At 69.8% G+C, this 230,686-nt stretch carries 216 protein-coding genes and 6 tRNA genes (2 of these 222 running past the window's edge); 111 read left to right on the plus strand and 111 right to left on the minus strand.

All coding sequences use genetic code 11. The annotated features are described in order from the left end of the window. The 3 genes from F4560_RS38645 to xrtP all read right to left on the minus strand — a co-directional run. On the minus strand, positions 1–297 hold the 5' portion of the coding sequence (locus F4560_RS38645) for a biotin transporter BioY (RefSeq protein ID WP_184927999.1). It extends 279 nt beyond the left edge of the window; only the first 297 of its 576 coding nucleotides appear in the window; the start codon lies at positions 295–297; its stop codon lies off the left edge, out of view. Between the two features lie 450 nt (positions 298–747). Next, positions 748–2,106 (minus strand): XrtP-associated glycosyltransferase, encoded by a 1,359-nt coding sequence (locus F4560_RS38650; protein WP_512700357.1) that lies wholly within the window; start codon positions 2,104–2,106, stop codon positions 748–750. Between the two features lie 35 nt (positions 2,107–2,141). Then, a complete protein-coding gene (xrtP, locus tag F4560_RS38655) occupies positions 2,142–2,621 on the minus strand; it encodes an exosortase P (protein WP_184928000.1) in 480 nt (159 codons plus the stop codon). Between the two features lie 317 nt (positions 2,622–2,938). Between xrtP and F4560_RS38660 the strand changes: the two genes are divergently transcribed. From F4560_RS38660 to F4560_RS38675, 4 genes are all read left to right on the plus strand, one after another. Continuing rightward, on the plus strand, positions 2,939–3,712 hold the full coding sequence (locus tag F4560_RS38660) for a choice-of-anchor protein CoaP (protein ID WP_184928001.1): 774 nt from the start codon (positions 2,939–2,941) through the stop codon (positions 3,710–3,712). Positions 3,713–3,715: 3 nt separating this feature from the next. Then, positions 3,716–3,883 carry an LAXTG motif-containing small protein gene (locus tag F4560_RS38665; RefSeq protein ID WP_184928002.1) on the plus strand — a complete coding sequence of 56 codons (168 nt, stop codon included), beginning with the start codon at positions 3,716–3,718 and terminating at the stop codon, positions 3,881–3,883. Positions 3,884–3,981: 98 nt separating this feature from the next. Continuing rightward, a complete protein-coding gene (gene wecB, locus F4560_RS38670) occupies positions 3,982–5,145 on the plus strand; it encodes a non-hydrolyzing UDP-N-acetylglucosamine 2-epimerase (protein ID WP_184928003.1) in 1,164 nt (387 codons plus the stop codon). A gap of 163 nt (positions 5,146–5,308) precedes the next feature. Next, complete coding sequence (locus tag F4560_RS38675; RefSeq protein ID WP_184928004.1) at positions 5,309–5,968, plus strand: hypothetical protein; 660 nt, start codon at positions 5,309–5,311, stop codon at positions 5,966–5,968. A gap of 120 nt (positions 5,969–6,088) precedes the next feature. Here F4560_RS38675 and F4560_RS38680 read toward each other — a convergent pair whose 3' ends face one another. After that, entirely contained in the window at positions 6,089–6,658 is a 570-nt protein-coding gene (locus tag F4560_RS38680) for an isochorismatase family protein (RefSeq protein ID WP_184928005.1), read from the minus strand. A gap of 11 nt (positions 6,659–6,669) precedes the next feature. Next, complete coding sequence (locus F4560_RS38685) at positions 6,670–7,944, minus strand: nicotinate phosphoribosyltransferase (protein WP_184928006.1); 1,275 nt, start codon at positions 7,942–7,944, stop codon at positions 6,670–6,672. A gap of 77 nt (positions 7,945–8,021) precedes the next feature. On the opposite strand from F4560_RS38685, the gene clpS reads away from it, so the two are divergent. The 7 genes from clpS to F4560_RS38720 are packed head-to-tail and all read left to right on the plus strand — an operon-like array spanning position 8,022 to position 11,836. Next, a complete protein-coding gene (gene clpS, locus F4560_RS38690) occupies positions 8,022–8,321 on the plus strand; it encodes an ATP-dependent Clp protease adapter ClpS (RefSeq protein ID WP_033438448.1) in 300 nt (99 codons plus the stop codon). Then, complete coding sequence (locus tag F4560_RS38695) at positions 8,318–8,875, plus strand: DUF2017 domain-containing protein (protein WP_184928007.1); 558 nt, start codon at positions 8,318–8,320, stop codon at positions 8,873–8,875. The genes clpS and F4560_RS38695 overlap by 4 nt, the downstream gene beginning before the upstream one ends. After that, a complete protein-coding gene (locus F4560_RS38700; protein ID WP_184928008.1) occupies positions 8,875–9,450 on the plus strand; it encodes a P1 family peptidase in 576 nt (191 codons plus the stop codon). Before F4560_RS38695 ends, F4560_RS38700 begins: the two co-directional genes overlap by 1 nt. Before the next feature lie 57 nt (positions 9,451–9,507). Then, positions 9,508–10,035: a DUF2231 domain-containing protein gene (locus F4560_RS38705; protein WP_184928009.1), complete on the plus strand. Its 528-nt coding sequence runs from the start codon at positions 9,508–9,510 to the stop codon at positions 10,033–10,035. 51 nt (positions 10,036–10,086) lie between these two features. Beyond that, complete coding sequence (locus F4560_RS38710; protein ID WP_312869731.1) at positions 10,087–10,542, plus strand: M67 family metallopeptidase; 456 nt, start codon at positions 10,087–10,089, stop codon at positions 10,540–10,542. Between the two features lie 50 nt (positions 10,543–10,592). Beyond that, positions 10,593–10,865 carry a MoaD/ThiS family protein gene (locus F4560_RS38715; RefSeq protein ID WP_184928010.1) on the plus strand — a complete coding sequence of 91 codons (273 nt, stop codon included), beginning with the start codon at positions 10,593–10,595 and terminating at the stop codon, positions 10,863–10,865. Between the two features lie 20 nt (positions 10,866–10,885). Continuing rightward, the gene (locus tag F4560_RS38720; RefSeq protein WP_184928011.1) at positions 10,886–11,836 is read left to right on the plus strand and encodes a PLP-dependent cysteine synthase family protein; all 951 of its coding nucleotides are present in this window, start codon (positions 10,886–10,888) and stop codon (positions 11,834–11,836) included. Positions 11,837–11,906: 70 nt separating this feature from the next. Here F4560_RS38720 and F4560_RS38725 read toward each other — a convergent pair whose 3' ends face one another. Next, positions 11,907–13,226, minus strand: a complete 1,320-nt coding sequence (locus tag F4560_RS38725) for an extracellular catalytic domain type 1 short-chain-length polyhydroxyalkanoate depolymerase (protein WP_184928012.1) — start codon at positions 13,224–13,226, stop codon at positions 11,907–11,909. 345 nt (positions 13,227–13,571) lie between these two features. On the opposite strand from F4560_RS38725, the gene F4560_RS38730 reads away from it, so the two are divergent. After that, entirely contained in the window at positions 13,572–14,348 is a 777-nt protein-coding gene (locus F4560_RS38730) for an MBL fold metallo-hydrolase (RefSeq protein ID WP_184928013.1), read from the plus strand. Between the two features lie 130 nt (positions 14,349–14,478). On the opposite strand, the gene F4560_RS38735 is transcribed toward F4560_RS38730, so the two are convergent. Continuing rightward, entirely contained in the window at positions 14,479–15,324 is an 846-nt protein-coding gene (locus F4560_RS38735; protein ID WP_184928014.1) for an SMP-30/gluconolactonase/LRE family protein, read from the minus strand. A 136-nt stretch (positions 15,325–15,460) separates the two neighbouring features. Between F4560_RS38735 and F4560_RS38740 the strand changes: the two genes are divergently transcribed. Genes F4560_RS38740 through F4560_RS38760 form a run of 5 tightly spaced genes read left to right on the plus strand, consistent with a single transcriptional unit; the run spans position 15,461 to position 18,646 of the window. After that, entirely contained in the window at positions 15,461–16,120 is a 660-nt protein-coding gene (locus tag F4560_RS38740; protein WP_312869732.1) for a rhomboid family intramembrane serine protease, read from the plus strand. Beyond that, positions 16,117–16,914, plus strand: coding sequence for a glutamate racemase (gene murI, locus F4560_RS38745; protein WP_184928015.1), 798 nt, complete (start codon positions 16,117–16,119; stop codon positions 16,912–16,914). The genes F4560_RS38740 and murI overlap by 4 nt, the downstream gene beginning before the upstream one ends. A gap of 17 nt (positions 16,915–16,931) precedes the next feature. Then, positions 16,932–17,744, plus strand: coding sequence for an MBL fold metallo-hydrolase (locus tag F4560_RS38750; protein WP_184928016.1), 813 nt, complete (start codon positions 16,932–16,934; stop codon positions 17,742–17,744). Continuing rightward, complete coding sequence (locus F4560_RS38755) at positions 17,734–18,237, plus strand: hemerythrin domain-containing protein (protein ID WP_184928017.1); 504 nt, start codon at positions 17,734–17,736, stop codon at positions 18,235–18,237. The genes F4560_RS38750 and F4560_RS38755 overlap by 11 nt, the downstream gene beginning before the upstream one ends. 10 nt (positions 18,238–18,247) lie before the next feature. Further along, entirely contained in the window at positions 18,248–18,646 is a 399-nt protein-coding gene (locus F4560_RS38760; RefSeq protein WP_312869733.1) for an OsmC family protein, read from the plus strand. Positions 18,647–18,872: 226 nt separating this feature from the next. On the opposite strand, the gene F4560_RS38765 is transcribed toward F4560_RS38760, so the two are convergent. Next, complete coding sequence (locus F4560_RS38765; RefSeq protein ID WP_184928019.1) at positions 18,873–19,397, minus strand: DUF2231 domain-containing protein; 525 nt, start codon at positions 19,395–19,397, stop codon at positions 18,873–18,875. Between the two features lie 54 nt (positions 19,398–19,451). On the opposite strand from F4560_RS38765, the gene rph reads away from it, so the two are divergent. Both rph and rdgB read left to right on the plus strand, forming a co-directional pair. Beyond that, a complete protein-coding gene (rph, locus tag F4560_RS38770) occupies positions 19,452–20,216 on the plus strand; it encodes a ribonuclease PH (RefSeq protein WP_184928020.1) in 765 nt (254 codons plus the stop codon). Further along, positions 20,213–20,815, plus strand: a complete 603-nt coding sequence (gene rdgB, locus F4560_RS38775) for an RdgB/HAM1 family non-canonical purine NTP pyrophosphatase (protein WP_184928021.1) — start codon at positions 20,213–20,215, stop codon at positions 20,813–20,815. Before rph ends, rdgB begins: the two co-directional genes overlap by 4 nt. Before the next feature lie 32 nt (positions 20,816–20,847). On the opposite strand, the gene bcp is transcribed toward rdgB, so the two are convergent. The 3 genes from bcp to F4560_RS38790 all read right to left on the minus strand — a co-directional run bounded on the left by bcp (position 20,848) and on the right by F4560_RS38790 (position 23,210). Further along, complete coding sequence (bcp, locus tag F4560_RS38780) at positions 20,848–21,321, minus strand: thioredoxin-dependent thiol peroxidase (RefSeq protein WP_184928022.1); 474 nt, start codon at positions 21,319–21,321, stop codon at positions 20,848–20,850. A gap of 32 nt (positions 21,322–21,353) precedes the next feature. After that, a complete protein-coding gene (locus tag F4560_RS38785; protein WP_184928023.1) occupies positions 21,354–21,884 on the minus strand; it encodes a hypothetical protein in 531 nt (176 codons plus the stop codon). Positions 21,885–22,175: 291 nt separating this feature from the next. Beyond that, positions 22,176–23,210 carry an LLM class flavin-dependent oxidoreductase gene (locus F4560_RS38790; RefSeq protein ID WP_184928024.1) on the minus strand — a complete coding sequence of 345 codons (1,035 nt, stop codon included), beginning with the start codon at positions 23,208–23,210 and terminating at the stop codon, positions 22,176–22,178. A 99-nt stretch (positions 23,211–23,309) separates the two neighbouring features. Here F4560_RS38790 and F4560_RS38795 point away from each other — a divergent pair, with 99 nt between their 5' ends. The 3 genes from F4560_RS38795 to F4560_RS38805 are packed head-to-tail and all read left to right on the plus strand — an operon-like array spanning position 23,310 to position 26,084. Continuing rightward, on the plus strand, positions 23,310–24,347 hold the full coding sequence (locus F4560_RS38795; RefSeq protein WP_184928025.1) for an NAD(P)-binding domain-containing protein: 1,038 nt from the start codon (positions 23,310–23,312) through the stop codon (positions 24,345–24,347). Between the two features lie 28 nt (positions 24,348–24,375). Further along, positions 24,376–25,455 carry a sensor histidine kinase gene (locus F4560_RS38800; RefSeq protein ID WP_184928026.1) on the plus strand — a complete coding sequence of 360 codons (1,080 nt, stop codon included), beginning with the start codon at positions 24,376–24,378 and terminating at the stop codon, positions 25,453–25,455. Next, positions 25,446–26,084: a response regulator transcription factor gene (locus tag F4560_RS38805; RefSeq protein WP_184928027.1), complete on the plus strand. Its 639-nt coding sequence runs from the start codon at positions 25,446–25,448 to the stop codon at positions 26,082–26,084. Before F4560_RS38800 ends, F4560_RS38805 begins: the two co-directional genes overlap by 10 nt. Here F4560_RS38805 and F4560_RS38810 read toward each other — a convergent pair. Together F4560_RS38810 and F4560_RS38815 are read right to left on the minus strand one after the other, a co-directional pair. Further along, positions 26,069–26,683, minus strand: coding sequence for a DedA family protein (locus F4560_RS38810; protein WP_184928028.1), 615 nt, complete (start codon positions 26,681–26,683; stop codon positions 26,069–26,071). The genes F4560_RS38805 and F4560_RS38810 overlap by 16 nt on opposite strands. Before the next feature lie 75 nt (positions 26,684–26,758). Continuing rightward, positions 26,759–27,175 carry an SRPBCC family protein gene (locus F4560_RS38815; protein ID WP_312869734.1) on the minus strand — a complete coding sequence of 139 codons (417 nt, stop codon included), beginning with the start codon at positions 27,173–27,175 and terminating at the stop codon, positions 26,759–26,761. A gap of 35 nt (positions 27,176–27,210) precedes the next feature. Between F4560_RS38815 and F4560_RS38820 the strand changes: the two genes are divergently transcribed. After that, a complete protein-coding gene (locus F4560_RS38820; protein WP_184928030.1) occupies positions 27,211–27,777 on the plus strand; it encodes a TetR/AcrR family transcriptional regulator in 567 nt (188 codons plus the stop codon). 107 nt (positions 27,778–27,884) lie between these two features. Beyond that, on the plus strand, positions 27,885–28,874 hold the full coding sequence (locus tag F4560_RS38825) for a CobW family GTP-binding protein (RefSeq protein WP_184928031.1): 990 nt from the start codon (positions 27,885–27,887) through the stop codon (positions 28,872–28,874). Between the two features lie 49 nt (positions 28,875–28,923). Here the strand turns inward: F4560_RS38825 and F4560_RS38830 are convergent. After that, positions 28,924–28,997: transfer RNA gene (locus tag F4560_RS38830), tRNA-Leu, on the minus strand. Positions 28,998–29,162: 165 nt separating this feature from the next. Between F4560_RS38830 and F4560_RS38835 the strand changes: the two genes are divergently transcribed. After that, positions 29,163–29,384 carry a DUF3618 domain-containing protein gene (locus F4560_RS38835; protein ID WP_184928032.1) on the plus strand — a complete coding sequence of 74 codons (222 nt, stop codon included), beginning with the start codon at positions 29,163–29,165 and terminating at the stop codon, positions 29,382–29,384. Between the two features lies 1 nt (position 29,385). On the opposite strand, the gene F4560_RS38840 is transcribed toward F4560_RS38835, so the two are convergent. Next, complete coding sequence (locus F4560_RS38840) at positions 29,386–30,000, minus strand: TetR/AcrR family transcriptional regulator (RefSeq protein WP_184928033.1); 615 nt, start codon at positions 29,998–30,000, stop codon at positions 29,386–29,388. Between the two features lie 52 nt (positions 30,001–30,052). Then, entirely contained in the window at positions 30,053–30,358 is a 306-nt protein-coding gene (locus F4560_RS38845) for a hypothetical protein (RefSeq protein ID WP_184928034.1), read from the minus strand. A gap of 238 nt (positions 30,359–30,596) precedes the next feature. Here F4560_RS38845 and F4560_RS43840 point away from each other — a divergent pair, with 238 nt between their 5' ends. After that, complete coding sequence (locus tag F4560_RS43840) at positions 30,597–31,187, plus strand: LPXTG cell wall anchor domain-containing protein (RefSeq protein WP_312869735.1); 591 nt, start codon at positions 30,597–30,599, stop codon at positions 31,185–31,187. Between the two features lie 9 nt (positions 31,188–31,196). Here F4560_RS43840 and F4560_RS38855 read toward each other — a convergent pair whose 3' ends face one another. Continuing rightward, positions 31,197–31,775 (minus strand): TetR/AcrR family transcriptional regulator, encoded by a 579-nt coding sequence (locus tag F4560_RS38855; protein WP_184929649.1) that lies wholly within the window; start codon positions 31,773–31,775, stop codon positions 31,197–31,199. A 106-nt stretch (positions 31,776–31,881) separates the two neighbouring features. On the opposite strand from F4560_RS38855, the gene F4560_RS38860 reads away from it, so the two are divergent. Further along, on the plus strand, positions 31,882–33,369 hold the full coding sequence (locus F4560_RS38860) for a flavin-containing monooxygenase (RefSeq protein ID WP_184928035.1): 1,488 nt from the start codon (positions 31,882–31,884) through the stop codon (positions 33,367–33,369). A gap of 134 nt (positions 33,370–33,503) precedes the next feature. Here F4560_RS38860 and F4560_RS38865 read toward each other — a convergent pair whose 3' ends face one another. From F4560_RS38865 to F4560_RS38885, 5 genes are all read right to left on the minus strand, one after another. After that, complete coding sequence (locus F4560_RS38865) at positions 33,504–34,220, minus strand: type 1 glutamine amidotransferase (RefSeq protein ID WP_184928036.1); 717 nt, start codon at positions 34,218–34,220, stop codon at positions 33,504–33,506. Further along, positions 34,217–35,437, minus strand: coding sequence for a Mur ligase family protein (locus tag F4560_RS38870; RefSeq protein WP_246477940.1), 1,221 nt, complete (start codon positions 35,435–35,437; stop codon positions 34,217–34,219). Before F4560_RS38870 ends, F4560_RS38865 begins: the two co-directional genes overlap by 4 nt. Positions 35,438–35,511: 74 nt before the next feature. Next, a complete protein-coding gene (locus F4560_RS38875) occupies positions 35,512–35,994 on the minus strand; it encodes a helix-turn-helix domain-containing protein (protein ID WP_184928037.1) in 483 nt (160 codons plus the stop codon). Between the two features lie 132 nt (positions 35,995–36,126). Next, positions 36,127–36,795 (minus strand): SanA/YdcF family protein, encoded by a 669-nt coding sequence (locus tag F4560_RS38880; protein WP_184928038.1) that lies wholly within the window; start codon positions 36,793–36,795, stop codon positions 36,127–36,129. 23 nt (positions 36,796–36,818) lie between these two features. After that, on the minus strand, positions 36,819–38,423 hold the full coding sequence (locus tag F4560_RS38885; protein ID WP_312869736.1) for an LCP family protein: 1,605 nt from the start codon (positions 38,421–38,423) through the stop codon (positions 36,819–36,821). 445 nt (positions 38,424–38,868) lie between these two features. On the opposite strand from F4560_RS38885, the gene F4560_RS38890 reads away from it, so the two are divergent. Beyond that, positions 38,869–41,850 (plus strand): glycine--tRNA ligase, encoded by a 2,982-nt coding sequence (locus tag F4560_RS38890; RefSeq protein ID WP_184929652.1) that lies wholly within the window; start codon positions 38,869–38,871, stop codon positions 41,848–41,850. Between the two features lie 79 nt (positions 41,851–41,929). On the opposite strand, the gene F4560_RS38895 is transcribed toward F4560_RS38890, so the two are convergent. After that, entirely contained in the window at positions 41,930–42,100 is a 171-nt protein-coding gene (locus F4560_RS38895) for a hypothetical protein (protein ID WP_184928039.1), read from the minus strand. 306 nt (positions 42,101–42,406) lie between these two features. Here F4560_RS38895 and F4560_RS38900 point away from each other — a divergent pair, with 306 nt between their 5' ends. After that, positions 42,407–43,516 carry a sugar ABC transporter substrate-binding protein gene (locus tag F4560_RS38900; RefSeq protein WP_184928040.1) on the plus strand — a complete coding sequence of 370 codons (1,110 nt, stop codon included), beginning with the start codon at positions 42,407–42,409 and terminating at the stop codon, positions 43,514–43,516. On the opposite strand, the gene F4560_RS38905 is transcribed toward F4560_RS38900, so the two are convergent. Beyond that, positions 43,513–43,965, minus strand: coding sequence for a winged helix-turn-helix transcriptional regulator (locus F4560_RS38905; protein ID WP_184928041.1), 453 nt, complete (start codon positions 43,963–43,965; stop codon positions 43,513–43,515). The genes F4560_RS38900 and F4560_RS38905 overlap by 4 nt on opposite strands. Positions 43,966–44,047: 82 nt before the next feature. On the opposite strand from F4560_RS38905, the gene F4560_RS38910 reads away from it, so the two are divergent. After that, positions 44,048–44,704, plus strand: coding sequence for a DUF899 domain-containing protein (locus F4560_RS38910; protein ID WP_184928042.1), 657 nt, complete (start codon positions 44,048–44,050; stop codon positions 44,702–44,704). Positions 44,705–44,716: 12 nt separating this feature from the next. On the opposite strand, the gene F4560_RS38915 is transcribed toward F4560_RS38910, so the two are convergent. Continuing rightward, positions 44,717–45,445, minus strand: a complete 729-nt coding sequence (locus F4560_RS38915) for a hypothetical protein (protein ID WP_184928043.1) — start codon at positions 45,443–45,445, stop codon at positions 44,717–44,719. A gap of 23 nt (positions 45,446–45,468) precedes the next feature. After that, on the minus strand, positions 45,469–45,810 hold the full coding sequence (locus tag F4560_RS38920; protein ID WP_184928044.1) for a hypothetical protein: 342 nt from the start codon (positions 45,808–45,810) through the stop codon (positions 45,469–45,471). A 247-nt stretch (positions 45,811–46,057) separates the two neighbouring features. Between F4560_RS38920 and cspE the strand changes: the two genes are divergently transcribed. Beyond that, on the plus strand, positions 46,058–46,264 hold the full coding sequence (gene cspE, locus F4560_RS38925; protein ID WP_033438411.1) for a transcription antiterminator/RNA stability regulator CspE: 207 nt from the start codon (positions 46,058–46,060) through the stop codon (positions 46,262–46,264). Positions 46,265–46,346: 82 nt separating this feature from the next. Here the strand turns inward: cspE and F4560_RS38930 are convergent, their stop codons facing one another. Further along, positions 46,347–46,766 (minus strand): ester cyclase, encoded by a 420-nt coding sequence (locus tag F4560_RS38930; protein ID WP_184928045.1) that lies wholly within the window; start codon positions 46,764–46,766, stop codon positions 46,347–46,349. Between the two features lie 247 nt (positions 46,767–47,013). Beyond that, complete coding sequence (locus tag F4560_RS38935; RefSeq protein WP_184928046.1) at positions 47,014–48,720, minus strand: acyl-CoA dehydrogenase family protein; 1,707 nt, start codon at positions 48,718–48,720, stop codon at positions 47,014–47,016. A gap of 126 nt (positions 48,721–48,846) precedes the next feature. On the opposite strand from F4560_RS38935, the gene F4560_RS38940 reads away from it, so the two are divergent. Then, positions 48,847–49,911 carry a WD40/YVTN/BNR-like repeat-containing protein gene (locus tag F4560_RS38940; RefSeq protein WP_184928047.1) on the plus strand — a complete coding sequence of 355 codons (1,065 nt, stop codon included), beginning with the start codon at positions 48,847–48,849 and terminating at the stop codon, positions 49,909–49,911. A 5-nt stretch (positions 49,912–49,916) separates the two neighbouring features. Then, positions 49,917–50,201 carry a MoaD/ThiS family protein gene (locus F4560_RS38945; RefSeq protein WP_184928048.1) on the plus strand — a complete coding sequence of 95 codons (285 nt, stop codon included), beginning with the start codon at positions 49,917–49,919 and terminating at the stop codon, positions 50,199–50,201. 4 nt (positions 50,202–50,205) lie between these two features. Here the strand turns inward: F4560_RS38945 and F4560_RS38950 are convergent, their stop codons facing one another. From F4560_RS38950 to F4560_RS38980, 7 genes are all read right to left on the minus strand, one after another. Next, complete coding sequence (locus F4560_RS38950; RefSeq protein WP_312869737.1) at positions 50,206–51,003, minus strand: SWIM zinc finger family protein; 798 nt, start codon at positions 51,001–51,003, stop codon at positions 50,206–50,208. Further along, on the minus strand, positions 50,996–52,933 hold the full coding sequence (locus F4560_RS38955; protein WP_512700351.1) for a DEAD/DEAH box helicase: 1,938 nt from the start codon (positions 52,931–52,933) through the stop codon (positions 50,996–50,998). The genes F4560_RS38950 and F4560_RS38955 overlap by 8 nt, the downstream gene beginning before the upstream one ends. A gap of 1,595 nt (positions 52,934–54,528) precedes the next feature. Then, entirely contained in the window at positions 54,529–55,011 is a 483-nt protein-coding gene (locus F4560_RS38960; protein ID WP_184928049.1) for a hypothetical protein, read from the minus strand. A 36-nt stretch (positions 55,012–55,047) separates the two neighbouring features. Further along, positions 55,048–56,223: a DNA cytosine methyltransferase gene (locus F4560_RS38965; RefSeq protein ID WP_184929655.1), complete on the minus strand. Its 1,176-nt coding sequence runs from the start codon at positions 56,221–56,223 to the stop codon at positions 55,048–55,050. Between the two features lie 158 nt (positions 56,224–56,381). Further along, the gene (locus tag F4560_RS38970) at positions 56,382–56,768 is read right to left on the minus strand and encodes a very short patch repair endonuclease (RefSeq protein ID WP_184929656.1); all 387 of its coding nucleotides are present in this window, start codon (positions 56,766–56,768) and stop codon (positions 56,382–56,384) included. Positions 56,769–56,821: 53 nt separating this feature from the next. Next, entirely contained in the window at positions 56,822–57,541 is a 720-nt protein-coding gene (locus tag F4560_RS38975; protein WP_184928050.1) for a hypothetical protein, read from the minus strand. A gap of 48 nt (positions 57,542–57,589) precedes the next feature. Beyond that, positions 57,590–58,705, minus strand: a complete 1,116-nt coding sequence (locus F4560_RS38980; RefSeq protein ID WP_184928051.1) for a DUF2786 domain-containing protein — start codon at positions 58,703–58,705, stop codon at positions 57,590–57,592. Positions 58,706–58,795: 90 nt separating this feature from the next. On the opposite strand from F4560_RS38980, the gene F4560_RS38985 reads away from it, so the two are divergent. After that, positions 58,796–59,467: a hypothetical protein gene (locus tag F4560_RS38985; protein ID WP_184928052.1), complete on the plus strand. Its 672-nt coding sequence runs from the start codon at positions 58,796–58,798 to the stop codon at positions 59,465–59,467. Between the two features lie 49 nt (positions 59,468–59,516). Here the strand turns inward: F4560_RS38985 and F4560_RS38990 are convergent, their stop codons facing one another. Both F4560_RS38990 and F4560_RS38995 read right to left on the minus strand, forming a co-directional pair. After that, a complete protein-coding gene (locus F4560_RS38990) occupies positions 59,517–60,650 on the minus strand; it encodes a sensor histidine kinase (RefSeq protein WP_184928053.1) in 1,134 nt (377 codons plus the stop codon). Further along, positions 60,650–61,342: a response regulator transcription factor gene (locus tag F4560_RS38995; protein WP_184928054.1), complete on the minus strand. Its 693-nt coding sequence runs from the start codon at positions 61,340–61,342 to the stop codon at positions 60,650–60,652. The genes F4560_RS38990 and F4560_RS38995 overlap by 1 nt, the downstream gene beginning before the upstream one ends. 110 nt (positions 61,343–61,452) lie before the next feature. Here F4560_RS38995 and F4560_RS39000 point away from each other — a divergent pair, with 110 nt between their 5' ends. Next, complete coding sequence (locus F4560_RS39000; protein ID WP_184928055.1) at positions 61,453–63,615, plus strand: MMPL family transporter; 2,163 nt, start codon at positions 61,453–61,455, stop codon at positions 63,613–63,615. An 89-nt stretch (positions 63,616–63,704) separates the two neighbouring features. Here the strand turns inward: F4560_RS39000 and F4560_RS39005 are convergent. After that, a tRNA-Lys gene (locus F4560_RS39005) sits at positions 63,705–63,777 on the minus strand. 235 nt (positions 63,778–64,012) lie between these two features. Between F4560_RS39005 and F4560_RS39010 the strand changes: the two genes are divergently transcribed. Next, positions 64,013–65,212: a L,D-transpeptidase gene (locus tag F4560_RS39010; protein ID WP_184928056.1), complete on the plus strand. Its 1,200-nt coding sequence runs from the start codon at positions 64,013–64,015 to the stop codon at positions 65,210–65,212. A 61-nt stretch (positions 65,213–65,273) separates the two neighbouring features. Here the strand turns inward: F4560_RS39010 and F4560_RS46825 are convergent, their stop codons facing one another. The 6 genes from F4560_RS46825 to orn all read right to left on the minus strand — a co-directional run bounded on the left by F4560_RS46825 (position 65,274) and on the right by orn (position 68,843). Continuing rightward, positions 65,274–65,462, minus strand: a complete 189-nt coding sequence (locus tag F4560_RS46825; protein WP_512700352.1) for a VapC50 family PIN domain-containing toxin — start codon at positions 65,460–65,462, stop codon at positions 65,274–65,276. Further along, positions 65,459–65,842 carry a PIN domain-containing protein gene (locus tag F4560_RS39015; protein WP_184928057.1) on the minus strand — a complete coding sequence of 128 codons (384 nt, stop codon included), beginning with the start codon at positions 65,840–65,842 and terminating at the stop codon, positions 65,459–65,461. Before F4560_RS39015 ends, F4560_RS46825 begins: the two co-directional genes overlap by 4 nt. Positions 65,843–65,852: 10 nt before the next feature. After that, positions 65,853–66,314 carry a helix-turn-helix domain-containing protein gene (locus F4560_RS39020; protein ID WP_184928058.1) on the minus strand — a complete coding sequence of 154 codons (462 nt, stop codon included), beginning with the start codon at positions 66,312–66,314 and terminating at the stop codon, positions 65,853–65,855. A 56-nt stretch (positions 66,315–66,370) separates the two neighbouring features. Continuing rightward, entirely contained in the window at positions 66,371–68,002 is a 1,632-nt protein-coding gene (locus F4560_RS39025; RefSeq protein WP_184928059.1) for an ABC-F family ATP-binding cassette domain-containing protein, read from the minus strand. A gap of 90 nt (positions 68,003–68,092) precedes the next feature. Continuing rightward, positions 68,093–68,168: transfer RNA gene (locus F4560_RS39030), tRNA-His, on the minus strand. Positions 68,169–68,231: 63 nt separating this feature from the next. Further along, positions 68,232–68,843 (minus strand): oligoribonuclease, encoded by a 612-nt coding sequence (gene orn, locus F4560_RS39035; protein WP_184928060.1) that lies wholly within the window; start codon positions 68,841–68,843, stop codon positions 68,232–68,234. Between the two features lie 83 nt (positions 68,844–68,926). On the opposite strand from orn, the gene F4560_RS39040 reads away from it, so the two are divergent. Continuing rightward, positions 68,927–70,450: a helicase HerA-like domain-containing protein gene (locus F4560_RS39040; protein ID WP_184928061.1), complete on the plus strand. Its 1,524-nt coding sequence runs from the start codon at positions 68,927–68,929 to the stop codon at positions 70,448–70,450. On the opposite strand, the gene F4560_RS39045 is transcribed toward F4560_RS39040, so the two are convergent. Beyond that, a complete protein-coding gene (locus tag F4560_RS39045; RefSeq protein WP_184928062.1) occupies positions 70,382–71,677 on the minus strand; it encodes an MFS transporter in 1,296 nt (431 codons plus the stop codon). The genes F4560_RS39040 and F4560_RS39045 overlap by 69 nt on opposite strands. A 72-nt stretch (positions 71,678–71,749) precedes the next feature. On the opposite strand from F4560_RS39045, the gene F4560_RS39050 reads away from it, so the two are divergent. Continuing rightward, positions 71,750–72,724: a GlxA family transcriptional regulator gene (locus F4560_RS39050; protein WP_184928063.1), complete on the plus strand. Its 975-nt coding sequence runs from the start codon at positions 71,750–71,752 to the stop codon at positions 72,722–72,724. Here the strand turns inward: F4560_RS39050 and F4560_RS39055 are convergent. The 5 genes from F4560_RS39055 to F4560_RS39075 form a co-directional block, all read right to left on the minus strand. Beyond that, positions 72,713–74,209: a PH domain-containing protein gene (locus tag F4560_RS39055; protein ID WP_184929657.1), complete on the minus strand. Its 1,497-nt coding sequence runs from the start codon at positions 74,207–74,209 to the stop codon at positions 72,713–72,715. The two genes, F4560_RS39050 and F4560_RS39055, sit on opposite strands and share 12 nt — an antisense overlap. A 41-nt stretch (positions 74,210–74,250) precedes the next feature. Further along, on the minus strand, positions 74,251–74,742 hold the full coding sequence (locus F4560_RS39060) for a PH domain-containing protein (RefSeq protein ID WP_312869740.1): 492 nt from the start codon (positions 74,740–74,742) through the stop codon (positions 74,251–74,253). An 81-nt stretch (positions 74,743–74,823) separates the two neighbouring features. Further along, positions 74,824–74,973, minus strand: a complete 150-nt coding sequence (locus F4560_RS39065) for a hypothetical protein (protein ID WP_184928064.1) — start codon at positions 74,971–74,973, stop codon at positions 74,824–74,826. 222 nt (positions 74,974–75,195) lie between these two features. Further along, positions 75,196–76,803 carry an AMP-binding protein gene (locus F4560_RS39070; RefSeq protein ID WP_312869742.1) on the minus strand — a complete coding sequence of 536 codons (1,608 nt, stop codon included), beginning with the start codon at positions 76,801–76,803 and terminating at the stop codon, positions 75,196–75,198. A 51-nt stretch (positions 76,804–76,854) separates the two neighbouring features. Beyond that, positions 76,855–77,058: a hypothetical protein gene (locus F4560_RS39075; protein WP_033438385.1), complete on the minus strand. Its 204-nt coding sequence runs from the start codon at positions 77,056–77,058 to the stop codon at positions 76,855–76,857. A gap of 174 nt (positions 77,059–77,232) precedes the next feature. Between F4560_RS39075 and F4560_RS39080 the strand changes: the two genes are divergently transcribed. Continuing rightward, on the plus strand, positions 77,233–78,438 hold the full coding sequence (locus F4560_RS39080) for an NAD(P)/FAD-dependent oxidoreductase (protein ID WP_184928065.1): 1,206 nt from the start codon (positions 77,233–77,235) through the stop codon (positions 78,436–78,438). A gap of 14 nt (positions 78,439–78,452) precedes the next feature. Here the strand turns inward: F4560_RS39080 and F4560_RS39085 are convergent, their stop codons facing one another. Continuing rightward, positions 78,453–78,923: a MarR family winged helix-turn-helix transcriptional regulator gene (locus tag F4560_RS39085; RefSeq protein WP_184928066.1), complete on the minus strand. Its 471-nt coding sequence runs from the start codon at positions 78,921–78,923 to the stop codon at positions 78,453–78,455. A gap of 231 nt (positions 78,924–79,154) precedes the next feature. Here F4560_RS39085 and F4560_RS39090 point away from each other — a divergent pair, with 231 nt between their 5' ends. From F4560_RS39090 to F4560_RS39105, 4 genes are read left to right on the plus strand one after another with little or no spacing between them, the layout of a single operon-like run. Then, complete coding sequence (locus tag F4560_RS39090) at positions 79,155–80,144, plus strand: tetratricopeptide repeat protein (protein WP_184928067.1); 990 nt, start codon at positions 79,155–79,157, stop codon at positions 80,142–80,144. A 24-nt stretch (positions 80,145–80,168) separates the two neighbouring features. Beyond that, complete coding sequence (locus tag F4560_RS39095; RefSeq protein WP_184928068.1) at positions 80,169–80,498, plus strand: hypothetical protein; 330 nt, start codon at positions 80,169–80,171, stop codon at positions 80,496–80,498. A 38-nt stretch (positions 80,499–80,536) separates the two neighbouring features. Then, positions 80,537–82,732 (plus strand): protein translocase subunit SecD, encoded by a 2,196-nt coding sequence (gene secD, locus F4560_RS39100; RefSeq protein WP_184928069.1) that lies wholly within the window; start codon positions 80,537–80,539, stop codon positions 82,730–82,732. Between the two features lie 12 nt (positions 82,733–82,744). Next, positions 82,745–83,905, plus strand: coding sequence for a lactate 2-monooxygenase (locus F4560_RS39105; protein ID WP_184928070.1), 1,161 nt, complete (start codon positions 82,745–82,747; stop codon positions 83,903–83,905). On the opposite strand, the gene F4560_RS39110 is transcribed toward F4560_RS39105, so the two are convergent. The 4 genes from F4560_RS39110 to F4560_RS39125 are packed head-to-tail and all read right to left on the minus strand — an operon-like array spanning position 83,877 to position 87,078. Continuing rightward, positions 83,877–84,695 carry an ESX secretion-associated protein EspG gene (locus tag F4560_RS39110; protein ID WP_184928071.1) on the minus strand — a complete coding sequence of 273 codons (819 nt, stop codon included), beginning with the start codon at positions 84,693–84,695 and terminating at the stop codon, positions 83,877–83,879. The two genes, F4560_RS39105 and F4560_RS39110, sit on opposite strands and share 29 nt — an antisense overlap. A 16-nt stretch (positions 84,696–84,711) precedes the next feature. Continuing rightward, positions 84,712–86,049, minus strand: a complete 1,338-nt coding sequence (locus tag F4560_RS39115; protein ID WP_184928072.1) for a hypothetical protein — start codon at positions 86,047–86,049, stop codon at positions 84,712–84,714. 4 nt (positions 86,050–86,053) lie between these two features. After that, entirely contained in the window at positions 86,054–86,629 is a 576-nt protein-coding gene (locus F4560_RS39120) for a DUF3558 domain-containing protein (RefSeq protein ID WP_184928073.1), read from the minus strand. A 26-nt stretch (positions 86,630–86,655) separates the two neighbouring features. Next, positions 86,656–87,078 (minus strand): hypothetical protein, encoded by a 423-nt coding sequence (locus F4560_RS39125; RefSeq protein ID WP_184928074.1) that lies wholly within the window; start codon positions 87,076–87,078, stop codon positions 86,656–86,658. 149 nt (positions 87,079–87,227) lie between these two features. Here F4560_RS39125 and F4560_RS39130 point away from each other — a divergent pair, with 149 nt between their 5' ends. Then, positions 87,228–88,091 carry a prenyltransferase/squalene oxidase repeat-containing protein gene (locus F4560_RS39130; protein WP_184928075.1) on the plus strand — a complete coding sequence of 288 codons (864 nt, stop codon included), beginning with the start codon at positions 87,228–87,230 and terminating at the stop codon, positions 88,089–88,091. On the opposite strand, the gene F4560_RS39135 is transcribed toward F4560_RS39130, so the two are convergent. From F4560_RS39135 to F4560_RS39145, 3 genes are all read right to left on the minus strand, one after another. After that, positions 88,073–88,744: a helix-turn-helix domain-containing protein gene (locus F4560_RS39135; RefSeq protein WP_312869743.1), complete on the minus strand. Its 672-nt coding sequence runs from the start codon at positions 88,742–88,744 to the stop codon at positions 88,073–88,075. The two genes, F4560_RS39130 and F4560_RS39135, sit on opposite strands and share 19 nt — an antisense overlap. A 66-nt stretch (positions 88,745–88,810) precedes the next feature. Further along, entirely contained in the window at positions 88,811–90,193 is a 1,383-nt protein-coding gene (locus F4560_RS39140) for a carbohydrate-binding protein (RefSeq protein WP_184928076.1), read from the minus strand. A 111-nt stretch (positions 90,194–90,304) separates the two neighbouring features. After that, positions 90,305–91,978 carry a bifunctional 3'-5' exonuclease/DNA polymerase gene (locus tag F4560_RS39145; RefSeq protein WP_184928077.1) on the minus strand — a complete coding sequence of 558 codons (1,674 nt, stop codon included), beginning with the start codon at positions 91,976–91,978 and terminating at the stop codon, positions 90,305–90,307. Between the two features lie 122 nt (positions 91,979–92,100). Between F4560_RS39145 and F4560_RS39150 the strand changes: the two genes are divergently transcribed. Then, positions 92,101–92,574, plus strand: coding sequence for a GNAT family N-acetyltransferase (locus F4560_RS39150; protein WP_184928078.1), 474 nt, complete (start codon positions 92,101–92,103; stop codon positions 92,572–92,574). A gap of 4 nt (positions 92,575–92,578) precedes the next feature. On the opposite strand, the gene F4560_RS39155 is transcribed toward F4560_RS39150, so the two are convergent. Continuing rightward, positions 92,579–93,502: a proline dehydrogenase family protein gene (locus F4560_RS39155; RefSeq protein WP_184928079.1), complete on the minus strand. Its 924-nt coding sequence runs from the start codon at positions 93,500–93,502 to the stop codon at positions 92,579–92,581. Between the two features lie 2 nt (positions 93,503–93,504). Next, positions 93,505–95,130 carry an L-glutamate gamma-semialdehyde dehydrogenase gene (gene pruA / locus F4560_RS39160; RefSeq protein WP_184928080.1) on the minus strand — a complete coding sequence of 542 codons (1,626 nt, stop codon included), beginning with the start codon at positions 95,128–95,130 and terminating at the stop codon, positions 93,505–93,507. A gap of 102 nt (positions 95,131–95,232) precedes the next feature. Here pruA and F4560_RS39165 point away from each other — a divergent pair, with 102 nt between their 5' ends. Beyond that, complete coding sequence (locus F4560_RS39165; protein WP_184928081.1) at positions 95,233–96,786, plus strand: PucR family transcriptional regulator; 1,554 nt, start codon at positions 95,233–95,235, stop codon at positions 96,784–96,786. Between the two features lie 32 nt (positions 96,787–96,818). Further along, positions 96,819–97,853: a fatty acid desaturase family protein gene (locus tag F4560_RS39170; protein WP_312869744.1), complete on the plus strand. Its 1,035-nt coding sequence runs from the start codon at positions 96,819–96,821 to the stop codon at positions 97,851–97,853. Here the strand turns inward: F4560_RS39170 and F4560_RS39175 are convergent. From F4560_RS39175 to F4560_RS39195, 5 genes are all read right to left on the minus strand, one after another. Next, positions 97,762–98,430, minus strand: coding sequence for a YidC/Oxa1 family membrane protein insertase (locus tag F4560_RS39175; protein WP_184928082.1), 669 nt, complete (start codon positions 98,428–98,430; stop codon positions 97,762–97,764). The genes F4560_RS39170 and F4560_RS39175 overlap by 92 nt on opposite strands. Before the next feature lie 39 nt (positions 98,431–98,469). After that, complete coding sequence (locus F4560_RS39180) at positions 98,470–98,745, minus strand: DUF6412 domain-containing protein (protein WP_184928083.1); 276 nt, start codon at positions 98,743–98,745, stop codon at positions 98,470–98,472. Positions 98,746–98,760: 15 nt separating this feature from the next. Next, positions 98,761–99,375 (minus strand): nucleoside/nucleotide kinase family protein, encoded by a 615-nt coding sequence (locus tag F4560_RS39185; RefSeq protein ID WP_184928084.1) that lies wholly within the window; start codon positions 99,373–99,375, stop codon positions 98,761–98,763. Continuing rightward, on the minus strand, positions 99,372–99,971 hold the full coding sequence (locus F4560_RS39190; protein WP_184928085.1) for a ribonuclease FAU-1 family protein: 600 nt from the start codon (positions 99,969–99,971) through the stop codon (positions 99,372–99,374). The genes F4560_RS39185 and F4560_RS39190 overlap by 4 nt, the downstream gene beginning before the upstream one ends. Before the next feature lie 73 nt (positions 99,972–100,044). Next, complete coding sequence (locus F4560_RS39195) at positions 100,045–101,457, minus strand: GAF domain-containing protein (RefSeq protein WP_184928086.1); 1,413 nt, start codon at positions 101,455–101,457, stop codon at positions 100,045–100,047. 139 nt (positions 101,458–101,596) lie between these two features. On the opposite strand from F4560_RS39195, the gene F4560_RS39200 reads away from it, so the two are divergent. After that, positions 101,597–102,910, plus strand: a complete 1,314-nt coding sequence (locus F4560_RS39200) for an aldehyde dehydrogenase family protein (protein ID WP_184928087.1) — start codon at positions 101,597–101,599, stop codon at positions 102,908–102,910. Positions 102,911–102,944: 34 nt separating this feature from the next. On the opposite strand, the gene F4560_RS39205 is transcribed toward F4560_RS39200, so the two are convergent. Together F4560_RS39205 and F4560_RS39210 are read right to left on the minus strand one after the other, a co-directional pair. Beyond that, positions 102,945–104,459 (minus strand): beta-N-acetylhexosaminidase, encoded by a 1,515-nt coding sequence (locus F4560_RS39205; protein ID WP_184929662.1) that lies wholly within the window; start codon positions 104,457–104,459, stop codon positions 102,945–102,947. A 178-nt stretch (positions 104,460–104,637) separates the two neighbouring features. Next, a complete protein-coding gene (locus tag F4560_RS39210) occupies positions 104,638–106,107 on the minus strand; it encodes a CYTH and CHAD domain-containing protein (RefSeq protein WP_312869746.1) in 1,470 nt (489 codons plus the stop codon). A 162-nt stretch (positions 106,108–106,269) separates the two neighbouring features. Between F4560_RS39210 and F4560_RS39215 the strand changes: the two genes are divergently transcribed. Further along, on the plus strand, positions 106,270–107,061 hold the full coding sequence (locus tag F4560_RS39215; protein ID WP_184928089.1) for a hypothetical protein: 792 nt from the start codon (positions 106,270–106,272) through the stop codon (positions 107,059–107,061). Between the two features lie 90 nt (positions 107,062–107,151). Here the strand turns inward: F4560_RS39215 and F4560_RS39220 are convergent, their stop codons facing one another. Beyond that, positions 107,152–107,817, minus strand: coding sequence for an HNH endonuclease family protein (locus F4560_RS39220; protein WP_184928090.1), 666 nt, complete (start codon positions 107,815–107,817; stop codon positions 107,152–107,154). Between the two features lie 69 nt (positions 107,818–107,886). After that, a complete protein-coding gene (locus F4560_RS39225) occupies positions 107,887–108,834 on the minus strand; it encodes a methionyl-tRNA formyltransferase (RefSeq protein ID WP_184928091.1) in 948 nt (315 codons plus the stop codon). Positions 108,835–108,907: 73 nt separating this feature from the next. On the opposite strand from F4560_RS39225, the gene F4560_RS39230 reads away from it, so the two are divergent. Next, complete coding sequence (locus F4560_RS39230; protein WP_312869747.1) at positions 108,908–110,497, plus strand: amidohydrolase; 1,590 nt, start codon at positions 108,908–108,910, stop codon at positions 110,495–110,497. Between the two features lie 10 nt (positions 110,498–110,507). Here the strand turns inward: F4560_RS39230 and F4560_RS39235 are convergent, their stop codons facing one another. Together F4560_RS39235 and F4560_RS39240 are read right to left on the minus strand one after the other, a co-directional pair. After that, the gene (locus F4560_RS39235; RefSeq protein ID WP_312869748.1) at positions 110,508–111,137 is read right to left on the minus strand and encodes a hypothetical protein; all 630 of its coding nucleotides are present in this window, start codon (positions 111,135–111,137) and stop codon (positions 110,508–110,510) included. Between the two features lie 78 nt (positions 111,138–111,215). Continuing rightward, positions 111,216–111,626: a MarR family winged helix-turn-helix transcriptional regulator gene (locus F4560_RS39240; protein ID WP_246477941.1), complete on the minus strand. Its 411-nt coding sequence runs from the start codon at positions 111,624–111,626 to the stop codon at positions 111,216–111,218. A gap of 348 nt (positions 111,627–111,974) precedes the next feature. On the opposite strand from F4560_RS39240, the gene F4560_RS39245 reads away from it, so the two are divergent. Further along, entirely contained in the window at positions 111,975–113,180 is a 1,206-nt protein-coding gene (locus F4560_RS39245) for a hypothetical protein (RefSeq protein WP_184928093.1), read from the plus strand. Between the two features lie 107 nt (positions 113,181–113,287). Here the strand turns inward: F4560_RS39245 and F4560_RS39250 are convergent. Together F4560_RS39250 and F4560_RS39255 are read right to left on the minus strand one after the other, a co-directional pair. Next, positions 113,288–113,360, minus strand: a tRNA-Arg gene (locus tag F4560_RS39250). Positions 113,361–113,486: 126 nt separating this feature from the next. Beyond that, positions 113,487–114,542, minus strand: coding sequence for a LacI family DNA-binding transcriptional regulator (locus F4560_RS39255; RefSeq protein ID WP_184928094.1), 1,056 nt, complete (start codon positions 114,540–114,542; stop codon positions 113,487–113,489). A gap of 62 nt (positions 114,543–114,604) precedes the next feature. Here F4560_RS39255 and F4560_RS39260 point away from each other — a divergent pair, with 62 nt between their 5' ends. Then, positions 114,605–115,792 carry an MFS transporter gene (locus F4560_RS39260; protein WP_184928095.1) on the plus strand — a complete coding sequence of 396 codons (1,188 nt, stop codon included), beginning with the start codon at positions 114,605–114,607 and terminating at the stop codon, positions 115,790–115,792. Here F4560_RS39260 and F4560_RS39265 read toward each other — a convergent pair. Next, a complete protein-coding gene (locus F4560_RS39265) occupies positions 115,758–116,336 on the minus strand; it encodes a DUF3558 family protein (protein ID WP_184928096.1) in 579 nt (192 codons plus the stop codon). The genes F4560_RS39260 and F4560_RS39265 overlap by 35 nt on opposite strands. Positions 116,337–116,415: 79 nt before the next feature. Between F4560_RS39265 and F4560_RS39270 the strand changes: the two genes are divergently transcribed. Then, positions 116,416–118,398 carry a bifunctional copper resistance protein CopD/cytochrome c oxidase assembly protein gene (locus F4560_RS39270; protein WP_184928097.1) on the plus strand — a complete coding sequence of 661 codons (1,983 nt, stop codon included), beginning with the start codon at positions 116,416–116,418 and terminating at the stop codon, positions 118,396–118,398. Between the two features lie 5 nt (positions 118,399–118,403). On the opposite strand, the gene F4560_RS39275 is transcribed toward F4560_RS39270, so the two are convergent. From F4560_RS39275 to F4560_RS39285, 3 genes are read right to left on the minus strand one after another with little or no spacing between them, the layout of a single operon-like run. Further along, entirely contained in the window at positions 118,404–119,219 is an 816-nt protein-coding gene (locus F4560_RS39275) for an ABC transporter permease (protein WP_184928098.1), read from the minus strand. A 13-nt stretch (positions 119,220–119,232) separates the two neighbouring features. Continuing rightward, positions 119,233–120,162 (minus strand): ATP-binding cassette domain-containing protein, encoded by a 930-nt coding sequence (locus F4560_RS39280; RefSeq protein ID WP_312869892.1) that lies wholly within the window; start codon positions 120,160–120,162, stop codon positions 119,233–119,235. A gap of 31 nt (positions 120,163–120,193) precedes the next feature. Then, positions 120,194–120,793: a TetR/AcrR family transcriptional regulator gene (locus tag F4560_RS39285; protein WP_184928099.1), complete on the minus strand. Its 600-nt coding sequence runs from the start codon at positions 120,791–120,793 to the stop codon at positions 120,194–120,196. A 163-nt stretch (positions 120,794–120,956) separates the two neighbouring features. Between F4560_RS39285 and F4560_RS39290 the strand changes: the two genes are divergently transcribed. From F4560_RS39290 to F4560_RS39315, 4 genes are all read left to right on the plus strand, one after another. Continuing rightward, entirely contained in the window at positions 120,957–121,448 is a 492-nt protein-coding gene (locus F4560_RS39290; RefSeq protein ID WP_184928100.1) for a single-stranded DNA-binding protein, read from the plus strand. Between the two features lie 318 nt (positions 121,449–121,766). Beyond that, a complete protein-coding gene (ettA, locus tag F4560_RS39295; RefSeq protein WP_184928101.1) occupies positions 121,767–123,443 on the plus strand; it encodes an energy-dependent translational throttle protein EttA in 1,677 nt (558 codons plus the stop codon). A gap of 54 nt (positions 123,444–123,497) precedes the next feature. Continuing rightward, positions 123,498–128,156 (plus strand): hypothetical protein, encoded by a 4,659-nt coding sequence (locus F4560_RS43845; RefSeq protein WP_221483799.1) that lies wholly within the window; start codon positions 123,498–123,500, stop codon positions 128,154–128,156. A 194-nt stretch (positions 128,157–128,350) separates the two neighbouring features. Beyond that, positions 128,351–133,330 (plus strand): NAD-glutamate dehydrogenase, encoded by a 4,980-nt coding sequence (locus F4560_RS39315; RefSeq protein WP_184928105.1) that lies wholly within the window; start codon positions 128,351–128,353, stop codon positions 133,328–133,330. Between the two features lie 49 nt (positions 133,331–133,379). Here F4560_RS39315 and F4560_RS39320 read toward each other — a convergent pair whose 3' ends face one another. Then, entirely contained in the window at positions 133,380–134,522 is a 1,143-nt protein-coding gene (locus F4560_RS39320; protein ID WP_184928106.1) for a hypothetical protein, read from the minus strand. Between the two features lie 223 nt (positions 134,523–134,745). Between F4560_RS39320 and F4560_RS39325 the strand changes: the two genes are divergently transcribed. Beyond that, positions 134,746–135,396, plus strand: coding sequence for a response regulator transcription factor (locus tag F4560_RS39325; RefSeq protein WP_184928107.1), 651 nt, complete (start codon positions 134,746–134,748; stop codon positions 135,394–135,396). A gap of 388 nt (positions 135,397–135,784) precedes the next feature. Here F4560_RS39325 and F4560_RS39330 read toward each other — a convergent pair whose 3' ends face one another. Next, positions 135,785–137,350, minus strand: a complete 1,566-nt coding sequence (locus tag F4560_RS39330) for a carbohydrate-binding module family 20 domain-containing protein (protein WP_312869749.1) — start codon at positions 137,348–137,350, stop codon at positions 135,785–135,787. 220 nt (positions 137,351–137,570) lie between these two features. Between F4560_RS39330 and F4560_RS39335 the strand changes: the two genes are divergently transcribed. From F4560_RS39335 to F4560_RS39375, 9 genes are all read left to right on the plus strand, one after another. Beyond that, positions 137,571–139,121 (plus strand): glycoside hydrolase family 13 protein, encoded by a 1,551-nt coding sequence (locus tag F4560_RS39335; RefSeq protein WP_184928108.1) that lies wholly within the window; start codon positions 137,571–137,573, stop codon positions 139,119–139,121. Between the two features lie 11 nt (positions 139,122–139,132). Continuing rightward, complete coding sequence (locus F4560_RS39340) at positions 139,133–140,125, plus strand: LacI family DNA-binding transcriptional regulator (protein ID WP_184928109.1); 993 nt, start codon at positions 139,133–139,135, stop codon at positions 140,123–140,125. Continuing rightward, positions 140,122–141,039, plus strand: a complete 918-nt coding sequence (locus F4560_RS39345) for a DNA glycosylase AlkZ-like family protein (RefSeq protein ID WP_376775391.1) — start codon at positions 140,122–140,124, stop codon at positions 141,037–141,039. Before F4560_RS39340 ends, F4560_RS39345 begins: the two co-directional genes overlap by 4 nt. 51 nt (positions 141,040–141,090) lie before the next feature. Continuing rightward, entirely contained in the window at positions 141,091–141,522 is a 432-nt protein-coding gene (locus F4560_RS39350) for an acyl-CoA thioesterase (RefSeq protein WP_184929667.1), read from the plus strand. Further along, entirely contained in the window at positions 141,515–142,141 is a 627-nt protein-coding gene (locus tag F4560_RS39355) for a DUF8010 domain-containing protein (RefSeq protein ID WP_184928111.1), read from the plus strand. Before F4560_RS39350 ends, F4560_RS39355 begins: the two co-directional genes overlap by 8 nt. A gap of 81 nt (positions 142,142–142,222) precedes the next feature. Continuing rightward, positions 142,223–145,279 carry an AfsR/SARP family transcriptional regulator gene (locus F4560_RS39360; RefSeq protein ID WP_184928112.1) on the plus strand — a complete coding sequence of 1,019 codons (3,057 nt, stop codon included), beginning with the start codon at positions 142,223–142,225 and terminating at the stop codon, positions 145,277–145,279. 154 nt (positions 145,280–145,433) lie between these two features. Next, positions 145,434–146,900, plus strand: coding sequence for a glycoside hydrolase family 19 protein (locus F4560_RS39365; protein ID WP_184928113.1), 1,467 nt, complete (start codon positions 145,434–145,436; stop codon positions 146,898–146,900). A 50-nt stretch (positions 146,901–146,950) separates the two neighbouring features. Then, complete coding sequence (locus tag F4560_RS39370) at positions 146,951–148,354, plus strand: CHAP domain-containing protein (RefSeq protein WP_184928114.1); 1,404 nt, start codon at positions 146,951–146,953, stop codon at positions 148,352–148,354. Positions 148,355–148,420: 66 nt separating this feature from the next. After that, the gene (locus F4560_RS39375) at positions 148,421–148,861 is read left to right on the plus strand and encodes an NlpC/P60 family protein (RefSeq protein WP_184928115.1); all 441 of its coding nucleotides are present in this window, start codon (positions 148,421–148,423) and stop codon (positions 148,859–148,861) included. Between the two features lie 43 nt (positions 148,862–148,904). Here F4560_RS39375 and F4560_RS39380 read toward each other — a convergent pair whose 3' ends face one another. From F4560_RS39380 to F4560_RS39395, 4 genes are all read right to left on the minus strand, one after another. Beyond that, on the minus strand, positions 148,905–150,500 hold the full coding sequence (locus F4560_RS39380; protein WP_184928116.1) for a glycoside hydrolase family 13 protein: 1,596 nt from the start codon (positions 150,498–150,500) through the stop codon (positions 148,905–148,907). A 57-nt stretch (positions 150,501–150,557) separates the two neighbouring features. Next, positions 150,558–150,944, minus strand: coding sequence for a globin (locus F4560_RS39385; RefSeq protein WP_184928117.1), 387 nt, complete (start codon positions 150,942–150,944; stop codon positions 150,558–150,560). 81 nt (positions 150,945–151,025) lie between these two features. Then, the gene (locus tag F4560_RS39390) at positions 151,026–151,910 is read right to left on the minus strand and encodes a mechanosensitive ion channel family protein (RefSeq protein ID WP_184928118.1); all 885 of its coding nucleotides are present in this window, start codon (positions 151,908–151,910) and stop codon (positions 151,026–151,028) included. A gap of 16 nt (positions 151,911–151,926) precedes the next feature. Further along, the gene (locus F4560_RS39395; RefSeq protein ID WP_312869750.1) at positions 151,927–154,020 is read right to left on the minus strand and encodes a prolyl oligopeptidase family serine peptidase; all 2,094 of its coding nucleotides are present in this window, start codon (positions 154,018–154,020) and stop codon (positions 151,927–151,929) included. A 153-nt stretch (positions 154,021–154,173) separates the two neighbouring features. Here F4560_RS39395 and F4560_RS39400 point away from each other — a divergent pair, with 153 nt between their 5' ends. After that, positions 154,174–154,839 carry an HNH endonuclease gene (locus tag F4560_RS39400; RefSeq protein WP_184928120.1) on the plus strand — a complete coding sequence of 222 codons (666 nt, stop codon included), beginning with the start codon at positions 154,174–154,176 and terminating at the stop codon, positions 154,837–154,839. 12 nt (positions 154,840–154,851) lie between these two features. On the opposite strand, the gene F4560_RS39405 is transcribed toward F4560_RS39400, so the two are convergent. Next, positions 154,852–155,379 (minus strand): hypothetical protein, encoded by a 528-nt coding sequence (locus F4560_RS39405; RefSeq protein ID WP_184928121.1) that lies wholly within the window; start codon positions 155,377–155,379, stop codon positions 154,852–154,854. Between the two features lie 484 nt (positions 155,380–155,863). Here F4560_RS39405 and ctaJ point away from each other — a divergent pair, with 484 nt between their 5' ends. Together ctaJ and F4560_RS39415 are read left to right on the plus strand one after the other, a co-directional pair. Further along, positions 155,864–156,109, plus strand: coding sequence for an aa3-type cytochrome oxidase subunit CtaJ (gene ctaJ, locus F4560_RS39410; RefSeq protein ID WP_184928122.1), 246 nt, complete (start codon positions 155,864–155,866; stop codon positions 156,107–156,109). Beyond that, entirely contained in the window at positions 156,096–156,581 is a 486-nt protein-coding gene (locus F4560_RS39415; RefSeq protein ID WP_184928123.1) for a DUF5130 family protein, read from the plus strand. Before ctaJ ends, F4560_RS39415 begins: the two co-directional genes overlap by 14 nt. 59 nt (positions 156,582–156,640) lie before the next feature. Here F4560_RS39415 and F4560_RS39420 read toward each other — a convergent pair whose 3' ends face one another. Beyond that, entirely contained in the window at positions 156,641–156,802 is a 162-nt protein-coding gene (locus F4560_RS39420) for a DUF397 domain-containing protein (protein WP_184928124.1), read from the minus strand. Then, entirely contained in the window at positions 156,799–157,641 is an 843-nt protein-coding gene (locus F4560_RS39425) for a helix-turn-helix domain-containing protein (RefSeq protein WP_184928125.1), read from the minus strand. Before F4560_RS39425 ends, F4560_RS39420 begins: the two co-directional genes overlap by 4 nt. A 200-nt stretch (positions 157,642–157,841) precedes the next feature. Here F4560_RS39425 and F4560_RS39430 point away from each other — a divergent pair, with 200 nt between their 5' ends. After that, entirely contained in the window at positions 157,842–158,693 is an 852-nt protein-coding gene (locus F4560_RS39430) for a helix-turn-helix domain-containing protein (protein WP_184928126.1), read from the plus strand. A 79-nt stretch (positions 158,694–158,772) separates the two neighbouring features. Here F4560_RS39430 and pepN read toward each other — a convergent pair whose 3' ends face one another. Next, complete coding sequence (gene pepN / locus F4560_RS39435) at positions 158,773–161,334, minus strand: aminopeptidase N (protein WP_184928127.1); 2,562 nt, start codon at positions 161,332–161,334, stop codon at positions 158,773–158,775. 222 nt (positions 161,335–161,556) lie between these two features. Between pepN and F4560_RS39440 the strand changes: the two genes are divergently transcribed. The 3 genes from F4560_RS39440 to F4560_RS39450 all read left to right on the plus strand — a co-directional run bounded on the left by F4560_RS39440 (position 161,557) and on the right by F4560_RS39450 (position 166,657). Further along, entirely contained in the window at positions 161,557–162,171 is a 615-nt protein-coding gene (locus tag F4560_RS39440) for a mycothiol-dependent nitroreductase Rv2466c family protein (RefSeq protein ID WP_184928128.1), read from the plus strand. A gap of 70 nt (positions 162,172–162,241) precedes the next feature. Continuing rightward, positions 162,242–163,597: an aldehyde dehydrogenase family protein gene (locus F4560_RS39445; protein WP_184928129.1), complete on the plus strand. Its 1,356-nt coding sequence runs from the start codon at positions 162,242–162,244 to the stop codon at positions 163,595–163,597. A gap of 687 nt (positions 163,598–164,284) precedes the next feature. Further along, positions 164,285–166,657 (plus strand): helix-turn-helix transcriptional regulator, encoded by a 2,373-nt coding sequence (locus F4560_RS39450; RefSeq protein WP_184928130.1) that lies wholly within the window; start codon positions 164,285–164,287, stop codon positions 166,655–166,657. Positions 166,658–166,669: 12 nt separating this feature from the next. Here the strand turns inward: F4560_RS39450 and F4560_RS43850 are convergent, their stop codons facing one another. After that, complete coding sequence (locus F4560_RS43850) at positions 166,670–166,789, minus strand: cytochrome P450 (protein WP_221483802.1); 120 nt, start codon at positions 166,787–166,789, stop codon at positions 166,670–166,672. A 41-nt stretch (positions 166,790–166,830) separates the two neighbouring features. Further along, positions 166,831–167,547 carry a 2-phosphosulfolactate phosphatase gene (locus tag F4560_RS39455; protein ID WP_312869751.1) on the minus strand — a complete coding sequence of 239 codons (717 nt, stop codon included), beginning with the start codon at positions 167,545–167,547 and terminating at the stop codon, positions 166,831–166,833. A gap of 27 nt (positions 167,548–167,574) precedes the next feature. Here F4560_RS39455 and F4560_RS39460 point away from each other — a divergent pair, with 27 nt between their 5' ends. Together F4560_RS39460 and F4560_RS39465 are read left to right on the plus strand one after the other, a co-directional pair. Further along, positions 167,575–168,042 (plus strand): ribose-5-phosphate isomerase, encoded by a 468-nt coding sequence (locus tag F4560_RS39460; protein ID WP_184928131.1) that lies wholly within the window; start codon positions 167,575–167,577, stop codon positions 168,040–168,042. Then, on the plus strand, positions 168,042–168,845 hold the full coding sequence (locus F4560_RS39465) for an Fpg/Nei family DNA glycosylase (RefSeq protein ID WP_184928132.1): 804 nt from the start codon (positions 168,042–168,044) through the stop codon (positions 168,843–168,845). Before F4560_RS39460 ends, F4560_RS39465 begins: the two co-directional genes overlap by 1 nt. A gap of 18 nt (positions 168,846–168,863) precedes the next feature. Here F4560_RS39465 and F4560_RS39470 read toward each other — a convergent pair whose 3' ends face one another. Together F4560_RS39470 and F4560_RS39475 are read right to left on the minus strand one after the other, a co-directional pair. Then, the gene (locus F4560_RS39470; RefSeq protein WP_184928133.1) at positions 168,864–169,613 is read right to left on the minus strand and encodes a hypothetical protein; all 750 of its coding nucleotides are present in this window, start codon (positions 169,611–169,613) and stop codon (positions 168,864–168,866) included. A 63-nt stretch (positions 169,614–169,676) separates the two neighbouring features. Continuing rightward, complete coding sequence (locus tag F4560_RS39475) at positions 169,677–170,885, minus strand: GNAT family N-acetyltransferase (protein ID WP_184928134.1); 1,209 nt, start codon at positions 170,883–170,885, stop codon at positions 169,677–169,679. Positions 170,886–170,969: 84 nt separating this feature from the next. On the opposite strand from F4560_RS39475, the gene F4560_RS39480 reads away from it, so the two are divergent. Continuing rightward, positions 170,970–171,689, plus strand: a complete 720-nt coding sequence (locus F4560_RS39480; RefSeq protein WP_184928135.1) for a maleylpyruvate isomerase family mycothiol-dependent enzyme — start codon at positions 170,970–170,972, stop codon at positions 171,687–171,689. A 33-nt stretch (positions 171,690–171,722) separates the two neighbouring features. Continuing rightward, positions 171,723–171,845: a hypothetical protein gene (locus F4560_RS45860; RefSeq protein ID WP_281391995.1), complete on the plus strand. Its 123-nt coding sequence runs from the start codon at positions 171,723–171,725 to the stop codon at positions 171,843–171,845. Here F4560_RS45860 and F4560_RS39485 read toward each other — a convergent pair. From F4560_RS39485 to F4560_RS39495, 3 genes are all read right to left on the minus strand, one after another. Beyond that, positions 171,833–172,186 (minus strand): VOC family protein, encoded by a 354-nt coding sequence (locus tag F4560_RS39485; protein WP_221483804.1) that lies wholly within the window; start codon positions 172,184–172,186, stop codon positions 171,833–171,835. The two genes, F4560_RS45860 and F4560_RS39485, sit on opposite strands and share 13 nt — an antisense overlap. Before the next feature lie 67 nt (positions 172,187–172,253). Further along, positions 172,254–172,514, minus strand: coding sequence for a PLD nuclease N-terminal domain-containing protein (locus F4560_RS39490; protein WP_221485278.1), 261 nt, complete (start codon positions 172,512–172,514; stop codon positions 172,254–172,256). A gap of 58 nt (positions 172,515–172,572) precedes the next feature. Continuing rightward, entirely contained in the window at positions 172,573–172,839 is a 267-nt protein-coding gene (locus F4560_RS39495) for a YxzC family protein (protein ID WP_184928138.1), read from the minus strand. Positions 172,840–173,230: 391 nt separating this feature from the next. On the opposite strand from F4560_RS39495, the gene F4560_RS39500 reads away from it, so the two are divergent. Together F4560_RS39500 and F4560_RS39505 are read left to right on the plus strand one after the other, a co-directional pair. Then, positions 173,231–175,489 (plus strand): nSTAND3 domain-containing NTPase, encoded by a 2,259-nt coding sequence (locus F4560_RS39500; RefSeq protein WP_184928139.1) that lies wholly within the window; start codon positions 173,231–173,233, stop codon positions 175,487–175,489. Between the two features lie 400 nt (positions 175,490–175,889). Further along, positions 175,890–176,456, plus strand: a complete 567-nt coding sequence (locus F4560_RS39505) for an HD domain-containing protein (protein WP_184928140.1) — start codon at positions 175,890–175,892, stop codon at positions 176,454–176,456. On the opposite strand, the gene F4560_RS39510 is transcribed toward F4560_RS39505, so the two are convergent. Both F4560_RS39510 and F4560_RS39515 read right to left on the minus strand, forming a co-directional pair. Next, the gene (locus F4560_RS39510) at positions 176,441–176,914 is read right to left on the minus strand and encodes an NUDIX hydrolase (protein ID WP_184928141.1); all 474 of its coding nucleotides are present in this window, start codon (positions 176,912–176,914) and stop codon (positions 176,441–176,443) included. The genes F4560_RS39505 and F4560_RS39510 overlap by 16 nt on opposite strands. Before the next feature lie 10 nt (positions 176,915–176,924). After that, positions 176,925–177,668, minus strand: coding sequence for a DUF5919 domain-containing protein (locus F4560_RS39515; RefSeq protein ID WP_184928142.1), 744 nt, complete (start codon positions 177,666–177,668; stop codon positions 176,925–176,927). Positions 177,669–177,896: 228 nt separating this feature from the next. On the opposite strand from F4560_RS39515, the gene F4560_RS39520 reads away from it, so the two are divergent. Genes F4560_RS39520 through F4560_RS39535 form a run of 4 tightly spaced genes read left to right on the plus strand, consistent with a single transcriptional unit; the run spans position 177,897 to position 179,407 of the window. Continuing rightward, positions 177,897–178,280 carry a plasmid replication, integration and excision activator gene (locus F4560_RS39520; protein ID WP_221483805.1) on the plus strand — a complete coding sequence of 128 codons (384 nt, stop codon included), beginning with the start codon at positions 177,897–177,899 and terminating at the stop codon, positions 178,278–178,280. A 29-nt stretch (positions 178,281–178,309) separates the two neighbouring features. Beyond that, positions 178,310–178,540 (plus strand): hypothetical protein, encoded by a 231-nt coding sequence (locus F4560_RS39525; protein WP_184928143.1) that lies wholly within the window; start codon positions 178,310–178,312, stop codon positions 178,538–178,540. After that, positions 178,518–178,919, plus strand: coding sequence for a hypothetical protein (locus F4560_RS39530; protein WP_246477942.1), 402 nt, complete (start codon positions 178,518–178,520; stop codon positions 178,917–178,919). Before F4560_RS39525 ends, F4560_RS39530 begins: the two co-directional genes overlap by 23 nt. Further along, the gene (locus tag F4560_RS39535) at positions 178,916–179,407 is read left to right on the plus strand and encodes a helix-turn-helix domain-containing protein (protein WP_184928144.1); all 492 of its coding nucleotides are present in this window, start codon (positions 178,916–178,918) and stop codon (positions 179,405–179,407) included. Before F4560_RS39530 ends, F4560_RS39535 begins: the two co-directional genes overlap by 4 nt. A 169-nt stretch (positions 179,408–179,576) precedes the next feature. Here the strand turns inward: F4560_RS39535 and F4560_RS39540 are convergent. Continuing rightward, positions 179,577–179,647: transfer RNA gene (locus F4560_RS39540), tRNA-Gly, on the minus strand. A gap of 61 nt (positions 179,648–179,708) precedes the next feature. On the opposite strand from F4560_RS39540, the gene F4560_RS39545 reads away from it, so the two are divergent. Further along, positions 179,709–179,782 (plus strand) — tRNA-Pro (locus tag F4560_RS39545). Positions 179,783–179,834: 52 nt separating this feature from the next. Here the strand turns inward: F4560_RS39545 and F4560_RS39550 are convergent. Further along, complete coding sequence (locus F4560_RS39550) at positions 179,835–180,086, minus strand: hypothetical protein (RefSeq protein ID WP_184928145.1); 252 nt, start codon at positions 180,084–180,086, stop codon at positions 179,835–179,837. A gap of 90 nt (positions 180,087–180,176) precedes the next feature. After that, positions 180,177–181,082, minus strand: coding sequence for a LysR family transcriptional regulator (locus tag F4560_RS39555; protein WP_033438489.1), 906 nt, complete (start codon positions 181,080–181,082; stop codon positions 180,177–180,179). A 1,257-nt stretch (positions 181,083–182,339) separates the two neighbouring features. On the opposite strand from F4560_RS39555, the gene tig reads away from it, so the two are divergent. From tig to F4560_RS46400, 6 genes are all read left to right on the plus strand, one after another. Next, positions 182,340–183,704, plus strand: coding sequence for a trigger factor (tig, locus tag F4560_RS39560; RefSeq protein WP_184928146.1), 1,365 nt, complete (start codon positions 182,340–182,342; stop codon positions 183,702–183,704). A gap of 113 nt (positions 183,705–183,817) precedes the next feature. Beyond that, positions 183,818–184,426 carry an ATP-dependent Clp protease proteolytic subunit gene (locus F4560_RS39565; RefSeq protein ID WP_312869753.1) on the plus strand — a complete coding sequence of 203 codons (609 nt, stop codon included), beginning with the start codon at positions 183,818–183,820 and terminating at the stop codon, positions 184,424–184,426. Positions 184,427–184,454: 28 nt separating this feature from the next. Beyond that, entirely contained in the window at positions 184,455–185,081 is a 627-nt protein-coding gene (locus F4560_RS39570) for an ATP-dependent Clp protease proteolytic subunit (RefSeq protein ID WP_184928147.1), read from the plus strand. Between the two features lie 207 nt (positions 185,082–185,288). Further along, positions 185,289–186,569 carry an ATP-dependent Clp protease ATP-binding subunit ClpX gene (gene clpX / locus F4560_RS39575; RefSeq protein ID WP_033438306.1) on the plus strand — a complete coding sequence of 427 codons (1,281 nt, stop codon included), beginning with the start codon at positions 185,289–185,291 and terminating at the stop codon, positions 186,567–186,569. Between the two features lies 1 nt (position 186,570). Further along, positions 186,571–187,164: an RBBP9/YdeN family alpha/beta hydrolase gene (locus tag F4560_RS39580; RefSeq protein WP_184928148.1), complete on the plus strand. Its 594-nt coding sequence runs from the start codon at positions 186,571–186,573 to the stop codon at positions 187,162–187,164. 89 nt (positions 187,165–187,253) lie between these two features. After that, the gene (locus F4560_RS46400) at positions 187,254–188,990 is read left to right on the plus strand and encodes a 5'-methylthioadenosine/S-adenosylhomocysteine nucleosidase family protein (protein ID WP_184928149.1); all 1,737 of its coding nucleotides are present in this window, start codon (positions 187,254–187,256) and stop codon (positions 188,988–188,990) included. A gap of 19 nt (positions 188,991–189,009) precedes the next feature. On the opposite strand, the gene F4560_RS39590 is transcribed toward F4560_RS46400, so the two are convergent. The 5 genes from F4560_RS39590 to fdhD are packed head-to-tail and all read right to left on the minus strand — an operon-like array spanning position 189,010 to position 193,970. Continuing rightward, on the minus strand, positions 189,010–190,203 hold the full coding sequence (locus F4560_RS39590) for a hypothetical protein (protein WP_221483806.1): 1,194 nt from the start codon (positions 190,201–190,203) through the stop codon (positions 189,010–189,012). Between the two features lie 60 nt (positions 190,204–190,263). Then, the gene (locus tag F4560_RS39595) at positions 190,264–191,007 is read right to left on the minus strand and encodes a methyltransferase domain-containing protein (protein ID WP_184928151.1); all 744 of its coding nucleotides are present in this window, start codon (positions 191,005–191,007) and stop codon (positions 190,264–190,266) included. A gap of 52 nt (positions 191,008–191,059) precedes the next feature. Next, on the minus strand, positions 191,060–191,926 hold the full coding sequence (locus tag F4560_RS39600; protein WP_184928152.1) for an alpha/beta hydrolase: 867 nt from the start codon (positions 191,924–191,926) through the stop codon (positions 191,060–191,062). Between the two features lie 56 nt (positions 191,927–191,982). Next, positions 191,983–193,149 carry a CaiB/BaiF CoA transferase family protein gene (locus F4560_RS39605; protein ID WP_184928153.1) on the minus strand — a complete coding sequence of 389 codons (1,167 nt, stop codon included), beginning with the start codon at positions 193,147–193,149 and terminating at the stop codon, positions 191,983–191,985. Next, positions 193,146–193,970: a formate dehydrogenase accessory sulfurtransferase FdhD gene (gene fdhD / locus F4560_RS39610; protein ID WP_184928154.1), complete on the minus strand. Its 825-nt coding sequence runs from the start codon at positions 193,968–193,970 to the stop codon at positions 193,146–193,148. The genes F4560_RS39605 and fdhD overlap by 4 nt, the downstream gene beginning before the upstream one ends. 81 nt (positions 193,971–194,051) lie before the next feature. Here fdhD and F4560_RS39615 point away from each other — a divergent pair, with 81 nt between their 5' ends. Next, the gene (locus F4560_RS39615; protein WP_184928155.1) at positions 194,052–195,566 is read left to right on the plus strand and encodes a phytoene desaturase family protein; all 1,515 of its coding nucleotides are present in this window, start codon (positions 194,052–194,054) and stop codon (positions 195,564–195,566) included. A 105-nt stretch (positions 195,567–195,671) separates the two neighbouring features. Here the strand turns inward: F4560_RS39615 and F4560_RS39620 are convergent, their stop codons facing one another. The 4 genes from F4560_RS39620 to F4560_RS39635 all read right to left on the minus strand — a co-directional run bounded on the left by F4560_RS39620 (position 195,672) and on the right by F4560_RS39635 (position 200,284). Beyond that, positions 195,672–196,157, minus strand: coding sequence for a hypothetical protein (locus F4560_RS39620; protein ID WP_184928156.1), 486 nt, complete (start codon positions 196,155–196,157; stop codon positions 195,672–195,674). Between the two features lie 54 nt (positions 196,158–196,211). Then, positions 196,212–196,793: a DUF2238 domain-containing protein gene (locus tag F4560_RS39625; protein ID WP_184928157.1), complete on the minus strand. Its 582-nt coding sequence runs from the start codon at positions 196,791–196,793 to the stop codon at positions 196,212–196,214. Positions 196,794–196,812: 19 nt separating this feature from the next. Then, complete coding sequence (locus tag F4560_RS39630) at positions 196,813–199,107, minus strand: FdhF/YdeP family oxidoreductase (RefSeq protein ID WP_184928158.1); 2,295 nt, start codon at positions 199,105–199,107, stop codon at positions 196,813–196,815. 277 nt (positions 199,108–199,384) lie between these two features. Then, a complete protein-coding gene (locus F4560_RS39635) occupies positions 199,385–200,284 on the minus strand; it encodes a hypothetical protein (RefSeq protein ID WP_184928159.1) in 900 nt (299 codons plus the stop codon). A gap of 104 nt (positions 200,285–200,388) precedes the next feature. On the opposite strand from F4560_RS39635, the gene F4560_RS39640 reads away from it, so the two are divergent. The 3 genes from F4560_RS39640 to F4560_RS39650 are packed head-to-tail and all read left to right on the plus strand — an operon-like array spanning position 200,389 to position 204,793. Further along, positions 200,389–203,028: a valine--tRNA ligase gene (locus F4560_RS39640; RefSeq protein ID WP_184928160.1), complete on the plus strand. Its 2,640-nt coding sequence runs from the start codon at positions 200,389–200,391 to the stop codon at positions 203,026–203,028. After that, complete coding sequence (gene folC / locus F4560_RS39645; protein ID WP_184928161.1) at positions 203,025–204,389, plus strand: bifunctional tetrahydrofolate synthase/dihydrofolate synthase; 1,365 nt, start codon at positions 203,025–203,027, stop codon at positions 204,387–204,389. The genes F4560_RS39640 and folC overlap by 4 nt, the downstream gene beginning before the upstream one ends. Next, a complete protein-coding gene (locus tag F4560_RS39650) occupies positions 204,386–204,793 on the plus strand; it encodes a DUF4233 domain-containing protein (RefSeq protein WP_184928162.1) in 408 nt (135 codons plus the stop codon). The genes folC and F4560_RS39650 overlap by 4 nt, the downstream gene beginning before the upstream one ends. A 3-nt stretch (positions 204,794–204,796) precedes the next feature. Here the strand turns inward: F4560_RS39650 and F4560_RS39655 are convergent, their stop codons facing one another. After that, the gene (locus F4560_RS39655; RefSeq protein WP_184928163.1) at positions 204,797–205,084 is read right to left on the minus strand and encodes a hypothetical protein; all 288 of its coding nucleotides are present in this window, start codon (positions 205,082–205,084) and stop codon (positions 204,797–204,799) included. A 176-nt stretch (positions 205,085–205,260) separates the two neighbouring features. On the opposite strand from F4560_RS39655, the gene F4560_RS39660 reads away from it, so the two are divergent. The 4 genes from F4560_RS39660 to ndk all read left to right on the plus strand — a co-directional run bounded on the left by F4560_RS39660 (position 205,261) and on the right by ndk (position 213,770). Then, complete coding sequence (locus F4560_RS39660; RefSeq protein WP_184928164.1) at positions 205,261–206,787, plus strand: alkaline phosphatase D family protein; 1,527 nt, start codon at positions 205,261–205,263, stop codon at positions 206,785–206,787. Positions 206,788–206,828: 41 nt separating this feature from the next. Continuing rightward, positions 206,829–207,554, plus strand: coding sequence for a MerR family transcriptional regulator (locus F4560_RS39665; RefSeq protein WP_184928165.1), 726 nt, complete (start codon positions 206,829–206,831; stop codon positions 207,552–207,554). A 127-nt stretch (positions 207,555–207,681) separates the two neighbouring features. Then, entirely contained in the window at positions 207,682–213,207 is a 5,526-nt protein-coding gene (pulA, locus tag F4560_RS39670) for a pullulanase-type alpha-1,6-glucosidase (RefSeq protein ID WP_184928166.1), read from the plus strand. Between the two features lie 152 nt (positions 213,208–213,359). Beyond that, on the plus strand, positions 213,360–213,770 hold the full coding sequence (gene ndk, locus F4560_RS39675; protein WP_184928167.1) for a nucleoside-diphosphate kinase: 411 nt from the start codon (positions 213,360–213,362) through the stop codon (positions 213,768–213,770). A gap of 52 nt (positions 213,771–213,822) precedes the next feature. Here ndk and F4560_RS39680 read toward each other — a convergent pair whose 3' ends face one another. Next, positions 213,823–214,413 carry a GNAT family N-acetyltransferase gene (locus F4560_RS39680; RefSeq protein WP_184928168.1) on the minus strand — a complete coding sequence of 197 codons (591 nt, stop codon included), beginning with the start codon at positions 214,411–214,413 and terminating at the stop codon, positions 213,823–213,825. A 57-nt stretch (positions 214,414–214,470) separates the two neighbouring features. On the opposite strand from F4560_RS39680, the gene F4560_RS39685 reads away from it, so the two are divergent. The 7 genes from F4560_RS39685 to F4560_RS39715 all read left to right on the plus strand — a co-directional run bounded on the left by F4560_RS39685 (position 214,471) and on the right by F4560_RS39715 (position 223,533). Beyond that, positions 214,471–215,391, plus strand: a complete 921-nt coding sequence (locus tag F4560_RS39685; RefSeq protein WP_184928169.1) for an ABC transporter ATP-binding protein — start codon at positions 214,471–214,473, stop codon at positions 215,389–215,391. Positions 215,392–215,447: 56 nt separating this feature from the next. Then, entirely contained in the window at positions 215,448–216,314 is an 867-nt protein-coding gene (locus tag F4560_RS39690) for an ABC transporter permease (protein ID WP_312869755.1), read from the plus strand. Further along, positions 216,311–217,192, plus strand: coding sequence for an ABC transporter permease (locus tag F4560_RS39695; RefSeq protein WP_184928171.1), 882 nt, complete (start codon positions 216,311–216,313; stop codon positions 217,190–217,192). Before F4560_RS39690 ends, F4560_RS39695 begins: the two co-directional genes overlap by 4 nt. Before the next feature lie 45 nt (positions 217,193–217,237). Then, on the plus strand, positions 217,238–217,648 hold the full coding sequence (locus tag F4560_RS39700) for a DoxX family protein (RefSeq protein ID WP_184928172.1): 411 nt from the start codon (positions 217,238–217,240) through the stop codon (positions 217,646–217,648). Positions 217,649–217,679: 31 nt separating this feature from the next. Next, entirely contained in the window at positions 217,680–219,644 is a 1,965-nt protein-coding gene (locus tag F4560_RS39705) for a TIGR03960 family B12-binding radical SAM protein (RefSeq protein ID WP_184928173.1), read from the plus strand. A 411-nt stretch (positions 219,645–220,055) separates the two neighbouring features. Next, positions 220,056–220,589, plus strand: coding sequence for a sigma-70 family RNA polymerase sigma factor (locus F4560_RS39710; protein ID WP_184928174.1), 534 nt, complete (start codon positions 220,056–220,058; stop codon positions 220,587–220,589). 256 nt (positions 220,590–220,845) lie between these two features. Beyond that, positions 220,846–223,533 (plus strand): helix-turn-helix transcriptional regulator, encoded by a 2,688-nt coding sequence (locus F4560_RS39715; RefSeq protein ID WP_184928175.1) that lies wholly within the window; start codon positions 220,846–220,848, stop codon positions 223,531–223,533. Here the strand turns inward: F4560_RS39715 and F4560_RS39720 are convergent. Next, complete coding sequence (locus F4560_RS39720; RefSeq protein WP_184928176.1) at positions 223,525–225,048, minus strand: S8 family peptidase; 1,524 nt, start codon at positions 225,046–225,048, stop codon at positions 223,525–223,527. The genes F4560_RS39715 and F4560_RS39720 overlap by 9 nt on opposite strands. Before the next feature lie 270 nt (positions 225,049–225,318). On the opposite strand from F4560_RS39720, the gene F4560_RS39725 reads away from it, so the two are divergent. The 5 genes from F4560_RS39725 to obgE form a co-directional block, all read left to right on the plus strand. Further along, entirely contained in the window at positions 225,319–226,074 is a 756-nt protein-coding gene (locus tag F4560_RS39725; RefSeq protein WP_184928177.1) for a TIGR03936 family radical SAM-associated protein, read from the plus strand. A 190-nt stretch (positions 226,075–226,264) separates the two neighbouring features. After that, a complete protein-coding gene (locus tag F4560_RS39730) occupies positions 226,265–229,183 on the plus strand; it encodes a translation initiation factor IF-2 N-terminal domain-containing protein (RefSeq protein WP_184928178.1) in 2,919 nt (972 codons plus the stop codon). 509 nt (positions 229,184–229,692) lie between these two features. Continuing rightward, complete coding sequence (rplU, locus tag F4560_RS39735) at positions 229,693–230,007, plus strand: 50S ribosomal protein L21 (protein WP_184928179.1); 315 nt, start codon at positions 229,693–229,695, stop codon at positions 230,005–230,007. Positions 230,008–230,021: 14 nt separating this feature from the next. Then, positions 230,022–230,285: a 50S ribosomal protein L27 gene (rpmA, locus tag F4560_RS39740; protein WP_184928180.1), complete on the plus strand. Its 264-nt coding sequence runs from the start codon at positions 230,022–230,024 to the stop codon at positions 230,283–230,285. A gap of 98 nt (positions 230,286–230,383) precedes the next feature. Further along, a protein-coding gene (gene obgE, locus F4560_RS39745) for a GTPase ObgE (RefSeq protein WP_184928181.1) crosses the window boundary here: on the plus strand, positions 230,384–230,686 show its start. It continues 1,155 nt past the right edge of the window; only the first 303 of its 1,458 coding nucleotides appear in the window; the start codon lies at positions 230,384–230,386; the stop codon falls past the right edge of the window.

Raw genomic sequence — 230,686 nt, forward strand, 5'->3', positions numbered from 1 at the left:
CGACGCGGGCATGCCCGACGAACCGCCCTGGAACCACGGGACGCCGGCGACTCCGGCGATCAGGTAGAGCACCATCGAGGCGCCGCCGCGCTGCCACCCGAGGGCGGCGCCCACCAGCAGGGCGGCGAACGTCTGGCCGGTGAGCGGCACGGGGCTGCCCGGGATGGGGAGCGCGACCTGGGCGGCCAGCCCGGTCAGCCCGGCGCCCGCGACGACCAGGGCGATGTCACGCGCGAGGGCGCCAGGTACCAGGTCGGCGAGCACCGCGCGGCGGCCGGGAACGGCGAGGACGGACACTTGTGGGACCTCCCAGAGGATCGACTTCTCCCGGAGGTTAACCGCCGATCACCGGTCCGGTCTTTGTCGAACCTCTACAAAGTTGGGCACGTCACGCGAGAGCCGGGCCGGCCGCACGCCAGAGCCCCGCCGGAACCCCCCCCCGACCTACACCGGAACCGCACCGACGTCACACCGGAGCCGCTCGAACATCGCGCTGGGGCCGGGCCGACCCCACACCGGAGCCGCTCGAACATCGCGCTGGGGCCGGGCCGACCCCACCCCGGAGCCGCGCGAACATCGTGCTGGGGCCTGGCCGACCCCAACCCCGGAGCCGGGCCGACCTCGCGTGAAGCCGGGCCGACCTCGCGTGAAGCCGGCCGACGCCGCGCCAGAGTTCCGCGCAAGCCCTCGCCGTGCGGTGTTCGTGTTCGTGCGATGTCCGTGCGATTCGGCGACGTTGGTGCGAAGTCAGCGGTCGAGGGCGACTTTGGGTGTGATCCGTTCGGTGTTCCGGCGGGTCTTCGTCCAGCCGTTGCGCCCGCGCGCCAAGCGGATGACTGCTCGCCACGACGTGATGTAGAACGTATAAATGTAGATTGCATACACAAAGCCGTAGCCGAAGGCCCGCCACAGGCCCAACGAGGGGTGGCACCGCATTCTGTATACCGGGCCCCACAGCACGAACGGCAGGAGGCCGAAGATTCCGTATACAGTGAACAGGATCCAGGCGCCGTCGATGAACCACGCCCACACCTCAGTGGGCGAAGTGGTGGCCCGGTGCGCTAGCAGGATCAGCGGGATGGGGTAGATGAGCGTCCCGAGCAGTTGCATCCACGGCTGGGCCAGGTAGTACATCATCTCCGCCGCACCCAACGTCGACAGGTGCGGCGACGCCCAGATCCGCCGCACATAACGCATGCACTGCATGGTTCCCTGCCCCCACCGGGTGCGCTGCGCGAGGAACCTGCGCAAGCTGTACAACCCCTCCTGGTGCACGTGCGTGTCCATCGTGAACCCGGTCCGCCACCCAGCAGTCAACAGGTGCACGCCAAGCTCGAAGTCCTCCAACAACGACCCACGCCACGGCTGCCCAACCCGCCCCGCGATGGAGTCGAGCGCCGACAACCGCGTGAACTGCCCGTTGCCACCCATCGAGATCGTGCCGGTCACCCCTCGTGACAGCTGGATCGCCGCGATCGCGGTCCGGAACTCCAGGTCCTGCATCCGCACCAGCAGTCCGCCGAAGAACCGCCGCCACCGCGACACGCCCTCCTGCCGCACCCCCGCGTTCACCATCCGCACGTCCACCTGCACCGCGCCGATCGTGGCGTCACCAAACAGGTGGTCCGCCGCGCACACCTCCAGGCAGTTGGGCGCGGGCCGTCCGTCGGCGTCCACCACCACGATCACGGCGCGATCGGCATCGGCGTGCCGACCCATCCACAGCTTCAACGTCCGGTAAGCGTCGTTCAGCGCGTCACCCTTGCCGGTGCGCGCATGCGGCCGGTGCCGCCGCACGAGGTGGATGTTCGGGTCGCCATGGAACCCGCGCACCACCGCCACCGTGCCGTCGTCGGAGTCGTCGTCTATGACCCACACGTGCGCACTGGGGAACGAGGCCCGCAGGTACCCGACCGTGTCACCGATGACCGCTTCCTCGTCCCGGCACGGCACCAGGAAGTGCCACTCGAACGCCTCGGGCCGACCGACAGGCCGCGGCTTGTGCCGCAGGTACGGGACGACGATGAGGAACACGTACGTCACGAACGCCACGCTCATCGTCAGCGCCAACGCCTGGGTGAACCCCAGCAGGACGTCGAAGTTCAACGGCGCCTCCGCGGCGAGGAGTACGTCGGCGCGCCTCACCTGCGCGTCGCCAACCACACGAACGCGACGAGCGCGGCAGCGCCACCGAACACGCTGACCATCGAGCCGAGCAGCGTGTGCCCCCAGTAGTAGCCGGTGTCCACGCCGAGCCACTTGACCAGCCCGACCAGCGTCAACACCCGGAACTGGTTGACCACGACCACCGCGAGCCCACCCACCGCCAGCGCGACCAGCACCCGCCGCGTGATCCGGGGCCGCAACGCGATCATCACCGCGCCCACCAGCAGCAGCGGCAGCACGAGGAACGCCGACGTGCACTCCGGCGTCATCCGCAGGCCGAGCGGGCTGTCCGTGCCGAGCCCGAAGTACACGGTCTGCCGCGACGCGACGACCTCCACGCCGTCCGAGCCGAGCACGTCGAGCAGCAGCCCGGACAGCACGATCTCGGCCGTCCGGTAGGCCCGGTGCGCCAGCACGAGCCCGGCCGCGGCCGCGATCAGTGCGATGACGATCACCCGATTGAGAGGTTCGGTGCGGGGCACGGCACACGCCACTGAACGGGTCCTTTCGTTCGAGTTGGTCGAGCTCGCTATCGATCGGGGATCGCCCGATAGGGCTGCTTGGAGGTCATCGGAGGATCACAGAGCGAACTTCACCCCCGGATCGAGTGACGCCTGCCCGTGTTTTCGGGCGGTTGACCCACGTTCGGTGGTGGCAGTTCGGCGATTCGAGTGGACGCCGTCCCTCTTTACGGTCAGTAACCCTTAACCCGACGGGTGGAACGCCGATAGGAGCAATTGCTGAACAAATAACGTTTCGAGAAAGGAGCTCCATGCGTGTGCGAATGACGCGTCGCGCCGCCGTGGCCGGGTTGGTAGCCGTCGCGGCGCTGGTGGTCGGCGCCGCGCCTGCCTCGGCGGCACCCGGAGACGCCTCGGCCTACGGCGTGAAGCTCGACCTGTCACTGCTGGGCAGTGACGCCGTGTCGGCCGGGCCGTTCGCCGCCGCCGACGCCAACGGACCCACGTCCAACACGTTCGTCGGCGTGGACCTGCCGGACATCCTCCGGACCGGCGTGATCAACGCGTCCGCGTCCAGGAACGACGACACCGGCGGCGTGCACTCCAGAGCGAGCACCGCCGACGTGCGGCTGGACCTGCTCCAGTCGATCACCGGCGGTGTGTCGGCCGAACTGGTCGAAGCCGAGTGCGACGCCACCCAGACCGGCGTCACCGGCAAGTCGAAACTGGTCGGGCTGGACCTCGGCCGACTGGGCACGGTCGACACCGAGCCCGCGCCCAACACCACCGTGGACGTCGACCTCCTCGGCGTGGACATCGCGAAGATCGTCTTCAACGAGCAGATCCGCAACGCGGACGGCAGCCTGACGGTCAACGCCATCCACATCACCCTCCTCGGCGGTGTCCTCGGCTCCATCGGCACGGGCGACCTGGTGGTGTCTTCCGCCACCTGCGGCCCGGCCGGTCTGCCGATCCCGATGGCCTCCGGCGAGGGGCTGTGGATCGGACTCGGCCTGCTCGCCCTGTTCGGCATCCCCGTCGCCGCAGTGGCCCTCCGCCGCCGGCACGACCTCCGGGCGGTCTGAGGCATGTACAAGGTCCCCGGCAGCGGCGTCGCGGTCGGCACCGGACTCGGCTCGTTGGCGGCCACCGGCGCCGGCGTCACTTGGTGGGTGGTGGCCGGCGTGGTGCTCCTCGTGTCCGGCCTGTTCCTCACCCACTCGGTCCGCAGGCGACGAGCCATAGCCGACGAGTAGCGGGCGTGTGCCCCGGCGCGCGCCGACCCCCAGTCGTGTACCGGGGCACCGCCACCCCCCTGAAGTCACCCGAGTTCGTTTCGCACGAAGGGAGCAAGGTGAAGGAAGTCGTGCTGCTTGCGGGCACCCGACCCGAGGCGGTGAAGATCGCACCGGTGGCGCTGGCGCTGGCCGACCACCCGGTGCTCAGACCGGTGATCGTCCACAGTGGACAGCACTCGGCCGTGGTCGGGCAGGCGTTGCGCGCGTTCGGCTTGGTCGCGGATGTCGAGTTGGACGTGCCGCGCGCCTCCGGCAGCCAGGCCGAGCTGATGGCCCGACTCGTGCCGGAGTTCGACCGGGTGCTGCGCAAGCGTGACCCGGCCGTCGTCCTCGTGCAGGGCGACACGACCACCGCGCTGGCCGGCGCGCTCGCCGCGTTCTGGCGCGGCATCCCGGTGGCGCACCTCGAAGCCGGCCTGCGCACCGGCGACCTCGCGGGACCGTTCCCGGAGGAGGGCACCCGGCAGATGATCGCCCGGATCGCCACGCTGCACCTCGCGCCGACCGACGACGCCGCCGCCGCGCTCGTCGGCGAGGACCTGCCGGACCGCGAGATCGTGGTCACCGGCAACACCGTGGTCGACGCCGTGGAGCGGATCGCCCTCGCCGACCGGCCCGCCCGCGACCCGGACCTGGCGCTGCTCGAACGCGTGCTCGACGAGCGGTCCGAACGCCTGGTGCTGGTCACCGCGCACCGGCGCGAGTCGTGGGGCGAGCCGCTGGAACGCGTGCTGCGTTCGGTGCGGGCGATCGCCGACCGGCACCCGGACGTGCGCGTGCTGCTGCCCGCGCACCCGAACCCGGCGGTCCGTGCGATGGCGCATGACGTGCTCGGCGGGCACGACCGGATCGTGGTGACGGAGCCGTTGGACTACTCGGACCTGGTGCGCGCGCTGCGCCGGGCCGCGCTGGTGCTCACCGATTCGGGTGGCATCCAGGAGGAGGCGCCGTCGTTCGGCGTGCCGGTCCTGGTGCTGCGTGACACGACCGAGCGGATGGCCGCGGTGGACGCGGGCTGCGCGTGGCTGGTCGGCACCGACCCGATCCGGATCATCGCGGAGGCCGGCTGGGTGCTCGGCTCCCGGTTGCGCCTGCCGCTGGGGCGCAACCCGTTCGGTGACGGGTCCGCCGCGTCCAGGGTGCGCGGCGCGCTGGAACGACTGGTCGGCCTGCCGAGCGATTTCTCCACCGCGTCGCTGCCGCTGAGGATTCCGTGCTGAGGATTCCGTGCTGAGCGCACACCGTCATCCGTCACTCGACCGGGTATAGGTCTTTCCTCTTGCGGGTGACGTGCGGGCGAGATCGTCGCGCGCGCGCACGGAGTTCGGTAGTTCCTGGAGGCCGAGTTCGAAAGTCCCTGGGGGAAAGCGGAAGGGCAACACCATGAAGCAGATCCGAGCGCGCCGGTTCGGGGCGCTGACAGCGGCGCTCGTGCTCGGCCTGGTCATCGCACCGCCCGCGTGGGCGGCGAACCCGGCGGGCGTCGCGTCGGTCGGTTCGGCCGCGTTCACCAAGGCCGGCACGCAGATCAGCGTGCCGCCGCTGGCGTCGTGCGCGGTGGAAGGGCCGACGTCCAACCAGTCCGAGGCGGTGGTGCGCACGGGCGTCCGGTTCGGCGCCGGCACGTCCACGTGCAGCACGGCGGTCGTGGACCAGGCGAACGGCACGACCACCACGACGTCCGAGGCGAACGGCTCCGACTTCGAGCTGTCCGCGCTGGTGTCCCTCGGCGGTCCCCGGCTGCGGGTGGCGAACTGGAAGGTCACCTGCACGGGCACCGAGTCCGGCACGAACGCGGGCTGGTCGATCGGCGGCCTGCGCGGCTTCGCCGGCCTGCCCGAGCAGATCCCGGCGAACCACGTGCACCCGATCACCAAGTCCGACGGCACGGTGCTGGCCAACGCCACCTTCGGCGAGACGATCCTGCCCGAGCCGAACGACGGCAGCATCGCCATCACCATGCTGCGCATCCGCTTCACCGAGGCGTCCACCATCACCGGCGAGGTGGCCCTCGGCACCACCGCCTGCTCCCCAACCCCTTAACACCCCGCGAGAGTCCTACGTTCAGAACGCGTGAGTCCTACGTTCAGAACCCCCGAATTCAACGCTCAGAACGCGCGTCGGGGCACACCGAACCGATCCGGTGTGCCCCAACGCGGTAGGTCAGCCGACGTGCGGCGTCCCGGTCAGCGTCACGCCCGCCTCGCCCAGCCGCGTCAACGCGCCGTCCACGGACCCCTGCCCCACACCCGCAGTCAGGTCCAGCAGCACGGTCGTCGTGAACCCGGCCGACGCGGCGTCCAACGCGGTCGCCCGCACGCAGTGGTCGGTGGCGATGCCCACCACGTCCACCTGCTCCACCCCGCGCTCCCGCAGCCAGTCCTCCAGCGACTCGCCCGCACCCGACGCACCCTCGAACCCCGAGTACGCCGCCGCGTAGGCGCCCTTGGAGAACACCGCCTCCACCGCCGTGACGTCCAACTCCGGGTGGAACGACGCCCCGGCCGTCCCCGCCACGCAGTGCACCGGCCACGAGTCCACGAAGTCCGGCGTCTCGCTGAAGTGCGACCCGGGGTCCACGTGGTAGTCACGGGTGGCCACGACGTGGTCGTACGACGACGAAGCGACGTGCGCCGAGATCGCCGCCGCCACGGCCGCACCACCCGTGACCGCCAGCGAACCGCCCTCGCAGAAGTCGTTCTGCACGTCCACCACGATCAGCGCCTTGCTCATCGGAGCCCCCTTCACAGGAACGTCGTCGGAATCGCGGGCTCGCCGCGGGACAACTTCAGACCTTCCCACGGCACGGTCACGAGGGCGGCACGAAGTCGTTCCCGGCTCTCCGCCAGCGTGTCCAAGCCGTCCACGCGTCGGCCGCCACGGATCAGCGGCACCGCGAGCAGCCGGTCGTGCGCGCCCATCTCGGGCTCGGAGGCGTGCGGGAACACGACCTCCTCCAACGCCGTCCCGGTCTCCTTGTGCCGCCGCAGCGACGCCTTGCGCCCACCCCGCGACTCCTTGTGCGAGCTGCGCTTGGCCACCGGACGCCCGTCCACCTCGACCAGCTTGTAGACCATGCCCGCGGTCGGCGCGCCGGACCCCGTGACGAGTGACGTGCCCACGCCGTACGCGTCGACGGGCTCGGCCCGCAGCATCGCGATCGAGTACTCGTCCAGGTCGCCGGACACCACGATCCGGGTGTTCCGCGCACCCAACGAGTCCAGCTGGTCCCGCGCCTGCCGGGCCAGCACGCCCAGGTCACCGGAGTCGATCCGCACCGAGCCCAGCGAGGGCCCAGCGACCTGCACGGCCGTCTTGATGCCGTTCGTGATGTCGTAGGTGTCGACCAGGAGGGTCGTGTCCACGCCCAACGTCTCGATCTGCGACCGGAACGCCGACTCCTCGGTGTCGTGCAGCAGCGTGAACGCGTGCGCGCACGTCCCGGCGGTCGGGATGCCGTGCCGCCGTGCCGCCTCCAGGTTCGACGTCGCCGTGAAGCCCGCCAGGAACGCGGCACGGGCCGCCGCCACCGCCGACTCCTCGTGCGTCCGGCGCGACCCCATCTCGATCATCCGCCGGCCGTTGGCGGCGCCCACCATCCGAGCCGCCGCCGACGCGATCGCGCTGTCGTGGTTGAGGATCGACAACGCCAGCGTCTCCAGCACCACACCCACGCCGAACGGCGCGCGCACGGACAGGATCGGCGAGCCCGGGAAGTACAGCTCACCCTCCGGGTAGCCGTCCACGTCCCCGGTGAACGTGTAGTCCGCGAGCCACGACAGCGTGGCCTCGTCCACCACGTTCGTGCGTTCCAGCAGCTCCAGGTCACGCTCGGTGAACGTGAAGTCGGCGATCGCGTCCAACAACCTGCCGGTGCCCGCGACCACCCCGTACCGCCTGCCCTCCGGCAGCCGCCGGGCGAATACCTCGAACACGCACGGTCGCTCGGCGGTGCCGTCGCGCAGTGCCGCGGCCAGCATCGTCAACTCGTAGTGGTCGGTGAACAGCGACGTCGACATGGGAGCAGAGCCTAAGCGGTGCGCACAGGTGGACCTGAGGGCTCCACCGCCGAGCGGAACATGACACCATTGGCGGTATGACCACGCCCGTCGAACATGAGCGGACGCAGGTTGACCCGGCCGGCGAGGAGGTCCGCACCGAGGACCGCCCGTGGCAGACCCTGGTCTGGAACGACCCGGTGAACCTGATGTCCTACGTGACGTACGTGTTCCAGAAGCTGTTCGGCTACAGCCGCGACCACGCGACCAAGCTGATGCTGGACGTGCACCACAAGGGCAGGGCGATCGTGTCGTCGGGGAGCAAGGACAAGGTGGAGGCCGACGTGGCGAAGCTGCACGCGGCCGGGCTCTGGGCGACCATGCAGCGTTCGTCGTGAAGAAGTGGACGCGCACCGGCGATCAGGTGCTGGGCCGGTTCGACCGGCAGGAAGCCGCCGTGGTGCGCGGTCTGGTGAGCCAGATCCAGGACATGCTGCTGGCACGTGCGGAAGAAGCGCCGCAGGACGAGTTGGCCGAGCTGACCGGTATCCGCACCGGCCCGTCGACGCCGCCGGACGACCCGATCCTGGGCAGGCTGCTGCCCGACTTCCACCGGTTGGACCCGGACGCGCCCGACCCCGCGGAGGTCGATTCGGCCAACGCGCTGCGGTCGTTGCACGAGCCCGAGCTGTTGGACCAGAAGACCGGCGTCGCGGCGGTGGTGCTGGAGACGTGCCCGCCGGACGGTGGCGAGGTGCGGTTGGCGATGGAGCAGGCCGAGGCCTGGCTGTCCGCGTTGAACGACGTGCGGTTGGCGCTGGGCACGGCGTTGGACGTGCAGGACGAAATGCCGGACGAGCTGCCGCCGGACGACCCGCGTTCGCCGCACCTGGGCGTTTACCACTGGTTGACGTGGGTGCAGGAGACGCTGGTCGAAGCGGTCATGAGCTGATGCTGGTCGGGCGCGGGCCCGGGGTGGCGGTGGTGTTGACGCCCGCCGGCGCGGTGGCCGGGGTGGCCGTGCGCGGCGCGCCGGTCGGGACGCGTGAGCTGGACTTGCTGGACCCGTCGACGTTGGTCCAGCGGGTGCACGCCGTGGTGCTGGCCGGTGGAGACCTCACTTGTGCCGATGGTGTCGTGCGCTGGTTGGCGGAGCGTGGGCACGGGTTCCCGGTGGGTGCGCGGCCGCTCGAGGTGGTGCCGATCGTGCCCGCCGCGGCGGCTCTCGGACTCCCTTCGGGTGACGGCTACGCGGCGTGCGAGGCGGCTGCTCCGTCCGACATTCCGGCGCTGGCCGTGGTCGGCGAGACCGCGGTGGGGCTGGTCGTGGTCGATGCCGAAGTCGGGCCGGCCGAATGCCGAAGGGTCGCCATGTCGGCGCACGACGGGTTCGCGCGGGCCGGGGTGACCGTGCCGGCGACGGTGTTCGCGGTGGCCACAGGGCGTCCGACCGGCACCCCGCTGAACGACCTCTGCACCACCGCCGCCGACGCCCTGGAACGCGCGGGTCGGAACGCGCGGGTGTGAGCGGGTCGGGGTGGGTACCCCGGAGCCATGGCTGGTGTGGACAGGGCGGTTCGGTGGGTGCGGAGCAGTCCGGTGCTGGACAAGGCGGCCGGGGCGCTGGCCGAAGTGGTGCCGGCGGCGCTGCGGCGCCGTGAGGTGACCGGGCTGCTGGACGTGCGGGCGTGGGGGAAGCCGGTGCACCCGGCGGTCGTCGTGCTGCCGATCGGGCTGTACGCGGCGTCGGCGGCGCTGGACCTGATGCCCGGGAGCAGCAAGGCGGCGCGCGCCGTGATCGGGGTCGGGCTGGCGGCGGCGCCTGTGGCCCTGGCGACCGAGCTGGCCGAGTACGGGACGTTGGACGAACGGCAGCGGCGCACGGCGTTCGTGCAGCTGGCGGCGAACGCGGCGGCGGATGTGTGCTACCTCACGTCGTTCCGGCTGCGCGGGCACGGCTTCGGCGTGGTGGCCAGGGCCGTCTCGGCGCTCGGACTCGCGGCACTCGCCGCCGGCGGACTGCTCGGCCTCCAGCCGGCGAAACCTGCCAAACCGGGGACGGTCCCGCACCAGCACCAGGAGGGTCCCGGGGGCGTCCGCGAACCGGTGTAGTGCGAGTTCTCACACGGCGGGACACCTTCCCCCACCACGTAGGATGAAGGCGTGCTGGTGATTCGCCGTGACCTCGTGGACGCGATGGTGGAGCATGCCCGTCGCGACCACCCGGACGAGGCATGCGGCGTCATCGCGGGCCCGGAGGGTTCCGACCGCCCGGAGCGGTTCATCGCGATGGACAACGCCGAGCGCTCGCCCACCTTCTACCGCTTCGACTCGGCCGAGCAGTTCCGGGTGTGGCGCGAGATGGACCGCAACGACGAGGCGCCGGTCGTCATCTACCACTCGCACACCGCGACCGAGGCGTACCCGTCCCGCACGGACGTCTCCTACGCCGGTGAGCCGGACGCGCACTACGTCCTCGTCTCCACCCGGGACCCGGAGCAGTACGAGCTGCGCTCCTACCGGATCGTGGACGGCGTGGTGACCGAAGAACCGGTCGAGGTCGTGGAGTCGTACATGTTCGCCCACACCGGCGCGGACGACACGCCCGACTGTCCCTGAGCCGCGTCTTCGCTCCACCCCCACCCACCCGGTTCCTCGGAGGTTCCAGCATGGCCGTCATCGTCTCCATCCCCACGATCCTGCGCACTCACACGGGCGGGCAGAAGTCGGTCGAGGCCGCGGGCGAGACGCTCGCCCAGATCATCGACGACCTGGAGACCAACCACGGTGGCCTGAAGCAGCGCCTGGTCAAGGAAGGCGCGCTCCACCGGTTCGTCAACGTCTACGTCAACGACGAGGACGTGCGGTTCGCGGGCGGCCTCGAAGCGGCCGTCAAGGACGGCGACACCGTGACGATCCTGCCGGCCGTCGCGGGCGGCTGACCCACTCCGGAGGACGCATCGTGGCCCGCTACGAGTCACTGCTCGACGCGGTCGGCGGCACGCCCCTCGTGGGCCTGCCCCGGCTGTCGCCGTCGAAGGACGTGCGGCTGTGGGCGAAGCTGGAGGACCGCAACCCGACCGGCTCGATCAAGGACCGCCCGGTCCTGATGATGATCGAGGAGGCCGAGCGGACGGGTGTCCTCACGCCGGGCTGCACGATCCTCGAACCGACGTCCGGCAACACCGGCATCGCCCTCGCCATGGCCGCCAAGCTCAAGGGCTACGGCCTGGTTTGCGTGATGCCGGAGAACACCTCCACCGAGCGCAAGCAGCTGCTCCAGGCGTACGGCGCGCGGATCGTGTTCTCGCCCGCGGCCGGCGGGTCGAACCAGGCCGTGGCGCAGGCGAAGGAACTGGCCAAGCAGAACCCGGACTGGGTGATGCTCTACCAGTACGGCAACCCGGCCAACGCCGGCGCGCACTACCACGGCACCGGGCCGGAGATCCTCAACGACCTGCCGACGATCACGCACTTCGTCGCTGGCCTCGGCACCACCGGCACCCTGGTCGGCGTGGGCCGGTTCCTGCGCGAGCAGAAGCCGGACGTGCAGATCATCGCGGCCGAGCCGCGGTACGGCGAGCTGGTGTACGGGCTGCGCAACCTCGACGAGGGTTTCGTGCCCGAGCTGTACGACGCCTCCGTGCTGACCGGCCGCTATTCGGTCGGCTCGTACGACGCGCTGCGCCGCACCCGTCAGCTGCTGGAGGTGGAGGGCATCTTCGCGGGCATCTCCACCGGCGCGATCCTGCACGCGGCGCTGGCCGTGGCGGAGAAGGCAGCGGCGCGCGGCGAGTCCGCGGACGTGGCTTTCGTGGTGGCCGACGCGGGCTGGAAGTACCTGTCCACCGGCGCCTACGCGGGCACGTTGGACGAAGCCTCGGAACGGCTAGACGGCCACCTCTGGGCGTGACGCTGTAGGCCTGGAAGTTCTTTGTAGGTAGGAGAAGGGCCTCGCCACGCTGCGAGGCCCTTCTCCTATGTCAGCCGATCGTGCACGCGGCGCCGTTGAGCGTGAACGAGGTCGGCTTGCCCGTGTTGCCGCCATGGGTCGCCTGGAACCCGATGCCGATCGACGCGCCGGCGCCGATGGTGCTGTTGTACGACGCGTTCCGCGCCGTGACCGCACCGCTGGTGGGGGAGAAGGTGGCGTTCCACCCGCTGGTGATGGTCTGCCCGCTGGGCAGCGTGAACGCGAGCTGCCAGCCGTTGACCGCGCTGCTGCTGGTGTTGGCGATGGTGACGCTCGCCGTCAGGCCCGTGTTCCAGGCGTTGACGGTGTACGTGACCTTGCACGCGCCAGGCGGCTGGGTGGTGGTCGTCGTGGTCGTGGTCGTGGTTGTGCTGGTTGTGGTCGACGTAGTGGTGGAAGTCGACGTGGACGTGGTGGTGTCGCCCGGCTTGTCGAGGCCGAAGAACTGGATGGCCCGCAACGCCATGCCCGCGCCCATCAGGTTATGGCCGGTGCCCTGCATGGAGATGGCCTCGACCTTGTCGCTGTAACGGGTGCGCGTCCAGCCCGACTGCGGGCTGTCGGTGGACGTCGGCGTGGTGGACAGGCCGTGGACGTTGGTCCACTGGTCGATCTGCTCGCCGAAGTTCGGGTACCGCAGGGTGTCGTCCGCGGTGCCGTGCCACGTCTGCATCCGCGGCCGGGCGCCGGTGTAGCCGGGGTACGCGGCGCGGGCGATGTTGCCCCACTCCTGCGGCGTCCTGAGCACCTGGCCGTTGGCGCAGGCGCTGTTCCAGCCCGAGCCGTCGGTGGTGGCGAAGCAGCCTGCGGGCACACCCGCGAACGCCGCGCCGGCCTGGAACACGTCCGGGTAGTTGGCCAGCATGACGTTCGTGGTCATCGCGCCGGACGAGACGCCGGTGACGAACACCCGGCCGGTGTCGCCGTTGTAGCGCTGGAGCACGTACCGGACCATCGACATCAGGCCGACCGGGTCGCTGCCGCCGTCACGCCGCAGCGCCTGCGGGCTGGACACGTCGAAGCACTGGCCGCTGCGGGTGGCCGACGGGTAGATCACGATGAACCCGTGCTGGTCGGCCAGCCGGGCGAAGTCGGTGCCCGAGTGGAACGCCGGGCCGGTGCCCGTGCAGTAGTGCACCGCCAGCAGCACCGGCGGCTTGGCCTGCGTGCGGTCCGGCACGTACAGGTGCATGCGCAGGTTGCTGGGGTTCGTGCCGAAGCCGGTGACCTCGGTCAGCGTGGCCGCCGAAGCCTGCGGTGCGGCGACGAACGCCAGCACGAAAGCCGCCGCCGCGGCCAGGGAAGTCACGATCGCGCCGAGCGCCTTCATGGAGCCACCACCCGTCCGGTGTTGTCGCGAGAGTTGTCGTCACTATCTGTCACCCCTCGGCTGCGGACAATAAGTTTCGTGAATATTGCGAGTCTCAAATGGCGTGTTGAGCTGCGGGAACGTTCCATGCATCCGTTCGGGCGCAGGGGTCTGCCGGTGAAACTTTCGACCGGCTCCAGTTGTGCTGCGCTTCGGCTGTCGATGCAATTGTCCGAATATGCATTCGATGCATTCAGTGGGCGCGGTTGAGACATTCGAGTGAACTCCCCCGGTATTGATAGTCGGCCCTTGTGGCGTGCGGTATTCCGCATTTTTGCCGACTGCCGGGCTGCTATCGTTCGGCCCATGCAATTGACGGTGCTCGGTTGTTCGGGCAGTGCGCCGGGGCCTGATCTACCCACCTCCGGGTACCTGGTCGAGGCGGGTGGCGTGCGGATCGTGTTGGAGTTGGGCAGTGGCGTGTTCGGCGCGTTGATGCGGCACTGCGATCCGTTCGACCTCGACGCCGTGCTGTTGTCACACCTGCACCTCGACCACTGCGCCGACTTCAGTTCGCTGACCGTGTACCGGCGTGAGCACCCCGAGCCGCCTTATGACGTCACCGAGCGCCGGTTGCCGGTGTTCGCGCCCTCGCACGCGCCTTCCCGGCTGGCCGCCGCGCACGCCGCCGATCGCGCGTCGTTGGCGCGGACGGACCTGTCGGAGACGTTCGACTTCGTGCCGCTCGCGCCCGGCAAGTACGCGGTGGGGCCGGTGGAGGTCGAAGTGGCCGCCATGCGGCACATCTGCGAGGCCTACGGGTTCCGGATCTCGTACGGGGGTGTGTCGCTGGTGTTCTCCGGCGACACGGTGCCCTGCCCGGACTTGGTGCGGCTGGCACGGGGCGCGGACCTGCTACTCGCCGACTCGGCGTGGCGGACGCAGGCGGGTCGTGCCAACTACCTGCACATGAGCGGCCGGGAAGCGGGCGAGGTGGCCGCGTCCGCCGGCGTCCGACGGCTCGTCCTCACCCACGTGCTCCCGTGGTCCGACCGCGAGGGCGTCCTGGCGGACGCCAAGGAGACGTTCTCGGGCCCGGTGTCGCTGGCCACCCCCGGCGCCACCTACACCCTCCCCGCGTGAGTCCTACGTTCAGAACGCGCGAGTCGTACCTTCAGGACCACCGTGTCCTACGTTCAGGACCCCCGAATTCAACGCTCAGAACGTTCAACGCCCAGCACATGCGCTCAGAGCGGACGCTCGGAACCGACGCTCAGCCCGCGAACGCGGGGGACGGCAGGCCCTCGCCCACGCCCGGCAGCACCAGGACCGACCCGGCCAACTCGCTCAACGCGTCCTCGCTCAGCCCGACCCGGGCGGTCGTCACGTAGAGGTCGGTGAAGTCGGGGCCACCGAAGCAGCACGCCGTCGGCTGGCCGACCGGTAGCTCGATCTCCAGGTCCAGGTCGCCGTCCGGCGTGTACCGGTGCACCGCCGCGCCACCCCACAACGCGACCCAGATCGCGCCGGACGAGTCCACGGTGAGGCCGTCGGGCAGCCCGCGGTGCACCTCGGCCAGCGGACGCCGGTTCGTCGCCTCACCGGACTCCTCGTCGAAGTCCAGCACGTCCACGCGCCGCTCCGACGAGTCGATGTAGTACATCCGCTTGGCGTCGGGGCTCCAGCCGATGCCGTTGCTGACGCCCACCTTGTCCAGCACGACCTTCGCCTCACCGGTCGGCTTCACCCGCGCCAGCCAGCCGCCCGGCCCCTCGTCGTAACGCATCGTGCCCGCCCACAGCCGGCCCGCCGGGTCGACCGCGGCGTCGTTGCCCCGCACGCCGTCCCGCGCCCAGTACACGAGCCACGTCTTCGCGCCGTCACGGTCGATCAGGGCCACGCCGTCACGCAGGTTGACCACCAGACCACCGGCCGTCCGGGGCTTCGCCGCACCGACGTGCTGGGGCATTTCCAGGACCGCGTCGTCGTTGCGCCACGGGCTGTAGCGGTGCACCTCGCTGCTGAGGACGTCCACCCAAAGGAGTGTTCCGCTGGCGTGGTCCCACGTGGGGCCCTCACCCAGCGCCGCTTCGGCCCGCACCGCGACTTCGATCGACACCCGCCCAGCCTACGGTCACGGGTGGGCCCTCCACCCCAATACCGCGAGTCCTTCACCCTCGCAGCGCGAGTCATCCGATCAGGCACCGTGAGTCATCCAGTGGGGCGTCGCCCGCTCCACGCGTAGCCTGGATCACGTGGACCCCACCGGCCCTTTCACACCACCCGACCCGGTGGTCGCGGCACCCAGACGGGTGAAACCGCCGACCAAGCGCATCGTGCCGCCCAAGCCCGTGCTGTCGGCCGTGGTCGTGCTGGGATTCGTCGGCCTGCTCTACGTGGTCGAGGCCATCGACACAGTCCTCGGCGGCACGCTGAACGACGACGGCGTGATCCCGCGCGACTTCGACCAGTGGGACAACATCCTCTGGTACCCGGTCCTGCACGGCGACTGGACGCACCTCACCGGCAACGCGGTGCCGCTGCTCGTCCTCGCCTACCTGGCCACGTCGGGCGGGATCAAGCAGTTCTTCCAGATCACCGCGGTCATCTGGCTGACCAGCGGCCTCGGCGTGTGGCTCTTCGGCTCGTACGGCAGCCACATCGGCGCGTCCGGCCTGATCTTCGGCTTCCTGATGTTCCTGCTGGTGCGCGGTGTGTTCGCACGCAGCGTCCTCCAGATCGTGCTGGCCGTCGTGGTCTTCGCGATGTACGGCGCGGCGCTGTGGGGCGTGCTGCCCGGCCAGGTCGGCATCTCCTGGGAAGGCCACCTGTTCGGTGCGCTCGGCGGCGTGCTCGCGGCGTGGGGCGTCGCCCGGGATGCCAGGAAGGGCGCCCCGACTACGCTCGACGCGTGACCGTCACCGCCGATTCGCCCATCGGGATCTTCGACTCCGGCGTCGGCGGGCTGACCGTCGCACGGGCGATCATGGACCAGCTCCCCGGCGAACGCATCCGGTACGTCGGCGACACGGCCAACTGCCCGTACGGCCCGCTGCCCATCGCGCAGGCGCGCAAGTTCGCCCTCGAAGTCACCGACCGGCTGGTCGCCGACGGCGCGAAGCTGCTGGTCATCGCGTGCAACACCGCGTCCGCGGCGTGCCTGCGTGACGCGCGGGAGCGTTACGACATCCCGGTGATCGAGGTCGTGCTGCCCGCCGTGCGCCGTGCGGTGGCGACCACGCGCACCGGCAAGGTCGGCGTCATCGGCACGCTCGGCACCGTCACGTCCGGCGCGTACCAGGACGCGTTCGCCGCCGCACGCCACATCGAGGTCACCGCGGTCGCGTGCCCGAGGTTCGTGGACTTCGTGGAACGCGGCACCACGTCCGGCCGGCAGGTGCTGGGCATGGCGCAGGCCTACCTGGAACCGTTGCAGCGCGCAGGAGTCGACACGCTCGTCCTCGGCTGCACGCACTACCCGCTGCTGACCGGCGTCCTCCAGATCGTGATGGGTGACAGCGTGACGCTCGTCTCCAGTGCCGAGGAGACCGTCAAGGACGTGGTGCGGGTGCTGACGGAGCACGACCTGTTCCGCGAAGGCGACCCTGATCAGCGGTTCGGCTGCACCGGATCGGTGGAGCAGTTCGGCCGGCTCGCCCGGCGATTCCTGCCCGGGTTGGAAAACGCGACCTTCCACGCCCACGGTTGACCTGGCACGCTCCACGGGTGCTGTTGACCATCCTCGGCTGCTCGGGCAGCCTGCCGGGACCGCACGGGCCCGCATCCGGCTACCTCGTCGAGGCGGATGGCTGCCGACTCGCGATCGAACTGGGCAGCGGTGTGCTGGCCGCGTTACAGGCGCACCACGACCCGTTCTCGTTGGACGGCTTGCTGTTCTCCCATCTGCACCCGGACCATTGCAGCGACTTCACCACCCTGACCGTCACCCGCCGCTACCACACCCATCCGCCGTACGACACGCGAAAACACCGGCTGCCCGTGCACGGGCCGTCCGAGGCAGCCGACCGGTTCGCCCGCGCGTACGCGGAGACGGCCGACGAACTCCTCACCACCGACCTGTCCGACGTGTTCGAGTTCCTCCCCCTCACGGGGGACGCGGTGACCACGATCGGGCCGTTCGAAATCACCGCCGTGCGGGTCGACCACCCGACCGAGGCGTACGGGTTCCGCATCACCACGAAGACCGCGTCGTTGGCCTACACGGGCGACACGGGGCCGTGTGACGCGTTGCTCGGCCTGGCGCAGGGGGTCGACGTGCTCTTGTCGGAGGCGACGTGGACGCACGCCGACGACCGGCCGCTCGGCAGGCACCTGTCGGGCGTGCAGGCGGGTCGGTTGGCGGCGGACGCCGGTGTCGGGCGGCTGCTGCTGACCCACATCGCGCCGTGGACCGATCGGGACGCCGTGCTGGCCGAGGCGCGCGGTCAGTTCAGCGGACCGGTGGACGTGGTCGCGCAGGGTGACAGGTACGCGGTTGACGAGCCGGTGGTGCGGGTAATCGGCGGCCATGGCAACTGATGTCGTCGAGCTGATCCTGGCGGACCACCGCAGGTTCGAGGAACTGTTCCGCTCCTTGCGTGACCGGGAGTCCGACCGGTCGACGGTGCTGGCCGAGCTGGCGGCGCTGCTCGTGGCGCACGCCGAGGCCGAGGAGGCGGAGGTGTACCCGGCGCTCAAGCGGTACAAGGAGGTCGACAACCACGAGGTCGACCACGGTGCCGAGGAGCACGCGGAGGGGCACCAGGCGCTGCTGGCGTTGATGGAGGTCGGCGACACGTTGTCCGAGGAGTGGGAGAGCAGGCTGGAGGAGCTGGTCCAGGCGCTCAACCACCACGTGGACGAGGAGGAGCGGACGATCCTCAACGACGCGCGGCAGCAGGTGCCCGACGCGCGGCGGGACGAGCTGGGCCGGTTGTTCGCGGAGATCCGGCAGGACCGGTTGGACGACAACTGCGGCGACATCGCGTATGTGCGCAAGATCGCGGCGGCGACGGAGGATCGGATCGACTAGCGTCGATCGGGTGTCGAACGTCGAGGTGAGGCTGGTCGGTCAGCACGATTTCGTGGCCACGAACGATCGGGGCGCCTCGGTGCGTGTCGGCCGCAAGGGTGCGCCTGGGGCTTTTACGCCGGTTGAGCTGCTGTTGGCGGCTGCGGCGGGCTGCGCGGCCGTGACGGCGGAAACTCTCGTCACCCGTCGCGTGGACGGCGGGTTGGTGGCCCGTGCGGACGACGTTCGGCCTGCCGATGCGCATCAGTTGGACGCCGTCCCGATCGCGCTGGACTACGACATCTCGCAGCTGGACGCCGCCCAACGCGCCGCCTTGGACGCCGCCGTCCGCCGTGCGATCGACCAGCTCTGCACCGTCACCCGGACCCTCAAGTCCACCCCGCCCACCCCCGTCACCCTCCCCACCTAACCGCGCGAGTCGAACGCTCAGGCCCCGCGTGTCGAACCTCCAGGCCCCGTGAGTCCTACGTTCAGAACGGGTGAGTCCTACGTTCAGGACCCGTGAGTCCTACGTTCGCGTACCCCGAGTTCAACGCTCAGAACAAGATCGTTTGTTCTGAGCGTTGAACTCGGGGGTCCTGAACGTAGGACACGGTGGTCCTGAAGGTACGACTCGCGCGTTCTGAACGTAGGACTCACGGGGTGGGGGTGGCTACGCCGTCCCAGACGGCGGTGGAGCCGCTGTGTCCGATGCGGACCGTCTGGACGGTGGCGGCGGCGCCGGCGGCGACTACCAGGACGGCTACCACCACCGCGATCCGGCGCCAGGTCTTCGGGACGGCCGGGTCGTCGGCCGCGGCGGCGCCTTCACGGTCGGCCAGGCGGCCGGCCACGAGCATGGCCACCACGACCACGCCGAACCCCAGCGCGAACGGCAGCAGGTCGTTGCCCAAGGACGCGTGCTTCTCGATCAACGGGTTGTCCAGCCCGGCCATCCGCGCGTACAGCTGATCGCCCGCCCACTGGGCCAGCGGAACGGACCCCACGCCGAGCAGCGTCACGCCCAGCAGGGGCCACGCGTACTTCCGCCGCCACCGCGGCACGACCGCCAAAGCGGCGGCCCCCGCAGCCGCCATCGGGAGCAGCACCACCACCGCGTGGACCAGCAGCGGGTGCGCGGGGAGACCGAAGATCGTCACCAGGTCGTCTGCGAGTGCCATGCCTCTCCCTACGCCGGTGGGTAGCTCCCGGGTTCAGCGACATAGGGTAGTGCCGTGCTGAGGACCGATGGCAGGAACGACGACGTACTGCGCGACATCCGGATCACCCGCGGCTTCCAGCAGTGGCCGGCCGGGTCGGTGCTGGTCGAGTTCGGCAACACGCGCGTGTTGTGCGCGGCCAGCGTGACCGAGGGCGTGCCACGGTGGCGCGCGGGCTCCGGGCTCGGCTGGGTGACCGCCGAATACGCGATGCTGCCGTCGGCCACGCACACCCGCAGCGACCGCGAGTCGGTGAAAGGCCGGATCGGGGGACGCACGCACGAGATCAGCCGCCTGATCGGGCGATCTTTGCGGGCGTGCATCGACCTGGCCGCGCTGGGCGAGAACACGATCGTGATCGACTGCGACGTGATCCAGGCCGACGGCGGCACCCGGACCGCCGCGATCACCGGCGCGTACGTGGCCCTGGCCGACGCCGTCACGTGGCTCGGCGCGGCGAACCGCCTGGCCGACCCGCTGCCGCTCTCGTGCGCCGTGTCGGCCGTGTCGGTCGGCGTGGTGGACGGTCGCGTGCGCCTCGACCTCCCGTACGAGGAGGACTCGCGCGCCGAGGTCGACATGAACGTGGTCGCCACGGACGCCGGCACGTTGATCGAGGTGCAGGGCACCGGCGAGGGCGCCACGTTCGCCCGCTCGACGTTGGACAAGATGCTCGACCTGGCCCTGGAGGGCTGCGCGCAGCTCAACCGGTTGCAGGCCGAGGCGCTGGCCCTGCCGTACCCCGGCGTGCTGCCCGAGCCGAGGGGGAAGCGGAAGTGAAGCTCCTCCTCGCGTCGCGCAACAAGAAGAAGCTCGGCGAGCTGCGCCGGATCCTGCTGGCCGAGGGCCTGGCCGGGATCGAGGTGCTGGGCCTGGACGACGTGCCGCCGTTCCCGGAGGCCCCGGAGACCGACCCGACGTTCGAGGGCAACGCCCTGGCCAAGGCGCGGGACGCGTTCAACGCCACCGGGCTGCCGTCCGTCGCGGACGACTCGGGTATAGAGATCGACGCGCTGAACGGCATGCCGGGCGTCCTCTCGGCACGCTGGTCCGGCGTGCACGGCAACGACCAGGCCAACCTGGACCTGGTGCTGGGCCAACTGCGGGACGTGCCGGACGAACGCCGTGGCGGCGCGTTCATCTGCACGGCGGCGTTCGTGGCGGGGCCCGACAAGGAGACCGTGGTGCGCGGCGAGTGGCGCGGCACGATCACCCGCGAGCCGCGCGGCGAGAACGGCTTCGGCTACGACCCGATCTTCCGCCCCGAGGGCCACGACGTGACGTCGGCCGAGCTGACCCCGGACCAGAAGGACGAGATCTCCCACCGGGGCCGCGCGCTGCGCCTGCTGCTACCGCACCTGCGCGAACTGGCCGGGTAGAGCCCGCCGCCGAGCAGCGGCGGGCAACCGGATCAGGCGGGCAGTTCGCGCAGCAGCTTGGCCACGTGGCCGGTCGCGCGGACGTTGTACATGGCCTTCTTGATCTTCCCCTCGGGGTCGACCAGGAACGTCGAGCGGATCACGCCCATGACGGTCTTGCCGTAGTTCTGCTTCTCCCCGAACGCGCCCCACTCGGTCAGCACCTTGCGGTCCACGTCCGACAGCAGCGGGAAGTTCAGGCCCTCGGCGGCGACGAACTTGGCCAGCTTCTCCGGCTTGTCCGGCGAGATCCCGATGACGTCGTAGCCGGACGACTCAAGGTCGCCGATGCTGTCGCGGAAGTCGCACGCCTGCTTGGTGCAGCCCGGCGTGCCCGCCGCCGGGTAGAAGTAGACGACCACGGAGCGGCCGGCGTAGTCGGAAAGCGAGACGGGCTTGCCCTCGCTGTCGGGCAGCGTGAACGCCGGTGCCTGGTCGCCCGGTGACAGGCGCTTCTGCTCGGTCATGGGCCCAGACGCTACAACCGGACGCCACCGGGTCAGGCGGTGCCCTCGAACGTCGAGCTCGGCTCCTGGTTCGCGCCGTTCGGCTCGACCACGAGTTGCAGCAGCACGGGGTCGGCGGGCACGGCGAAGGCCAGCGTCAGCACGGTCTCCGCGCCGGGCGCGACCTCGGTCACGGCGGCGGCGATGCCGTTCAGCCCCTGCACGGAGTCGCGCACCTCGGCCACCGGAGCGCCGTCGACCATCGCGCGCACGGCGAGCTGGCTGGTCCGGTAAGAGGTCTTCGTGCCGTTGACGAGGGTCAGCGTGAACACCGCGGTGCGCGGTGACTCGGGGAACGACGTGTCGCTCGGCTTGAGCGAGGACGGCGGGGACACGGTCACGGCCATGCCGTTGGCCCACACCCGCTGCGCGCCGAACGCGGTGTAGCCCGACGCGGACGGCGCGTCGCCACCTTGCTCGACCACCGCGGACGGAGGCGTGGGCGTGGAAATGTCGGAGGGGTCCGCACATCCCGCCATTGCCAGGCCGAGGCACACGCCGACGGCCAGTCTGGCGAACTTCACGAACTCCCCTTCCCGCCCCGGCGGTGGGCTTGACTGCGACTAGCCACCACCATGACGGTGCCGGAGGGTGCCGGGTGACCGATTCAGGGCCTTGATTCGCACCTGGTGCCTGCCTGTGGCCAACCCGTGATGACGCACGACCGCCCGCGTGGGCGGCGCCACACCCCGGCGGCGTCCACGCGGGGGCGGCGGCGGGGATCGGGCGGCTGAACCGCCCGGAAGTTGGGGAGCGCGTCGGGGGGCGTGCGCGCTCCACTCCGATCATCGCGGTCCGTGCGCCATCCGCTACACCTAGGCTTCGGTCTTCACCCGTTCGGCCGAACGTCGTGCGGGTGAACGTCCGGCGATCTCGGCCAGGAGTTCGAACGACCGGAGCCGGTCCGACTGCTCGGCGACCATCGTCGTCACCATCAGCTCGTCGGCCTTCGTCTCCTCGAGCAACCGCTCCAGCCCCGCCTTGGCGGTCTCCGGTGAACCGATGACCTGGGAGTCCAGCCGGTCCTCGAAGATCAGCCGCTCGACGTCGGTGAACGGGTACTCGGCGGCCTCCTCGTTCGTGGCCAGGGGACCGGGCCGCCCGCTGCGCAGCTTGACGAAGGCGAGTGCGCCGGGACCGGCGATGAAGCCGGCGTGCTCGTCGGTGTCGGCCACGATCACCGACGCGCAGACCAGCGCATACGGCTGCTGAAGACGTTCCGAAGGCTGGAACCGCTCGCGGTACAGCGCCAGCGCGGGCAGCGTGTTCTCCGCGCTGAAGTGGTGGGCGAACGCGAACGGGAGGCCGAGCAGACCGGCGACCTGCGCGCTGTACCCGCTCGACCCGAGCAGGAAGATGTCCGGTTTGTTGCCCTCGGCGGGCATCGCGTTCAGCGCTTCGGTGCCGTTGAAGTACCCGGTCAGCTCGCTGAGCTGCTGCGGGAAGTCGTCCACGGACAGCGGGCCGGTGGTGCGGCGCAACGCCTGCGCGGTGCGCTGGTCGGTGCCGGGCGCGCGGCCGATGCCCAGGTCGATGCGGCCGGGGTGCAGGGCGGACAGCGTGCCGAACTGCTCGGCGACCACCAGCGGCGGGTGGTTGGGCAGCATCACGCCGCCGGAGCCGACCCGCAGCGTGGTGGTGGCGTCGGCGACGTGGCCGATGAGGATCGCGGGGGAGGAGCTGGCGATGCCGGGCATGTTGTGGTGCTCGGCCAGCCAGAACCGGGTGAAGTCGAGCCGCTCCACGTGCTGGGCCAGCTCACGCGTGTGCCGCAGGGCCGTTCGCGCGTCCGTCGCGGTGGTGACCGTGGCCAGGTCGAGTGCGGACAGCGGCACGTCACGGAGGCTCATGCCCGGGATCAACGCGCGAGGTCTCCGGTGTCTTCCTGGTGTGACCATCGCGACGATCACACCGGGAAGGGCGCGGTACGTCCGGGCGTTGATCGTGACATGGACGTGGTGGTGATCGGTGCAGGTCAGGCGGGGTTGTCCGCCGCCTACTTCCTGAAGCGCGCGAACCTGGACCACGTCGTGCTGGACGCATATGTCGGGCCGGGCGGCGCGTGGCGGCACCGCTGGCCGACGTTGCGGATGGCCACCGTGCACGGCATCCACGACCTGCCCGGAATGCCGTTCGCCGAGCCGGACCCGACCGCGCCGGCCAACGAGGTGCTGCCCGCCTACTTCGCCGATTTCGAACGCCGCAACGGCATCGCGGTGGAACGCCCGGTGCGCGTGCACGCCGTCCGCGACCACGGCGGTCTGCTGCGTGTCGAGACCGATCGCGGCGCCTGGGAGACAAAAGCGCTGGTCAACGCGACCGGCACGTGGACGCGCCCGTTCTTGCCCCGCTACCCCGGCCAGGAGCGCTTCCAGGGTCGCCAACTGCACTCCTCGCAGTACCGGGGGCCCGAGGAGTTCTCCGGGCAGCACGTAATCGTGGTCGGCGGCGGCACGTCGGCGGTCCAGCAGCTGCTGGAGATCGCCCGGCACGCGACCACGACGTGGGTGACCCGCCGCGAGCCGGAGTTCTCCGACGAGCCGTTCACGCCGGAACTCGGCCGGACCGTGGTCGCCAAGGTGGAGGAACGCGTCCGCCAGGGCCTGCCGCCCCGCAGCGTGGTCAGCGTGACGGGCCTGAGCCTCACCCCGGCAGTCCGTGAAGCCCTCAGGACCGGCGTGCTCGACCGTCGGCCGATGTTCGAGCGGATCACCGAGGACGGCGTGGTCTGGCCGGACGGCACGCACCAGCGGGCCGACGCGATCGTCTGGGCGACCGGGTTCCGCGCCGCGCTCGACCACTTGGCGCCGTTGCACCTGCGCACGCCCGGCGGCGGCATCCAGCTCGACGGCACCAGGGTCGTCGCCGACCCGCGCGTGCACCTCGTCGGCTACGGCCCGTCGGCCAGCACGGTCGGCGCGACGCGGGCGGGACGTGCGGCGGCGAAGGAGATCAAGGAGTCGCTGTCCCGCCGCGAGGCCGCCTGAACGACAGACACCGCCTAACCTCGATCAGGTGAAGAGGGGGCTGCGCGTCGTCGCCGGGCTGGTGCTCGGCTTCCTGTCGGCGCTGCTGGACCTGCTCGTCGTGGTGTTCGCCCGGAACGCGGCCGTGGCGGTCGCGGGGCTGGAGCGGCGACGGCTGCGGTGGTTCCTGGATGTGGACAGCGCCCAGCCGACCAAAGCCCAGGCGGTGCGCTACCTGGCCGTCCGCGCGCCGGTCGGCCTGTTGGGCGGGTTCGTGCTGGCCTGGCTGTTCTACGGGTTGGCGATGGGCCTGGTGGTCGGGTACCGGCTGGTCACCGGCGAAGCGGGCGACGGCAACGGCCTCGACTTCTCCGACGACTGGACGGACTTCGCGTGGACCGGCCTGATCGGCCTGGTCCTGTTCTACATCGAGGTCCAGGGCATCATCGGCGTCGTCGCGTTGGAGGGGAAGGTCGCCCGCCGGTGGCTCGGCCCGAGCGAAGCCGAGGTGCTCCGCCTGCGCATCGACGAGCTGGCCGCGAGCCGGGCGGGCATCGTGGCGGCGGTCGACGCCGAGCGGCGCCGGATCGAACGCGACTTGCACGACGGCGTGCAGCAGCGGCTGGTCGCGTTGGGCATGCTGCTCGGCCGTGCCCGCCGCAACCCCGACCACGCCGACGAGCTGCTGGCCCAGGCGCACGAGGAGTCCCGGCACGTGCTCGAGGACCTGCGTGAGGTCGCCTGGCGGGTGTACCCGACGGCGTTGGACTCGTTGGGCCTGGTAGACGCGCTGGAGGCGGTGGCGGACCGGTCCGCGATCCCGGTGCGCATCCGGTGCGAGCCACTCGACATGCCGCCGCGGGTGGAGACGGCGGCGTACTTCGTCATCTGCGAGGCGGTGACCAACGCGGCCAAGCACTCGGGTGCGACGATGATCGACGTGGACATCACCGGGCACGACGGGGCGGTGCGCGTGCGGATCGCCGATGACGGCGTCGGGGGAGCGGACCCGGCCGGCGGCGGGCTGGCCGGCCTGTCGCGGCGGGTGCTCGCGCTGGACGGCACGTTCGACGTGAGCAGCCCGGTCGGTGGCCCGACGGTGATCACCGCGGAGGTCCCGTGCGGGTGATCCTGGCCGAGGACTCGACGTTGCTGCGCGAGGGTCTGGTGCGGCTGCTGGTCGAGGAGGGCCACGACGTGGTGGCGGCCGTGGGTGACGCGGAAGCCCTGCTCAGCGCGGTGGCGGCGCACCTGCCGGACGTGGTGGTGACCGACGTGCGGATGCCGCCGACGAACTCCGACGAGGGCATGAAGGCCGCGCTGGAGATCCGCCGGCGGTTCCCGGGGGTCGGCGTGCTGGTGCTGTCGCAGTACGTCGAGCAGCGCTACGCCGTCGACCTGCTCACCGAGCACACCGACGGCGTGGGCTACCTGCTCAAGGACCGGGTGGTCCAGGTGGAGGAGTTCCTGGACGCGCTGCGCCGGGTAGGCGCCGGTGACGTCGCGTTCGACCCGGAGGTGGTGCGGCGGCTGCTGGCCCGCACCACCCACCCGCTGGACGTGCTCACCGAGCGGGAACGCCAAGTGCTGGCGCACATGGCCGAGGGCCACACGAACAACGCGATCGCGGCACGCCTGCACGTGTCGCGCAGCGCGGTGGAGAAGCACATCAACTCGATCTTCGACAAGCTCGGCCTGTCCGGTGTGGACGGCTACAGCCGGCGGGTGCTGGCGATCCTGCGCTACTTGCGCGCCTGAGCCTTCTTCTGGTTGAGCCGTGACGCGATGAAGAACCCGACGGCCAGCACCACTAGGCCGAGGACGACCTTCCCGACGATGCCCATGTACTGCTCGACGACGTGGTAGTTCGCACCCAGGACGTACCCGGCGAGGATCAGCGCGGTGTTCCAGATGAGGCTTCCCGCCGTCGTGAGCAGCACGAAGGCGGGAAGCGCCATGCGTTCCACGCCCGCCGGGATGGAGATGAGGCTGCGGAAGATCGGCACCATCCGGCCGAAGAACACGGTCGCCTTGCCGTGCCGGGCGAACCACTCCTCGGTCTTGTCCACATCGGACAGTTTCATCAGCGGCATCCGCTGGGCGATCGCCCTGATCCGGTCACGGCCGAGCAGCGCGCCGAGGTAGTACAGCGCCAGCGCGCCGGCGACCGACCCGACGGTGGTCCAGATGATCGCGGCGATGAGGCTCATCTTGCCCTGGCTGGCGGTGAAGCCTGCCAGCGGCAGGAACAGCTCACTGGGCAGGGGTGGGAACAGGTTCTCCAGCGCGATCGCGATACCGGCGCCCGGCGCGCCGAGCGTTTCCATCAGGTCGATTACCCACGAGACGACATCCATGATCCTGAAGTTACGAACGCGCCGACGTGCTCACCATGATGCCGACCGCACAACCAGGTGTGGAAAACCCCAGTGTCAGCGTCCGGCGTGTTCCGCCAAGCCCTTGGCGTACTGCGTGATCACGGCCTGGAGCACCAGGCGGTAGAGCCAGCCCGTCCCGCGCGTCTTCGGCTCGAACGAGGAGTGCCAGCGGATCGCCGTGCCGTCCCCGTCCGGCGCGAGGTCGATGAACGCCCGGTAGTCCCGAATGGCGAGACCCGACAGCAGGACGTAGCCCACCCGCCGGTTCGGCGTCAGTTCGACGACCTCCTCCCTCGTGAGCACCTTGCGGCCTTTGTTGTGGAATACCCGGACCTCGCCGACGCCATTCGCGTCACCCGCGCGTTCCCGCTCGTAGCGCACCACCGGCGACCACTCGGGCCAGGTCGAGCTGTCCGCGGCCAGGCGGTAGACCCGATCAGGTGGCGCGCTGCTGCGCACGTGGACGTCCACTCTCTGTACCATGCGGTACATGTACCATCTGGTACATGCCGGAACAAGAGGCTCCGCGGGAACGGCTCCTCGCCGCCGTGGTCGACCACCTGGCCGAACACGGCCTGACCGACGTGAGCCTGCGTCGACTGGCCAAGGCAGTGGGCTCCAGCCATCGGATGCTGATCTACCACTTCGGCTCGATGGAAGGCCTCCTGGTGGAGGTCGTGCGGGCGGTCGAGGCGAAGCAGCGCGCCGTGCTCGCGTCCCTCCTCTCGACCGACAGCCCGGCCGAGGCCGCGCGCAAGTTCTGGCGTGTCCTGGTCGACCCGTCCCTCCGGGCCCACGAACGCCTGTTCTTCGAGCTCTACGCCCAAGCCGCCCAAGGCCGACCGGGCACCACCCCGCTCCTGGACGGCATCGTCACGAACGGGCTGGAACCGGTAGCCGCGGTCGAACGCGCCCACGGCCACTCCCCGGAGGTCGCCGCCGCCCGTGCCCGCCTTGGCCTGGCGGTCGCCCGCGGCCTCCTCCTGGACCTGGTGGCCACCAACGACGAACCCGCCGTGACCGCCGCCATGGACCACTTCATCACCCTCATGCACCCCACCCCCACCCCGTGAGTCCTACGTTCAGAACGCGCGAGTCGTACCTTCGGAACCACCGTGTCCTACGTTCAGGACCCCCGAATTCAACGCTCAGAACACGCGGAGCCCTCCGCTCGGTGGGGATGGCACCAGGAGCGGCACTAGGATCGGTCGACGTGAAGCGGATCCCGGTGATCGTGGTGGCGGGGTTCCTCGGCTCCGGCAAGACCACGCTGCTCAACCACCTGCTCGGCGGCAGTCGGGGAACCCGGATCGGCGTGGTGGTCAACGACTTCGGCGCGATCGGCATCGACGCCATGAGCGTGGCCGGGCAGGTCGACTCCACGGTCTCGCTGAGCAACGGCTGCCTGTGCTGCGCGGTCGACGTCAGCGAACTCGACGACATGCTGGCCAAGCTCGACTCGCTGGTGGACGTCATCGTGATCGAGGCCAGCGGACTGGCCGAACCGCAGGCCATGGCACGGATGGTGCTCGCGAGCGAGAACCCGCGCCTGACCTACGGCGGCCTCGTGCTCCTGGTCGACGCGGCCGAGTTCCCCGACGACCTGGCCCGGCACCTGCGCGTGGCGGACCTGGTGGTGCTGAACAAGGTCGACCGCGTTGCCGACCCGGCCGCGTTGGCCGCGGAGATCGACCGGCTCAAGCCCGGCGTGCCCGTGCTGCTGTCGTCGTTCGGGCGGGTCGACCCGGCCCTGCTGTTCGACCCGCGGCCACGCGAGCAGTTCGGCCAGTTGTCGTTCGAGGACCTGCTGGACGAAGAGCACGACCACGTCCACTACGACAGCGTCGAGTTCGTGACCGAAGAAGCGATGAACCCGGTGCGGCTCATGGCGTTCCTCGACGCCCGACCGAAAGGCCTGTACCGGATCAAGGGCTTCGTCCGGTTCGACGTGCCGGGGTACCGGCAGCGGTTCGGCCTGCACACCGTCGGCGCGTTCCTGCGGTTCGAACGTTCGGCGTGGCCAGGGCAGCCCAGGCGCACCGAACTGGTGCTCATCGGCACGGGCCTGGACGTCACCGCGATCCGCGCCGACCTCGCCGCGTGCGTCGAGCCGGACCCGTCGTCGGTGGACCCGCAGTCGATGCTGGAGGTCCTGCGCTACACGGCGTGAGCAATAGCGGCCCCCGGCGTACGGGACGCCGAGGGCCGCGGACCACGCGTGGGCTCGGAGAGACTCGAACTCTCACTGGCACGGACCTAAACCGTGTGCCTCTGCCAATTGGGCTACGAGCCCGACGGCACAAGCTTATCGGGACCGTTCAGCGGCCCGATCCGGAGGGACGCGACGCTCCTCCACCCGAACGGAAACGCCGTTCTGGAACAATCGTCCCGCCGGTCCGGTCAACAGCGTCCGGACGCCTCAACTACGGTTGTGGCCAGACCGCAGCTAGGAGGAGATGTGGCCCGCGATCCCGACACCATCCAGCGCGAGATCGAGCAGGCTCGCGACGCGCTGGCCGTGACCCTGGACGAACTGGGGACGAGGGCGAATCCCCAGCGCTTCGTCGATTCCGGCAAGGAGAGCGTGCGCGCGAAGCTCGACGAACCCAAGATCCGGTACTCGCTGATCGCGGTGGCCGTGCTCGTCGGGTTCGCCTTGCTGCGCAAGCTGTTCCGGTGACCTACTGCCCCTCGGCGACGAGGGGCAGTAGCACCTGATCCACCACGCGGTCCACGAACGGCAGGTCCAGCGGGTCGCCGGTGAGCATCAACCGGTAGATCAGGGCCGCGCCCGCGATCTCGACCGCCATGCCGCGCGGCGCGTTCGCACGCAGCTCGCCGCGTTCGTCGGCACGGTCGAGGATGCGGCGCAGCACGTCCCGCTGGGCGATCAGGAACGTGTCGCGGAACGCCGTCGCCAGCTCGGGCTCGTGCGGCAGCTCGCCGACCAACGCCTGCGCCGCCTTGCCGATCGGGCCGGACAGGAACGCGGCGAACGCGCTCAGGAACTCGCGCAGGTCGCCCGCCAGCGAGCCGGTGTCCGGCTCGGCCAGGTTCCGCTGCGCGAGCTGCGTGCACGTGTCGATCACGAGGTCGAGCTTGGACTCCCAACGCCGGTAGATCGTCGCCTTGCCCGCACGGGCACGCGCCGCGACGGCGTCCATGGTGAGCGCCCGGTAACCGACTTCGGCCATCACCTCCAGTGCTGCCTGTCGCAGCGCGTCGTCGCGGCTGGCGTCTCTAGGTCTGCCCCGTTGCGGGGTCCGTGCCGCCCCGCTGTACACCGGTGTGGCCATGTCAGTGCTCCCGTCGCCTTTGGCCGGACATCCTAGGCCGGAGCGCTCCCGGTCAGGCCTCGATCACCTGCTCATGAGCAGTGCTCGCTTCGGGCGCACCGGCGGGCTCGGGCGGGGTCAGCCCCGCGCGGGTGTGCAGGTACGCCACCGAGAACGCGAAGGCGTCGCCCTCGAGCATGTGCACGACGGCCCGGTCGGGCCGCCCGGTCGCGATCTCGTCCACCAACTGGTCCGCCGCGAGCCTCGCCGCGATCAGACCCGGTGCGGTCGCGTCGAGCTCCTTGCCGTTGGCACGCACGGCGACCGCCCAGTCGTCGCCGTCGCGTCGGTAGTTCGCGGTGATGGTGAGCTTGGACATGCCTTGCCTTCCGATCGGTCGTGGGCCTATCTGACCTGCGTTTGGGCATTACCGCGTCTTGTGTCCCTCTATCGAGTGACTGGTCGCCCGGACTCGCCGCTTTCGGCGGGTGTGCCGTCGACTTTCACGCGAACGGCTGACCCCCGAAAGAGATGCACACGCTGTGCATCATCGGTAACGCTATGCTACCGCCCGCCGATAGGCCAGATGGAGCAACACCTTGGCTTGGGAGGTCTGCGTGAACCGTCGAATGACCGTCGCGGTGTGCCTGGCGTTCGGATTGCTGGTGGCGCCGGGCGTGGCGTTGGCCGATCCGCCGTGGGCACCGCACGTGCCGCACGTGCCGTCGGACGTCCCGTGGGTCGGTCATGGCAAGGGTGACGTGTGCAAGCAACGCGGTGAGCCGCCGTGCCACACGACGACGACCACGCCGCCGGTCACGACGACAACCACGCCCTGTCCGACCACGACATCCACAACACCACCGCATACGACGACCGCGACGCACACGACGTCGACCGGGGCGACCACGACGACGACCGATGTCTCCGGCACGTCGGCGACGTCCGCCACGACGACCGGCACGGCCACGTCGACCACGTCCGCCACTTCCGCCACCACGACCACGGATGTGGGCGGCACGACAGCCACGTCGCACACCGTGCCGCCGAAGACCACTGTGCCCGCCGGACCGCCGCAGGGCGGCTCGACCGCGACGAACGCACTCGCCGACACGGGTGCCACGCCGCTGTGGACGGGCCTCGGCGGCCTGGTCGTGCTGCTCGCCGGCGCGGTACTGGTGCTGTTCAGCCGCCGGCGCCGCGCGTGAACGCGGGGGTCAGGTGGTGAGCCGGCTCGCCACACCCCGCCACACGACGTCCATGACGTAACCGGTCGCGAGCGCGGGCCCCACCTCGGGCCTGCGCTCGCACCACAGCGCCAGCCGTTCGGTCGACCCCACCACGATCTCCGCGAACGCCTCGGCCTCCACCGGGTCCATGTCGGAGTCGAAGCTGCCGATCACGGCCGCGATCAGGTCCGTCTGCTGCCGTCGGATGCCCTCGACCTCCTCCACGGCGGAAGGAACGGTGATCGCCGCCTCCTGACGCAGCAGCGACCACGACTGCTTGTGCTCGGCGATGAACTCGAAGAACGCCAGCAGGCCGCGGCGCAGCACCTCCTCCGGGCCGTCCGCGCCGGTGATCGCGCGCTGCGTGCGGTCGAGCAGTTCGGCGCGCGCCCGGCGGATGCAGCCGATGAGCAGGCCTTCCTTGGAGCCGAAGTACTCGTAGAGCATCGGCTTGGACACCCCGACCCGTTCGGCGATCTCGTCCATCGACGCCGTCAGGTACCCGCGTTCGGCGAAAACGCCCTCGGCGATGTCGAGCATCTGCGCCATGCGCTCGGCCTTCGGCATCCGCCGGCGGCGCGGCTCGGTGGTGGTCACGAAGTCCAGGCTACCGGAGGTAACTTACTTGAAGTAACCTACTGGGGAGTACCTAGCCAGGACACGGAGGACGGGCATGCACCGAGAGGTCGAAGTCCTGATCGTCGGCACGGGCTTCTCCGGCCTGGGCATGGCGATCGAGCTGAAACGCGCGGGCCGGCGGGACTTCGTCCTGCTGGAGAAGGCGGGCGACCTCGGTGGCACGTGGCGCGACAACTCGTACCCCGGCTGCGCCTGTGACGTCCCGTCGCACATGTACTCGTTCTCGTTCGAGCTGAACCCGCGCTGGTCGCGGATGTTCGCCCGGCAGCCGGAGATCTGGGACTACCTCAAGCGCGTCGCGGAGAAGTACGGGCTGCGCGAGCACATCCGGTTCAACAGCGAGGTCAGCAGCGCGCGCTGGGACGAGGACGACAAGGTCTGGCAGGTCACCACGGGGAACGGCGACACGTACACCGCGAAGTCGGTCGTGGCGGGCATCGGCGCGTTGCACATCCCGAACGTTCCGGCGCTGCCGGGGATCGACGCGTTCCGTGGCAAGACGTTCCACTCCGCGCAGTGGGACCACGACTACGACCTCAAGGGCAAGCGGGTCGCCGTGGTCGGCACCGGGGCGTCCGCGATCCAGTTCGTGCCGCGCATCGCCGACGACGTCGAGAGCCTCACGCTGTTCCAGCGGACGCCGCCGTGGATCATGCCCAAGATCGACCGTGCCATCAACACGTGGGAGCAGAGGCTCTTCCGCGCGTTGCCGTTCACCCAACGGCTGTACCGGAACTTCGTCTACTGGACGCGGGAGTCGAGCGCGCTCGGCTTCGCGGTGAACCCGAAGATCATGGAGTTCGCGCAGAACATCGCGCGGCGGCACATGCGTCGTCAGGTGCCGGACGAGGCGTTGCGGGCCAAGCTGACGCCGGACTACACCATGGGCTGCAAGCGGGTGCTGATCAGCAATGACTACTACCCGGCGTTGGCCAAGCCGAACGTGGACCTGGTGACCGACGGCATCGCCGAGGTGCGGGCGAACAGCGTGGTGGACCGTGCGGGCGTCGAGCACGAGGTCGACGTGATCATCTACGGCACCGGTTTCCACGTGGTCGACTCGTACGACTACCTGGACGTCACCGGCAAGGGTGGCGTCGACCTGGCCAAGCAGTGGCGGGAGAAGGGCATCGAGACCTATTACGGGATCACCGTCTCGGGCTTCCCGAACTTCTTCTTCCTGCTCGGCCCGAACACCGGTCTGGGGCACAACTCGGTGGTGTTCATGATCGAGTCGCAGATCCGGTACGTCCGCCAGTGCCTGGAGTTGCTGGACCGGCACGAGGCCGACGAGCTGGACGTGCGGCCCGAGGTCCAGGCCCGGTTCAACCGCGAGTTGCAGCGCAAGCTGACCAAGGGTGTGTGGACCGAGGGCGGCTGCAAGAGCTGGTACCTGGACGCGCAGGGCATCAACCGGACGGTGTGGCCAGGCTTCACGTGGCGCTACTGGATGCGCACGAAGACCGTCCGTGCCGAGGACTACACGCTCACCCGAGCCCGTCGCACCCGCGTCCCAGCCTGACCTGAGCGTTGAATTCGGGGGTCCTGAGTGTTCGACACGCGGGCGCTGAACGTTCGACTCGCGCGCGAGTCGAACACTCGGGTACCGCGAGTCGAACGCTCAGGACCGGTGAATTCAACGCTCAGGACGGTGGGCTAGACGGGGACGCCGGCGGCCTTGGCACGTTCGGCGCGCAGGCGGGTCACGTCGGGCAGGTCGAGCGGGGCCGGCTTGGCGCCGGTGGCCCATTCGATCAGCAGGTCGGCGATCTGCGGGTTGCGCGGCAGGACGGGGCCGTGCAGGTAGGTGCACAGGATCCGGCCCTGGACGGCGCCCTCGACCGAGCCGTCGTTGCCGGTGCCGACCTTGACGTGTGCCAGGGGACGAGCCGAAGGGCCGAGGACGGTGCGGCCCTGGTGGTTCTCGAACCCGGTCAGCAGGCCCTCGAACAGGCCGTCGGCCGGGGTCGCGATGACCTCGCCGATGGCCCGGCTGCCGCCCGCGTGCGACGTGGAGTCGATCAGCCCGAGACCGGGGTGGGTCACCTGGTCGGCCCGGGTGAACGACTCGCCGAAGATCTGGATCCCGGCGCACACACCGAGGATCACCGCACCGCGAGCCGCCGCGTGCTGCATCCCCGGGTGCTCCCGCAGGTGCCGCACGGCCAACGTCTGCGCGGTGTCCTCGCCGCCGCCGACGACGTAGATGTCGCACGAGTTCGGCACCGGCTCGCCGAACTTCACGCTGACGATCTCGGCCGGGATGCCCCGCCACGTCATCCGCTTCTCCAGCACCACCGCGTTGCCGAAGTCGCCGTACGTGCCCAGAAGGTCGGGCAGGACGAGTGCGATCTGGACCTTGCTCGTGCTCACTGGGCGGCCCTCGCGTTCAGGTCGCGGAACGCGGTGTAGTTCGCGATCACCTCGACCGGACCGGGCGGCATGGCGTCGATCGCCAGCAACGGGTCCGGCACGATCGTGTGCTCGACCTCCGCGTACGTCAGCCGCACCGCGAGGTCCGTCGCACGCTCACCGGACGCGATCACCTGCCGGCCGCGCATCCGCTCGAACGGCACGTCCCACAGCCAGGACAGGTCCCGCCCGTCGGCCTCGTGCGCGTTGATCACCAGCACCGCCGGGTGGTCGGCCTCCCGCACCACGGTCAACGTCTCGCTCCACCCCGCCGGGTTCTTCGACAGCAGCAACCGGGCCCGGTGCCCGGAACGCTGGATCGTCCGGTACCGGCCGGCCACGTTGGACACACCGCGCAACCGCTGCACGGCCTCCTCCACGGGCACGCCCAGCGCCGCCGCGGCGGCCGTCGCCATCACCGCGTTCGCCTGGTTGAACTTGCCCGGCAGCCGGAGCGACAGCTCGATCTTCACGCCGTTCGGCGCGACCAGGTGCCCGTCGCCGGTCACCCAGTGGGGCCGCGGCCGGGCCAGGTCGCACCCGGTGCAGCGCCAGTGCTCGGCGCCCTCCCACCGGATCGGGTCACCGCAGCGCGGGCACGAGGCGGCGTCGTTGTGCCAGCCCGTCCCGGTCGCCACCCAGACCACGTTCGCCGAGTCGCGCGCCGCCGACGTCACCATGATGTCGTCGCAGTTCGCCACCACGACACCGGTCACGGACGACAGCGCCGTGCGCAGCGACTTCTCGATGGTGCGCACCTCGCCGACCCGGTCGAGCTGGTCGCGGCTGAGGTTGAGCAGCACCGCCACGGCCGGCGACGCGGCACGCACGACCTCGGGGAAGTACCCCTCGTCCACCTCCAGCACCGCGTACGGCGCGTCGGGCTGCTTGGACAGCGCGGTCACGTGCCCGTCGGGCATGTTCGCGCCGCCGTGGTTGGTCGCGACCTCACCCAGGAACGACATCGCCCGGCTGAGCATCATCGTGCTGGTGGTCTTGCCGTTGGTCCCGGTCACGAGCGCGACCGAGCGACCGGACGTCAAGTGCGCCAACGCCTGCGGGTCGAGCCGCAGCGCGACCCGGCCGCCGATCATGCCGCCGGCGCCCAGACCCATCTTCTGCGACAGCTTGGAACTCATGTTGCCCAGTCGCACGGCCGCCGCGGTGCGCAGCGGCAAGCGGGCTGGGTCTGCACCTGGAGTGTTCGGCAAGCGGACTTCCTGCATCGCTCAGGGGAGGGGGAACCCCGATGCTACCGGGGTCGGTGGTCGGCCAACTCCCGCAGGGTCCTGATCAGTTCCACTGTGCTGAGCTGGCACAACTGCGCCATGTACTCCAACGCGGGCAGGTCGAGGTGCACCTCGGGCGCCTGGCCCGGCACGAGGTGCGCGAGCCTGCCCTGCGCCCAGCGGCGCAGCGGCATCAGCTGCGGGCGCGCGTCGGCGACGACCGTGGCCAGGTCGACGGACAGGTGCCCGGCGGGCGCCTCCCCGAACACGCGTTCGTGCACACGGGCGAGGACCTGGTGCGCGGGCACGCCCAGCGCTACGCAGATCTCCACCAACCTGATCACCGAGCACTGGCGGGTGCCCAGTTCGTACGTGGCCAGAGTTTGCAGCGAGATTTCGCTTTGCAGCCTGCGGTTGAGCTCCTTGCGGGTCCATCCGCGCTGCTTGCGAAGGCTGCGGAGCTCATCACCGAGCACGCGTTGGTACGCCGCTGTGTCGATCTGCACCGTCAAGTCCTCCAGTCCGCCGGGGCCCCGACAGACCCCACGCAGATGGAAATGGCGACATGACGATTGCTTACGCGACTTGTCCGAATTATCGCCCGATTAGGCTAATCGACTAGTACTCACAGTAGAGTTTCAGCGCTCCAAGGCGCTGGTCACGCCGGTTTCGCGCGGTCCGAGGAAGCGCGGTTCGGGCTTGGCCACGAGCCCGTCCCACATCGCCTTGGCCGCCGCGGCGGTCTCCCGGAAGTGCCCGTAGGCGGTCGTCGTCGCCCACTGCCGGGACGTGTCGTGCCCCACGCCGAACGCCTCGATGCCCGCCGAACGGCACAGCGCCACCGCGCGCGGCAGGTGGAACTCCTGGGTCACCACGGTCGCCCGCTCCACCCCGAAGATCCGCTTGGCGCGCGTGCACGAGTCCCACGTGTCCAGGCCCGCGTAGTCGGCGACCACGAGCTCCTCGGGCACGCCCTTGTCGATCAGGTACGTCCGCATCGCGCTCGGCTCGTCGTACCCGGTCCGGCTGTTGTCGCCGCTGACCAGGAGCACCTCGACCTTGCCCCGCCGGTACAGGTCGGCGGCCACGTCCAGCCGTCCGGCCAGGAACGCCGTCGGCGTGCCCGCGCTGGTCAGGCCCGCGCCGAGCACGAGCCCCACCGGCGCGTCCGGCACGTCGGCCGCCGTGTGCCGGTATGCCGCGCTGCTCGTCTGCACCCACACCCACGGCGTGGCCGCGAGCACGGCCAGCAGCCCGAGCGCGATCAGCACCCGCTTCCAGCGCAACCGCCTGAAGAAATCCCCCACGAGCGTTCCCCCCCTGAACTCGGTCAGTTGACGCAGCGGACCCCGTCCGCGGTGATCGGCGGCTGGCTCGGCGTCGTCGTGTCCGGCTGCTGCTGCCGCGCTCCGTCCAGGCCCACCAGCGGTGCGCCCGCGAGGCTCTGCCGGCCCGGACCGGAGTAGTCGCCGCCAACGAACACGCGGACGTGGCCGGCCGGGACCTTGGCGTCCTCCTCCAGGTCGAGCCCGCCGCCCAGGGCCTCCACCACGGCCTCCGCGGCCGCCTCGCCGCCCACCCCGTAACGGACCACGGACGTGTCCATGAACTGGGCGTTGTCGGTGCCGCCGTCGCCGAACTTCTTGGCCACGAGCGATTCGAGCACCCGGCCCGCGAGCCCTGGCGCGCCGGACGCGTTGCGCACCTCGACGGTCACCGTGGCGTTGTCGATGGCGGGGGCGGTGCTGGTCGGCGCGTTCGGGTCGGCGTTGAGGTTCTTGATGAACTTCTTCACCTCGCGCTCGTTCACCTCGACCGCCAGGCCGTCCTCGGGCGTCTGCAGTTCCGGGTTGCCGGTCGGGATCGTCTCGAACTTGAGGCTGCCGCCGGTCAGGTCCTTCATCTGGGTGGCGAACCGGAGCACGTCCCAGTCCTTGTCCAGCACGATCGACTTGCTCAGCGCGTCGATCAGGGAGCTGAGCTTGCCGGGGTCGGACAGCGTGCCGGCGGACAGGATCTGCTTGGCCAGGCCCGCCATGAAGACCTGCTGGCGGACGATGCGGTCGAGGTCGCCGCGCAGCAGCCCGTACCGCTGCCGGACGAACGCGAGCGCCTCGCGGCCCTGGATCCGCTGCGGACCGGCGGCGAAGTTCGCGCCCGACATGTGGTCGCGGGTGGCCTGGTTGAGGCACACGTCCACGCCGCCGACGGCCTTGGTGATCTCGTAGAACCCGACCAGGTTGATCTCGGCGTAGTGGTCGATGGTGACGCCGGTCAGCCCTTCGATGGTGCCGATGAGGTTCTTGGCGCCCTTCTGCCGCGACTGGACCTCCAGCTGCTGCGGGTCGGAGACGCCCGAGCGCTCCAGTTCGGCGATCGCGTCGTTCTTGCCGTACCCGTAGGCCGAGTTGATCTTGTGTCGGCCGTAGCCGCCGGCGATCTGCACGTACGCGTCACGTGGGAACGACACCGCGACCGCGTTGCCGCCGTCGTTCGGCACGTGCATGAGGATCAGCGTGTCGGTGTTCAGGCCGCCGGACGACTCGTCGCCCGCGTGCAGCTCGTTCAGGATCTCCTGGGGCAGCGGGTTGCCCTTGGAGTCGGTGCGGCTGTCCATGCCGACCATGAGGATGTCGACCGAGCCGTCCGCGGGCTTCTCGCCCCCGCCCGCGTCGCTGATCACGTCGGTGGTGGAGATGTCGCTGATCAGCGACTGGTAGTTCGCCCAGGCGTAGCCGGTGGCCAGCAGCACCACGACCGACAGGAACGCGAGGAGCGTGCGGCCGACCGCGGAACCGCCGCTCGACGCGCGCGCGGGCGGACGTCGGCGCGGTGGGCCGCCGGCGGGCGGACGTGGCCGCTGACCGGTGGTGGCCGGCCTGGCGCGGGCGGAGGGCTCGCTGCCTGCCCGCGCACGTTCACCCGGACGCGGCACGCCAGACCTGGGTTCGCCCGCCCTGGGACGTTCGGACACGGGCGGGTTCGCCCGATCAGACGAAGGCCGAGTGGGCCGTCCACCGGGCGTGCGTGCTCGCTCACCGGTCGGCCGACGCGGCGGATCGGGTAGCTCACTGGGGTCCGGGCGCCGCGGCGGTTGTCGGTCGCGCGGCGGTTGACCTGCGGAAGGACTCCTCGGAGGAACAGGTCGCCTGCGGAACCCGTCGGGTTCGCCTGGCCTCGGCGGCCGGTTGTCCACTCCCACTCCTCCTATGTACCCAGGTTCATCCCATTGGACGCACGAGGGGTCGCCTGGGTTGCCAACAGCGTGGCACAGCACTGTGCGCCAGGCCGTGATACCGGGTGGGGGCGCGGCTGACCAGGTCGGTTACCCGATTGTGAGATCGGCTCCACCGCGTTCGTAGACTGCCACCGTGCTGACCATGCAGGATGCGCTGCTCGCGCTGACCAGGTACTGGACCGAACGGGGCTGCGTCGTCGTGCAGCCGCACAACACCGAAGTCGGCGCCGGTACGTTGAACCCCGCCACCGTGCTGCGGGTGCTGGGGCCTGAGCCGTGGCGCGTGTCCTACGTCGAGCCCAGCGTGCGGCCCGACGACGCGCGGTACGGCGAGAACCCGAACCGGTTGCAGACCCACACCCAGTTCCAGGTGATCCTCAAGCCCGACCCGGGCAACCCGCAGGAGCTCTACCTGGGCAGCCTCGAAGCGCTGGGCATCGACGTCCGGGCGCACGACGTGCGGTTCGTGGAGGACAACTGGGCCTCGCCCGCGCTGGGCGCCTGGGGTCTGGGCTGGGAGGTGTGGCTGGACGGGCTGGAGATCACCCAGTTCACCTACTTCCAGCAGGCCGGCGGCATGTCGCTGGACCCGGTGTCGGTGGAGATCACCTACGGCATCGAGCGGATCATGATGTCGCTCCAGGGCGTCGACCACTTCAAGGACATCGCCTACGGCCCCGGCATCTCGTACGGCGAGGCGTTCGGCCAGGCCGAGTACGAGATGAGCCGCTACTACCTGGACGACGCCGACGTCGAGGCGAACAAGCGGCTGTTCGAGGAGTACGCCGCCGAGGCGCGCCGGATGCTCGACGCGCGTCTGCCCGTGCCCGCGCACAACTACGTGCTGAAGTGCTCGCACGCGTTCAACGTGCTGGACGCCCGTGGCGCGATCAGCACCACCGAGCGGGCCCGTGCGTTCGGTCGGATGCGCGGCCTGGCCCGTGAGGTCGCCCAGCTCTGGGCGGCCCGCCGCGAGGAGCTGGGCCACCCGCTCGGCCTGGTCGAGGCGCCCGCCGCGGCCGTGCTGCCGAAGACGTTCGCCGACGTTGCCGAGTCGAGCACGCTGCTGTTCGAGATCGGCACGGAGGAGCTGCCGCCCGCCGAGGTCACCAGGACCGTCGAGGCGGTCGGGAAGGCCGTGGCGGACAAGCTGGGCGCGACCAGGCTGGCGCACGGCGCGGTCGAGGTGCACGGCACGCCGCGTCGGATCGTCGTGCTGGCGCCGGACGTCGCCCCGCGTGAGCCGGACGCCGAGAAGACCGTGCGCGGCCCCCGCGTGTCCGCCGCCTTCGAGGCGGACGGCAACCCCACCAAGGCCGTGCAGGGCTTCGCCCGCGGTCAGGGCGTGGACGTCGACGCGCTGGGCCGGGTCACCGAGAACGGCGTCGAGCACGTCGCCCTGGTGCGCACCGACCCCGGTCGTGGCGCGGTCGAGGTGCTCAGCGGGCTGCTCGGCGAGGTGGTGGCCGAGCTGCGCGCCGAGAAGAACATGAAGTGGAACGACCCGAAGCTGTCGTTCACCCGTCCGATCCGCTGGCTGCTGGCCCTGCTCGGCTCCACGCCGGTGCCGGTCGCCGTGTCGTCGCTGGCCGCCGAGCCGAAGACCCGCGTGCACCGCACCGCGTCCACGCCGGTGGTCGACGTGCCCACGGCCGACGATTACCTGGAGTTCCTGGCCGGGCACGGCATCGACGCGTCGGCCGAGGTCCGGAAGGCCGCGATCGTGGCGCGTGCCGAGGAGCTGGCCGCGTCCGTGGGCGGGGTCGTGGACTTCGAGGGCGTGCTGGACGAGGTCACCAACCTGGTCGAGCGGCCGACCCCGCTCCTCGGCTCGTTCGAGGAGCGCTACCTGGAGCTGCCCGCGCAGATCCTCACCACCGTGATGCGCAAGCACCAGCGCTATCTGCCGGTGCGCGCCCAGGACGGCTCGCTGCTGCCGCACTTCGTCGCGGTGGCGAACGGCGAGGTGGACCAGGACCTGGTCCGTGCGGGCAACGAAGGCGTGCTGCGCGCCCGGTACGAGGACGCGGCGTTCTTCTGGCGGGCGGACCTGCGCACGCCGTTGGAGGACATGAAGGCCGGGCTGGAGAAGCTCACGTTCGCCGACAAGCTCGGCTCGATGGCCGACCGGGCAGGTCGGATCGCGGCGCTCGCGGGACGGCTGGCCGCGGTGGTGAGCCCCGAAGGGGTCGGCGCAGTGGACGACACGCTCGCGAGGGCGGGTGCGCTGGCCAAGTTCGACCTCGGCTCGCAGATGGTGATCGAGCTGTCCAGCCTGGCCGGTGTGATGGCCCGTGAGTACGCCGAGCGGGCGGGGGAGACCCCGGAGGTCGCACGGGCGCTGTGGGAGATGGAGCTGCCGCGCTCGGCGGGTGACGCGCTGCCGTCGTCCACGCCCGGTGCGCTGCTGTCCCTGGCCGACCGGTTCGACCTGCTGGCCGGGCTGTTCGGCATCGGGGCCAACCCCACCGGCAGCTCCGACCCGTTCGGCCTGCGGCGGGCGGCGCTGGGCGCGGTGAGCGTGCTGCGGGCGTTCCCGGAGCTGAAGAACATCACCCTGACCAAGGCGCTGTCGCTGGCCGCCCAGGAGGTGGGCGTGCAGGGGCTTGAGGTGTCGGCGGAGGCGCTTGAGGTGGCCCGCGAGTTCACCGTGCGGCGGTACGAGCAGCAGCTGCTGGACGCCGGGCACGACCACCGGTTCGTCAACGCCGTGCTGCCGTTGGCCGACGCGCCCGCGGTGGCCGACACGACGTTGGCCGAGCTGACCGGGTTGGCCGGTGACGCGGACTTCGCCGGGCTGGTCGCCGCGTTGCAGCGGGTGCGGCGGATCGTGCCCGCGGACACCGTGGGCGAGTACGACCCGCAGGTGCTCGTGGAGCCGGCCGAAGTGGCGCTGCACAAGGCGTTGGCCGACGTGCCCGCCGGCGTGACCGGTCTGGCCGCGTTCGTGGCCGCCGCGTCCGGGCTCACCGGGCCGGTGAACACGTTCTTCGACGAGGTGCTGGTGATGGCCGAGGACCCGGACGTGAAGCGGGCCCGGCTCGGGCTGCTGGCCGCGATCCGCGACCTGGCCGCGCCGGTGTTGGACTGGCAGGCGTTGGGCACCGCGCTCGGCCAGGGCTGAGCCGCACAGGACGTCCCCGGACATACGAAAATCCCCGCCCCCGGATGAACCGGTGGGCGGGGATTTTCGTCGTGCATCGCTACATGTCGCGGTTGTACAGGCTGCTCGTCCCCGACTGGGAGAGCGTCTGCGAACTGGCGACGGCGATGGTGCGGTCCGGCGTGACCTCTTCGGCGGCAGCCGGCCCGGCGCCCAAGGCGAGCAGTGCCGCGGCGGTCGCGGCCACCAGCGCTGCGGGGATGATTCTCACGCTGTTCTCCTCACACACCCAGCCAGGGTTCGGCAGGCGACACCATCGCACAGAAAACGGTCCGACGGGTAGTCCCCTTTCGCACGCACCGGCTCCGTGACCAATCGGGTGCGGAGCGTGATAGGTCAACTTGCAGGCGTCCTACCTGCACTTTCAAGGAAGAGTGACGGCTTGCTCACCTAATGGTGCAGCCCATTCGGTGCCTCTCGGTTGCTACGTCTTGACGAACCCGCTCCCAGAAGGATGGAATTCGCGCCATTCCGTTTTCCACCGTCGACGTCGATGTGCCGTGCAAGGGGTTGGCGAATGCGAAGGCTTCCCGGGGTCGCGTCCTGCGTCCTGCTCGTACTGCTCGTCGCGTCGTGCAGCACGCCGGTCGACCCGCTCGCGCCACCGACCGGCAGTCGCGCGCCGAAGCCGGTGGTCGGCGTGATCCTGCCGGACCGCGAGTCGTCGGACCGGTGGGAGGACCAGGACAGGTCGCTGCTGCTCCAGGCGCTGAGCTTCGCGGGCGTCGAGGGCGTGGTGGAGAACGCAGACGGTGACGAGGCGAAGTTCGCGTCCATCGCCGACGAGATGATCGGCCGCGGGGTGAACGTGCTGATGACCACGCCGCTCACGCCCGAAGGCGGCATCGCGGTGGAGCGCAAGGCCAAGGACGCCGGCATCCCGGTGATCAACTACGACCGGATCAGCCTGGGCGGCACGGCCGAGTACTACGTCTCGTTCGACAACCTCAACGTGGGCGAACTCCAGGCCGAGGGCCTGCTCGGGTGCCTGGGCAACAAGAACGCCGCGCAGATCATCGAACTCCAGGGCGCGCCGACGGACAACAACGCCACCTTGTTCTTCGACGGCCAGCGCCGCCTGCTCGGCCCGAAGTACGACAGCGGCTCGCTGCGGCTGGTCGACAGCAAGCCGATCGACCAGTGGGACGCGGCGATCGGCAAGGCCACGTTCGAGCAGATGCTGTCGGCCAACGGCGGCGTGGTGGACGGCGTGGTCGCCGCCAACGACGGGCTGGCGGGCGCGGCGATCGAGGTGCTGAAGGCGAAGGGCCTGGCCGGACGGGTGCCGGTGACCGGTCAGGACGCCACGCTCGAAGGTCTGCGCTCGATCCTGCGCGGCGAGCAGTGCATGACCGTCTACAAGCCGATCCGGGACGAGGCCGAGGCGGCGGCGCGGCTGGCCATCGCGTTGGCCCGCGGCGACCTGAGCGGCGCGGACGACCTGGCCACCGGCAACACCCGTGACCTGGTGGCGAAGCGGGACGTGAAGTCCGTGCTGCTGGGCGCGGAGCTGATCACCCGGGACAACGTGCGGACGCTCGTCGCCGAGGGCGCGGTCAAGCCGGTCGACCTGTGCGCGGGCGACACCGCCGCGGCCTGCACCGAGCTGAACATCCTGGCGAACTAGGCGGCCCCCGGGCCCGGCAGGACGTCGATGTCGTCGGGCCCCATCGGTCCGCCGCACTCCGAGCAGTGCAGTTCGACGTGCGCGATCCGGCCGCACGCGTGGTGGCGGTAGAGCACGGGCGGCCCCTCGTCGCCCGCGGTCCAGCGGTCGCCCCAGCGCACCATCACCATCAGCAGCTCGACCAGCTCGGTGCCCTTCGGGGTGAGCGCGTACTCGTGCCGCGGTGGCTTGGCCGAGTACTCGCGCCGTTCCAGCACACCCTGCTCGACGAGCCACTTCAGGCGTTCCGCGAGTACCTTGCGAGAGATGCCGAGTTCGTCCTGGAGTTGGTCGAAGCGGCAGATACCGACGTAGACGTCCCGCAGGATCAGCGGTGACCACGGTTCGCCGATGACGTCCAGGGTGCGCGCGATGGAACACGCCATGTCACCGAACCGGGTCCGCTGCATGGAACCAGCCTAGCGGAGTGGGTTCCCTCAGGGAACTAGCCCTGCTACGGTTGAGTTCCCTGAAGGAACTTGGAGGTGTATGATGGCTCGACCGCCCGTTGTCCCGCCGCAGGAGTGGCAGGCCGCCCTTGACGAACTGCTGGTCAAGGAGAAGGAACTGACCCACGCGCTGGACGCGTTGGCCGCCCGGCGGCGCAGGCTGCCGATGGTCCGGCTCGGCACCGACCACGAGTTCACCGCGCCCGACGGCGCCGTGGTCGGTCTGACGGACCTGTTCGAGGGCCGTCGGCAGCTCGTCGCCTATCACCACATGCTCGCGCCGGGGAACGACCACCTGTGCGAGGGCTGCTGCTCGTTCGTCGACAACCTCGCCGACCAGGTCCACCTCAACGCCCGCGACACCACGTTGATCCTCATGTCCCGCGCACCGCAGGACGAGATCGCCCCCGTGCGCGAGCGGATGGGCTGGACCATTCCGTGGTACTCGGCGCGCCAGGCGTTCTACGACGAACTGGGGCTGGGCGGCGGCTTCGGGCTGAGCGTCTTCCTGCGTGACGGCGACGAGGTGTTCCGCACGTACTTCACCAGCGGGCGCGGCGTCGACCGGCTGCGGATGGACTTCAACCTGCTCGACCTGACCCCGTACGGGCGTCAGGAGAAGTGGGAGGACTCCCCGGAGGGCTGGCCGCAGACGCCGACGATGGAGTGGCTGCGACTGCGTGACGAGTACGAGGTGTGATCGCCGGGTTCGCTACGCCGCCTCCTCGTCGTCGTGTCGCCCGGAGATGAACTCCTGCACGCGGATCTTCACCCGGATGAGCGGTTGGCGGATGCGGGCCTCCCGCCGGTACGCCCGGCGCAGCTTCCGCGAGCCCTCGGTGTAGCGCCAGCGTGCCCACGGTGAGCCGGGCCGGGCCAGCCGCAGCGCGCCGATCTCCGGCAGCACCGGCACCAGCAGCCCGAGCAGGCCGGTCCACACCTTGCCCTTGAGGAGAGCCACTATGGCGAACCCGAGGTTGACCAGGATGATCAGCACCCGCAGCCCGACGCCCTCGCCGTAGAACTCGTCATAACCCAGCGGCCGGGCGCCGATCAGCAGCAGCCCGGTCATCCCGATGGCGAGGAACACGGCGTCGACCGACAGTCGGCCGTCCTTGGTCCAGTACACGTCCCGCAAGTGCAGGATCAAGGCGAACTCGTCGAGCACGAGGGCCGCGCCCACGCCGAGCAAAGTGGCTGCGGCAACCCGCACCCCGTGCTGGTCGTCCGGTGACGCCAGCCCGATCACGCCGCCGAGCAGCATGAAGACGGTGCCGAACACGACGTGGTGGATGTGCGTCCCGTTGGACGTGATGTTGCCCGGCCACCAGCGCACCTTCGCCCTGATCAGGCGCACGCTGATGCGGATGAGGACGAACGTGACCACCAGGCCGAGGAAGAAGAACAACAGCCGCGACTGGGGCAGGTGGAGCGTGTGCACGACTCCATCTTCACCCGGCCGGGTCACTTGAACGTGATGTCGCCCTTGATGTCCCCCGCTTGCACGACCTGGACGACCTTGCTGCCCAGGGAGCCGGAGATCTGGTTGTTCACCCGTCCGGTCTGCGTCACGGTCGTGTGCCCGCGCAGTGCGGCGCCGAACTCCGGATCCGCCTCGACGGTCCGCTCCAGCACCTCGCCCAACGCCTTCACCTGTGGCGAGTCTTCGGGAGCGCCCTCGGCCGCGGTGAGCGCGGCGGTGGCGACGGGGTCATCGGCGAACTTCGCCCGCACGAGTTCGTACAGCCCGGCGACGGCGCGTGAGGCGAGTGAGGCGGCGATGGTCAGCAGCACCGGTTCAGTCATCAGGAGACTCCCTGTGATCGCGGTCTCGCTCACCGTAGCAGTGCGACTCGCCGCATTCTTCTGCTCGACTGCCGGCGGGATCTCATGGTTGACTGTCTTCGGTCGTACCTTTCTGTGTTCGTGTTCCACCACGCTCGCGGATCGGAGTTGCGGGCGCCGAATCTTCCTCGCCAGGAAGGGGCCGGGGCCCACGCTGACCCGGTGGTCGCAAGCGCGATCCGGCACCTGTTAGAGGAGAAGTAGCAAGATGGCAGTTGAGGGCACCGTCAAGTGGTTCAACGCGGAGAAGGGCTTCGGCTTCATCTCCCCGGACAACGGTGGCGCCGACGTGTTCGTGCACTACTCGGAGATCCAGAGCAACGGCTACCGCACGCTGGAAGAGAACCAGCGGGTGGAGTTCGAGATCGGCCAGGGCCAGAAGGGCCCGCAGGCGCAGTCGGTTCGACCGCTCTGACCTAATCCGGGTCACCACCAGGACCTGGATCTTATCGGGCCGCCATCCCCTTCACCGGGGGGTGGCGGCCCGATTCGCGTTCTCAGGTGGTCAGCGCGGGGGTCTGCACGACCTCTTCGCCGTAGACGCGCTTGCCCACCAGCCGGGCCTCGTCGAACACGAAGAACGCCGCCGTCCGCACCAGGAACGCCCGCCCGGTGGGCTCCTCGCCGCGGAGACTGCCCAGGTGGGTGCCCCGCAGCTCCAGCTCCACGATCACCGCGTCGTCGGCGTGGCGTAATTCCACCAGCCGGCTGCGCTGGTCGGGGAAAGCGTCGCGGACCCGGGCGTAGTACCCGGCGACCTCGGCCCGGCCGTCGAACACCTGCCCGGTCGCCACGATCTCGCAACGCGGGTGGTCGAACGTGCGGACAGTGGCGTCGAACTCGTGTTCGTTCTCCGACTCCAGGTGCTCCAGGACGATCGCCTCCCGCAGGGCCCGCAGTGCCTTGGACGCGGTCATGCGCGCGTTTCCCTCCGGTTCGTCGGTAGCTGACGACGAAACACGGGCGTGCGCGACCAGTCAAGACGCATCTCATTCGCGGTGTCGCGTTCACCCACGTGCGACGGGCGCACCCGGCCGGTCGGAGTGGTGCCGATTGGTCCTATTGCCGGTGCCACGTGACCCCCTACCGGACGTACTCAATCGCTTACCTGCGGCTTCCCCGGTAAGGCCGTGGTGAACACTCCACGGCCTTACGGCGGGCGGCTTATGGACGCATTTCGTAGGCGCCCGACAGTGCGGCCACCTCGTGCCACACGCGTTCGAACCGGGCTTGGTCGACAACGGGCTTGCGGACCTGCCCGAGTGCCCACTCCTGTTGCGCCCCGGTCGACGACGCCTTGCCGTGCAGGGCGACCGCATAGGCGGAGAAGTCGCGCACGAGGACGTCGAACACCTGGTCGAGCACGTCGGCGTCGACCCCGGTGATCCCGGCCTGCTCCAGCACGAGCCGGCCGTAGACGACCAGCGTGAAAAGGTGGCCGAGGTTGAGCAGGAAGTCGAGGTCCTTCTGCTGCTCGTCGTCCGGCGCGGCCTTCGTGAGCAACGTGCGCAACGCCTGTGCCTGCTCGTGGAAGCGGGCCACGTTGGGCACGTGCGCGTGGTCGCGGTAGGCGGTCTCCCAGTCGTGGAACCGGATCTGCCCGAGGCCGCGCGCCGGGCCCTGCCGCCAGAAGAACTCGTCGTCCGCCGGGTCGTGCCGGGTCGGGACCTCGGGGTACTCGGCCGGGTTGAACAGGTAGTTGGGCATGAACTTGAGCACGAGGGCCAGGTTCACGTGGACGGTGCCCTCCAGCTTGGGCAGGGCGCGGATGTCGCGGGCGGCCATGGAGAAGTAGGTGTCCTTCTCGAAGCCCTTGGCCGCGATCACGTCCCACAGCAGGTCGATCACCCGCTCGCCCTCGCTGGTGACCTTCATCTTGGTGATCGGGTTGAACAGCAGGTAGCGGCGGTCGTCGGGGGAGGCGCCGCGGAAGTAGTCCACCGAGCGGTCGGCGAACAGCTTCATGGCCGTGAGGCGCGCGTAGGCGTCCACGAAGGCCTGTCGGACGTGCGGGAAGTCGGTGACCCGCTTGCCGTACAGGATCCGGTTGTGGGCGTGGGTGATGCTCTCGTAGAACGCGTGCTCGCCGATGCCGATGGACGCCGTGCACAGGTTGAACTTGCCGACGTTGACGGTGTTGAGGGCGGCGCTGAACGCGTCCTGGCCGGTGTGCAGGATGTCGTCGGCGGCCACGGGGTAGTCGTCCAGGCGGAACTCGCTGACGAACATCTGGGAGTCCACGATGTTCTTGACCAGCGTGAACCTGTCGTGCTGGGAGTCGACGGCGAAGAAGACGTAGCCGTCCGGGCCCTCGACGTCCGCGCGGCGGCCGAACACCGAGACCATGCCCGCGACGTTGCCGTTGCCGATGTAGTACTTGCCGCCGGACGCGGTGAAGCCGTTCCCGGTGGGCGTGAGCACCATGTCGGTGGAGTAGACGTCCGCGCCGTGCTCCTTCTCGGACAGTCCGAACGCGAAGACCGCGCCGCCGTCCAGGAGTTCGGCGGCCTTCTTGCGGGCCACGGCGTTGTCGCTCATCCAGATGGGACCGAGGCCGAGCACGGTGACCTGCCAGGCGTACCAGTACTGGAGGCCGTAGAAGCCCAGGACCTCGCTCAGCGCGGCGTTCCGTGCGGCGTCCCAGCGCTTGTCGGGGTCGCCGTCCGCTTCGGACGCCGGCGTGCAGAAGGTGGCGAACAGCTTCTCGCGGCGGACGAAGTCCAGGAACTCGGTGTACCAGACCTTGGCCTGGTCGTCCGCGATCAGGCGGCGCTTGCCGCGCTCCTCGAACCAGTCGATCGTCGCCCGCAGCAGGCGGCGGCTCTCGGGGTCCAGGTGACCGGCGTCGTACGTGTCGGGGTGGAACAGCACCGGGGTTCTCCCTTCGTCGGCGCCGCACGCTACCAGTCGGTAACTTGTCTGGCCGGTCCATCGCGGACAGCGAGTGTCGGACCCCCGGCGTACGGTGCTCTGCGTCACAAAATCGAGGAGAACGCCATGCACCTGCTCGCCATCGGCACCCGTAAAGGCCTGTGGCTCGCGACCAGTGGAGACCGCAAGTCGTGGAGCTTCAGCGGACCGCACCACCCCATGACCGAGGTCTACGCGGTAGCGATCGAGAACCGCCGTGAACGGCCGCGGCTGCTCGTGGGCACGACGAGTTCCCACTTCGGCCCGACGGTCGTGACGAGCGACGACCTCGGCGAGACCTGGCAGGAGCCGGACCACGCGCCGATCGCGTTCCCGGAGGACGCTTCACTGGAACGGGTGTGGCAGTTGGCGCTCACACCCGACCCGGAGATCGTCTACGCGGGCACGGAGCCGTCGGCGCTGTTCCGCTCGGAGGATGGCGGCCGGACGTACTCCCTGGTGGAAGGGCTGTGGAAGCACCCGCACCGGGAGCGCTGGGAGGCCGGCTTCGGCGGGCAGGCGATCCACACCGTGCTGCCGGACCCGGTCGACCCGCTGCGGCTGACCGTGGCCATGTCCACCGGCGGGGTGTACCGGACGTTCGACGGCGGCGCGTCGTGGGAGGCGAGCAACACGGGGATCAAGGCGTACTTCCTGCCCGACCCGTACCCGGAGTTCGGCCAGTGCGTGCACAAGGTCGGCCGGCACCCGGCCGCGCCCGAGCGGCTGTTCCTCCAGAACCACCACGGCGTGTACCGGTCCGACGACGCGGGGGCGACGTGGCGGTCGATCGCCGACGGTCTGCCCGCCGATTTCGGCTTCCCCGTGGTCAGCCACCCGCACAAGCCGGACGTGATCTACAACTTCCCGCTCGTCGCGGACGGCGACCGCTTCCCGCCCCGTGGCGAGTGCGCGGTGTACCGGTCTTCGGACGCCGGCGAGTCGTGGGAGGCGTTGCGGAACGGCCTGCCGGACGGCTTCTGGACGGCCGTGATGCGGGACGCGATGTGCACCGACGCGGCGGACCCGGCGGGCGTCTACTTCGGCTCGCGGTCGGGTGAGGTGTACGCGAGCACGGACGAGGGCGACAGTTGGCGGCGGATCGCCGAACACCTGCCCGACGTGGTGTGCGTGCGGGTCGCGGAGGTGTGATCGCGGTGCGAGTGCTCGTGCTGATCCCGGGGCCGCTGCGGCAGACGGCCGACAACCAGGCGAAAGTGGAGGTCGACCTGCCGGAGCAGGCCACCCTGGGCACCCTGCTCGACCACCTGGCCGCGCGGTACCCGTTGCTGGACCGGAGGCTGCGTGACGAGCGGGACGGCCTGCGCCGGTACGTGAACTTCTACGTGGACGGCGAGGAGTGCCGCCGACTGTCCGGCGCCGACACCCGGCTCACCCCGGACACGGAGGTCCAGATCCTGCCGTCGGTCGCCGGCGGCTGAACCCCTACTTGGCGATCACCCGGTACAGCGGGCGCAGCGCGTCGGTCACCGGGCGTCCGTCCACGACCAGCGGTTCGAGCTGGTCCAGCAGGGCGTCCGGGCGTCGGCGCACCGGCTCGGCGACGTCCGGCACGACCTCGGCGACCTTCGGTCGCACCCAGAACCGGTCGAAGTCCGGCTCCTCGGTGGCCGCTTTGGGCACCTCGGCGGGGATGGGCGCGCGCAGGTCGCGCAGCCGGTCCAGCAGGTCCTCCCGGGACCGGCCGCGCCAGGCCAGGATCTCGAACGGGTCGGTGTCGAACGACTCGGCGAGCAGGTAGCAGGTGGCGGCCAGGTGCTTGCACGGCACTTCCCAGTCCGGGCACGTGCAGTCCATGTGCAGCTCGCGCATCGTGCTGGGGAACAGGGTGAGGCCGAGGTCGGCGAACACGTCCTCGATCTCCGGTGGCATCTCGCCGGCGAGCAGCTTGGCCGCGAAGATCGCCCGGTCCGCCAGCGCGTGCTCGATGCGCCGCCAGTCCTCGTCGCTGAACTTCCGCACCCCGATCCGCGCCCGGTACGGCTCCGGACGTGTGCCCGTCACCAGCGCCACGACCAGGCTGGAGGACAAGGACATCGTCATCACCTGCCCGGACCTCGCGTACGTGCGGCCCCGGCTCAGGCGTGCGGCCATGCCGAACGACTCCAGCACCTCCAGGAACCGCCGTGACCACCACGTCTGCGCGATGTCGCCCCGCTTGCTGCGCAGCGTCAGGCCGCCTTCGACCCGCATCGGCCGCGACGGCGGGTACCGGTCAGTCACCGACGGCCTCCCCGGACAGGGCGAACAGGTCGCGCAGTTCACCGGTGGACAACTCCGTCAGCCAATCCTCGCCCGCCCCCACCACGAGCTGCGCCAACCCGCGCTTCTCCTCGATCATCCGGTCGATCCGCTCCTCCAGCGTGCCGACGCAGACGAACTTGCGCACCTGGACGTGGTTGCGCTGGCCGATGCGGAACGCCCGGTCGGTCGCCTGGTCCTCCACCGCCGGGTTCCACCACCGGTCGAGGTGGATGACGTGGTTCGCCGCGGTCAGGTTCAGCCCGGTGCCGCCCGCCTTCAGCGAGAGGACGAAGATCGACGGGCCGTCCTTCTCCTGGAACCGCCGCACCATCTCGTCCCGTGCCCTCTTGGGCGTGCCGCCGTGCAGGTAGAGCACCTCGGTGTCGAACCGGGCGGCCAGGTGCGGGACGACCAGCGAGCCGAAGGCGGTGAACTGGGTGAAGCACAACGCCTTGTCGCCGTCCGCGAGGGCTTCGTCCAGGATTTCCTCCAGCCGGGCGAGCTTGCCCGACCGGCCGGCGATCCGTGAGCCGTCACCGAGCAACTGCGCCGGGTGGTTGCAGACCTGCTTGAGCCGCGACATCGTGGCCAGCACCAGCCCCTTGCGCTTGACCCCTTCGGCCTCGGCGATCCGCGCCAGCATGTCGTCCACCACTGCCTGGTACAGCGTGGCCTGCTCGGCGGTCAACGTGCAGAGCTGCTTGACCTCGATCTTGTCCGGCAGATCGGTGATGACCTGCGGGTCGGTCTTGAGCCGGCGCAACACGAACGGGCCGGTGATCCGCCGCAACCGGACCGCCGCGTCCTCGTCGTGGTGTCGTTCGATCGGCACGGCGAAGCGGGCGCGGAACGTGTTGATCGTGCCCAGCACGCCGGGGTTGACGAAGTCCATGATCGACCACAGCTCGGCCAGCCGGTTCTCCACCGGCGTGCCGGTCAAGGCGACCCGGTGCCGAGCGGGCAGGGAGCGCACCACCCGTGACTGCCGGGTCGAGCTGTTCTTGATGTTCTGCGCCTCGTCCAGCACCACGCGGTCCCACGAGACGTCGGCCAGCTTCCCACCGTCCCTCGCAACCACCGCGTACGTGGTGATCACCAGGTCGCAGGCGACATCCAACGCCCGGTCAGCGCCGTGATAGACCCGAACCTCCAGCCCTGGCGTGAACCGTGCGGCCTCCCGCTGCCAGTTGCCGACGACCGACATCGGACACACCAGCAACGTCGGCAAGCGCCGACCACCTCGCCGACTATGAGCCTCCAACGCCAACAGCTGAACGGTCTTCCCCAGCCCCATGTCGTCAGCCAGGCACGCCCCCAACCCCAACCGGTCGAGGAACACCAGCCAAGCCAGCCCCCGCTGCTGGTAAGGACGCAACTCGGCGACCAACCCAGGCGGCTGCGCGACCGGCTCGAGGTGGTGCTCCACCTCACCGGACAGCAGGTCGCCGAGCCACCCCGTGGCCTCAACCCCGTTCAACGGCAACGGCAGGTCCACATCGTCCGGATGCAGCCCGGAATGCAACAACACCTGAGCCGCCGTCATCTGCCCCCCACCGCGCTTGAGGAAGGCGAGCCCGGCGGCCAGGCGTTTCGGATCGACGTGCACCCACTGACCACGGACCCGGATCAACGGCACCTTGGCCGAGGCAAGCGACAGCAACTCGTCCTCAGTCAACCGCCCATCACCGACCGCGAGCTCCCACCGGTAGTCCACCAGGACTTTCAGCCCGAGCTCGCTCTCCTTGGCCACCTCACCCGCCGTGCCGCGACTGGTGGCGTTCAGCCGCAACCCGAGCCGGTGAGGCTGGCGCCACCACGAGGGCAGCATCACGCCAAACCCGGCCTCCGCCAGAACAGCGGCGTGCTGGAGGAAGTCGTAAGCACCCTCGACATCAAGCTCCAACTCCACCGGTCGACGAGCCGCCAGCGCCCGATCCAAAGCCGGATAAAGCCGCCCCGCCCGACCGAGATCGCCGAGGAGGACGTCCTCAGGCCGACCAACCCACCGCCGCAGAACAGCGTCCTGCTTGTGCCACAACTGTTCTGCGCTAACCAGAACACTCGGCTCGTCCACCGCCTGCAACAGGAATTCGACCCTCCACCCGTCCTTGGACGGACCACCCTGATCAGGTGAACTCAACCGAAAACAAGTCCGAACAGGACTCTCCTGCAACCCACTGGCCCGCCAAGCAGCCAACTTCGACCGAAGCGCCCCCACCTCCCCTTCCACCTGAGGATCACCAACCAACGCACGAAGCCAACGACCAACAACCCCGTCGCCACCCACGACAAAACCGGCCAGCGCACCCCGCACTTCACGATCAACCACCCGGTCCAACACCTCAAGCACCAGGTCGCCGGCCCCGTCATCACCCCTGAACGACGGCGGCACACTCGCCCGAAGCGCCGCGTACCGCAACGAGTCCACGCCGGACAGAGCAGAACGCCACCGAGCACACCCATCCCCGTCGACAGAGGGAAGAACCCGCCCCCGCCGAACCAACTCCCGCCCAAAGTCAAGAACGTCAACCAGGAACTTCCCAGAAGCCCCAACCCGACAATCCGGCAACGCTTCGACAGGCATCTCGTCCACCCAAACAACAGGAACCAACCACTCACGCCACCGAAGCGCCCCCCGCCGAGACGAGGGCGACTCCCGAACCAACTCAGGCGACTCAACCGGCCCACTCGCATAGGACGGCAACCGAACGGACAGAGCACCAACCTCGCCGCCCCCGAGCAACAAGGCCAAGGCGTCCCCGGAAACCGCGAAGGGATGCCCGATAGCCACCCGAGGCAGTCGTCCGACAACCCGCCCAGGCAACAACGAGTCCTCAGCCCACAAAGCGACCCGCCCACCAGCCACGCCCAGCGCGTGCAGCACCAACACCCCTGCACTATCCGCCCAACACCCACCCCACCCCCCACCGGGTCCACACCACCCAGCCCAAACCACCCACCGAACCCACCGCCGCCAGTGGCCCGTGAACACCGACCGAACCAGCCCACGACATCACCGCAGACCCAATAGCCCTCAGAATCGGATGGCTGATCGCCCATCGGGATCCACAGTGATGCCGTGCGCCCACCAGCCGACTGGCGTGGGCAGACCCGGGCCGGGTGTCTCGCCTAACGTGAAGCCGGTATCGCAGACCTCGCGGACGAGCAGGTCAGGAACACCACCAAAGCGGACCCGCCGGCGGCCGACGAGGCCCGATTTGACATGGGTTCGGGTGCCTTAGGCTGGTCAGAGCCGGCAGGCTTGGCGGGCGCTCTTTCCGCCACGCCTGCCGGCTCTGGCCTGCCTGGGGTGCCCGTACGGGCCCCATGTCAAATCGAGCCGGACCACCCCCGGCACGCCACCGAGCCCGACGGAACTCCATCGACCGGCCGAATCCAATCCGCCCGATCCGATCCGACCTGCCCGATCCGATCCGCCCGATCCGATCCGCCCGATCCGACCTGCCCGATCCGACCCAACCGACGCGACCCGAAATCAGACCGTCACGCTCGCCGCAACACCTCCGCCCCCTCATCGGACAACGCCCGCCCAGGCACATCCGGATCGCAGCCCACCTTCGCCACCCGCGACCGGATCGACGTAGGTGATCGTTCCAACCGTTTGGCGATAGAGCGGATCAGTTCAGCAGTCGGGACATCCTGCGACGCCGCCATCCACTCAGCCCGCAGATCGTCATCCAACTCTTCCGTCCACGGCTGATTGGCGTTGGCAGGCCGATCCGGCCGATCCCGGGACGAGCCCGCCGGCGCTCCGCTCAACCGAGCCAAAGCCTCCAGAACCTGCCCCAGCATCTTGCCGATCTTCGCGCCCGCCTCAGCGGGCAGCCGGATCGAGCCTTCGGCCACCAACGCGCCAGACCCATCCACACCAGCCAAGTCAACCGACAGCCCGGAATCGGCGGTAGCGACCAACTGGTAGGTGGTGGAGCCGATCCGAACCGAGTTCTCATACGTAGTTGTCGTCATGTCGATGACGCTAGCCCAGGGGTCCGACAATTCCGCTCAACCGCAGAGCCGACAACCCGCCGCACCGCCGGCACCCGCCGCACCGCCGGCACCCGCCGCACCGCCAGCACCCACCACAACGCCAGCACCCACCGCACCACAGGCACCAGCATCAGCATCAGCACCCGCCAAGTACACCTTCAGGTGCTCGGCGATAGCCCGAGCCAGCCCAGGCGGCACCGCGTTCCCGATCTGCCTGGCCACCGAGATCTTCGACCCACACCACTCGAAATCGTCCGGGAACGACTGCAACCGCGCCGCCTCCAGGTGCGTGATCGGCCGGTCGACCCGGTGCCCGTCCTCACCCGGCTCCCACTGCGGATGCAGGTAACGGCCCTTCTCCGGCTTGTAGAACTCGGTCCGGATGGTCAGCGACGGCTGGTCCCAGCGCATCCGGCCCATCACGTCCGTCGTGCCGGTCTTCTTCTCCCGCCAACACCGGGGCAACAACTCCACCGGCAGGTCGAACCGACCACCGCCGGGCGGGATGTGCCGGTACCGCTCCAGCGACATCGGCGTGGGGTTGCGCCCGATGTGCAGGTCCGAGCTCTTGAACGGCCCCGGCAGTTCCCGACCGAAGAACTCGACCACGGACCCGGGCAAGGCCGTCGTCAACGGCTGCTCAGGCAGACCACGCAGCACATCCCCCACGGTGTGCCAGCGTTCCCGTGCATGCGTAGGTGTCGGCAGCGGAATGTGCCCGACCCGGGAGCCGATCACGATCGTCCGGCGCCTCCGTTGCGGCACACCGAAATCGGCCGCCAGCAGGATGCCGTAACTCAGCTCGTAGCCCTCGGTCTCGGCCTGGAGCAACGCGAACTCGGTCGATGCCAGGAACCGGTCGACGTTCTCGATCACGAACACCGCCGGCCGGGCCCGCCGCACGAACCGCAGGTACTCACGCCACAGCGAGTTGCGCGGGTCGTCGACGTCCTTCGAGCCGAGGTTCGAGAACCCCTGGCACGGCGGGCCGCCCACGATCACGTCCACCTCGGGGATCGCGTCGTCCGGCACGGCCGCGATGTCCGACCAGCGGATGTGGTCCTCACCGAAATTCGCCGCATACGTCGCCGCCGCGTGCAGATCCCACTCGACCGCCATCACCTGCCGATAACCGCCCGCCGCGGCGAACCCGGAGGTCATGCCGCCACAGCCGGCGAACAGGTCGATCATGGACAGCACGGTGGTCAGGCTAGCCCATGAACAGCACCAACCGAGGTAACCCGACCCCGCCCGAAAACCGGTCTGCTCGCCGGCAACCCGGCCGGCACGCCCAGCGCCGCTCCAGCCCCCGGCTCAGCCCAACCGGCCGCGCCGCTCCAGCCCCCGGCTCAACCCGACCGGCCGCGCCGCTCCAGCACCACCGCCCGAACCCGATCAGCCGCAACCGTCGGATCCTCGTGCTCCCACACCCGCACCGCCAACCACCCGGCCTCACCCAACACCCGATCGGTATTCGCGTCCCGCGCCTGGTTCGTCTCGATCTTGGTGCGCCAGAACTCGCCGTTGCGCTTGGGCCACGTCCCGTGCTCCGGACAGCCATGCCAAAAACAGCCATCCACGAACACCGCGACCTTCGCCGGCCCGAACACCACGTCCGCCTCACGCCGCACGGCGCGCACCGGCCGCTGGTGCACCCGGTAGCGCAATCCCAGCCGGTGCAGCTCACGCCGCAACGCCACCTCGATCGCCGTGTCACGAGAGCGCTGCTTGCTCATCCGGGCGCGGACGTCGTCCGTCGTCTCCAGGTTCCGCACCCGGCCATGATGGCTCACTCCGGGTGCAGCACGTCCCGCAGCCTCCGCGCCGCACGGTCGAGTTGCGCCCGCGACGGCAGCACCGCAGCCCCGACCTGCGTGTACTCCGTGACCCCCAAATCGGCGAAGAAGAACGGCGGCATCGCGTGCACCAGCAAGTCCTCGGACCGCTGCGCCCCTCCACGCGGGTTGATGATCAACCGCTCCACCCACGCGTCGACCTTGAACACGGTGTCCGCCAACGGGTGCACCCGCACGTCCAGCCCATGCCCGCGCAACACCGCCAGCACCCACACGTCACGCAGGAAGCCCAGAAAATCGGACACGACCCGATTGCGCAGCGCGGCACGCCCCTCCGCACCGACCTCGGCGATCACCTCACGCGCCGGCGTCCACAGCATCGCCCGCGCCTTCTCGTCCGCCTCGCAGAACTGCTTGAACTCGTCCCACCCGGGTAATCGGCCCAGCGCTTCGACCACGTGGTGCGCCACGTGCGTGAAGGCGAAATCGGGCCGCCACCCCCGAACCTCCGCCGAGCCAGAGCCAGACGCCAACCCCGGCGCACTACGGCACGCGGCCTCGACCTCATCCACGCTCACCCGGTAGACGGCATCGGACTCGTGCGCCATCACGTGCTCCACGACGTGCTTCCGCTTGCCGTACCAGTGGTTGAAGTGGAACCGCGTCTCCTGCGTCACGTTGAACAACCGACGCACATCCATCGCCGTAGTCATGACGCAGAGAGTACGGACGACCACCGACAGTCCCGGAAAAACCGCAGGTCAGCTGATCGACAAGTTGGCCCGGTCCGCCGCCGAACGCCCCGCGTCCCACCCAGCCGCACTACGCACCGGCGTGCTCTTCGCGACAGTCCGCGTGAACATCGCCCCGAAGTACTCCTCCACCGCCTTCTTGCGCTCCGCCAGCACAGGCAGCAGCCGGTCGTCATCCACCGGCACCTCGTTCACCGTCCGCAGCCGCTCCCCGATCCGGTGCGCGTACGACAGCAGGAACGACTTCCGGAACGACGCCGACCGCGCCTCCTCACCCTTGCGGGCCTTCTCACCCGCCGCGACCATCGCGCGCGTCGCCTGGACCAGCAACGACGCCGACAACAGCTCGACGATCTCCAGGTCCAGCTCCTCGCCGACCAACGCCACGAACCCCAGGTCGTACACCACCGCCCGGCACCGGTTCGCCTGCGCGACCACGTGCACGACCTGCGCCTTGCCGTCGAAGTACCGCTTGTCCAGCCACAACCGCCGGGACGTCGTCGTCGCCGCCTCAAGCGGCATCCGCTCCAGCGCGTGCCGCGTCACCAGCTCCTGCGCCTTGGCCGACAGCGCCTCGGCCTCCTCCGGGAACGCCGTCGACTCGGCCTTCGCCAGCAGTCCGCGCACCCGGTTGAGGATCCGCGGGTCCACGTGGTGGTGGTCCATCGCGGCCAACGGCGTGCCCGGCTTCGGCAGGATCACCGGAAGGCTCGGCAACATGATCAAGACCCGCAGCACGGCCACCGCCGCGGCCACGGCGTCGTCACGCAACTCGATGTGCCGGCGAGCCCACTGGTCGACGTAAGGCTCCGCGGCGTCCCACCAGACCGTCGCCTCGATCTCCGCCAACTGCTCCTGCCAGCGCGGATGCAACGCCGAGTACCGCGAAGCCTCCACCGCCAACGCGTCGACCAAGACCGACAGCGCGCGCTCGTCCTCGTTGCGCCGCACCACCTCGTACACGTCATAAGGCAGCCAGCCGTGCTCCCACAGGTGCTCGAAGGCACGCCGAAGCACCCACTGAACCGCGTCGTCCACTTCGGCCGGTGGGAGGGAGGAGGTGCGCGGCAGCGAGGCCCGGCGATTCGCCGCGACCCGCCACAACACCTCGCGTAGGGAGCTCACGACCGCCGATTGTCCCCTTTCGGGTGTGGTGTCGCCGCAGCCGGTGCGCGTTGCGACCCCGGACACACCCGGACGTGCCAGCCTCGCGCCGTGAGCCGGAAGACGCAGACCCCGAAACGGCGGCAGATCGTGGTGGTCCGCCGTCCACAAGGGACGCCGCTGACCATGGAGCAGCAGCGGGTCGTCCACCGCTGCCGCGCCCTGCCGCAACTGCTCGACCCGCTGGACGCCGAGTTGACGGTGAGCACCGCCGTCGCCGACGTCCGGCCGGACGAGGAGTTCTGGGCCGGCCTGATCGACCACGCCGTCTCACTGCCCAGCCGCCGCAACCACGCCCTGCTCCGCGTCCTGGCCGCCACCCTCACCGGGCGTCCGCGCGAGTGGGCCGCGAACGCCGTCGCCCCGGCCCGCCCGGCTCTCAAGGTCGGCGGCGCCTGGATCTGCGACCGTTCCATCGACGCCGGCTACTTGGCCCTGATCTGCACTTATACGTTCGGGGACGACGAGCACGCGATGGTGTTCCTGATCGACGAGCTGTCCGGCGGCGAAGTGCGCACGGCGTTCGTCACCCGAGACGTCACCACCGCCCGCCACCGCCTGGCCGACCAGGGCCCGCTGACCCCGATCGGCCCGGAAGCCGCCCACTGGCTCCTGGCCAAGTCCTACGACCGCCTGGACCGCAACACGGACGCCCTCGTGAACCGCGACGTCGAGCGGACCCGCCTGCTGGCCGGCCGGCGAATCGCACTCGCGTTCGGGTGAGGGTGACCGCCAACACTAAAACCTCTAAAACCCCTGAAAACGCAGCCCATCAAATGACGCGATCCAGCGGCAAAGTGATTCGGAACGTCGTGCCGACGCCCTTGTCGGAAGTCACACCCACCCGCCCGCCGTGGGCGACAACCACCGACTCCACGATCGACAACCCGAGCCCAGCCCCACCGCCATCCCTCGCGCGCGCCGCGTCGGTCCGGAAGAACCGCTCGAATACCCGAGCGCACTCATCGGATTCCAATCCAGGTCCGGTATCCGCCACTTCAACCACCGCGTCTTCCCCCTCAACGTGCACCCGCACAGTGGACGACGATTCCGGCGGCGTGTGTTGCAGCACGTTGGACAGCAGGTTCGCCAGCACCTGACGCAGCCGGGCAGTGTCACCCGACACCACCACGGCGCCCTCCTGCTCGACGCGAAGTGAACGCCCCGGCGCCCTGGCCGCCGCGTCCGCGACCGCGTCGGCCGCCAGCACGGTCAGGTCCACCGGCTCCCGATAGGCCGCCAGCCCCTGGTCGAGCCGCGCCAGCAGCAGCAGCTCGTCCACCAGCGTGCCCATCCGCTTGGCCTCCGACTCGATCCGGCTGGTGACCTTGGCCAAGTCGTCCGGACGCTCCGCCGCGCCCCGGTGGAACAGCTCGGCGTAACCGCGGATCGTCGCGATGGGCGTGCGCAGCTCATGGGACGCGTCGGCGATGAACCGCCGCAACCGCGCCTCGGACGCCTCCTTGTCCCGGAACGCCGACTCGACCTGCCCGAGCATCGCGTTCAACGCCCCGCCGAGCCTGCCGATCTCCGTCCGCTCCTCCTCGATCGGCACCCGCCTGGAGAGGTCGCCCCTGGAGAGGTCACCGGACCCGATCTTGTCCGCGGTCGCCGCGATGTCGTCCAGCGGACGCAGGCCGCGCTTGACCGCGAACGCGGACGCCACGATCACCGCCAGCACGGTCCCGATGCTGGAGATGATCGCGACCCCCGCCACCCGGCTGGTCAACTCGTCGTACTCCTGGGCGTGCAGCTGCTCGGCCTGCCTGCTGATCTCGGAGAACCGGGGGCCGTACACGTCCTTGTCCCAGTCCTGCAACGCGCCGAACGTGGCGCCGACCGCCAGCCCGACACCCAGCGCCGAAAGGCCGCTCACGATCAGGATCAACCTGGCCCGCAACGACATCAGGACTCACTTCGGCGCATGACGTAACCGACCCGCGGGATGGTGTGGATCAACGGCGGGTCGAACACGTCCACCTTCCGCCGCAGGTACGAGATGTACGTCTGCACGACCGCGTCGCTGCCCCCGAAGTCGTAGTTCCACACGTGGTCGAGGAGCTGCTTCTTGGTCAGCACCTTGCCCGCGTTGACGGCCAGGTAGCGCAGCAGCTTGAACTCGGTCGGCGTCAGCTCGATCGCCCGGCCGTGGCGGTGCACGGTGTAGGCGTCGTCGTCGATCTCCAGGTCGGCGAAGGCCACCCTGGAAGACGTCCCCACGGGCTTGGTCCGCCGCAACACCGCGCGCACCCGGACCACCAGCTCCTGGAGGCTGAACGGCTTGGTCACGTAGTCGTCACCGCCGGCGGTCAGGCCGACGATCTTGTCCTCGGTCGCGTCGCGCGCGGTCAGGAACACGACGGGTGTCTCGTGCCCCGCCTGCCGCAGCTTGGCGCAGGTGTCGATACCGGAACCGTCCGGGAGCATCACGTCCAGCACGATGAGGTCCGGCGCGAACGCGGCCACCTGCCGGACCGCCTCGGCGCTGGTCGCGGCCGTCGCCGTGGCGAAGCCCTCGTACCGCAGCGCGGTCGCCACCAGGTCGGCCAGGTAGCTCTCGTCGTCGACCACGAGGACCCGTGTCGGCTGTTGTGTCACCCCATCAGTCTGGTCGAGCGGTGGCCGGATTGTTCTGTGAGTTCTCTGTGACAGGGGATTCCCAGCGGCGTCGAAGAGCGGTGGAAGATCGCGCTGCTGCACTGGGCCGCATGGAAAAGCTGTCGATCTTCACGCTGGCCCACCGGCGACTGGTGGTCGTGATCACGGTGGCACTCGCGCTGGCCGGTGGCGGCGCGCTCGCCTTGCTGTTGCCGAACGTCTCCGAGCAGTACGAAGCGCCCGGCCTGCCCGCCTACGACGCGAACAGCCAGATCATCGAGACGTACGGCACCGGTGGCCGGGAACGTCCGTACGTCCCCGTGATCACCCTGCCGGAGGGTGTTTCCGTCGACACCCCTGGCGTGGCCGAGACGTTGACGCGGATGTTCGACGCCGTGGAGCGGGACACGCACGCTCGCGTCGCGTCCTACGTGAACACCGGTGACCGGCGGTTCGTCGGCGAGGGGGGTCGCGTCACCTACGCGCTGGTGTTCGGGAACCCGGTGGAGCAGGGCGGCATCCCTGGCAGCGCGCTCGGTGAGGGCGCCGAACTGGACGGGCTCGTCGACGCGGCCATCCGCCCGCACCTGCCGCCGGGGGCGTCCCTGGAGGTCACCGGTCTGGATCAGCTCGCCACCGGCGAGGACACCGGCGGGCTGAACGTGCTGGTCAAGCTCCTGATCACGCTCGGGGCGGCGGTCCTGGTGCTGGCCTGGGTGTTCCGGTCGAAGCTGGCGTTCGTGCCACTGCTGATCGCGTTCGTCGCGATCCCGGTCTCCTACCTCGGCGTGCTGGTGATGAGCCTGTTCGCCGACATCCACGAGACCACCGTGACGATGGCTCCGCTGTTCGGGATCGGTATCGCCATCGACTACGCGCTGATCATGGTGACCCGCTGGCGGGAGCAGTGGGCCGGGGGAGCGGATCCCGACACGGCGGTGCACCAGGCCATGGCCACGGCGGGGAAGTCGATCGTGTTCTCCAGCCTGGTGGTGGCGGCCGGGCTGCTGACCATGGTCGTGCTGCCCATCCCGTTGCTGCGCAGTCTCGGCATCGGCGGGATGATGGTCACGGCGGCCAGCGCCCTCGTGTCGCTCACGTTGTTGCCGATCGTGCTGGCCCGCACCGGCAGGCGTCTCGACCGTGGGAACGTGGCCCGTGGCGCGGATCGGGAAGCCAACGCAAGTCGCGTGTGGACCTCGTTCGCGCGGAAGGTCGTGCGACACCGGAGGATCGCGGCAGCGGGCGCGACCGTGGTGCTGGGGACGCTGGCGGTGGTCGCGCTGGGGATCAACATCAACGTCCCGGTCACCTCGAACCTGGACCACGACGGTCCGGGGCACGACGGGCTCGTCGCGCTGACGTCGGTCGGCATCCCGTCCGGGACGCTCTACGCGTTCGACGTGCACGTGCCGTCCGGCACCAGCCCCGACTCGGTCGTCTCCACCATCGCCGCGCTGCCCGGCGTCCACACCGTCGCGGCGCCCACCGGAGAGGCGTGGCGACGGGACGGTTCGGCGGTCGTCACCGTGCTGCCGGTCGACGACGGCGGAACCGAGGCGGGCCGGCGGACCATCGAGCAGGTGATCTCCGCGGTGCCGGACGGTGTCGGTGTCGGTGGGTACACGGCCCAGCAGATCGACTTCGCCGACGTCACCTACGGCGCGTTCGGCTGGATGCTGGCCCTCCTGTCGGTCGTCTCCTACATCATGCTGGCCAGGGCGTTCCGCTCGTTGCTGCTGCCGCTCAAGGCGGTGCTGATGAACCTGCTGTCGCTGGGCGCGGTGATCGGTTCGATGGTCGTGCTGTGGCAGTGGGGCTGGGGCACCGAGGCGCTGCTGGGCATCCAGCCCGACGGCGTGGTCGGCACGTTCCTGCCGGTGACGATCTTCGCGTTCCTCTTCGGGCTGTCCATGGACTACGAGGTGTTCATCCTCGCCCGGATGCGTGAGGAGTACGACCGCACCGGCGACACGGACGAAGCCGTCATCCTGGGTATCGGGCGGACGGGCCGACTGGTCACGGCCGCGGCGGCCATCCTGTTCTTCTCCTTCGCCGCGATGGCGACCGGCGGGGAACTGGACGTGGCGATGTTCGCGTCCGGAATGGCGTTGGGAATCGTCCTGGACGCGACGGTGATCCGGTCGGTCCTGGTGCCGGCGACCGTGGCGATGATGGGCAGGTGGAACTGGTGGTTGCCCAACTGGGCCGCGCGGGTGCTCCGGGTGGAGCCCTCACCACTGCGGAGCGAGCGAGTTCCCGTGCACGCATAGCCGTGAAGCGTGGGGAATCACCGGCGATGTCATCCCGGAAATAAAAAATAGCCAGGCCGGTTAAAATACCGGCCTGGCTATTTCTATTGTGCGCCGCCAGGGACTCGAACCCCGAACCCGCTGATTAAGAGTCAGCTGCTCTGCCAGTTGAGCTAGCGGCGCTCGGACTCTCTTGCTCTGTCCGACGCGAAGAACATTAGCACAGCGTCTGACTGAGCTCCCAATCGCCTGGTCAGGGTGGGTGTGCCGCCCTGGTGCAGGGGGAACTTCGCCTTGGTAACGATCCAGCATCTCGGGCAACATCGTCAACCCTCCGGGCGTCACCTTGTCAGGGGACACCAGTGGACCCCGTGTTACGGGTGGGCTGCGTGTACTGGGGATGAACCGGAGGATGGGGATGCACCGCAAGCGGGGGGCGCGTGGAGCGCTGGGGCTGGTCGCGATCGGCTTGGTTGCGATGTTGGTCACAAGTTGTTCGACCGGCTCGGCGGCCACCGAGGGCACCGCCGGCGAGACCACGACCACTACGTCGTCGACGCCGCCGCCGAAACCCGTCTCGTTGACGATGGGCCCGGCGGACGCGGCGGTCGACGTGGCGCCTGGTGTGCCGGTCGTGGCCACGGCCACCGACGGCAAGTTGACCCAGGTGACGTTGACCAACCCGGAGGGCGTGGCCGTCGCGGGCCAGGTGACGCCGGACGGGCTCCAGTGGACGAACACCGAGCCGCTGGGCTATCAGAAGACGTACACGCTGTCCGTGACGGGCGAGGGCGCGGACGGGAAGCCGGTCACCAAGACGTCCACCTTCACCACCGTGAAGCCGCGCACGTTGACCTACTTGTCGGTCAACCCGCAGGACGGCACCACGGTCGGCGTAGGCCAGCCGCTCGCGTTCTACTTCGACGAGCCGATCGCCGACAAGGCCGCCGCCGAGGCGATGATCTCGATCACCGCGGAGCCGCGCGTCGAGGGCGCCTTCTACTGGTACGACGAGAAGACCGTGCACTGGCGTCCGCAGGCCTACTGGACGCCCGGCACGAAGATCACCATCAACGCGAAGATCTACGGCAAGCACGTCGGCAACGGCGTCTACGGCGAGGAAGACCGCGTCATCACCACCACGATCGGCGACTCGGTCATCCACGAGGCGGACGGTCAGACCCACCAGGTGGTCACGAAGGTCAACGGCCAGGTGGTGCGCACCATGCCGACCTCGATGGGCGACGCGCAGAACCCCACGCCCACGGGCACCTACGTGCTCACCGAGAAGCACGCGCACATGGTGATGGACTCGCGCACGTACGGTCTGTCGCTGGAGGCGGGCGGTTACGTCACGCCGGTGGACTGGGCGTTCCGGATGTCCAACTCCGGCATCTTCTTCCACAGCGCGCCGTGGTCGATCGGCGACCAGGGCCACCGCAACGTGAGCCACGGCTGCCTGAACCTGGCCCCGGAGAACGCCAGGTGGGTGTTCGACAACTCCAAGGCGGGCGACATCGTGATCGTCACCAACTCGGGTGGCCCGGTGCTGGAGTCGTGGGACGGCTTCGGCGACTGGCAGATCCCGTGGGACCAGTGGGTCAAGGGCAACCGGTAGGCGCTAGACGTCCGTGACACGACCCGCCGCCACCAAGCGGCGGGTCGTCTCATGTCCAGCACTAGTTCAACCGGCGACGCACTCGTCCGGCGAATCGTGGTGCTCCAGCCGGGTGACTCAGGCGATCAAGCAATTCCCCGACGGTCAACTGGGACTTCGTGAGGTCGGCGACCTGGTTGCGCACTACTCGGACCAGGTCCTCCGGGAACGCCGCGAACTGCTCGCACAAGAACTGGTCTGCTGTTGTCACACGGAGGCCGCGGCGACCCAGTGCCGCCTTCGGAAACCCTTTGGTGTCACGGGTGAGCAGTAGGTCGGCCTTGCCGGCGAGGGCAGCGGCGGAGTGTGCCCAGTCGTCGGATCGGTGCCCGGCATGCCTGCGATGAGGTGCTCATAGGCGGATCGGGGCACCTCATCGTCCGGGAAGACCTCTCGAATCGCCGCGCACAGCCCTACGACGGCTTGCCTGCTCTTGTGTCCGGATCTGGGTATCACCTCGACCAGTTCGGTCAATAGGTCTTCGGACCAGAGCACCCGGAACAGATCTTCTTCGGCGCAGTGCAGCAGCAGATCGCAGAGGTAGAACGGGTACAAGGTGTTGGTGTCGGCGAAGACACGGGTGATGGCCACCGAGGATCGGTCAATCCTGTTGGTCGTAGAGGTCTGCTTCAGCGATGTCGTTCATCGCCGCGGACAGCCGAGCGCGCCGGGCGACCTTGTGATCCAGGTAGGACTCCAACGCGGCGACCGAGATGCGCCGATGACGACTTCCGGGCAGATTGCGCGCGGGGATCGTTCCGTCGTCCAGCAGCTTGACCAACAGCGGGCGGGAGATGCCCAGGTACTCCGCGGCCTGGTTCGGTGTGAGCTCCTCGTCCGCGTCGGGCGCCACCACGCGGACCCGTCGGCCGGCGGCCTGCTGGTGAACCGCGTGCAGCAGGACTTGCAGCAGGGCTTCGGGGACTTCGACTTCCTCACCGTCGACCACGAGCACGGCTTGGCGGGTGCGCGCGCCGGTCATCGCGTGTTCGAGTCGAGAGGATGCCTGACGGGTCACCTCGTCGGGGCGCTCAAGTTCGTAGAGTGATTCGACCGCGGACATCGCTACCCCCTCCGGGAATCCACGGTAACGGCTATCTGCAGCATCTGCAACTGACGTCAGGCGTCCGTGACACGACCGGCCGCCACTGCCAGGCGGCGGGTTGTCCGCACGGCGTCGAGCATCCGTCGGTCGTGGGTGACCAGGAGCAGGGTGCCGGTGTACGAGTCGAGCGCGGACTCCAGCTGCTCGATCGCGGGCAGGTCGAGGTGGTTCGTCGGCTCGTCCAGCACCAGCAGGTTCACCCCGCGCGCCTGGAGCAGCGCCAACGCGGCACGTGTGCGTTCACCGGGAGACAGGGACGCCGCCGGCCGCATCACGTGCGCCGCCTTCAGCCCGAACTTCGCCAACAACGTGCGCACGTCGGCCGGCACCAGATCCGGCACGGCAGCCCCGAAGGCGTCCAGCAACGGCTCGTCACCCAGGAACAGCCCGCGTGCCTGGTCGATCTCGCCCACCACCACACCAGAGCCCAACGCCGACGACCCGGAGGTCAACGGCACCCGACCGAGCAGCGCCGCCAGCAGCGTCGACTTGCCCGAGCCGTTCGCGCCCGTGATGGCGATCCGGTCCGCCCAGTCCACCTGGAGGTCCACCGGCCCGAGCGTGAACGACCCGCGCGTCACCACCGCCGCCCGCAGCACCGCCACCACCGAACCGGACCGGGGCGCGGCGGCGATCTCCATCCGCAGCTCCCACTCCTTGCGCGGCTCGTCGACCACGTCCAGGCGCTCGATCAGCCGCTCGGTCTGCCGCGCCTTCGACGCCTGCTTCTCGGTCGCCTCGGTGCGGAACTTGCGCCCCGACTTGTCGTTGTCGGGAGCTTTGCGCCGGGCGTTCTTCACGCCCTTCTCCATCCACGCCCGCTGCGCCCGCGCCCGCTCCTCCAACGACGCCTTCGTCGACGCGAACTCGTCGTAGTCGTCACGAGCGTGCTTGCGAGCGATCTCCCGCTCCTCCAGGTACGACTCGTACCCGCCGCCGTAGGACCGCACCTGCTGCTGCGCCAGGTCCAACTCCACCACCCGCGTCACCGTGCGGGACAGGAACTCGCGGTCGTGGGAGACCAGGACGGTGCCCGCGCGCAGCCCTGTCACGAACCGCTCCAGCCGCGCCAGACCGTCCAGGTCGAGGTCGTTGGTCGGCTCGTCCAGCAGGAACACGTCGTACCGGCTCAGCAGCAGCGACGCCATGCTCGCCCGTGCCGCCTGACCGCCGGACAGCGCCGTCATCGGCAGGTCCAGCGACACGCCCAGCCCCAGGTCCGCCGAGACCTCCAGCGACCGCTCCTCCAGGTCCGCGCCGCCCAGCGCCAGCCACCGCTCCAACGCCTCGGAGTAGCCGTCGTCACCGGAACCACTGGCCAACGCCTCGGTGGCCCGGTCCAGCTCGACCTGCGCGTCGGCCACGCCCGTGCGGCGGGCCAGGAACGCGCGCACCGTCTCGCCCGGCCGACGGTCCGGCTCCTGCGGCAGGTGGCCGACGGTCGCGGTCGTGGGGGAGAGGCGGATCACACCCTGCTCGGCGGGCAGCAGCCCGGCCAACGTCCGCAGCAGCGTCGACTTGCCCGCGCCGTTCGCCCCGACCAGCCCGATCACGTCACCGGGCGCCACCACCAGGTCCAGGCCTTCGAACAGCACGCGGTCGCCGTGCCCGGCGGCCAGGTCCTTCGCGACGAGTGTGGCGCTCATGACGACTCCGCTGGACAAAGTAGGAGGCAAAGGCAAAGTACGGCGCAAAAGAAGACGCCCCTCGACAAGGCCGTCGAGGGGCGTTCCGCTTGGGGTGAGTGACGGGACTTGAACCCGCGACACCTGGGATCACAACCCAGTGCTCTGCCAGCTGAGCTACACCCACCAAGACCGGCTGACCCGGCGGAAGAGAGCATACAGTGCCCTGCCTCCGGGTCTGAAATCGCCCCTATTCGACCCGGTCGGCGGCCAGCAGTTCGGCGGCGACGGCCTGCGCCTGCTCCGACGACGGCCCCGGCTGCGCCACGAACGCCGTCCGCCGGTAGTACGCCAGCTCCCGGATGGACTCCTGGATGTCGGCGAGCGCGCGGTGCGCCAGGCCCTTGCCGGGCTGTGCGTAGTAGATGCGCGGGTACCAGCGCCGGCACAGCTCCTTGATCGACGACACGTCGACCATGCGGTAGTGCAGGTGGGCGTCGAGTTCGGGCATGTCACGCGCGATGAACCCGCGGTCGGTGGCGATCGAGTTGCCGGCCAGCGGGGCGGTGCGCGGGTCCGGCACCCACTCCTTGATGTACGCCAGCACCTGCGCCTCCGCGTCGGCCAGCGTCACCGTGGACCGCCGGACCTCCTCGGTCAGCCCGGACTTGGCGTGCATCTGCATGACGACGTCCGGCATCGAGTCGAGCGCTGTGTCGTCGGCGTGGATCACCACGTCGACACCGTCGCCGAGCACGTTCAGCTCCGCGTCCGTCACCAGCGCCGCGATCTCGATCAAGGCGTCCTTGCCCAGGTCGAGGCCTGTCATCTCGCAGTCGATCCACACCAAGCGATCCATCACGCGGGGGAGCCTAGTCGCCCGGTCCTCCGGGCCCCGCGTCGCTTCGGGTGGCGGCCCCTACCAATCTCATTACGCTCATGGCAATGACGGCCCAGAGTGATATCGCTGCCGGTTACGCCTCTGCGGGTGCGGCCATCGAACTCGGCGCGGTGCTGGTGGACGGAGCGGTCGAGTCGACCGCGCACGTGCGACTCCCGTTGGCGACGCTGAACCGGCACGGGCTGGTGGCGGGGGCGACCGGCACGGGCAAGACGAAGACGTTGCAGCTGATCGCGGAGCAGCTGGCGGCGGCGGGTGTGCCGGTGGTGATGGCGGACGTGAAGGGCGACCTGTCCGGGCTGTCACGGCCGGGCGAGGGCGGTGACCGGGTCACCGCGCGGGCCGCCGAGACCGGTGACGACTGGCAGCCGCAGGCGTTCCCGGTGCAGTTCCTGTCCCTGGGCACGGGCGGCGTCGGCGTGCCGGTGCGGGCGACCGTGACCAGCTTCGGGCCGATCCTGCTGTCGAAGGTGCTGGGGCTCAACGACACCCAGGAGTCCACGCTCGGGTTGATCTTCCACTGGGCCGACGCCCGCGGCCTCCCGTTGCTGGACATCAAGGACCTCCGGTCGGTGATCACGCACCTCACCAGTGACGAGGGCAAGGCGGACCTGAAGGGCCTGGGCGGCGTCTCGTCGGCGACGGCGGGGGTGATCCTGCGGTCGTTGGTGAACCTGGAGGCGCAGGGCGGTGACACGTTCTTCGGCGAGCCCGAGCTGGACCCGCGCGACCTGATGCGGGTCGCGGACGGCAAGGGCGTGGTGTCGCTGCTGGAGCTGGCCGACCTCCAGTCCCGGCCCGCGTTGTTCTCCACGTTCCTGATGTGGTTGCTGGCGGAGCTGTTCGAGGTGCTGCCCGAGGAGGGTGATCTCGACCAGCCGAAGCTGGTGTTCTTCTTCGACGAGGCGCACCTGCTGTTCGCGGACGCGTCGAAGGCGTTCCTGGAGCGGATCACGCAGACGGTGAAGCTGATCCGGTCCAAGGGGGTGGGTGTGTTCTTCTGCACGCAGCTGCCGACGGACGTGCCGAACGCGGTGCTGTCGCAGTTGGGCGCACGGGTGCAGCACGCGCTGCGGGCGTTCACGCCGGAGGACCAGGCGGCGCTGGCGAAGGCGGTGAAGACGTACCCGACGACGCCGCACTACGAGCTGGACAAGGCGTTGACGTCGCTCGGCATCGGTGAGGCCGTGGTGACGGTGTTGAGCGAGAAGGGCGCGCCGACGCCGGTGGCGTGGACCAGGCTGCGCGCGCCGCGGTCCTTGATGGACACGATCGGGGCGGATGCGATCAAGCAGGCCGCCGCGTCGTCGGAGCTGCACGGGAAGTACTCGGAGACGGTCGACCGCGAGTCGGCGTACGAGAAGCTGGCCGCCAAGGTGGCTCCCCCCGCAGAGGAAGCGGAACGGCGGGAGGAGGCGCCACAGCCGAAGCCCGAGCGTGACGAACCCGGTGTGGTGCAGCAGGTGCTCGGGAACACGGCGGTCAAGTCGTTCCTGCGGTCAGCCGCGAGTGCCCTCGGCCGTGAGATCACGCGTGGCCTGTTCGGGACCTCCCGCAAACGCCGGTGAGCGCTTGACCTTCATGGACAGGAACGCGGCGCCGATGCTGAGCACGCCGGCGACGTACCAGGCCGGTGCGTAGTCGCCGAAGTGGTCGCGGGTGAGGCCGGCGGCGGTGGCGGCGATGGCGGCGCCGATCTGGTGGGACGCGAACACCCAGCCGAACACGACCGGCGCCGACAGGCCGAAGACCTCGCGGCACAGGGCGACTGTCGGCGGCACGGTGGCCACCCAGTCCAGGCCGTAGAAGATGATGAACACCAGCATCGACGGCTGCACCGAGTCGTGGAACAACTGCGGCAGGACGAGCAGGGATGCACCGCGCAGCACGTAGTACACGGCGAGCAGCAGCCGCGGGTCGACCTTGTCGGTGAGCCAGCCGGACAGCACCGTGCCGACGATGTCGAAGACGCCGACCATCGCGAGCAGACCGGCGGCGGCGGTCGTGGGCATGCCGTGGTCGTGGGCGGCGGGGATGAAGTGGGTGCCGACGAGGCCGTTGGTGGTGGCGCCGCAGATGGCGAACCCGGCGGCCAGGAACCAGAACGGTCCGGTGCGGGCGGCGCTGGTCAGGGCGCTGATGGCACGTCGGGCGGAACCGCCGGAAGTCGGCGGCACGGGCACGATCTTGTCACCGCCGTAGGGCGGCACACCCACGTCGGCGGGGTGCTCGCGGAGGAACAGCAGCACCAGCGGCACCACCGCGAGGGCCGCGAACGACACCATCAGCGCAGCCGAGCGCCAGCCGGACCACTCCGACAGCGCGGCCACCGCCGGCAGGAACACCAGTTGACCGGTCGCGCCGCCCGCCGTGAGCACCCCCGTCACCAGACCCCGGTGCTTCACGAACCAGCGGCCGGTGATGGTGGCGACGAACGCCAGCGCCATCGACCCGGTGCCCAGGCCCACCAGCACGCCCCAGAACAGCACCAGCTCCCACACCGTCGTCATGAACACGGTCAACCCGCTGCCCACCGCGACCAGCGTCAACGCCGAGGCCACGACCTTGCGCACGCCGAGGCGCTCCATCAGCGCGGCGGCGAACGGCGCGGTCAGCCCGAACAACATCAGGTTGACCGACACGGCGAGCCCGATGGTGCCCGTGGACCAGCCGAACTCGCTTTTCAGCGGTTCGATCAACGCGCCCGGTGTGGCCCGGAACGCCGCGGCGCCGACCAGCGCGATGAACGCGACGCCGGCGACCACCCATGCCCAGTTCTGCTTGCTGCGGATCACGCCGCTAAGCGTCGGCGATCACCTCGACCCGACGAAAGTGGCTCAATGGCCATCATGTGAAAGAATCCGGCCATGGACACCCGCCACCAGGTCGCCGTGCTGGCGCTGGACGAGGTCGTGACGTTCGACCTCGGCACGCCGACGCAGATCTTCAACGCCGCCCGCGACGAGGACGAGCGGCGGTTCTACCGGGTTCGCATCTGCACGCCCGGCGGCCGGCCGGTGCGCACGTCGGCGGCCTTCACCCTCGTCCCAGACCACGGCCTGGAGCTGATGGCCGAAGCCGACACGGTGATCGTGGCGGGCGTGAGCTACGGCGCGCGGGTGCTGGCGGACGGCACGCTGGAGCCGCAGGTGCTGGACGCCCTGCGTGCGGCGGCGGCCCGGGGCGCGCGGATGATGTCGATCTGCACGGGCGCGTTCGTGCTGGCGGCGGCCGGTCTGCTGGACGGACGCCGGGCCACCACGCACTGGGCGCACTCGGACAACTTCCGCGAGCTGTTCCCGAACGTCGACCTCGACCCGGACGTGCTGTTCATGGACGAGGGCGACGTCCTCACGTCGGCCGGCGTCGGCGCGGGCGTCGACCTCTGCCTGCACGTCGTCCGGCACGACCACGGCAGTCGGATCGCCAACCTGGCGGCACGCCGGTGCGTGGTGCCACCGTGGCGGCCGGGTGGCCAGTCGCAGTACATCGTCCGCCCGATCCCGGACGAAGCCGACACGTCCACCGCGCCCGCCCGCGCGTGGGCGCTGGAACACCTGGACGAGTCGCTGGACCTGCGCGTCCTGGCCGCCCATGTGCGGATGAGCGTGCGCACGTTCACCCGCCGGTTCCGCGAGGAGACGGGGGTGAGCCCGGCGAAGTGGATCATCCAGCAGCGCGTCGAGCGGGCACGTCACCTGCTGGAGACGACCGACCTGCCCGTCGACCAGGTGGCCCGGCAGTCCGGCTTCGGCACGGGCGCGGCGCTGCGGCAGCAGATGAGCGCGACGCTGGGTGTCGCCCCCAGCGTCTACCGCACCACGTTCCGCTCAGTGGTCTAGCGCCTCAGGCGCCCGCTCCAGGAACGGCCGCAGCAAATCGGGCACGGCCTCGTCGGCCAACGCGAGCCCGTCGGCCTCGGCCACGTCGATCACGTAGTACGCCCCGTCGCCCGCGGCCGTCGTGGCGGAGATCGTCACCAGCCCCGCACGGCGTTGGAAGAACGAGCGGGAGATGCGCCAGCCGATGATGCCGGTGCGTTGCAGCGCCACGGTTTCCCGGATCGCCGAGCCCGACCGGGCAAGCAGGTAGCGGTCGGTCAGCGCGTGGCCGAGCGAGCGGTAGCGGTCCCAGCCCATGGCTGCGGAGAACGGCACGAGCGCCAGCACGACCTGCCACGTCCAACTCGGCGCCAACCACGCCAACCCGGCCGCGAGCACCAGCAACGGCACCACGGCACGCGCCATCCGACGACGCAGCGCGGCCATCGGGTGACGCCGCAGCGGGGTCCGCGTCGGCGACTCGGCTGTCTGATTGCCGGCTCTGTCGGCGGTCTGCCGCAACACCTCCGCCGACACGCGGTGGGCTTCGGAGACCGGTGCGGGCGGCAGCAGGAGGTTGCTCTCGCCCTTGCGCCCCAGACCGGTGGTCACGGTCTTGGCGTGCGCACCGCGCCCGGCTCGCAGCAACAGCGGCTCGACCAGCTCGATGCCGCGAAGTCGTTGTTCCGCAACGGAAACCGAACGGGTGGTGAGCAGACCGCGGCGCACCCGAACGGTGTCATCCGGCTCACGGGTCAGCTGATAGCCCCAGAACTGCACCACGTACACCAGCACCGAACCGAGCGTGGCGACCACCAGCACCACGCCCGTGAACAACGCGACGGTCAACGCGATCGGCTGCTCCACGACCCAGTGCGCGGCCTCCGTCATCGGGTCCAGGACCTCGATGTCCAGCTCTCGGGCGAAGTTCATCACGAAGCCGAACAGCGCACCGGCAGCCACCAGACCGGACAGCGTCAACGGCGCGTAACGCAGCCACCGGTTGTCCCATTTGGACAGCACGACGCCCGGCTGTTCCTCGACGGCCTCGGTCTGGGCGTCCGTCTTGGCCTTGGCGATGGTGAGCAACAGCACTCGCAGTCGCTCCGCCTCGGCCGACGACACCGCGTCCAACGTCAGGCCGTCCTCACCGGGCTGGTCGCGCTGCCCGGTGCCGATCCGGATCGCGGACAGCCCGAACAGCCGGTGCCCGAGCTTCGCGGTCAGGTCGACGGTCCGGATCCGGTCGCGCGGCACCGCGAGGCGCTTGCGCACGAGCAGCCCGGTGTGCAACTCGACCTGCTCGGTGGTGATCCGGTACCGGGTGCTGATCCAGCGCAGCAGGCCGAACAGCACGATCGCCACGATCACGCCGCCGCTGGCCAGGAACCGCCACGTCTCGCCCTTGCCGAGCACCAGCAGGCCGACGAACAGCGGGATCAGGCCCACGATCTCGTTCAGCGGGCGGACGACGAGCATCCGCACGTCCAGCCGGTGCCAGTCCATGACCGGCTCGACGTACTCCGGCGCGGAGGGCAGTTCGGTGGTCACGTGGCATCACCGGGCGTGGCCTGGGTGGTGGTGGTCAGCTCGTCCGCCAGCCGCACGGCCACGTCGTGGTCCAGGCCCTCGATCAGCACGGGTCCGGCGGCTGAGGCGGTGGTCACGGTGACGGTGGACAGCCCGAGCAGCTGTTGCAGGGGACCGCGCTTGGTGTCCACGGTCTGGATGCGCGAGACGGGCGCGATGCGCCACTCCTGGTTCAGCCAGCCGGACAGCGTGTACACCGCGTCCGGAGTGGCCTCCCAGCGGTGCACCCGGTACCGCCAGCGCGGCATCACCAGGGTGTGCGCGGTGCCGACCACCAGGGTCGCGACCGCGCCGGTGACCTGCAACGGCGTCGCGGCGAAGATCAGGACGACTGCTTGCGGCACCAGCAGCACCGTCCAGCCGATCACCGCGTGGAGGGTCCAGAGGGTGATCGACTTGCGGCTCACCTGGTGCCGCGGCGCACGCAGGCGCAACACTTCGCTGCTCACGCCGTCCACTGTGCCTCAAGGCCGAGCCCGCGTGCGCGGGAACCCGGCCCCGAGAGCTGTGTCACGACCGCACGGCGCGGCTCACGGCTGGATCGAGTACGGCGCCTGGAAGACCTGGGTCACGGCGCTCCCGGCCTGGAGGGCGGCAGCGGCGGGCACACCGGCGACGACCGCGAGACCGGCGCAGACGGCCAGCGCGGACATGATCTTGTGCAGGGAGCGCACGACCATCGTCGAACTCCGTTCATTCGTAGCGGCTCTTGTCGGCAGGGGGAGCCGGATCCGGTCCGCAGCGGACGCCCGGAAGCGTCCAAGCGGAGCATGGCACACAGGGGTCGTCACGGTCATCACCCCACTTATGCCTAGGCCAACCAGGCGATACCCCGGTAGCGGCACCTCTGGGAGGCTCCACCACTACTGTCAACGAGCCCGGCCCACCGCGGTGATGGGCACTCACCCCAGCTCCCGTTTCAGCACCTTTCCCGTCTCATTGCGCGGCAGGGTGTCGAGGAAGACCACCTCGCGGGGCACGGAGAACTTGGCCAGGTTGACGCGCACGTGCTCGCGCACCGCGTCCTCGTCCAGCGCTCCCGGCTCCTCGCACACCACGTACGCGGCGAGCCGTTGGCCGAACCGCTCGTCCGGCACGCCGACCACCGCCACCTCGCGCACCCCGGCCAGACCCGAGAGCAGGTCCTCGACCTCGCGCGGGTACACGTTCTCGCCGCCGGAGACGATCATCTCGTCGTCCCGCCCGGCCACGAACAGCAGGCCGGCGTCATCGCGGTAGCCGACGTCACCGGTCGACATGAGGCCGTTCCGGACCTCTTTGCCGGCGCCGTCGGTGTAGCCGTCGAACAGCATCTCGTTGGCGACGAAGATGCGGCCGGTGACGCCGACGGGCACCGCACGCCCGTCGTCGTCCAGGATCTCCAGCCGGGTGCCGAACGGCGGCCGACCCGCCGTGTCCGGGTGCCGCGCCAACTCGTCCGGGCGGGCGATGCTCACCCAGGACACCTCGGTGGAGCCGTACAGGTTGTAGAGGACCGGCCCGAAGTCGCGCAGGCACCGCCGCGCCACCGCCGGCGGCAACGCCGAGCCGCTGGACGCGATCACGCGCAGGTCCGGCAGGCGTTCGCGCAGGTCCAGGATGCGTTGCAGCATCACGGGAACGACGAACAGCGCGTCACAGCGGTGGTCACGGGCGTCGGCGGCGGTCAACGCCGGGTCGAACTTCCGGCGCAGCACCAGGGTCGCGCCGAGCACGAGCGCGATCTGGACCGCGGCCAGACCCCACGTGTGGAACAGCGGAGCGGGGACGGAGAACCTGTCACCGGCCTTCAGCGGAATCCGGGACAGCAGCGCGGCGGCGGGCGTGAGGCCGGGCGGTTCCGGTCGCCTCGCGCCCTTGGGCGCGCCCGTGGTGCCCGAGGTCAGCACGATCATCCGGCCACGCGGCGGACGTGCGGGCAGTGGTGTGGCGGGGGAGCGCGTGATCAGCTCTTCCAGCGTCTTGCTCTTGGTGACGCCATCCACCCACGCCATCACCCGGCGGACCTTGCGCGGCGCGTTGGCCAGCAGGCCGCGGAACTCGGTGTCCGCGACGACCACGGTCACGTCCTGCTCGCGCAGCACGGTCGCGATCTGGCCCGCGCTCAACCCCGTGTTGAGCAGCACGCTGTGCGCGCCGAGCTTCACGCACGCCGTCACCGTCTCTAGGAAACCGCGGTGGTTGCGGCACAGCACCGCGACCTTCGAACCCGCCCGCACACCGAGGTCGTGCAGGCCGTGCGCCAGCCGGGTGGTGCGTTCGTCCACGTCGGCGTACGTGAGCGTGCCGGCGTCGTCGATGATCGCCGGTCGATCCGGGTGCCGGGCCGCGCCGGTCGCGAAACCGAACGCCAGGGTGAGGTCCCACCGCAGGTAGGCGTCCAGCACGCGGAGCAGCCGGCCGGGTCCCATTGGGCGCACGACACCGACGCGCACCAGCGTCACCGCCGCGCGCAGCACTCCCACCAACCGGTTCAAGGCCGTCGCGCCGGTGCCGAAGTAGGTGCTCACGCCTCGATACTGGCACTACCTACCCGTGAGTAGGAAGCCTGGGGTCGGGACTCAGTGCTCCGGCGTGCCCGACGCGTTCACGACCGCGTCGCGCAGAGCCGCACGCAGACGACCTACCTCTAATGGCGTCAGCACGGCCGCTTCGCCCGGCGGCACCGTCACCACGACGTGCCCCTGGCTGACGAAAACCGTCATGTCGCGGCGACGTGACGCGATGTCGCGGCACGAGATCTGCCACTCCTTGCCAGTATTCACGGCCCCCAACCTCCCACTGTCTCGACCCGGGGCGCTCGGACCAATCCGGGCGCTCGTGAGGTGGAGACGCACGCGGGCTGGTGCCATGACGGGAAATGTCCATCGGGCGACCGTGCCGAGCTGCCGATAGCGTCGCACGCGGTAGTCGCCCCAGTCACCTGGAAGGCTGTAAAAATGGCTGAACCGCAACGGATCGTGATAATCGGGTCGGGCCTGGCCGGTGCTTCCGCCGCAGGAGCGTTGCGGGAACGCGGCTACGGCGGTGACGTGGTGGTCTTCGGTCGGGAAGCGCACGAACCGTACGAACTTCCCGCGCTGTCCAAGGAGTTGTTGCTCGGCGACACCGACTCGCCACACCGCGTGCACGACCCCGATTTCTACGAAAAGGCGCGAATCGAGCTGCGGTTGAAGGCCGAGATCACCCGGATCGACGTCGGTGAACGGGTGATTGTCGATTCGACCGGTGTAACGCATTCGTACGATCGGCTGATTCTGGCGACGGGTTCGACGCCCCGTCGGTTGCCCGTTCCGGGTGGAGACCTCCCAGGTCTGCGCACGTTGCGGACGGTCGACGACTCCTTGTCCTTGCGCGCGGCGTTGACAGATGGCACACGGGTCGTCGTGGTCGGCGCGGGGTGGATCGGTTGCGAAGTCGCGGCCGCGGCCCGGCGGCACGGCGCGTCGGTGACCGTGATCGACCCGGTGGACCTGCCGCTGCGCCGCGTCCTCGGGCCGCGGATGGGCGAGGTGTTCCGCGATCTGCACGCGGCGAACGGCGTGACGTGGCGGCTCGGCGTCGGTGTGGACGGCTTCGCCGAGCACGGCGTCCGGCTGGCCGACGGCAGCGAGCTGACCGGTGACGTCGTGGTGGTCGCCGTGGGTGCGTCGCCGAACCTGGACCTGGCTCGGGACGCCGGGCTCACGTTGGCCGAAGGTGGAGTGGCGGTGGACGCTGCCCTGCGCACGTCCGCGCCGGACGTCTTCGCGGTCGGTGACATCGCCGCGCACGACCACCCCCGCTACGGGCGGCGGGTCCGGGTCGAGCACTGGGCGAACGCCAAGGACCAGGGCGCGCACGTGGCCGGCACCGTGTTGGGGGCGGACGACCCGTACGTGACCTCGCCGTACTTCTTCACCGACCAGTACGACCTGGGCATGGAGTACCGGGGTCTCGCCGACGCGGAGCGGGACGAGTTGGTGGTGCGCGGTGACGTCGACGCGCGCGAGTTCACCGCGTTCTGGCTGCGTGAAGGACGGGTGCGGGCGGCGATGAACGTGAACCAGTGGGACGACGGCGAGGCGTTGCAGGCCTTGGTCGACGCGCAGGCGACCGTCACGCCGGAGCAGTTGCGCGAGGGGAACCTGGCCGAACTGGCTTAGATGGCGGCGTTGGCCTAGAGGCAGGAGCCGCTGTCGGGGCGGTGATCGGACGCGATCAGGCGTTCCAGCAGTGCGCGAAGGGCTTTGGCTTCCTGCGGGTCGAGGTCGGCGATGAACTCCCGCTCCACCTCGTGGTGCAGCTTCTCGACCTCGACCTGCACGGCCCGGCCCTCCCCGGTGATCACCGGCACGCGCACGCGCCGGTCGTTCGGGTCGGGCTGCCGCACGATCAGGCCCGCGCGTTCCAGCCGGTCCAGTTCGGCGGTGAGGGTCGTCTTGTCGAGGCCCAGCGCGTGGCCGAGGGCGAGCTGCGTGCGCTTGGACCGTTCGCCGGCCAACGCGGTCAGCACGATGTGCCCGCGCATCGTGATCCCGTGCCGACCCGCCGCCTCCTGCGCGACCGTGCCCAACTTCTGGGCCGCCCGGTGCAGCAGCCAGTTGAGGCTCGTGCGGAACTCGCACGCGGGGTCGGGCGGGGAGTTCATGCGCCGATCATACGACAGTCGCAAGATATTCTCACTCAAGAACATCTTGACGCGGAACGCTGTGGCCAATATCTTTCCCGACTGGGAAGTTCTCTGCGGAACCGTTTTCCGGGAGGACGAGACGCTGTCGGGGCGCTTTTCGGGTGACGGGCCGTCGAGGGGTCGGCCCGTCACCCGATAGGTGAGGCTTCTCCTGACTGTCACACTTGTCGGCGAGGTCCGGGAGGTGCGATGTCCCAGTCGATCGCTTCGGCCATCGTTCGTGCCGCCGAGTTGACCGCCAGAGGCGAGCCGCGCAAGGCGATCGAACTCCTCCAACCCGCTCTCGCGGCCGATCCGCTGCACGGCGAGGCGTGGTGCCGACTGGCCGCCGCTTATCTGGACGCCGGTGAACCCGACCCGGCCTTGGCCGCGGCGAAGCGCGCGCTCGTCCTCAACGGTGATCACGCGTGGGCGCAGCGGCTGACCGCGTTGGCGTTGAGCGAACTCGGGCGGCACACCGAAGCGGTCGTCGCGGCCCGGGAGTGCGTGCGGCGCAAACCCGGTGACTGGCGGTGCCAGGTGGTGCTCGCGGAGATCCTGGCGGCGACTCCCCAAGGTCTGCGGGAGGCGGTGGAGGTCGCGCGGGAGGCGACGCACCTGGCGCCCACCGAGGCCCGCGCGTTCCAGGTGCTCGGTGACGCCGCGCTGCGCGCTCGGGACTGGGGCATGGCCGAACGCGCCTACCGCACCGCGTTGCGCCTCGACCCCGGTGACGACGACGTGCGGGCGAACCTCGCCACCGTGCGGCGCATGCGTGGCGGCGCGCCCATTCCGCCGCCGTCCAGTGAGGCGTTGCACGCCGCACACGTCCTAGTGTGGCCCGCGCTGTCCCGGCTCGCCGCGATGCTGGTCGCGGGCGGGCTGCTCTTGCTGCTGGCGGGGATGCCGACGCCGACGCCTCTGCTCGGCTGGTTCTCCGGCCTCCTGGTCGTCGCCTGCCTCGGGGTCGTGGGGCAGCTGCTGCTGCGCGCACGGCGAGTGCGGCGGGCGTTGTTCCGGCTGCCCCGGCACCGGCCGAAGGTCGCCGTGGTGGCAATCCTGTTCACGCTGTCCACGGTCGTGCTGGCCGGCTGGACGGTGGCGCTTTTCCTCGGCGCGACGACCATGCAGCCGCTGACGATCGCCTGGCTGTGCGCGCTGCTCGGCGGAGCCGTCGTGGTTCTGGCCGGCGATCGCTAACCTGGACACCGGGAAGGGGGGCTGATGACCCGACGCGCGCTGTTCGCGATCCTGGCGATGATCGCGGGTTTCGTCGTGTCCGGCCCCGGTCCGTCCGCGCCCGGTGACCTCGTCGCCATCTCGGCGCCCGTGGACGGCACCCACCAACCCGGCACCACCACTCGCGGCGCCAATGCCGTGCACCCGGTGCAGGTCCACCTGGGTCAACCGCTGGACGGCGTCCAGCCCGCCGTGCACGCCACGCCCGCGCCGCCGGTGCGGGTGGACGTCGTGGACCCGACCCACCGCACCCCCGAGCGGAACGTCCAGACCCCGCTCGGCGAACGCGCACCGCCCCTGACCTCCGGTAGCTGAACCCACACCGTTCACCCTCGTCCGGAGGTCTCTTCACCATGCCGCGCCCCAGCGCGCGGCGAGCGCTACTCGTCCGTGGGCTGCTTGCCCTCGGCGTGCTCGCCGCGTCCACTTTCACCCTGCTCACGGTGCAACCACGCCTTGGTCTCGACCTGCGTGGCGGCACCCAGATCGTGTTGGAAACCCCGTCCGAAGCCAGCTCCGACGCCGTTGACCGCGCGATGGAGGTGCTGCGCCGGCGGGTCGACGAACTCGGTGTGGCCGAGCCCGTGCTGGCACGGTCCGGCGAGCACCGGATCGTGGTGGAACTGCCCGGTCTCCAGGATCCGACGGAGGCCATCGAAGTGCTCGGCCGGACCGCCCAGTTGCAGGTGCGGCCGGTGACCGGGCTGGGCGACGTGCCGACGCCGGAGGGTGACGCGGTCAGCCTCGGCGAAGTCGTGATGACCGGTGACGGCATCGAGGACGCCCGTGCGACGCCCAACTCGCAGGGCGTCGGCTACCTGGTCGGCGTCGACTTCCAGGGTGACGCCCCGCAGGCGTGGCAACGGGCGACCGCCGAGGCCGCGTGCTCACCGCCGGGTGACCCCCGACGTCGGATCGCGTTCGTGCTGGACGACGCGGTGGTGTCCGCGCCGCAGGTGGACGTGTCGACCGTGTGCGGCACCGGGATGATCGGCGGCAGCACGTCGATCACCGGTCAGTTCGCGCAGGCCGAGGCGGCGGAGTTGGCGCTGGTGATCCGTTCCGGCGCGCTGCCGGTGCCGGTGGAGGTGGTGGAGCAGCGGACGGTCGGGCCGACGCTCGGTGCGGAGGCGATCGACGCCAGTGCGCGTGCGGCGATCATCGGGGTGGCGCTGACCGGGCTGTTCCTGATCTTCGTGTACCGGTTGGCGGGGCTGGTGGCGGTGCTGGCGCTGGGTGGTTATGCGGCGTTGGCGTATTCGGCGATGCTGGCGATCGGTGCGACCCTGACGTTGCCGGGGTTGGCCGGGTTCGTGCTGGCCATCGGTATGGCGGTGGACGCGAACGTGCTGGTGTTCGAACGGTCGCGGGAGGAATTCGCCCGTCGCAAACGCTTGCCCCGTTCGGTGGACGAGGGGTTCCGCGGTGCGTTGAGCGCGGTCGCGGACTCGAACGTGACCACGTTGCTGGCCGCGGGTCTGCTGTTCTGGCTGGCGACCGGGCCGGTGAAGGGGTTCGGCGTCACGCTGTCGATCGGTGTGCTGGCGTCGTTGTTCAGCGCGTTGGTGCTGAGCCGGGTGTTGTTGCAGCTCGTCATGCCACTGCTGTCACGCCGTCCGTCGTGGAGCGGCCTCCACACGCTGGGCCGGGTTCGCACATGGCTGACCGGCAAGGGGATCACCCTGTTCCGTCGGCCTAAACGCTGGTTGCTGGCCGCCGGTCTCGTGCTGCTGGCGGCCGTCGCCGGGTTGTTCGTGCGTGGTCTCGCGCTGGGCGTCGAGTTCACCGGCGGGCGGATGCTGGAGTTCACCGCGTCCTCTGTGGACGCTGTCAAGGTGCGGGCAGAGCTGGCGTCCGCCGGTTTCCCCGACGCGGTCGTCGTGACTTCGGGCTCGGATGGGGTCTCCGTGCGCACCGGCCCGATCGACTCGGCAGCAGCCGTGCGTGTGGGTGAAGCAGTAGACCGTGCGACCGGTGGTGCGGAGCAGCTGAGCAATGACCTGATCGGGCCGAGCCTGGGTTCGGAGCTGCGGCGCAACGCGTTGATCGCGCTGGCCATCGCGGTGGCGGCGCAGCTCTTGTACTTGGCGGTGCGGTTCGACTGGCGGCTCGGAGCGGCCACGGTGGTCGCGTTGGTGACGGATGTGATCGTGCTGATCGGCGTCTTCGCGTGGCTGGGCAAGACCGCGGACGCCGTGTTCCTGGCCGCGCTACTGACCGTGATCGGCTATTCGGTCAACGACTCGGTGGTGGTGTTCGACCGGGTGCGCGAACTGCGGAAGACGCGTGCGCCGTTCCCCGAGGTGATGAGTTCGGCGGTCCTCCAAACCCTGCCGCGAACCGTCAACACGGGTATCGGCGTCCTGTTCGTCCTGGCCGCACTGCTGGTCCTGGGCGACGGCTCCCTGGCCGACTTCGCCACCGCGCTGCTGATCGGCCTGGTCGCCGGCACCGTCTCGACCGTCTTGACCGCGGCACCGGTGGCGATCGTGCTGGAGGACGGTCTGTCTCGTGCGGACCGCCCGTTCCCGAAAAGGGCGTCCGTATAGCAAGGTGAACCCATGACCGGATTCGCCTCGTACCAGAACGAGATCTACCTCCAAGGCCTGGCGGGGAACCTGCCGCCGTTCACCACTGATCCCGAAGGGTTGGAGGCGTCCGCCCGGGAGCGGTTGGGGGCTGGGCCGTTCTGGTACGTGGCGGGTGCGGCTGGTGCGGGGGGTACGGCTCGCGCGAACCGGGAGGCGTTCGACGGGTGGCGGATCGTGCCTCGGATGCTCACGAACGCCACCGAGCGGCACTTGGGGACGTCCTTGTTGGGCACTGACATGCCCGCGCCCGTGTTGCTCGCGCCGGTCGGCGTCCAGTCGATCCTGCACCCGGACGGCGAGTTGGCGACCGCACGGGCCGCGGCCGAGTTGGGGGTGCCGTTCGTGCTCTCCACCGCTTCCTCGCACACCATCGAGGAAGTCGCCGACGCCGCCGGTGACGCCGCACGCTGGTTCCAGCTCTACTGGCCGAACGACCCCGACGTGGCCGCGAGCATCCTGGACCGGGCGCGTCAGGCCGGGTACCGGGTGCTCGTCGTCACGCTCGACACGTGGACGCTCGCTTGGCGCCCGCGTGACCTCGACCAGTCCTACCTGCCCTTCCTGCGCGGGATCGGGACGGCTATTCCGTTCTCCGACCCGGCGTTCCGGGCGGGGCTCGCGGCGTCGCCCGAGGACGACCTGCCGATGGCGATCCTGCGGTGGGTGCAGCTGTTCACCGGCACCGACAAGTCGTGGAACCAGCTGTCGTTCCTGCGCGAGCACTGGGACGGGCCGATCGTGCTGAAGGGCATCCAGCACGTGGACGACGCGCGCAAGGCCGTCGACGCGGGCATGGACGGGATCGTCGTCTCCAACCACGGCGGACGGCAGGTGGACGGCGCGATCGGGTCGCTCGAGGTGCTGCCGGAGATCGCGGACGCGGTGGGGGAGCAGGTCGAGGTGCTGTTCGACTCCGGCATCCGCAGCGGGGCGGACATCGTGAAGGCGCTCGCGTTGGGTGCGAAGGCCGTGCTCGTCGGACGTCCGTTCGCCTACGGCCTGGCGCACGGCGGGCAGGTCGGCGTGCGGCACGTGCTGCGCAGCCTGCTCGCCGACTTCGACCTCACCCTGGGCCTGTCCGGGCACCGCAGCCCGGCCGAACTCAACCGCGAGGCACTGCGTCCGCGCTGAGCTGCCGCAGCCTGTTCTGCAACGTGGTGAAGTCGGCCGGCTGCACGGTGATCCACGGCGTGCCGTCCCCGCCGGGCGCCTTCGCCGACAGATAACGGCCGGTGATCGTGTCGAAGTAGGTCAGCGGGGCCGCGCAACGCTGCTTGCGGCCGAACCGGTCACGTCGGGCGGCGTACAGCTGGCCGCCGCCGGTGCGTTCCTCGGCCAGCAGCTTGCGCACCTGCTGCGCCTCGCCGACGTGCGCTCCGGTCGGCCTGCTGGCCTGCATGAACGACCCGCCGTCCTCGTCCGGCCGTGGCCGGTTCGGCTTGTCCGCCAACGCGTCCGCGGGCAACGAGACCACACCGCCACGGCCCGGCTTCGCCTCCGGCAACGCGGAGATCAGCGACTGCACGACGTCCTCGACGCGCACCGGTTCCAGCACGAAGTGCTTGTCCGGCCGCAACACCACGCGCAGCGCCTCGTCACCGGACTGCACCACGAGGGCGGTGCGCGTGTCGCCGTCTCCCTCGTTGAAGAACGCGTAGTACTCGACGCTCGCGTCCGCGATCAGGCGCAGCGACCGACCCAGGTCGGTGTGCACCTGCCGGCCGCGGGCCAGACCCAGGCGCTCCAACTCGGCCCAGCCGCGGCGGGCGAGGTCGGCGAGGACCGTGACGTCACCCTCGGCGAGCTGGTCCTCGTCGAAGTCGACCTGCGTCAGCAACGCGTTGTGCAGCGTCGGCAGACCTTCGGCCTGCCAGGCGTTGTAGAGCGCGACGACCGGGATGGCGACCCTGGTGCGCAGCACGTTCCCCCCTGTTCAGCTATCCGCCGATGACCGGCGGGGCCACCATCGTGCCGTCACCGAAGATGTCCTCGGTCTCCTGGAGGTACGACGCGGCCTTGTGTTCCTTGTCCTCTTCGCCTTGGCCCCGACCGGCGCCGGCGCCCATACCCGCGCCCATCCCGGCCGCACCCGCGCCACCGCGACCGGCCGCTCCGCCAGGCCCGACACCGCCCGAACCGCCGGGACCGAAGCCACCGCGACCCTCACCGTGCCCCATCGCGCCGGACATGCCGCCAGGACCGAACCCGGCGCCCATGCCACCCGGTCCGCCCATACCCGGCATCCGACCGCCGCCCATACCACCGGGACCTCCACCTGGGCCGCCGCCGCGACCCCCACCCGGGCCACCACCTGGGCCGCCACCGGGACCTCCGCCCGGGCCGCGTGGCATACCGGGCGGCACCGGGGGACGGTTGCGCGGGTTGTTGGGGTTGCGTGGATCGTTCGGATTACGCGGGTCGTACGGCAACCTGGGGTCGTAGGGCAGCCTCGGGTCGCCCGGAATCCGCGGATCGCTCGGCACGTCCGGCGGCCGGTACCCGATGTTGGGCGGGGGCTTGGTGGGGTCGGTCTGCACCCACGACGGCTTGGTCGTGTTGTCGCCGGTGCCCGGCGGGGGGAGCGTCGGCTCACTCCACGTCGGCTTTGTCGTGCCCGTGTCGGTTTTGCTGGTGTTGGTGGTCTCGTCACCACCGCCACCGATCCGCGTCACATTCTCGCGCTCGCGGGTGTTGGGAGGTGTGACGACCTTTTCCTCCTGCTCGACGTTCGCACCGACCTCGCTGGGCGACTGGAACGTCGGCATGCCTGCGCCGGCGGAGCTCGCCGTGGTCCCGTAGCTGTTCAGGACCTGCATGTTGTGGGAGTTGACCTGCTGGCTCTGCTCGACCGCGTCGTCGTAGTCGGTGTCCCACGGAAGCGCATCGTTGTACCAGGGCTTGTCCGGCACGTCGACGGGCTTCTGCACGCTGCCCTTGGCCTCGCGGAACGCGCGGCTGATCTCGGCCGTGTTGTCGCCTGCCGTCGTCGCGCTGGTGCCGGCGGTTTCCGACCAACTCGCCAGCGGCGTGGTCGAGGACCGCGCCTGATCACCCGCCGCACCTTCCCAGGCCGCGCCTGACGCCCGGACCGCCTGGTTGATCAGGTCACTGACCTCGACCTGACCCTGCGCGATGGTTCCCCACGTTTCCAGACTGCTGTCGGTGGTCTGCTCGGGCCCCTTGCCCTCGTGGAACCAGCCGTAGATCTTGTTGGCGCCCATGCCCATCTGAAGGAGCGCGAAGCCCAACACGTCCGTGTCAAGGTCACCGGCCATGTCCCTACCCCTTCAGGTTTTCGACAACCGTCTTGGCGATCGCGCCGGTAACAGAGCACGGTTTCGTGTACTCGGGCAGCTTCTCGTCGTTCACGTGGACCTGCACGAGGAAACCCTCGCCCTTGGCCACACCGACGCCGGTGGTGCATGAGCCGCTCTTGAGGTCTGTGCCACTGCCGTTGAACCCGGGGTAGCCCGCGACCTCGATCTCCTCGAACTCGGCGAACCCTTCCCGGTTCTTGTAATAGTTGTCGATACCGCTGGTGCCTTCGAGAATGGTGGCGCTGAAGCTTGTGCCGAGGACGCGGTCCTGCGGACGCCATTGGCACGTCTTGCCCGCGGCGGAGTCTTTGACCTCGCCGGGCTTGGTGACCGTACGGGCGGCCAGTTGGTCGGCCTTGAGCAGTTCGCACGGACCGAACTTGGAAAGATCCAGCTCAGGCCCGGTGATGGGCGGCACCCCGCTGCCATCCGCCTCCGACGACGAGGTGCTCGCCGCGCCGGTTGTCGTGCCAGGGACCGTCGTTGCCGGGGTAGCGGTGCCGCCGGTCGACGTGCAGGCCGAAACGACCGCGACCACGGAGATGACTGCCAGTACTGCTCGCCTCACGACTGATTCCCCTCGCCTTTGAAGGCGTCGGCGGTTGCCTGGTCCTGGTTCTTGTAGTTCTCCAGGGATGCCTGGATGTTAAGGATGGTGTTCGTGAGCGCCTTGTAGGCTTCTTTGTTCGCCCACTTGTACCCGCCCACGTCCTCTCCGGCGGACCGACGGATGGCCAACGTGGCGGAGCCGCTGTACGGGTCTTTGCCGGGTGATTGGACGCCGACAAGGCGCTCGGCCGCATCCATGAGCCCTTGGAGCTTATCGCGGGCCTCGATCAGGCCGTCGATCAGCTTCTGGGCCTGCTGGGGATCGACGCTGAACTTCGTCTGACTCGCCACCAGACCGGCCCCCGCCGGTCCACTGGCGACCGTGTCGGCCACGAACCCGATCTGCTTCGCGCCCACGCCGATCTCGGCGTCGAACATTGCCGTGCTCCCCTCACGCCGAACTACCCGAAATGATGATGGCACAAGGTCTCTGCCCCGTTGGGGCTATCGGGTCGGTTACTCCTTGTGGGGGATGGACGTCCGATCCGTTCAAGACCGCCGGTCCACGACGCGCCTACCGTTGACGCATGATCGAAGCAGCTCGTTCCTTCCTTTGGCACAACGCCCGCGTCCTGGAGCAGCGGCGGTTCCTGTACCTGTTCGACGGTGGGCCGGCGGCGCCCGTCACGGCGGCGGTCGTGGCTTACCGGAACGATGACGGCGGGTTCGGGCACGCCCTGGAGCCCGACGGGCGTGGGCCGACCAGTCAGCCCTTGCACACGTACACCGCGCTGTCCCTGCTGCACGAGGTGGGTGTGACCGACTACGCCGAGCAGGCGTGTGGCTTCCTGACCACGATCACCAACCCGGACGGCGGCGTGCCGAACTGCCTTGCCACCGCACGTGACCACCCGCGGGCGCCTTGGTGGCAGGTGTCCGACGACAGTGACCTGCTCATGACGGCACTGCTGGCGAGCGTCCTGCACAAGGCCGGCGTCGAGCACCCCTGGCGGGACCGCGCCACCGACTTCTGCTGGCAGCGCATCGACGACCTGGCCAAGTCGCACCCCTACGAGATCGGCGCCTGCGTCCAGTTCCTCGACCACGTGACCGACCGGCCGAGGGCCGAGCAGCAGGCGGAACGGCTCGGGGCGCTGGTGCGCGAGCAAGGGCTGGTCGACCTCGGTGACGGGCAGGCCCCCGAGGGGTACGCGGCGGGGGAGACGCACAAGCCGCACAACTACGCCTCGACGCCGGACAGCCTGGCCCGGAAGTGGTTCAGCGACGACGAGATGAGCCGGGACCTCGACGCGCTCGCCGCACAACAGCAGGACGACGGCGGGTGGACGTTCCCGTGGCCCGCGTGGACCCCGGTGACCACTTACGAGTGGCGGCCGGTCGTCACGATCGAGGCGTTGCTGACTCTGCGCGCCTACGGCCGGATCAGCTGACCCAGCGGCACGCCCGCCAGTTCGCGCACTTCACGGGACAGGTGCGCCTGGTCCGAGTACCCGGTTCGGTGGGCGACGTCGGCGAACGGCACGCCCGCCCACGCCAACTTGACCGCCCGGTCGAACCGCAGCACCCGGTGCAGCACCTTGGGGCCGTAGCCGAACGCGGCCAGGCTGCGCCGGTGCAGCTGCCGGGCGCTGAGCCCCAACGACCAGGCCAGCTCGCCCACGCTGGACGACGACACGGCCGACGCGATCGCACCGACCGCCGGGTCCGGCGGCGTCTCCCGCAACCGCTCCAACGCGGCCGACGCGAGCACCGAACACGGGTCGTCCGCCGACCCCAGGTCGTCCTCCAGCCGGGCGGACGGCCCCCACAACGCTGCCAACGGAACCCGCTGGTCACGGAGCTCGACCGCGGGCACACCGAACGCCAAGGGCCCCACGCCGGGCCCGAAACGGACACCGAACAACGTCCCCGACACCCGGGTGACGTGCCCGACCGTGTCCGGCCCGGCCACGAACACCTCGCCGGTGGTGGCCGAGTAGATGATGTCCGTGCACCCGTCCGGCACGACCCGCCCCACGGCGGGCGACGACGTGGTCCGCTGCCACACGCAGGCCAGACCGGGGAACGGGCGTTCCGCGTACACCTGACCGATGGTAGTGGCGGGCCGCGCGGGAGGAGGCGTCTCGTCCGCGCGGCCCGCCACGAGCACTTACCCGAACCGGATCCAGTTCAGGCTCACGTACGGCGCGGGCTGGCCGCTGGTGAACGTCACGTACACGTCGTGCGTCCCGGTGATCCCCGAGATGTTCGCGGGCACCGTGCGCCAGCTCTGCCAGCCGCCGGTGTTGGCGATGGCGAAGCTGCCGACAGGCGCGGCGGTCGGGCTGTCGAGCCGCACTTCGACCAGGCCGCTCACCCCTCCCGACGCCCCGGACGCGGCCCGTGCGACGAACTGCGTTGCGGTGCGGGAGCCGAATCTGACGCCGGAGAACCGCAGCGAGTTGCCGTTGCGCAGCTGTGCCACCGCCTGTCCGCCCTCGGCCGCCTCGATGACGCCGCCGGACCGTGACGTCGCCTGCTCGGCCTGGATGTCGCTGAACGCGTCCCAGCCGCTCCCACCAGGCGGGTTGGTGGTCGTGGTCGTCGGCTGGGTACCGCCGCCGGCCGACCACACCGCCACGTAGTCCACCAGCATCGAGTGACCCGGCACGGTCGCCGCGGTCGGCGTGCCGTGGCCCGCCACGCCGTTGGGGAACGCGCCGCCGATGGCCAGGTTCAGCAGCAGGAAGTAGCCCGCGTGGCTGGTCATGTTGTTCCACGTGGTCGCGTCGAACTGGCTCTGGTTGACGCTGTGGAACTGCTGCCCGTCCACGTACCAGCGGAAAGCCTTGGGCGAGGAGCTCTCGTCCCACTCGAACCGGTAGGTGTGGAACGCCGACTGGCAGGAAGCGCCGGGGCACGTCCGGCTCGCGCCGAGGCCGTTCGTCTCGTTGCACGGCCCACCGGGGTTCACGCCGCAGTGCAGCACGCCCCACACCGAGTTGATGCCGTTGACGTTCTCCATGATGTCGAACTCGCCGATGGCGGGCCAGTTCCAGTAGTTGCCGCGGTAGGGCGAGCCGAGCGCCCAGAACGCGGGCCAGTAGCCGAGCGCGGCCTGACCGGTGACGTTGGGCATCTGGACCCGGCCCTCGATGGCGAGCTTGCCACCCGCCGGCGGCTTGAAGTTCGCCCGCTGGGTCTCGATACGGGCGGACGTCCAGTTGCCCCCGCCATCGCGCAGGGCGGTGATCCGCAGGTTGCCCGCGCCGTCGAGCTTGATGTTGTTCGTGCTGTTGGTGTAGTTCTGGATCTCGCCGGTGCCCCAGTTGCCTGGGCCGCCGGGGTAGCCGTGGCCGAGGTCGATGATCCAGTTCGAGGACGACGGCAGGGTGTTCGCGGCGCCGTTGAAGTCGTCGCTCCACTGGAGCGTCCAGCCCGGTGGGGTCGGCGGCACGGCCGCGTCGGCCATCGTGGCGACGACCGCGAGCGGCACGGCGGTGATCAGGGCGGCGGCGGTGACGAGTACTCGTCTGGTCCGGCTGAACTCCATGAGCGGTGACCTCCATGTCACTGTTCCTGGTTCGGCACGGCAACAAATTGCCTCACCTCATGAGAGCGCTCTCATCGTGATCCTTCAAGCGACCGAACGGCCCAAAAGCCCCTACTTGGCGTCCGCGTAGCTGTCCACCGGCACCGCCTTGAGCGGGAAGCGGACCGGTGTCGAGCCGAACACCAGCCGGGACGCCTCCTCGCCCGCCGCCGTCACCTCCGCGCACACCACCTCGGCCAACTCCTCCGGGCAGTGCACCAGCACCTCGTCGTGCTGGAAGAACACCAGGTGAGAGCCCTTCGCCGACTGGTGCAACCGCCGCCGCAACGCGCCCAGCAACACCGCCGTCCAGTCCGCCGCGCTGGCCTGCACCACGAAGTTGCGGGTGAACCGGCCCCAGTCCCGTGACGCCCGCCGCGACCGGCGCAACGCGTCCTCGCCGACGTCCGTGTCACCGGTGGCCTCGCGCCACGCTTCGGACGGCGGCGGGCTCGTCCGACCCAGCCGGGACCGCACCATCCGACCCTGCTCACCCGCCAACGCGGCGGCCTCCACGTACCCGACGGCCTCGGGGAACTTGCGGCGCAGCACCACCATCGCCGGACCCGCCTCGCCACCCGTGCCGCCGTACATGGCGGACAGCATCGCGAGCTTCGCCCGACCCCGGTCGCCGTCGAACGCCTCGTCGGCCAGCGTCGTGTACAGGTCGTCGTCCCCGGAGACCTCGGTGAACCGGCGGTCGTTCGACAACGCCGCCAGCACGCGCGGCTCCAGCTGGGCCGCGTCCGCCGCCACCAGCTTCCACCCCGGATCGGCACGCACCGCCGTGCGCAGCGTGCGCGGGATCTGCAAGGCCGCGCCGCCACGCGTCGCCCACCGCCCGGACACCACGCCGCCCACCACGTAGTCCGGCCGGAATCTGCCCTCCGCCACCCACGAGTCCAACCAGGACCAACCGTGCGCCACCCACAACCGGGCCAGTTCCTTGTACTCCAGCAGCGGTTCGACAGCCGGGTGGTCCACCTGCTTGAGCACCCACGCCCGCGCCGACGGGACGTCGATGCCCTCCCGCGCGAACGCCCGCACGATGCCCGGCGGGTGGTCCGGGTTGACCTGCTTCCCGCCGAACGCCGCCGTGATCCGGTCCGCCAACTCCGCGAGCTTCCGGGGCCGCGCGCCGTTGGCCGGACGCGGGCCGAGCGTGTCCACCAGCAGCTTCTCGTGCACGTCCGCCCGCCAAGGCAGGCCGAAGTGGGTCATCTCGGCGGCGGCCAGCGCGCTCGCAGCCTCGGCCGCGAACAGCAACCGGAGCTGGTCGGCGTGGCCGAGCGTCGCCACCACCCGCTGCTGCTCGGCGTGCACCGCGATCACCGCGTCGAGCGGGTCGGCGTCACCGGGCAGCCGTTCCTGCTCGGGTTCGAACAGGGTCGGCTGGGTGTCCCGCTTACGTGGGCCATGGTCGTCCGGCACGGGCAGGCCGCGCAGTCGGGCTATCGCCGCACCCAGACCGCGCGGCTCGCTGTGCCTGCCCTGGTAGGACAGCACCAGGTACTCGGCGTGCGCCAAGTCCTGACACCGCTCCACCCGGACGCTGCGCGCCAGCAGCGCGGGATAGACCTCGTTCGTCTCCGCCCACAGCCACCGGGGTCTGTGCCGAGCCTCCAAATCGGACACGGCCGCCGCCAGATCCGAAGTCTCGACCACCGGCCCCTCGGGCACCCCGGCGTCGGGGAGCACGCGCAACCGACCCCCGTTCTCCGCGTGCGTGACCAGGGCGATGAGCATGCCCCTGATTGTGCAAGGCACCACCGACAATTCCGCGCGGCGACCGGGCACGCCGGAATTGTCGGACGCCGCTGATACGTTCCCGGTGAGCTTGGACGGGGTCAGGACGAGGGAGGACATCAGTGGCAGAGGTGGCGCTGCGGCCGATCGAGGATGCGGACCTCGACGCGCTGTTCGACCAGATGCGTGACCCGGAGTCGGTTCGGATGGCCGCCTTCACCGCCAAGGATCCCGACGATCGCGGAGCCTTCGACACCCACATGTCGAAGGTGCGGGCCGCTCACGACACCACTCTGCGCGCGGTGACCCTCGACGGGCGCCTCGTCGGCAGCATCTCCAGCTTCGTCATGGAAGGCGACACCGAGATCACCTACTGGATCGACCGCGCGGTCTGGGGCCAAGGCGTCGCCGGCCGAGCCCTGGCCCTGTTGCTCGACAGGGTCAGGGTCCGGCCTCTGCACGCCCGCGCAGCCAGTGACAACCTCGGATCGATCAGGGTCCTGCGAAGAGCGGGCTTCACGATCATCGGCACCGAGACCGCCTACGCACCGGCCCGGAACGCGGAAATCGAGGAAACCATCCTGCGTCTCGACTAGCGCGCTAGCTCGTGGTGATCAGGGAACGCAGGAAGAAGGCCACGTTCGCCGGACGCTCGGCCAGCCGCCGCATGAAGTAGCCGTACCACTCGTTCCCGTACGGCACGTACACGCGCATCCGGTTGCCCGCCGCGGCGATGCGGCGCTGTTCGTCCGGCCGGATGCCGTACAGCATCTGGTACTCGTAGCTGTCCGGCGAACGGTCGCCGGCCAGGTCGCCGGCCACCTTGATCATCCGGGGGTCGTGCGTGGCGACCATCGGGTAGCCCTCGCCCGCCATCAGGACCTTCAGACAGCGCACGTAGGACCGGTCGACGTCCCCCTTGTCCTGGAACGCCACCGACGCGGGCTCCTTGTAGGCGCCCTTGCACAGCCGCACCCGTGAACCGGCGTGCGCCAGGTCCCGGCAGTCCTGCTCGGTCCGCTTCAGGTACGACTGCACCACCGCGCCCACCCACGGGAAGTCCACCCGCAGCTCACCCAGGATGCCCAACGTCGAGTTGGTCGTCGTGTGGTCCTCCATGTCGAGGGTCACCGTGGTGCCGACCGCGCCCGCCGCCACGCAGATCCGCCGCGCGTTCTCCAACGCGATCTTCTCGCCGTCGGAAGGCAGCGTCTGGCCCACCGCGGACAGCTTCACCGACACCTCGGCCCGCCCGGTGTGCCCGGCCAGTTCAAGGCGTCGCAGCAGGTCCAGGTACGCCTCGACGGTGGCCGTGGCCTGTGCCGCGTCACGGGTGTCCTCGCCGAGGTGGTCGAGCGTGACGTGCCGGCCGTCGGCCACTACCTCGCCGGTGGTGGCGACGGCCGCGTCCACGTCGTCACCGGAGATGAAGCGCCGGACGACCGGTCGGGTCAGCGGCGTGCGTTCGACCAGCCCGCGGATCGCCCCGGAGCGCGAGGCGGCGAGCAGTGTTGACCTCAGCATGATCACCCCTGGTGCGGGTAGCGGTAAGAGGTCGGAGCCGTGAAGGTCTCCTTGATCGAACGCGGGCTGACCCAGCGCAGCAGGTTGTGCACCGAGCCGGCCTTGTCGTTCGTGCCCGACGCGCGCCCGCCGCCGAACGGCTGCTGGCCCACGACCGCACCGGTCGGCTTGTCGTTGACGTAGAAGTTGCCCGCGGCGAACCGCAGTTCGTTCTGCGCGTGCGCGACGGCCGCCCGGTCCTGGGCGATGATCGCACCGGTCAACGCGTACGGCGCGGCGCTCTCCATCTGCCGCAGCACGGTGTCGTAGTCGGCGTCGTCGTACACGTGCACCGCGAGCACCGGCCCGAAGTACTCCGTGGTGAACACCTCGTGCGACGGGTTGCTGCCCAGCAGCACGGTCGGCCGCACGAAGTAGCCCTCGGAGTCGTCCGCCGTGCCACCGGCCACGACTTCCAGCTGGTCGTCGTCACGGGCGGCCTGGAGGACGCCGGACAGCTTGTCGAACGAACGCCGGTCGATCACCGCGCCCATGAAGTTCGACAGGTCCGTGACGTCACCCATGGTCAGGGACTCGACGTCGGCCAGGAAGTCGTCCTTCATCCGGTTCCACACCGAGCGCGGCACGTAGGCGCGGGACGCGGCGGAGCACTTCTGGCCCTGGTACTCGAACGCGCCGCGGACCAGCGCCGTGCGCAGCACGTCCACGTCGGCCGACGGGTGCGCGAGCACGAAGTCCTTGCCGCCGGTCTCGCCCACGATCCGCGGGTACGACCGGTAGCCCGCGATGTTCGTGCCGACCTGGCCCCACAAGTGCTGGAACGTCCGGGTCGAGCCGGTGAAGTGGATGCCCGCCAGGTCGGGGTCGGCCAGCGCGACCTCGGACACGGCCAGCCCGTCACCGGGCAGCAGGTTGATCACGCCGGGCGGCAGGCCCGCCTCTTCCAGCAGCCGCATGGTGTGGTGCGCGGCGAGGGACTGCGTCGGCGACGGCTTCCACAGCACGACGTTGCCCATCAGGGCGGGCGCGGTGGGCAGGTTGCCCGCGATGGCGGTGAAGTTGAACGGCGTGATCGCGTAGACGAAACCCTCCAGCGGACGGTGGTCCGTGCGGTTCCACACGCCGGGGGAGGACTGCGGCTGTTCGGCGAGGAGCTTTCGGCCGAACGAGACGTTGAAGCGCCAGAAGTCGATCAGCTCGCAGGCGGCGTCGATCTCGGCCTGCACCGCGGTCTTGGACTGGCCGAGCATGGTGGCCGCGTTGACCGTCTGCCGCCACTTGGTCGAGAGCAGCTCGGCGGCCCTGAGCAGGATCGCCGCGCGGTCGTCGTAGGACATGGCACGCCAGCCGGGCGCGGCCTGCTTGGCGGCGTCGATGGCGTCACGGGTGTCCTGCTGCGTGGCGCCGTGCAGGGTGCCGAGGACGGCACGGTGGTTGTGCGGCTGCACGACGTCGTAGCGCTCGCCACCGCCGACCCGCTGCTCCCCGCCGATGGTGAGGGTCAGTTCGGTGGGCTCCTTGGCCAGTTCGGCCAGCCTCGCCTGGAGCTGCGCGCGTTCCGGGGTGCCGGGTGCGTAGCCGAGGACGGGCTCGTTCACCGGTGCGGGGACCGTGGTCACGGCATCCACAAGCAGCTCCTAACGCCACGGGGTTGGTAGCCCAACGGTAGGACTTCCAACCATGTCTCCTGTTGTCCGGACGTCTAGGCTTGACCCTCCGCCGTTGTACGAATGGACAAAGAGTTGAGCCTTCGGCAGGTTTTGATCGCCCTCGGCGACCCGCTGGTCGAAGTGCAGGTGGCGCCGCACGGGCTGGAGGCCGACGTCCTGGACGTGGTCATCCTCGACCCCGACGATACGCCGGACGTGCGTCCCGGTGACCTCGCGTTGATCATCGGCGCGCGCGGTCGGGCCGCGTCGCCGCTGGTCAGGGCGGCGGCGGCCGGGGGAGCGGTGGCGGTGGCCGTCAAGCTCGACGCGCCTTCGCCGGTGCTGCGGCAGGCGGCGGCGGACGCGGGCGTGGCACTGCTCGCGGTGCGCCCCGAAGTCCGCTGGGAACACCTCGAAGCGCTCGCCAGGGGCGTCGTCCAGAACGCCCGCGTGACGGCCGACGCGGGCGCCGGTGAAGTCCTCGGCGACCTGTTCGGCCTCGCCCAGACCATCGCCTCGCTCACCGGCGGCATCGTCAGCATCGAGGACACCGCCAGCCGCGTGCTCGCCTACTCCCGTTCCACCGACGAGGTGGACGAACTCCGCCGACTCTCCATCCTCGGCCGCCAAGGGCCTGAGCCGTACCTCAAGATGCTCCGCGAATGGGGCGTCTACCAGCGGCTGAGGTCCGGCGAGGAGGTCGTCCGCATCGACGAGCGCCCCGAGTTGGGCATCCGCCGCCGCATCGCGGTCGGCATCCACGCGGGCACGCAGCCGCTCGGCACGATCTGGGTCCAGGAAGGCGCCACACCGCTCGCCGAACAGGCCGAACGCGCTCTTCTCGGAGCCGCCCGCGTCACCGCCCTGCACCTCGTGCAGCAGCGGGAACCCGCGGCGGCGTTCCGGGAGAACCTGCTCGCGTCCCTGCTCGACGGCCGGATGGACGCCGAGGCGATCGCCGAGCAGATCGGCGCCGACCCGGAGAAGCCCGCCGCCGTCGTGGTGTTCGCGCTGCGCGGCCAGGAGCACAGCGACCGCACCCAGCACGAGCTGCGCCGGGCCGAGATGACCAGCCTGATCTCCGTGCACGCCGCCGCGTACCGGCGCAGCGCCCTGGTCAGCCAGCAGAGCGGTCGCACGTACGCGCTGCTGACCGACCTGCCGCCGAAAGCGCCGCTGCTCACGCTGACCAGGGAGATCGTGGCCGCCGCCCGCAAGCACATGGGCCTGCGGGTGCAGGGCGCCATCGGCTCCACGGTCCCCACAGTGGACGAGGTGATGATCTCCCGGGACGAGGCCGACCGCGTCCTCGACGCCATGTCCCGCGACCTCGACGCCGACGTGGCGACCCTCGCGGACGTCCGGTCCCGGGTCTTGATCAGCGAAACGCTCGCCCTGCTGGCCGAGCACCCCGAGATCCGCGATCCGCGGCTCGCCCTGCTGGATGTGGAACTGGCGCGTTCCCTATTGACCTACTTGGACGAATTTGGTGATGTGAGACGCGCAGCCGAAAAGTTGCACGTTCATCCGAACACCCTGCGATACCGTGTCCGACGTGCGGCGGAGGTCGGTGGCTTCACCCTGGACGATCCGCTTCTCCGGTTGTTCGCCCAGTTGCAACTAAGGCTGGCCTGAGGCTGCGCCGCATCGCGCCGTACTCTCCGAGAGTGAGCACCCAAGCCCGCGGCAGCGACTTCGCTGAATTGTCCAGGTTGGTCAAGCAGCAAGGTCTGCTCGACCGGCGCATCGGTTTCTACATCACGTTCCTGGTCGGCCTCATCGCCGCCCTAGGGCTCACCGTGGCCGGCATGGTGCTGGTCGGCGACTCGTGGTGGCAGCTTTTGCTCGCCGTCGTGCTCGCCGTCGTCTTCACCCAGATCGCGTTCCTCGGTCACGACGCAGGCCACCGGCAGATGTTCGCCAGCGGCAAGGCCAACTACATGACCGGCCTGCTCCTGGGGAACCTCGGCGTCGGCGTCGGCATCGGCTGGTGGATGGGCAAGCACAGCCGCCACCACGCCAACCCCAACCACGAGGACGACGACCCGGACGTCGACATCTCCGTGCTCGCGTTCAGCGCCGAACAGGCGCAGAACAAGCGCGGCTTCTTCCGGCTCATCGTCAAGCACCAGGCGTTCCTGTTCTTCCCGCTGCTGCTGCTCGAAGGCCTCAGCCTGCACATCATCAGCACGTCCGCCGCGGTGCGCCGCGAGGTCAAGGGCTGGAAGCTGGAGCTCGTCCTCCTGGCCGTCCACGCCATCGGCTACCTGACCCTCATCTTCATGGTGATGTCCCCGCTGAAGGCGCTCGCGTTCATCGCGGTGCACCAGGGCCTGTTCGGCCTCTACATGGGCATCTCGTTCGCGCCCAACCACAAGGGCATGCCGGTGCTCCAGGCCGGCCACCAGCTCGACTTCCTCCGCAAGCAGGTGCTGACCTCCCGCAACGTCAAGGGCGGCGTGTTCACCGACTTCCTGCTGGGCGGCCTGAACTACCAGATCGAGCACCACCTGTTCCCGAGCATGCCGCGGCCGAACCTGCGCCACTCGCAGGCTCTGATCCGCGACTTCTGCCAGCGCCAGTCGGTGTCCTACGCCGAATGCGGCCTGTTCAGGTCGTACGGGTACGTGCTCCAGTACCTGCACGAGGCGGGAGCTGAACTGCGCGATACAGGAAAGCTCGCTCCAGCAGGGTCCAGGTAGTCGTCGTCACGAGGTAGACCCCGGCCGCCAGGGGCAACACGGCGGCGATGAAAACGGTGCCGAACGGCAGGAGCCGCAGCAGCCTTGCGAAAGGCGGCTGCGGCCCTCCGTTTTTCAGGGCAACCGCCGCCTGCCACCGCGAGGTCGCGTACGCCACCCCGGTGAGCACGGCGAACAGGGCGAGGAACACGGGCGTGTGCGCCCACACGCCGAACCAGTGCGTGCCCAGCGGAACGCCGAGCAGCGTGCCGTCCAGCAGCGGGTTCGGCGTGGTGACCAGCCGGTACATCACCATGAAGAACGGCACCTGGACCAGCGCGGGCAGGCAGCCCGCGAGCATCGAGGTGCCGTTCGACCGGTACAGCTCCAGTGACTTCTCCTGGAGCTTGACCTTGTCCTTGCCGTACTTCTCGGTGAGCTTGCGGATCTCGGGCGCCAACGCGGCGCGGGCTTTCTCACCGCGCACGGCGGCGCGGCTGAGCGGGTGCATGAGCAGTCGGACGACGACGGTGAAGGCGACGATGGCCAGGGCGGGCGTGGCGAACCCGGCCAGGGCTGAGCCCAAAGCGTGGAACAAGGGGAGAACTCCGTCCTCAGAGCAAGCGGAACAAGGGCCTCAGGAGCTGAGGCCGAGTCCGGGTGCTCGGGGACGGGGACGGCCCGCCGCGTCGGGGTCGCGCAACCGCAGGAACGCGGCGCGGAGTGACTTCTCGCGGATCGAGAGGGACCGCACCCACGCGGGAGCGGCCCGCACCACCGGGGTGGCGGTGAGGAGCAGCACGACCAGCGCCACGGCCGTCACGGCGGCCAGCAGCTCGGTGGGCGTGGTGAGCACGGTGAGCGCGTAGAGCGCGGGCAGGTACAGCGCGAGCAGCAACCGCAGCCTGGCCATACCCACCTCCCCGTCTCAGGTCACTCTACCCACGAGCGCGGGCCTCGAAGGGTGGTCATAGCGCACCGTCACATCGGCTTCCGGCTCGTACGAGGCGTACGCGGGCAGCGTCCACCGCCACTCGTTCGGCAGTTGCCGTTCGAGCGCGCCCGAGGAGAGCCACAGGTGCACGGTCAGCTCGGCGGGCAGCCACTTGTCCAGCAGCATCGTGCCGTCCAGCAGCAGCACGCCACCCGCGCCGAGCGTGACGTAGTCGGCCCGGTGCGCCCGGTCCGTCGCCGCGTTCCACAACGCCGGCAGCACCCGTCCGGACCCGCCGGGGTCGAGCGGTTCCAGCACTTCGCGGACCAACCCGCCGACGTCCAGCCAGGAGTCGCGGAACGAGTCCGGGTCCTCGTGGCCGTACTCCAGCCGCACGGACGCGGGCCGCAGGAAGTCCTGGGCCGACACCCGCAGCACCGGCCGCCCCAACGCGCGCAGCGGCTCCACCAGGGCGTCCGCCAGCTCGCCGGGTCTGGTGGGCAGCGCGCCGTCGACCAGCACCCGAGCCCACGTCGTGCGCGGCAACGCGTCGATCCGCCCGACCAGCTCGTCCACGAGGGTCCGCGGCGTCAGGGGCACGACCTTCACGGCAGCGGGTAGTCCTCCCAGCCGTCCGGCAGCACCGGCACCGGCCAGTCCGGGTCCGGTTCCCACTCCGCCCACTTCGGGTCCCACCAGGTCGTCCTGGCGGTCAGCATGGCCTCGATCTCCTTGGCGGTGCGCTGGATCGCCTCGGCCTCGGCGGCGTCGTACTTGCCGTCGGCGACCATCTCCTCGAACTCGTCGCGGTCCAGTTCCCGCCAGTCGCCGTCGACCGGCACCCAGAAGTCCAGCGCGTGGTCGAGCGTGTCGAAGCCGCGTGCGGTGCGGCGGAACGGGGCCTGGAGGTTGAGGTAGAAGCCCGCGAACCGGCGTTCCTCGCCCTGCCAGTACAGGTCGACCGAGTAGGCGTCGCCGGGACGGTGGAGTTGCAGCTTGCCGATGCCGGTCCAGCGCGTGCGGCCCAACTCCTGCCAGTGGTGGGCACGCGGGTGCGGGAAGAAACCGAACTCGGCGCCCGGCGCGGTGAACACGCCGAGCAGGTCCGGTCCGTCCTGCACCACCCGGGTCGGCGTCACCACCCACGGCTCGCCGTGCAGCACCTCGCGGCGCAACGCCACGTCCCCCGGTCGGAAGTACCCCATGGTGCCCCAGGTTAGGCCGGCGCTCGGTGCCGGAAGATCGCGGCGCTGCCGGATGTCAACCCCCGAGCGCGGATCAGGCGAGCGCACGCCGCAGGCGGGTGAGTGCGACCTCGCGGCGCGGGTCCGTGCGGGGTAGCAGCCGGGCCAGGCGTTCCAGCACGGTCGCGTCCTCGGACACCAGCGCGAACGCCCACAGCGCCTCGACGTCACCGTGTTCGAGCACGCCCGAGCGCAGCGCCGCGGCCAGCTCCTCCCGTTCCGCGCACACCACCGGCGCCTCGGACCGGGGGAGCAGCTCACCCCGGTACGCCGCCGCAGCCGTTCCGACGTCACCCGCGCGCAGTGCCTCACGCACCGCCAGGAAGTCACCGCGCACGTCGGCCGACAGCCGGTACGGCCTGGTCAGCAGCACCCCGCCCAACTGCGCGCGCAGCCGGTGCAGCTCGGCCCGCACGGTCGTCGGGTTGCCGCGCTCGCCGTAGAGGTGCAGCGCCAACTGCTCGGCCGTCAGCCCACGCGGGTGCAGCGCCAACGCCGTCAACAGCTCCGCGTGCCGCAACGACAGCGGCAACGCGCGTCCGTCCAGCGAGCCGGTCGAACCGGCCAGGAACCGCAGCGACAGCACGGGTCTTCGCGCGCTCCGTCGAGGCACCCGGAGCAGATACCCCTCGTCCAACGGCTCCAGGAACGCTTCACGTCCGTCGGCCAGCCGCACGTGGTCGTTCGTCACGTCCACGCGCGAGGTCAGCAGGCCGTGCGGTTCGGCGGCCAGCACCCGGCCGCTCGGGCTCAGCAACGCGCCCGGCTCGCCGCGCAGGCCGATCAGGTGCCGCATGTTCGCCGACCGCAGCCGCTCGTCCCGGGCTGCCAGCCGCACCTGCAACTGGCTCTCGGCCAACCGTGCGGCGGCCGACACCAGCGCTGTCATCACCGGGTGCGTGCTGCTCAACGGCCCGCTCACGTCCACCACACCGATCGTGCGGCCGGTGTCCGGGTCGTGCACCGGGCTCGCCGTGCACGTCCAGGCGTGATAGGTCCGCACCAGGTGCTCGGCGGAGTGCACGGTCACGGGCTGGTCCACGGCCAGCGCGGTGCCCATCCCGTTCGTGCCGATCGCCGCCTCGGTCCAGGACGCGCCTTCGCTGAGCCGAACCCGTTCGGCCCGGCCGCGCACGGAGGTCGAGCCCTCGCACCACAGCACGGTGCCGTCCGCGTCGGCGACGATCATGATGTGCTCGGCGTCGTCGGCGATGCTCACGAGCGTGTCGCGCAGCACCGGCAACGCCGCCGCGAGCGGGTGCGCGCCGCGCAGGTCGGCGACCTCGTCCGGCTCGAGCACCATGGGCGCCTCGTGCCGGTCCGGGTCGACCAGGGCGGCCAGCGACCGCCGCCACGACTCCACGATCAGCTCACGCGCACCGCGTGTCCGTCCCCCGCTCAGCACCACGTCGCGCGCGTGCGCGAGCCGTCGCGGGTCCGGTTTCATGGGCGCCTCCCGGACCAGGATGACCCGACCCGTCCGGTCGCGGCAAGCTGACCGCTCGTCTGTTCGGGTGCAACGCGACTGCAACGTGCCGACGTCCACTCTGCTCCCACGACGAACGCGACCACCCGGGAGGGGGAACATGGCGAGGTACGCGGCGCCCGGTGACAAGGGCAGCGTGGTGTCGTACCGGGACAGGTACGACCACTTCATCGGCGGGGACTACGTGCCGCCCGCGAAGGGCGGGTACTTCGCCGACCACACCCCGGTCACCGGCGAGGTGTTCACCGAGATCGCCCGCGGCACCGCCGAGGACGTCGACCGGGCGTTGGACGCGGCACACGGCGCGGCGCGCGGCTGGGAGCGCACGTCGGTCGCCGAACGCGCGACCGTGCTGAACGAGATCGCCGACCGGATCGAGGACCACCTCGAAGCCCTGGCCGTGGCCGAGACCTGGGACAACGGCACCCCCGTCGGCGAGACGCTGGCCGCCGAACTGCCGCTCGCGGTCGACCACTTCCGCTACTTCGCGGGCGTGATCCGGGCGCAGGAGGGCGCCATCACCCAACTCGGCGGCGGCCTGGTGGCCTACCGCTTCCCCGAGCCGCTGGGCGTTGTCGGCGAGGTCGTCCCGTCGCACCGGCCGCTGCTCACCGCCGCCGGTCGGCTCGCGCCCGCGTTGGCCGCCGGCAACACCGTGGTGCTCAAGCCCGCCGAGCAGACCCCGGCGTCGATCCACGTGCTCGTGGGCCTGATCGCCGACCTGCTGCCGCCCGGCGTGGTCAACATCGTGAACGGCCTCACCGGCGGGCCGGCCACCTCGGACCGGTGCCCGAACATCTTCTTCGCCGACGTGGCCGCGCGTCCCGACTCGTTCTACGCCAAGGCGTTGCGGGGCTGCACCACGTTCGCCGTCGACCGCGCGCTGGTGCAGACCCGGGTGTACGACCGGTTCCTCGCCGACGTCACGGAGGGCGTCAGGGCGGCGAAGCTGGGTCACCCGCTCGACACCGCGACCACGGTCGGCGCGCTGACCAGCCGTGACCAGCTGGACAAGGTCCTCGCGCAGATCGAGACCGGTCGACGGGACGCCCGGCTCGTCTGTGGCGGTGAACGCGCGGACCTCGGCGGAGAGCTGTCCGGCGGGTACTACGTCACGCCGACGATCTTCGAAGGCGACCACAAGACCCGGCTGCCCCACGACGACGTCCACGGGCCGGTCGTGTCGGTGACCGGGTTCGACGACTTCGACGACGCGGTGAAGGCTGCCAACGACACCACGCGCGGCGTCGGCGCGGGCGTGTGGTCCAGGGACGCCGGGGTGGCCGATCGCGCGGCACGGCACATCCACGCGCGCCGGGTCTGGGTGAACACCTTCCCGTCCGGTGTCGGCACCCGCCCCACGATCGACCACTACCAGCAGCCCAAGACCCTCCTGGTGGAGAACCCCTGGTGAGAGGGGGCGGTGCCACGCCCCCTCCCCCTCGGCACTACTTCCAGGGCACCTGCGGCGACGGGTAGTAGTTCACGTCCATCGCCCGCCACCGCTCGGCCTGCGCGGCCAACCGGACCTTGAACCGGTCCCAGTCGTGCGTCGACCACGGCGACCAGCCCAGCTCCGCGATCGCGGGCAGCCGCGGGAACGCCATGAACTCCAGGTCCGCGGAGTTCGTGATGGTCTCGCTCCACAGCGGAGCCTCGACCCCGCGCACCGCGTCCGCCGGCAGCCCTTCGATGTACGCGCCGGGGTTCCAGTCGTACGCGTCCTGCACGTCGGTGTACCCGGCCCAGCTCAACCCCAGCTTGGTGTCGGCGTCGTACTTCATGTCCAGGTACGCCTTGCTCGCCGGCGACAGCACGATCTCGCTGCCACGCGCGGCGGCCTCGACCATGTCCGGCGCGACAGTCTTCGTGCCCCAGAACTGCGGCACCGCCGACGCGGGCGGACCGGACTTGACGAACTCGTGCCAGCCGGTGGCGGTCTTGCCGTGCTTCGCCACCAGCGGCAGCACCTTGTCCATGAACAGGTCGAAGTCCGGGTCCGTGGTGGCGTGCGCCTCGTCGCCGCCGATGTGGAGGTACTCGCCCGGGGTGAGCGCGGCGACCTCGCGCAGCACGTCGTCCACGAACTTGTAGGTGATGTCCTTGTCGATGCAGAGCGAGCTGAAGCCGACCTCGATGCCGGTGTAGAGCGGCGGGGCGACGCCGTCGCAGTTCAGCTCCGGGTACGACGACAGCGCGGCGTTCGTGTGGCCCGGCATGTCGATCTCCGGGATCACCGTGATGTGCCGCGCGGCGGCGTACGCCACCAGGTCTTTGTACTGCTCCTGCGTGTAGTGGCCGCCCGTGCCGCCGCCGACCTCCGTGCTGCCGCCGTGCGCGGTGAGGTTCGGCCAGCTCTTGATCTCCAGCCGCCAGCCCTGGTCGTCGGTCAGGTGCAGGTGCAGCCGGTTCACCTTGTACAGCGCGATCTGGTCGATGTACCGCTTGACCTCGTCGACGGAGAAGAAGTGCCGGGCCACGTCGAGCATCGCGCCCCGGTGGGCGTAACGCGGGTAGTCGAGCACGTGGCCGCCGGGCGCCGTCCACGGTCCGGGCTGCTTGGTCCTCGCCTCCACCTTCGCGGGCAGGAGCTGCCGGAACGTCTGCACGCCCGCGAACAGGCCGGCGGCCGTCCGCGCCCGGATCAGCACGCCCCGCCGCGTCACGTCGAGTTGGTAGCCCTCCTCGCCGACGCGGGCGTCCGCGCCGACGAGCAGCAGCGAGATGTGCCGCCCGGACGCGCCCGGAACGACCGGCAGCCGGTAGCCCGTGGACGGCCGCAGCACGCCCGCCAGGTACTCGCCGACCTGCTTGGCCGCTGCCGAGCCGGGTTGGGTGTGGATCGTGGTGTCGGCGCTGAGCGTGAACGTCACGCCCGGCCGCGGGGTGGCTGTGACGGGGGCGGGCACGATGTGCTGCAACGGCGTCTCCGGAGCTGCGTGGGCGGGAGCCGCCGGACCCATCGCGCCGATGAACAGCAACGCGACGAGTGCCCAGCCGGTTCGCGGATGGCGGAACCCGCGCCGTCGGGCGCCTTCTGTGGGAAGCACTGACGTCCTCCTGGTCAGCGAAAATCACCGAGCGGCGGCTCGATTCACCGTTACAGCCGCACCAGGAGGTGTCAAGGTCCAGACCAATCAACTACAGCTTCGGCCGCCCCAGACCGCGCCAGACCGAGGGGAACCGCTCCTCGACGTACTGGGCCGCAGCCTTCTCCCGGCCGTGCAGCACGCCGAACGTGAAGCCGTTCTCGCCGTCGGCGTGGGCCTTCGCGCCGAGCTCCCGCAGCACCGGCCGCGCCACCACGCCGTCCTGGTGCTCGCCCAGCAGTTCCTGCACCGCCTTGAGCTTCTTGCGGTACTTCTTGGCCGGCTTGCCGAACCGCGGCTCGGACACCTCCACCGCGTACCGCAGCCGCTTGGCCGCCTTCCGCGCCTCGTGCAACCCGGCGTCGTCGTGCGCGCTTTCGGCACGTTTGGCCAGCCTGCGGTAGGTCTTGTCGATCAGCTCCGGCAGCACCTTCGCGGCGTTCTTGCGCGCCAACGGCGTGAACGGCGGGTCGGCGATCAGCGCGTCGACGGCGTCGAGCAGGGCGAAGTACCGATCGCTGTCCAACGCCGCCACCGCCGACTTGTGCGCGGCGGTCTCCAGCGGCGCGAAGTGCCGGGCGAGCTGCGCCTGGACCGGGCCGAGCACCAGCTCCGGGTCCAGCGCCGCCAGGCCGTCCTCGAACCGGGCCCGCAGCACCTCGAGATCACGGGCTTCGCCGAGGGTTCCCGCGAGCCACTTCAGCTCGTCGGTCAGTGCCCGGGTCTCCTCGCGCTCCACGATCGAGCCGAACGCCTGGAGCGCGCTGCGCATCCGTCGTGTCGCCACCCGCAGCTGGTGCACGGCGTCGTGCTCTTCCCGGCGCACGCGCGGGTCTTCGTGCTTCAACGCATCGGCCTGCGCCCGCAGGTAGCTCAGCACCACGTCACCGGCGGACTTGCCACCGGTCGGCGGCGGCGTGGTCGCGGGCATCCGGTCGGCCAGCAGCCGGGTCAGCTTCGCCGACGACGTGGACCGCTTGATCCCCGCGTCCGCCAGCCTGGCCTCCACCCGGTCGAGCATCTCGACGTCACCGCGTTCGCCCAGCTCCACCTCGATCTCACGCCACGTGTCGACCGGCGAGCCGTCCGCCAGGGACTGCCCGGACACCTCGTCCTCGACCACCTCGGTGATCAGCTGGCCTTTCTCGTCGACCAACTGCCAGCGCTGGCGCGTGGTCCGGATGCGTGCGACCGGCTCCAGCTCGTTGCCTCGGGCGTGCACCTGCACCAGTGAGCCGAGCTGCTTGGGCGGGCGCTTGGCCGCACGGCCCGGCGGCAACCGCACCTCTTCGCGGGTGTCCACGCCGACCGGCAGCTTCAGGTGCCAGCCCGCGTCGTCACCGCCGGTGCGGCGGCGCAGCGTCAACCCGGCCCGCGCCAACCTCAGGTCGGCGGTGTCGTAGTAGACCGCTTCCAGGTGTTGTTCCTCCGGCCCGGCGACCGCTGCCACACCCGGCAGATCGGCCAGGTGGGGCAGCGCGGTGCCACCAGGGGCCTCGTACTTGCGTTCCGTTTCGTTCACCGACCTCGACATGTACCAGACATACACCGTTTGGTCGCGGTTCAGGGGATATAACGCTGAGTAATCGGATGTTAACCTTGCCGGGGGTTTGTGTCGGCCCGTACGCGTGGACTTCCGACTTCGTCCCTGGACAGGGCCCTGCGGTGCGGTTGGCTGGCTGGCGTGCCCACAGAGAAGGAGCGGCTCGACGAGGTCGAGCCGACCGTCGCGGATCTCGTCGCCACCACCCAGGCGCTGACGGCCGATCTCGGCCGGGTGAGCGCCCGCCTGCTCGTCCTCGAACGCAGGCTGTCCGGCGCCGGTTCAGGGCCGGACGAAGACCTCGACTCGGTCGACGGCATCGCCGAGACGGTCGCCGCGCTGCGGGCCGCGTGGGATGCCGAACAGGAGCTGCTGGCCGATTCGGTCCGCGCCGACCTGCGCGCCGAGGTCGCCGAGTACGAGTCGTTGAAGGAGCAGCGGGACGCGGGCATGGCGAAGCTCTCGGCCGGCCGCATGCCGCGCTTCGAGCGCGACGCGTTGCAGCACGAGGTGCAGAACCTGGAGTGGCGGGTCACCGCGCAGGAGTCGGACGCGATGGCCGCCGCCCAGCGCCTGGCCGCCGACGAACTGGCCGCCGAGGAGCCGTGGCGCGCGCAGGCGGTGGTCGCGGGGGACAAGGCCCGGCAGGAGGTCTTGGACATCGCCCGCCGACGCCTCGAACGCGCCCTCGCCGCAGACACCCGACTGCCGCTGTGGTTCCGCGTCGGCCTGGGCGAGATCACCACCCCCGACCCGTCCCGCTGGGTGGAGGCCGCCGTCGCCCTGGTCGCCTACCGGCTCGAGTACGGCGTCACCGACCCGATCGCCCCGCTGGGCGAGGTCCCCTCGGCCTCCTCCGGCTTCGCCGCCTGGGTCCGCCGAGCCGAAGCCCACACCGACATCGTCGACCAGCTGGAGTCCCTACGCCCCTGACCCACCCCCGCGTGAGTCCTACGTTCAGAACGCGCGAGTCCTACGTTCAGGACCACCGTGTCCTACGTTCAGGACCCCCGAATTCAACACTCAGCACGTTTTGAGCATCGCGCCCAACGCGTCGCGCTCTGCCTCGTCCACGGTCAGCGCGTACAACGTCTTCACCGACACCACGGCCCGTGCGTACGTGCACCAGTACGCCTCCACCGGCGGCTTCCACTGCGCCGGGTCCTGATCGCCCTTGGACCGGTTGCTCTTCGCCGTCACGGCGATCAGCTGCAACCCGCCCAGGTCGTTGGCGAACTTCTCGCGCTGCTCGTCGGACCACTTGTCCGCACCCGACCGCCACGCCTCGGCCAACGCCACGGTGTGGTCGATGTCGAGATCGCCCGCGTCGGTGACCACGACCCCGTCGTACGCGCTGGTCCACGTGCCGGACGTGGCCTTGCACTGGCCGTCGGTCTGCACGTCCGCGCCCTGCCGCTGCAACACGAGCTCCCGCGTGTCACACGAGTTCCCGTGGCTGCTCCAGTGCGGGAAGCGGTCACGACTGTAGCCGGCCATCTTCCCCTCCGGCGCCACGGTCAACGCCCCCAGCTGCGCCATCGGATCGTCACCGGGCTCGGCCGGACCGGTCGGCGTGGTGTTCGGCGGCGGGGTGGTCGACTCCTGGTATTGCGTCAGGTAGTAGCCGATCGCGATCAAGAGGACCAGTACGACGACGCTGACCAAGGAGGTCGACCGCTTGCCGCTCATGCACCCATGATCAGCGATCACCGCCACGACCGGAACACCGGGGGCGAAATCTCCCGGAATATTCCCGATTCACGGTCGGCTGGTCAGGTACCCACCCATGGTCGTGAAGTACTCGGACGCCGCCAGCTCCGTGCCGTCCTCCGTGCGCACCCGCTTGACCAGCAAGGCGTGGTTGCGTCCACGACGTGCCTCCGCGCCCGCGACGATCGCGACGCCGTCACCCTCGCGGTAGAAGATCCGGCCGGGCGTGCCGCCGTAACGCTCCACGGACACGTCGGCCTCGACGATCTCCAGCCGCTTGCCCTGGTGGAAGCAGAACGCGCTCGGGTAGGGCGCGCACTGGGCGCGCACCAGCCGGTCCAACTCCTCGGCCGTCCACGTCCAGTCGATGCGCAGGTCCTCCTCGGCGCGCTTGTGGAAGAAGCTGGCCTTCGAACGGTCCTGCTTGGTGAAGTCCGTGCGGCCCTTGGCGATTTCGGCCAGCCCGTCCACGGTGATCGGCCCGAACAGTTCCAGGGTCTTGCGGAACAGGTCGGCGGTCGTGTCGCGCGGGCCCACCGGGACGGCGCGTTGCAGCACGATGTCACCGGCGTCCAGCGTCTCGTCCATCATGTGCGCGGTGACGCCGACCTCCTTCTCGTCGTTGATCAGGGCCCAGATCAGCGGCGAGAAACCCGCGTAGGTGGGGAGCAGCGAGTCGTGCACGTTCAGCGTGCCGTGCTTGGGCAGCGCGAAGATGTGCGGCGGGATCCAGGTGCGCCAGTTGGTCGCCACGATGACGTCCGGCTGGACCTCCTTGAGCCGCTGGAACAGCTCGTCGTCGTCCGGGCGGTTGCGGATGACCGTCTCGACGCCGTGCTCGGCGGCCAGGTCCGCGACCGAGTCGCTCCAGATGCGCTCGTAGGCGTGGTCGCTCTTGGGGTGCGTCACGACGAGTGCGACCTCGTGCTCGGAGTCCAGCAGCGCTTGGAGCGTCCGGTGGCCCCAGGTCTGGTAGCCGAACATGACGACCCGCATAGGAGCTCTCCTTGGATAGGCTCACCTAACTTACGGCACCCTAACCTAAATGCCGGTCGGCTAGCCTTCGCGGGTGATCCTTGACCTGAAGTTGGTGGGCGGACGGGTCGTGACGATGGACCCGGCCTGGCCGGTGGCGTCGGTGATCGGTGTCTGGGCCGGGAGGATCGTCGGGCTGGACGACGACGTGGCCCACCTGCCCGCGCGACGGGTCGTGGACGTGGACGGCGCGGTGGTGCTGCCGGGGTTCGTCGACGCGCACAACCACCTGGCGTGGGCGGGTCGGGCGGCGCGGACGGTGGACGTCTCGTCGTGCGTGTCCGTCGAGCAGGTCCTGGACGTGCTGCGCGGCGTCCACCGTTCGTCGGGCTGGGTCGAGGTGGCGGGCTACGACCACCGCGCGCTGGACCGGCCGTTGACGTCCCGCGACCTCGACCTGATCGGGCCGCGGATCTACGTGCAGGACCTGTCCGGGCACGCGTGCGTGGTGAGCGGTGACGTGCTCGCGGTTTTGCCGGGTTCGGCGTTGCGCGAGGCACAGCGGGACGCTTCCGGTGCGCTGACCGGGTTCCTGGCGGAGGGCGCGCAGACGGCCGTGCGGGCGTTGCGGCTGCCGTACTCGTTGGACGACATCGCGGCGGACATCGAAGCGGGTGCGCGGCAGTGCCTTCGGGAAGGCATCGTGCTGGCGGCCGAGGCCGGGGTCGGTGGCGGTCTGATCGCGAGCAGCCCGTTGGAGATCGAGGCCTACCAACGCGCCTCGCTGCCGATCCGGGTGCAGCTGATGGTGTCCGCGGACCGGCTGGAACCCGTGTCCGCCCACGTCTCCGACGGCATCCGCCGCGCCGTTCCGCTCGGTCTGCGCACCGGGTTGGGTGACGACTGGCTGTCCATCGGCGCGCTCAAGCTGTGGACCGACGGCGGCATGATGGCCCGGACGGCGGCGCTGACCTGGCCGTACGAGGGGATGGACACCGCCGGTCAACTCCAGGACGACCCGGAGCTGATGCACGCGGCGATCGTGGACGGGCACGCCGCCGGCTGGCAGCTCGCCGTGCACGCGATCGGGGACCGTGCGGTGGACTTCGCGTTGGACGCGTTGTCGGAAGCGCAGCACGCCGTGCCGCGGGAGGACGCGAGGCACCGGATCGAGCACTGCGGGTTGGTGCGGCCGGAGCAGCTGGACCGGATCGCCGAGCTGAACGTGATCCCGGTGATCCAGCCGACGTTCCTGTGGGCGTACGGGAACGACTACGCGGAGATCATGGGGCCCGAGCGCGCGCCGTGGATGTACCGCGGCAAGGGTTTCCTGGACCGGGGGATCGTGGTGGCGGGCAGCTCTGACCGGCCGGTGGCGGACGGGAATCCGTTGCGCGCCATCCAGTTCATGGTCGAGCGGCGGTCGAAGGAAGGGCGGCCCATCGGTCCGGACGAGGCGGTGACGGTGGAGCAGGCGATCGCCGCGTACACGATCGGCGCGGCCTACGCCTGCCGTCGAGAACACGCGCTGGGCACCATCACCCCGGGCAAGCTCGCCGACTTCGCCGTCCTCGACGCGGACCCGCTGACGTGCGACGTGTCCGATATCGGCGACATCGGGGTGCGGGCCACCGTCGTGAACGGCGTCTTCGCCCACGACCCGGCCCGCTTCGCCCCGGACTAGGGCGCCCCCGTCAGGCGCTCATCCTCCAATGCACGACGTAGCCCGCGGCCTCCGCCGCGATCAACGCGTCCAACTTCGCCAGGTTCGTCCGCCGTGACATCCGGAACGCCCTCCCGCGCCGCGCGTCCAGCACCAGCGGCTCCGCGCCGGGGAGGGTGTCGGGCACGGTCTGCTGGAGGATCCGCAGCCCCACGTTCGCCGTCTCCTGCGTCATCGGCGCCTCCTTGACGTACACCAGCACCGCCGACCGCGACCCGTCCGGCGCGAGTAACCCCAGGTGCGGCCGGACCCGCAACGTCAGGTCGCCGGCCTGCCACTTGGCCGCCGCCGTCGGCACACCCGTGGCCCGGGTCGACTGGAGCCACGGCAGGAACCCCTCCCGCAGCTCCTCGAACGCGCGGGGCTGCCCGGCCCGTGGCTGCCGGTGCGCCCCGTCCACGGCCTTCTCCAGCTCGTCCGCCGGATCGGGCGAGTTCGCCGCCCGCCGCATCGCGTCCCGCATCGGGTTGTAGAACCCCGCCACCCACTGCTCCGACGACAGGTAGATGCGGCGCTGCTCGGACACGATGTTGATCCGGCCACGCTGGCCGCTCATGACGTACTCGGTGAAGGACAGGGCGGTGACGCTGATCGGCTCCACGACAAGCTCCCCTCGCACACGTCGAACTATTGTTCGATTCTACCGGCGGGGTACGACAATCCGCGGGCTGCGAACGGGCTACTCGCGGACCTTCTTCAGCAGTGGTCCGAGCTCGGGGTCGGCCTCGACCGTGTCGAAGATCGTGGCCAGCGTGCGCTCGTAGAACGGCAGCGCGGTGGCGTACACCTCGCGTCCTGCCGTCGTGACGCAGCTGAACACGCCCCGCCGATCGGTCTCGCACGTCACGCGCGAGGTCAGGCCGGACTGCTCCAAACGGGCGACCAGTCGGCTCACCGAACTCTGGTTCAGCCCGACGACCTCGGTCAGCTCCTGCATCCGCAACTCGCCGTCCGGCGCCTCGGCCAACGCGCACAGCGCCGTGAACTCGGACATCCCGAAGTGGAACTGCCGTTGCAGCGCGCGCTCCAGGTCGGCGTTGATCCGGTTGTGCAGTGTCCGGAGGCCGGACCACGTCTCACGTACGGACAACTCGACCCCCTGGAGTGCAGGTATGTCTCTGCATCTTAGTCCTGCGGCGCACCGTCGACCCCGAGCCAGATCGTTCGCACCTTCGAGTGATCGAGCCCCGTCGGCCATCGCGGGTGTTGTAGTTTTGTGACCTGGCAGGTGCGGCTGCCACCGAGGCTCCTCCTGACCCGGATGGAGTGGGTGCCTCCAGAGCGCGTCGGATCGACGTGCCCGTATTCCGCCGGTTTTCCGAGGTTCGGCACGGCGAACCCGGTGGCGTCGACCGGGCGGCGGCCACGGAGGTCCCTCGTGTCGACACCCTCTCCCCACCTGGTCAAACGCTGCTGGTGCACCGGCGAGACACCGAACATGGTGCGCAGATCTGGTTCGTTCCGGTCCGGTTCGCCGTTGCCGGGAGCCCGCACGTCCGGGCAACGCCGGTTCGAGGCGGCGTTCCTCGCCGCGGCCTACCGGACGATGGCGGGCATGCGCCGGCGTGGTTGTGCGCTGCGTCCGACGTCCGTGGTGACGCGGGTGCGGTTGGATTCGCCGTCGCTCGCCCTCCAAGTGCACGAAGTGGCGCTGGACCACGTGCTGGCCGACGTGCTGCCGGTCGTCGTGGGCGGTCGGCTCCGGGGCGTGCCGGGCTTGCGCGTCCACCCTGGGCGGGACCACCTGGATCTGCGTTCGCCCGACGGGGAGTTGCGTCTGCTCGGCGTGACGCGGGAACGGTGGCGGCAGGCCGTGGCGGCCGGTCTGCCGATCGGCCTGGCGATGAGCGACACCCTCGATCCGCTGGAGTCGGAGTTGTCGCCGGCGCTGCCGGTGGATCTGATGAGCGGCGTGCTGCGCAGGCTGCCGCTGTGGCGCGGGGCCGCGTGGCTGGACGGAATCGTCGTCGACGACGCGGTGGAGCTGTACTGGCGGGGTGGGCCGTCGAGCGAGTCGGTGGCCGCCATCCTGGCCGGTTCGTCTTGTGGCATCCCGAGTTCGACGGCCGTCCCGTACAGCTTCCGGAACGCGGTGCGCGGCGTGGCCCTGCACGCCGCCTCCCCGCACGCCATGACCACGTCGGCGGAACCGGAGTGGGCGTGGGCCGAATGGCTCGCCGGCACCGCGCCCGGCCCGGCCGTGGACGAGCGGGCGGTTCGGCCGACGCGGATCCGGGCGGACGTGCCGGATCTGTGGGAGCAGCACGAGATGCGTGCGGCGTTGGCGTTGCGCGACATCAGCGCCGTCTACCTGCTCCTGCTGCACCACGGCGTGCCGCCCGCCCGCATCGCCGCCCTGACCGGCCAACAGGAGAAAGACGTCGACCGCGTGCTGGCGGGTGGCAAGGTCGAGTCGTACGACACCCTGACCGACATCGCGAAGGGCCTCGGTGTGCCGTTGGGCTACATGGGCCTGGCGCACGACGAGCAGGTGGAGTCCGACGTCCCGTGCGGTTGCGCGGAGTTGGACGAACGCACGAAACGGGACCGGTTCCTGGCGCACGCCGCCCTGGTCACCATCGGATCGACCGTCACGAACTGGGGCTGCCGCGCCCCGAGCTGCCGTTCAGCCCGCCCGGTGTAGCTCTCGCACCACGAATGGCTCCACGCGAGGCTCCACGAACGGGTGCCGAATCGTCGTCCCTTGCGACCCCTGACCTGTCACTACAGGTCAGGGGCACGCCTATCGAGTGCCCCCGGCAGGATTCGAACCTGCGACCTCGGGATTAGAAGTCCCTCGCTCTCTCCACTGAGCTACGGAGGCTGGAGGGGCTGTTGACCACGCGCTGTAGCAGCGTAGCCGCCCCACCGGACACATCGTCCGGAAGACTCGGTGCGTTTCCGTCGAGGCACCAGAAGGGTGATCAAGATGCCTAAAAAGTGATGTGGATCACTTCGGAGGGGCTGTCGAGTCGCGGGAAACCAGTGAGACCGCCAGTCTTGTCGGCTCTCCTGGTCTGCCGCCGTCGAGCAGGCGCAGCGCGAGTTCACCGGCGTGGCGCCCCTTCTCGGCGAGGGGTTGACGCACAGTAGTCAACGGTGGGTCTGCGTGTTCGGCAGCGGGCACGTCGTCGAAGCCGGCCACCGAAACGTCGGCCGGCACCCGCAGCCCCAAGTCCCGAACGGCCTGCAACGCGCCGAACGCCAACTCGTCCGAAGCGCACAGCAACGCCGTCGGTCGCGGCGACGCGGAGAGCAGGGCCCGTGCCCCCGCACGACCCAGCTCACGGCTGCTCCCCGCGCACTCCCACACGGGCGTGTCCGCCCCCGTCACGTCCAGGTAGCCGTGCAACCGGTCCCGCGTCACCCGGAACGACGTCGACGCCTGCCGCACGTGCGACACCGGCCCGTTGTGCCCGTCGGCGTGCAGCGCGAACGTCATCACCCCGAACCGCCGGTGCCCCAGCTCCCACAACGCCGACGCCGCCAGCCGCGCCCCGCCGAAGTCGTCCACCTCGACCAGTGCCGTATCCGGCAGCACGGGCTGGTCGATCACCACCATCGGCAGTCCACGCGCCCGTACGGCCGCCAACGCGGGCGCGTCGTCCGGCAGCGAGTACGCCACCACGACGTCCGCCTGCGCCCGCGCCACCGTCTCCGGGCGCGGTCCGCCCTTGTCCCGCCCGGGCATCAACACCAGGCAGTGGTCGTGAACGTCCACGGTCGACGCCAACCCGTCCAACACGATCGACAGCGCGGCGTCGGCGAAGGCGGCCGACAGCCCTTGCCCGAGCATGAACCCCACGGCCGCGCTGTGCCGGGTGGCCAGGCTGCGCGCCACCGGATCGGGTCCTGCGTACCCGAGGGACGCCGCGGTCGCCATGATCCGTTCGCGCAATGCGGCGGACAGCTGGTCCGGCCGGTTGTAGGCGTTGGACACCGTGGCGCGCGACACACCGACCGCGCCGGCCACCGTGTCGAGCGTCGGCTTGCGAGGGCGGTCCACGTGATGAGCGTAACCAGGTAATCGGTTGGACGTTCTGAAGCGCTCTAGTCACACTCGGACCCATGCCCACGCCTCGCCTCGCCGTCTTCGCGGTCTTCCTGTTCAACGGGGTGCTCTTCTTGTCGTGGGCGGCGCGCATGCCCGCTGTGTCGGCACAGGTCGGCGCCACCGAGGCCACCCTCGGCCTGGCCCTGCTCGGCGCGAGCATCGGCCTGGCGCTGTCCGCTCCGATCGCGGCCCGGATGTGCGCGAAGGTGGGCGCCCGCAAGCTGATCATCGTGGGCGTGGTGGTCACCACCCTGGTCGTGCCGGGCCTCACCCTCGCGGAATCGCCGCTGCAACTCGGCCTGATCCTGTTCGTGCTCGGCTCGGCCAGCGCGTCGATGGACGTGGGCATGAACGTCGCCGCGGTCGCCGTCACGCGGAGCCTGGAACGGCCGCTGATGCCCCAGTTCCACGCGGGCTTCAGCGTGGGCGGACTGGTCGGCTCGCTGGGCGCGGCGGCGGCGGCGAGCGCGGGCTGGAGCCTGACCCGTCACCTGGTGACCGTCGCCGTCATCGGCGCGGTCGCGATGGCATGGGTGATCAGGGCGATCCCGGGCGTGCGGGGCGAGACCTCCGACACCCCGACGAACGACCGTCCGGTGCTCAAGCGGCCGCTGTTGTGGCTGCTCGCGGTGATCACGTTCTTCTCCGCGATCGCGGAGGGCGCGACGTCCGACTGGTCGGCGCTGTTCTTCGTCAGCGAACGGGGTCTGAGCGAGGCCGCCGCCGCGTCGGCGTACGCCGGGTTCTCCATCGCGATGGCCGCCGCCCGCATGTTCGGCGAGCCCGTGCAACGCCGCCTCGGCCCGTACCGGCTGCTCGCGACGGGCGCGGTGGTGGCCGCGGCGGGGTTGGCGCTGGCCGTCCTGTTCGACGTGCCGGCCCTCGGTTTCGTCGGGTTCGCGTTCGTCGGCCTGGGCCTGGCCTTCGCGTTCCCGGTGATCATGGACCTGGCTGGTGACGCGGGCAAGCGAGCCGACGGCACCGGCGGCGAACGCGAGATCGGCCTGGTGACGACGGTCGCCTACACAGGTTTCCTGATCGGCCCGCCGTTGGTCGGCGGCATCGCGCACGCCAGCAGCCTCTCGGTCTCGCTCGGCGTCGTGGCGTGCGTGATCGCCCTGATGGTGCCCGCCGTGCTGCTGGCGCGACGTTCCCGCGCCCGCGAGATCAAGCAGCAGGAAGTCGGCTCAGCGCGGCCTTGAGCAGCGGCTGCATCGCGGCCACCATCCGCTCGGGGACGCCACCGGGCTGGGCCATCGCCACCAGGACGCTGCGGTTGGCGTTCACCGCCAGGGTCGCGGTGCACGCCATCTCGCTGCCGCTCTGCTCGCACAGCACCCACGTGGAGTGCCCCTCCACGACCACCTCGTGGCCCTTCTCCTGCCGCGTCCGGACCTGCTCGTACTTCTGGTAGAGCGCGGCGATCACGGTCCGACCCTTGGCGGAGCCGTCGTCCAGCACGTACTGGCACGACTCCTGGATCACGTCGTCCTTGCGCGCGGGCTCTTTCTTGTACGGCCCGATCGCTTTCAGGTCGTCCGCGGTGAGCAGCCCGCACGGCTCGACGCCCGCGACCGTGCGCGCCTTGGCGATCTTCGGCGCGTCCGACGGCGCGTCCTGGGTCGGGCTGGACGTCGTCGGCGTGACCCCGGCCTGGGGCAGCGCGTCACCGTTGACGGAGTAGCTGCACCCCGCCGACAGGAGCAGGGCCAAGGCCGTCACGAGCGCCGTGCGAGAGCTGGTCACGTCCGGCAACGGTAGTAGGTGCGATCTGTGCACGTCCGGCGGTTGGTGACAGCACAGCGCTGCCGCCTACGCTCGTGGCGTGCCCACTGAAGCGCCAACCCGAACCCAGCGCACCGGCCTGATCCCGCTGCTGATCGTCGGCTCGACGGTCGCCGCACTGGTCGCGGTGGGGCTGCTCACGATCACCGGCGCGGACCGCCCGGCGCTGATCGTGGTCCGCGTGCTGACCGAGTCCGCGGCCGTGGTGACCATCGGCTCGCTGCTGCTGGCGGCGTTCCTGGTCCCGCCTCAAGAGAGCGGCACGCTGGCGGCGCACGGCTACGCGGCCCTGCGCACGGCGGGGTTCGCGGCGTTGGTGTGGACGCTGGGCGCGGTGCTCTCGGTGCCGTTCACGGTCGCGGAGGCGCTGGGCCAGCCGGTGACGGCGCTGCTGTACGTCAAGACGGACGAGGGTACCCAGCTGGACCTGTCGGTGCTGGTCCAGGTCGTGGGGCTGGTGGAACAGGCCAAGGCGTGGATGATCACGGCCGTCGTGGTGGCGCTGCTGGCGTTGGGCTGCCGGCTGGTGCTGTCGTGGGGCTGGACCGCGGTGCTGTTCTTCGTGTCGGTGTTCGCGCTGGTACCGGTGGCCGTGACGGGGCACTCGTCCGGCGGCGGCTCGCACGACGTGGCCACGGACAGCCTGCTGTACCACCTGATCGCGGCGGCGTTGTGGGTCGGCGGTCTGATCGCGCTGCTCGCGCACGGCCGGCGTGGCGGTGACCACCTGGCGTTGGCGACGACGCGGTTCTCCAAGATCGCGTTGGTCTGCTGGGTCGTGATGGCAGCCTCGGGCGTGGTCAACGCGTGGGTTCGGCTGCCGTTGGACCAGCTCCTGAGCAGCGACTACGGCCTGCTGGTGCTCGGCAAGACGATCGCGTTGGTCGTCTTGGGTGTCGCGGGGTACTTCCAGCGCGAGCGGAGCGTGAAGCAGGTCGTCGCGACGGGCTCGGGGCGTTCGCTGCTCAAGCTCGCGGGCGTTGAGGTGCTGCTGATGTTCGTCACGATCGGCCTGGCCGCGGCGCTGAGCCGCACGCCTCCGCCGGTCGAGGGACGGGTGCTGCCGAGCACGGTGGAGCTGCGCATCGGCTACGACCTGCCCGGTGCGCCGACGTTGGCCAGGCTGCTGTTCGAGTGGCGGTTCAGCCTGGTCTTCGGCACGGTCTTCCTCGCTTTGGCCGCGCTGTACGCGGTGGGCGTGTGGCGGCTGCGCAAGCGTGGTGACGCGTGGCCGGTGGGCCGCACGATCGCGTGGATCTCGGGCTGCCTGACCGTGGTGTTCGCCACGTCGTCCGGTGTCGGCCGCTACGCGCCCGCGATGTTCAGCGTGCACATGGAAGCGCACATGCTGCTGTCCATGCTGGCGCCGGTCCTGCTGGTGCTGGGCGGTCCGGTGACGTTGGCGATGCGTGCGTTGCCCACGGCGGGCAAGGGCAATCCGCCGGGGCCGCGCGAGTGGGTGCTGGCGCTCGTGCACTCGCGGGTGGCGAGGGCGCTGACGAACCCGTTGATCGCGCTGGCGCTGTTCGTGGGCTCGTTCTACGGCCTGTACTTCTCCGGCTTGTTCGACGCGGCGCTGGACTACCACTGGGCGCACTTGGTGATGAACGCCCACTTCATCCTGGTCGGCTACACGTTCTACTGGCCGGTGATCGGGATCGACCCGTCGCCGAACCGGCTGCCGCCGCTGGGACGGCTGGGCCTGCTGTTCGCCTCGATCCCGTTCCACGCGTTCTTCGGCATCGTGCTGATGAGCTCCCAGACCGTGATCGGCGACAACTTCTACCGGTCGCTCGGCCTGCCGTGGGTGACGTCGCAGCTGGAGGACCAGCGGCTCGGCGGCGGCATCGCGTGGGCGGCGGGGGAGGTGCCGCTGATCGTGGTGATGGTGGCGCTGTTGGTGCAATGGGCCAGGTCGGACAGCCGCGAAGCCCGCCGGTCGGACCGGCGGGCTGACGCGGACGGTGACGCGGACCTCGTCGCGTACAACGCGATGCTGCGCAAGATGTCCGGTAAAGACTGATCTCTCTAGAGCGGGCGGCGGAAGCCCTTCACGGCCATGACCCAGCCTGCGGCGGCCAGCACGGCGCTGGTCACGAGCGCGCCCACCACACCGCTGACGGGCTGGTCGAGCGCCAGCGAGCGCGCCGCGTCCACCGCGAACGTCAACGGGTTGACGTTCGCGACCGCCTGGAGCCAGCCGGGCAGGCCGCTGACCGGCACGTACGCGCTGGACGCGAACATCAGCGGGAACATGGCCAGGAAGCCCACGGTCTGCATCAGCTCGGCGTTGCGCAGCCAGGCGGCGATGGCGAGGAAGATCCAGCCCAGACCCCAACCGACGGCCAGCGCCAGCGCGAGTGCCGCTGCGATGCCGACGACCCCGCCCGCGGGGGAGAAGCCGAACACCACGACGGCGAACACCAGCATCAGCAGCAGCTGCGAGGCCGTGCGGACCAGGTCGGACAGGCTGCGGGCGACCAGCACCGAGCCCGAACGGATCGGCAGCGAGCGGAACCGGGCCAGGACGCCGTTCTTCATGTCCGTGACCAGGCCGACGCCCGCCTGGAGCGCGGACTGCATGGCCGTGTTGACCAGGATCGCGGGCATCAGGAAGTCGATGTAGGCGACGCCCTGCGGGAAGCCGGGCGTGTTGGCGATGCTGGCGAAGATCTGGCTGAACAGGGTGAGCATGATCAGCGGTTGGAGGATGCTGAACACGATCATCCGCGGGTCGCTGACCAGCGTGCGGAGCGACCGTTGGGTCAGCACGAGCACCTGGGTGCCGAAGCCTGTGCCGCGCCAGCGGGTCTGCGGCGGGGCGGCAGCGGTGGTGGTGGTCATTCGGGGCTCCTGTTCAGGCCGCGTGCTGCGCGAGGGTGAGGTACACGTCGTCCAGGGTCGGTTCGCCCAGGGCCAGTTCGGTGGCCTCCAGGCCGACCTCGTCCAGGGCGCGGACCACGGTGGCGATCTCGCGGGACGACGTGACCGGCGCGGTCAGCGTGTTCTGCGCGCTCACGGGCTGGAGACCGGCCCGTTCGAGGGCTCCGGAGGCCTTGGGGACGTCCGAGGCGTCGGCCAGGGTGACGGTGACCGTGCGCTGGCCGACCTGGGCCTTCAGCTCGGCGCTGGTGCCCGCGGCGACGACCTTGCCCTTCGAGAGCACGGTGATCGAGTCGGCGAGGCGGTCGGCCTCGTCCAGGTACTGGGTGGTGAGCAGGACCGTGGTGCCGTCGGTGACCAGGCCTTCCACGATCTCCCACAGGCCGAGCCGGCCGGCCGGGTCGAGGCCCGTGGTCGGCTCGTCCAGGAAGATCACCTCGGGGTGGCCGACGAGGCTCGCGGCCAGGTCGAGGCGTCGCCGCATGCCGCCCGAGTAGCTGCGGGACTGCTTCTTCGCGGCGTCCGCCAGCCCGAACAGCTCCAGCAGCTCGTGGCCCCTGGCCCTGGCCTCACGCGGGCTCGCGCCGAGCAGCCGGGCGATCAGGATCAGGTTGTCCAGGCCGGACAGCTGCTCGTCCACGGAGGCGAACTGGCCGGTCAGGCCGATCCGGCTGCGCACCTCGTGCCCCCGGGAAACGACGTCGAACCCGGCCACCCTGGCACTGCCCGAGTCCGGCGGCAGCGTCGTGGTGAGCACGTTGACCAGCGTCGTCTTGCCCGCCCCGTTGTGGCCGAGCAGGCCGAGCACGGTGCCCCTCGGCACGGCGATGCTGACCCCGTCGAGCGCCTTCTCCTCGCCGAACGCCTTGCCGACGTCGGTCGCTTCGATCATCAGGTCGGTCACTTCATCCCCCTCGTTCACGTCATCCCCTCAGTCACTTCTTCACGCCGTGCAGGAACAGCTCCACGAGCAGGTCGGCGTCGGCGGTCGAGTCGCCGAAGCCCTTGCCCTGCATCCGGTTGGTGAACACGAGCCCGAGCAGCAGGCGTGCGGCCAGGGACGGGTCGACGCGCAGGTCGTCGTCCGGCCCGAACAGCGACGCGACCTGCTCGGCGATCTGTTGCATCTCCGCCGGCGGGCCCTTGTGCTTGCGGTCGGCGTCCGGGTCGTAGCCCGAGTCGCGGAGCACGCTCATCAGCTTCCAGAGCCGGTCGAGGTAGCTGGAGACGGCGCTGATGGCCCAGGAGAGGCGTTCGGCGAGGGCGCCCGCCTGCCTCGCCTGGTCGATCAGTGCCAGCTCGGAGTCGATCGCCAGGACCGTCCGCACGCAGGTGTGGATCAGTTCCTGCTTGTCCTTGAACGCCCGGAAGACGGTGCCCTCCGCGATGCCGGCCGCCTTGGCGATCTGGCTGGTCGTGACGTTGGCGCCGTGCTCGAAGAGCAGTGGGACGGTGGCGGTGACGATCGCCTCGCGGCGGTCCTCGGGGCTCATCGCGGGCGCGCGCCGACGGCGTTGGGTGCTGTCCTCGGGCATGTGCCCATCTTATGAGTGAGTCCTCACTCATGTCAACGAGTGAGCGCTCACTCATTCAATTATGCATGCCCCAAGCAGTTGTCCACAGATCCCGAACCGCCCCTGTCCCAGCACCCCGACCCCCGGCAACCTGGTCCCAAGCGATCGACAACAGGAGGCGGAAATGGCCTACAACGAGTCCAGGGTCACCATCTGCGGGAACGTGGCCAGCGCGGTCACCCACACCAAGGTCGGCACCGGTTTCAGCCGGGCGAAGTTCCGGCTGTTCACCGCCGAGCGGGTGTGGGATGCGGAGGACCGCAGCTGGAGCGACGGCGCGAAGATGTTCCTGACGGTCACCTGCTGGCGGATGCTCGCGGACAACGCGCACGCGTCGTTGAACAGGGGTGACCCGGTGGTGATCACCGGTCGGCTGGCGATCAAGGACGTGGAGCACGACGGGAAGGTCAGCCAGCTCGTGGAGGTCGAGGCCACCGCGATCGGGCCCAACCTGGCCTTGTGCACCGCGACACCCCTGCGGACCAGGCTCGCGCCTGACGCCATCGAGGCCCGTGCGGCGCCCGAGATCGTCGCGCCCCGGAAAGAGGACGAGTTGCCGCTGATCCTCACGGTCGGGTCGGAGGCGCCGAAGGAGGTGGCCGAAGTGCCGTTCTGAGCCGATCGGGCTACAAGGGGTTCCGTTCACCCGATCGGGGCGGAGAATGCGCGGGCAGTCGTCGCTGTTGCGAGCGTGGAGGAGGGAGGTCGTCGGGTCGGCGCCAGGGCCGGATCCGCACGCAGGCATCGGGGTTCGACAGTGCACCGAGTTCGCGCATCCGGTCGGACGCGCTGGTCGTAGGGGTCGCGCAAGGCGTGCCGTCCGACCATCCGACGGCCGGGGTTGCCCACGTTCGCGTTAACTCTGCGCTGCGCCCACGTCCGTTGCCGGCGTCCGAGGTTCGGGCCCGATCGGCACCGCTCTACGATCGCGGGCATGGCCGAGTACGTCTACACCATGAAGAAGGTGCGCAAGGCGCACGGGGACAAAGTCATCCTGGATGACGTCACCATCATGTTCCTCCCCGGTGCGAAGATCGGCGTTGTCGGTCCCAACGGGGCCGGCAAGTCGAGCGTGCTGAAGATCATGGCCGGCCTGGACACACCGGGCAACGGCGAGGCCTTCCTCGCGCCGGGCTACACGGTCGGCCTGCTGCAACAGGAGCCGCCTCTCAACGAGGAGAAGACCGTCCTGGGCAACGTCCAGGAAGGCCTCGGCGAGATCAAGGTGAAGCTCGACCGCTACAACGAGATCGCCGAGAAGATGGCCGTCGACTACTCCGACGAGCTGATGGAGGAGATGGGCCAGCTCCAGGAGGACTTGGACCACGCGAACGCGTGGGACCTCGACTCCCAGCTCGACCAGGCGATGGACGCCCTCCGCTGCCCGCCGCCGGACGCCGACGTCAAGACGCTCTCCGGTGGCGAGCGCCGCCGGGTCGCCCTCTGCAAGCTGCTGCTGAGCAAGCCGGACCTGCTGCTGCTCGACGAGCCCACCAACCACCTGGACGCCGAGAGCGTGCTGTGGCTGGAGCAGCACCTGTCGCAGTACGCGGGCGCCGTCCTCGCCGTCACACACGACCGGTACTTCCTGGACAACCTCGCCGAGTGGATCCTCGAACTCGACCGCGGTCGGGCTCACCCGTACGAGGGCAACTACTCCACCTACCTGGAGAAGAAGGCCGAGCGGCTGGCGGTCACGGGCAAGAAGGACCAGAAGCTCCAGAAGCGGCTCCGGGACGAGCTGGACTGGGTCCGGTCGGGCGCCAAGGCCCGCCAGGCCAAGTCCAAGGCCCGCCTCGGCCGCTACGAGGAGATGGCCGCGGAGGCGGAGAAGACCCGCAAGCTCGACTTCGAGGAGATCCAGATCCCGCCGGGCCCGCGTCTGGGCAGCGTCGTGGTCGAGGCGGACAAACTGAAGAAGGGCTTCGGCGACCGGGTGCTGATCGACGGCCTGTCGTTCAGCCTCCCGCGCAACGGCATCGTCGGCGTCATCGGTCCGAACGGCGTGGGCAAGACGACGCTGTTCAAGACCATCGTGGGTCTGGAGGAGCCCGACTCGGGCGACGTCAAGATCGGCGAGACGGTCAAGCTGTCCTACGTCGACCAGAACCGCGGCGGGATCGACCCGAAGAAGAACGTGTGGGAGGTCGTCTCCGACGGCCTGGACTACATCCACGTCGGCAACGTCGAGATGCCGTCGCGGGCGTACGTCAGCGCGTTCGGCTTCAAGGGTCCGGACCAGCAGAAGCCGGCGGGCGTGCTCTCCGGTGGTGAGCGCAACCGGCTCAACCTGGCGCTGACCCTCAAGGAGGGCGGCAACCTGATCCTGCTGGACGAGCCGACGAACGACCTGGACGTCGAGACACTCGGTTCGCTGGAGAACGCGTTGGAGCAGTTCCCCGGCTGCGCCGTGGTCATCTCGCACGACCGGTGGTTCCTCGACCGGGTCGCCACGCACATCCTGGCGTGGGAGGGCACGGACGAGAACCCGTCGAAGTGGTACTGGTTCGAGGGCAACTTCGAGGGCTACGAGAAGAACAAGATCGAACGACTCGGTGCGGAGGCTGCGAGGCCGCACCGCGTCACCTACCGCAAGCTCACACGGGACTGAGAGCCGGGAACCTGCATCGTGGCGGCGAGGGGCGAGGCGCGGGCGGACGTCGAGGTGAGCACGCTGGTCGTGCCCGCCTGGCGGCTGCGTTGGCGGGCACCGGAGCTTGCTCTGGTGCTGGGCGAGCGCGCCGTCGCCCTCGCCTCGGCCCGCCGTGACGAGGTGGACAGGTTGCGCGCGGAGGCCCTGGTGGTCTTCGCGAGCAACCGCATGGGCCGGGGAGTGCGGACAGCGGACCGTGCGCTGGACGCCCTCAAGGCGGCCGAGGCCGAGTCCGAGCAGGAAACGGCCTGGCGGCTGCGCGTCGAACTCGCGGACAGCGCCAGGTCGGTAGGAGCACCCCTGACGGGCTTCGCCGCGGTGCGTCCCGTTCTCGAAGCCGAGAACGTCCCACCGGGCCTCCGTGCCGCCGCGCTCGTCCAGGCCAGCGAGTGCCTGGTGTCGGTGGGTCGTGGCGAGGCCTTGTCCCAGGCATTGGTCGAAGCGGACCACCTCTTCCAGGCGGACCCGCTGCTGGACCACGACACGACCCTCCTGCACCGCGCCCTGCTCCGAGCCGCCTCCGGAGGCCAACACCGTCGTTGGGGCGACCTCCAAGCGGCGACCGCGGCGTGCCGCGACGGCCTGGCCCTGCTGGAGAGCCTCAAGGAGGCGGAGTCGGACAACGGCCAGGTGCGCGGCAGGCTCACCGTCGAGCTGGTCTGCGCCCTGCTGGACCTGAACAAGCCGGGCGAGGCGTCGGAAGTCGGCACCCCGCTCCTGGAACGCCCGGTGCGAGCCCCGTCCGCGTCCACCACGGGGTGGCTCCGGTTGGCCCTGGCCACCAGGGTCCACCTCCCGGCCGGTCGGGTCGACCAGGCACGCGACCTGCTCCGTGACGCGGCGGACAGCGCGGAACGCCACCAGCTGGACCTGCTCCTGGGGGAGAGCCTCCTGGCACTCGCCCACGTTCACGAGGTGGGCGGCAACCTGACGGAGGCCCTGGCCAACCTGCGCTCGGCTCACGCGGCCGAACGCAGGCGTGCGAGGGCGGTCTACGCGGTGAGGGCACGGCTGGCCGCCGAGTTCTCCGGCGTCCACCGCCGGCCGGCCGGCAGCCTGCACGACGAACTGACCGCCCTGCTCCGCACCGGAACCCAAACCGCACCGCCTCCCGCAGAGGCCGAACTGGCGCCGGAGGCCAAGCAACAACTCCGCCAGTGGCGTCCAGTGCAGATGCACCGCAACGAGGGCGTGCGCGTCAAGCGCTCCCGCCGTGCGGCCGAGGACATGACGGCGGAAGGCATCTCGGCAGCAAGGGCCCACGCCGCCGACCGCTGGCGCTTGGTGCAGCCGTTCGGAGACGCCGAGTCGTCGGGCGATGCTGAGCCATTCGCCAACGCGGAGCCATTCGGAGACGCGGAGCCACTGGCAGACGCGGCGCCGGAGCCCCAGCCCGGAGGCCACCGCCGAGCCGCAGCCGCGGAAGCCATCCCACCGTCTCCCGCGCAGACGTCCCCAGCGCAACCATCCGCAACGCAACCGTCCCCAACCCAACCGCCCAGGACCGAACCGGCCCCCACCCAGGGCCGCCCGGAACACGCAAGGAGCGGCCAAGCCAGGCCGCACTCACCCATCTCTCCACCCCCCACCGCTGCCCCCGCCCGGACCGGCACGAACGTCGCCGCCAGCGCCGCCAGCGCCACAAATCTCGCCAGTGCAGGTCTCAACGACGGCGGCACCCCCAACACCCGCCAAGCGCCCGTCACACCGACCCCCAACCCCGCCGGCGCACCACGCCAAGCCTCTACGGAGTCGACCGGTGGCGCGCCAAGCGGTGCCCGTCACGGTTCCGCAGCGCGCGTCGGTGCCCCTTTCAGCGGTGGAGCCGACGATTCGGCGGTGTCGGCCGGTGGTCCTTCCGGTGCTGGGCGCGATGATTCGCCGGTGCCGGGTGGCAGTCCTGCCGGCGCTGTTCGCCAGGATGCCGCAGTGTCGGCTGATGGCCCTGTGAGCGTCGGGCGCGATGGTCCCGCCGTGTCGACCAGTGGTTCCGCCGGTGCCCCGCGCCACGGTTCCGCACCGCTGACCGGAGGCCCTGCCAGCGGTGGCCACCATGATCCGGCCATGTCGACCAGTGACCTCTCTGGCGCTGCGCACCACGATTCCGCTGTGCCGGCCGGTGGTCCTGCCGGCGCTGCCCACCATGTTCCCGCGATGTCGGCTGGCGGCTCTTCCGGCGGTGTGGGTGTTGTGGGCCATGAACCCGCTGCGCTGACTGGGAGTTCTGTCAGCAGTGGCCCTGCTGGCGCTGCCCGCCATGATTCCGCCGCACTGACTGGTGGCGCTGTCGGTGGTGGTCGCGTCGACTCGGCTGTGTCGCCGGGTGACTCTGTTGATGTTGGTGGACAGCAACGATCTGCCGCGTCGGGTGGTCGGCCTACGGGTGGTGCGGTTCAGGACGTTGGCGCGTTGGCCAGTGGTCCCGCTGGTGGTGCGCGCCAAGGCCCGGCTGTGGCCAGCGGTCGCCCTGCGTTGGCTGGTGGCTTCGTGGGCGGTACGGGGGCGGGGCTTGGTGGTGGTGGGGGCTTTGGGATTGCGGAGCCTGGCTCCGGCACGCCTGGCGCTGGTTATGGCGGCGGTGTGGGGCTTGGCGATGGCGGGTTGAGCGGCGGGGTTTCGGGAGGTGTCGCTTCGTCCGGTGATGGTGGTGTGGGCGGGGTGGGGCATACCGGTTCTTCGTCTGGCGGTGGCGCTGCAGGGGGCGTTGGGGCTGTTGGCGGCGGTGGGTTGAGTGGTTCGCCGCAGGGCGGCCCGGCTGGCGGTGGTTCGGCGGGCCGCGGTCCGGCGGTGGTTGGCTCGGCTGGTGCCGGCGGTGCCTCAGCGAGCGGTGGGTTGGCTGGTGGTCGTTCGGTTGGTGGCGGCGCTGGTGGTGGTTCGGGGCTTGGTGGTGGTGTTGTAGGGCTCGGGCCGTTGGCGGCTGGTGACTTGGAGTCGGCTGTGGCGGACCAATCCATCACTTCTTCCGGTGGGGCGCGGGTTGGTGCCGGGGGCGGAATTGGCGGGACCCATTCGGACATTGCCGGAAGTGGCTTCAGTGGGACGTCTGCGGACGGTGGCCGGGGGATTGGTGCTGGTCAATCCGGCGGCGGGAGCGAAGTGAGCGGAGCGGAGGCGGTGGGGGCCTCTCCTTCGGCCGCGGAAAACGAGGGTGGCGAGCGGAGTGTGCCTGCGGCCGGGTTGATCGCGGCTGCCGGAGTCGTGCGCAGTGGACGTCGGCGGGCTGCCCGTGAGGCCGCTGAGGGTGAGGGTGAGCGTTCCTCCGGTGATCAAGGGTCCGACCCGAATGTGCTGGACACGTTGAAGGCGGCCGGGCTCCTCGATTCGCAACGCACCGGCGGACGGCGTCGGGCACGTGATGTCGAGGAGGATTCCGCCGTTTCCGGTCCGAGCCCCGAGGCTGAGGAGCAGGCCGAGCCTGAAGTGCGGACAGAGGCTGTGCCGGAATCCGTGCAGTGGCGGGTGGAGGCGCCGCAACGGCTGCGCACCGAGGAAACGTCGGAATCGTCCATCGACATGTTCGACTCGCCGGCGATGGTCCAGCCCGCCGTGCGCGACGACGTTCCGCCGGTCGGCCTGGGCGCGGCCTTCGTGAAGGGCCCGGTCATCCCCACCGCCCGGGTGCCCCAGCCGCCCGACTTCCCGCCACCGCCCGTGCCGGACTTCGCCTCGCCGTCGCCCGACTTCCCGGCGATGGTCACCGTGCCTGAGCAGGGCACGGGGATGGACGCCGAATCGCGGACCGTGGACGAGTCCACCCCTGAGCCGCCGCCTGAGCCGGACCAGGTCCCCACCGTCCCGGAGCCCGATCAGGTACCTCCGGTGCCGGTTCCCGATCCGGTCCCGTCGAATCCGTCGCCCGAGGTTGCCCCGCCGTCGGTCCGCCCGGGCCAGCCGGTCCAGCCGGTCCAGCCGGTTCCGTCGGTTCCGTCGGTTGAGTCGGCGCCGTCGCCGGCTTCGCCGATTGGGGCGACCGGTTTCCTGAGCGCCGCCGACGTCGAGCGCGACGACGCCCCGGCCGAGATCACGGCCGAGACTCCGGCGGAGATTCCGACCGAGACGCCGGGCAATGGGCCGGCTGGGGGGCAGGCCGATACCCCAGCCGGTGTCATGGCCGATGGGTCGACCGCCCCGACTGTCGACGCCCCAGTTGCCGACGCGCCGACTGCACCGACTGCCGACACCTCAGCCACCGACACCTCAGTCACCGACACCCCAGCCACCGACACCCCAGCTGTCGACACCTCAGCCACCGACACCTCAGTCACCGACACCCCAGCTGTCGACACCCCAGCTGCCGACACCCCAGCTGCCGACACCCCAGCCGAAGACCCGGCCAAGGACCCGTTCGTCACCGCGGTCGTCGTCGGCGGCAAGACGATCGACCTCCCGGCCATCGTCGAACCGACGCCCCCCGCCCTCGACTCACCCAGCGTCACCCGCGCCTCACGCCGCCACAAGAGCGACCTCAGCCTCGCCGAACTCCTGGCCGAGGCCCTGGTCGCCTACGAGGACGCCCGCCGGGAGGACGAGGCCGCCGGCCGCGTGGACGAGGACACCGTGCCGATCACCCCGGTCGGCCCCCCGCCCGAGTCCGCCGCCGAGACCACCGCGCCCATCCAGCGCGTCGAACCCGCACCCCGGTTCGACACCTGGACACTTCCCGGGTCGTGAATAATTTGAGGTTCTAATAAGGTTTCCCGCGAGTAACAAAGCGGGAAATAGTCCGGCCCGTAGCCATTTTGCTACTTTCCGGCAAGTGGTTCGATTCAGTGCGAGGGTTGCGGCGAACGGGTTCAGGCGCGTCTGGTTTAGTGGTGTGCGGACCCGGTACACAGAGGTACCGGATACTGTGGAGCCGCCTGAACATGACCCCGACTGGAGTCCCGTCCCGATCCGAGCTCGCCGCCCGCCACGACGTCGGCGCGGCCCGCACGGCCAGTCCAGAACAGGCTCGTGACGAATTGATCGAACGGGCCGCAGCCAACGCCCCCGAGCTCGCCGACCTGATCCGCCTGTACTACCGCCACGTCCCCGCCGAGGAAGTCAACGACGACGACCCGGTCGACCTGGTGGGCGCGGTGCGCTCGAACTACCAGCTCGCCGAGACGCGGGTGCCCGGCCGCCCGGTGGTGCGGATCCTCAACCCGACCCGCGACCACGACGGCTGGACGTGCCCCGCCACGGTGGTGCAGGTGGTCACCGACGACATGCCGTACCTGGTCGACTCGGTCGCCTCCGAGCTGACCCGCGGCGGCGTGCAGGTGCAGCGCGTGGTGCACCCGATCGTCGTGGTGCGCCGGGACGTGGTGACGGGCGCCCTCCAAGAGGTGCTGCCGAAAGCGGACCCGGCCGACCCGCCGGGCGACGCGATCGCCGAATCCTGGATGTACATCGAGGTGGACCTGCTCACCGACCCCGACCGGGCGCGTGAGCTGGAATCCAAGCTCCACACCGTCCTCAACGACGTCCGCGAGGTCGTCGAGGACACCGACAAGATGGTCGGCATGGCCCTGCACCTGGCCGAACAGCTGGAATCGGACCCGCCGCCGCTGCCCGACCACGAGGTCATGGACGGCGCGAAGCTGTTGCGCTGGCTGGCGAACGACCACTTCACGTTCCTCGGCTACCGCCAGTACGAGCTCGTCCGCGACGACCCGGCGACGGACGGCGACCCGGCGCAGCGCGCGGTCCTCGCGAGTGGCCTGGGTGTGCTCAGACAGGACAGCCTCGCGGCACGCAGCCTCACCGCGGGCCCGGACGCGGGCGCGCAGGCACTGTCACCCGAACTGCTCGTCCTGACGCAGGCCAGCGCCCAGTCGAGCGTCCACCGCTCGGTCTACCCCTATTACGTCGGCGTGAAGACCTTCGACGCCGAGGGCAACGTGACCGGCGAGCACCGGTTCCTCGGTGTCTTCTCCACCACCGCCCTGCACGAGGACGTGCTGGACATCCCCGCCGTCGAACGCCGGGTCCGCGACGTGATCCACCGCGCCGGTTTCCCGCTGCACTCGTACTCGGGCCAGCGGATGCTCGAAGTGATCCAGAACTACCCGCGCACCGAGCTGTTCTCGGTCGACACGGACACGCTCTACCAGACCGTCACGGGCGTGATCGCGCTGGCCGAACGCCGCCGGCTGCGGCTGTTCCTGCGCCGCGACCCGTACGGCCGCTTCTACTCATGCCTGGTCTACCTGCCGCGCGACCGCTACACCACGACGTCGCGGCTGGCCATGCAGGAAGTGCTGATCGACCAGCTCGGCGGCGTGAACCTGGAGTACAGCGCGCGCATCGGCGAGTCCGCGCTGGCCCGCGTGCACTTCACCGTGCACACGGACCCGAACCGCCAGACCGAGCCGGACACGGCCTACATCCAGCAGCTGCTGGCCGAAGCGGTCCGCACCTGGGACGACCGCATGGCCGAGGCGGTCGTGGAGGACCGGGGCACCGCTCTGGGCGCGGAGTCGTCGTCCGAGCAGGGCCAGCGGATCGCCGCGGCGTTCCCCGAGGCCTACAAGGAGGACTTCGCCGCGGCCGACGGCCTGGCGGACTTCCGGCGCATCGAGGCGCTGCGCCCGGGCGACCTGGACCTGGTCTTCTACGCGCCGCGCGACGCCGAGCCGGGTGAACGGCGGTTCAAGCTGTTCCTGGTGGGCGCCCGGCTGACGCTGTCCGACGTGCTGCCGATGTTGCAGCGCATGGGCGTGGTCGTGGTGGACGAGCGCCCGTACGAGCTGAGCCGCGACGACGGCGTCGAGTGCTGGATCTACGACTTCGGCCTGCGCATCGAGCAGAGCACGCTGGACAAGCTGTCCACCGACGACATCGAGTCGATCCGCACCCGCTTCCAGGACGCGTTCGACGCCGCCTGGCGCGGTGAGGCCGAGGTGGACGGCTTCAACACCCTGGTGCTCAAGGCGGGTGTCACGTGGCAGCAGGCGGCCATGCTGCGCGCCTACGCCAAGTACCTGCGCCAGGCCGGCACCCCGTACAGCCAGGACTACATCGAGGACGCCGTCCTCGGGCACACCGAGGTCGCCACGGCCCTGGTGCGGCTGTTCGAGACGCGGTTCGACCCGGGCCTGACCGACGGGGACCGCGCCGACCACACCGAGCACCTCGTCGGCGCGATCACCAAGATGATCGACGACGTGACCAGCCTCGACGCGGACCGCATCCTGCGCAGCCTGCTCACGTTGGTGCAGGCCACGCTGCGCACGAACTACTTCGTCCGCGACGCCGACGGCAACCCGCGCCCGTACCTGGCGGTGAAGCTGGACCCGCGGGCGATCCCGGACCTGCCGCAGCCGCGGCCGAGGTTCGAGATCTTCGTGTACTCGCCGCGGCTGGAGGGCGTGCACCTGCGGTTCGGCCCGGTGGCACGCGGCGGTCTGCGCTGGTCCGACCGGCGCGAGGACTTCCGCACCGAGATCCTGGGCCTGGTCAAGGCGCAGGCGGTGAAGAACGCGGTGATCGTGCCCGTCGGGGCCAAGGGCGGGTTCGTCCTCAAGAAGCCGCCGGCGCCGACCGGCGACCCGGGTGCGGACCGCGAGGCGCTGCTGGCCGAGGGCATCGCCTGCTACCGGCAGTTCATCTCCGGCCTGCTGGACCTGACCGACAACCTGAACTCCGGCACGGTGATCCCCGCGCCGCAGGTCGTCCGACACGACAGTGACGACGCGTACCTGGTGGTCGCGGCGGACAAGGGGACCGCGGCGTTCTCAGACATCGCCAACGAGGTGTCGAAGTCCTACGGCTTCTGGCTCGGTGACGCGTTCGCGTCCGGCGGCTCGGTCGGCTACGACCACAAGGCGATGGGCATCACCGCCAAGGGCGCGTGGGAGAGCGTGAAGCGGCACTTCCGCGAGCTGGGCACGGACACGCAGTCGGACGAGTTCACGGTCGTCGGCGTCGGCGACATGTCCGGTGACGTGTTCGGCAACGGCATGCTGCTGTCCGAGCACATCCGGCTGGTGGCCGCGTTCGACCACCGGCACATCTTCATCGACCCGAACCCCGTCGCGGCCACGTCCTACGCCGAGCGCAAGCGGCTGTTCGAGCTGCCCCGCTCGTCCTGGGACGACTACGACCGCACGCTGATCAGCGAGGGCGGCGGCGTGTGGCCGCGTTCGCTGAAGTCGATCCCGGTCGGCGCCCACGTCCGCGCGGCGTTGGGCCTGGCCGATGACGTGGTGAAGCTGTCGCCGCAGGAGCTGATGAAGGCCATCCTGCTGGCGCCGGTCGACCTGCTCTGGAACGGCGGCATCGGCACGTACGTCAAGGCGCGCACCGAGTCGCACACCGAGGTCGGCGACAAGGCCAACGACGCGATCCGGGTCGACGGCGCGGACCTGCGGGTCAAGGTCATCGGCGAAGGCGGCAACCTGGGCCTGACCCAGCGCGGCCGGATCGAGTTCGCCCGCTCGGGCGGCCCGGACGGGCACGGCGGCAAGGTCAACACCGACGCGCTGGACAACTCGGCCGGTGTCGACTGCTCCGACCACGAGGTCAACATCAAGATCCTGCTGGACGAGCTGGTCCGCGACGGCCGGCTCGACCAGGTGCGGCGCAACGAGCTGCTGGGGCAGATGACCGACGAGGTCGGCGAACTCGTGCTGGGCGACAACTACTCGCAGAACTTCGTGCTGGGCATCTCCCGCGCCCACGCCGCGCCGATGCTGTCGGTGCACGCGCGGCTCGTCGCCGACCTCGAACAGCGCGGCGCGCTCGACCGTTCGCTGGAGGCGTTGCCCAGCGTGGCGGAGTTCAAGGCGCTGGAGAAGGCCGGAGCGGGCCTGACGTCACCGGAGCTGGCGACGTTGCTGGCGCACGTCAAGCTGGCGTTGAAGGAGGAAGTGCTCGCCAGCGACCTGCCGACGATCGACGTGCTGGCCCGCAGGCTGCCCGCCTACTTCCCCAGCGAGCTGCGCGAACGGTTCGCCGACGCCATCGGCAACCACCCGCTGTCCCGCGAGATCATCACCACGGTGCTGGTCAACGAGGTCGTGGACGGCGGTGGCGTGTCGTACGCGTTCCGGCTGGCGGAGGAGACCAGCGCGTCGGCGACGGACGCGGTGCGCGCGTACACGGTGGTGACCGCGATCTACGACCTGCCGTCGGTGTGGCGGGAGATCCGGGCGCTGGACAACGTCATCCCGACCGACGTCCAGGACGACATGGTGCTGGAGACCCGTCGCCTGCTGGACCGCGCGTCGCGCTGGCTGCTGACCAACCGCCCCCAGCCGCTCGCGGTCGGGTCGACGATCAGCCGGTTCGCCCCGGTGGTCGGCGCCCTCATCCCGCAGACGATCGACATGCTCAAGGGTCACGAGAAGCAGACCGTGGTCGACCACGTCGAGCGGCTGGTGGCGCACGGCGTGCCGGTCACGTTGGCGCGTCGGATCGCCGGGCTGCTGTTCACCTACGGGCTGCTGGACGTCACGGAGGTGGCCGAACTCGCCGAGCGTGAAGAGGGCGAGGGCGCGACCGGCCGGGAGCGGACGCACGAGGAGACGGCCGAGCTGTACTTCGCGCTGTCCGAGCACCTGGACGTGGACCGGATGCTCAGCTCGGTGTCGACCCTGGAACGCCTGAACCGCTGGCACGCGTTGGCGCGCTTGGCGTTGCGGGACGACTTCTACTCGTCACTGCGGTCGATCACGATCGACGTGCTGCGGTCGTCCGAGCCCGGCGACAGCGCGGAGGAGAAGATCGAGCAGTGGGAGCAGGCGAACTCCTCCCGCCTGGGCCGTGCCCGCGCCGCGCTCGCGGAGATCAACAAGGTGTCCAAGCTGGACCTGGCCACCCTGTCCGTCGCGGCACGCCAGGTCCGCAGCATGATCCGCTGACGACGCCGGTCGGGCGCCCTTGACGCGGGGCGCCCGACCGGTCGTTGGATCAGCCCAGGAGATACGGCCCGGTGTGGTCGATCTGGTAGGACGTGTCCACGGGCGCGCCGGTGGCGCTGTAGCAGCGGACGTTGATCCCGATGCTCGAATTCCAGCTGACCACCTTGCAGAACTCGGCGTTCCAGCTGTTGGTGGCGGCGACGTGCACGTGGCCCGTGGCGAGGTCGGCATTGGCGAAGTGCATCGCATAGTTGCCGGTGCCCGAACGGGTCGCCGTCGCGACCCCCGACGGGACCTCGTGCTGGTAGGACAGGCTCGGCGTGTACGACGCCGCGGTGGCGTTGTTCGCCAGTGCGTAGGCGGATTGGTGGCCGTCGGGGTTGCAGCAGCCGTGGAGGCCGAAGGTGTTGGTGCGGTCGGTGAAGGTCATCGAGAAACCCGAGTCGGTCGGGGTGCCGGCGGCGTTGAAGCAACGGATGTTGACCTGGATGGTCGAGGCCGGCGTTCCCCAGCCGAAGCTGAAGACCTTGCACCGGGTGGCGCCCCAGCCGACCGAAGTCACCCGGGCGTGCCCGGCCCTGGTGGTGCGCCCGATTTCGGGCATGAACACCTTGTAGGTGCCGACGCCGGTGCGGGAGACGGTGTTGGTCATGCCCGCCGAGTTGAACTGCTGGTGGTACGGCGGCGTGGAGGTCGCGCTGGACGAGTTGGTCAGGTGCACGTAGCCGCCCGGATAGGTCTGGCCGTACTCGAACCCCGGCCAGACCCGCTTGTTGGTGAAGCTCGCGGTGAACTGGCTGTCGACGGGCGCGCCGGCGAGCGTGTAGCAGCGGATGACGACGGTCTGGTCGATGCCGGACGCGACCCAGGTGTCGGGCTTGCACTGGTGCGTGTTGTCGCCGTACGCGGTGGCGTGGGCGACGCCGCCGGACACACCCAGGCCGGTGAACGTCACCGCGTAGTACCCGGTGCCCCGTCTTGTGATCGTGTTTCTAGTCGTCGTGCTGATGCTGTTCATCTGGTAGGTCAGGTGGGGCGTGTACGACGCCGTGGTCGGGCTGTTCGCCCAGACGTAGCCGGCGCCGGCCACCGGGCGGGTGTCGGCACTCGCGGTTCCTGCGGTCACGACCGCTGTCACGACCGTTGTCGCCGCGACCAGGGCGACCACCACCGGGCTGACGAGTCTGCGCATTGCTCTCCCTCAGTCCACCGGCCCTTCCTGGACCGGCCCTGAGAGTGCGGGCGGACCGCCGTGGTGGCGAGTCGGCGGTTCGGCCCTCATCGGCTGTCCGCCGGTCGACCCGCAGCCTTTCGGCGGTGGTCTTTCGGCGTCAAAGCCGGTCTTCGGGGCCAACCGTGAGCCTTCTGGCGCGTCGAACAGGGTGACAGCAGCAGACGGGTCGGATGGGGGCAGCGTGCCGGACGAGTGTGTGCCGATCGAGTTGGGGCTCGTCGACGACCACTCGATGTACCGCGACGGGGCGGCGCTCTGGCTGGAGAACCAGCCGGGCCGGCGGATCAGGGTGGTGGCGGCGGTGCGTTCGGTGGCGGACCTGTTGGTGGGCGGTCGGTTGCCCGCCGTGGTGCTGCTGGATCCGTCCGCAGACCCGGTGCAGGCGGTCTCTCGGCTGGTCGCGGCCGGTGTGGGGGTGATCGTGCACAGCACCGACGAGACGCCTCACGTCGTGCGCGCCGCTCTTGCTGCGGGGGCGAGAGGCTACGTGTCCAAGCGTGCGCCGTTGTCGGATCTGGTGGACGCGGTGGTCTCGGTGGCCGGTGGTGGCCACTACCTGACCCGGCTGCTCGCCCAAGGCGCTCTCTTGTCCGTGCCTTTGCGACGGCCGGTCCTGTCGGACCGCGAGGTGGAGGTGTTGCGCGGTGTCGCCGAGGGCCGAACCCGCCTTGCGGTGGCACGTTCCCTGGGCCTCTCGGAGGGCACCGTGAAGACGTACCTGGAACGCATCCGCTGCAAGTACCGCGCCGCCGGCCGCGCTGCGGGCTCCACCGTCGAGCTGTACCAACGCGCCCTCGAAGACGGCCTGATCGCCACAACCCGCGTCGCCTAACCCCCCGTGAGTCCTACGTTCAGAACGCGTGAGTCCTACGTTCAGAACCCCCGAGTTCAACGCTCAGAACACGCGAGTCGAACGTTCAGGCCCCGCGAGTCGAACGCTCAGTACGGGCGAGTCGAACGCTCAGGTACCCCGAGTTGCACACTCGGGTACCCGCGAGTCGGCCGCATACCTGGCTCCGGGAAGCCGAAGCCACGGAATTGTCGGACCCCGTCGGTAAAATCAAGATAGGGGTCCCCCGGCGGGGACGCCTGCGAAGCGCGCCCCCGCCGAGCTGTGTGCCCGTCAACTGTGGCCGAGTTGTGCCCGTCAACTGTGACGGTGGAGCTGTGACCGTCGTCAACTGTGCCTGTCGAGCTGTGCGGCCGTTGGGCCACGCGCGCTAATTGCGCCAGGTGTCGGACAGCGTCACGGGTGCAGTGGCGGTGCGGTTCGTCCCGCTCTCCCACGTCACCGCCCCGTTCGACTCCTTCCGGATGTACTTGTACTGGAACGAAGTCCCCGCCGGCAGCGACACCGAGCCCCGCCACGTCGGGTAAGTGGCGGACGACAGGGCCACCGCGTTGGCCGTGTTCCACGCGCCGAGCGAAGCGTGGTCGCCGACGACGAAGATGTTCTGCCCCAACGAAGTCGTGGCGTTCACCGCGAACGACGCCGTGCCGGCGGGAGGCGGAGTGCCCCCACCCGTCGCACCGACGTGCAGCGCCAAAGCCTCACCCGCCGCCAACGTCGCCGTGAACTGCCCGTTCGACCCCACGCTGACCGCCACGCACCCGTCCCGCTGCACGTTGCAGTAAGACCCGGCCGGCAGCGAGGTCTGGAACGTCCGCGTCAACGACGAAGACTCCCGGTTGATCGCCACGAAACCCTTGCCACCCCGGCCGAACGCGATCGCGTCACCACCGTTGTCCCACCAGTTCACGACCGACGTTCCGGCCACCGCGTTGCGGAATTGCACCATCGACGAGATCTGCGTCCACCGGTGCTGGCACTTCCACCCTGACGTGTAGCACTCAGACCCCGAAGGCGGCCCGGCGTCGTGGTTCGAGAACTCGTACCCCGAGTACACGTTCGGCGCCCCATACGGCCACGCCAGCATGAACACGTTCGCCAACGTGTAGGTGGAACCGTCCTTGTACGTCAACGTCGACCCGTTGCGCTCGGTGTCCCAGTTGTCCACGAACGACCGCGCCTGCCCGCTCGGCAGGTAACCCCACGACTGCCCGAACGTGCTCAGGTAAGCCAGGTTCTCGTTGTTGAAGATCCGCTTGATGTCGTACGCGTACCGGAACTCGTCCACGTCACCCGACCCGGTGTACTCGCCCGGCTGCACGGCCTCACCGGCCCCGTAGATCACCTCGTGCACCCAGAACACGCCGGGGTTGCTCAACCTCGACTTGATCGCGGACATGTCGGTCGCCGGAATGTGCTTGGCCGCGTCGATCCGGAACCCGTCCACCCCGAGCGAGATCAGGTGGTTCAGGTACGACGCGATCCGCCCCCGCACGTAGTCGCTGCCGGTGTTCAGGTCCGACAGCCCGACCAACTCGCAGTTCTGCACGTTGTCGCGGTTGCGGTAGTCGCTGATGTGCGACCGGCACGAGTGGAAGTCCGGGTCGCTGTAGATGCCGGGGTAGTTGTACTTCGTGTACGACGAACCGCCGGTGCCCGTCCCCGACCCGGCGCTCATGTGGTTGATCACGGCGTCCGCGATGACCTTCACGCCCGCCGCGTGGCAGGTGTTCACCATGTTCCGGAACGCGGCTTCGTCACCGAGGCGTCCGGCGATGCGGTAGCTGACGGGCTGGTAGGACGTCCACCACTGGGAGCCCTGGATGTGCTCGGTGGCCGGCGACACCTCCACGAACCCGTAGCCCTTCGGCCCGAGCACGTTCGTGCACTCGGCGGCGACCCGCGAGAACGGCCACTGGAACAGGGTCGCGGTCACGTCCTTGGCGGACGGAGGGGCTGCAAAAGTTTGCGGTACGGCCAACAGGCTGAACAGCAGTACTGCTATCGCGCACAGGGCGCGTCGGCTGAGGGAAACCACGATGTCTCCTCGCTGGCAGGGATGTGCTCTAGGTCATACCAGCCGGCAGACTTGCTGAAAACACTTGCAAAGTATTTCATTGCCCACCGGCGCGGAACCGATCCGGAAGGACACCCCCATGACGCAGGACTGGTGGCGCGAGGCCGTCATCTACCAGGTCTACGTGCGCAGCTTCGCCGACTCGAACGGTGACGGCGTCGGTGACCTGCCCGGCATCCGGTCCCGGCTGCCCTACCTCGCCGAACTGGGGGTGGACGCGGTGTGGATCACCCCGTTCTACAAGTCCCCGATGGCGGACGGCGGCTACGACGTCGCCGACTACCGCGAGGTCGACCCGCAGTTCGGCACCACGCAGGACGCGAAGGCCCTCGTGGACGACGCGCACGACCTCGGCATCCGGGTGATCGTGGACCTCGTCCCGAACCACACGAGCGATCAGCACGAGTGGTTCCGGCAGGCCCTCAACGCCGCGCCCGGCTCGCCGGAACGCGCCCGCTACCACTTCCGCGACGGCCGCGGCGACCAGCCGCCGAACGACTGGGAGTCCGTCTTCGGCGGCCCCGCCTGGTCGAAGACGGCCGACGGCCAGTGGTACCTGCACCTGTTCGCCCCCGAGCAGCCGGACCTGAACTGGGACCAGCCGGAGGTGCGGGACGAGTTCCTGGACGTCCTGCGCTTCTGGCTCGACCTCGGCGTGGACGGCTTCCGCATCGACGTGGCCCACGGGATGATCAAGGCGGACGGTCTGCCGGACGTCGGCACGCCCGGCCACCTCAAGCTGCTGGGCACGGAGGCGCTGCCGTTCTTCGACCAGGACGGCGTGCACGAGATCTACCGCGACTGGCGCAAGGTGCTCGACTCGTACCCGGGCAGCCGGATCGGCGTGGCCGAGGCGTGGACGCCGAGCCCCGAGCGCACCGCGCGCTACCTGCGTGCCGACGAGCTGCACCAGGCGTTCAACTTCCACTACCTGACCGCCGAGTGGACCGCCGCCGACCTCAAGCAGGTCATCGACGACTCGCTCGCCGCGATGGCGCCGGTGTCCGCGCCGACGACGTGGGTGCTGTCCAACCACGACGTGCAGCGGCACGTGACGCGGTACGGCAGCGTGGCGCGGGCGCGGGCCGCCGCTCTCCTGATGCTCGCCCTGCCCGGCAGCGCGTACGTCTACCAGGGTGAGGAACTGGGCCTGCCCGAGGTGCTGGACCTGCCGGAGGACGTCCTCCAGGACCCGGTGTGGGAGCGGTCCGGGCACACCGACCGTGGCCGCGACGGCTGCCGCGTGCCGATCCCGTGGACGCCGGACGGCCCGTCGTTCGGCTTCGGCGACGGCGGTTCGTGGCTGCCGCAGCCGGCGGACTGGGCACGGCTCAGCGTCGCCGCGCAGAAGGGCGACCCGGACTCGGTGCTGGAGCTGTACCGCAGCGCGCTGCGCGTCCGGCACGAGCACCCCGACCTGGGCGCGGGCACCGAGGTGGAGTGGCTGGACGTGTCGGAGGGCGTGCTGTCCTTCCGCCGTGGCGCTTTCACGTGCGTGGTGAACCTCGGCCCGGACGTGGCACGGCTGCCGATCGACGGCGAGGTGCTGCTGTCCTCGGGTGGTTGCGCTACTGAGGGAACGGACGTCCTCGTGCCGGCAGACACGACCGTGTGGCTCTCGCGCCCGTAGAGTCACACGGTGTGACAGCGCGGCTGAGTGACATCGCGACCCAGGCAGGCGTGAGCGAGGCGACGGTCAGCCGAGTGGTCAACGGCAAGCCAGGCGTGTCCGCGAGCACCCGCCAGGCCGTCGTCGCCGCGATGGACGTGCTCGGCTACGAGCGCCCGCCCAGGCTCCGACAGCGCAGCGCCGGGTTGATCGGGTTGATCACCCCCGAGTTGAACAACCCGATCTTCCCGGCGTTCGCGCAGGTCATCGAGCAGGTGTTGACCAGCGACGGCTACACGCCGGTGCTGTGCACGCAGACGCCCGGCGGCTCCACCGAGGATCAGCTGACCGACATGCTGGTCGACCGCGGCGTCACCGGCATCGTCTTCGTGTCCGGGCTGCACGCCGACACGACGGCGAACAAGGACCGGTACGTGAAGCTGGCCGGGCGCGGCGTGCCGTTCGTGATGATCAACGGGTACACCGACCAGGTGTCCGCGCCGTTCGTGTCGGTGGACAACCGGGCGGCCGTCCGGCTCGCCGTCACGCACCTGCTGGAGCTGGGGCACGAGACGATCGGGCTGGCGGTCGGCCCGCCGAGGTTCGTGCCCGCCCAGCGCATGGTGGAGGGCTTCACGCTCGTCCGCCCGCAGGCGTCCGACCTGGTCGAGCACTCGCTGTTCACGGTCGAGGGCGGGCAGGCCGCGGCGAACGCCCTGCTGGACCGTGGCTGCACGGCGATCGTGTGCGGCAGCGACCTGATGGCGTTCGGCGCGATCCGCGCGGCGCGTCAACGGGGTCTGACCGTGCCGCGTGACGTCTCCGTGGTCGGCTTCGACGACTCGCCCCTGATCGTGTTCGCCGACCCGCCGTTGACCACGATCCGCCAGCCGGTCGAGGCGATGGGGCAGGCCGCCGTGCACGCGTTGCTGGAGGAGATCGGCGGCACGCCCGCACCCCACGCGGAGTTCGTGTTCCAGCCGGAGCTGGTGGTGCGCGGCTCGACGGGCGCCCGACCCAGATGACCGTGCTCGCCCAACGGATGCGGGCGCAACGGCTCTCGCACCCGGCGACCGACGTGACGGACCTGTTCACGTCCGTCTTCGCCTTGCAGGCCCAGGACATGCCCGCCGCACGGCTCGCAGCGCGCGCCAGGGGTGTCCGGTCCCTTGACGGTCCTCTAGTGCGCACGTGGGCCATGCGCGGCACGCTCCACCTGCTCCACGAGGACGACCTGTGGGTCGTGAACCTCTTGGGACCGACCTTCATCGCCGCCGGACGACGTCGCCGCGAACAGCTGGGCCTCACCGATGAGCTGTGCGAGCGCGCGCTTCCCGCGCTCCGCGAAGTCCTGACCGAGCCGCTGGAACGCGCCGAGCTCGTCCGCCGCCTGGCCGACGTCGGCATCGTCCTGGACCCGAAATCGCAGGCTCCGGCCCACCTGCTGGCGTTCGCCGCGAACTCCGGCGTGCTGTGCCGGGGGCAGGACGACACGTACCGGCTCCTGCGCATCGACTGCGAGCCCCGTGGCGTGGACGAGCTGTGGCGGCGCTACCGGCGTGCCTACGGCCCGGCGACGCCCGACGACTTCGTCACGTGGAGCGGCCTGCCCAAGCGCCAGGTCAAGGGCCTGCCCGAGGTGGCCGACGAACCGGCCGAGCCGAGCGGCACGGTCCGCATGCTGGGCCACTTCGACCCGTACCTGCTCGGCTACCGCGACCGCTCCCTGGCGCTGGATCCGGAGCACGCGCCGCTCGTCCAGACCGGTGGAGGTTTCCTCACGCCGCACGTCGTGGTGGACGGCCGGGTGGTCGCGGTGTGGCGGCGGGACGGCACGCGGATCGCCGTGCACCCGTTCGACGCCCGGCCGGACGTGGCCCGAGAGGTCGCCGACCTGGGCCGATTCCTCCAGGTGGATGCGGCCTTAACCTGGGTCTAGCACGTGGATAGGGTCACTGCCACCGCAACGAAACCGGGAGGCGCGTTCAAGTTGGGTGTGTTCGTCACGGGTGTGCGACCGCGTTGGTCGGACATGGACGCCTACGGTCACGTCAACCACGCCAACACGGTGACGTTGCTGGAAGAGGCACGGATCGACCTGCTGTTCACCGAGGCGGCCCGGCACGGCGTGCCGGACATGGCCAAGGGCGTGGTGGTGGCCAGGCTCGTGGTGGACTACCTCGCGCCGTTGCTGTTCACGGGCGGTGAGATCGTGGTGGAGATGTCGGTGCGGGAGCTGAAGTCGGCGTCGTTCACGCTCGACTACGCGGTCCGCGAAGGCCGCCGGGAGGGCAGCGCTGTCGTCACGAAAGCGGAGACCCTCATGGTGCCTTACAACCTGACGGCCGGACGTCCGCGCCGTCTTCTCGAAGCCGAGCGCGACTTCCTCGCGGGCTGGCGTGCCGGAGGTAATGGTGCCTGAGTTGGTCCTCGCCGATCCCGCCGAGCGGGACGACCTCGGCGCATTCGTCGCCCGTGCCGTGCGCCTGGAGGCCCAGGCGGTGGTGCGGCTGCGCAACCGACCGTCCGGCGGCCTGGTGGACGCCTGGGTGGCGACGCCGTTCGACGCGCTGGCCACCCGGACCGTCGCCGGGCAGATCACCCCGAACGACGTGACGGTGTCCGGGACGGACCTGCTCACCGGCTTGGCCGTGGTGCGCAGCGAGACCGTCGACCCCGGTCCGGCGCGGGACATGATGTGGCGCTCGGCGCTGCCGCCGTCGGAGGGTTGGCTGCCGGTGGACCGGTTGCCGGGCAGCGTCGTGTCGGAGCTGGCGGAGAAGGGCGTGGAGGTGGCCCGTGAGAACGCCGGTCCGCGCGGCACGCCGCCCGCGTCGCTGCTCGATCAGACGGTGATCACGGTGAGCGGTTCCGGGCTGGACGTGAAGGTGCCGATGCGGTGCCTGTTCGCGTTGTCCGGCATGGGTTTCCTGGGCGGTGACGACGTGCGGATCACGGCCACCGACTCGTGGATGCGCATCGATGCCCGCTTCGGCGCGGTAGTCCGCCGCCGGCACTCCATGCTGCCCCTGCTGGTCTGACGCCGCCGGCCCGACCTCGACCCGTTCCCGCCTCCGCCGGCTACTGTTGGCCGGGGTTTGGCGGCGTTGCGGGGGGCATGGGTGGAGTTCAAGGTGTTGGGGCCGGTCGAGGCCTGGGTGGACGGCAGCCTGGTGGCGGTCGGCGGGCCGAAACCCAAGACGCTGTTGGCGTTGTTGGCGATCCACGCGGGCCGTGTCGTGTCGCTCGACCAGCTCGTCGACGCGATGTGGGGCGAGCAGCCGCCGGACCAGTCGCGGTCGGCGATCTACACGTACGTCTCGTCGCTGCGCCGCGAGTTGGGCGATGTGCTGTCCCGTTCCGGCGGGGGGTACCTGCTGTCCGCCGACCTCGACGAGGTGGACCTGCACGTGTTCACCAGCGAGGTGACCGAGGGTCGCAAGGCGCTGGCCGAGGGCGACCTCAAAGGCGCGGCGGTCCGGTTCGCGACCGCGCTCGGGGCGTGGCGCGGCACCCCGCTGGGTGGCGCGCAGGGCGCCTGGGCCGAGGGTGAGCGCTCGCGGTTGGAGGAGATGCGCCTCGCCGCGCTGGAGGACCGGTTCGACGCCGACCTCGCGATCGGGCGCGGCGAGCCGCTGGTCGCCGAGCTGAGCGCGGCCGTGGCCGAGAACCCGCTCCGGGAACGGCTGCGCAGCCAGCTCATGCTGGCCCTGCACCAGGCGGGGCGGCAGGCGGACGCCCTCGCCTGCTACCAGGAAGGCAGACGGGTCCTGCTCGACGAGCTGGGCCTGGAACCCGGACCGGCGCTGCGGGCGACCCACGAGCGGGTCCTGCGCGGGGACGCCGACACGCGGTCGGCCGATGCCCGGTCGGCCGACGCGGCGTCCCGGGCCGCGCCGACGCCCAGCCAGTTGCCGTTCGACATCGGCGACTTCACCGGACGTGTGGCCGAGCAGGAACGGCTGGTGGCGCGGTTGACCGCGGAGACCGGCGCGGCGCAGGTGTGCGCGATCTCCGGCCAGCCGGGCGCGGGCAAGTCCACGCTGGCCGCGCACGTCGCCCACGTGGTGCGCGACCACTTCGCCGACGGCCAGCTCTACGCGAACCTGCGCGGCGTGCAGGTCGTGCCCGCCGACCCGGCCGAGGTGCTGGCGGGCTTCCTGCGCGCCCTCGGCGTCGCCGACCCGGCCATCCCCGCCGAGCTGGAGGAGCGCTCTCAGCTCTACCGCACCCTGGTGGCCGACCGGCGGGTGCTGATCGTGCTGGACGACGCCCGCGACGAGCGCCAGATCCGCCCGCTGCTGCCCGGCGGCGCGACGTGCGCGTTGCTGGTGAGCAGCCGCGAACGCCTGGGTGCGCTCAGCGGCGCGGCGCAGTTGCACCTGCGCGTGCTGCGCGACGACGAAGCGGTGGAGCTGCTCGATCGCGTGGTCGGCGACGACCGGGTGCCTGCCGAGCCCGACGCCGCCGAGGAGATCGTCCGGCTGTGCGGGAACCTCCCGCTGGCGCTGCGCATCGCGGGAGCCCGGCTCGCGGCCCGGCCGCAGTGGAAGCTGTCACGGCTGGCCGAGCGGCTGGGCGTGCAGCGGCGCGTGCTCCAAGAGCTGACCCTGGGCGACCTGGAGGTGCGCGGCAGCCTGGCGCTGAGCTACGACGGCCTGGGCGAGCGGGAACGCACGGCGTTACGCCGCCTCGGGCTGCTCGACGTGTCCACCTTCGGCGGCTGGCTGCTCGCGCCGCTGCTGGACTGCGACCCGGACGAGGCAGAGGAGGTCGTGGAACGGCTCGTCGACTCCCAACTGCTCGACATCGCGACCACTGACGACGGCGCCGCCCTGCGCTACCGCCTGCACGACCTGACCCGGGCGTTCGCCCGCGAGCGCGGCGAGGCGGAAGAGCCGTTGGAGCAGGCGAGGGCCGCCTGCGCCCGCGCCGCCGAGGCCTGGCTGTCGCTGGTGGAGCTGGCGGGCAGTCGGATGTCGCACGCGAACTTCGGCGGCACGCCCGTCGCGCTCGACCCCCGTTACTTCGACGGGGCCGTCGCCGACGACGTGATCGCCGACCCGGAGGGGTGGTTCGACGCCGAGCAGTCCGGTCTGGTCCGCGTCGTGGAGCGGGTGTCCGAGTTGGATCTGACCGACGTGGCCACCCGCCTGGCCGCCACGCTGTGCTCGTCCCGGTTCTCCGTGCGCAACCTGTTCGGCCAGTGGAGGCGGACGCACTCGTCGGCCCTGGAGGCGGCGCGGCGCACCGGTGACCGGGCGGGCGAGGCGCGGCTGCTGTCCGGTCTGGGCTGGCTGTCCTACGAGCAGGACCGCTTCGACGAGGCCGCGTCGTACTACGGGCAGGCCCTGGACGCCTTCCAGGAGGGGGACGACGCGCTGGGCGAGGCGGCGACACGGCTGTCGCTGAGCACCGTGCTGCGCGAGCGCGGCGAGTTGGACCGGGCCGTCGAGTTGCTGGACCAGGCGCTGGCCGTGTTGCGGTCCTACGACGAGCCGGGCCTGGTCGCGCAGGCCCTGCACGGGCTGGGACGGGTGCTGACCGAACGGGGTGCGCTGGACCAGGCGCTGGAGAAGTGCTCGCAGACGCTGGACTCCTACCGGGAGTCGGGTGACCGGCGCAGCGAGGCCATCGCACTGCGCTCGGTGGGCATCGTGCACCGGGCCGCTGGCCGCTGGGACGAGGCCGCCGAGTACTGCGCCGAGGCGGTGCGCGTGCTCCAGGCGCTGGACGACCGGCTGATGTCCGCGTACGCCGTGCAGGCGCTGGCCAAGGTCCGCATCCGCCAGGGCCGGGCCGACGCGGTGCGCAGCGACCTGTTCGAATGCCTGAGCACGTGCGGTGAGATGCAGGACGACTTCGGCCAGGCGCTCGTCCTGCGCACCCTCGGCGAGCTGGAGATCGCCGCCGGTCGCCCGGACATGGCCCGCCGCTACCTGGACCAGGCGCTGCACCGGTGGGCGGCCCTGTCCCTGCCGGTGTGGCGCGCCAGGACCCTGCGGGACCTCTCCACCGCGCTCACCGCCCTCGGCGAGCCGGCCGCGGCTGACGAGGCGTGGACCGAGGCGTTGCGGATCTTCGTCGCGCACGGTGGTCGTGAAGCGCGCGAACCACGCCCGTCGACCACCGCCGTGCCGGGTCGAACGTCCTGGACGGACTCCGTCAAGGTGTCCTGAACTGCGAAGACAAAGGGCTGGGGGCCAAGTGCTCCCAGCCCTTTCGCATGCCCGGAGTGATCTCAAAACGACCTGAAAACGCGCTTTGAGATTTCTCGGAGAACTCGGCGACAAGGTTGTGCCAACACGGAGGGCCAACCGAAGGGGAACCGAGATGAAGATCTTCACCGGCAAGAATTCCACCCGCGCCGCCGCCTCCGTCGTGGCGGGCTTGCTGACCGCGGGCCTGTGCGCGGCGGGGAACGCCACCGTTGCCCAAGCGGCCGAGCTGCCACCGGGGTCAAGTCGCGTCGGGGTGCTGTCGAACTCCGGTGACGTGCACGTGAAGGAAGGCACGCTGCTGTCGTCCTGGGTCGAGAAGATGTCGACCGGGGTGGTCGCGTTCGAGGTGGCGGGCGATCGCGTTGGCGTGCTGGACACCGGCGGCAAGCTGTGGGTGAAGGAGGGGAACCTCTGGACCGGCTGGTCGGAGCAGGCCGACAACGTCAAGGACTTCCGCCTCGCCGGGAACCGCATCGGGATCGTCCGCACCGACGGCACGGCCGCGGTGAAGGAGGGCGGTCTCCAGGCCGGCTGGTCCGAGCAGGCCAACGGCGTGCGGGAAGTGGAGATCACGCCTGACCGCATCGGCATCGTCGGCACCGACGGCACGGTCAACGTCAAGCAGGGCGGCCTCGGCGCCGGGTGGGTCCCGCAGATCGGCGGGGTCGCCGACCTGGAGCTGTCCGGTGACCGCGTCGGCGTGCTCCGCACCGACGGCACGGTCGCGGTGAAGGAGTCCAACCTCTGGTCCGACTGGGTCGAGCAGACCAACGGCGTCACCGACCTGGAACTGTCCGGCAGCCTCATCGGTGTCGTGCTGGCCAACGGGCTGGCGACGGTGAAGGAGGGCAACCTCTACTCGGCGTGGGTGAACCAGCTCGGTGACGCCGAGGACATCGAGATCTCCGGCGACCGCATCGGTGTGGTGCGCGCCAACGGGTCCGCGGTCGTGAAGGACGGCGGCGTCTACGGCGCCTGGGTCGAGCAGACCAGCGGTGTGAAGCAGTTGCGCCTGGCCACGGCCACGCCCGCTTCCGCGGCGGGCCACGTGACGATCGACGACATCACCGCCATCTACGGCTCCGCGTACGCCACGGACACCGTCGCGGCGGGCTTGCCCGGCCTGAACGAGGTCATGACGCAGAAGGGCATCACCACCCCGACCCGCAAGGCCGCGTTCCTGGCGACCCTCAAGCACGAGAGCGGCTTCCGCTACAACGCCGGTGAAGCGGGGAACATCGCGGTCTACCGAGGCCGCGGCTTCATCCAGCTGACCGGGCAGTACAACTACCAGTCCGCCGGCGCGAGCCTCGGTCACGACTTCCTGAACAACCCGTCCGACGCCGCCTCGCTCCAGTGGAGCGCCAAGGTCGCCGGTTGGTACTGGACGGTCGCCCGCAACATCAACGCCGCCGCGGACGCCTACGACATGGGCGCGGTCGGCCGCGCGATCGGCTACTCGTACGCCCTCGACCCGACCGAGTCGAACAACCGCTGCGCCTCCTACAAGCGCGCTCTCGCCCACTTCAACGGCGGCAGCCTGCCGGTCCCCGAAACCGCCATCGACTGCACCCGCTGACCTCACTCGAATTCCGTCGAAACCCTCGTTCGAACCGAAAGGGAACCACCATGTCCATCAAGACGACCGCGCGCCGCACCGTGACGACCGCCCTCGCCGCCGCCGTGCTCGCCCCAGTCCTCGCCCTGTTCTCCGCAGGCTCCGCCGTCGCCGACGCCCGCACGGACATCCGCGACCTGGCCAGAGCCAACATCGACAAGCAGACGTGCAGTACCAACAGCACGGGTGGGGTGGGCTACATGGACTCCTGCCGCATGGCCCACGCCTGGTGCGCGGACTTCGCCCGCTGGGTGTGGGGGACGGCGGGCCTCAACACCGACCGCCTCACCCCGGCCGCGGGCAGCTTCTACCTCTACGGGGCCAACAAGGGCACCCTGCACACCGACACGGGCTACGTCCCGCAGATCGGCGACGCGGTGGTGCTGAACTACCAGGGCAACGGCTACGCCGACCACGTCTCGATCGTCGACTCGGTCGCCGCCACCTCGATGACCACGATCAACGGCAACTCCGGCGGCTCCGGGCCCACCACCTCGGCGGTGCGGTACGCCACCGGTGGCAACCGGGTCGGCCAGTACATCGCGGGCCAGCGGATCTCCGCGTTCGTCAGCCCGTCCGGCGTCGGCACCACCCCGGTCCTGACCAAGCGCCTGGGCATCCTCGGCGGCGGCGGCGCCGTCCTCGGCAAGCAGGGCGAGCTCGGCACCGGGTGGATCCCCGTGCACAACGGCGGCATCGCGCAGGCGAAGTTCGACGGCGACATGGTCGGCATCGTCGACGCCGGCGGAACCCTGCACGTCAAGCAGGGCGACATGTACCAGGGGTGGGTCCCCCAGATCGGCAACGTGAAGGACTTCGCGCTGGAGTCCCGCACCGGCCGCATCGGCGTGCTGCGCAATGACGGCACGGTCACCGTGAAGGAGGGCGGCCTCCAGGGTTCTTGGGTCGAGCAGACCAACGGCGCCGCCGAGCTGACGCTGTCGGGTGACTGGATCGGCGTCGTCTCCACCACCGGCGCGGTGTCGGTCAAGCAGGGCAACCTGTACGAGGGGTGGACCACCCAGCTCGGCAACGCGAAGCACTTGGAGCTGGACGCGCAGGCAGGTCGGATCGGGGTGCTGCGCAACGACGGCACCGTCGTGGTCAAGGAAGGCGGCCTGTACGGCGCCAACTGGCTCGAGCAGACCAACGGCGTGACCGACTTCGAGCTGTCGGGTGACTGGATCGGCGTGGTCTTCGCCAACGGCCTCGCGTCGGTCAAGGCGGGCAGCCTCCAGTCCGGTTGGACCAACCAGCTCTCGGGCGTCAAGGACATCGAGATCGACGCCGCGGCGGGCCGCCTTGGGTTCCTGCGGACCGACGGCACCCTCGCGGCCAAGGACGGTGGCCTGTACGGCGCCACGTGGCACGAGGTGGGCAACGGCGTGACCACGTTCGACGTGACCAGCTACTGACCCCACCCCGTCTGGGCCCCCGACCGCACCGGTCGGGGGCCCAGCGGTCGTCCGACGGGAGCCGCTGTGGTCGTCCCCATCACGAGGACCGAGGTCTTGGAGCGCGCCGCCACTTGGGTGTGCGTGCCCTACAGCCAGAACGCGTTCCACTCCAACCGCTACGGCACCTACCGCACCGACTGCTCCGGGTTCGTGTCGATGGCGTTCGGGCTGCCCGACGTGCCGCGCGGCGGGCTCAACACGGTGGACCTGGTCGTGGTGAGCACGCCGATCGGCAAGGACGAGCTGCTGCCCGCGGACGTGCTGATCGACCCGGTCGGCGATCGGACGTCGCGACACGTGGTGTTGTTCGAGGCGTGGGCGAACCCCTGGCGCACGCACTACCTGGGGCGTGAGCAGTGCGCCGGGCTCGGCACGGTCCGCCGCACGCTCGTCTACCCCTACGACGGCGGACCGCGTGGCTACCGGCCCTACCGGCTCAACCACGTCACCGAACCGGACTTCTGACCCCTTCGAGCCCGCACCGGCGGGGGCTGCGGCTCTCCGTCGGCTACGCGAGCCAGACGGCCGTGTCAGGTGGCAGTTGGTTGCCGTCCATGGGGCCGCTGGCCAGCAGCACCTCACCGGGCGGCAGCGGTACCGGGCCGCCGGAGGTGTTCAGCGCGCAGATCAAGCCGCCGCCCTTGCGCCGGAACGCGAAGCACCCGGCCGGCGCCCCGTACCACTCCAGCTCGTCACCGCTGAACTCGCTGCGCGATTTCCGCAGCTCAAGCGCGTGTCGGTAGAACGACAGCATCGACTCCGGGTCTTCCAGCTGCGACTCCGCCGTCAGACCGGCCCACTCGTTCGGCTGCGGCAGCCAGGTGGTGGCTGCCTGCGAGAACCCGAACGGCGGGGTGTCGCCCTCCCAGGGCAGCGGCACGCGGCAGCCGTCACGGCCGCGGAGCGTGTGCCTTGAACGCAGCCAGATCGGGTCCTGCAACGCCCAGTCCGGCAGCTCCACGTCCGGGAGCCCCAGCTCCTCGCCGTTGTACAGGTAGACCACACCCGGCAGCGCCAGCTCCACCAGCGTCAACGCCCGCGCCCGCTGCGCGCCGACCGCACCACCGCCGTACCGCGTCACGTGCCGCGGCACGTCGTGGTTGGACAACGTCCAGGTCGGCGGCGTGCCCAGCCCGCGCACCGCGCCCAGCGAGTGCTCGATCGCCGCACGCACGCCATCCGCGTCGAACGGCGCCTGGACCAGCCGGAAGTTGAACCCGAGGTGCAGCTCGTCGGGGCGCACGTACCGGGCGAACCGCTCGTCGTCCTTGACCCAGATCTCGCCGACGGCCATCCGGCCCGGGTACTCGTCGACGACCTTGCGGATCAACCGGTGCACCTCGTGCACGCCGTCGTCGTCGAACCGGGGGTCGAGTGAGTTGTCGTGCATGTCGAGCGCGGCCAGGTCGACCCGCGGGTCGATGTTCGGCAACCCGTAGGGCTTGGCCATCCCGTGCGCCACGTCGATCCGGAAGCCGTCCACCCCGCGGTCCATCCAGAACCGCAACGTGTGCGCCAGATCCGCCGCGACCTCGTGGTTGTCCCAGTTCAGGTCGGGCTGCTCGGGCGCGAACAGGTGCAGGTACCACTGCCCGTCCGGCACCCGCGTCCACGCCGGCCCGCCGAACTGGCTGGGCCAGTTGTTCGGCGGCACGGACCCGTCGAACCCGCCGCCGTCCCGGAACACGTACCGGTTCCGCTCGACCGAACCCGGCCCGGCCCGCAACGCGGCCTGGAACCACTCGTGCCGGTCGCTGGTGTGGTTGGGCACCACGTCGATGGTGACCTTGAGGTTGTGCTCGTGCGCCTCGGCTACCAGGCGGTCGAACGCGGCCAGGTCGCCGAACAGCGGGTCCACGTCGCGCGGGTCGGCCACGTCGTACCCGTGGTCGGCCATGGGCGATGTGAAGAACGGTGTGAGCCACAGGGCGTCCACACCGAGCAGTTCGAGGTAGCCGAGCCTGGAGCGGATGCCGTCGAGGTCGCCCACGCCGTCACCGTTGGAATCGGCGAAGGACCGGACGTAGATCTGGTAGAAGACGGCGTCACGCCACCAGGCGGACTCGTCGGCGATCTCTGGTTGTAGATCGGAGGATCGTCGCACGAGACGTCATCCTGCCATTCGTGACGGACACCGAGGCCACGTTCGTGTGATCAAGAATCACGCCCAGGCATTCATCATGCTGTTGGCGGCCATCTCCAGATAGGCCCAGAGCTGCGCACGGTGCTCCGGAGAGAGATCAACGGAGTCGACCCCCACCTTCGCGCACCGCAGCCACGCGTCCCGTTCAATGGGACCGATCACGAACGGAGCGTGGCGCATCCGCAACCGAGGATGACCCCGGGTGTCCGAGTACGTGTGCGGCCCGCCCCAGTACTGCATGAGGAACAGTCGGAAACGCTCCTCGGCGGGGCCGAGGTCCTCTTCTGGGTACAGCGGACGCAGGACGGGATCGTGGGCCACTTCCTCGTAGAAGCGCGCGACGATCTTGTGGAACGTCTCGTACCCGCCCACTGCTTCGTAGAAGTTCTCCGGAGGAGTGGTCACCCCTCCATCCTGCCTCAGCCCCGAACCGGAAGCCCACGCGCAGGGGCCTAGGGCAAGGGGCCGGCCAGGTCCGGGACACGTCTAGGACGACTTCAGCGAGATGCCCGCCTCTTCCAGCGCGGGCATCAGCTTCGCTCTCAGCGCCCGCTGGACCGCCCACTGCCTGCCCGGCCGCACCTTCACCGTGACCCGCATGGTGATGCCCTCCGGCGTGACCTTCTCCACACCGAGCACCTGCGGCTTGTCGATGACGTCCTTGGCCATGGACTCCTCGTCCGTCGCCGCGACCACGGCCTTGGACAGCACCTCGGCGGCCGAGGACAGGTTCGCCCCGTAGCCGAGGGGCAGGTCGACCACCGCCACCGCGAACCCCTGCGAGGAGTTGCCCACCCGCAGGATCTCGCCGTTGCGGACGTACCAGACGGTGCCGTTGGTGTCGCGGATCGTGGTGATCCGCAGCGCCACCGACTCGACCGTGCCGGTCGCCGGGCCGAGGTCGACCACGTCGCCGACCCCGTACTGGTCCTCCAACATCATGAACATGCCGGACAGGAAGTCCTTGACCAGGTTCTGCGCGCCGAAACCGATGGCCACGCCCAGGATGCCCGCCGAGGTGAGGATCGGCGCGGGGTTCATGCCGACCTCGGTGAGGATCTGGATGAAGGCGATCCCGAACACGATGACCGTGACGAAGGACTTGAGCACCGAGCCGATGGTCTTGGCCCGCTGCTCACGCCGCTCGGAGACCAGCGCGCCCAAGGCCTGCGGGGCACGTTCCCGCAGCGGCTTGAGCAGCTTCGGCTTCCGACCGCCGTTGCCGCGGGTCATCCGGTCGATCAGCCGGCGGAGCAGGAACCGGATCACCACCGCGATGATCACGGTCAACGCGATCCGCAGCCCGCCTTCCGCGATCTTGGGCCCGTTGACCACCCACCACTCGACGGCGAGGGTCGCCTCCACGTTCACCTGCTCAGTCCTCCACTCACAAATCGAGGCCGGTCGCCCAGGCCAGGAACGTCAACTGGTCCACGGCCAGGCCGACCGATCGGCTCACCGATCGGCCCGCGTGCCCCACCTCGGTCTCGCGGCGGAGCAGCACGGGGTGCTTGGTCGGATCACTCGATGTCGCGTGCTGGAGCGCCGCGCACATCTTCCGGGCGTGGTTGGGGTCCACGCGGCTGTCCGACTCGAAGACCGTGAACAGGACCGAAGGGTACTCAACACCGGGCCGGACTCGGTGGTACGGGGAGTAGGCCAGCAGCCATTCCAGCTCTGACGGCACCGATGCGGAGCCGTACTCCTCCGCCCACAGTCGCCCGAGCAGGAACTTCTCGTACCGCACCATGTCCAGCAGTGGCGCCGAGCACACCGCCGCCGCGTACAGCTCCGGTCGCTGCGTCACCGCCGCGCCCACCAACAGCCCGCCGTTCGACCCGCCCATGATCGACAGCTGCTGCGGCGTGGTCCACCCGTCCCCGATCAACTTCCCGGCCGCCGAGTGGAAGTCGTCGAACACGTTCTGCTTCCGCTCACGCCTCCCGGCCTGGTGCCATTCCTCTCCCTCCTCGTCACCGCCCCGCAACGACGCGTGCGCCCACACGCCGCCCGCCTCGACCCAGGCCAACGTCGTCGCGCTGTACCCCGGCCCGCGCCCGACCGCGAACCCGCCGTACCCGGTGAGCAACGTCGGCCGGGGCAGATCCGGGTGTTGTGCCCCGGACACCACGAACATTCGCACGACCGTCCCGTCGGACGACGTGTACGAGAGCTGTTGTGTGGACACCTCCGGCAGGACGACCGTTCCGGGCGCCGCCTCGGCCAGCTCCGTCCGACCCTCGGTGAGCGAGTACCGGTGCACTGACATGGGCGTTGTGAAGTCGGACCACCCGAACCACAGCACGTCCCGGTCCGCAACCGTGCGCGCGTCGACTGTGGACAACCCGTGCACCGACCCCGTCCCCGGCAGCGGCACCTCCCGCAGGTGCGCGCCGGTTCCGGGGGAGTGCAGGTGCAGTTCCGACACCGCGTGCCGCGTCCGCAGCAGGACGAGCGTCCCGTCCAGCCACGTCACCGCGTCCAGCACCGAATCCGGCTGCTCCGGCACCAGCTCGGTCCACTCGGTGGGCGTCTCCGGGTCGGCCACGCACAGTCGGAACCGCGGCGCGTCCAGGCTGGTCCGCAGGTAGAGCCGCCCGTCCGGCGCGATCCACGCCGCGCACTGCACGCCGTCGTCGTCCGCGACCACCGGCTTCAACTCGCCGGATCCGTGCAGGTCGGCGATCCACACCGAGTCCCGTCGCACGGTGCCCGGCACACCGTTCACCAGCAGCCACCGACCGTCCTCGGACAGGGACACCCCGTAGTAGTAGGTGTGGTCGAGCCCGTCACCGTGCACGTTCACGTCGCCCGACGCCGGCGTCCCGACCCGGTGCCGCCACACCCGCCGGTGGAACTGCCGCTCGTCCTCGGGCACCAGCGCCGGGTCGACCCGGCGGACGTAGAAGAACTCCTCCCCGCCCGGCAGCCAGGCCACCGGCGAGTACCGGCACCGGTCGACCGGCCCGTCCAGCAACTCCCCGGAGTCGACGTCCACGACGTGGAGCAGCGAGTGCTCGTCTCCGCCCACGGAGAGCTGGTACGCGAGGCGCGTACCTTCGAGGGAGGGCGACCACCGGTCCAAGGTGGTCCGCCCGGTCGGGTCGACCGTCGACACGTCCAGCAGCACCCGCTCCACACCGTCCACCCGCACGTACAGCACGGGGTGGTCCTGGTCCGGCCCACGCCGGGTGTAGAACGACCGCCCGGCCCGCCACACCGGCGTGCCGACGGACCCGGTCCGCATCAGCTCGGCGAGCCGGGCGCCCAGCGCGGCACGTCCGGGCATGGCGTCCAGCCACGACCTCGCCAGCCCGTCCTGCTCGGCGGACCAGTCGGCGGTGCGGGGGTCGGTGGCGTCTTCCAGCCAGCGGTATGGATCAGCTACGGCGTGTCCGTGCAGGTCCTCGACGAGGTCGAGCCGTGCCGCGGCGGGATAGGTGATCGTCGCAGGCAGCGCTGCGGGGGAGGCCTCAGTCACCTCCGGGAGCGTAGCGGCCCTGATGAAAACCATCTTCGATAGGGGTGTGTTCACCCGGAGTTTCGATCTCGGGTCCGTGACACGTCGCATATCACAGGTGATTTTTGGGGTCGATCTGTGGTCTGCTATTGCTGAACCGGTGGAGGTGGTCGCGTGCCAGACCGACAACCCACCCCGATCGGCGCCCTGGTGAACGCCGGGAACGCGTCGTCGGCACCGTTCGGCCAAAAACAGCTCGCGGTCACGTCCGTGCACGCTGTGGTCGACGGCGAGGGAGCCGGTCAGGCGCCCGTGGTGTTGCCTTGGGGTAGACGCAAGGTCCTGCTGCTCAACGCCACGTTCGAACCGCTCACCGCGCTGCCGTTGCGGCGCGCGGTGGTCCTCGTCGTGTGCGGGAAGGCCGAGGTGGTGCACGGCGACCCCCACGGGGCTGTCGTCCACTCCTCGACGTCCGAGGTCGTCGTGCCGTCGGTGATCCGGCTGGCCAACTACGTGCGGGTGCCCTACCGCGGTCGGGTCCCGCTCACCCGGGCCGGGTTGATGCACCGCGACCGGTACCGCTGCGCGTACTGCGGCGGGCGCGCCGAGACGATCGACCACGTCGTGCCGCGCAGCCGGGGTGGTCCCCACTCGTGGCAGAACTGCGTGGCCTGTTGCGCCAAGTGCAACCACCGCAAGGCCGACAAGCTCCTCTCGGAGCTCGGCTGGCGCCTGCGCGTGGTCCCGAACGCCCCCCGCGGGCCGCACTGGCGGCTGCTGGCCGGCGTCACCGAAGCCGACCCGCTGTGGCTGCCCTACCTGGGCGAGCCCGCGGCCTAGGCGTTCCGTCCGTCACGCCGCCTGGGTGAAGCCCTCGCGGTCCGAAGTGATGCGCACGGAGCCCGGGTCGGTCCCGGTGATCCGCACCGAGTCCGTGTCGTCGCCCGTGATCCTGACCGAGTCGGTCTCGTCGCCGGTGATGCGCACCGAGTCGGTCTCGCCGCCGGTGATGCGCACCGAGTCGCTGTCGTCGCCCGTGATGCGCACGGAGTCGTTGTCCGCGCCGGTGATGCGCACGGAGCCCGTGATCCTGACCGAGCCCGTGATGCGCACCGAACCCGTGATGCGCACCGAAGCCGGGTCGGCGGCGGTGATCCGGACCGAGTCGTAGTCGTAGGAAGTGATGCGGACCGAGCCTTGCGTCGACGCGGACGTGATGCGGACGGAGTCGTCAGAGGTGATCCGGACGGAGTCCCCGGAGGTGATGCGCACCGACCCGGCCAGGACGGCGGGGCGCTGATCGGTCGTAACGCTCTGCTCCAGTTGGGCGTACGACGAAAGAGTGAGGGCGGCGACCAGAGCAAGGTTCACGGTGTACATGTCGTGTCCTCCGAGACTCATCGGGCGGGAATTGGTATCCGGAATCGGATGCGCAAGACCCGTACAGGTGAAAAGCTAGAAGCCGAGTGGGCCCAGTACAAGACGCCAAACCGGCCGCCATACGCCTCCGTATGGGGGAAGGCCGTCCGGGTGTACGCACTGCGACGATCGAGCGGTGGATCTAGTGCATCCGGCACCAATGGACACCGAGGGTGACATTGGCGCAGGTAGGGGTCGTGGAGATCACATCGACCATGTCGGGTGACGGGGATCGTGCCGGTGGCCGACCCGGTGTCGCGCCCGGCACCCTCGTCCCATCATGCGGTCACCGCCGAACACGGGATCACCACGGGCTCCGCGGCGTCCGCGTTCACAGATAGAGCGTCCCGTCGGACGGTGTCGCGCACCCCGGCGAGCCCGTGCCGGTGCGAAAACAGGTGCCCTCGCCCTCACGTGACCAGGACGATCGGTTACCGTAACCGGCGTGACCATCGTGGAGACCATGCTCGTCTTCGCGCTGATCCCGCTGGCCATCTACGGCGTGATCACGCTACTGACGCTGAGGCCGAAGGCCACCCGCATCCAGCGGTACCGCCCGGGCCAGGAATGGAACTACGCCCCCGTCTGGTGGAGTGCGAACCCCGCCGGGCTGACCGGCGGCGCGCACCAGGCCGCCGCTACCCCGGCCGAGGGCCGTACCGCCAAGGGAGGTGCCCGTGGCAACTGGTGAGCTGACGAGGGCGGACGTGGACCCGTCGACCCTGGAGGTCGGCGCGGTCGTCACCAACAGCGGCCGGGTTTCCGCCGCCAAGATGTACGAGCCGCACGCGCCGGACCTGCCGTTCACGCCGGTTCAGCTGGCGAGCCTGGACGAGGCGGTGACGCTGGCCAGCCGGACCACCGGACTGGACTACAGCGTGTACCTCGGCGAACTGGGCTCCGACTTCCGGGCGAAGGCCGAGGAGCTGCACGCGAGCACCCCGCGCCCGTCCCACGCCGTGCTGATCGCGGTGTCGCCGGGTGAGCGCGTGGTCGAGGTGGTGACGGGCGACGAGTCCCACCGCCGCATCTCGGATCGCGGCGCCAAGCTCGCCGTGATGAGCATGGTCGCGTCCTTCAAGGAGGGCGACCTCTCCGGCGGTCTGTTGAGCGGCCTGCGGATGTTGACCGACCAGGCGGGTAGCGCGCCCAAACAGCGCTGAGCCTGACGAAGCAAGCCTGACGGAGCAAGGGCCCCGGCGCTGAGCCGGGGCCCTTGCGTTCACCTGGTCTTGAGCGCGTCCACGAACGCCCTCAACCGCGCCGGGCTGACTTCCAGCGCCGCCTCGGGGTTCTTGCTGTCGCGCAGCGCGCCCAGGTGGTTCGCCACTTCGACGCAATCGCTGCTTAAGCTTCTGCTGGACTTCTTCCACCGCACCGTCATGCGACTCCTGTCGTCCGCTGCACCTCCTTCGCGATGACCTCGAAGGACTGTCCCGGGGTCATCGCGACGTCCAGCAACTCTGGCACGGACTCTTCGAAGCCGGCTACCGCCACGGGCTCCTGCACGACGACGGCACTGACCTGGTTCTCCAAGTGCACGAACGAGGTTCCACCGCACTTGATCAGCTGGAATGCGCCGCTGAGCCCGGCGTGCCAGCCGGTGGCGTGGGGCACGATCCGGAGATCGACGTTCTCGTGGGCGCTCATCATCAAGAGGTGGTCGAACTGCTCGGCCCTGACCTCTGGGCCGCCGACCGTCTGGCTCAGCACGCCCTCGCCGATCAGTGCGGTGTAGCGGACGGGGTTGCGGCGCGTGAGGATGTCCCGTCGTCCCATCCGGACCGCGACGCGAGTGGCGATCTCCTCGTCGGGGACGCGCCCGGCTTCCATGATCGCGCGGCTGTAGGAGCTGACCTGGAGCAGGCCGGGGATGATGAGCGGCGACCACGTCACCACCTCCTTGGCCATCTGTTCGACCTCCACCAGTGCGGCGATCTGCCTGCGGCGCTCCGGCAGTTCGATCACGTCCAAGGGCGATCCGGTGGGGTCCTCGGCCAGCGCGAGGATTTCTTTCCGTACACGATCGGTGATGGTGAGCGGGTCGAGGATGCGGATGACTTCGGCGAGTGTCGGCACGCGTTGTCCGCTTTCGTTGCGTGAGAGCAGCGAATGGATTACACCGATCTTCCGGCCAAGCGCGCGTTGACTGAGGTTATTCTCCTCGCGGACGTTGCGCAGGAGCGCGCCCAAAACCATGGATTTAGAGGTATTGCGTTTCATGATGCGCAGCTTAAAGCGGGACCGGTGGTCCAGTCTCTCGCCCGAAAGCGGTATTGACCGACTGTTCTCCGCCGGACACGCTGTTGTGCAACACAGCTACCGGCCGGTCCGCACGCTGGTCGGACATGCGCGGCGGGTGGTGGAGCGCGCGAGGACTGCGCAGCGCCCACCTCCCGCCGCGTCTCGCAACAAGGGGAGTCATGGAGTCCGAAGAAAGGCCGCCTGCCCGGCTGAGCACTGCCCGCAGTCGGGAATTGGGGGAGGAATTGCGCCGCGTCCGGCACCGGTCCCGGATGTCGTCCGGGTTCGTCGCCGAGGCGCTGGGGTGGTCACTGGGGAAACTGTCGAAACTCGAAACCGGAACTCGGGGCACGAGCCCGTGTGAAATCGGCACGCTGCTCGGTCGTTGCGGCGCGGACAAGCCGACTCGTGACCGGGTCCTGGCCATTGCGAGTGAAGCCGACACAGGCAGTTTCCTGCGGCTGCACGACTCGTCGCCGGACACGTTGACTGCGCTGTCCGTGCACGAGCACACGGCCCGCACCGTCACCGTGTACGAGCCGTTGACGGTGCCGAGCGTGGCCCAGACCGAGGACTACGCGTACGCGCTGACCAGGAACCGGACCCTCACCCAGGCCCGCATGTCACGTCAGGAGGTGCTGCGCCGCACGGACGGCCCGGAGATGGTGATCTACCTCCACGAGGCCTCGTTGCGCCTGGTCGTCGGCGACCCGAAGGTGATGCGCGACCAGTTGCTGCGCCTGGCGCTGATGGGCGGGTGGCCGCACATCTCCTTGCGCGTCATCCCGATGACCGCGCCGTCCCACGTCGCCCTGCGCCACCCGGCGACACTGATGACCTTCGCCACGCCCGTCAAGCCGTTGGCCTACACCGAGACCGACACGGCCACCGTCTTCCACGACGCCCCGGACGCCATCAGCGCGTACCAGACCAAGATCCGCCACCTGGAACGCCTGGTCCTGACCCCGGCCCAGTCCCGCGACGTGCTCACCCGCTGGGCCGACGCCTACGACCGCGACACCCGTTCCTGAGGAGGGATCACACCGCAGGCCGCTGTGGAGTGACGTGGTGGCACCGTGCGGCACCACCACGTCCAACTCCAACGACGGCTCAGGACCGGTCGAACTCCTGGGCTGCCAGGGCACGCACGATGCCCGCACGGCCCTCGGACACCAGTCGCCGCAGGGAGGGCGGGCGTTCCTCGGCCAGCCACTGGTCGGCCGCCGTCACGGTGTCCTTGGAGATCGACCACGACGGGAACAGGCCGACGACCATGGACTGCGCCCGTTCACTCGACCGCCGCTCCCACACGTCCGCCACGTCGGCGAAGTACCGCGCCACGAACGGCTCCAGCAGCGCCTTCTGGCCGGGGTGCTGGACGCCGGCGATGATCGCCTCTGACACCGCGTTCGGCAGCTCGTCGTCGTTCACCGCCCGGTCCCACGCCTCGGTCTTGGCCTCGATCGTCGGCCGCGACGCCCGTGCCGACTCGGCCTTGCGCCGCCCGGTCGCGGTCGGGTCGCGCTCCTCTTCGGCGGCGATCTCCTCCAGCGACGCGGCGCCGTGCGCGACCAGTGCTTGCAGCAGCCGCCACCGCAGGTCGGTGTCGACGTCCAAGCCCGCGAGCACGTCCGTGCCGTCCAGCCAACCCCGCACCACGCCCAGCGTCGGCTCGTCCAGCACCGACCCGGCCAGCGCGTTCACGAACGCCAGCTGGTGGTCCGAACCGGGCTCGGCCGCGAGCGACAGCGCCAGCACCCGGCTGGTGAACTTGCGCCAGCCCTCGTCCCGCCACGACGTGTCCGCGTACGACGACAGCGCCGTCTGCGCCTGCAACAGCAGCCGCTGCACCACGCCGACCTCGGTCTCCGTGCCCAGCCCGCCCAGCACCAGGTTCACGAAGTCGCGGGCCTTCAGCTCCGCCTCACGCGTCATCTCCCACGCCGCCGACCAGCACAGCGTGCGTGGCAACGGCTCGGCGATGTCGGCGATGTGGTCGATCAGCGACGCCAGCGAATCCGGGTCCAACCGCATCGTGCAGTACGTGAGGTCGTCGTCGTTGACCAGCACGAGCTTGCCCCGCGGCACGCCGACCAGCTCGGGCACCTCGGTGCGCTCACCGGACACGTCCAGCTCGACGCGGTGCGTCCGCACGAGCTTGCCGTCCGCGTCCGAGTCGTACACGCCGATCGCCAGCCGGTGCGTGCGCAGCTCGCCCGCACCGGGACGCGCGCCGCCCTGGAGCACGGCGAAGTCGGTGAACCGGCCCTCCGCGTCGACGGAGTACTTGGGGCGCAACAGGTTCAGGCCGGTGGTCTCCAGCCACTGCGCGCTCCACCACGACAGGTCGCGGCCGGACGCCTCCTCCAGCGCGTTGAGCAGGTCCGCCAGGGTCGCGTTGCCCCAGGCGTGCTTGCCGAAGTACACCCGCAGCCCGGCCAGGAAGTTGTCCAGGCCCACGTACGACACCAGCTGCTTGAGGACGCTGGCGCCCTTGGCGTACGTGATGCCGTCGAAGTTGACCTCGACCGCCTGGAGGTCCGGGATGTCCGCGGCCACGGGGTGCGTGGACGGCAGCTGGTCCTGCCGGTACGCCCACGACTTCTCGATCTTGGCGAACGTCGTCCACGCCTGCCGGTACTCGGTCGCCTCGGCCTGCGCCAGCACCGACGCCCAGGTGGCGAACGACTCGTTCAGCCACAGGTCGTCCCACCAGCGCATGGTCACCAGGTCGCCGAACCACATGTGCGCCATCTCGTGCAGCACGGTCTCGGCGCGGCGCTCGTACAGGTAGCGGGTGACGCGGCTGCGGAAGACGTAGTCCTCCAGGAACGTGACGCAGCCCGCGTTCTCCATCGCGCCCGCGTTGAACTCGGGCACGAAGCACTGGTCGTACTTGCCGAACGGGTACTTCACCCCGAACGCGCGGTGGTAGAAGCCGAAGCCCTGCTTGGTCTCGGTGAAGAGCCGCTCGTGGTCCATGTGCGGCGCGAGCGACGCGCGGCAGTAGATGCCCAGCGGAATCGTCGTCTCACCGTCGGTGAACTCGTCGCGCCACTCCGCGTACGGGCCCGCGACCAGCGCGACCAAGTAGGTCGACATGGGCTTCGTGGTGCCGAAGACGTGCTTGTCGGCGCCACCGGAACCGTCCACAGTGGACTCGATCGCCGAGTTGGAGACGACCTTCCAGTGGTGCGGCGCGGTCACCGTCAGGTGGTAGACGGACTTGAGGTCAGGCTGGTCGAAGCAGGCGAACATGCGCTTGGCGTCCGCCGTCTCGAACTGCGAGTACAGGTAGACCTCGCCGTCGACCGGGTCGACGAACCGGTGCAGGCCCTCGCCGGTGTTCATGTACCGGCAGTCGGCCTCGACCGTCAGCTCGTTGACCTCGGCCAGGTCGGGCAGGTGGACGCCGTCTTCCTCGCGGTACTCGGAGACGTCCAGCTCGTGCCCGTTGAGCACGGCGCGGTGCACGTTGGCGGCCACGATGTCGACCCACGAGGACGCGCCGGGCGTGCGGCTGCGGAAGGCAACCGTCGTGGTCGAGCGGAACGTGTCCGAGCCGGGCTTGCCGCCACCGTCGGTCAGGTCCAGCTCGATCCGATAGGAGTCGACTTCCAGCAACGCGGCCCTCTGCTGGGCCTGGTCGCGGGTGAGGTTGGGTGCCGCCACTGGTCACCTCGTCTGCCGGCGCCACGGGGATCTCGGCGCCGACGTCGTCGGAACGGGGATGGTGTCGAGTCGGTGAACACGACAGTCGCATCCAATCACGTAGGACCCGGGGAAGTGGACTGGCGTCCGAGGGAAGACTGCGTGCGGTCGGCTGGTTGACCACACTGGGACGCGCCGAACCTGGCGCGGCTCGAACACGTACAGCCACGGAAGGAACACCGCATGTCGACAGAGGGACGTACGAAGGTCGACTTCTACTTCGACCCGATCTGCCCGTTCGCGTGGATCTCGTCCCGGTGGATCCTCGAAGTCGAGAAGCAGCGGGACATCGATCTCGACTTCCGGGTCATGAGCCTGTCCGTGCTCAACGAGGGCCGCGACCTGCCCGCCGAGTACCGCGAACTGCTGGACAAGGGCTGGGGGCCGGTGCGCGTCGCGATCGCCGCGGCCAAGGTCAAGGGCGACGACGTGCTGCGCGACCTCTACACGGCGCTCGGCACGCGGTTCCACAACGAGGGCAAGAGGGACTACGACGAGGTCATCAAGGAGGCCCTGGCCGAGGTCGGGCTGCCCGCGGAGTTGGCCGAGGCGGCGCACACCGACGCGAACGACGCCGACCTGCGTGCCAGCCACCACCGCGGCATGGACCCGGTCGGCATGGACGTCGGCACGCCCACGATCCACATCGACGGCGTGGCGTTCTTCGGTCCCGTGCTCACCAAGATCCCGCGCGGCGACGACGCCTTGAAGATCTTCGACGGTGCGCGGGCGCTCGCGAGCTACCCGCACTTCTTCGAGCTGAAGCGCACCCGGACCGGGGACCTGGACTTCTCCTGAGGTCGTCGGTGTGACACTCTGGGGCTGTTTTCGCCTTGGAGTGTCACACCGTTCCCCCGGGGAGTCCGCAGTGATCGAGGTCGTCAACCCGACCACCGAAGAGGTCGTCGGCACCGTCCGCGCCGGCACCGCGTCGGACGTCGACGCGGCTGTGACCAGGGCCGTTGCCGCGTTCCCGGAGTGGGCGGCGACGTCGTTGGACGAGCGGTCGGCGCTGGTGCGGCGGGTGGCCGACGCGATGGTCGCGCGGACCGACGAGCTGGCCGCCACCATGACGGCGGAGATGGGCACGCCCATCACGTTCGCGTCCCGGGTGCAGGTGCCGAACCCCGTCGGTATCGCGCGGGGTGTCGCCGATGTGCTCGCGGGCGGCTACTTCTCCGGTGAGGAGATCGGCAACTCGCTGGTGCTGCGCGAGCCGATCGGTGTCGTCGCCGCCATCACGCCGTGGAACTTCCCGCTCCAGCAGATGGTCGCCAAGGTCGTGCCCGCGTTGGCGGCGGGTAACGCGGTGGTGCTCAAGCCGAGCGAGCTGGCGCCGATGACGGCGGACCTGTTGGCCTCGATCCTGGTCGACGCCGGTGTGCCGGAGGGTGTGTTCTCGCTGGTCCACGGCACGGGACCGGTGGTCGGCGAGGCGCTGGCGGCGCACCCGATGGTGGACATGGTGTCGTTCACGGGGTCGACGCGGGCCGGTCGGCGGGTTTCCGCGTTGGCGGCCGAGACGGTCAAGCGGGTGGCGCTGGAGTTGGGCGGCAAGTCCGCGAACGTCGTGCTGGACGACGCCGACGTGACGCGTGCGGTGAAGATCGGTGTGGCGAACGCGTTCATGAACAACGGCCAGGCGTGCAGCGCGTGGACCCGGCTGTTGGTGCCGTCGTCCCGTCACGACGAGGCGTTGGAGATCGCGGTGGCCGCCGCCTCGAAGTACGAGCCTGGTGATCCGGCCCTTCCCACGACCCGTATCGGCCCGGCGGTGTCGGCCGCCCAGCGTGATCGGGTGGTCGGTTATATCCGGAGCGGCGTCGAGGAGGGTGCTCAACTCGCGTTGGGCGGCCCGGATGCGCCGACTTCGCGCGGCTTCCACGTGGCTCCGACCGTCTTTGGCGGCGTTCGGGCGGATATGACCATCGCGCAGGAGGAAATCTTCGGCCCGGTGCTGTCCGTGATGCCGTACAACGACGAGGACGATGCCGTGCGCATCGCCAACTCCACCATCTACGGTTTGGGCGGCGCCGTCTTCTCGGCCGATCCGGATCGCGCGCTCGCCGTGGCGAAACGCCTGCGCACCGGCCAGGTGGACATCAACGGCGCCGCGTTCAACACCAGTGCCCCGTTCGGCGGCTACCGCCAGTCCGGCACCGGCCGTGAGTTCGGCCGGCACGGCCTGGACGAGTTCACCGAACTCAAGTCCATCCAACGCTGACCGCGTGAGTCCTACGTTCAGAACGCGCGAGTCGTACCTTCAGGACCACCGTGTCCTACGTTCAGGACCCCCGAGTTCAACGCTCAGAACAAACGATCTTGTACTGAGCGTTGAACTCGGGGGTCGCGAACGTAGGACTCACGGGTCCTGAACGTAGGACTCACGGGGTCTGGAGGTTCGACACGCGGGGCCTGAGTGTTCGACTCGCGTGGGTTGGTGGCTAGGCGGAGCCGACGCTGGCCTCGTCGGCCGGCCGGAGCGCGTGCGGTCGGTTGTCCCGCCGGCGGGCGTGCGCTTCAGCCGTCAGGCCGGCGAATTCGATATCGCCCAAGACCCCGGTAACCACCTGAATGCGTCTGTCAAATGAGTCGGACATGCTTACCCCCGTGATGGCAATCACCACTTGTCGGCTTCTTTTCGCGTAGTCCTGGGCCGGTCGGGATTCGCCAAGCGTGCTCCCCGCGAATCCCGACCGTGCCCCCCGGGTCACGTGGCGCCTATTGCCGCCGTAGCGGCTCAAGCAGCCGCGACCTGCGGTCCTGTGTCAGGACTGGGTCCAGCATTCCGTCATCGCACGCGCGGCGCACCCCATTAACTCCCTAATCCCAGTTCGGGGGGTGTGCCCGACACCCCTAGGGTGTGGTGTCGACCTCCTGGGAGGCGGTCCGACGAACGGGGGTGGGGGCGATGGCCACGGGTCGTGGACGGCCGACGCTGCCGGCCGCGGTCGGCGATCTTGTCGGGCGTGACGACCTGGTGCGGGAGACGGTGCAACGCGTGCTCGGCGTCGACCGGCTCGTCACGCTGGTAGGCCCCGGCGGCGTAGGCAAGACGGCGCTCGCGCTCGAAGTGGCCCGCCGTTGCCGCGACCAGCACGACGTGACGTCCACCGGCCTCAGCCGCGACGCCGACGACCAGTACGTGGCCGTCGCCTACCTCGGCCACATCACCAGGCCCGACGAACTCCACCGCGAGATCATCCGCGCCGTCGGCATCACCGACCAGTCCAGCGACGACCCGGTGGACGTCCTGGTCGAGCACCTGCGCGACCAGGACAAGCTCCTCGTCCTGGACAACTGCGAGCAGCTCTGGGAAGCGGTCGGCGACCTGTGCGCGGTGCTGCTGGACGAGGCGCCGGAGGTGCGCGTGCTGGCCACCAGCCGCCACCACCTGGGCATCGCCGGCGAACACGCCACGATGGTGCCGCCGCTGTCGGTGCGTTCCGAAGGCAGCTCCGCCCAGCCGTCGGACGCCATGCGCCTGCTGCTGCGGCGCGCGGAGGCCGCCGGCCGGGTGGTCGAGGAGGACGACGACCTGGAGGCGTTGGGCGAACTGGTCGACTGGTCCAGCGGCCTGCCGCTCGTGCTGGAGCTGATCGCGGTCCGGCTCGGCGGCGGGATGTCGCCCCGCGAGGTCCTGACGAGGCTGGACGGCGGACGGCTGCTGGCCACCCGCACCCGTCGCGTGCGGTCGCACCACCGGACGTTGGAGCAGACCCTCGACTGGTCGCACGGCCTGTGCTCACCGGAGCAGCAGCGGTTGTTGGCGCGCATCTCCGTGTTCGCGGGCGGCTTCACGCTCGACACCGCCGAACGCGTCTGTTCGGGCAACGGCATCGGCGAGCAGGAGGTCGTGGACCTGCTCGCCGACCTGGTCCGGCAGTCGTTGGTGGTGGCCGGTCCGAACGGCCGCTACCACCAGTTGCAGCCGGTGCGCGAGTACGGGCAACGTCGACTGCGCGCGTTGGACGAGGAGCTGTGGGTCCGCGACGCGCACTGCGCCTTCTTCCGCGACCTGGCGGCCGAACTGGCCTCGACCTGGTACGGCGAGGACGAGGTGGCCCTGCTGCGACGCGCCCACGTCGAGATGCCCAACTTCCGCGCGGCGCTGCACCACTGCGCCACCACACCGGGCCTCGCGGAGATCGGCTTGGGCATGGTCCGCGACCTGGCACGGCTGCGGGTGCAGTTCTTCTTCGCGCTGCTGGGCGAGTTCACGACGTGGTTCCAGACGTTGCTGGACCGCGCGCCGGTGCGTCCGACGCCCGAACGGATCGGGTCCGTGGCTCTGCTGGGCTGGATCAAGCTGTGCCAAGGCGCGCCACGCGAGGTGGCCGTCCACCTGGAGCACTGCCGCGAGCTGGTGGCCATGCTGGGTGAGGACGCGCAAGTCGCACCTCTGTACTTCCTCGAAGGGGCCCACGCCCTGCTGGCGGTGGGCGACCCGGGTTCCGTCGAACCGCTGCGCCGGTTGGTGGAGCTGTTCGGGCAGATGGGCCCGGAGTCCTGCGGCGACTGCGCCAGCGCCAAGCTGCTCTGGGCGCTGGCGGCCGGTTTCTACGGTGACGAGGCGACCGCGATCGAGGCGGCCGAGGACTGCCTGAACGACGCACGCCAGGCCGGCGCCGAGTGGGCCATCAGCTGGGCGCTGTGGGCGCGGGGGATGGCGCCGTTGCGGCACGGCGCACCCGAGGAAGCCGTCGCCTGGTTCCGCGCGGGCCTGGAGATCCAGGTGCGGCTGCAAGAGCAGTGGGGCAGCACGTGGGCGTCCGAGGCGATCGCGTGGGCACTGGCCGCCGTGGCGCGGGACAAGGCCGCCGGTGAGGATCTGCTGGAGATCGCCGCCGAACTGCTCGGCGGTGCGGTCGCCATGCAGAAGGCCACCGGCGCCGCGATCGCCGGGCTGATCCCGTTCGGCCGCGAACGCGACAAGGCGCGTGACGCCATCGTGGCCCGGCTCGGCCACGAGCGGTACCACCGCGCGTACGGCCGTGGCACCGCGTTGCCCAGCCGGGAAGCGGTGTACGCGCTGGCGCTCGGCCCGCGGGTCGAGGCAGGCGGACGGCGTGCGCCCGACAGCGGCTGGGATCAGCTGTCAGGGAGGCAGCGAGAGATCGCCGTGCTGGTCTCGCAAGGTCTGACCAACCAGGCGATCGCGCAGAAACTGCACCTGTCCGTGTCGACGATCGAGAACCACCTCACCGCGCTCTTCGCCAAGATCGGGGTGGCCAACCGGGCCGAGCTGAGCACGTGGGTCGGCGCGCAATCCGCCCTGCGCTAGGAGTGCTGAGGTTCAGACGTCCCAGCGCTTGAGCAGTTCGTCGTCGGAGGCGGGGCAGCCGTCGATCGGGGTGTTGACCACGGTGGTGAGCACGTCGTCCCGGGTATGCGCAGTGCGTGTACGTGTCGCCACGAATCGTCAGGCGAGAGCCAAACCAGACGAACGATGATGTGTCACGCCCGTCGCCGGAGCACTCCGTCCCGCAGGAGCGGGACGGCGGTGCTCACGTCCACCTCGGACGCCAACTCCACGTCACCACTGTGACCAGCGGCGATGAGCTCACGGCCGGATACGCAGCCGGCCAGCGCGTCCGCCACCGACGATCGCGCGTACATCTCCGCGGCCAACGCCGCTTCCACCGAGGCCGAGCCGTAGCCCAGCAGCGACGCCATCACCGCACCCGCGCCGAGCAGGTCTTCCACCGCCGGGCGCAACGGTCCCGCGTCCGCGGTGTCAGTGGTGATGTTCACACCCCAGCGCTCGCCGGCGGGCACCACACCGATCGGCCCACCGGCCGCCAACGACCGTGCCGCCGTCCCGACCGCACGCGCGTTCCGCAGACATCCGGCCAACACGATCGACCCCGTGGACGCGGCAAGGTCGCACAACGTCGCGCCGTTGGCCGACGCCAACTCCAGCACCGTCCCCGGCGGCACCGTCACCAGCGACGACGGCCGCAACGTCCACGACGGATCCGCCGGCCTGGCCGCTGAGGACCGGTCCGCCCACCGCACCGGCCGCACAGCGCCCCCACGCCCCACCACGACGTCCACCGCCGTCGAGAACGACAGCACGTCCACGATCACGAGCACCGCGCACTGCTTCCCGAGCGCGGCGACCCCTTCCGGGCCCCACTCCAGCCGCAGCCGGCAACCCTCTTGTCCGAACACGCCGACGAGGATGGCAGACTTGCTGACGTGCGCGTTTACCTGGGATCGGACCACGCGGGCTTCGAGCTGAAGACCCACCTCGCCAAGCACCTGACCGACGCGGGCCACGACGTGGTCGACGTCGGCCCGGCGGTGTACGACGCGGAGGACGACTACCCGCCGTTCTGCATCGAGGCGGCCCGCCGCGTCGTGGCGGACGCGGGCACCCTCGGGGTCGTGATCGGCGGCTCCGGCAACGGCGAGCAGATCGCCGCGAACAAGGTGCCCGGCGCCCGTGCCGCGCTGGCCTACAACGTGGAGACGGCGGAACTCGCCCGCCAGCACAACGACGCCCAGCTGATCGCGCTGGGCGGGCGGATGCACTCCACCGAGGAGGCGTTCGCGATCGTGGACGCGTTCCTCGCCACCCCGTTCTCCGAGCAGGAACGGCACGCCCGCCGCATCGGCATGCTCGCCGAGTACGAGCGCACCGGCGAGGCTCCGGCCCTTCCCTGATGCCCGAAGGCCACACCCTCCACCGCCTGGCGAAGCTGCACCACCGCCGTTACGCGGGCTCGACAGTCCGGGTGTCGAGCCCGCAGGGCAGGTTTGCCGCGTCCTTTGTGGACGGTCGGCGGTTCGTTCGTGCGGAGGCGCACGGCAAGCACCTGTTCCACGTGTACGGCCCGGACGCGACCGTGCACGTCCACCTCGGCCTCTACGGCACGTTCGCCGAGGCGCCGCACCCGGTGGCGGAACCGGTCGGCCAGGTCCGGATGAGGCTGGCCGGCCCCACCCACTGGACGGACCTGCGCGGCCCGACCCGGTGCGAGATCCTCACCGACGTCGAGGTCGCCGCCCTGCGCGCCCGCCTCGGCCCGGACCCGCTGCGCCGTGACGCGAAACCGGACGTGGCCCATGCCCGCGTCGCCCGGTCCCGGCAGTCGCTCGCCGTGCTGTTGATGGACCAGAGCGTGCTCGCGGGCGTCGGCAACGTGTACCGGGCCGAGGTGCTGTTCCGGCACGGCGTCCACCCGCTCGTGCCGGGGAACAAGATCGACCGGGCGTTGTGGGACGACCTGTGGCTGGACCTGACCGTGCTGATGCGCGGGGGTGTGAAGACCGGCCGCATCGACACCGTGCGGCCGGAGCACATGCCCGAGGTCACCGGGCGCGCGCCACGCCAGGACCGGCACGGCGGCGAGGTCTACGTCTACCGCCGCACCGGTCAGCCGTGCCTGGTCTGCGGCACGCCCGTGGCCGCCTCCGAGCTGGCGGGCCGGAACCTCTACTGGTGCCCGACCTGCCAGCCCGCTTGATCTCCTGATCCGGTCCGGTCAGAACCCGCCGAAGTCGCCGCCGCCGAAGTCGCCGCCGAAATCACCACCGCTGTCGCCGCCCGCGTCGCCGCCGTCACCCCCGCCGTCACCGCCGTCGCCGGCGTCGCCACCGGTGTCCTCGGACGCGACCGCGGCCGGCACGCCGACCATGCCCGAGAACATCGCGCTGAACAGCAGCATCGAGCCGAAGCCCCACGCGCCGGCCACCAGAGCGGGCTTCCACCACGGCTCGGAGTACCAGCCCTGCGGCACCGGCCGGCCCGCGACCACGCCACCGGGGTAGTAGTGCGGCGTGCCCGAACCGGGTCGCGGCGAGGCGACGTACCGGTGGCCCTCCACCGTGACGTCACGGTCCTCCATGACCTTGCCCGCACGGCTCTGGCCGGTGAGGTCCGGCAGCTCCGGACCCGGGTCCAGGTCCATCGCCACGCGCGCGGCCCGCACGTAGTACAGGCCTTCCATCGCGGTCTGCGTGACCAGGCGGCACTGCTCCACCGTGCGCGCCTGCTCCATCTGCGACCCGGCGGCGGTGAAGCGTTCGGACGCGTCCGCGAGCGCCTGCTGCGAGGCGACGTCCGAGCCGGTCAGGTTCATCACCTGGCCACCCAGCCGTTCGACCCAGCGGCGCGCGTCGGCCTGGGCGTCCTCCAGCTCCCTGCGGCGCTTCTCGGCGGCGGCCCTGGCGTAGAACCAACCGCCGCCCACCAGCAGAACCAGTAGCACGAGCAACACGATCGTGGTGGTCATAGACCCTCCTGGTGCCTGTTGTCCGGAAAACGCCCCACGGCCGGCGGAGGTTCCCCGAACCGGTCAGAAGACCTCCGGACAGTGTGGGTCGCGATCACCCGAAAAGACGTGCGACAAGGCGTTGACCGCACCCTTTGTGACCTCCCGGACCCGCTGGGCGCGTGCCATGGACGTGAGCTTCGTCCCACCGAGGTACACGGCGCCCAACGCGTGCACGTCCAGCACGACGTCCGGGTCGTCTTCCACCCGCCGCACGGTGGCCGTGCCGTTCTTCACGGTGAACCGCCACCGGCCCGAGTTCCACGGGCAGAACCCGTCGGCGACCTCCAACACGGCGTCCACGTCGGAGTTGTAGCGGCGCAGGGTGAGCGCGCGGTCGACGTCCACGATGCGTACCCACAGGGAGTCGAACCGGTTGCGCAACGCGAGGCGTGAGTCGTCCAGGAGGTGCGTGATCGGGTCGTCGGAGGCGGTGAAGAACTTCAGCTCGCCGACCATGTCGACGTCCAGCAGGTACCGGTAGAGCGCCGCGTACGCCTCGTCGTCGCGTGCGGCCATTTCACGTACGTGCAGCTCGTAGCGCGGGCCGCGTTCCGGCCAGTTCGCCTTGACCCGGTAGACCGCGTAGCCGTGCGGGTGCAGGACGTACCGGTAGGCGCTCAACCCGCCGCGGTCGCGCTCGGTGTCGGAGAGTTGGTAGTTCCAGTTGGCTTCCGCCCTGCTCAGCCACCCCGTGCGGCTTGGCAGGAGCTCGTCGTAGATGGCCTTCATCACCGGCACGGCCTCGTCCCGGGCGACTTCACGCACCCGTTCGCCACCTACCGACACCCCCGGCCGGAACATCGCCTTGGCCGGCACGCCCAGTTGGGTGTACTCCGCCGCGAGCCCGTACCCGTACCTGGGGTAGATCGCCGCTTCCGACGCCCACAGCACGGCCAGTGCTTCGCGGCCTTCGTCGTGCATGCCGTGCAGTTGCGCCTTCATCACGCGCGTGAGCACGCCACGGCGGCGATGGCCCGGCTTCACGGCGACCGACGTGACGGCGGCGACCGGCTGCGGACCGCCACCGGGCACCGCCATGTCCCGGGTCTGGATGCCCCCGCCGCCGATGAGCTCGTCTCCGTCGAACACGGCGTGGTGCCGTTCCGGTTCGAAGATGCCGCGCCACCGTTCGAGCTCTTCTTCGGTGGTGTCGGCCAGGAACGCCGCGTCGAGGACCCGCTGGAACTCGGCGAGGTCGTCCGCCGTGAGGGTGCGGAGGGTGAGCGCCATTGCACGTTCATACGCCGGTCCTCGCCTTCGCGCGATCCAAATCAGGGGTCGCATTCCGGTGGCGGGTTCGGCGATGCTGCGTTGATGGACGCCCACTCGTTGGCGAGCGCGCTCCGCGTCGAAGCTTCCGCTTTAGCGGTGGCGGCGGACCTGGCTCCACCCGATCGGGCGGTGCCGGCATGTCCGGGGATGACGGTGGGCGACCTGCTGGTGCACGTGGGCTCGATCCACCGGATGGTGACGCGCTGGATCACCCGTGGCGCCCGTCCCGCGGACTGGACTTGCTCGCCCGGTGCGGCGGACCCCGTCGACTGGTACCGGATCGGGGCGGCGTCACTGATCGCAGTGCTCGACCCAGCGCGCGCTGGTGCTCCTGCGGCGACGTGGTGCCCGTGGGACCGCACGCTCGGCTTTTGGTTACGACGTATGGCGCATGAGACAGCCGTGCACCGAGTCGATGCCCAGGCCGCGATCGGGTTGGCGGCGCCGTTGGAGCCGGGATTGGCGGCCGACGGCATCGACGAGGTGCTGCGCCTGTGGCTTGGCTGCCACCTACCGCCGGCCGCGAACACGTCCGGCCAAGCGGTGTCCCTGCGAGTGCCCGGCCGCACGTGGACCGTGGCGCTGCACTCGGGCATCGTCGACTACTGCCCCAACGCCGACCCCGTGGCAGTTGTCAGCGGATCGTCGTCGGCGGTGGACCTGTGGTTGTGGGGGCGGGTGGGGGAGGAGCACCTGTCGGTCGAGGGTGACGTGGCGTTGGTGCGGTCGTTGCGTGCTGCGGTCGCGGGGGCGACAGGCTGATATTCCTGCTGGGTGCGGCGCACACTGTGCGGCGTGACGAAGCTGCGCGTGATCCTGAGATGCCTGGTGACCTTCACCATCGGCCTGCTCATGGCGGTGCTGGCGATCCGTTTCGGCGAGGCCCTGTGGCGTGCGATGACTTCTTACGGGCGGTAGGGGGCGGGGCGGACGAAGCAGAACTCGTTGCCGGCGGGGTCGAGGAGGACCTGGAAACTGCCCTGCTCGTCGGTCTGCACGTCACCTTGGGTCGTGGCACCCAGAGCGGTCGCCTTCTTCGTTGCCGCACCGAGGTCGTCGACGTCGATGTCCAGGTGAAGCCGGTTCTTCACCGCCTTCGGCTCCGGCACTGGTTGGAACGAGATCCGAGGCCACCCAGGCGGCACCACATGCGCCCACCCGTGCTCGCGCTCAACAGGTTCCCCGCCCAACAGCCCGGCCCAGAACCGCACCAGCCGTGCGGGTTCGAGGCAGTCCACCACAATCTGGTCCAGACGCATGGCACCCATCATGCTCGAACCTCCTGGGTGTCCGATGTGGACTGACGCGACGAGGTCGTCGCATGGTTCATCGGAACTGCCCGCCGGGGCTTTTCACCAACTGGGCGTCCCGTCCGAAGATGAACCAGCCGAGGCTGCCGAGGAAGGGGAATCCCAGGATCACCACGATCCACAACGTCTTCCCGCCTCCGGTCAACCGGTTGTTGCGCAGCACCGAGACGATGGCAGCGACCCACAGCACGATGAGTGCCAGCGCGATGGCCGCCAGCACGATCATGAACACAACACCGACCGCGTTGTCCGACTCTTGCGCAATCAAAGTGACCATGACGGTCACGCTAAGAACCCCAACCCCCACCCGCCCGTCGAGTCACCCCGAAGGGTGGCTACAGACGGCCGTCGCCCGCACGCAGCTCGGAGAGCCACTCGGCAACCTGGTCGAGCCCGTGCAAGTACTCCCCACCAGGGCCATCGAGCAGATCAATCCCGTACAGGCGACCAAGCGCCCTCCACACCACCGGGTCCGCCACATCGACGTCCTCGACGAAGAACCGACCCGCCCACCGATCAACCACATCCCGCCCAACCGCACCACTCAACAGCCGCTCGAACTGTTGCGCGACCTCATCACGTGAAGGCACCCCCAACCCCATGACCGCGGAGTCTGACAGCCTCGCCGTTACGCCGGAAGGACTGGGAGGGGAGATCCCTTACAGCAAAAGACGGTCCACGTGGGACGGTCCGTGAGCGATCTACCAGCAAGAAGAGCGTGGAGCGGGTGATGGGATTCGAACCCGCATGACCAGCTTGAAAGGTCTGGCAGCGATCAAGCTCCTGACCAGCTAACCCTCTGACCAGCACCTTTGCGTGCCATCTGACCGCCCGTACCCGTGATTGACCGCTGTTGACCCTGAGATGGGGCACGCGAGGGGCACGGACTGCTGCCGTGGTACGCCTGCATGGTCGCGAGGCGGCACGCCCGGGTAACGGTGGGGTCGATGTACCGATGACCTAACTGACAGTTAGGTCGAGGTTGGAGGCGAGATGGATTCCTTTGAACTTGGCAGACTGACAGATTTCGATTTTGAGGCTGTCTGTCACGATCTGTTCGAAGAAATCCTGAATGTAAGGTTGGAACTCTTCTCTCCTGGTGCCGATGACGGAGTTGACCTTCGACACTACACCGCAGTCGGCGGCAAGTTGGTGATTCAATGTAAACATTGGATTCGGTCGGGTCGGAGTGCCCTGAAGCGCCATATGCGAGATGTCGAGCTTGTCAAAATAGATTCGCTAGCGCCTGATCGATATATTCTCGTCACCTCTGCAGAGCTAACGAAGAAGTTCAAAGACGACCTTTTTCAACTGCTGAAGCCTCATGTGGCCGAACCTGGTGATATTTACGGTCTGCATGATATTGAAGCAGAATTGCGAAAGCGTCCAGAATTGGTGCGGAAGCATCTGCGACTATGGCTAAGCAGCACCGCGGTGCTGCAAGCATTGTTGAATAAGTCGGTTTTGGTGCGTTCCGGTTTCCTTCGTGAAGAGCTGGAAGAGAGCCTTCGGGTCTATGCGCCTAGTAAAGGATTCCACACTGCTCAGGAACTGCTCGAGTCTTACGGAGTATGCATAATAGCGGGCCCTCCGGGGGTCGGTAAAACCATTCTGGCGAAAGTCTTGTCAGCGGCATATGTTGCGAATGGGTATGAGATAGTCGAGGTTTCGTCGGATGTAGAAGAACTATTTCAGTCCTGGGATGAGGACGTGCCTCAAGTATTCTACTACGACGATTTTCTGGGTCAGACTACCCTGGAGGATAAACTCCACAAAAATGAGGCGAGTCGTCTTGTCGCGGCGATGCGGAAGGTAAGTCGATCGCCTAACAAGCGCTTCATCCTTACTACGCGTGAGTACATTCTCGTGCAAGCTCGTCAGCGGTATGAGGTACTTTCGCGACATGATTTGGAACTCCACAAATGTGTTCTTGATCTTGCGGAGTACTCAAAGCTAATAAGGGCGGAAATCCTCTACAACCACATCTACCATTCGGTGCTTGATCCGGCTGAAAAAGCCAATTTCGCGCGCCCGGCTGTGTATCGACCGATCGTAAACCATCGACTTTTCAACCCGCGACTTGTTGCTCATAGTATTCAGATTGCAAAGGTGGGTGAAGCAAGCGAGGGGATCGCCCAGGCGGTCCTCGGTAATCTCAATGACCCGCAGCGAATCTGGGGGCATATGGTCGAGTATGACCTAGATGACTCGGCGCTCCATGTGCTTGAAATGCTTTTTTCTTTCGGAGGATCCACTGCATTGGCAGACCTCGAAATTGCTTGGTCTGCGTATAGGTGCGAACTCGGCCAGGTTGACGACGCACGTAGGTTTCGACGCGCGGTAGATATTCTGGAAAACACTATGATCCGCACGTCTGCTCCGTTTGGTGAAATACAGGTCTTTTTTCATAACCCTTCGGTTCGGGACTTTATGGTCGGCTATATCGGCCGGCAAGCAAAAGTGATCGAGCACATAATCGCAAGCGTGGAATACTACGAGCAGATTGTGAACATCTGGACTGTCGCTAACGGCCGTGCCGGAAGCCAGCTGTTTGACCGCATAGCGCGGCTTCCTTCGGTGTTAGAACAGGCGATCCTGCGAACCTTTGAATCGGAACCCTCCCCAGGCAGGCCGCACGCGTCATGGTCAACTCGTGCTGGGGCGACGCTCGCAATTGCATCTGCTTTCAATCTGGAGCGGATCGGGGAGCTGATGCAATCCCACCTTCGCGATGAAGAGTGGATCTGGAACGTCGATGATCACGAGGAGATTGCGTCACTGGCAAACGCTGTCCATAAGTGTACGCTCAGTTCGGTTATCGAAATCCGCGATTCCGTTATCGAACAAGCTTGTCAGCATATCTGCAACTCGGTGCATGACTGGGCAACTGCTCGGCGTGCTATGGGCATCCTGGCACAGATTGGCGGAGGTGCCTCAGAGGTCTACATCAGTCAGGTAGAGAGCGAGCGGCGCGAATATATGGAAGCTGAGTTTGCGTCGTGGGTCGGAGGCGACGAACCTGGCTATGTGGACTGGTCTAATTTGGATGAAATGATTGATGAGGCTGATTTCCATTTTAACCCCGAAGGCGATTTTCCTGGGTTTACGGAAGCGCGTGAAGCGCTTGCGGTGCACCGCGAGAACACCACTGTTCCGGAGGTTGACATCAATGTGCAAGAGCGTGAAGACGTTTCGCGTGACGATAGGGTTGTAGATCATCTGATGGGTCTCCTTCGACAGCAATCGCGTTGATTGGAGTTTCATTCGCAGTTCAGGTTGCATTGGAGCCCATTCTCTCGGTGGCAAGACGGCGGAGCCGTCGCGGCAGTCGATCGCCGTGCCCAGCGCTGGCAGCTGTATGACCGCGCGATCGTCACGGCCCTGATGGCTGGAAGTGGCTTGTGGAATCTCAGGCGTGGGTGGCGTGCGGCGCCTCCCGGCCACGTGCATCAACTCCGCGCGCGGCCGACGGGCGGAGCGGAGCGGGAGCCCGGCGTGCCGGCGATGCGGGGAGTCGGTGCAAACGTGAGGTGGGACTGGCTGCGCATCGCCGCAGACGGCGCGCCTTGATCCTGTAGAGCGGAATTCGGCAGTGTAGGAGGCTGGCGGCGGTGAGCTGTCGTGGTGAGGTCTGGCTGCCTAGGGTGAGGGCGTGGATCTCGTCGCATGGGCCTACTCGGTCGCTGAGGACCGGCTTGCAGACTCGTTGCCTCGACGGTGGGCGCACGTGCAGGGTGTTGCGACGCGGGCCGGGGCGGCTCGGCGGCTGTTCGTCGGGCAAGACCAGGAGCTGCTGACGGCGGCGGCGGTGCTGCATGACGTGGGGTACGCGCCTGACCTGGCGTTGACTGGGTTCCACCCGCTCGACGGTGCTCGTTACCTCGAACAACAGGGCTTCCCCGAACGGCTGTGTGCGCTTGTGGCGCACCACTCGTGCGCGTGTAGGGAAGCTGAGTTGAGGGACCTGTCAGCGGAGCTGGCTTCGTGGGAAGACGAGCGGTCCGCGGTGCGTGATGCGCTCTGGTGGGCAGATATGACGACCAGTCCAGACGGTGAAACGACGACGATTGGCGATCGGCTCGGTGAGATCCGCAAGCGCTATGGGCCGGAAGACGTCGTGACCATCTTCATCAGGCAGGCTGAGCCAGAACTGAAAGCCGCGGTTGAGAGGACTGAGGAGCGCCTACGGGACTTCGGGTACGGTCACGTGGCGAAGTAGGGCTTCGGCCGGTTCTCGAAGCCGTGTTCGATCCGAAGTCGGATCGACGGGTGGATGTTCAGCGAACTCAAGTCGTCGCGCTGCACCCAGTGGACTTCGCTGGACTCGTTGCTTGTGCGCAGCTCGCCTCCGATGGGTTGAGCGCGGAAGCAGATGGAGAACTCCTGGCGGACTTCGCCGTCGGTGTATGAGATGACGTGGGCAGGGTTGGAGTAGACGCCGATGATGTCGGTGGGGTCTACGTCGATGCCGGTCTCTTCCTTGACCTCACGGATGACGGTGTGGCCGATGGTCTCGCCTACGTCCTGGGCTCCACCCGGGATGGAGTAGAGGTCGTTGTCGGTGCGGCGGATCATGAGTAGGCGGCCTTGTTCATCTTGGACGAACGCGGTCACGGCTACGACGATGTTGGTCGCCTTGGGGGCGTTCGGGTCGTTGTAGTGGTCGGTGCGCGCCATGTCTCCCTGCCTACCACTTGGGTGGCTTGGCGTCGTCCCAGACGCCCTGGAAGCTCTCGGCGTAGGTCTCGAAGAGGTCGCCTCCGGAGAGGCGGCGCAGGTGCAGGACCGGGGCGTGGGCTGCCATGAAGCCGTGTACGTGGGTATTGACCAGCATCTCGTCATCGAAGCGGTAGATCGAGTTGTAGAGCGTGGTGCGGTGGCACCTGACCTCGGCGTGGCCGGTGTCGGCCAAGGGCTTGAAGAACGCGAGGGCGTTGCGGACCTTGGCGGCGAGGGTGCCCTTGCCGATGCCCTCTTCCTCACTGCGGCGGGCTACCTCCCGGCTGGCGGGGTCGCCGAGGAGTAGGCGGATCTTGACGCCTGCCTCCGCCTTCTGGCGGAAAATTTTGATCAAGTTCGGGTTGTCGGTGAGGAACATGCCCGAGTAGATCAGGATCGAGATGTTCAGGCGGGCCTGGTCGACCAGGTGGGTCCACTGCTCCTGGGGGACGGAGTGGCGGTGCGGGTAGACCTGCACGACCTCCGATTGAGTGATCTCCTTCTTGGCCTCCGGGGCGAGCGCATTGGGCCAGAGGTACGTCTCGGCCTCCCGGACCATGGCGGCGATGGTGCGTCGATGCCGGGGGTACGGGGTGCGGTCGAGGTTGATCCAGCGTTCGACCGTCTTGGGGTCCACGCCGGTGGCTTTGGCCACCTGGATGAGGTCAAAACCGTTGCGTAGCAACGAGTCTCGTAGGCGTTGGTTCGGCATGGCTCCCCCTGTGGAACGAGTTGGGACGTCTTCAAGGTAGCAAGGACGTCTGTAGTGGTCCCGCTATGCGGTGCTGGCGTCCCCGATTTTTGCCGAAAGTGGTTGGTGTCGAGGTGCCGGACAGCAGGTCCGGCCGACGCTGATGACAGGAGATCGGCTGTGGCGATCACGGGTGGGAGCAGGCTCCCCACGTCGCATGACTTCGTGTTCCCGCGTGGTGCGTTGGTGATGGGTGTTGAGCCGGTGCTCAAGTTCCAGTCTGCCGAGGAGCGGGCGAAGGGCCTGCCGGTTCAGCAGGAGACGGACAAGGAGACCGGGCTGTTGGTGTGGTCGGTGCTGGTGATCGACCAGGCGGCCGAGCGGAAGACCGATGCGGCGGTGACGGTCAAGATCGCTGCTCCCCACCAGCCGGTTCCTCCGGAGGCGATTCCGGGGACCGATGTGCGGCCGGTGGTGTTCGAAGGGCTGACGGTGACGCCCTGGATTGACGACAAGGTGTGCCGGGGGAGCCACGGGGGTGAGCGGCACCGGTGCCGGGCCAAGCTCGGGTACAGCCTGCGCGCGTCCGGGATGAAGCCGGTCGTCGTCAAGCCCGCCTCCAAGGCCGCGTGATCCCGGTGGCGGACATGGTGCGTCTTCACGTGACTGCTGACCTGCCGATGCGGGTCGAACCGCTGGTGTTCGTGGGGCGGGTCGAGGTCCGGTTTGGCAACGCCTTCCCTGCCGTGCTGTTGGTGGACCACGCGGCACTTCCGCGTCTGGTGCGTAGCCTCACCGAGGGACAGGCGGTTCTGGATCAGGTGGTCTTTTCGGCGGCAGGGCGGCATGTGCTGGTTGAGGAGGTCGGTGATGACGCCACCGGGGAGGGTTGAGCCGGTGGCCCTGTCGCAGGTGGGCGGCAACGTCGCCGAGGTCGTGGCGCGCTACCCGGAGCTTGGCCGTCTGGTCGACCTGGAGGCGGCAGGGTGGTCGTTCATCCACCGCTTCGACGCCGAGGGCGTGGACCGGGTCGATGCGTTCCGGGAGTGGCCGGACGGGTGGCTGGACTGCCTGCGCGTCCGCTCGGCCACGGATGCGATGGCGCTGCGTTCGGCTGGTGGTGATCCGCCCGCGATGACGTGGGAGAAGACGGGCGGACTTGTGGAGGTTGTCGGTGAGTTGTTGACGCTCCCGGCGCCGGATGAGCGGACGGCTCCTCGTCTGGTGTTGGGTGCTGCTCTGCGGTTGTGGACTCCTGGGGGTTGGCGGTGACCGAGGAGCGGAAACCCACGCGTCAGCCGCCTCGTCGTGCGACCTATCAGGAGGTGTTGGGGGCGCATCTGCGGGCCTTGCGGCGGCAGCGGGATGTCAAGGCGTCGGTGATCGCGGAGCGGTTCGAGGTGTCGGAAGCGCTGTTGTCGAAAGTTGAACGGGGCGCGAGAGGGCCGAGTCCCGCCACGCTGGCGATGTACTGCGAGGTTCTGGGTGTGCCGCTGCTCGATCTGTTGGCGGACGTGGCGATGCGGCATCGGGAGCTGTTGGACCCCTTCGATCCGCTGCTTCGTCTTGAGTTGCCGCCGTACGTGCGGGCACTGGACGGGCTCGCCCTCTACGCGGGTATCCCGGCCCGGCACATGCCCAGGTCCGTCCCGGCCCGCATCCCCGACACCACGACCATGATCTTCGGCGCGAGCGATGTCCGCGCCCCGCAGCACTCGCCTGCACGACCTCCGGCACACGGGCAACACGCTGGTGGCTGAGACCGGGGCGACGCTCCACGAACTCCTGGATTGGATGGGTCATAGCTCCGCCCGCGCGGCGCTCACCTACCTCCACTCGAGGGAGGAGAGGGGGCGGAAGATCCACAGAAAGCAAAAGACCGTCCACATGGGACGGTCCGTAAGCGGTCTACCAGCACTGGAGCAAGAGAGCGGGTGACCGGGATCGAACCGGCATGACCAGCTTGGAAGGCTGGGGCTCTACCATTGAGCTACACCCGCACCGCGCCTACCGGGGTGGGCGCGGGAGTAGCTTAGCTGGTCGCGATAGGCTGGGGTGGACCGGGGCGTGGCGCAGCTTGGTAGCGCACCCGCTTTGGGAGCGGGGGGTCGCAGGTTCAAATCCTGTCGCCCCGACGGTTGCCCTGGCCGACCCTCGTGGTTGGTCAGGGCTTTTTCTTGAACGTGGCTAGGCGCCCAGGTCGTTCACGGCCGTGGAGATCGTCGCTGCCTGGAGCTCCAGCTCGTCATCCGGCGACGTCTCGTCCACGCCTCGCGCCAGGAGCTCCGACCTCGACAGGAGCAGCAGAGCACCGCGGTAGTGGTCCGCGTCCAGGAGATCCACCGGCACGACTTCCAACCGTCCCTCGATCAGGACCAGGTTGGGGTCCGGCAGCTGGGAGTTCAGCAACTCCCGCAGATGACTTGCCTTGACGGTCATTCGTTCGGCCTACCCGACACGCCGCGTAGCGAAACGCGGGCCGTTCTTGAGCACACTCGCGCCCGGGCGCTCAAGAACGGCTCCCCAGTGTCAGGCCGGTGTGGCTACCTGCTCGCTCACCACTTGCGCCGCCGCCGACACGAGTGCCGTCACGGACGGGTTGGTGGAGTTGTCCCTCCGCCACGCGAACTGGGTGTACACCCTGAACGGCGGGACCCACGGCAGCCGGCACAGCCTGCCGTCGGCGAGCTCCGCCGCGACCGTCACCTCGGGGACAAGCGAAATCCCCAGACCCGAGGCGACCGCGCGCTTGGCGGCATCGATCGAGTCGAGCGCCAGCACCGGCGACTTCGACTCCGTTTCCTGCAAACCCAACGCCTGCTCGAACTGCTCGTAGTAACTGGCGCCGTTCTCCGCCCGGATGAGCGTGCTGCCCCGCAGCTCGTCCTCGGTGATCACCGAACGCCTCGTGAGCGCGTGGCTGGGACCGGCGACCATGGCCAACGGCTCCGGGCACAGCACCGTCGTCTCCAACCCCTCGCGGGGCTCCACGGAGCCGATGAAGAAGGTGCAGTCCAGCCGCCCCTCACGCACCGAGGTCAGGTTCGCCTGGGTGTTCCGTGAATGGAGGGAGATCTGGACGCTCGGGTAGCGCCAGCACATGTACTCGATCAGTGGTAGCAGACGGTAGTCGGTCAGACTCTGTGCGCTGCCGATGACCAGCTTGCCGTGCGGCTCGCCGTTCATCGTTATGGCTTTTCTTGCCTTGTCGGTCAGGGTGATGATGTTCCGTGCGAACGGTAAGAGCTCGACACCGGCAGAGGTCATCTGGATGCCGCGCGGAAGTCGCCGGAACAGGGGCACGCCGAGGGTTTCTTCGAGTGCCTTGATCCGGGTGGTGATGGTGGGCTGCGAGCAATTCAGCGTGGCGGCTGCCTTGGTGAAACTGCCCGTTTGAACCACAGTTGTGAACGCCAAAAGTTGACGCGTCTCCATGGAGCTCCCCAACGGTGCGGATAAGTGGTCCACGAGAGGCCGGTGTAGGACGGCGTCGTGATCTCTTGTGCATGGCGGCAGCCGACCCTGGCTGCGCTTATGCGTGCGCGCGGCCTGAGGTCGATCAACAACGCCGCTCTACCGTGAGGGATGGCACCCGGTGGTCGGGCGGAGTGCCCGCCACCCGTCGGACACCGACGACAAGGCCGGCGCCCAGTGATGATCCAGATTTTGTGTTCGGCAGCGGCGGAATGGATCTCATCGGGTCATCGGCACCTTGTCTGGTAGGTGGTTAAAGAGCTCGATGACATTGTCTCGCTCGTTCCTGTCGGTCCCGGTTGCCGGTTGCGTCCGCTGCTGACCCCCCAGAACGTCCGGCAACACAATTATTCCTGGTCGAACACGCGGGTCCGGGCGTCACGCTACCTGAAACCCACACTAATGGACTACGGCGACTGGAGTCATCTCGACAAGTGAAAACTTTCGGTCGGGTACTACTCCAAACGGCCTCAATTCACTCCTTGTGCCCAACCCTCCCCTCGTGCCGGTTGCGCAACGTGACGCTGCGCTACGACATACGTGTTACACGACTGTTGGACGGCTTCGTAGGGTGATGACGCGACACGCCATAGGCACGGCTCCCTGTGTCACTCGAATGGCCTAGCGATACAGGGTCTAGTTGGACCGTCTGGCGGGGTCGATACCACCGAACGGTCTACGATCGAGACCGAAAAATGCGGTCCGCCGCCAGGTTGCCGCCAATGGGCGCGTCCGAGTCAATGCGACCACGGCACCCAGTCAAGACCCGGAACGAACCCGGAACATGGCCGGAACGTGGCCCGGAACGCGTCCGGGATCACGCGCTGCCAAGACCGCACTTACCAGGGCTTTGTTTAATAGCCAGTGTTGTGATTTCCGTCCCGTCCGCCGGGGTCCGCCCGTCGCTGTCCCGTGGGTGCCAAGGGCAGCCTCACGGTTGCGTTGAGGACGGTTGCGACAGTGCGTAATTCGGCCGACACAAAGAATTTGCCGGCCGCACGCAGAATGTGAATCTCGTTCATCCTCTATTGCCGCGACAATGGGCGGTCGGCCCCGCGCGGCCCCCGCACCGCCGCCGTCGCACCTGCTTGCGGCCCCCAGAGCCGGGGTGCTAGCGCCCCCGCGCCGGCGGACCGCCTAGACTCAGGCGGAATCCCGGCGCACCCAGACGCGTTCCCGGGATGTTCCGCACGTCGTGCCCGTTACGAGGAGACCACGTTGAAGAGCACCGTCGAGCACCTGAGCCCGACGCGGGTCCGGATCAACGTCGAGGTGCCGTTCGACGAGCTCAAGTCGGACTTCGACCGCGCGTACCGGAAGCTGGCCAAGCAGGTCCGCATCCCCGGCTTCCGCCCCGGCAAGGCCCCCGCCCGCGTGCTGGAGAGCCGCATCGGCCGCGCGCCCGTCCTGGACGAGGTCGTCCAGGAGGCGATCCCCGCCAAGTACCTGGAGGCGGTCAACTCCGGTGAGCTGCGCACCCTCGGCCGCCCCGACTTCGAGGTGACCAAGATCGAGGACGGCGAGTCGCTGGCGTTCACCGCCGAGGTCGACGTCCGCCCAGAGATCACCGTCCCGGCCTTCGGCGACCTCACGGTCAGCGTCGACGACCAGGAGGTCACCGACGAGGACGTGGACACCCAGCTGAACGAGCTGCGCGCCCGCTTCGCCACCCTGACCGGCGTCCAGCGCCCGGCCGAGAACGGCGACTTCGTCGTGGTCGACCTGTCGGCGACCGTGGACGGCGAGGAGGTCGAGGAGGCCAAGACCGCCGGCCTGTCCTACGAGATCGGCTCCGGCCAGCTCGTCGAGGGCATCGACGAGGCCCTGATCGGCGCCTCCGACGGCGAGTCCCGCAACTTCACCACCACCCTGGTCGCCGGTGAGCACGCCGGCCGCGACGCCGACGTCACCGTCGTGCTGACCTCGGTCAAGGAGCGCCAGCTGCCGGAGTTGGACGACGAGTTCGCCCAGCTGGCGAGCGAGTTCGACACCCTGGACGAGCTGAAGGCCGACCTGCGCACCCGCCTGGGCCGCGTGAAGAAGATGCAGCAGGGCGTCCAGGCCCGGGACAAGGTGCTGGAGGCGCTGATGGCCAGCGTCGAGGTGCCGCTGCCCGAGGCCGTCGTCCAGGGCGAGGTCGACGCGCGTGCGCACGACGCGATCCACGCCCTTGAGCACGACGAGGCGCGCTTCGCCGAGTGGCTGGCCGAGCAGGGCCAGACCAAGGAGGAGTTCGACGCCGAGGTGCGCGAGGCCTCCGAGCAGGCGGTCAAGACCCAGCTCGTGCTGGACGCGATCGCCGACGCCGAGCAGCTCAGCGTGACCGACGCCGAGCTGACCGAGCGGATCATCTACCAGGCCCAGCGGTTCGGCGTGAGCCCGGACGAGTACGTCAAGCGGGCGCAGCAGTCGGGCCAGCTCGGCGCGATCTTCGCCGACGTGCGCCGCGGCAAGGCGCTGGCCACGGTCGTGCGCCAGGCCACCGTCACCGACGCGGCCGGCAACGCCCTCGACCTCGACGAGCTTTTCGGTGAGGCGAAGCCCGAGGCCAAGTCCACTGAGGAAGCCGCCAACGCGGAGTGAAGCCCTGAGCGAACGCGGGCGGTGTCGGTACGTCGACGCCGCCCGCCTTCGTTAAGGTCGTTGCTACGAGACTCTTTTCGGCACAGCTAGTCGGCAAAGTTAGGCAGGCAGACGTGACGCAGCATTCCTTCCCGACGCCCGAGATGCGAGCGGCCACGGGGATGAACCTCAACGACTCGGTCTACGAGCGCCTGCTCCGCGAGCGGATCATCGTCCTGGGGTCGCAGGTCGAAGAGGGCATCGCCAACCAGATCACCGCCCAGCTCCTCCTCCTCGCGGCCGAGGACCCGGAGAAGGACATCACGCTCTACATCAACTCGCCCGGCGGCTCGGTGACCGCGGGCATGGCGATCTTCGACACGATGCAGCTCATCGAGCCGGACGTGGCCACCTACGCGATGGGCCTGGCCGCCTCGATGGGGCAGTTCCTGCTCTCCGCGGGCACGCCCGGCAAGCGGCACGCGCTCCCGCACGCCCGCATCCTCATGCACCAGCCCTCGGCGGGTGTCGGCGGCACGGCGGCGGACATCGCGATCCAGGCGGACATGCTCACCAAGACGAAGCACGAGATGGCCGAGCTGATCGCGGAGCACACCGGTCAGTCGGTCGAGCGCATCGTCGCCGACTCGGACCGCGACCGCTGGTTCACCGCACAGGAAGCCCTGGAGTACGGCTTCGTGGACAAGGTGATCAGCCGCGCCAGCCAGGCGTCGACCAACTGACCGCGAGCAGAGCACCAGGAGACCTGAAGTGAGCCAGTTCCACGCGCCGCAGTCCCGGTACGTGCTCCCGTCGTTCGTCGAGCGCACCAGCTACGGCATCAAGGAGTCCAACCCGTACAACAAGCTGTTCGAGGAACGCATCATCTTCCTCGGCGTGCAGGTGGACGACGCGTCGGCCAACGACGTGATGGCCCAGCTGCTCGTGCTGGAGTCGGAGGACCCCGACCGCGACATCCTGATGTACATCAACTCGCCTGGTGGCTCGTTCACCTCGCTGATGGCCATCTACGACACCATGCAGTTCGTCCGCCCCGACATCCAGACCTACTGCCTGGGCCAAGCGGCCTCGGCGGCGGCTGTGCTGCTCGCGGCGGGCACCCCGGGCAAGCGGCACGCGCTGCCGAACGCCCGGATCCTGATCCACCAGCCGGCCACCGAGGGCGTCTACGGGCAGGTCTCCGACCTGGAGATCCAGTCCAACGAGATCCAGCGGGTGCGCAGGCTGCTGGAGTCGACCCTCGCCCGGCACACCAACCAGACGCCCGAGCAGGTGCGCACGGACATCGAGCGCGACAAGATCCTCACCGCCGCCGAGGCGAAGGACTACGGCCTGATCGACAGCGTTCTGCCGTACCGGAAGCTCTCGGCGAAGTAGCACCGGCGTGGCGTCCGACACGCCGAGCTGACCAGGGGTCCTGTCCAGTTCGGTGTGTCGGGGGCACGCTGGTCCTCCCGCACAGGCGGGTAGGACAGGTACCGTCGAGGGGAACGGGCGGACCCCGCGTCCAGCGGGCACTCGCCACATCAGCAGTCAGGCGCACTTCACCAGGTCGTGTGCCGGAGGGGACAGAGGTCAGCGGTCATGGCACGTATCGGTGACGGCGGCGACCTGCTGAAGTGCTCTTTCTGCGGTAAGAGCCAGAAGCAGGTGAAAAAACTCATCGCCGGCCCCGGTGTCTACATCTGCGATGAGTGCATCGACCTCTGCAACGAGATCATCGAGGAAGAACTCGCGGAGGCCGGTGACGTCAAGCTCGACGAGCTGCCCAAGCCCGCCGAGATCCACGAGTTCCTCGACCAGTACGTGATCGGCCAGAACGAGGCCAAGCGGACGCTCTCGGTGGCGGTCTACAACCACTACAAGCGCATCCAGGCGGGTGACCGCGGGCGTGAGGGCCGCGACGACGGCGTGGAGCTCGCCAAGTCGAACATCCTCATGCTCGGCCCGACGGGCTGCGGCAAGACCTACCTGGCCCAGACGCTGGCGAAGATGCTGAACGTGCCGTTCGCCATCGCGGACGCCACTGCGCTGACCGAGGCGGGCTACGTGGGTGAGGACGTCGAGAACATCCTCCTCAAGCTCATCCAGGCGGCGGATTACGACGTCAAGCGCGCCGAGACCGGCATCATCTACATCGACGAGGTCGACAAGATCGCTCGAAAGAGTGAAAATCCGTCGATCACGCGGGATGTGTCGGGCGAGGGCGTGCAGCAGGCGCTGCTGAAGATCCTCGAGGGCACCACGGCCTCCGTGCCGCCGCAGGGTGGTCGCAAGCACCCGCACCAGGAGTTCATCCAGATCGACACGACGAACGTGCTGTTCATCGTGGCGGGCGCGTTCGCGGGCCTTGACAAGATCATCCAGGACCGGGTGGGCAAGCGCGGACTGGGCTTCGGCGCCGAGGTGCGCACCAAGGCCGAGGTCGACGCGGCGGACTACTACGCGGACTCGATGCCCGAGGACCTGATCAAGTTCGGCCTGATCCCCGAGTTCATCGGCCGGTTGCCGATGGTCGCGAGCGTCACGAACCTGGACAAGGAATCACTGGTCCGGATCCTGACCGAGCCGAAGAACGCGCTGGTCAAGCAGTACCAGAAGCTCTTCGAGATGGACGGCGTCGAACTGGAGTTCACCCGGACCGCGATGGAGGCCGTCGCCGACCAGGCGATCCTCCGCGGCACCGGCGCCCGCGGCCTGCGGGCGATCATGGAGGAAGTCCTGCTGCCGGTGATGTACGACATCCCGAGCCGCACGGACGTCGCCAAGGTCGTCATCACGGAGCAGACCGTGAAGGACAACGTCAACCCGACCATCGTCGCCCGGCAGCCCTCGCGCCGGGAGCGCCGCGAGAAGTCGGCGTGAGTTGTCCCTCCCGCACACGCTGATCCTGCACGGCCTGGGTGGATCCGGGCCGACGCACTGGCAGAACTGGCTGGCAGGTGAACTGGCCCACCACGGTGGGTCGGTGGACCTGCCCCAGTTCAGCGCCCCCGACTCACCGGAGCTGCCGGTGTGGTTGGCGGAGCTGCGGTCGCACCTGGCCGCCATGCCCGCGGCCGGTTCGGTCGAACGCGTGGTCGTCGCGCACTCGTTGGCCGGGCTGTTGTGGCTGCACCACGCGGCCGGGCCGTTCGACGAGGCGCTGCGGGTGGACCGGGTGCTGCTGGTCGCCCCGCCCGCGCCGGACTTCGCCGACGAGCCGTTGATCTCCGAGTTCCTGCACCCCGTGCTCGATCCGACGGCGGCGCGGCGGGCGGCGGTGTCGACCCGACTGGTGGTCGGCGAGGGTGATCCGTACTGCACGTTGACGCAGGCCAAGGAGTTGGCCGAGGCGTTGCGGATCGACTTGGACGTCATCGTGGGCGGCGCGCACCTCAACGCGGACGCCGGGTACGGGCCGTGGAGCGCCGTGCTGAAGTGGGTCCGCAGCGGCCGCGTGCCGCTCACGCCGCGCTGACCGTGGCGTCCGAGCCGACGTTCGCGGACTTACGCGGGGCCGCCCGCTCAGTGAAGCGGGCCGGCCTCGGGCGACAGGTCTTGCGGGCGGTGCGCCCCAGGCGGCTCAACGTCGTGTTCCGCTCCCGCGCGCCACTGGCGTTGCAGTTGCGGCTGGCCCACTTGGACGGCCGGCTGATCTGGCGCTCCGCGGACACCTTTGTGCTCGTGCGACCGCCGATCCCGGCGAAGGCGAGGATGGGCGCCAAGGCCCGTGTCATCCATGCGCTCGACCGCTTGTGGGACGCGTTGGTGCTGGCCGTTCCCGCCTTCCTCTGCCTGCTCCTCGCTCTGGTGCTGGCGTTCGTGTTCGACCTGCGGGTTCCTGCGCTGTTCGCGTCATTGGCGGCGCTGCTGTGGGCCGCGGTGTTGATGATGCTGGGCGGGGTGGTGCACACGCTGTCGTTCGGCCTGGCGTTTCTCCTCAACCGGGGGACGGCGGCGAGGCAGGCCGGTGAGTCGTTCCGCGGCGACAACTGGTCCATCGCGCTGTGCCACGTCGCAGACCCACGCGATGTCGAGGGCCTGCTGGAGGAGGCGGTGCGGCTGGTCGATCGGTTGAGCGCCCGGTACGAGTACGGCGCGGACAAGGTGCTGGTGTTCGCACCGGAGGCGGCCTCGACGCCGCAGACGTTGGACGCGCTCCGCAAGTGCGCGCGGGTCCGGTCGTTCGGAGCAGGGGATGACAGCGTCCTGCTCGTTCGAGAACCGGGTCGCATTCCTACGGCGCCGTCCTTTGCGTTCAACGGTGTGCCCCTGCTGCTTTTGGCGTCCGCAGTGCTGCTGCTGTCCATCGCCCAAGGGGTGGTTGGCTGGGAGCTGGAGGCATGCGCCACGGTCTGCACGGGTGGCCCGACGTCGTACGGCGCCGCGTTGTTCTGGCTGTTCAGGTACTACGTCGTGGTCGGGATCCCGGGTGCCGCCCCGGCGACGTTCCGGTCGACCAGCATCGCGTTGATGCTGCCGTTCCTGGGTGCGGTGGTGCTGGTGAACGTGGTGACGGTGGCGCGGGAGACGATGCGGAAAGCACGGGAGAGGCAGGACGCGTTGCTGGCCGAGGTCTCGAAGGACACGACCACGTCGACCGTTCTCGTACTCGTGGCGAACGCCACTGAACGGGACGCGGTCGTGCGGGCGGTGGGACGTGGCGAGGTGACGAGGTTGCGCACGCATCACCACACGGTGTTCGACCTCGGGGTGGTCAGCCGTGCCCGGCTGCTCCTCGCGCAGACCGAGCAGGGGGTCGATGCCCAGGGAGCGGCGACGTTGACCACGGACACGTTGATCCGTGAGCTGACGCCGGACTTCGTCCTGCTCGTCGGCATCTGCTACGGGTTGCGCGAGCGCGAGCAGCACTTGGGCGGGCTCGTCATCAGCTCCAGGATGCGCGCGTTGAACTGGCGCAAGGAACTGCCGGACCGGACCGTCGTGCGCGGTGAGCTGGTGACCGCCGGGGTGCGCGTGCTCGACCGGTGCCGTGCGGCGACGATGGACTGGGCGGGCCCCGAGCCGGACTTCGGCCTGCTGCTGTCGATGAGCGTCCTGGTCAACTCGGCCGAGTTCCGGGCGAGCCTGCTGGAACTCGAACCGGACGCCGTCGGCGGGGAGACGGAGGCGGCCGGGGTGCACGGCGCGTGCGCCAAGCACAAGGTGGACTGGATCGCGATCAAGGGCATCTCCGACTGGGGCATGGACAAGAGCGACGGCCACCAGGCCGTTGCCGCCCGGAACGCGGCCGACTTCCTCCTGCACCTCCTCCGCACGGGTGGACTCGATCCCGTCGACTGACGCCCTGCCGGAGCCGCCGCTAGAGCAGTCTCCGGGTGCCATCCGCTTCGATGAACGATCGGATCACCGACCGAAGGGTTTCGAACACCTGCCCCGCGGACCGGTCGACGAGGTAGTGCGGCATGCCGCCCCGCTCCAACACGGGTCCGGCCGTCGGCGGCACGCCGAGGTACGGCGAGTACATGAGCAGACCGTGTTCGGACCCGAGATCGGCGCCCAGCGCCGCGAAACCGGGGTACCCCGCCACTTGGTGCACCTCGAAACCGTCGGTCACGTCGGCGTAGCGCGCCTTGAACTCGGCGAACCGCTCCACCGAGCGGCGAACGCGGCTGTGGAGGTCCTCCCGGCGGTCGTGGGCGTGCGCGGCGGTGAGAGGGCCGTCCGGATCCATCACCAGACACCGGTAGGCGCCGCCACGCGACAGGAATGCCAGGACCGCGTTGCGGAACAGGGCCGGGCGCTCGGTGGTGGTCAAGTAGCCGGCGCACGTGTTCAGCGCCGTGCCCATGTCCACGACCTCCCGGTCCGCCGTGGCGAGCAGTCTGGCCTTGTCCGCTTGTGACGGGCGTTCCCGGTAGACGTGCACCGCCGAGCCGTCGGCGAAACCACGTCCGGCGAGCCACAGCCGTTTCGCCGAGGCGCCCTCCGGTGCGAGCAGGTGGACGAGCTTGCCCTCGAACTCGCCCACGGCTTCGAAATCGGTCACGTGGTCACCGCCGATCCGGTGGACCTCCTCCGAGATCGCCAGGCAGTCACGAGGGGTCACGTGCTCCAAGTGCGACACGAAGTTGATTCCGGGGGTGTGCAGGGCGCTGGAGTCGCCGCGGTAGCGGATCGTGTCCTTGTGGAGCGCGACGCGGACGTGCAGTCCGCTGAGCACCGCCATCCGCGCGAAGTGCTCTCGGAGGTGGTGCAGGTCGTCCCGGACCAGCCTGCGGCCCATCACCAGCGCCGTGTCCAGGGCGACGCTCTCGTTGTCGTCGTGGAAGGCGAAGATGCCGCCGTCACCCTGCCAGGACCACAGTTCGGCGCGTCCGCAGCCGTTGGCCGCCGCCAGCTCCGACATGCCGGTCACCGTCCGGTCGCGGAACAGGTCGAACGCGCCGGCGACCCGGTCGCGCGGGTGGTCGAGAACCGCGTTCGAGTACCCCGCGGCATCCACCACCAGGAGGTACACGTTCTCGTACGTACGTCCGGCTTCGAAGCGTTCCACTACGGCGACATTCCCCCTCGGTCTCGTGGGGACCAGCATGCCGCAGCGGCGGGGTGCCGCTCACGCCGCGCTGACCACCACCCTGAACAGGGTGAACGTGGCCAGGAACGGACCGGCCGTGAGGTCGGCCAGCCAGGCGTCGGCGGCGGGGCGGGTGATGCGGCCCGTCTCGACGGCGCGGTGGGTGTTGCGGGTGAGGCCGAGGAGTTCGTCGGCGGTGGCGAAATCCCGCAGCAACAGGGCTTCGGTGTCGATCGTCACGACGGTCAGGCCGGCTGCCGCGGCGAGTCGGGCCAGTTGGCGGCCGACGACGGGGTTGGTCATGATCCGGTCGCAGATGAACCGGTTGAACGCGAGGTTCGTGGCGGTCGAGCCGGGGTCCACGGCGAGGGTTTCCCAGTCCGGTTGAGCCAGCGCCGCACGGCCGCCGGGACGCAGGACGCGGCGGAGCTCGGCCAGGACGCCGGCCGGGTCGGCCACCTGGTGCAGGACCCGGTCCACGCGCGCACGGTCGACGCTGCGGTCGTCGAGGGGGAGCGCGTGGGCGTCGCCCAGCCGCACCTCCACGGGCAGCCCGGCGGTGCGCCTTCTCGCTTCCTCCACCATGGTCTGGTCCAGGTCCACGCCGATGACTGCGCCTGCGCGTTCGGCCATGGCGGGCAGGTCCGTGCCGGGACCGCAACCGACGTCCAGGGCGGTGTGGTCGGGCCGGAGGTCCAGGGAGTCGAGCAGCCGCTGCTTGTAGGCGCGGCCCGCTTCCGCCGCGTGGTCCAGGTAGGTGATGGGGTCCGGTCGCGTCAGCATGCAGCCAGGCAACCACAGCCGTGTGGAGATCCTGTGGAAGTCCTGTGCGGGGTCAGCGGGGGACGCGTTTGCCCAGGAAGCGGATGACGTCGGGGACGATCTTGCGGTAGAAGACGTCGTCGTGGCCGCCGGGGGTGATCGAGCCGACGGCGAGTTTGGTGCCCGCGATGAACTTCCGCGTTCCCGCGATGAACTGGTCCTTGTCGCCGACCCACACGCCGGTCGGGGCGGTGCCCTGCTTGTCCAGGTTCTTCAGCGGGTCGAGCGAGGCCCACTGTTCCGGGCTCCTGAACGCGTTCCGCTTCGACATCTCGGCCCAGTCGGTGAGCAGCGCGGGCGAGATGGCGGCGATGGCCTGGGCCGGGTCACGTCGCTCGTGCCGCCGGCGTGCGTAGAGCAGTGCGCCGAAGCCGCCCATCGACACCCCCGTGCAGGCGAACGGCGCGCCGTAGCCGCGTTCGGCCAGCCACCGGGGGACCTCCTCCAGCAGCATCGCCATCGGGTCGTCACCGGGCATGTTCTCGTGCCAGTAGTGGTTGTCGCCGTCCACCGCGACGAACCCGAACGGCGGGATCTGGCCTCGACCGACGGCCGCCACCAGCACCTCGGGCATCCCGCCGACGGCGGCCAGGCGGGCGTTGCCGTAGCGGCCGTGCAGGAGGATCGACATGGGCAGGCCCTTGGTCGACACCCCCGGCGGCACCATGGTGAGCAGGTCGACGTCACGGCCCCGGAACTCGGAGCGCACCCGTTCGACCTGCACGACGGCCCGCTTCACGGCGGGCACCGGTCCGGCCACACCCACAGCGTGCCGCATCGCCTCACCGAACGGCGCGTCGCTGTGCCACGCCGCTGTGATCCCCACGGTGGCCGCGACACCCGCCCCCAGTGCGCCGAGCACCGTCCGCCTGCTGACCATGTTCTCCCCCAGCCGATCCCTCCATCACATCGCGCGAGGTGGACCGGGTGTTTCGTTCAGATCGCCGACTGCGCCCGAAGTTCCGCGATCCGTTCCGCCGAGTAGCCGAGCCCGCGCAGCACGTGGTCGGTGTGCTCGCCGAGCGCGGGCACCGAGCCGGGCGTCCACTCCCAGGCGGTGGAGTCGACGGGCGGCCGGAGGACGGTGATGCCGCCGTCGGGCACCGGCACGTGGGCGAGTCGGTCGCGGGCGGTGAGCTGGGGGTGGTCCGGCAGGTCGGCGACGCTGCGGGTGCGTGCGGCGGGGACGTCGGCGCGGTCCAGCGCGTCGATCAGGTCGACGGCCGTCCAGGCGGCGAAGTCGAGTTCGGCGTGCAGGGCGGCGCGGTGGGCGACGCGGGAGCTGACGGTGCCGAACCGGGGGTCGTCGGCCAGGTCCGGTCGGTCGAGGAGGGCGCACAGCCGGCGCCACTGCGGGTCGTTCTGCACGGCGAGGTGCACGGCGCCGTCCGCGCACGGGAACGGGCCGTACGGGGCGATGCTCGGGTGGTGCGCGCCGGTGCGTGGCGCGGCCTGCCCGGTGCCCGCCGCGTACAGCATCGGCTGGTGCATCCACTCGGTCATCGCCTCGAACAGCGACAGCCGCAGGGTGGCCCCCTCGCCGGTGCGGGCGCGGTGCAGGAGGGCGGCGAGCACGGCGGACTGGAGCTGCACGCCCGCCGCGATGTCGGCGACCGAGATGCCCGCGCGTGCGGTGACGTCACCATCGCCGGTCAGCTCGACCAGCCCTGCCTCCGACTGCACGAGCGCGTCGAACGCCTTGCGGGACGCGTACGGGCCTTCGTCGCCGTAGCCGGACAGTTCGCCGACCACCAGATCGGGTTTCACCGCACGGAGTGAGGATGCGTCCACACCCAGTCGACGCGCGGCGTCGGGTGACAGGTTGCACAGGACCACGTCGGCGGCGACGACGAGCTCGTCCAGCACCTCCCGGCCCGCCGGGTGCTTCAGGTCGAGCGTCAGCGACTCCTTGCCGACGTTCGTCCAGGCGAAGTACGAGGACACCGAGCCGCAGGCGCTGTCGTAGTGGCGGGCGAAGTCGCCGCCGTCCCGCCGTTCGATCTTGATCACGCGGGCGCCGAGGTCGGCCAGCAGCCGGGTGGCGTACGGGACGGCGACGGCCTGTTCGAGGCTGACGACGAGCACGCCGTCCAGCGGTCTCACGCGACGACTCTCTCGGCGCAGGTGTAGACGTTCATCGAGTCGCCGCGCAGGAAGCCGATCAACGTCACGCCCTGCTCTTCGGCCAGTTCGGCGGCCAGCGACGAAGGCGCCGACACGGCGGCGAGCACCGGCACACCGGCCATCGTGGCCTTCTGCACCAGCTCGAACGACGCCCGTCCCGACACCATCAGCACCGTCCCGCCCAGCGGGATCCGGTTCTGGAGGACCGCCCAGCCGAGCACCTTGTCCACCGCGTTGTGCCGGCCGACGTCCTCGCGCACGACCAGCGCCTCACCTGACGTGGTGAACAACCCGGCGGCGTGCAGGCCACCGGTCGAGGCGAACACCTTCTGCCGCTCGCGCAGCTCGTCCGGCAGCGCCGCCAGGACCTTGACGTCGACGGTCGACGTGTCGGCGGCGGGGGAGAAGCGGGTCTTCAGCTTCACCGCGTCCAACGCCGCCTTGCCGCACACGCCGCAGGACGAGGTCGTGTAGAAGTTCCGCTCGACGCCCACCTCGGGCGGCGCGACACCGTCGGCCAGGCTCAGGTCCAGCACGTTGTACGTGTTCATGCCGTCCGGCCCGGTGCCCTCGCAGAACCGCGCCACGGCGATGTCCTCCAAGCCGCCGATGACGCCCTCGCTGAGCAGGAAGCCGTGCGCCAGCTCCACGTCCTGGCCCGGCGTGCGCATCGTCACGCTCAGCGCCTTGCCGCCTACGCGCAGTTCCAACGGCTCCTCTGCGGCCAGTGCGTCGACCCGCTTGCGGAACGTCCCTCGCGCGTAGGTCACCACTGGGCGACGCACCGTGACTCGCCCCATGTGAAGCTCCTTCGCTCGTGTGCCCGCTGTCCAGGTTACGGAGGTGGCTGGGTGATCTTGGACCTGGTTAGAGTCGGGCGGGTGGATGACTACGACGTGGTGGTGGTCGGCGGCGGGCACAACGCGCTGGTGGCGGCGGCGTACCTGGCGCGGGCGGGACGCACGGTGCTGGTGCTGGAGAAGCTCGACCACGTCGGTGGCGCGGCCGTGAGCTCGGAGGCCTTCACTGGGGTTCAGGCGCGGTTGTCCCGGTACTCGTACCTGGTCAGCCTGCTGCCGAACCGGATCGTCGCGGATCTGGGGTTGCGGGTGTCGCTGCGGTCGCGGGCGGCGTCTTCCTACACGCCGGCGGGGGATCTGCTGGTGGAGCGCGATCCGGGTTCGGCGACGGCGGCGTCGTTCCGGGCGTTGACCGGTTCGGACGCGGAGTTCGACCGGTGGCGGCGGTGGTACTCGTCTTTGGAGGCGCTGGCGGGGGCGGTGTCGTCGACGATGTTGGAGCCGTTGCCGTCGCGTGCGGACGTTCGGCGGCGGGTCGACCCCGAGTTGTGGGACCAGGTCGTGGAACGGCCGTTGGGTGAGGCGTTGGAGTCGTTGTTCGCGCATGACGTGGTGCGCGGGGTGGTGGCTACTGACGCGTTGATCGGCACGCACGCGTCGTTGCACGACCTGAAGGCGAACCGGTGCTTCCTGTACCACGTGATCGGCAACGGCACGGGGGAGTGGCAGGTGCCGGTCGGCGGGATGGGCGCGGTGACGGGGGAGTTGGCGCGGGTGGCGCGTGAGGCCGGGGTGGAGATCGTCACCGGCGCCGAGGTCACGCGGGTGGACGTGGACGGTGTGGTGGGTGAGGTCGAGTACGACGGGCGCACGGTGGGCGCGCGTTTCGTGCTGGCGGGGGTGGCTCCGTCCACTTTGGACCGGTTGCGCGGTCGGTCTTCGGGGGTGGTGGCCGAGGGGTGCCAGGTGAAGGTGAACATGCTGCTGGAGCGGCTGCCGCGGTTCCGGAGCGGGGTGGACGCCCGGGTGGCGTTCGCGGGGACGTTGCACCTGGACGAGTCGTACGGGCAGTTGGAGTCGGCGTACCGGGAGAGCGCGGCGGGGCGGGTGCCGTCGGTGCTGCCGGCGGAGATGTACTGCCACACGTTGACCGATCCGTCGATCCTCGCGCCGGAGCTGGTGTCGCGGGGGTGGCACACGTTGACGTTGTTCGGGCTGCACACGCCGGCGGGGTTGTTCGAGCGGGACAACGTGGGGCTGCGGGGTGAGCTGGTGGGGCGGTACCTGGCCGGGTTGAACGCGTACCTGGAGGAGCCGATCGAGTCCTGCCTGGCTTCCGATGCCGACGGGGAGCCGTGTTTGGAGGCGCGGACACCGTTGGACCTGGAGGCGGAGCTGGGGCTGCCTCGGGGCAACATCTTCCACGACGAGCTGGCGTGGCCGTTCGCGGAGACGGAGGACGAGGTCGGCCTCTGGGGCGTGGAGACGGACGTGGCGAACCTGTTCGTGTGCGGGGCGGGGGCGCGGCGTGGCGGCGGGGTCAGCGGGATCGGCGGCCACAACGCGGCGATGGCGGTGCTGGGGCGGTCGGCCTGACCTGAGCGTTGAATACCTGAGCGTTGAATTCGGGGGTCCTGAACGTAGGACACGGTGGTCCTGAACGTACGACTCGCGCGTTCTGAACGTAGGACTCTCGCGGGGTCAGAGGCGGGCGAAGAGGTCGGTGATCAGGTGTTGGGCCTGGTCGGCGTTCGCGTTGGACGTCACCGTGATCTTGACCGTGCCGCGGCGGGCCACGACGGCGGTGTGGACGACCTCGCCGGTGACGGCGGTGGCGCGGTAGGCCTCGTCGTGGAAGTCCGGCAGCTCGGTGGCACGGGCGTGCTCCTTGCGGCCCTCGGCGAACGACGCCGCGTCCGCGCCCGTGTCGAACCGGACCTCCGTCATGCCGCCGTCGTACGAGCAGCGCACCACGTTGCCGGTGATCGTCTGGCGGGGATGGTTGAGCTTCAGCCCCAACGCCGCGCCGACCACGTCCTCCGGCGCGTCCTCGCAGTTCACGCCCGCCGAGTCGGTGGCGGTCGGCGTCGGTGACTGCTCCGCGGTCGGCGGTGGGGGAGGCGTCGGCGTACCCGTGCACCCGCCCAGCGCCAGTAGCGCCACGGCGGCGAGCACGGTCCTGATCACGCTGAACTCCCTGCGGGTCGGTTGCCCGTAGGTTCGCCCGAACGGCCGCAGACGTTACCGGCGTCGGGTTCGCGTGGCGGCGAGCGCCAGGCTGACGACGCCGCCCAGCAACGCCAGCGCCATGTCCTTGTGCGCGTCCCACATGTCGCCCTGCTGGCCGTTGTACGCCTCGGCCAAGTCCGGCGCGAGCGCCAGCGCGATGCCCCACTCGAACAACTCGTAGACCGCGCTCGTCGACACCACCACTTCCAGCGTCCGCAGCCACCCGAGCCGGCCCACCACGATCCCGGCCAGGCACAGCCCGTACGTGAAGTGCACCAGCCGGTCGAAGTGGTTGCGCTGCCAGGAGAACACCTCCGACAGCCGGAACCCGAACACCGCGTCCGTCCACATGTCGTACGGGACCGACGAGTACAGCCAGCGCGCGGCGACCGTGTGCAGGGACAGGAACAGCAGCACGAGCAGCCACGAGCCCAGCGGCAGCGGGTGGCGGCGCTGCACCCAGGCCAGCGCGACCAGCCCCACCACGGTCAGCGACGTGTGCAGCGCCTGTTCACCCGGCCACAGCGGCTGCCACCACGTGATCGCCAGAAGGACCAGGAACGCGCCTAACGACGACCAGTGCCCCCTCGTCATGCGGCGGACGGTACCCGGCTCAGGTCTCGATCTTCTCCAACCGCACCACGATCGACTTGGACGTCGGCGTGCCCGACACGGTGGCCGTGGAGTCCAACGGCACCAAGGAGTTCGCCTCGGGGAAGTACGCCGCCGCGCAACCCCGTGCTGTCGGGTAGGACACCACCCGGAACCGCTCGGCACGCCGTTCGGTGACGCCCGTCGGGTCGTCCGGCCACTCGCTGACCAGGTCCACGTGCTGCCCGTCGAGCAGGTCGAGCACGTCCAGGTCCTCCGGGCTGACGAACACCACCCGCCGGCCGTCCTTCACACCCCGGTAGCGGTCGTCCAGCCCGTAGATCGTGGTGTTGTACTGGTCGTGGCTGCGCATGGTCTGCAACAGCAGCCGACCCGGCGGCACCCGCAGCACGGTCAGGTCGTTCGCCGAGAAGTGCGCCTTGCCGGACCGCGTCCCGGTGAACTCACGGGCGTCGCGCGGCGCGTGCGGCAGCACGAAACCGTCCGGTCGGCGCACCCGCTCGTTGTAGTCGTGGCAGCCCGGCACGACCCGCGCGATCCGGTCCCGGATCAGGTCGTAGTCCTTCTCGAACTCCTCCCACGGCACCGGGTGGTCCGGCCCGAGCACCGCCCGCGCCAGCCGGCACACGATCGACACCTCGGACAGCAGCCGGTCGCTCGCGGGCGTCAGCCGTCCTCGGGACCGGTGCACCACCGACATCGAGTCCTCGACCGTGACGAACTGCTCGCCGGTGTGCTGGAGGTCGCTGTCGGTGCGCCCCAACGTCGGCAGGATCAACGCCGTGCGCCCGTGCACGACGTGCGACCGGTTCAGCTTGGTCGACACCTGCACGGTCAGGTCGAGCTTCCGCATGGCCGCCTCGGTGACGCGGGTGTCCGGGGAGGCCGCGACGAAGTTGCCGCCCACCGCGAAGAAGACCTTCGCCTCGCCGTCGCGCATGGCCCGGATCGACGCCACCGTGTCGAACCCGTGCTTGCGCGGAACCGGGATGGCGAACTCGGACTCCAGCGCGGCGAGGAACTTCTCCGGCATCTTCTCCCAGATGCCCATGGTCCGGTCGCCTTGCACGTTCGAGTGGCCGCGCACCGGGCACAGGCCGGCGCCGGGCTTGCCGATCATGCCCCGCAGCAGGGCCACGTTCGCGATTTCACGGATCGTCGGCACGGAGTGCTTGTGCTGGGTCAACCCCATGGCCCAGCAGAAGATCGTGCGCTGCGACTCGGCCAGCATCCGGGCCAGCAGCTCGACCTGCGCGCGCGGCAGACCGGTGGCCACGTCGACCGAGTCCCAGTCGAGCCCGCGCACGTGGTCGGCGTACTCGGCGAAACCGACCGTGAAGCCCTCCACGAACTCCTTGTCCACCGCGTCCCACGACAGCAGCAGGTTGCCCACCGCCTGGAACAACGCCTGGTCGCCGCCGAGCCGGATCTGGAGGAACTCGTCGGCCAGCTCGGTGCCCGCGCCGAAGACCCCGCGCAGGTTCTGCGGGTTCTTGAACCGCATCAGCCCTGCCTCCGGCAGCGGGTTCACCGCCACGATCTTCGCCCCGTGGCCCTTCGCCTCCTCCAACGACGTCAGCATCCGGGGGTGGTTCGTGCCGGGGTTCTGCCCCACGACCACGATCAGGTCGGCCCGGTTGAAGTCGTCGATGCTGACGGAGCCCTTGCCGATGCCGGTGGTCTCCGACAGCGCCGCACCGGACGACTCGTGGCACATGTTCGAGCAGTCCGGCAGGTTGTTCGTGCCGAACGACCGCACCAGCAGCTGGTACAGGAACGCGGCTTCGTTGCTCGTGCGGCCCGACGTGTAGAACACGGCCTCGTCCGGGCTCGCCAGGCCGTTCAGGTGCGAGGCGATCAACGAGAACGCGTCGTGCCACTCGATCGGCTCGTAGTGCGTGGCCCCCTCGCGCAGCACCATCGGCTCGGTGATCCGGCCCTGCTGGCCCAGCCAGTAGTCGGTCTTCCCGGTGAGGTCCGCGATGGGGTGCTCGGCGAAGAACTCCGGCCCGACCCGCCGCCGGGTCGCTTCCTCGGCCACCGCCTTCGCGCCGTTCTCGCAGAACTCGGCGATCTTGCGGTGCCCCTGCGGCTCCGGCCACGCGCAGCCCGGGCAGTCGAAGCCCTCGCGCTGGTTGAGCAGCCGGAACGTGGCCGCGGTGCGGGTCAGGCCCATCTGCTCGACCCCGCGCTTGATCGACACCGCGACGCCGGGGATGCCCACCGCCCACTGCTTGGGTTCGCTGACGTCGAGCCGGGACTCGTCGATGTCGTGCCGGGGAGGCTTGCGGTCCATACCCCATAGTGTGCCGCCGGCGCACCCCGCGCGAGCACGCCGGCGGTCTGTCCGATCGCCGGTCGCGGTCAGGGTGACGCGGGACCGCTGTCACGGGCCCCAAGGGGTTGCGAACGGCCCGTGTATCCGGCGTCCTCACCTGCGACGAGCCGGTGATCAACGTCAATTGTGAGCGGCGCCACTACCGAGCGAATCGTCCGAACGGGTGACCCGTCGCTCCCGGCAGCCGTCGGGGTGGTCGTCAGGGACCGATTCGGGACCGCGTCACCAGGCCGGTTCAGTCCGGGCAACCGTCGGCCGGTGAGGACGGCGCGCCGAGGTCGAAGTCCAGGCCGGGAGGCAGGGACGGCTCGGCGAACGCGGGCGCGAGGTAGCCGCGCTTGGCCGCCGAACACGCGATCGAGTGAAGCGAGCCGGCCGACGCGTCCGCCCACAGGCCCTCCACGCCGGGGCTGCCCGTGCGCACCGCGTACCGCACCTGGAACCGGGACAGCGCCACCACGTCCAGCGGCCCGCGCACGGCGTCCGGATCAGCGGGCACGAACGCGTAGGCGAACGTGTAGTCCGTGCGCACGACCAGCTCACCGTCCGGTCCGGCCTCGGCGGTCATCTCGCCCCGCACCTTCGGCTCGACCTCGGCCAGCCGCGAGCCCTTGTCCACCCGCGTCACCACCAGCGCCGCCTCGCCGTCGTTGCGGCCGTCGAACAGCACCCGCAGCGAGTCGCGCAGGTCCGGCGCGAACAGGCCGAAGAACGGCTCCAGGTCGTGGTCGCGCACCACCCGCCGGTCCAGCCGGGCCGCGATCACCGCCTCACGAACCCGCTGGTAGGCCGCCGCGACCTGGTCGGCCGAGTGCGTGCCCACCTGCCGTGCGTCCGGCGCCACCACACCGGCCTCGCCATCGGCCCACGACGCCGCCGACGTCCCCGCGAACGGCTCGTCCAGGTCCACCGACGGTTGTCCCGCCGGCGAACCGGACTGCGTCTCGAACACCGCCCACGCCAGCAGCAACGCCGCCACCGCGATCGCCAACCCGCCCCAGAACCGCCGCCGGGGCCGCCTCGGCAACGACTTCAGCCGCCGCACCCGCGCCTCGCGCTCGGCCCGCCGCACGGCGTCCCGCGCCCACCCGTTGCCCTGGAGGTCCGGATGGTCCTCGATGCGGTACTCGTCCACGTGCCACCCCAGTCTTCCTCGCGACCCCGGTCGCGAAGCCTCACGGAAACCGCTAGCAGGTATCTGGTTAGAAGTCGATACCCGCTCCTCCGTAGACTTCGACCGTGACTGAGACGCCCACCGCACCGCAGCGTTCCGAACTCCCGCCGGCGTGGAACCCGGCCGAGGTAGAGGCCGGACTGTACGAGCGGTGGGTCGAGCGCGGCTACTTCACGGCCGACGCCACCAGCGACAAGCCGCCGTTCTCCATCGTGCTGCCGCCGCCGAACGTCAACGGCAGCCTGCACATGGGCCACGCGCTCAACCACAGCATCATGGACGCGCTCAGCCGCCGCCGCCGCATGCAGGGCTACGAGGTGCTGTGGCTGCCCGGCACCGACCACGCGGGCATCGCCACCCAGACCGCGGTCGAGCGCGACCTGGCCGGCGAGGGCAAGTCCCGCCACGACATCGGCCGCGAGAAGTTCGTGGAACGCGTCTGGGAGTGGCGCGAGGAGGTCGGCGGCCGGATCCTCGGCCAGATGCGCCGCCTCGGCGACGGCGTCGACTGGTCCCGCGTCCGCTTCACCATGGACGAGGGCCTGTCCCAAGCCGTCCAGACGATCTTCAAGAAGCTCTTCGACGACGGTCTCATCTACCGCGCCGAGCGCATCATCAACTGGTGTCCGCGCTGCCAGACGGCGCTGTCCGACATCGAGGTCGACCACTCCGAGGACGACGGCGAACTCGTCTCCATCCGCTACGGCTCCGGTGACCGCTCGATCGTGGTCGCGACCACCCGCGCCGAGACGATGCTGGGCGACACGGCGGTCGCCGTCCACCCCGAGGACGAGCGCTACCGGCACCTCATCGGCACCGAGGTCGAGGTGCCGCTGACCGGCCGCTACGTGCCCGTGGTCGCCGACGAGCACGTCGACCCCGAGTTCGGCACCGGCGCGGTCAAGGTGACCCCGGCGCACGACCCGAACGACTTCGAGATCGGCCGCCGCCACGACCTGCCCGCGCTCACCGTCATGGACGGCCGCGGCGTGATCACCGCGCACGGGCCGTTCGAGAACATGGACCGCTTCGAGGCTCGCCCCGCCGTCGTCGCCGCCCTGCGCGAACAGGGCCGCATCGTGGCCGAGAAGCGCCCGTACAAGCACTCCGTCGGCCACTGCTCGCGCTGCGACACCGTCATCGAGCCGCGCCTGTCCCTGCAGTGGTGGGTGAAGGTCGCCCCGCTCGCCGAGGCCGCCGCCGACGCCGTCCGCGACGGCCGCACCACCATCCACCCGCCGGAGCTGGCCAAGCGCTACTTCGACTGGGTCGACAACCTCAACGACTGGTGCATCTCCCGGCAGCTGTGGTGGGGTCACCGCATCCCCGTCTGGTACGGCCCGAACGACAAGGTGATGTGCGTCGGCCCCGACGACGAGCCGCCTGGTGAGGGCTGGGTGCAGGACGAGGACGTGCTCGACACGTGGTTCTCGTCCGGCCTGTGGCCGTTCTCCACGCTGGGCTGGCCCACGCAGACGAGCGACCTGGCCAAGTTCTACCCGACCAGCGTGCTGTCCACCGGCTACGACATCCTGTTCTTCTGGGTCGTCCGGATGATGATGTTCGGCCTGTACGCGATGGACGGCAAGCAGCCGTTCGACCACGTCTTCCTGCACGGTCTCATCCGCGACCAGTACGGCAAGAAGATGTCGAAGTCGCGCGGCAACGGCATCGACCCGTTGGACTGGATGGACGCCTACGGCGCCGACGCCACCCGGTTCACCCTGCTGCGCGGCGCGAACCCCGGCTCCGACCTGGCCATCGCCGAGGAGTGGGCGGCCGGCTCCCGCAACTTCACCACGAAGCTGTGGAACGCCACCCGTTTCGCGTTGGGCAACGGCGCGACCGTCGACCGCCCGCTGCCGCCGCGCGACGAGCTGACCGACGCCGACCGCTGGATCCTCGACCTGCTCGACCAGCTCGTGTCCGATGTGGACGGGCAGTTCGAGGCGTTCCAGTTCGGCAAGCTCAGCGAAGGGCTCTACCACTTCACGTGGGACGAGTTCTGCGACTGGTACCTGGAGTTGGCCAAGGTCCAGATCGCCGAGGGCGGCGCGCGCGCCGAGGCCACCCAGTCCGTGCTCGGCCACGTGCTCGACGTGGTGCTGCGGCTGCTGCACCCGCTGACGCCGTTCATCACGGAGACGCTGTGGACCACGCTGACCGGCGGCGAGTCGCTGGTGATCGCGGACTGGCCGAAGCCGACCGGTGTCGCGCGTGACGAGGTCGCCGCCACCCGGATCGAAGGCCTGAAGAAGCTGGTCACCGAGATCCGCCGGTTCCGCTCCGACCAGGGCCTCAAGCCGGCGCAGAAGGTCGCGGGCAAGGTGCGCGGCGCGTGCTGCGTCGACCTGACCGACCAGGTGGCGGCCGTGCGGGCGCTGTCCCGGATGACCGAGCCCGGCGACGACTTCTCGGTGACCGTGTCCCTGGACGTCGGCCTGCCCGCCGGCACGGTGAAGGTCGAACTCGACCTGTCCGGCACGGTCGACGTGGCCGCCGAGCGCAAGCGGCTCGCCAAGGACCTCGCCGTGGCCGAGAAGGAACGCGCCCAGTGCGAGGGCAAGCTCGGCAACGCCGCGTTCCTGGACAAGGCGCCGGCCGAGGTGGTGGCCAAGATCCAGGCGCGGCTGGCGGCGGCCGAAGCCGAGATCGAACGCATCCACGCCCGCCTCGAGACCCTGCCGCAGGAGCAGCAGTCGTGAGCGGGTTCGAGACCGGTTCGCTGGAGGAGCTGCGCCAGGTCGAGCTGGAGCTGAACACCCGGTGGCCCGAGACCAAGCTGGAACCCAGCCTCGACCGCATCCGGGCGTTGGCGGACCTGCTCGGCGACCCGCAGCACACGTACCCGGTCGTGCACGTCGGCGGGACGAACGGCAAGACGTCCACGTCGCGGATGATCGACGCGCTGTTCACCCGGATCGGGCTGCGCACCGGCCGGTACACCAGCCCGCACCTCCAGCTCGCCACCGAGCGGATCAGTGTGGACGGCGTGCCGGTCAGCCCGGAGCGGTACGTCGAGATCTACCGCGACATCGAGCCGTACCTGGCCCTGGTGGACTCTCGCGGCGAAGTGCCGATGAGCAAGTTCGAAGTGCTCACCGGCATGGCGTTCGCGGCGTTCGCGGACTCGCCGGTGGACGTGGCCGTGGTCGAGGTCGGCATGGGCGGGTCGTGGGACGCGACGAACATCGCCGACGGCCGGATCGCGGTGATCACGCCGATCGGGCTCGACCACGTCGAGTACCTGGGCAACGACCTCGCGGGCATCGCGGAGGAGAAGGCCGGGATCATCAAGCCCGGTGCGGTGGCGTTGCTGGCCAACCAGGACCCGGCGGTCGAGCAGGTGCTGCTGAAGCGGTGCGCCGAGGTGGACGCGTCCATCGCGCGGCTGGGGTCCGAGTTCGGCGTCGTCCAGCGGGACGTCGCAGTGGGCGGGCAGATGCTGCGGCTGCAAGGGCTCGGCGGCGAGTACGACGAGGTGTTCCTGCCGCTGCACGGCGCACACCAGGCGGCGAACGCGGCGTTGGCGTTGGCGGCGGTGGAGGCGTTCTTCGGCGCGGGAGCCGATCGTCGGCTGGACGTCGACGCGGTGCGCGAGGCGTTCGCCACGGTCAGCTCGCCGGGCCGGCTGGAACGCGTCCGGTCCGCGCCCACCGTGCTGGTGGACGCCGCGCACAACCCACACGGCGCGGAGGCGTTGGCGAAGGCGCTGGACGAGGAGTTCGGGTTCCGCAAGCTGGTCGCCGTGGTCGGGGTGATGCAGGAGAAGGACGCGGTGGGGATCCTCAGCGCGTTGGAGCCGGTCGTGCAGGAAGTCGTGCTGACCGCCAACTCCTCGCCCCGGGCGATGGACCCCGACCTGCTGGCCGGGATCGCGATCTCGATCTTCGGCGAGGACCGGATGGTCGTGCGCCCGCACCTGGACGACGCGATCGAGGAGGCCGTCCGGCTGGCCGAGGAGAGCGACGACGGCGACATGCTGGCCGGTGGTGGTGTCGTGGTGACCGGCTCGGTCGTCACGGCCGGTGACGCGCGGGCGCTGTTCGGCAAGGAGCCGTCATGACCTCGCCCGACACGCCCGGACCGGTGCCCGCCCCGGCGCCCAAGAAAGACCCGATGAAGTCGTTCCGCGCGATCATGGCGGTCACCCTGATCCTGGAGGCGATCGTCGTCGCCCTGGCGCTGCCGGTGGTGGCGAAGCTGGGCGGCGGTGTCGGCACGGGGATGGGTTACCTGGTGTTCGGGCTGATCGTCGCGTTGATCGGGACGTGCGCGCTGGTGAAGCGCTCGTGGTCGGTGTACGTGATCGCGGCGATCCACCTCGTGATGGTGGCGTCGTGGTTCGGGATGACCGCGCTCGGCGGTATCGGCGTGGTGTTCGGCCTGGTCTGGGTGTACCTGCTGTGGCTGCGGCGTGAGGTGGTCAAGCGCATGGCCGAGGGTCGGCTGCCCAGCCAGCGGAGTTGACCCCTACCGCTTGACCGGCCGGTAGAGCGACCACACGATCGCGTAGCAGACGGCCTGCAAGCCGAGGGCGATCATCGCGTGGGCCAGCCACGCCCCGGCGAGCGTCGGTCCGCCCCACGCCCCGTTGAGGAGCGGGTCGGCGGTGAACAGGTGTCCGATCGCGCCGATGGTGTCCGGCCAGAACGGGTACAGCCAGCCGCGCGCCACGAGGTACAGGGCGAGCGCCGTGGGCAGCGCTGCGGCGAGTGCTCGGCCCATCCCCGGGCGGAGCTGGAGCCTGAGGTTGTTCATGGCGTGAACGCTAGGCGCGACCGCTGTTCGGGGCGTCGTACTGCGGTGCCGACTTCGCTGTAGTACTGCGGTAGTGGTCGGTCCGTACCCAGGTACGACAGGTCGCTCTGCGTTGGGCCTGTGGGCGACGGGTCGCGTTCACCCGGAATTCGGCTTCACCGGTTACAAACCCGCACATGAGCGATGGTGTGATGAACCGGCGGACGCTGCTGCGCGCCGGTGCGATCGGTACGGCCGCGGCTCTTGTGCCGGGCGGTGTGGCGTTGGCGCGTGGGGATCGGCCGGTGCTCACGCACGGTGTGCAGTCCGGTGACGTGACGTCCGACGGCGGTCTGGTGTGGACGCGCGCCGACCGTCCGTCGCGGATGGTGGTGGAGTTCTCGTCGGACCCGTCGTTCCGGCACGCGAAGACCGTGCGCGGGCCGCTGTTGACGCCCGAGTCCGGTGGCACGGGTCGGGTGCGGCTGCGTGGACTTCCCGGTGGGCGGGAGGTGCACTACCGGGTCGTCGCCGAGGACCTGGACGGCCGGACCCGCAGTGAGGCCGTGTCCGGCAGCTTCCGCACTGCCCCGCACGGCCGTGACGACGTGCGGTTCGTGTGGTCCGGTGACGTGGCGGGGCAGGGCTGGGGGAGCAACCCGGACCTGGGCGGTATGCCGATCTTCGGGGCGATGGCCGCCCGCCGTCCCGACTTCTTCATCAACAGCGGTGACACGGTGTACGCGGACGGTCCGCTGAAGGAGTCCGTGACGCTGCCCGACGGGCGGGTGTGGCGCAACCTGGTGATCCCGGAGAAGCTGAAGGTCGCCGAGACGCTGGACGAGTACCGCGGCCAGTTCGCGTACAACCTGCTCGACCCGCAGTACCGGTCGTTCGCGGCCCAGGTGCCGATGATCGTGCAGTGGGATGATCATGAAGTTACCAATAACTGGTACCCGGGCGAGATCCTGACCTCCCCTCTTTACACCGAGAAGCGGGTCGACGTGCTGGCCGCGCGGGCATTCCAGGCGTTCCACGAGTGGCAGCCGATCGACCCGCGGCGGGCGGTGGACGGGCGGGTGTACCGGAAGTTCTCGTACGGCTCGCACGTCGAGGTGTTCGTGCTGGACATGCGGTCGTACAAGGACGCCAACACGTCCCCGCGCGACGGCCAGGGTGTCGTGCTGGGCGCCGAGCAGGCCCGCTGGCTGGTCGACTCCCTGGACCGCAGCCGGGCCACCTGGAAGATCATCGCCGCGGACCTGCCGATCGGGCTGACCGTGCCGGACGGGACGGACATCGAGGGCGTGGCCAACGGTCTGCCGGGCGCGCCGGGCGGTCGTGAGCACGAGCTGGCGTGGGTGCTGAGCGAGCTGAAGCGGCGGCGCGTGCGCAACACGGTGTGGCTGACGGCGGACGTCCACTACACCGCGGCGCACCACTACTCGCCGGCGCGGGCGTCGTTCCAGGACTTCGACCCGTTCTGGGAGTTCGTCTCGGGTCCGCTGAACGCGGGTGCGTTCGGCCCGAACACCCTCGACCCGACGTTCGGCCCGGAAGCCGTCTTCGTCAACGCCCCACCAGCTGCGAACACCACCCCGTTGGACGGGTTCCAGCACTTCGGCGAGGTCGAGGTGTCGCGGGACGGCGAGCTGACCGTGTGGCTGCGTGACATCAAGGGCGCGTCCCTGTGGAGCAAGACCCTGCAACCCGAACGGCGGTGAGCTGTTGACTCTCGGGTGACCCGAGACCTCACAGTGGTGGTGTGACGGACGAGCTGATGACCATCGGGCGGTTCGCGCACCTCAGCGGGCTGACCGTGCACGCGCTGCGGCACTACGACGACGTCGGGCTGCTCACGCCCGACGTCGTCGACCCGGCGTCGGGCTACCGGCGTTACCGGCGCGAACAGGTGCGCCGCGCCCGGCTGATCCTGGCGCTGCGCTGCCTCGACCTGCCGATCGAGGAGATCCGGCGGGTGATCGACGGCGGTGACGCGGACGAGGTGCTGACCGGTCACCGACGGCGGCTGGAGCGGCAGCGGGACGTGCTTGCCGAACGGCTCGGAGACGTCGACCGATACCTGGAGGAGGGGATCACCGTGTCCACACCCCACACCGGCGTCCGCCCGGTGCAGATCAAGATCGCCGTGGACGACGCCGCCACCGCGGTGGAGTTCTACAAGGCCGCGTTCGACATGAGGTACGAGGTGACCAGGCGGGCCGAGGATGACGACTACTCGTCGTTCGTCTTCGGCGAGTACGGCACCGACGGGTTCTTCCTGTTCCACGTGGTGGAGCACCGTTCCGACACCGACCGTCCCGGCCCGAGCACGTTCGGCCTGCTCGTGCCCGACTTGGACGAGTACCACGCCAGGGCCGTCAAGGCGGGCGGCGTCGAGGTCGTGGCCCCGCGCGACGCCGTGGGCATGCCGCGAAACTCCGCGGTGAAGGACCCGTCGGGCAACTGGATCTGGCTGTACCAGGAGTGACGCAAGGTTCTGCAAGCACTTGCAGCCATCTGGGCCTTGTTCGGACCGAGATTGTCGTGGTTTTGTGCACCTCGCCCCGGCTTCCCGCCGGGGTGTGGTTGCAAATTCTTGCGACAAGGAGGTCGCGATGCGTCGGGCCGTCGCCGCGCTCATCGCCCTGGCCGTTGTGCCGTTCGTACCACCATCCACCGGCGCCGCGCCCGAAGTCCAACGGCTCGCCGTCGGCGCCGTCACGGACATCGCGCCCGGCGTCCAGAGCGGCGACAAAGCGCTGGCCAAGGACGCCTTGCGGGCCGACCTCACCGGTGAGCGCTTCTACTTCGTGATGCCCGACCGGTTCGCCAACGGCGACCCGCGCAACGACCGGGGCGGCACGACCGAGACCGACCGGCTCAAGAGCGGCTACGACCCCGCCGACAAGGGCTTCTACCACGGCGGCGACCTCAAGGGCCTGCACGACAAGATCCCCTACCTGCACGACATGGGGATCACCGCGATCTGGATGACCCCGATGTTCCAGAACCGCTGGGTGCAGGGCTCCGGCTCCGACATCTCGGCCGGCTACCACGGCTACTGGACCACGGACTTCACCAAGCTCGACCCGCACTTCGGCACGACCGACGAGATGCGGCGGCTCATCCGTGAGGCGCACGACCGAGGCATCAAGGTCTTCTTCGACATCGTCGCCAACCACACCGCCGACCTGATCGACTACGCCGAGGGCAAGCACGACTACATCGGCACGGGCGCGCAGCCGTACCTGGACGAGCAGGGCAACCCGGTCGACATCTCCGCGATCGCAGGCCAGGAGAACTTCCCGAAGCTGACCGCGCCGTACACGCCGGTCGTCAAGGGCGAGAAGACCCCGGCCTGGCTGAACGACCCGCAGCTCTACCACAACCGCGGCGACTCGACGTTCAGCGGCGAGTCCAACGAGTACGGCGACTTCTTCGGCCTGGACGACCTGATGACCGAGCACCCGGCGGTCGTCGACGGCATGAAGCGCATCTTCACCAGCTGGATCGACACGCTGGGCATCGACGGCTACCGCGTCGACACCGTCAAGCACGTCAACATGGAGTTCTGGCAGGCCCTCGCCCCGCACGTGCAGAAGTACGCGGAGATGCGCGGCAAGAAGGACTTCTTCGTCTTCGGCGAGGTGTTCGACGCCGACCCGGCGCGCACCTCCCGCTACACCACCACCGGCAAGATGCAGGCCACGCTGGACTTCCCGTTCCAGAACGGCGCGGCCACGTTCCTGTCCGGCAAGGGCGCGACGCGACTCGGTGAAGTGCTGGTGGACGACGACCGGTACACCGACGCCGACTCCAACGCCTCCTCGCTGCCGACGTTCCTCGGCAACCACGACATGGGCCGCCTCGCGTGGATGGTCCGAGAGGCCCGTCCGGGCATCTCCGAGGCCGAGCTGCTGGACCGGCTGGAGCTGGGCAACGCCCTGATGTACCTGTGGCGCGGCAACCCGGTCGTCTACTACGGCGACGAGCAGGGTTTCGCGGGCACCGGCGGCGACAAGGTCGCCCGGCAGGACATGTTCGCCTCGAAGACCCCCGAGTACGCCGCCGAGGACCTGATCGGCAGCGACCGGACCGGCGCGGTGGACAACTTCAACACCGACCACCCGCTGTACCGGCAGCTCAAGGGCCTGGCGAAGTTCGTGGACGCTGATCCCGTGTGGCGCAACGGCAACCAGTCGCTCAAGCTCGCCCAGGGTGACGTGATCGCGTTCGGCCGCACGGGTCGCGGCGAGCAGGTCGAGCACCTGGTGGTGGCCAACGCCGGCACCGCGCCCGCGACCGTCGACGTCCCCGCGGCCGGCAAGGGCTACCGGCCGATCTGGCCCGCCGCCGGTTCCCAGGTGAACCCGGTCGACGGCAAGGTCACCGTCACCGTGCCCGCGTTGTCCGCGCTGGTGCTCAAGTCGACCGGCAAGCTCTCCGCCGCCGCGCCCACGCCGACGTTGGCCGTGCCGCCGGTCGGCACCGTGCTGGACGACCGGGTCGAGTTGCGCGCCGACGGCGTCACCTCGCCGTACGCGCAGGCCACGTTCGCCGCGCGGGTCGAGGGTGAGCGCGACTGGCAGGTGCTCGGCACCGACGACGCCGCGCCGTACCGGGTGTTCGCCGATCTCGCCACGCTGCCGAATGCGGCGGCGGGCAAGGACGTCGAGGTCCGGGTGGTCGCCAAGGACGCCAAGGGCATGTTGGGCGCGGACGGCGCGCGGATCGGCTTGGTCGCCGCGCCGAAGGTCGAGCCGCCCGCCACCGTGACGTCCGACTGGCTGGTCGTGCACTACAACCGGCCTGCCGGCGACTACGACGGGTGGGGCCTGCACGCGTGGGGCGATGTCGAGAACGCGCCGACGTGGGACGCTCCGCTGCCGTTCGCCGGTGAGACCCCGTACGGCCGGTTCGCCTGGATCAAGCTCAAGCCGGGCGCCAGATCGGTCGGCATCATCGCCCACCGCGGTGACGAGAAGGACACCGACAGCGACCGGTTCATCGACCCGAGCGCGACGCCGCAGGTGTGGCTGAAGCAGGGGCAGACCGCGGTCCACGCGACCGAGATCGCCGCCACCGGTCAGGCCGTCGTGACGCACACCGGTGACGCCTCAGGGCTCGTGGTGCGTGCGGGCGGCGCCGACTACCCGTTCACAGGGGGAGTGGCGACCGTTCCGGCGACCGCGCCCGTCGAGTTCTCCGTGATGCGCGGTGGCACGGTGGAAGCCTCCGGTCGCACGGCAGGGCACGCGTGGGTCAACGGCGACAAGGTGTTCGCGAGCCTGGCCGCCGCGCAGAACCGCGCGGTGATCCACTACAACCGTCCCGCCGGTGACTACGCCGACTGGACGCTCTACCACTGGACCGGGTCGCTGGAACCGAGCCCGGGCTGGAACGAGTCACGCGTGCCGGACGGCACGGACGGGTTCGGCGTGTACTGGTCGGTGCCGTTGGCGCCGGGTGCCTCCGGCCTGAACAACATCATCCACAAGGGCGACGCCAAGGACCCCGGCCCGGACCAGTTCCTCGACGTCACGGGCACCGGCTACGAGGTCTGGTACGTCTCCGGCTCGACCAGGCCGGACGGCTCGATCTCCTACGTGCTGCCGCCGTCGGGCGGTGCGGGCGTGGAGGACGACCTGACCAAGGCCAAGGCCAAGGCCGTCTGGGTGTCGAAGGACCTGGTGGTGTGGGACGTGCCGGTGGTGGCGTCCGACGGCTACCGGCTGGAGTACGACGGCAAGGTGCTGCGGCTGGAGCCGTCGTCGGACGCCGTTCCGGCGAAGTTCCCGCACTTGCAGGGGAAGCCGGTGTTCCGGGTGCGTGACGGGGCACGGCTGGACGAGGCGTTGCGCGGCAAGCTGTCCGCCGTGCACGTCGACTCCGGTGGTGGTCTGCGGCACCGGACGGGTGTGCAGATCGCCGGTGTGCTGGACGACCGGTTCGCCGGCGCCGCCGCGCAGCTGGCCTACGGGCCGACGTTCGACGGCGGCAACGTGACGGCGCGGCTGTGGGCGCCCACGGCGTCCTCGGTGAAGCTCCAGGTGTTCGACCAGCCCGGCGGCGCGGCCACCACCGTCGACATGGCGCGGGACGACGCGTCGGGCTCGTGGACGGCGTCCGGGGCGTGGCGGGACAAGTTCTACCTGTACGAGGTGACCGTCGCCGGACGCACGGTGACCGTGACCGACCCGTACTCGGTGGCGCTGGCGGTGAACTCCACGCACTCGCAGTTCGCCGACCTCGGTGACACGCGCACCATGCCCGCCGACTGGTCCGGGCACGTCGCCCGTGGCCTGGACGGCGACCCGACCGAGCACGGCATCACCGAACTGCACGTGCGGGACTTCTCGATCGGTGACGCGTCCGTGCCGGAAGGCGACCGGGGCACGTACCGCGCGTTCACGCACTCGTCGTCCACGGGCATGACCCACCTGCGGGAGTTGGCCGCCGAGGGTCTGGACACGGTGCACCTGTTGCCGACGTTCGACATCGCCACGATCCCGGAGAAGCGTTCGGACCAGCAGCAGCCGTCCTGTGACCTGACGTCGTTGCCGGCGGACTCCCAGGCGCAGCAGGCGTGCCTGGCCGAGGTCGCCGCCAAGGACGGCTTCAACTGGGGCTACGACCCGTACCACTACGACGTGCCCGAGGGCTCCTACGCCACGGACGACGCGCAGACCGGGTGGGCCCGCTCCAAGCAGTACCGCGAGATGGTGAAGTCGTTGCACGACAACGGCAACCGCGTGGTGGTCGACGTGGTCTACAACCACACCGCCGCCTCCGGTGACGCGCCGAACTCCGTGCTGGACAAGGTCGTGCCGGGGTACTACCAGCGGCTCGACGCCGACGGCGCGGTCGCCAACTCCACGTGCTGCGCGAACACCGCCACCGAGAACGCCATGATGGGCAAGCTCGTCGTGGACTCCGTGGTGCGGTGGGCGAAGCTGTACAAGGTGGACGGTTTCCGGTTCGACCTGATGGGCCACCACCCGAAGGCGAACATCCTGGCCGTGCGGGCGGCGCTGGACGCGCTGACCGTCGACGCGGACGGCGTGGACGGGCGGAAGATCCGGATCTACGGCGAGGGCTGGGACTTCGGCGAGGTCGCCGGCAACGCCCGGTTCGAGCAGGCCACGCAGGCGAACATGGCCGGGACGGGCATCGGCACGTTCAGCGACCGGCTGCGTGACGCGGTGCGCGGCGGCGGCCCGTTCGACGCCGATCCCCGCGTGCAGGGGCTGGCGTCCGGTCTGGCGGGCGACCTCAACGGCACGCCCGCGAACGGCGACGTGGCCGCGCGGCTGGCGAACTACAGCGACCTGGTGAAGCTGGGCATGGCGGGCAACATGGCGTCGTACCGGTTCCAGTCCACGGCCGGTGGCGTGATCTCCGGGCGTGACGTGTCGTACAACGGATCGCCCGCCGGGTACACGGGCGCGCCGGCCGACGTGATCACGTACGTGGACGCGCACGACAACGAGACGCTGTTCGACTCGCAGACGTACAAGCTGCCGTCGTCCACCTCGATGGCCGACCGCGTCCGGATGCAGAAGGTCGCGCTCGCGCCCGTGCTCCTCGGCCAGGGGCAACCGTTCATGCACGCCGGCGCGGAGTTCCTGCGCTCGAAGTCGTTGGACCGCAACAGCTACGACTCGGGTGACTGGTTCAACCGCTACGACCCGTCGTTGCGGGACAACGGCTTCGGCCGCGGCCTGCCCCCGGCGGCGGACAACGAGGACAAGTGGCCCTACGCCGCCCCGTTGCTGTCCAACACCGCGTTGAAGCCCTCCACGGCCGACATGCGGGCCGCTCTGGGCAACACGGTGGAGCTGCTGCGCATCCGCAAGTCCTCGCCGCTGTTCACCTTGAACGACGCGGCGCTGGTGCAGCAGAAGCTGTCGTTCCCGGCGGCCGAGCCGGGCGTTGTCGTCGCACTCCTGGACGACACCGTCGGCCCGGACACCGACCCCGCCCTGAACGGGATCATGGTGATCGTCAACCCGTACCCGGCGGAGAAGTCCGTCGCGGTCGAGGGCGCCTGGCAGAACCACGCCCTGACCGGCGACAAGGCCACGGTCGACGGCGGTTCGCTCCGCATCCCGCCGCGCTCGGTGGTGGTGCTGACCCGCTAGTCCGCCCAACGGCACCCGGCGCGCAGGACGCGGAATCCCCGCTCCTGCGCGCCGAGCGCTTTCCTGAACCTGGTGGCCACGGCGGACGGTGTCGTCGCGGCGGCTACCCTTGAGCCAGTTGCACGTTTCCGTACGAAGGAGTACTGACCGCCGTGAGCGAGCGCACCCTGGTCCTGGTCAAGCCCGACGGCGTCAGCCGCGGCCTGGTCGGCGAGGTCATCTCCCGCATCGAGCGCAAGGGCCTCACCCTGGCCGCTCTCGAACTGCGCACCGTGGACCGCGCGACCGCCGAGCAGCACTACGCCGAGCACGACGGCAAGAGCTTCTACAAGGACCTCGTGGACTTCATCACCGGCGGCCCGCTGGTCGCCATGGTGGTCGAGGGCTCGCGGGCGATCGCGGCGTTCCGCCAGCTGGCCGGCGGCACCGACCCGGTCGAGAAGGCGACGCCGGGCACGATCCGGGGCGACTTCGGCCTGGAGGTCCAGTTCAACCTGGTGCACGGCTCGGACTCGCCGGAGTCCGCCGAGCGCGAGATCAAGCTCTGGTTCCCGAACCTCTGACGGACCCCGTGGACGGCCCGGACCTCGCTGGAGGTCCGGGCCGTCCGCAGTTCTAACCGACCGGCTGGGCACGCGCCGGTGACGAGCCGATGCCGCCGGGGGCCGAACCGTGCAGCACGACGCCCTCGCGGTGGCCCAACGGCAGGTACATGCGGACGTCGTCGAACCGCACGTCGCCGACCGAGATCACGTTCGGCAGCCGTCCCCACTCGCGGAAGCCCAGGCTCTCGTACAGCTGGATCGCGCCGTGGTTGTTGCCGCGCACGCCGAGCGTCAGCATCTCCAACCCGGCCGCACGGGCGTGTTCGATCACCGCGCCCACCAACCGGGAACCCAGCCCCAGGCCGCGCGCCGCCGGGTCCGCCGTCACCCGCCGCAGCTCGGCCATGTTCGCGAACACCTCACTGCTGGACCGCTTCCACGTCGCCGTGCCGCGCACCACACCGTCCACACGCGCCACGACGAGCGCGCCGTCACCCGGCGAGCCGAGCACGCTGTCCAGCCACGCGTCGGTCTGCGCCCGCACGGGCGGGTCGACCCAGCCGATCGCGCCACCCGCCGCCACCACGGCGTGCAGCACCGCGTGCACTTCGGCCCGAAGTCGTTCATCGGCCACTGTCGGCCAGGTCAGGTCGATTTCCACGCCACCCAGCCTAAAAGCGTTCCGGGATTGTCGGACCCCGCGGCTAACGTGACGCGCGTGACCTCCACCCTCGTCCACGCCAAGGGCCTGACCAAGCACTTCGGCTCCTTCGAAGCAGTCCGGGGCATCGACGTCGAAGTCGCCAAGGGGGAGGCGTTCGGCTTCCTCGGCCCGAACGGCGCGGGCAAGTCCTCGACCATGCGGATGGTCTCCTGCGTCTCGCCGCGCACCGGCGGCGAGCTCAGCGTGCTGGGCATGGACCCGGACGTGGACGGCCCGAAGATCCGCGCCCGGATCGGCGTGGTGCCCCAGCAGGACAACCTCGACACCGAGCTGACCATCCGGCAGAACCTCCAGGTCTACGGCCGCTACTTCGGCCTGTCCCGCGCCGCGGTGCGCGAGCGCGCGGTGGAGCTGATGGAGTTCGCCCAGCTCACCGACCGTGCAGACGCCGAGGTGGAGCCGCTGTCCGGCGGTATGAAGCGGCGGCTCACCATCGCCCGTTCCCTGGTCAACGACCCGGACCTGCTGCTGCTCGACGAGCCCACCACGGGCCTCGACCCGCAGGCCCGCCACCTGCTGTGGGACCGGCTGTTCCGGCTCAAGCAGTCCGGCGTGACGCTCATCATCACCACGCACTACATGGACGAGGCCGAGCAGCTGTGCGACCGGCTGGTGGTGATGGACGGCGGCCGGATCGCGGCCGAGGGCTCGCCGTCCGAGCTGATCCACCAGTACTCGACCAGAGAGGTGCTGGAGCTGCGGTTCCCGCCCGGTGAGCAGAGCGCCGCCGAGGTGCGTGACCTGGCCGAACGGGTCGAAATCCTGCCCGACCGGGTGCTGCTCTACACCGCGGACGGCGAGGCGGCGCTGTCGGCGGCCCACGCGCGAGGTGTGCGGCCGGTGTCCAGCCTGGTGCGCCGCAGCACGTTGGAGGACGTCTTCCTGCGCCTGACCGGTCGGACGTTGGTGGACTGATGGGCACCGGACTCACGGGGACCGGAGCAACGGACCCGGACTTGACGGACCCAGCTGTGACGGACGCCGATGTGACGGACGCCGATGTGACGGAACCCGATGTGACGAACGCGGATGTGACCGAGCCGGACGGCGCCGGCGCGCGGGTGGTCGGCCCGTGGCGGGCCGCGCTGCTCGTGGTGGAGAACCACTGGACCTGGTACCGGCGCAACTGGCGGGCCACGGTCATCTCCAGCTTCCTCCAGCCGGTGCTGTTCCTGCTGGCCATGGGCGTCGGCTTCGGCTCGCAGGTCCAGGTGGGCGAGGCCACCGACGGCTACCGCTACGTGGTGTTCCTGGCGCCGGCGCTGCTGGTCATCACGGCCGTGCAGAACACCATGTTCGAGTCCACCTGGGCGGTGTTCTCGGCGTTCAAGTGGCAGCGCAAGTACCTGGCGATGGTGTCCACCCCGCTGACGTCCGCCCAGGTCCTCTACGGCCAGCTGCTGTGGAACGCGTTGCGCCTGGCGGCCGGCGCGATCGTGTTCCTCGGCATCGCCGTCGCCCTGGGCGCGATCACCAGCCCGTCGGCGCTGCTGGCGGTGCCGTTCGCGGTGCTCACCGGCATGGCGTTCAGCGCGCCCGCCGTCGCCTACACCGCGACCAGGGAGAAACCGGACTCGTTCAACGCGATCTTCCGCTTCCTGGTGATGCCGATGACCCTGTTCACCGGCGGGTTCTACCCGATGAGCCAGCTGCCGGACTGGATCCACCCGCTGGCCTGGATCACCCCGGTCTGGCACGGCATCGAGCTGGCCCGCGGCGTCACCTTCGGCACCCTGCGCCTGCTGCCCGCCCTCGGCCACATCGCCTACCTGTGCGCCCTGATCGCGCTCGGCGTCCTCCTTGGCCGCCGCTACTTCCACCGGAGGCTGGCCGTATGAACCGCGAGTCCTCCACCCGGGCGCCGCGGACCGACCGCTCAGGCACCGCGAACCCGCCGTCCGCGCAGCCCGGGAACGGCGCCGGCCTGCTGTTCCGGATCATCCCGCCCGGCCTGTACGCGGGCCGCTCGCACACCCTGATCGAGCGGTCCTACCTGGTCAACAAGCGGGCCTGGATGCAGGTGTTCTCCGGCTTCTTCGAGCCGCTGTTCTTCCTGTTCTCGCTCGGCTTCGGCCTGGCCCAGCTGGTCACCACCGTCGAGGGCCCGGGCGGGCCGATGCCCTACGCCGCGTTCGTGGCGCCCGCCCTGCTGGCTGCGTCGGCGATGAACGGCGCGGTGTTCGAGGCGACGTTCAACCTGTTCTTCAAGTTCAAGTACGCCAAGACGTACGACGCGGTGCTGGCCACGCCGCTCGGCCCGGTCGACATCGCGGTCGGCGAGGCCACCTGGTGCCTGATCCGGGGCGGCATCTACGCGGGCGGGTTCATCGCGGTCATGCTCGGGTTCGGGCTGATCGACTCGCCGTGGGCGCTGCTGGCGCTGCCGGCGTGCCTGCTGGTCGCGCTCGGGTTCGCCGCCATCGGCATGGCCGCGGCCACGTACATGCGGTCCTGGCACGACTTCGACCTGGTGCAGCTGGCCGTGATGCCGCTGTTCCTGTTCTCCGGCACCTTCTACCCGCTGTCGGTCTACCCGGGCTGGATCCAGGCCGTGGTCGAGTGGACGCCGCTGTACCATGCGATCGAGTTGATGAGGGCGCTGACCTCGGGTTATGTCGGCTGGGGCGCGCTCGGTCACGTCGCCTACTTCGTGGTGATGGCGTGCATTGGAGTGGTTGTCGCGGCTCGGCGGCTCGGCAAGTTGCTGTTGACCTGACGTGGTTGAACACTGGACGAACCCCGAGTACCGGAGGTCGTCGTCATGGACGTCATCACGCTGATCGGCCGCATCCTGTTCGTGTTCCTGTTCTTCGGCTCCGCGTTCGGCCACATCACCCAGACCGAGGCGATGGCCGGCTACGCCTCGTCCAAGGGCGTGCCGTCGGCGAAAGCCGCCACGTTCGGCAGCGGCGTGCTGATGGCTGTCGGTGGGTTGATGCTGCTCCTGGGCGTGTGGGCCGACCTGGGCGCGTTGCTCCTGGTGATCTTCCTGGTCCCCACGGCGTTCCTCATGCACAACTTCTGGAAGGAGACCGACCCGCAGGCCAAGCAGATGGAGATGATCCAGTTCAACAAGGACCTGGCCCTCGCGGGCGGCGCGCTGATGTTCTTCGGCCTCTACGCGGGCGCGGGCTCCGAGCTCGGTCTCACCATCACCGGACCGCTGTTCTGACTACCGCAGGCCCTGCCGTTACCCTGAAACGGTGAGTGTCGAGTCGGTCTTCCCCGCCCTGGAACCCCTGCTGCCGAGGGTGTCCAAGCCGGTGCAATACGTCGGCGGGGAACTCAACGCCACCGTGAAGGACTGGGACGCCGCCGCCGTGCGGTGGGCCCTGATGTACCCGGACGCCTACGAGGTCGGGCTGCCCAACCAGGGCGTCATGATCCTGTACGAGGTCCTCAACGAGCTGCCGGACGTGCTGGCCGAGCGGACCTACGCGGTGTGGCCCGACCTCGAGAAGCTGATGCGCGAGCACGGCGTCCCGCAGTTCACCGTGGACGCGCACCGGCCCGTGGCCGCGTTCGACGTGTTCGGGGTGAGCTTCGCCACCGAGCTGGGCTACACGAACATGCTCAACGCGCTGGACCTGGCGGGCATCCCGATCCACGCCGCCGACCGCACCGAGGACCACCCGATCGTGGTGGCCGGTGGGCACGCGGCGTTCAACCCGGAGCCGATCTCGCCGTTCATCGACGCCGCGGTGCTCGGTGACGGCGAGGAAGCCGTCCTGGAGATCACCGACATCGTCCGCGCGTGGAAGGCCGAGGGCTGCCCCGGCGGGCGTGACGAGGTCCTGACCAGGCTCGCCGAGACCGGCGGCATCTACGTGCCGCGCTTCTACGACGTGGAGTACCTGCCCGACGGTCGCATCCAGCGCGTGGTGCCGAACCGCGAGCGCGTGCCGTACCGGGTGTTCAAGCGGACCACGATGGACCTCGACGCGTGGCCGTACCCGAAGCAGCCGCTGGTGCCGCTCGCGGAGAGCGTGCACGAGCGGATGAGCGTGGAGATCTTCCGCGGCTGCACGCGCGGCTGCCGGTTCTGCCAGGCGGGCATGATCACCCGCCCGGTGCGGGAGCGGTCGATCGAGGGCATCGGCGCGATGGTGCAGCGCGGCCTGGAGGCGACCGGTTTCGAGGAGGTCGGCCTGCTGTCGCTGTCCAGCGCCGACCACTCGGAGATCGCCGAGATCACCAAGGGCCTCGCGGACCGCTACGAGGGCACGAACACCGGCCTGTCGCTGCCCAGCACGCGCGTCGACGCGTTCAACATCGACCTGGCCAACGAGCTGTCCCGCAACGGCCGCCGGTCGGGCCTGACGTTCGCCCCGGAGGGCGGCAGCGAACGCCTCCGCCGCGTGATCAACAAGATGGTGTCGGAAGAAGACCTGATCCGCACGGTCAGCGCGGCGTTCAGCGCGGGCTGGCGGCAGGTGAAGCTGTACTTCATGTGCGGCCTGCCCACCGAGACCGACGACGACGTGCTCCAGATCGCCGAGATGGCGAAGAACGTGATCCGCGCGGGCCGCGAGGTGTCCGGGCGCAAGGACATCCGCTGCACGATCTCGATCGGCGGGTTCGTGCCCAAGCCGCACACCCCGTTCCAGTGGGCCGCGCAGTGCGACCCGGAGACCGTGGACGACCGGCTGCGCAAGCTGCGCGACGCGGTGAACTCCGACCGCGGCCTTGGCCGGAACATCGGCATGCGCTACCACGACGGCAAGCCGTCGCTGATCGAAGGCCTGCTGTCGCGCGGCGACCGGCGCATCGGCCTGGTGATCGAACGGGTGTGGCGCGAGGGCGGCCGGTTCGACGGCTGGTCCGAGCACTTCTCCTACGACCGCTGGGTCAAGGCCGCCGAGACCGAGCTGACCCCGCTGGGCGTGGACCTGGCCTGGTTCACCACGCGCGAGCGCGAAGAGCTGGAAGTCCTGCCGTGGGACCACCTGGACTCGGGGCTGGACAAGGAATGGCTCTGGTCGGACTGGCAGGACGCGCTGGACGAGCGTGAGCAGGACGACTGCCGCTGGACGCCGTGCTTCGACTGCGGTGTGTGCCCGGCGATGGGCACCGACATCGAGGTCGGCCCCACAGGTCGCACGCTGCTGCCGATCTCGCCGGTCGGCACGGGCTCGCCGGTGCGCAACCCCACGCTGGCGAACGGCTAAGGGTCCGCAGACCTCGGCCGCCTCGACCCGGATCGCACGCACGGGCACACCCGTGCCGCCGCACGCACCTGCGGCGCCTGGTCCGGGTCGGGGTTGCGGGCGTACCGCAGCCGCCCGTCGTCCAGCACCCGGAACACCTTGGGCGCCTGGGCCTGGCCGCAGCGCGTAGTGCCTGCACCGCTCGTGGTCGACCGTCCGCCCCGACATCGTGGCGACGTCCCACACCCCGTTGTCGTGTTCCGAGACCGCGAGCACCACGTGCGCATTGCACTCCGAAATGTGCACCAGGACCGTCCGGTGGCGTTATCCGTATCCTTTCAGAACCAGTGGCTCGGAGCCTGTTCTTGTAGTACGTTCGGCATGGTCTCATTCGCCCCCGCCGCATGCGTACTCCGGGAGGTTGGGTACTCCATGAATTCACTGGGCGGTGTCGGGGTGGGCGACAAGGGATCCGGTGAAGAACTCGTCACCGTGCTCTACGTGCAGTTCAAGGGCGCGCTGTACGCCCATGTGCTCGGCCTGACCAACCACGACCGGCAGTGGACCGAGGACGTGGTCCAGGAGACCTTGATCCGCGCCTGGCAGAACGCCGAGACGCTGGTCCGCGACCCGCGGATGCTGCGGGGTTGGCTGGTCACGGTGGCCAGGAGGATAGTCATCGACGGGTGGCGCACGCGGCAGGCCAGGCCGCAGGAAGTTGAGCTGACCAGCCCGGACGCGGTCGAGGTCCCGGACGAGACGGAGCAGCGGCTGTCCATCATGGTGATCAACGACGTGATCGGCAGGCTCGGCGCCGAACACCGCGCGGTCATTTACGAGACGTACGTCTGCGGCCGTACCGTGCGTGAAGCGGCGTTGGTGCTCGGCATTCCGGAGGGCACCGTGAAGTCACGGGTCTACAACGCGATGAAGATCCTGCGCCGCGCGTTACGCGAATGGCACTGAAAAAGCCGGGCATCGGCACCGGGAAGAAATACCCGGACGACGGCGCGGTTATTGTCCGTACGGCCGGCGAATCTACTCGTGGAAGTCGGACCTCGATTCTCGCGGAAGCCCGGCGGGACGTCTCTACGGTGGGCACCGAAGGAAATCAGGGGGCAGGGATCGCGGTCCTTCGGTACCGAGAGGGCTGGACAGGTGTCCTACCGTGGTGGTCCCGATCGACCGCCCCGGCTGCGCCGCAGCAGATCGGAGCCTTCCGGTGACTTCCGCGAACCCGACACCGCTCCACGGCCGGGACGGCGAACTGAGCGCCGCTCGGGAACTGCTGCGCGGAGTGCTGGCGGGCCGCACCACGACGCTGCTCGTCACCGGCGAGATCGGCGGCGGCAAGTCCGCTCTGCTGACCGCGATCGCCGACGAGGCGCGTGACCTCGGCTTCCCGGTGGCGACGGCGGCCGGCGCCCGGCTGGAGAGCGACCTGCGCGGCGGCGTGGTCGGCCGGCTCGGGGAAGGGCTGCACGACGGCCCCGCCGAATCGCTGGACTGGTTCTACCGCGTGGTCCGGGAGGCGCTGGGCCGCGGGCCACTGCTGCTGGTCGTGGACGACGTGGACCTGTCCGACAGCTGGTCCCTCCGCTGCCTGGCATACGTGCTGCGCCGTGTCGCCGACCAGCCGTTGGCGGTCGTGCTCGGCGCGACCACGGGCCAGCCGCCGCTCGGCGACGTGACGCTGTCCGAGCTGGTCGGCATGCACCACGAGCACATCGAACTGGCCGGGCTGGACGTCACGGCGGTGGCCGCGCTCGTCGGCGACGCGCCCGCGTCCGTCTGCCGGGACGTCACAGGCGGCAACCCTGGCCTGCTGGCCGCGTTGGCAGACCAAATCCCCACCGCGGCGGACGTGCGCACGCTCGGCTCGGCGGACATCGGCGCGGCGCTGCGCGTGCGGCTGCGTCGTTACGGGGGCGCGGTGGAGGCGGTGCGCGCCGCGGCCGTGCTGGGGGAGGACGCGACCGTGGACCGGCTCGCCGCGATGGCGGGCGTCGAACCGCGCAGCGGGCTGCGGATCATCGACGGCCTCGTGCGGCTGCACGTGTTCCGCGACGACTACCCGCTCGGCTTCGTCCACCCCTACCTGCGCAACTCCGTGCTGGCGGACGTCCCGGTCGCCACCAGGGCCGCCGACCACGCTCGTGCCGCCGTGCTGCTGCGGGACGCGGGCGCGCCGGACGAGCGGATCGCCGAGCACCTGCGTGAAGCGCCCGCCGTGCCGCTCCCGTGGGGCGTGGAAATCCTGCGGCGTGCCGCCCGCGAAGCGATCTACGACGACCGGCTGGACGCGGCACAGGACTACCTGGAGCGCGCGCTGGAGGAACGCCTGTCGTCCGACGAACGCCTCGCCGTGCAGCTGGAACTGGTCCACGTCACGTTCCTGGTCGACCAGGAAGCCGGCATGGCCCGGCTGCGGGACGCGCTCGCGCACGCCGACGACGCCAGGTCCGCCGCCGGCCAGGCCGTCACCATGCTGCTGAGGCTGTGCAGCGGCCCGGAGGCACGCCTCGCGGTGTCGATAGGCCTGCAACTGGCGTCCCGCCTCACCTCCCAGGAGCACGACGAGTCGTGGGAGCTCCGGGTCATGGCGTACCTCGCCAGCGCGGGCAACGACGTCGCCCTCGCGCTGCGCGCCAGCATGTTCACCGACGAGCTGGAGTCGGAGGTGCCGCACTCGCCGCGGCTGCGCCAGGTCCACTCCGCGTTCCTCTCGCTCGGGCACGCGTTGCGCGGCGAGTCGGCCGAGGACGCCCTGCGGTACGCGGCCGAGGCGTTGGAGGGCGAACGCGTCGACGTGTTCGTGCAGCCGTTCGTGTTCACCGTCAGCACGTGCTTCATGGCGGACGCGCCGGAGCTGTCCGACCGGTTCCGCCGCATGATCGGCAGCGAGACCGAGCCGCACGACTACCACCTGCGCAAGGGCACGGTCGTGTCGATGGCGCACGGCATGGACTTCCTCGCACGCGGCGATCTGGTGCGCGCCAAGACGTTCCTCAAGTGGCAACTGCGACTGTTCGATGAGTTGGGCTCGGTCGCCGTGTGCCCGATGGCGATCCTGTGCGCGGCCCGGCTGGCGGAGGTTTTGGTCGACCTCGGCCGGTTCGAGGAGGCGCGGGACCTGGTGGCGCGCTACGGCTTCGCCGACGACCTGCCGGAGCTGTTCCAGCACAACCTGACCTTGTACGCGCGGGGCAAGCTCAAACTCGCCCTCGACGACCCGCGTGGCGCGTTGGCGGACCTGCTCGAATGCGGGCGAAGACTGGGCGCGTCCAAAATAGACAGCCCAGCGATCCTGCCGTGGCGTGCGCCGGCGGTGCGGGCGCACCTCGCGCTCGGACGCCGTGAGGCCGCAGTCCGACTGGCAGCCGAAGACCTGGCCCGTGCCAAGCGCTGGGGCACACCGCGCGCGATGGGCACCGCGCTGATCTCCGTCGGCCTCACCGCGGACGACGACGCCGCGACCCGCGCGTTGGCCAAGGCGGTGGAGTACCTGACCGAGTCGGTCGCCCGCCTGCTGCACGCGGAGGCGCTGCTGGAGCTGGGAGCGCAGTTGCGCCGTCGTGGCCGGGCCGAGCGCGCCATCCCGCACTTGCGGCAGGCCGTCGAGCTGAGCGCCCGGTGCGAGTCCAAGCCGTTGATCCGCCGGGCCGCCGAGGAACTGCGTGCCTGCGAACCGGCCACCGCCCACGGCACCGTGCACGGGTTGACCAAGCAGGAGACCCGCGTCGCCGGCATGGCCGCCCAGGGCCTGACCAACCGGCAGATCGCCGAAGCCCTGTTCCTCACCCGCCGCACGGTCGAGCTGCACCTGTCCGGCGCCTACCGCAAGCTCGGCATCGCCGGCCGAGCTGACCTCGCGGGGGCGTTGCGCCGCCAGGGGCAGTACTCAGCGTGACCCGTCGTCCGGTCCGGATTGCACGGCCGCCAGCGCGTCGACCAGCCCGTGCCCGTAGAAGCCGTTGTACTCCGAATAGCCGGTGCAGAACGCGTCCTGCACACCCGTGCCGTTGAGGTCGTAGTCCGCCGGGCACGGCAGCGTCTCCGCCTGCGCGTTGAGCATCCGGGTCAGGTCGTTGGCGCTCGCCTGGGGATGCGTGGACGCCAGCAGCGCCGCCACCCCCGACACATGCGGCGCGGCCATCGACGTGCCGCACGAGTAGTCGTACCCGGCGGCCGGCACTGTCGACAGCACGCACCCGGACTTCGCGTCGTCCGGCGGCTGCCTGCGGTCGCCGCCCGGCGCCGTCACGTCCACCGCGCCCAGCCCGTACGAGCTGTACCCCGCCTTGACCTTCTCCGCGCCCACCGACGACACCGCCACCACGTTGCGCAGCTGCGCCGGAAGCACCAGGCACGTGTTGTCCACCGGCCGCGGCTTCACGTCCTCCGGCGCGGCGTTGGTCGGGCTCAGCGCGTCGTGCCCCGGTTTGGTCAGGTCGGCCGCCGAGTTGCCCGCCGCCGCCACCGTCAGCACGCCCTGCGAACCCGCGTACTCGACCGCACGCCGCACGGCCTCGTAGACCACGGACTGCCCCTGCTTGTTCTGGCAGGTGAACACCCACGGGTCGATGAAGTAGCTGTTGTTGGTGATGGTCATGCCCTGCTCGGCGGCCCACATGAACCCGCACACCGCGTACTCGGGGTAGATGAAACCGGCGTCGTCCACGACCTTCACCGACGCGATCCGCACGCCCGGCGCGACACCCGTGGTGCCCAAGCCGTCGTCGGCCGCCGCGATCGTGCCCGCAACGTGCGTGCCGTGCCCGGACGTCGTCGGCGACCACGCCGCGGGCGTCGGATCGGCCACACCGGACGTGCAGCCCGCGGACAGCGCCGGGTCGAGCGCGCCGACCAGGTCCGGGTGCGCCGGGTCGATGCCCGAGTCGAGCACGCCGACCACCACGTCCCGGCTGCCGGTGCTCACCGCGTGCGCCTCGGCCGCCCGGATCAGGTCCATGTCCCACTGCTCGGCGGTGCGGTCCACCGCACCCGTCGAAGCGCGCGCTCCGGCCGCCTCGTCGTCCGGCTTCTTCTGCCGGCCCTCTTTCGGCGTGGCGGGCGCGCCGGTGCGCTTGGAGAGGCCGTCGAACTGCGCGCTGTACGCCCGGTCGACGCCCATCCGGCGGCCGAACCGGGGATCGGCGGACACGGCGACGGCCACCGCGATCTGCGGGTAGTACCGGGTCGTGGTGCCGCACGCGGCGGCGACCTGGGCCTCGGCCAGCGGCGCGCTCGTCTCGGCGGAGAAGACCACCAGGTAGCGCAGGGTCGGACCGGGCTGGACGCAGCCCGGCGCGGTCGCCGGCTCCTCCGCGGGGTGGGCCGCCGCGGGCGTGGTCGCCACGAAGCAGCCGGCCGCGAGCAGCGCCGCGCTGACCGCGACCGCTTGGACGCGGCGGTGCAGAGGCACGGGGGACCTCCAGTGCTGGACCGGTCGGGGTGCCGGACTAGAGCCGTCGATCGGACCCGGGGGCGAGACGATCGGGACTGCTGTTGCCGGACGGTAGCCACGCCGGGCGAAGCAGACAAGCGCGACGGTGCCGAACGGGTCCAAGGTACCGTCCTGGTGGAGTAGGACCGTGGACCGTTGGGGTGCTCACCCCATCGTGGAGCCACCCGGTACCCAAGGGGAGTAGCCCTGAGCCGCCAGCAGCAGCCCACCAATCCGTCGGCCGCACCAGTGCAGAAGCTGCGACTGCGTTACGCCAAGCGCGGCCGGCTGCGGTTCACGTCACACCGCGACATCGCGCGAGCGTTCGAGCGCGCGCTGCGACGGGCTGGTGTCCCCATGGCCTACTCCCAGGGCTTCAGCCCTCACCCGAAGGTGTCGTGGGTCGGCGCGGCGCCGACCGGGGTGGCGAGCGAGGCCGAGTACGTCGAGATCCAGGTCGTCGACCGGGTGGACCCGGACGCGCTGCGCACCGCGCTGGACGCCGTGCTGCCGCCGGGGCTCGACATCCTGGAGGTCGTCCAGTCGGCCGGCGGCACGCTGCCCGAGCGGATCGACGCCAGCGAGTGGCGGGTGGAGCTGCCCGGCGTGTCGCCCGAAGAGCTGTCCGAAGCCGTGACCGCGCTGCTCGCCGCGGGATCGGTCGAGGTGGAGCGGCTGACCAAGGACGGCAAGAAGATCGTGGACGTCCGGCCCGCGATCGTGTCGGCGCAGGTCGGAGCGCAGACCGAGGCGCATTCGGAGGCGCATTCGAGCGACGCCGGACACGATGGACAAGATTTGTCACGGCCGTGTGGGATACTCATGACGGTCGTACGGCAGACAACCCCTACCGTGAGACCCGACGACGTGCTGAGTGCGCTCCGAGTCGTCGCCGACCTGGTTCCGCCGGTGCCCGCGAAGGCGACCCGGATGGCGCAGGGGCGGCTCGACGACGAAGGCTGCCTGGTCGACCCGCTTGCCCTGGACAGGGCGGCGGAGGTCTGACCGGGTGGTGCGGAGCGGCGCTGACGGCGTCGTCGAAAAGTGTTATCGGACCTGCTGTGCCGCGTGCCCCACGGGTGGGCGCCACAGCGCGAGGCAAGGATTCCCGCCGCCAGCCGCGGCGGTGAGTGGACAAGAGAGGCCCCTGCGCGGCCGCGTCGGTTGGGACGCGCCCGGGGGCGGAGGAGCTGCATTGTCGAACACGGAAAAGCCTGCCGGCGCCGCCGGCGGGGGTAACGCCACATCCGCACACCCGGACTTGGCGGATCTTCCCGCCAAGCTGCGGGTGCACGCGCTGGCCAAGTTGCTCGGCGCGAGCAGCCGGGACGTGGTGGCCGCCCTCGCCGACCTCGGTGAACCGGTCAAGGGCGTGCAGTCGAGCGTGAGCCGCGATCTCGCGCTCAAGGTCGCCGAGAGCCTGCGGGGCTGGGACGACATCGTCACCGGCGACGTGGACGAACAGACCGAGGAACCCGTGGCGGTGGCCCGCGACGTGGCGCCGCTCGCGCCTCTGTTCGCCCCGCCGTCGGCGATGTTCCTGCCCCCGACGCCGGTGGTGAAGCCGCAGGTCGTCGAGGACGAAGACGACACCGAGGACGAGTCCGACGAGCACGCCGCCGAGGACGCGGGTGACGAGGGCGAAGGCCGTCGTCGCCGTCGTCGTGGCCGTCGTGGCCGCGGTCGCGGCAAGGGCGTCGGCGACGAGAACGGCGAGGACGAGCAGGGCGAAGAGCCCGCCGAGGCCGAAGCCGAGCCCGAAGCCGCCGAGGAGCCGGCGGCAGATGACGAGGGGCCGGGCAGCCGGCGCCGTCGGCGTCGTCGTCGCCGCAAGACCGGCGCCGAGGAAGAAGCCGCGCCGAGCGAGGACGACCCGCCGAACACGGTCGTGCACGTCCGCGAGAGCACCAGCCGCGACGCGCGCGACGACAAGGCCGACTCCGAAGCCGCGCAGAACGAGGTCCGCAGCGTCCGCGGCTCCACCCGGCTCGAGGCCAAGCGCCAGCGCCGCCGTGACGGCCGCGAGGCCGGTCGCCGCCGTGCCCCGGTGCTGTCCGAGGCCGAGTTCCTGGCCCGGCGCGAAGCCGTGGAGCGCACGATGGTGGTGCGCGAGCGCGGTGACCGCACGCAGATCGGCGTGCTGGAGGACGGCGTCCTGGTCGAGCACTTCGTGACCTCGTCGGGCAGCGGTTCGCTGGTCGGCAACGTCTACCTCGGCCGCGTGCAGAACGTGCTGCCCTCGATGGAGGCGGCGTTCATCGACATCGGCCGTGGCCGCAACGCGGTGCTCTACGCGGGCGAGGTCGACTGGGACGCGGCCGGCCTGGAGGGCAAGGCCCGCAAGATCGAGCAGGCCCTGTCGTCGGGCGACAGCGTGTTGGTGCAGGTCACCAAGGACCCGGTCGGCCACAAGGGCGCCCGGCTGACCACTCAGATCAGCCTGCCCGGCCGCTTCCTGGTGTACGTGCCCGGTGGTGGCGCGACCGGCATCAGCCGCAAGCTGCCCGACAACGAGCGCAAGCGCCTCAAGGACATCCTCAAGCGCGTGGTCCCGGAGGACGCGGGCGTCATCATCCGCACCGCCTCGGAGGGCGTCGCGGAGGAGGAGCTGGCCCGCGACGTGACCCGGCTGCAGGCGCAGTGGCAGGTCATCAAGGACCGGGCCGACGTGCCGAAGGCCCAGGCGCCGCAGCTGCTGTACGAAGAGCCGGACCTGCTGGTGAAGGTCGTCCGCGACCTGTTCACCGAGGACTTCGCCGCGCTCGTCGTCCAGGGCGCGGACGCGTGGGAGACCATCGACGCCTATGTGCGGCATGTCGCGCCGGACCTCCAGGAACGGTTGCGCAAGCACGTGGGCACCAACGACGCGTTCACCGAGTACCGGATCGACGAGCAGCTGCTCAAGGCGCTGGACCGCAAGGTCTGGCTGCCGTCGGGCGGCTATCTGGTCATCGACCGCACCGAGGCGATGACGGTCATCGACGTGAACACCGGCAAGTTCACCGGTTCGGGTGGAAACCTCGAAGAGACGGTGACCAGGAACAACCTGGAGGCGGCCGAGGAGATCGTCCGTCAGCTGCGGTTGCGGGACGTCGGCGGCATCATCGTGATCGACTTCATCGACATGGTGCTGGAGTCGAACCGGGACCTGGTGCTGCGCCGGCTGACCGAGTGCCTCGGCCGTGACCGCACCCGTCACCAGGTGGCCGAGGTGACGTCGCTGGGTCTGGTGCAGATGACCCGCAAGCGCGTCGGCACCGGGCTGCTGGAGGCGTTCTCCAGCACCTGCGAGCACTGCCGCGGGCGTGGCGTGGTCATGTCGACCGAGCCCGTTCAGGCGCAGGGCAACGGCGGTGGAAACGCCGCCGCTCAGCCCGCTCAGCCCGTTCAGCAGCAGCAGCAGCAGAGTGGCCGCAAGTCGCGTCGCGGCAAGATCGCCGACGCGCCGGAGCCGGTGGCCGAGCAGACCGTGGAGCCGGCCGAGGAGCCGGAGGCGATCATCGAGCAGTCGACCTCGGACGAGCCGGTGGCCGCGGTGATCGAGGAGGAGGCCGCGCCGGAGACCCCGAAGCGCGACCGCCGCCAGCGTCGCCGGGCACGCCGGGAAGCCGGTGCCGTCATCAAGCACGGCGACGAGCCCGCCGAGCCGGCCGAGACCGCTCCAGTCGCACCGACCAGTGCCGCCGGCACGGCCACGTCGGTCGTGACCAGTGCCGAGACGACCCCTGAGCCCGCCCCGGCGGCTCAGACGGCAGAGCCCGCGCCCGCCGCCCCGGCGGCAGCGGAAGAGCCCCCTGCCGCGCCCGTCAAGCCCGCGCGGACGGGACGGGTCGGACGGGTCACGAGGGCGAGCGCTCCGCCCAAGGCACAGCCGGCACCCGAGCTGATCGTCCAGCCGACGGTCCAGCCCGAGCCCGCCAAGCCCGCCAAGGCCGAGCCGGTCGCACCTGCGGCATCAGCGGCACCGGCGGCATCAGCCGAACCTTCGGTCGACCAGCCGCTCAACGGCCACCCTCCGGAGCCCACGGCACCTGCGGTGACGCGTCGCCGCACGGCCCGCCGTGCCGCCTCCCGTCCCGCCGGCCCGCCCTTGGGCGCGGTCAACGAAGGCTGACCGAGCACTGAGTGACGTGCTGAGCGACAAGCACTGAGAAGCACTGAGAAGCACTGAGAAGCACTGACAAGCACGATCCGCCGAACCGCTGTCCAGCCTCGCTGGGCAGCGGTTCGGCGTGAACGACCATCGCACCCCTGGCAGCCCTCGGCCCTCGGCGCCCAGCTCCGCCCTTTCTTCCTGTAGCCAGCCCAGCTCGGCCCCTGCCCAACCCGGCCGAGCCCAACCCGGCCCCTGCCCAACCCGGTCCTGCCCACCCGCCCGGTCCTGCCCACCCGCCCGGTCCTGCCAGCCCATCCAGCTCCAGCCGTCCAGGGCCTGTGACCAGCGCAGTGACCAGGGGAATCCCGGTAGACCGACCCCGGTTTGACCCCGCAGTCCACCGCCACGTAACCTGATACGCGGCCCGCCGTCCGGTGGGCCCTGTCGCGTGAAGCCCAGCTCGCTCATCCAGTGCAGCCGAGGCGCGCGCGACCCGTCCCGTCGAGTAGCAGGAGACTCCCGTCCCGATGTACGCGATCGTCAAGACCGGCGGCAAGCAGTACAAGGTGGCTGTCGGCGACGTCATCGAGGTCGAGAAGCTCGAAGGCGAGCCGGACACCGAGATCACCTTCGCGGCGCCGCTCCTCGTCGTGGACGGCGAGAACGTCACCTCCGCGGCGGACGCCCTGGCGAAGATCTCGGTGACCGGCAAGGTCGTCGAGCAGACCAAGGGCCCCAAGATCCGCATCCACAAGTTCAAGAACAAGACCGGCTACCACAAGCGCCAGGGTCACCGCCAGAAGTTGACCCGCGTCGAGGTCACCGGCATCACCGGTAAGTGAGGATCTGACTAGCCATGGCACACAAGAAGGGTGCGTCAAGCTCCCGCAACGGCCGTGACTCCAACGCCCAGTACCTCGGCGTCAAGCGGTTTGGCGGTCAGGTCGTCAAGGCCGGCGAGATTCTCATTCGCCAGCGCGGCACCAAGTTCCACCCCGGCGTCAACGTCGGTCGCGGCAAGGACGACACGCTGTTCGCGTTGTCGCCCGGCGCGGTCGAGTTCGGCTCCAAGCGCGGTCGCAAGACCGTGAACATCGTCCCGGTCGAGGTTGCTGCTTAATAGCGCCTCGGGCGTACGACGGAACGACCTCCGACGAGGGGCGGGACCGGTGCATTCCGGCTCCCGCCCCTTGTTGCATATCCTGAAAGGAAATCCCCGTGTCCCGCTTCGTCGACCGGGTCGTCATCCACGTCGCCGCAGGTGACGGGGGCAACGGGGTCGCGTCCGTGCACCGCGAGAAGTTCAAGCCGCTGGGTGGTCCCGACGGCGGCGACGGCGGAAAGGGCGGCGACGTCGTCCTGGTCGTCGACTCGCAGGTGCACACGCTCCTCGACTTCCACTTCCGCCCGAACGCCTCCGCGGGCAGCGGCAAGGGCGGTCAGGGCGGCAACCGCGACGGCGCGTACGGCGCGGACCTCGAACTGCGCGTGCCCGACGGCACCGTGGTGCTCACGCCCGAT

It is taken from the genome of Saccharothrix ecbatanensis (assembly GCF_014205015.1).
Taxonomy (GTDB): Bacteria; Actinomycetota; Actinomycetes; order Mycobacteriales; family Pseudonocardiaceae; genus Actinosynnema; species Actinosynnema ecbatanense.

Excerpts from the sequence above, each read along its gene's own strand:
- F4560_RS38660 (WP_184928001.1), top strand. The coding sequence starts at position 2,939 with ATGCGTGTGCGAATGACGCGTCGCGCCGCCGTGGCCGGGTTGGTAGCC.
- F4560_RS38665 (WP_184928002.1), top strand. The coding sequence starts at position 3,716 with ATGTACAAGGTCCCCGGCAGCGGCGTCGCGGTCGGCACCGGACTCGGC.
- F4560_RS38675 (WP_184928004.1), top strand. The coding sequence starts at position 5,309 with ATGAAGCAGATCCGAGCGCGCCGGTTCGGGGCGCTGACAGCGGCGCTC.
- F4560_RS38680 (WP_184928005.1), bottom strand. The coding sequence starts at position 6,658 with ATGAGCAAGGCGCTGATCGTGGTGGACGTGCAGAACGACTTCTGCGAG.
- F4560_RS38685 (WP_184928006.1), bottom strand. The coding sequence starts at position 7,944 with ATGTCGACGTCGCTGTTCACCGACCACTACGAGTTGACGATGCTGGCC.
- clpS (WP_033438448.1), top strand. The coding sequence starts at position 8,022 with ATGACCACGCCCGTCGAACATGAGCGGACGCAGGTTGACCCGGCCGGC.
- F4560_RS38700 (WP_184928008.1), top strand. The coding sequence starts at position 8,875 with ATGCTGGTCGGGCGCGGGCCCGGGGTGGCGGTGGTGTTGACGCCCGCC.
- F4560_RS38715 (WP_184928010.1), top strand. The coding sequence starts at position 10,593 with ATGGCCGTCATCGTCTCCATCCCCACGATCCTGCGCACTCACACGGGC.
- F4560_RS38725 (WP_184928012.1), bottom strand. The coding sequence starts at position 13,226 with ATGAAGGCGCTCGGCGCGATCGTGACTTCCCTGGCCGCGGCGGCGGCT.
- F4560_RS38730 (WP_184928013.1), top strand. The coding sequence starts at position 13,572 with ATGCAATTGACGGTGCTCGGTTGTTCGGGCAGTGCGCCGGGGCCTGAT.
- F4560_RS38755 (WP_184928017.1), top strand. The coding sequence starts at position 17,734 with ATGGCAACTGATGTCGTCGAGCTGATCCTGGCGGACCACCGCAGGTTC.
- F4560_RS38765 (WP_184928019.1), bottom strand. The coding sequence starts at position 19,397 with ATGGCACTCGCAGACGACCTGGTGACGATCTTCGGTCTCCCCGCGCAC.
- bcp (WP_184928022.1), bottom strand. The coding sequence starts at position 21,321 with ATGACCGAGCAGAAGCGCCTGTCACCGGGCGACCAGGCACCGGCGTTC.
- F4560_RS38790 (WP_184928024.1), bottom strand. The coding sequence starts at position 23,210 with ATGAGCCTCCGTGACGTGCCGCTGTCCGCACTCGACCTGGCCACGGTC.
- F4560_RS38795 (WP_184928025.1), top strand. The coding sequence starts at position 23,310 with ATGGACGTGGTGGTGATCGGTGCAGGTCAGGCGGGGTTGTCCGCCGCC.
- F4560_RS38810 (WP_184928028.1), bottom strand. The coding sequence starts at position 26,683 with ATGGATGTCGTCTCGTGGGTAATCGACCTGATGGAAACGCTCGGCGCG.
- F4560_RS38820 (WP_184928030.1), top strand. The coding sequence starts at position 27,211 with ATGCCGGAACAAGAGGCTCCGCGGGAACGGCTCCTCGCCGCCGTGGTC.
- F4560_RS38825 (WP_184928031.1), top strand. The coding sequence starts at position 27,885 with ATGGCACCAGGAGCGGCACTAGGATCGGTCGACGTGAAGCGGATCCCG.
- F4560_RS38840 (WP_184928033.1), bottom strand. The coding sequence starts at position 30,000 with ATGGCCACACCGGTGTACAGCGGGGCGGCACGGACCCCGCAACGGGGC.
- F4560_RS38845 (WP_184928034.1), bottom strand. The coding sequence starts at position 30,358 with ATGTCCAAGCTCACCATCACCGCGAACTACCGACGCGACGGCGACGAC.
- F4560_RS38855 (WP_184929649.1), bottom strand. The coding sequence starts at position 31,775 with ATGCCGAAGGCCGAGCGCATGGCGCAGATGCTCGACATCGCCGAGGGC.
- F4560_RS38860 (WP_184928035.1), top strand. The coding sequence starts at position 31,882 with ATGCACCGAGAGGTCGAAGTCCTGATCGTCGGCACGGGCTTCTCCGGC.
- F4560_RS38890 (WP_184929652.1), top strand. The coding sequence starts at position 38,869 with ATGCAGGATGCGCTGCTCGCGCTGACCAGGTACTGGACCGAACGGGGC.
- F4560_RS38900 (WP_184928040.1), top strand. The coding sequence starts at position 42,407 with ATGCGAAGGCTTCCCGGGGTCGCGTCCTGCGTCCTGCTCGTACTGCTC.
- F4560_RS38905 (WP_184928041.1), bottom strand. The coding sequence starts at position 43,965 with ATGCAGCGGACCCGGTTCGGTGACATGGCGTGTTCCATCGCGCGCACC.
- F4560_RS38910 (WP_184928042.1), top strand. The coding sequence starts at position 44,048 with ATGGCTCGACCGCCCGTTGTCCCGCCGCAGGAGTGGCAGGCCGCCCTT.
- F4560_RS38920 (WP_184928044.1), bottom strand. The coding sequence starts at position 45,810 with ATGACTGAACCGGTGCTGCTGACCATCGCCGCCTCACTCGCCTCACGC.
- cspE (WP_033438411.1), top strand. The coding sequence starts at position 46,058 with ATGGCAGTTGAGGGCACCGTCAAGTGGTTCAACGCGGAGAAGGGCTTC.
- F4560_RS38930 (WP_184928045.1), bottom strand. The coding sequence starts at position 46,766 with ATGACCGCGTCCAAGGCACTGCGGGCCCTGCGGGAGGCGATCGTCCTG.
- F4560_RS38940 (WP_184928047.1), top strand. The coding sequence starts at position 48,847 with ATGCACCTGCTCGCCATCGGCACCCGTAAAGGCCTGTGGCTCGCGACC.
- F4560_RS38960 (WP_184928049.1), bottom strand. The coding sequence starts at position 55,011 with ATGACGACAACTACGTATGAGAACTCGGTTCGGATCGGCTCCACCACC.
- F4560_RS38965 (WP_184929655.1), bottom strand. The coding sequence starts at position 56,223 with ATGATCGACCTGTTCGCCGGCTGTGGCGGCATGACCTCCGGGTTCGCC.
- F4560_RS38970 (WP_184929656.1), bottom strand. The coding sequence starts at position 56,768 with ATGAGCAAGCAGCGCTCTCGTGACACGGCGATCGAGGTGGCGTTGCGG.
- F4560_RS38975 (WP_184928050.1), bottom strand. The coding sequence starts at position 57,541 with ATGACTACGGCGATGGATGTGCGTCGGTTGTTCAACGTGACGCAGGAG.
- F4560_RS38990 (WP_184928053.1), bottom strand. The coding sequence starts at position 60,650 with ATGTCGTTGCGGGCCAGGTTGATCCTGATCGTGAGCGGCCTTTCGGCG.
- F4560_RS39000 (WP_184928055.1), top strand. The coding sequence starts at position 61,453 with ATGGAAAAGCTGTCGATCTTCACGCTGGCCCACCGGCGACTGGTGGTC.
- F4560_RS39010 (WP_184928056.1), top strand. The coding sequence starts at position 64,013 with ATGCACCGCAAGCGGGGGGCGCGTGGAGCGCTGGGGCTGGTCGCGATC.
- F4560_RS39020 (WP_184928058.1), bottom strand. The coding sequence starts at position 66,314 with ATGTCCGCGGTCGAATCACTCTACGAACTTGAGCGCCCCGACGAGGTG.
- F4560_RS39025 (WP_184928059.1), bottom strand. The coding sequence starts at position 68,002 with ATGAGCGCCACACTCGTCGCGAAGGACCTGGCCGCCGGGCACGGCGAC.
- F4560_RS39040 (WP_184928061.1), top strand. The coding sequence starts at position 68,927 with ATGACGGCCCAGAGTGATATCGCTGCCGGTTACGCCTCTGCGGGTGCG.
- F4560_RS39050 (WP_184928063.1), top strand. The coding sequence starts at position 71,750 with ATGGACACCCGCCACCAGGTCGCCGTGCTGGCGCTGGACGAGGTCGTG.
- F4560_RS39055 (WP_184929657.1), bottom strand. The coding sequence starts at position 74,209 with ATGGACTGGCACCGGCTGGACGTGCGGATGCTCGTCGTCCGCCCGCTG.
- F4560_RS39065 (WP_184928064.1), bottom strand. The coding sequence starts at position 74,973 with ATGGTCGTGCGCTCCCTGCACAAGATCATGTCCGCGCTGGCCGTCTGC.
- F4560_RS39080 (WP_184928065.1), top strand. The coding sequence starts at position 77,233 with ATGGCTGAACCGCAACGGATCGTGATAATCGGGTCGGGCCTGGCCGGT.
- F4560_RS39085 (WP_184928066.1), bottom strand. The coding sequence starts at position 78,923 with ATGAACTCCCCGCCCGACCCCGCGTGCGAGTTCCGCACGAGCCTCAAC.
- F4560_RS39090 (WP_184928067.1), top strand. The coding sequence starts at position 79,155 with ATGTCCCAGTCGATCGCTTCGGCCATCGTTCGTGCCGCCGAGTTGACC.
- F4560_RS39095 (WP_184928068.1), top strand. The coding sequence starts at position 80,169 with ATGACCCGACGCGCGCTGTTCGCGATCCTGGCGATGATCGCGGGTTTC.
- secD (WP_184928069.1), top strand. The coding sequence starts at position 80,537 with ATGCCGCGCCCCAGCGCGCGGCGAGCGCTACTCGTCCGTGGGCTGCTT.
- F4560_RS39105 (WP_184928070.1), top strand. The coding sequence starts at position 82,745 with ATGACCGGATTCGCCTCGTACCAGAACGAGATCTACCTCCAAGGCCTG.
- F4560_RS39115 (WP_184928072.1), bottom strand. The coding sequence starts at position 86,049 with ATGGCCGGTGACCTTGACACGGACGTGTTGGGCTTCGCGCTCCTTCAG.
- F4560_RS39125 (WP_184928074.1), bottom strand. The coding sequence starts at position 87,078 with ATGTTCGACGCCGAGATCGGCGTGGGCGCGAAGCAGATCGGGTTCGTG.
- F4560_RS39130 (WP_184928075.1), top strand. The coding sequence starts at position 87,228 with ATGATCGAAGCAGCTCGTTCCTTCCTTTGGCACAACGCCCGCGTCCTG.
- F4560_RS39140 (WP_184928076.1), bottom strand. The coding sequence starts at position 90,193 with ATGGAGTTCAGCCGGACCAGACGAGTACTCGTCACCGCCGCCGCCCTG.
- F4560_RS39145 (WP_184928077.1), bottom strand. The coding sequence starts at position 91,978 with ATGCTCATCGCCCTGGTCACGCACGCGGAGAACGGGGGTCGGTTGCGC.
- F4560_RS39155 (WP_184928079.1), bottom strand. The coding sequence starts at position 93,502 with ATGCTGAGGTCAACACTGCTCGCCGCCTCGCGCTCCGGGGCGATCCGC.
- F4560_RS39165 (WP_184928081.1), top strand. The coding sequence starts at position 95,233 with ATGGACAAAGAGTTGAGCCTTCGGCAGGTTTTGATCGCCCTCGGCGAC.
- F4560_RS39180 (WP_184928083.1), bottom strand. The coding sequence starts at position 98,745 with ATGGCCAGGCTGCGGTTGCTGCTCGCGCTGTACCTGCCCGCGCTCTAC.
- F4560_RS39190 (WP_184928085.1), bottom strand. The coding sequence starts at position 99,971 with ATGGGGTACTTCCGACCGGGGGACGTGGCGTTGCGCCGCGAGGTGCTG.
- F4560_RS39195 (WP_184928086.1), bottom strand. The coding sequence starts at position 101,457 with ATGAAACCGGACCCGCGACGGCTCGCGCACGCGCGCGACGTGGTGCTG.
- F4560_RS39200 (WP_184928087.1), top strand. The coding sequence starts at position 101,597 with ATGGCGAGGTACGCGGCGCCCGGTGACAAGGGCAGCGTGGTGTCGTAC.
- F4560_RS39205 (WP_184929662.1), bottom strand. The coding sequence starts at position 104,459 with ATGGGTCCGGCGGCTCCCGCCCACGCAGCTCCGGAGACGCCGTTGCAG.
- F4560_RS39220 (WP_184928090.1), bottom strand. The coding sequence starts at position 107,817 with ATGAGCGGCAAGCGGTCGACCTCCTTGGTCAGCGTCGTCGTACTGGTC.
- F4560_RS39225 (WP_184928091.1), bottom strand. The coding sequence starts at position 108,834 with ATGCGGGTCGTCATGTTCGGCTACCAGACCTGGGGCCACCGGACGCTC.
- F4560_RS39245 (WP_184928093.1), top strand. The coding sequence starts at position 111,975 with ATGGTGCGCAGATCTGGTTCGTTCCGGTCCGGTTCGCCGTTGCCGGGA.
- F4560_RS39260 (WP_184928095.1), top strand. The coding sequence starts at position 114,605 with ATGCCCACGCCTCGCCTCGCCGTCTTCGCGGTCTTCCTGTTCAACGGG.
- F4560_RS39275 (WP_184928098.1), bottom strand. The coding sequence starts at position 119,219 with ATGACCACCACCACCGCTGCCGCCCCGCCGCAGACCCGCTGGCGCGGC.
- F4560_RS39285 (WP_184928099.1), bottom strand. The coding sequence starts at position 120,793 with ATGCCCGAGGACAGCACCCAACGCCGTCGGCGCGCGCCCGCGATGAGC.
- F4560_RS39290 (WP_184928100.1), top strand. The coding sequence starts at position 120,957 with ATGGCCTACAACGAGTCCAGGGTCACCATCTGCGGGAACGTGGCCAGC.
- ettA (WP_184928101.1), top strand. The coding sequence starts at position 121,767 with ATGGCCGAGTACGTCTACACCATGAAGAAGGTGCGCAAGGCGCACGGG.
- F4560_RS39315 (WP_184928105.1), top strand. The coding sequence starts at position 128,351 with ATGACCCCGACTGGAGTCCCGTCCCGATCCGAGCTCGCCGCCCGCCAC.
- F4560_RS39320 (WP_184928106.1), bottom strand. The coding sequence starts at position 134,522 with ATGCGCAGACTCGTCAGCCCGGTGGTGGTCGCCCTGGTCGCGGCGACA.
- F4560_RS39335 (WP_184928108.1), top strand. The coding sequence starts at position 137,571 with ATGACGCAGGACTGGTGGCGCGAGGCCGTCATCTACCAGGTCTACGTG.
- F4560_RS39345 (WP_376775391.1), top strand. The coding sequence starts at position 140,122 with ATGACCGTGCTCGCCCAACGGATGCGGGCGCAACGGCTCTCGCACCCG.
- F4560_RS39365 (WP_184928113.1), top strand. The coding sequence starts at position 145,434 with ATGAAGATCTTCACCGGCAAGAATTCCACCCGCGCCGCCGCCTCCGTC.
- F4560_RS39370 (WP_184928114.1), top strand. The coding sequence starts at position 146,951 with ATGTCCATCAAGACGACCGCGCGCCGCACCGTGACGACCGCCCTCGCC.
- F4560_RS39405 (WP_184928121.1), bottom strand. The coding sequence starts at position 155,379 with ATGTACACCGTGAACCTTGCTCTGGTCGCCGCCCTCACTCTTTCGTCG.
- F4560_RS39420 (WP_184928124.1), bottom strand. The coding sequence starts at position 156,802 with ATGACGGTGCGGTGGAAGAAGTCCAGCAGAAGCTTAAGCAGCGATTGC.
- F4560_RS39425 (WP_184928125.1), bottom strand. The coding sequence starts at position 157,641 with ATGAAACGCAATACCTCTAAATCCATGGTTTTGGGCGCGCTCCTGCGC.
- F4560_RS39430 (WP_184928126.1), top strand. The coding sequence starts at position 157,842 with ATGGAGTCCGAAGAAAGGCCGCCTGCCCGGCTGAGCACTGCCCGCAGT.
- F4560_RS39440 (WP_184928128.1), top strand. The coding sequence starts at position 161,557 with ATGTCGACAGAGGGACGTACGAAGGTCGACTTCTACTTCGACCCGATC.
- F4560_RS39450 (WP_184928130.1), top strand. The coding sequence starts at position 164,285 with ATGGCCACGGGTCGTGGACGGCCGACGCTGCCGGCCGCGGTCGGCGAT.
- F4560_RS39465 (WP_184928132.1), top strand. The coding sequence starts at position 168,042 with ATGCCCGAAGGCCACACCCTCCACCGCCTGGCGAAGCTGCACCACCGC.
- F4560_RS39470 (WP_184928133.1), bottom strand. The coding sequence starts at position 169,613 with ATGACCACCACGATCGTGTTGCTCGTGCTACTGGTTCTGCTGGTGGGC.
- F4560_RS39475 (WP_184928134.1), bottom strand. The coding sequence starts at position 170,885 with ATGGCGCTCACCCTCCGCACCCTCACGGCGGACGACCTCGCCGAGTTC.
- F4560_RS39480 (WP_184928135.1), top strand. The coding sequence starts at position 170,970 with ATGGACGCCCACTCGTTGGCGAGCGCGCTCCGCGTCGAAGCTTCCGCT.
- F4560_RS39485 (WP_221483804.1), bottom strand. The coding sequence starts at position 172,186 with ATGCGTCTGGACCAGATTGTGGTGGACTGCCTCGAACCCGCACGGCTG.
- F4560_RS39490 (WP_221485278.1), bottom strand. The coding sequence starts at position 172,514 with ATGGTCACTTTGATTGCGCAAGAGTCGGACAACGCGGTCGGTGTTGTG.
- F4560_RS39495 (WP_184928138.1), bottom strand. The coding sequence starts at position 172,839 with ATGGGGTTGGGGGTGCCTTCACGTGATGAGGTCGCGCAACAGTTCGAG.
- F4560_RS39500 (WP_184928139.1), top strand. The coding sequence starts at position 173,231 with ATGGATTCCTTTGAACTTGGCAGACTGACAGATTTCGATTTTGAGGCT.
- F4560_RS39510 (WP_184928141.1), bottom strand. The coding sequence starts at position 176,914 with ATGGCGCGCACCGACCACTACAACGACCCGAACGCCCCCAAGGCGACC.
- F4560_RS39515 (WP_184928142.1), bottom strand. The coding sequence starts at position 177,668 with ATGCCGAACCAACGCCTACGAGACTCGTTGCTACGCAACGGTTTTGAC.
- F4560_RS39520 (WP_221483805.1), top strand. The coding sequence starts at position 177,897 with ATGGGTGTTGAGCCGGTGCTCAAGTTCCAGTCTGCCGAGGAGCGGGCG.
- F4560_RS39530 (WP_246477942.1), top strand. The coding sequence starts at position 178,518 with ATGACGCCACCGGGGAGGGTTGAGCCGGTGGCCCTGTCGCAGGTGGGC.
- F4560_RS39550 (WP_184928145.1), bottom strand. The coding sequence starts at position 180,086 with ATGACCGTCAAGGCAAGTCATCTGCGGGAGTTGCTGAACTCCCAGCTG.
- F4560_RS39555 (WP_033438489.1), bottom strand. The coding sequence starts at position 181,082 with ATGGAGACGCGTCAACTTTTGGCGTTCACAACTGTGGTTCAAACGGGC.
- clpX (WP_033438306.1), top strand. The coding sequence starts at position 185,289 with ATGGCACGTATCGGTGACGGCGGCGACCTGCTGAAGTGCTCTTTCTGC.
- F4560_RS39595 (WP_184928151.1), bottom strand. The coding sequence starts at position 191,007 with ATGCTGACGCGACCGGACCCCATCACCTACCTGGACCACGCGGCGGAA.
- F4560_RS39600 (WP_184928152.1), bottom strand. The coding sequence starts at position 191,926 with ATGGTCAGCAGGCGGACGGTGCTCGGCGCACTGGGGGCGGGTGTCGCG.
- fdhD (WP_184928154.1), bottom strand. The coding sequence starts at position 193,970 with ATGGGGCGAGTCACGGTGCGTCGCCCAGTGGTGACCTACGCGCGAGGG.
- F4560_RS39625 (WP_184928157.1), bottom strand. The coding sequence starts at position 196,793 with ATGACGAGGGGGCACTGGTCGTCGTTAGGCGCGTTCCTGGTCCTTCTG.
- F4560_RS39630 (WP_184928158.1), bottom strand. The coding sequence starts at position 199,107 with ATGGACCGCAAGCCTCCCCGGCACGACATCGACGAGTCCCGGCTCGAC.
- F4560_RS39650 (WP_184928162.1), top strand. The coding sequence starts at position 204,386 with ATGACCTCGCCCGACACGCCCGGACCGGTGCCCGCCCCGGCGCCCAAG.
- F4560_RS39655 (WP_184928163.1), bottom strand. The coding sequence starts at position 205,084 with ATGAACAACCTCAGGCTCCAGCTCCGCCCGGGGATGGGCCGAGCACTC.
- F4560_RS39660 (WP_184928164.1), top strand. The coding sequence starts at position 205,261 with ATGAGCGATGGTGTGATGAACCGGCGGACGCTGCTGCGCGCCGGTGCG.
- pulA (WP_184928166.1), top strand. The coding sequence starts at position 207,682 with ATGCGTCGGGCCGTCGCCGCGCTCATCGCCCTGGCCGTTGTGCCGTTC.
- F4560_RS39695 (WP_184928171.1), top strand. The coding sequence starts at position 216,311 with ATGAACCGCGAGTCCTCCACCCGGGCGCCGCGGACCGACCGCTCAGGC.
- F4560_RS39700 (WP_184928172.1), top strand. The coding sequence starts at position 217,238 with ATGGACGTCATCACGCTGATCGGCCGCATCCTGTTCGTGTTCCTGTTC.
- F4560_RS39710 (WP_184928174.1), top strand. The coding sequence starts at position 220,056 with ATGAATTCACTGGGCGGTGTCGGGGTGGGCGACAAGGGATCCGGTGAA.
- rplU (WP_184928179.1), top strand. The coding sequence starts at position 229,693 with ATGTACGCGATCGTCAAGACCGGCGGCAAGCAGTACAAGGTGGCTGTC.
- rpmA (WP_184928180.1), top strand. The coding sequence starts at position 230,022 with ATGGCACACAAGAAGGGTGCGTCAAGCTCCCGCAACGGCCGTGACTCC.